Genomic DNA, 230686 nt, shown 5'->3' on the forward strand with positions numbered 1-230686 from the left:
TTGCCGGTGAGGCCGGTGGTATTACACAGCACATCGGTGCTTACAACGTGAAGCTAAAGGATGGCCGACAGATTACCTTCCTGGATACCCCAGGACACGAGGCATTTACCGCTATGCGTGCACGTGGTGCCCAGGTAACCGATATCGCCATCATCATCGTAGCAGCCGACGACTCAGTGATGCCTACCACCAAGGAGGCCATCGCCCACGCACAGGCTGCTAACGTACCAATGGTATTCGCTATCAACAAGATAGATAAACCAGGTGCTAACCCCGATAAGATTCGTGAGGACCTGGCCAACATGAACCTGCTGGTTGAGGAATGGGGCGGTAAGTACCAGTGCCAGGAGATCAGCGCCAAGAAGGGTATCGGCGTTGACGAGCTGCTGGAGAAGGTACTGCTCGAGGCCGAGATGCTCGACCTGAAGGCTAATCCTAACCGTAAGGCTACCGGTAGCATTATCGAGAGTTCGCTCGACAAGGGTCGTGGTTACGTTTCAACCGTACTGGTATCAAACGGTACACTGAAGGTAGGCGACGTAGTGATTGCAGGTACAGCTTGGGGTAAGGTAAAGGCTATGTTCAATGAGCGAAACCAGCGCATTGAAAAGGCCGGTCCTGCCGAGCCAGCTATCATTCTTGGTTTGAACGGTGCTCCTACTGCTGGTGACTCGTTCCACGTGATGGAGAGTGAGCAGGAGGCCCGCGAGATTGCCAACAAGCGTATCCAGCTGCAGCGCGAGCAGAGCCTGCGTACCACCACCAAGCTTGGACTGGACGAGCTGTCGCACCGTATCGCTCTGGGTGAGTTCCACGAGTTGAACATCATCGTTAAGGGTGACACCGACGGTAGTATCGAGGCCCTCTCTGATTCGTTCATCAAGCTCTCTACCGAGAAGGTTCAGGTGAACGTGATCAACAAGGCTGTGGGTCAGATTTCGGAGAACGATGTCATGCTGGCATCTGCTTCAGAGGCTATCATCATCGGATTCCAGGTACGTCCTTCGGCCGATGCCCGTAAGGCTGCCGACCGCGAGGGTGTAGAAATCAATACCTACTCTATCATCTACGACGCTATCGACGATGTGAAGCAGACCATGCAGGGTATGCTTGATAAGGTTAAGAAGGAGATTCTGGCTGGTGAGATCGAGGTTAAGCAGGTATTCAAAATCTCGAAGGTTGGTACTGTTGCCGGTGGTTTGGTTACCAGCGGTAAGGTACACAACAAGGACAAGGCCCGCGTTATCCGCGATGGTATCGTGATCCACACCGCTCCTATCGACGCCCTGAAGCGTTACAAGGACGATGCCAAGGAGGTTGCAAGCGGACTGGAGTGTGGTATCTCACTGGTTAACTTCAACGATATCCAGGTAGGTGATATCATCGAGACCTTCACAGAGATTGAGGTAGAACAGAAACTGTAATAATGTCAGATAATAAGAATGAATTTGTACGTCAGGTAGCTGAACAAAAATACGAGTTTGGTTTCACTACCGACGTACATACTGAAATAATCGAGAAAGGGCTGAACGAGGATATCGTTCGGCTCATCTCTGCTAAGAAAGGGGAGCCCGAGTGGATGCTTGAGTTCCGCCTGAAGGCGTTCCGCTACTGGAAGGAGCAGCAGGAACCTAAGTGGGGCCATGTGCATGTGCCAGAGATTGACTATCAGGCCATTAGCTACTATGCCGACCCACTGGCTAAGAAGCCCGAAGGCGACGGCAAGATCGACCCAGAGCTGGAGAAGACCTTTGATAAGTTAGGTATCCCCCTTGAAGAGCGCCTGGCCCTGAGTGGTAACACAGCCGTTGATGCTATCATGGATAGCGTATCGGTAAAGACCACCTTTAAGGAGAAGCTGCGCGAAAAGGGTGTTATCTTCTGCTCGATTGGCGAGGCCATCAAGGAGCACGGCGACCTGGTGCGTCAGTACCTGGGAACAGTAGTGCCTTACAAAGATAATTTCTTTGCAGCACTCAACTCGGCTGTGTTCAGCGATGGTTCGTTTGTTTATATCCCCAAGGGTGTAAGATGCCCTATGGAGCTCAGCTCTTACTTCCGCATCAATGCCCGTAACACAGGTCAGTTTGAGCGTACACTGATTATTGCCGACGACGATGCCTACGTATCGTATCTGGAGGGATGTACAGCCCCTATGCGCGACGAGAACCAGTTGCATGCCGCCATCGTTGAGATTATCGTGATGAACCGTGCCGAGGTGAAATACTCTACCGTTCAGAACTGGTATCCTGGCGACGAGAACGGTAAGGGCGGTGTGCTGAACCTGGTAACCAAACGTGGCGATCTGCGTGGTGTTGACTCGAAGTTGTCGTGGACGCAGGTTGAAACGGGTAGTGCCATCACCTGGAAGTACCCATCGTGCATTCTGCGCGGCGATAACTCGCAAGCCGAGTTCTATTCGGTAGCTGTTACCAACAACTATCAGGAGGCCGATACAGGTACCAAGATGATACACATTGGTAAGAACACCAAGAGTACCATCATCTCGAAGGGTATCTCGGCTGGTCACTCACAGAACTCGTATCGCGGACTGGTGCGTGCAGCATCTACTGCCGACAATGCACGTAACTACTCAAGCTGCGACTCGCTGCTGTTAGGTTCGGATTGTGGCGCACATACCTTCCCCTATATGGATGTGCACAACGACACAGCTGTGTTTGAGCACGAGGCTACCACCTCGAAGATTTCGGAAGACCAGCTCTTCTATTGCAACCAGCGCGGTATCCCCACCGAGCAGGCCGTTGGACTGATTGTGAACGGTTATGCCAAGGAAGTGCTGCAGAAGTTGCCTATGGAGTTTGCCGTTGAGGCACAGAAACTATTATCAGTATCATTAGAAGGAACTGTTGGATAAATAAAAACGATATGCTTCAGAAATTATTTGGATTTGATGCCTCCACAATGACTTTGCGCAAGGAGGTTATTGGTGGTATTACCACCTTCTTAACAATGGCTTACATCTTAGCCGTAAACCCAAGCATCCTCTCGGCAACCGGTATGGATGCAGGGGCAGTGTTTACCACCACATGTATCGCAGCTGTTGTAGGTACGTTGGTTATGGCCATCTATGCCAAATTGCCATTTGCCTTGGCACCTGGTATGGGTCTGAATGCATTCTTTGCGTTCACCGTAGTGCTTACCATGGGCTACACCTGGCAGTTTGCACTTACGGCTGTGTTGATCGAGGGATTGATTTTCATCCTGCTCACGGTTACAGGCCTGCGCAAACATATTGTTAACGCTATACCACTGGTATTGCGCCGAGCCATCAGTCCAGGTATCGGATTGTTTATCGCTTTTGTAGGTCTGAAGGGCGCTGGTATCGTAGCCTCATCAGAATCTACATTCATCACCTTAGGAAACCTGCACGATCCTGCTGTGCTGCTGGCTATCTTCGGCATTCTGCTTACTGCCGCACTGCTGGTACGCAAGGTAACAGGCTCGCTGCTGATTGGAATTCTGATAACCACCATCGTAGGTATCCCTCTGGGTGTTACCAACTACACAGGTGTGATGTCGGTTCCACCATCAATCAGCCCCATCTTCTGGCAGTTTGAGTGGCACAACATCCTGACCGTAGATATGGTGGTAGTGGTACTCACCTTCCTGTTTATCGATATGTTCGACACCATCGGTACCCTGATTGGTGTATCAAACCGTGCCGGCATGGTTGATGATAACGGTAACGTGAAGAACCTGAACCAGGCCTTTATGGCTGATGCCATCGGTACCACCGTTGGTGCTATGCTGGGTACTTCAACAGTAACTACTTATGTAGAGAGTGCTTCGGGTGTAAACGTAGGCGGCCGCTCTGGTCTTACCAGCTTTACTACCGCCATCTGCTTTGCAGTAGCATTGCTCTTTGCGCCCCTGTTCCTGGCCATCCCAGCACAGGCCACAGCCGCCGCACTGATTCTGGTTGGTGTGATGATGATGCACGACATCCGCAAGGTTGACTTCAGCGATTATGTTACAGCCATCCCATGCTTTGTATGTATCGTGATGATGCCACTTACTTACAGTATCTCTGATGGTATCCTGATGGGTGTTATCTCGTATGTACTCATCCATCTGCTGTCGGGCACACTCAAAGATAAGGACGAGCGTAACAACATTAACTGGGCCACTATCCTGCTGGCCGCTCTGTTTATCTGTCGCTACGCCTTCCTTTAATTGTAAAATAGAAAATTGTCAAATAGTCAAATACATTAATGTTAGAGGTTAAGAACTTACACGCCAAGATTGGCGATAAAGAGATATTAAAAGGCATCGACCTCGTGATTAACGATGGCGAGACACATGCCATCATGGGCCCTAACGGTTCAGGAAAATCTACCCTGAGCGCCGTACTGGTGGGTAACCCACTTTACGAGGTGACCGAGGGCGAGGCTTTCTTCAACGGTAAGAACCTGCTGGAGATGAAGCCTGAGGACCGTGCCCACGAGGGTTTGTTCCTCTCGTTCCAGTATCCCGTTGAGATTCCAGGTGTATCGATGACCAACTTTATGAAGGCTGCCATCAACGAGAAGCGCAAGTATCAGGGACTGGAGCCCATGAACGCTGCCGAATTCCTGAAACTGCAGCGCGAGAAACGTAAGATTGTTGAGCTCGACTCGAAGCTGGCTAACCGCTCGGTTAACGAGGGTTTCAGCGGTGGTGAGAAGAAGCGCAACGAGATTTTCCAGATGGCTATGCTGGAGCCCAAACTGAGCATCCTCGACGAGACCGACTCTGGTCTTGACGTAGATGCTATGCGTATTGTAGCCGAGGGTGTTAACAAACTGCAGACACCTGAGACTTCGTGCATCGTCATCACCCACTACGACCGTCTGCTCGAAATGATTAAGCCCCAGTTTGTACACGTGCTGTACAAGGGTAGAATCGTGAAGACTGGCGGTCCAGAGCTGGCTGTACAGATTCAGGAGCACGGCTACGATTGGATTAAGGAAGAAATAGGCGAGGAATAATGAATAGCGAACAACAATATATTGACCTCTATCAGCAGGCACGCGAGATGATTATCAAGCATGCCCCAGAGTCGATGAACGTGGTGCGCGATCAGGCCTTTGAGGACTTCCGCAAGCAGGGCTTCCCAACAAAGAAGGTAGAGCGATACAAGTACACCGATATGCAGAAGCTGTTTGAGCCCGACTACGGTGTGAACCTGAATCGCCTGCAGATACCTGTGGATCCCTACGAGGCTTTCCATTGCGACGTGCCCAACCTGAGCACAAGCCTGTACTTTGTGGTAAACGATATGTTCTACCACGACGACAAGCAGAAGGGTCACTTACCTGAAGGCGTTGTGATCGGCTCTATGCGCGATTACCCTGAGCTGGTGAGCAAGTACTACACCAAGCTGGCTAAGACTGGTGAGGATGCCGTTACAGCACTCAACACCATGCTGGCACAGGACGGACTGCTGGTTTACGTGCCCAAGAACGTGAAGGTGGATCGCGCCATTCAGGTGATTAACATCCTGAAGGCCACCCCACAGAACGCGCAGCATGTAGTGACCGACCTGATGGTGAACCGTCGCGTGCTGATTGTACTCGAAGAGAGTGCCGAAATTAAAATGCTGTTCTGCGATCATGCTGCCGACGACCGTAACTTCCTGGCCACACAGGTTATCGAGGCTTACGTAGGCGAGAATGCATCGTTAGACCTCTATTGCATGGAGGAGACGCATCATAAGAATGTACGCGTAAGCAACGTGTATATCGACCAGCAGGCCAACAGTCGTGTAAACCACAACGTCATCACCCTGCACAACGGTATTACCCGTAACAAGCTTGACCTGACCTTCAGTGGCGAGGGTGCCGAGTGCCAATGCTACGGATGTGTGATTGCCGACAAGCAGCAGCACGTAGATAACAACACGCTGATAGTTCACAAGGTGCCTCACTGCAACTCGCAGGAGCTGTACAAATATGTACTCGACGAGAAGGCTACTGGTGCTTTTGCCGGTCGTGTGCTGGTTGAGCATGGTGCTCAGAAAACCACCTCGCAGATGACTAATCAGAACCTCACTGCCACCAAAGAGGCACGCATGTACACCCAGCCCATGCTGGAGATCTATGCCGACGACGTGAAGTGTGCCCACGGTTCGACCGTTGGACAGCTGAACGATGCCGCCCTGTTCTACATGCGCCAGCGAGGCATTTCATTACAGGAGGCTAAGGTACTGCTGCAGAACGCCTTTATCAACGAGGTTATCGACCACATGCAGTTAGAGCCACTGCGCGATCGCCTGCACTACCTGGTAGAGAAGCGATTCCGTGGCGAGCTGAACAAATGCTCAGGCTGCAAACTCTGCAAGTAAAGGGTATTAATGTTTAATCTTTCATGTTTAATGTTTAATCTAAATAAAGTACGCGAAGATTTCCCTATCCTGGGTCGCGAGGTATATAAAAAGCCGCTGGTTTATCTGGACAACGCGGCTACCACACAGAAGCCACTGATGGTGCTCGACGCTATGCGCGACGAGTATCTCAACGTGAATGCCAACGTGCATCGTGGTGTACACTACCTGTCGCAGCAGGCTACCGACCTGCACGAGGCGGCTCGCGAGGCAGTTCGTGGATTCATCAACGCCCGCAAGATAGAGGAGATTATTTTTACGCGTGGTACTACCGAGGCCATTAACCTGGTGGCCAGCTCGTTCTGCGAAAGTCAGATGCAGGCCGGCGACGAGGTGATTGTAACCGAGATGGAGCACCACTCAAACATCGTATCGTGGCAGTTACAGGCCATGAAGCGTGGCATTGTGGTAAAGCACATCCCCATTACCGACGATGGTATCTTGTGTATCGACCAGCTGGAACAGCTCATCACTCCCAAGACCAAGATAGTTAGCGTGGCCCACGTAAGCAACGTGCTGGGCACCGTTAACCCTGTTGAACAGATAATCAAGATAGCCCACGCCCACAACATCCCCGTGCTGGTAGATGGTGCCCAGAGTGCGCCACACTTCAAGGTAGATGTTCAGGCGATGGATTGCGACTTCTTTGCTTTCAGCGGACATAAGATGTACGGACCAACCGGCATCGGTGTGCTGTATGGAAAGGAAGAGTGGCTGGAGAAGTTGCCTCCCTATCAGGGTGGCGGCGAGATGATTGACAAGGTGACTTGGGAGAAGACCACTTTTGAGCGCCTGCCATTCAAGTTCGAGGCTGGCACACCCGACTATGTGGCTACCCACGGACTGTCTAAGGCCATCGAATATATCGATGCTATCGGCTTTGATGCCATCCAGCAGCACGAGCAGGAACTCACCCGTTACTGCATGGAGCAGCTGATGACCATCGACGGCATGAAGATCTACGGTCCGATGGATGCATCGAAGAAGGATGCTGTAGTATCGTTCAACGTTGGCGATATCCACCACCTGGATATGGGTACCCTACTCGACCGTCTGGGTATTGCTGTTCGTACCGGTCATCATTGTGCACAGCCATTGATGGACCGTTTGGGCATCTCAGGCACCGTTCGTGCCTCGTTCGCACTTTATAACACAAAAGAAGAGATTGATACCCTTATAGCGGGCATCCGTCGTGTGTCACAAATGTTCTAACAGCCCCACTAAAGGCTGTTAGAACATATAGTCATATTGTCGATATTCGGCATCCAGGCATCTGCATTATACAGTTGGATACGGTTTGAGCCAGCCTTTAGTTTGAGGGTAAGCTCAAACTCCTGGAAATGATTCCAGTCATTGGTATTCACACTTACAGTACCAACTGTCTCACCATTCACTTCCACGTTGAATGAACGTTTTTCCTGAGAACCTGCACGAAACTTTACCACATATTTACCGCCTTTCTTCACATACACATCTCTCCACTCCAAATAGTTACTGCGACGGTGACCTAACCAACCTGCAAACATACGACCGCTGGCACCATCGCCTGGTAGATAGATAGCTGTACCCAAGGCTTCATGATTAGCCACCTGCTGATAATCGTGCAGAAAAGCAGTCTCAGCCTCATAAACGCGGCGCTCAAGGCGCTTCTCGCCCTTCAGGCGATAGATACGTGTGGCATGGGCTGGAACCTGAACTGTAAGCGAGTTCTGCATCTTACCTAAATCCTTATGCTCGAACAAGTCGCGCACAGACACCTTTCCACCTAACTCCAGTTCGCTGAAATCAACACACATCTCTACAGGCTTATCTGAAGGGTTGTAGAGCGCTACTGCGCGGGTGTTACCATGCAGTTTCAGCAAGTCTTTAACCAATACATAAGTTTCACCAATATGCTGAATCACATAGGCTTGCAAATGAAGTAGATCCTGATTCAAGGCAATCAGCTCTTTGTTCTTGAGCAACTCCAAGGCACGCTCATTAATAGTAGCCATATTGCAACCGATCAGTAGCGGACTTGCCATGATACACCACAAGCCAAAATGAGTTTTGTCTTCTTCTGCTGTCAGCGAGCGTCCTACCTCCAACATGTCCATATCATTATAGGTATCATTATAGCAATAGGCCGACATATAGAGGTTCTCGTTTACCAAGTCCTTTACCGACTGCCAACTCTCGTGGATATCACCCGTGGTACGCCAAGAGTTTGCGGCATAGTGGCACCAATCGCCTGGATAGCGCCAACGGCAAATGTTAAACACAACATCGCGACCAGTATTCTTAATGGCGTTTGAGATACGCGTATATTGCTCTTGCTCATTAAGACTCATATGATTACCACCACAATAATCTACCTTAATAAAATCGAACTCCAACTCCTTGAAGTAGAAATCAGCATCCACTTGTTCATAACCATACAAACCTACATTTGTATTCCTCACATCACCATTACTGATACTACCACAAGTAAGGTCGCCGGCATCACTATAGATTCCAGCTTTGAGTCCTTTCGAATGGATATAGTCACTCACCACTTTCAACCCGTTAGGAAATCGCTCAGGATGTATGCATACCTTACCTTCTGGCGTACGACCGTACTGGAATCCATCATCGATATTAATGTATTGATAACCAACGGCCTTCAATCCTTGGTTCACCATCGCATCGGCTTGACCTTTAATGATGTCTTCAGAGATGTTTACTGCGAAAGTATTCCATGAACTCCACCCCATTGTAGGGCCCTTCTTCTTACTTGCTGATGCTACAATCGCAAAGGCGACAACAAGTGTTGATAATAGTATTCGTTTCATTTTGGATGTTAGTTTTAATTTGATTTTATGCTGCAAAATTACATAACTACTGGCAAATACTTTGATAACTTATGAATTGTATAAGGTATTATTATCTGATGACGGCATAGGTTTCCTGATAATCAACTACTTACTAATATGCTTGCGTTACAACTGTATAACATAATTATTTTGTATCTTTGTTGCTTTTATCGAGGAGAATTAGTACCTTTGCAGCCAAAATAAAGATCATTATGTTAGCAAGTCATTATTACAAAGGTAAGATAGAGGCAGGTTGCGACGAGGCTGGGCGTGGTTGTCTGGCAGGTAGTGTGTATGCTGCAGCTGTCATACTGCCAGAAGGTTATCAGAACGAGTTGCTCAACGACTCCAAACAACTGTCGGAGAAGAAGCGCTATCAGCTGCGAGAGATGATTGAGCGCGACGCTGTAGCGTGGGCTGTAGGCATTGTTACACCTGAAGAGATAGATAAAATCAATATTCTGAATGCTTCTATCTTGGCGATGCACCGCGCACTCGACCAACTGAAGGTACGTCCAGAGGCTATCATCGTTGATGGCAACCGTTTTAAGCCCTATAAAGAGCCTGCTAACGGCGAAACACTCCCCCACACTACCATAGTCAAGGGTGACGGTAAATATCTCGCCATAGCAGCTGCCAGCATTCTGGCCAAGACTTATCGCGACGACTATATGAACCAGTTGGCCGAGGAATACCCTCAGTACGACTGGCGCTCGAACAAGGGCTACCCCACCAAGAAGCATCGCGAGGCCATCAAGCAGCACGGCATTACGCCCTATCATCGCAAAAGCTACAACCTGCTGGGCGATGGACAGCTGAGCATCGACTTTGGTGAGTTCTAACGCTCACCACCAAATACAGAACATATCAACTATAAAAATACTACAATGAGAAAACTGTTTATGGCTTTGCTGGCCGCCATTTCTATCAGTGCCAGCGCACAGATTCAGGAGCCCGAGGCTCCACAGTTAGAGTTTGCTTTGCAACTGAAGGTAACCCTTGGCGAAGCTTATGGTATCGACAACACACAGCACGGACGCCGCACCGTTATCCCCATCACAGGTGGTACCTTTGAGGGTAAGGGTCTGAAGGGAACCATTGTGAACGGTGGTGCCGACTACCAGCTGAATACCGAAGGACGTACAGAGCTGGAGGCTATCTACTGTATCAAGACCGATGATGGTATCTACATCCACGTTCGTAACCGTGGTATCATTGCCAACGGCAAGGATGCCGATGGAAAACCCAGCTTCTACTTCCGCGCAGCACCCCAATTCGAGGCGCCTGCCGACAGCAAATACGGCTGGCTGAACAATTCGCTGTTTGTTTGCGCACCTTCGTTCTCAAGCGATTTCAAGGGCATTGTGCTCAACGTGTGGCGCATTAAATAGGGTTAACCTAAGAAGAACAGGCTAACACCTACCACCGAGATAACCGCACCCACTACGGCGCGCCAGGTTATCTTCTGCTTAAACAACCAATACGACGGCAGCAATATAATAATAGGTGTCATCGCCATCAGTGTGCTGGCGATGCCAGCTGCTGTGTATTGTACAGCCATCAGCGAAAAGCCTACACCTACAAACGGACCGAACACGGTGGTAGCTGTAGCAACAGCCAATCCCTTACGATCGTGCATAGCTTCGCGTAGAGGCTCTAAACCCTTGCGGAAGTACAATAACAGCGAGAAGCCTATGATACCCGCTACACAGCGATAGAAATTAGCGCTGAAGGGCACCAGCCATTCGGGTGTGCCTGTGAGCGAAGCCTCGTAGTGGTCCATACCAATCTTGCTCAGCACCAAACCAATACCCTGACACATAGCAGCACCAATGGCAAACAGCACACCGTTAAGAGGCAGTTTCAGTCCTACCTTGTGGTGCTCGCCACGACCTAATACTGAGATGCTGATACCACCCAGTGTAATCAGCATGGCCAGAATGCTCATAGCGTTCATCTGCTGACCCAACGTTATCCATGCCATCAGGGCGGCTGAGAGCGGTGCTAAGGTCATAAACAACTGTCCGTAGCGCGAACCAATGATGATATAGCACTGAAACAGGCAGAAATCGCCTATCACGTAACCAACCACACCCGACAGCAGCATCCAACCAGCAGCCTCGACCGATGCGCCTGGAGGCATCATGCTACCTGTTACAACAAGAAACAGCACCAACGAAAACACCAAAGCCAAACCCATACGCAGCACATTCAGCGTAAGGTTACCCAATCGTTTACTACCAAATTCACTCAGAAGCGCCGTAGCTGTCCATGAAAAGGCTACGCCAATCGATATCAATTCACCTATATAAGTCATTGCTTAGTATAAATACGTTAAAACTTCAGGTTGCAAAATTATACAAAAAATCGTTAATTCTACGCTTCTGGATGCAAGATTTGCCGTTTGTTCAAGTTATTTAAGAAAAAACTCATACTTTTGTATCCACTTTAAACAAAATCGAACAATGAAAGTAAGATTCAATCGCTGGTACAACACCATCCTCACAGCCCTGCTGTCGCTGTTGGGCTATGGTTGCTCATCAGAGAATTCGATGGAGATGTACGGTCCGCCTATACTCATGTATGGCGTTCCCTCGGCCGAGTATAAGATATCGGGCACTGTTACCGACGAGGGCGGCAAGGCCGTAGAAGGCATCAAGACATCAGTGAAACAAGTAACAAACTATGAGGGCAAGCCCATAACGTTTGCCATCGACTCTGTACTGACTGATGCCAACGGCCACTACGATATGACATCAACCCACTTCCCCCAAAGTCCGGAAATCAAGTTGATTGTTGAGGATGTGGATGGCGATACCAATGGTGCCTACCAGAACGATACCATCGACATTAACTACAACAACGCCCAGAAGGTAAAAGATGGCGAAGGCACTTGGAACAACGGCACTTTTACGATTAAACAGGATATTAAACTGAAGAAGAAATAATGAAGCCAACTCCCCTTACCCTTCGCAAAAAGTTAGCTTTAGAACTCTGGCGACAGAAGGAAGAAATGGTACGCAAGGAACATCCCCTGAAACAACTGTTCTGGGAGTGTACGCTACGTTGCGACCTCAAATGCAGGCATTGTGGTAGCGACTGTAAGATGAAGTCCGACAGTAGGGATATGCCTAAGGAGGATTTCCTGCGTGTTCTCGATGGAATCGCTAAAAAGACTGACCCTCACAAGGTGTTTGTCATCATATCGGGTGGCGAACCGCTGATGCGTCAAGATATTGAGGAGTGCGGCCGTGCGATATACGACAAGGGATTCCCCTGGGGAATGGTTACCAATGCGCTGCATCTTACACCCCAGCGCTGGCAGAATCTGCAACGTGCCGGTATCCATTCGATGGCCATCAGTCTGGATGGCTTAGAGGATAACCACAACTGGATGCGCGGCAACACACACAGCTTTCAGATGGTGAGCAATGCCATCGATATGCTGGTAGCCACCAAAGGGTTTGTGTTCGATATCGTGACCTGCGTAAACCGTCGTAACTATACGCAGCTGAACGACATTAAGGAATTCCTGATTTCAAAAGGTGTACAGCGCTGGCGATTGTTTACTGTTTTTCCAGTAGGTCGTGCGGCTCTCGATCCTGATATGCGCCTAACCAACGAGCAGTTTCGCGGGGTGTTTGATTTTATTCGTGAAACAAGAAAAGAAGGACGCATCCGTGCCGATTATGGTTGCGAGGGATTTCTGGGCAACTACGAAGGCGAGGCCCGCAGCAGGTTCTTTAGCTGTCAGGCCGGCATTACCGTAGGCTCAGTGATGGCCGATGGCTCGATAGCTGCTTGTGCCAGCATACGTGCCGACTATCATCAGGGCAACATCTACGAGGATGACTTTATGGAGGTTTGGGAGAACCGCTATGCCCCCTATCGCAATCGCGAATGGATGCGCAATGGCGAGTGCAAGGACTGCAAATACTTCCGCTATTGCCAGGGCAACGGCATGCACCTACGCGATGCTAACGGCGAACTTCTGCTGTGCCATCTGAAGCGCTTACAGCAGGCTGCTGATTAACTCCTATAGAATCGCTCTCAGCATTTCTGAAAGCTACACTTAGACTATCTGCCATCTCCTCACGATAGTCACAAGGTTTTGTACCATAACAAGCAGTAAACACAAATGCCACAGAACTGAAACCCAGCAGCGTCAGCATCTTGTTAATGGCCTTAAGTTTAAACATCTTTATATTCATAGTTTTTGTTTTAGTACAACATCAACGCTCCCTGCAGCTAATAATCTCTGACGGGCTTCGTCGTAACTGATACCGAGTTCGTCGGCAATCATGCGGGTGCCTCGGTCTATCAATTTCTCGTTAGTAAGCTGCATCTTTACCATACGATTACCCTCTACACGCCCCATGCGAATCATCAAGGCAGTAGAAATCATATTCAGAACCATCTTTTGGGCAGTACCGCTCTTCATACGGCTGGAACCAGTTACAAACTCTGGGCCGACAATCGTCTCTATGGCATACTCAGCGGCAGCAGCCAAAGGCGTATGAGGATTGCTGGTAATACAACCTGTAAGCAAACCCTGCTTACGAGCTCCCTTGATGGCACCAATCACGTAAGGTGTGGTACCAGAGGCTGCAATACCTATCACCGTATCATCGGCGGTAGGCTGATAGCGCATCAGGTCGTTCCAACCCTGCTCCTTATCGTCCTCGGCACGCTCTACAGCGCGTCGTAAGGCCTCGTCGCCACCAGCAATCAAGCCTATCACCCAATCGGGCTGTACACCAAAAGTTGGTGGCAGCTCGCTGGCATCAAGCACGCCTAAACGACCGCTGGTGCCCGCACCCACATAGAACAGTCGGCCACCGCGTTTCATTCTTGGTTCGATGGCCAGCACCAGTGTCTCTATCTGCGGCAGCACGCGTCCCACAGCCTCGGCTACCAACCTATCCTCCTGGTTGATGCTCCTCAGCACCTCGCCTACCTCCATCTGCTCCAGATGGTCGTAATGCGAAGCCTGCTCTGTGATCTTATCTTCAATCCTCATGTGCGTATTATTTTTTCTGGTACACACGTACATAATCAATCTCGTAACGCATAGGGAAGGCAGCGTTATCGATGGTACCACCATTATCGCCACCTAAGGCCAGGTTCAGAAGGATATACTGCGGACGGTTGAAGGGATTGGTATATTGGCCAATCTTACCGTTCTGCGTGCTACTGAGAGGAATCTCGTTCAGCAGCTCATCATCCAGATAAAGTCGGATAGCCATTTCGTCCCAGTCCATACGCCATATATGAAAATGCTGGGCCCATGCAGGGTCTTTCTCTGTAAAATGGGTAAACGGTGTTTTCTTGCTATTCCACACAGCCTTGTAAGGCTGGTCGTTACCCCAACAGGCATTGGCTAAGATATGAGGCACTCCATTGATACGGTAATACTCCATCAAATCAATCTCGCCACACGAGGGCCAAGGCATGTCGTTGCCTAACGTCCAGATGGCAGGCCAGGTACCACCAGCGGTTGGGATGCGGGCGCAAACCTCCAGTCGTCCGTACAGGAAACTGTACTTACCTTTGGTATTTAAACTGGCCGATGTATAGGGAATACCCTCACGACCAGTTTCCTGGCGAGCCTCAATCACCAGCATACCATTGTGCAGGTAGGCATTATCTGCCTGATACCACTGAGCTTCGTGGTTACGCACAAATCCCTGCTCATAGCCCCAGATGGTGCTATCAGGGCGCCCGTTACCATCAAACTCATCGGCAAAAACCAGCTGATACTCCTGTGCCACAAGGGGCACAGCAAGCATACCAAGCAGCAACGACAGTAAAACCTTTCTCATACCATTAAATAAAGTCTTTGAAAGCCTCGTCGTACTCAGGACTATTGGCCAGGCGACCGTTTACCAGGCATACAAGCTCGATATCGCCTTTCCACGACAGCTTCTCATCGCTGGCACGATAGATGGCCTGATGGAATACGTACTTGATGCCCTCCTTGGTGAGCGAGAGGCGTGAGATAAACTCATCGTCGCATCGGAGTGGCGTCTTATACTGCAAGTTCATACGAGCCACAACGGCATCGATACCCTGCTCGTGCAACGCAGCAAAGCTAACGCCCAGACTGCGAAGAAACAGGTGACGGGTGTGCTCAGCATAGTGCAGATAGTTGGCATTGTTTACGATGCCCTCGATATCGCACTCGTAATCGCGCACCTCCATGCGGGTTTCGAAAATATAGTTCATAATAGCTTCAATATTTCGTTGAAATGGGTAATCTTTGTCAGTCGTGGATGCACGATATCCTCAGAGTGCTCCAACTGCCAGGTAACGTGGAAGGGGATATGAATGGCCCAGGCACCGATATTGAGTGCAGGAGCGATGTCGCTCTTCAGCGAGTTACCCACCATAAGGAACTGTGAGGGCTGAACCTCCAGACGCTCACAGAGCTGCGAGAACTCTGTTTCGGTTTTATTGCTGGTGATTTCTACATGTGAGAAATACTTATCCAGATAGCTGCGATACAGCTTATTCTCCTGATCCTGCAACTCGCCTTTGGTAAACACCACAAGACGATAGGGATAGGCCTGCAAACGCTGCAATGTTTCCTCTACCTCAGGCAACGGTGTGGCAGGCAGATGCAACAGCTGCTTGCTGTGCGCCAGCAACTCAGCCAGTTGGGTATGTGATAAATGTGCGCCACCAACACGGAGCGCTGTTTCTATAATCGAAATAGTGAAAGCCTTGCAGCCATAGCCCAAATCGGCCATATTTCCCGATTCGGTAACAAACAACTCGTGGGCAGGGTCGTCGCAATAAGGCGCAATCAGGTCGTAGAGATGTTTCTCTACTTCCTCGAAATGACTCTGACAATCCCACAAGGTATCATCGGCGTCGAAAGCTATCACACGGAGATTTCTAACGTCTATCTTCATTTCTTACAATGTGGACAAGTTCCTTTAATAATATAATTAGATGTATGGGCCTCAAAGCCCTCGGGCAGTTCTACCTTAGGCATCATAACGCCATCCAGACAGTAGGTCTGCTGGCACTGCTCACAGTAGAAGTGGGGGTGCACATCATCATCGTGATCGTCGTGATGACTATGGCAGAGCTCAAAACGCTGACCATCCACAGCGCCATCAATCACATGCACCAGATGGTGCTCACGGAAAAGCTGCAGCGTACGGAAAATGCCCGATTTATCGATTGTATCGATTCGGTTCTGCAGCTCGGCCATGGATTGTGGCAGCATGGAAGCTTCGAGCGCCTTTACCACCGTAATACGGTTGGCGGTGGGCTTGATGCCATGCTCTAAAAGCAGTTGTTCGTAATTCTTAGTATCCATAAGCTATACTTGTATGATAAAAAACCTATTTCATCGTTCGCTCCAATCGCCACGATCCAGATTGCGATAGCCGATAGCCTCAGCAATATGGTGACTCTGCACGCGCTCTGTACCTTCGATATCGGCAATGGTACGTGCCACCTTCAGAATGCGGTTGTAGGCACGCGCACTCAGATGCAGGCGCTCCATAGCCATGCGGAGCATATTCAGACTGGCCTCGTCAGGCTCACAGAACTGGTGAATCATGCGCTCCGACATCTGCGCATTGCAATATACACCCTTGAACGCCTTAAATCGCTCTTCCTGACACTTACGGGCGGCAATCACACGGGCACGAATCACCTCGCTGGGCTCGCCCTGCTGCATCTGCGACAGCTGGTTGAAGGGAACTACCGGCACTTCAATATGCAGGTCCATTCTGTCGAGAAGCGGACCGGAAATGCGGTTCATATAACGTTGTATCTGTCCTGGCGTACATACACAATGGTGCGTTGGGTCGCCATAATAGCCACAAGGGCAGGGATTCATCGAGGCCACAAACATAAACGAGCAGGGGTACTCGATGGTATATTTAGCACGACTGATGGTAATCTTTCTATCCTCCAATGGTTGGCGTAGAACCTCGAGCGTAGCACGCGAGAATTCAGGTAGCTCATCACAAAAGAGCACCCCGTTATGGGCCAGACTCACCTCACCAGGCTGCGCTTTCTGCGTACCACCCGTCATGGCCACCTGCGAAATAGTGTGGTGCGGACTGCGGAAAGGGCGCTGCGAAATCAACGAGGTTCCACTGGGCAGGATGCCTGCTACAGAGTGTATCTGAGTAGTTTCCAAACTCTCGGCCAACGACAATGGGGGCAGGATACTTGGCAAACGTTTAGCCATCATCGACTTACCGCTTCCTGGGGGACCAATCAGTATCACATTATGTCCACCAGCAGCAGCCACCTCCAAAGCACGCTTTACGCTTTCCTGACCACGCACATCGGCAAAGTCGAGATCAAAGGCGTACTGGTGGTCGTAAAACTCCTTACGTGTATCAATAATGGTAGGTTCGCAATTCTCGGCACCATTCAAAAAGGCAATCACATCAGCGATATTCTCCATGCCGTACACCTCAAGCTGGTTTACCACAGCCGCTTCGCGCACATTCTCCTTGGGAACTATCAAGCCCTTAAACTTCTCTTTGCGTGCACGGATGGCTACCGACAGCACACCGCTTACGGGTTTCAGTTTGCCATCCAGGCCCAGCTCGCCTACCATCATATAATCCTTCAGTGCATCTTCTGCTACCTTGCTGTAGGCAGCCAATATACCAATAGCCAATGGCAAATCGTAGCCACTACCCTCTTTACGGATATCGGCAGGACTCATATTAATTGTCAAATCGGCTGTTGGGGATTTATAACCAATATTCTCGATAGCTGCGCGAATACGGTCGTAACTCTCTTTTACTGCGGTGTCGGCCAAGCCAGACAAGTGGAACGAAGTGCCTCTTGCCAGATTAACCTCGATGGTTATGGTGGTTGCTTCGAGTGCGGTAACGGCTGCACTATAGGTTTTAACAAGCATTGCTATTCGATTAATTCCTTGATTTTATCGTTAAGTTTTTGATAATCCAACGTACGGCCTACTATCTTTCCTTGACCGTCTATCACAATGTTGTCAGGCAGATAAGTCATACCCAACTGTTGCAGGATTGGCGATTCCCACATGCGCCCATCGCAAACGGTGCTCCATCTAACGGAGTCGCGATTCACAATTTGCTGACAGTCCTTTACGCTGCCATCCACGCTGATGCTCACTACCTTCAGCTTGCCTGGGTTTTCGCGCTGTAGGCGTGCCAACAGTCCCTGAATGCTCATACTCTCGTAGTTCCACGAGGCCCAGAGACTGATTACATTTACCTTGGCATTCAAGTCGGCCGACGATACTATCTCGCCTTTCAATCCTTTGGCCGAGAACGAAGGCAGATGTGCGCCCTGTTTCACGGCGCGTAAGGCACCTAACTTCTTCAAGAGGGCAGCCACCTCCTTATTATCGGGCTGGGCCTTCATAATCATATTACCCAACTTCTGAATATTATCATAGTCGGGGTTAGGTACCATTACAAAATATTTGGTAAGCAGATAGGTGCAGATAGGCGACTCAGGACGCTCGTAAATGTACTGCGTGGCCGTGCCTTTTACACCTGGTGGCATCATCGCACTGGTCTTCAGGCGGAATGCCGTCATTTCTTTGTTGATATTGGTGCCCTTAACTTCGGTTTCCTTCAGGTGCACAGCGTCGCCTTCCATAGTGATGGTAACGCCAGGCTCAGCAAACACAGGAATCTCAGAGAAGTTAGGGAACACCACGATGAGTGTAGTAGGTTCGGTGATGTCGGCCTTGTAGGTAAACTCACCCCTACTCACTCCGATGGTATCCAGTTTTTGGGCGCCATTAAGCCCATAGACGTAGAGTTCTCCTTGATTGAAGCCCTTAAAACTGCCCTCTATCTTAAACTTCTTCTGGCCATCGCCACAAGAACACAGTAAGAATGCTGCTACAAGAGCAAGGAGACACGTCTGTTTCATTATTTATTTCTCAATATTCTTCAGTTCGATATCGTTAGCTGCATACTTAGCAAAAGCAGGATCCTTCTTGATAGCCTCCTTCAGTGCCTCGGCAGCATCGGCATTGTTACCCATACGGGCACTCATCAGCGCCTTCAGATACTCTGACACAGCATCAGGGTTCTTGATGTACTTCAGAGTAACAGCAGCCGATACGTAATCGTGGTTCAGGATCTGAGCCAGCACAGCGCTGTTTGAGTAAACCTCTGCAAAGTTCTCCTCAGCCTGAGCATAGTTACCCTTAGCCAGGTTCAGGTTACCCATAATCTCAGCCAGTCCGTTAGCATCGGTAGCAGCAGCGATATAACGCTCAGCAGTAGCTACGTCGCCATCCTTCAGAGCCAGAAGTCCAAGGTTTGCATTAGCCTCAGGAACGTTTGTTGCCTTCTGCAGATACTGCTTGGCAGCCTCGTAGTTACCCTGCTGGTACTCGATGGTAGCCAGGTTGTTGTAAGCACGATAGTCGTTAGGATAAACCTTAGCGGCAGTCATGTAAACCTGCTTCTTCTCATCGGCATTAGTCTTCAGAGTAGCACCATACAGAATCTCCTCGATGCTCAGCTTGGTAGCATCGTCCTGGAGCTGCTCCAGAATCTGCTCGTCGCTACGTCCGATTGTCTCGTAGTTGATAGTGAGACGGGCACGACGCAGTTCAGGCAGAACGCCATCAGCCAACTCGCGGAAAGCAGTTGAGATATTCTTGATCTGCTGCTCACGCTCCTGTGGATCCTTATACATAGAGAGCACGCGCAGGATAACCTCCTTATCCTGGATGTTGCTAGCCTTTACCAACTCCTGGAATCCCTCCCAGTCCTGAGCGGTGTACTTAGCATCAACAGGAGCATCGAGCTTAATCTTCTTGAGCTCCTGGTTTACATACTTCTCAGAAACCTTCTGACGCTCGCCAGCCAGCTTATCGTTAATGCTGAAACCACCATCAGGTGAAGCATAGGCCGATACCTCGATGTTGTCGAGATTCAGCTTCTCGCGATCGTTGTTAATCTGCTTGAGCATACGAACAAACTCCTTAACCGAGTTATTCTTGAGCTCGCTCTTGCGCAGCTTAGCCTGCTGGATGAGGAACTTAATGTTAGCATCCAACTTCTTCTTGGTGATACGCTGATAAGCATCGGGAGCCACAGCAGCCTGAGTGGTCAGGATAGTCTGCTTGTAGAGCTCAGAGGTAGCGATAACGCCATCGGCCACCTTAACGGCAGGCACCTCCATCTTCTTGTTACCAATGCGGGCATCGAATGTAAGGAACATCTCAGCCTTGTTGTCGCCAGCGTAAGCAAAGCTGGTCTTCATGGTGTAGTTACCACCCATCTTGTAGTTGATGGTCTGGTCGTTACCACGCACGCTCTCGCCCTGGAAAGTGGCGGTGGTACCCTTCTCAACCACACCATTTGAATAGCGCAGTTCGGGCACGACTGTAACTACAGCCTTCTTTTTCATATACTTCTCGGGGAAATGGCCGTTGATAGTTGCAGGAACGGCACCTTTTTGAGTCTCGAGTGGATTTGGTGTTACGGTGAAGTTATCTGCTGATAATTCGCCAAGTTTTGAACACGATGTAAACATCATCAGCGTAGCTGCTGACAGTAATAGAATTTCTTTTTTTTGCATAAAATAAAGTCTCAGTATTGTTGTGTGCCGCGAGCGGGACTCGAACCCGCACAGCCGTTTAATGGCCAAGGGATTTTAAGTCCCTCGTGTCTACCATTTCACCATCGCGGCGCCTTTTTTGCGGTGCAAAGGTAAGTTTAATTATTGGAATCACCAAACTTTTTATCTTTTTTTAATTCCAAACCCTCAGAATACCGCCATCTAAGCTCACTTTATACCTGTAAAGTGCTATTCCTGCGTTACCTTCGGCCAATACACCGTTGTTCACATTGTATGTTCGGTTGCATTTGCTACAATGCAGATACAGACCGCTATTCTGCCATGTCAGCGGATAATTTCGTCCGCCCAGTTCCTTCAAACAGTTGGCACACTGACCCTCGTAAGCCACCAGTATATTATCATAGCTGCTCACCCCCACAATAATGCAGTTGTTGGCGCCTAACGCATAAGTCTGTCGCGATTCGCGCTCAGTATTCAGACGAATATCTTCGGTGGCGCCATCAAAATTACGTGTCGTCTTCAGGTGGCGCACGCCTTGCTGCACACTCGTCTCAATCTTCATAAACTGCCCAGGGGTTGAGAGCATAGCCGTTAGCTGGCAAGGCAGGGGATGCAACGTAGGATCGAACACAAACCTACACTCGTACTCGCGATAGATATTCTCATCGCCCACACAAGCCATCAGCAAGGTGCAGAGTAAGAGTGTCAGACAGCGTTTCATGCCAACAGTTTCTTTTCGGCCTCGGTCATACGCTCAAAGTTAAAGCCCTTCAGCGTCTGCTCCATCAAAGCCTGAATCTGGTCGTTGCACAGATTGCCGATGCTACCCTCGTGGGTGTGGTGGATATCATGACTGGCCTTAAACTGACCTGCCTCGATATCAAGACCGACCTTTTTATAGGCATCGCGGAATGGCATGCCATTAGCAGCCAAGCGGTTCACCTCCTCAACCGAGAACATCGGATCGTACATGGGGTTATCAAGAATATGCTCGTTAACCTCAATCTTATTAATAATGTATGCGCACATCTGCAGACAGTCCTTCAGTTCGCCAAAGGCAGGCAGGAACACCTCCTTGATAATCTGCAGATCGCGGAAGTAACCTACAGGCAGGTTGTTCATCATCAGCATAATCTGCTGGGGCAGCGACTGCAGCTTGTTCGACTTGGCACGGATCAGCTCAAACACATCAGGATTCTTCTTGTGCGGCATGATGCTCGAACCTGTGGTACACTCCTTGGGCAACTTAACGAACGAGAAGTTCTGCGAGTTGAACAAGCAGGCATCGAACGCCATCTTAGCGATAGTTCCTGCAATAGTAGCGATGGCAAAACCTACGTTACGCTCCATCTTTCCGCGTCCCATCTGGGCATATACCACATTATAATCCATCGAGTCGAAGCCCAACAGATTGGTGGTCATCGTACGGTTCAAGGGGAACGAACTGCCATAGCCAGCAGCACTACCCAAGGGATTGCGGTTGGTCATCTTATAGGCAGCCTGCAGGAACAGCATATCATCGGCCAAACTCTCGGCATAAGCACCAAACCACAAGCCAAAGCTTGATGGCATGGCAATCTGCAGATGGGTATAGCCAGGCATCAGCACATCCTTGTACTGATTACTCTTCTGGATGAGCTCATCGAAAAGACTTTTCACCTCGTCGGCAATCTCCATCAACTCATGACGTGTAAACAACTTCAGATCTACCAGCACCTGATCGTTACGCGAGCGACCTGAGTGAATCTTCTTACCCATATCGCCCAACTTACGTGTCAGCAGCATCTCAACCTGCGAGTGTACATCCTCCACATCGTCTTCAATCACAAACTCACCACGCTCAGCCAGGTGATAGATGTTCTTCAGCTCGGCCAGCAGCTGGGTCAGTTCGTCCTTCTCCAGCAGTCCGATGCTTTCCAACATGGTGATGTGGGCCATAGAGCCCAGCACGTCGTACTTAGCCAGATAGAGATCCATCTCGCGGTCGCGACCAACGGTAAAGCGCTCTATCTCCTTGTTGACTTCAAAATTCTTTTCCCAGAGTTTCATCTCTTAATTCTCAATTTTCAATTTATTCGTAGTGTACCATTGCAAGGGCCTCGGCAATCTTCTCAACGCCTTCCTGCAAAGGTTTCTCTACCATGCTTTTGATAAATGGGTTCAATTCGGCCTTTACCGTTACCTTCATTTTCGATGAGTTCTCATCTACAGGCAGCACCTGTACCCATACGTTGAAGGGAACGGGACTCTGAACCGTTTCGAACTTTACGCACTTAGGCTCTTCGCGATCGCAGATACGCAGTTTCAGTTCGCCTACAGGAGCCACATTAAGGCTCACGGTGTCGGCATCAAAACTAAATCCCTGTACCTTATCCTCGGGCACACGGTCGCGTACCTTCTCCAGATTGGTCAGATCGCTGATATTGTTGTAAACAGCCTGCTGCGAGTAAGGAACCAGCTTCACGCTGCTCTCAAACTTACTTTCTCCTCCGAATAATCCCATGGTTTACATTAAAGATTAAAGATTAAACATTAAAAGATTAAACATTAAGATTAATCCTGTTTCCAGGTATCAGGACTCTTACGCCACTCAGCCAGAACGGCCTTGTCCTCTTCCTTAATATAACCAGTCTTGGCAGCCTCTTCAATCACTGCCTCATAGTTGCTCAGTGTAATCAGTTTCACGCCAGCCTCGGCAAAAGCCTTCTCAGCTACAGGGAATCCGTAGGTAAACGAAGCTACCATACCAATCACCTCAACACCATAGTCGCGCAGTGCCTGAACAGCCTTCAGACTGCTCCCGCCAGTAGAAATCAAATCCTCTACTACAACCACCTTGGCACCTTTCTTAATCTCGCCTTCTACCTGGTTGCCCATACCATGATCTTTTGGCTTTGGACGAACATAGCTGTATGGCAAGCCCAGCTCCTCGGCTACGAGTGCACCCTGTGCAATAGCACCAGTGGCCACACCTGCAACAGCCTCAGCCTCAGGGAAGTTCTCCTGAATAGCATGACAGAGCTCCAGCTTTACAAACGAACGCAGACGTGGGAACGAGAGCGTCTTACGATTATCAGTATAAATAGGTGACTTCCAACCCGAAGCCCATGTAAACGGGTCGTTTGGCTGCAACTTGATGGCCTGAATCTCCATCAGTTTCTGGGCAAATTGATTCTTGATTTCCATAACGTTATTCTGTATTTTGGGTGCAAAGATAGTGTAAATCAAGCGAATAACCAAATTATTACCTATCTTTTTGTATAGCCAAGTGCCAGAACACTTATCTTTATGCCACCATTCAGGGCTATTTGCTTAGCACAAGCGGTTACAGTAGCGCCTGTAGTCACCACATCGTCAATCACCAGCAGGTGTTTTGCCCCTGCAGGAATCTGGTTCAGCGCAAACATCTGTTCCACATTCTCAGCACGGCTCCATCTGCTTTTCTTGGTCTGACTCTCCACAAAATCCACACGCCGCACCACATCGGTCAAAACAGGCAAACCTGTAATCTCGCTGATACCTTGAGCAATAGCATCGCTCTGGTTATAACCACGCTGGCGCAAACGTTTCTTAGCCAATGGTACAGGTACTATGCCATCGATTCCATCGAAGAATCCCGCGCCTTGCATCTCTTTAGCCAACATACGTCCAAGAATCACACCTACCTCGGGGTGATCCTTGTATTTAAGCTGGTAGATCATGTTGGCGGTATCAGAATGGGCTTCGTAGTAAAAATAGGCGGCAGCACGCTCGATAGGAATTAGATGCCAGAAGCTTTTCGCCATCTCATTATCATAGGGATCAAGCCAAAAACCGGTACGAGGCAGATGAAAGTGACATTTCATGCAAAGCACCTCTTCGGTAGCCGACAGTCGGCGACCGCATATCACACAAGTGCGTGGCGAAATAAAATCCAGTAATCGTCGCCAGATACTAATCCATTTCATCGTCAATATCCATCTCTTCGTCAACATCCAGGCATTGACGAATGATACCATAGTCGAAGCCACGACTCAAGGCGAAGCGAACCAGTTTCTGATTCAACTCATAATCGTTGGCGGCTTTAATGCTTTTGCGTTTCTGTTTCAACAGCGGCACCAGCACCTTCAGGTACTCCTCATCGTCGATTTCATCGAGCACCCGCTGCTGTATATCATCATCTATACGCTTCATCCAGAGTGCCTGCTGCACCTTGCGTCGACCCCACTTGTTATAGCGCACCTTATCTTTTACAAAAGCACGGGCATAACGTTCATTATCAATATAGCGCTCTTTGGTAAGACGCTCTACCACACGGTTCTGCGCCTCAGGAGCCATTCCCCAACGCTTCATCTTATCACGCATCTCCTGCTCGCAGTGTTCGGCCTGTGCACAGGCAGCCGCTAACTGCAGGTAAGCCTCTTGTTCTGTTTTCTCCTTTGTCATGCTTTAGTTGCTTTTATAAATCTTGTTTTGCCGTATTGGTCGTCAATCTTCGCAATATCTACAAAGCCCAAAGTCTGCAGATTTTCTACGATGGAATCGGCATAAATGGGATTAATTTCGTAATATAATCGTCCTCCCTGCTTTAAGGCCAACTTGGCATAATGCATGATATGACGATAAAACAGTAACGGATCATCGTCGGGCACAAACAGGGCTGTATCTGGTTCGTATTTCAGCACATTTTCCTCCATTTCATCGGCTTCCTTCCGACAGATATAAGGTGGATTACTAACGATTACATCCCACCTGTCGGCCTCTGTCTCTAAAGCCAAGGCATCATGTTTCTCAAACTTCACATCAGCCCCAAGCGCCTGGGCATTATGCCGAGCAATGGCCAGTGCCTCGTCAGAGATATCCCAAGCTGTAACTTTAGAGTCGGGAATATCCAATGCCAATGTAATAGCAATACAGCCGCTACCGGTACCTATATCCAGCACAGAACACCCCTTTAACTTCCCTTTATCTTCTGCTAACTTCCCTTTAAATTCCTCTCCGATTAAATGGCATAATTCGGCTGTTTCTGGACGAGGAATCAGCACACCAGGAGCCACATAGAACTGGCGACCACAGAAGTCGGCCACACCCAAAACATACTGCACAGGCTCGGCTTTTTCGAGTCTTTGCATGATTTTTTCGAGTTCTGCTTGGTCGTTTGCCGATAATTGTGTAACTTTGCCACAATAAATATCGGCCGTTGACAGACCGAAACGTACATCAAGCACCCAACGGACAAGGGCTTTCGCCTCGCCGGCATCGTAAATCTTGCAAAGTCTTTGGCAAAGTTCTTCGTAATTCATGGTGCAAAAGTACAAAAAAGTAGTGAATAGTGAATAGTGAATAGTAAAAATAATATGATAGACGACAAAAAATTCATGCAACGCTGCATTCAGCTGGCAAAAAACGGACAGCTGAACGCTAAGCCCAACCCCATGGTGGGCGCAGTTATTGTACATAACGGCCGTATTATTGGCGAGGGTTACCACGTGCGCTGTGGTCTGGCTCATGCCGAGGTAAACGCTTTTGCCTCTGTACGAGCAGAAGACGAGGCCTTGTTGCCCGAATCAACCATCTACGTATCGCTTGAGCCCTGCTCACATTATGGTAAGACGCCCCCTTGCGCCGACTTGATTATCGAGAAAGGTGTGCGCCGTGTGGTTGTAGGATGTATCGATGAATTCGCCGAAGTTCAAGGTCGAGGCATCCAGAAACTACGCGATGCAGGCATCGAAGTAGAGGTAGGCGTACTCGAGGATGAATGCAAGGCATTGAACCGTCGTTTTTTCACATTCCATCGCGAAAAACGTCCTTATATCATCTTGAAATGGGCACAGACCGCCAATGGTTTCATCGACGATCATCACCAGCCCGTACAAATCTCAAGCGACTTTACCAAGATGCTTTCGCACAAACTGCGTGCTGAGGAGGATGCTATTCTAGTGGGGCGCGTTACCGATGAGCGCGAACATCCGCAGCTGAATGTACGCGAATGGTACGGACCTGATCCCAAACGTATGGTGATAGACCGTGCTCACCCGCTGAACCTCGAGAGCTTGCATGCTCAGAATATCCAGTCGATTATTGTCGAAGGCGGTACCGAAACGTTACAATCCTTTATCGTGCAAGGTCTTTGGGACGAGCTACGTGTTGAAACCAACACATCACTGACCGTTAGCGATGGTACGCGTGCACCACAGCTGCCTGCTAGCGCCCAAGTGGCAAGCAGTCATATCTACGGTAAAAATGTGATTGTGGTTTATCAGCGAAAATACAGATAGTTATTTTCTACCAAAATCGGCAGGTACCTCACCCCACTTCTGTGTTTCCCATTTTATGATGGGATTACGGTACTGGTGGGTACGCAACCAGTTCTCGGCTCTTGCAATAATTTGGAAGAGCTGTTCGGTTTGTGGGGTGCGTTCAAGTGTAGTTTTACATTTGCCTTTCGACACCCATAGAATGGCATTATAACTATCCGAATATATGGTTTTATCGTGCCATCCCTTTTGCCAACAAAGTGCCAAGGCATGCACAATAGCCAAGAATTCACCGATATTATTTGTGCCTTTTACAGGACCAAAATGAAAAACCCTTGCGCCTGTAGTCAGATCAATACCCTGATACTCCATCGGTCCAGGGTTTCCGCTACAAGCAGCATCTACTGCAAAAGCGTCTGCCCTTACAGCCTCCCCCAACCCCCTCCAAGTAGAGGGGGCTTTAGGTGAATTCTGTACCTTTTTCTTATCCGATGGTATAATTTCCATAAGTGCTTTCTTAATGTTCCTAAGTACCTCTTGCGTATTTGCGACTACCTCCTCGTTCGTAAAACGAATAACAGTAAAACCGCTTTTCTGCAAATCCTCTGTCCTACTCTTATCCTTTACTATCTGCTTGTCTTCAAGGTGATACTGACCGTCTATTTCTATTACTAACTTCTTATGCAAGCAAACAAAATCTACAATATAATCCTTGATGATATGCTGCCTTCTAAACTTATGCCCATCAATACTTCTTGATTTTAGGATCTCCCACACGATACTTTCAGCCTCTGTAGGATGACTCATGTTGTAATCTGCATAAGCCCTTAGCAAGTCGTAATTGGCATTATCAGCCGTTTCATAAATATAGGTCATCTCACAATATGATTAAGCCCCCTCCCTTTGGAGGGGGATGGGGGAGGCTTTTTACATACGCTCAGGAACTTCGATGCCCAGCAGGCTCATACCGTTCTTGATAATCTTGGCCACATTCTTAGCCAGCATCAAGCGTACGGCCTTCTTCTGCTCATCGGGTTCGTTCAGAATGCTGTAATCGTGATAGAACTGATTGAACACCTTGGTGAGCTCGTAGCAGTAGTTAGCGATACCACTTGGTGAGTAATCCTTACCAGCCTGCTCTACAGCAGCACCAAACTCGTTCATCTTCTGAACCAGCTCTACCTCCTTCTCAGCCAGATCAACCTGAGCATTAGCAGGCTTCAAGCCCTCAGCCTCGGCCTTACGCAGGATCGAACGGATACGAGCGTAGGTGTACTGGATGAAAGGACCAGTATTTCCGTTGAAATCGATACTTTCCTCGGGGTTGAACAGCATGTTCTTACGAGCATCAACCTTCAGGATAAAGTACTTCAGGGCACCCATACCAACCACACGAGCAATCTCACGGCGCTCCTCTTCGGTCATATCGTCGAACTTACCCAGCTCCATCGAGGTCTTGTAGGCATCCTCTACCATCAGTGCCATCAGGTCGTCGGCATCAACAACCGTTCCCTCACGACTCTTCATCTTACCGTTTGGCAGTTCTACCATACCATATGAGAAGTGTGTAAGCTCCTTACCCCACTTGAATCCTAAGCGATCCAACAGGATAGAGAGTACCTGGAAGTGGTAGTTCTGCTCGTTACCTACCACATATATCATCTTATCGATAGGATAATCCTTGAAACGCATCTCGGCTGTACCGATATCCTGAGTCATATAAACCGAAGTACCATCGCTACGCAGCAGCAGCTTCTGGTCGAGACCCTCGTTAGTCAGGTCGGCCCAAACCGAGTTGTCCTCGTGGCGCTCAAACAGGCCCTTAGCCAAGCCCTCTTCAACCTTAGCCTTACCCTTCAGGTAGGTCTGACTCTCGTAATAGATCTTATCGAACGATACGCCCATCTTCTTGTAGGTCTCGTCGAAACCGGCATATACCCAGTTGTTCATCTTCTCCCACAGAGCGCGTACCTCGGGATCGTTGTTCTCCCACTTAACCAGCATCTCGTGAGCCTCCTTAATCAGTGGAGCCTCCTGCTTAGCCTTCTCCTCGTCCATACCCTGGGCTACGAGTTCCTTCACCTCCTCGCGGTAGTGCTTATCGAAAGCTACGTAGTAGTCACCAATCAGGTGGTCGCCCTTCTTGCCCGATGTCTCAGGAGTCTCGCCGTTGCCGTACTTCAGCCAAGCCAGCATCGACTTACAGATATGAATACCGCGGTCGTTCACGATATTGGTCTTCACCACCTTGTTACCATTGGCCTCCATAATCTGTGCCAAACTCCAACCCAGCAGGTTGTTACGTACATGGCCCAGGTGCAAAGGCTTGTTGGTGTTAGGCGAAGAGTATTCGATCATAACCAGAGGCGACTCGTCGGTAACCTGCTTCATGCCGAAACGCTCATCCTTATCGATAGCATCGAGCAACTGCAACCAGGCACCATCGCCAACGCTCAGGTTCAAGAAACCTTTTACCACATTAAACTTCTCAACAGCTGCACAGTTAGCAGTCAGGTATTCACCAATCTCCTGTGCTGTCTGCTCCGGACTCTTCTTGGCAGCCTTCACAAAGGGGAATACCACCAGAGTCAAGTTACCCTCAAACTCACTTCTTGTCTTCTGCAACTGCAGCATCTTCTCTGTGGCATCCATGCCATAGAGGGCCTTTACTGCCTCGCCTGCAGCCTTGCTGATTAATGCTTCAATATTCATATCTTTCGATTTTTGGGTGCAAAATTAATAAAAATATATGGAAATTAGATACTTAGTGTACAAAAAGTTACATCTTTGTACAAAAAAAACGCACATAGTTTAAAACTTTTTTGTATCTTTGCGCCCGACGAGAGAGAAATAGAATGAGACATAGCCTTAAACATATCACCATGGTCTTTGCTGTGATGCTGGCCTTACCAGTAGCGGCAAAGGGTGAAAGATTTGTGTTTACTACCATCTGGACGGCGCAGGCACAGTTTGCCGGCTATTATGCCGCCAAAGAGAAAGGATTTTACGACGAAATGGGCCTGGATGTGATTATCCAGCACCCTTCGCTCACCAGTTCGGCCTCCAACCGCTTGAAGACCAACCAGTGCGACGCAGCCATGTTTTCGATGATGTCGGCCATGGACTTCATTGCCCAAGGCACACCACTGGTAAACATCTTTCAGGACTCCATGAACAGCAGTAACATTTTAGTTTCGCGCTGGGGTGCTGATCCGTCAAAGATGAAAGGTCAACGTGTGGGCATCTTCAATTCCGACCCCAACTACCTAACCTTTATAATGAGTAAGAAGGAAGGCATGAATTACGAGTGGGTGCGTTTTACCAGCGACATCAACGTGTTCCTGTCGGGTGCCGTAGATGCCACTATGGTAGTGAGTTACAACGAGTTCTGCCAGCTGAAGCAGGCCGGATTTAATCTCCCCGAGAGAAGTTTGTATCGTTTTAGCGATCACGATTATAACATACAGGAAAACGGCGTTTACGTAAAACGCCAGTATTACAACACCCACCGCAGCACCGTGGGTAAGTTTGCAGCCGCCAGTCGCCGTGGCTGGGAGTGGGTAGCCGCCCACCCCGACGAGGCCTTGGAGATTGTCATGAAGTATGTACGCAAGAACGGTATCCACACCAACCGCGTGATGCAGAAGATGATGCTCGAAGAGGTGTTACGCCTGCAGATTGATCGCGAGTCGAAACGCCGCGAGTTCCGTGTACGTGCCGATATGGTACGAAAGGCCAGTAAGATGATGTTCGAAGCCGGCATGCTGAAACGCGAAGTAACCTATAAAGAACTGATTGGCTTATGAAAAAGCACCCTTGGATAGCAGCTGCCTTTGGTGCAGCACTCGCACTGTTGCTGGCAGCAGTACTCATCTATAGTCGCCAGATTATACAGCAGCAGGCGATGGACGATGCCGTAAAATCGCTACAGCAGGTCATGGAGCGTACCGACCGTCATCTGCATCAGATAGAGGCCGCTGCTGACAGTCTGATTCCAAAGATTGAACAGCATATCGACCAGCCCGACATGATGTTTGCGTATAGCAGAGAGTTGCTGAAGCAGCACCCCGACCTGAAAGGCTGCAGCATCTCGTTCGATCCCTATTTCTATAAAGAGAAAGGTCAATATTTCTCGGCTTACTCGTATAAAAAAGGTAACCACATCGTAACCGAACAGGAGGGTAACGACAACTATCAGTATTTTTATATGGACTGGTACGTTATCCCACGTATGCTGTACCACTCGTACTGGATAGAGCCGTTTGCCGAGAAGAGCACCAGTGGTATTGTGGTTAATGATATTATGACCTCGTACTGCCAGCCCATACAAGGTGGCCCCGATAAAACAGTGGGTATCCTCTCGGCCGATGTGCCACTGAGCTGGCTGGCCGATCAGATAGAAAACTATCAGCCCATGCCCAAATCGTATTGCATGCTGTTAGGTCGTGGCGGCTCCTACATTGTTCATCCCGACAGCACCCGTCTGCTGTACGAAACCATTTTCACCTCTACCATCGAGCATCCCGACACAGCCCTTACCTCATTGGGCCGTGCTATGACCGATGGCGAAACAGGTTACAAGTCATTACGACTGGATGGCGTAGATAGTCATGTATTCTACATGCCGTTCCGCCAAACAGGTTGGAGCATAGCCCTTGTATGCCCCAACGAGGTTATTCTCAGCAACTATCGCCTGTTGCTTTATTTCCTATTGCCACTAATTCTATTATCCATTATGCTCATGTTCATGCCTCTATGGCGCTTGCTGTTCCGCCGACGCCACTTTGCAGCCGTGCTGCTACCCTTGCTTGTACTAACTGCCACCTCGTGCCACAACAACCAGCCGAACAAACAAGAAGCCTCGGACCAACCCAGCCCCGAAGAAAAAGCCAGCGACAAAATTAGAGAACAGCTGGACGCGTACGAGGGCAACCGCTGGTTCCAAGTACTCGACAGTTTGGAACAGGCAGGCAAGATAGCCACCTGCCAAGCCGATTATTTGAGGGCATCGAAATACGACGAAATGGAGCAGTTCCGTTCTGCCTTGATTTTCTACAACAAGGCCATCGAAGGCGACAAATTATTACACATCGACAATGCACAATACTACGATGCCGTCATGGGATTGAGTACTATCTACCTGAATAACGATAACAATGTAGAGCTTGCCTTGGGAACTGCCACAAAAGGACACGAGACTGCCAGTAAGGATAGTACCCTCATTGGACAAGACCATACAAACCAGTTCATCATGGAAATTGGCATGTGTCAAATGCGATTGGGACGCAACGACGAAGCAGTACAAACCTTTGAGAATGCCCGTCAGGGGGCCGAACAGCTAGCACAACGCTATCCACAAAGTCCCCGTTGCCAAGAAAGTTGCATACTGCTTGCCGCAAATATCATCAATTATTACATGAACATAGGCTGGTTCGATCGCGTAGAACCTTGGCTCAATATGATGGAGTTGGCACTTGAACGCTACGCCGCCACCAATGCACCTACACAAAAATACAGCAATTATCTGGCCACTCTTACTGGCGACAAAGCCATTATGTGGGCCATGACGGGGCATCCTGAAGAAGCCGAAGCCGCCTATCAGAAATTTCTATCCACCGATTATGCCAAATCTTTCCGTGGCGTATACGATCAGGCCTTTTATCTGGAAATGACCGAACAGTGGGAAAAACTGCTTTCTATTGCACTTCGTATAGATTCCGCCGAAATAAAAGAAGGCGTAACGCCTACCATCGACTATTTGATAACAAGCCCATCAACCTTATTTAAAGCGATGCTGAAAACTGGTCGAAAGGAAGAGGCTTTACAAAAAGCTGATCAAATTATCAATTTACTCGATACGGTTAAAGCCGTCCAACATCGTAGCGATGCCGAGGAGTTGGCTGTAATATACGAAACACAACAGAAAGAAGAAGAGATTGCCGCCCAGCGAGCCTCACTCAACAGTCAGCGCATGCAGGCCATCGTAGTAGTGGTACTGTTGCTGTTGATATTCTTGGGTGTGCTGTTCGAGTTCTATCGCAAACTGCGCCGTGCCCACACGCTGCTTGAGATTAGCTATAACAACCTGGTGATAGCCAACGAACGCGCCGAGGAATCGTCAAAGATGAAGACCAACTTTATCCGTCAGATTTCGCATGAGATACGTACGCCACTGAATATCCTTAGTGGTTTTACACAGATTATCACCATGCCCGATATGAAGCTCGACGAGGCTACCCGCACCGATATCAATCATAAGATTGTGGAGAATACCGACCGTATTACCGGTCTGGTTAACAAGATGCTGGAACTGAGTGACGCCAGCAGCCAGGCCGTTATCGACCGCACCGACAATGTGCTGGCCGTACAGATTGCGGCACAGGCCACCGATGCCAGCGAGGTTGCCAATGCCAAGCACCTGAAGTTCGACTTACAGGTTGGCGACGCCGAAGGCGCGGTAACCATCACCACCAACGAGCAGGCTGCTACCCGTGCGCTTACCATGCTGCTTGATAATGCCCGTAAGTTTACCCGTCCGGCCGAGGCTAAGAATGAAAAACAAACTGAACAGCAACAGGTTACGCTTACACTCAAAAAGACTGATAGCACCATCGAATTCATCGTTGAGGACACAGGTGTTGGTGTGCCCTTAAGCGAAGCAGAACATGTTTTTGATGAGTTTGTACAGTTGGATGAGTACTACGAGGGTACAGGTATCGGACTTACCGTAGCACGTTCGTTGGCACGCCGACTGGGTGGCGATGTGGTGCTCGATACCACTTACACCTCGGGTGCCCGCTTTGTCATGACGTTGCCTTTGGCCTAACTAAATCAAGCCAAAGTGCTGCAGGGCCTTGCGCACACCCTCATCGTCAACCGATGCAGTAATGTAGTCAGCCTCAGCTTTCAGTTCGTCGATGGCATTACCCATGGCTATGCCCACACCAGCCTTGCGCACCATGGTACTGTCATTACCGCCATCACCAAAGGCCATGGTATGGTCGGGATTCAGACCTAGATGTTTGGCCATAGCCAGCAGTCCCTCACCCTTATCAGCACCTAATGCGGTTACATCGGTAAATGCCGGATGCCAGCGCCCTGAGGTACAGCCTGGCACGCGTGCCATCAACTCTGCCTCATAATCCTTACTAAAGAAAGGTGTTATCTGCATAATACGCTGCTGTAGCACCTCCTCTACAGGCTTGGCTTTATCCAGATTCTCCACCGCTAAATGCTGACGGAAAATCTCATCCACCTGTCCCTGCGGGTCGAGCACAGCCACATCCTTTTCGCCAACCACTATCACACCATAGTTCTTTTCTATGGCATCATCCACTATCAATCGGGCCTCGTGTGGCGGAATACTCTTACATGCCACTACCTCATCGCCTACAAAACAGTAAGCGCCATTAGTAGTTACATACCCGTCGATCAGGTGCTCGATAGCACCCAGGTTGGTTATGATAATAGGTGGGCGCCCGGTAGCTATAAACACCTTGTGCCCATTGGCCTTGGCCTGTGTAAGTGCCAGGATGGTAGAAGCGGGAATCTGGTGTGTCTCGAAACTCACCAGCGTACCGTCGATATCAAAGAATAATGCGTAACTTGTCTGCATATATGTTTATTTTTTAGGTCCCAGTGCCCGTCGGGTTTGCAACAGCACACTGAGCAGTATCAGGGCGATGCCGATATAGAACGAGAAGTTTATCTCGCGGCCCTCGCCAAAAATCAGGAATGCTAATATAATGGTATAGCAAGGCTCCAGGTTATACGTCAGGTTTACCGTAAAGGCCGAGAGTCGCTTCAGTGCCTGTATCTGTAGCAGATACATACCCACCGTGCAGAACAGCGCATGACAGAGCATCAGCCACAGGTTAGTACCATCGGGAATAACCACCACAGGCTGGTTGCTGGGGAAGAAAGCCAGGTAGATGGGGATGATCATCGATACCAGCACGATACCACCCGACATCTGGTACATCAGCACCGTACGACTACGCACACCCACGCTTGCCTTTTTATTGCAGATGGCATAGAGCGCACACACGGCACTCGACACCACACCAATGCCGATACCATAGCGGTAACGGGCATCTAATGAAAAAATGCACAGCACACCCAGCACGGTAATGAGCGAGAACACCAACTCGGTAACCGACAGCTTGCGATGGTATATCAGCGGCTCGAAAAGGGCTGTAAAAAAGCCTACCAACGAGAAACAGATAACACCAATCGACACGTTCGAGGCCTTGATGCTACTGTAAAACAGTATCCAGTGCAAACCTAACAGCGCACCGCAACCGCACAGTTGCAGAAACTTACGCCATCCCACACGTGGCAGTCCAGTAAACACCAGCAGGATTGCACTCGTAAACAGCATACGGTACCACACAATATCAACCTCGTTCAGGGTAATCAGTCGTCCAAACAGGCCCGTAAAGCCTGCCAACAGCACACTCAGATGCAGTTGTATAAATCCACGTTGTGTTTCGTTCATCACTCCCAGCACTCTAATTCGTTTTCTAACTCAGGTAACTGACTGCGGTGGAACATGGGTTCCTTAATGCCTGCACGCTTCTGCTGGCGGTAATCATCAAGCAGCCGGAAAGCATAACGTCCCAACAGCACAATCGCTATCAGGTTACAAGCTGTAAGGAAAGCCATAAAAAAGTCAACGATGTTCCACACCAGTTCAAAGCTGGCCAACGCGCCAAAAATCACCATCACACCAGCCGAACAGATGCGGTAGGTTGTCATCACCTGTGCATTCGACGTAATGAAACGGATATTTGCCTCGCCGTAATAGTAGTTGCCGATGATACTCGAGAAGGCAAACAGGAAGATGGCAATAGCCACGAATATCGGTCCTAACGCACCTACCTCACTCTGCAAAGCCGACTGCGTGAGTGCGATACCATTCAGCTCTGGCACCTCGTACAGACCGCTAATCAAAATGATGAACGCCGTACACGAGCAAACCAGCAAGGTATCGGTAAACACGCCCAAGGCCTGAATCAAGCCCTGCTTAACGGGGTGCGATACAGCTGCTGTAGCAGCCACGTTAGGTGCACTACCCTCGCCCGCCTCGTTCGAGAACAAGCCACGCTTCACACCATTCATAATCGTAGCACCAATACCACCACCAGCTATCTGGTGTATGCCAAAGGCATCTTCTACAATCACCTTAAACACATGTGGTATATGCTCTATGTTCATGGCAATAATCACAATGGCCAGAACCACATAGCCGATAGCCATCACAGGCACCAGCACCGCACTTACATGGGCAATACGCTGAATACCGCCAAACACGATAAACAAGCCCAGAACTGCCAATGCAATACCCACCCATACAGGATTCCAGCCAAAGGCCTCCTGCATGGCACCACAAATGGTGTTAGCCTGGATTGAGTTGTTCGACAGTCCGAACTGCAGCGTAATCAGCACCGCAAACGTAATGGCCATCCATCGCTGGTGCAAGCCATGCTGGATATAGTACGCAGGACCGCCGATAAACGAGTCCTTATGTTTCTGCTTAAACAGCTGGGCCAAGGTAGATTCTACAAAAGCCGTAGCCGATCCGATAAGGGCGATAATCCACATCCAGAACACGGCACCAGGTCCACCGATGGCAATGGCCGAAGCCACACCAGCCAGGTTGCCCGTACCCACACGCGTGGCCACACTCACGGCAAAAGCCTGAAACGAGGAGATATGCTTACGCTTGCCCTCTGTACCTTGATTCTTAACTTGGTCACCTACTGTATCAACAGCCGAATCGGTTAGCAACCTGAGCATCTCGCCCACCATCCGGAACTGCACAAAGCGTGTTTTAATAGTAAACCACACGCCACAGCCTACCAGCGCGGCAATCAGCACATAGCCCCAAACGGCATCATTAATCTGAGTAATCAGTTCGTTCATTTATGTTTAGTTCGTATTGTTTATTGCAAGGGTGTTAGTGGATAAATAATGTTCACTATAAATATGTTAGCTGCCAGTATGATAAGGTTCATCAGCAGTCCTATACGCATAAAATCGCTGAATCGGTAACCACCAGGACCGTACACCAGCATGTGTGTAGGCGATCCGATAGGTGTGGCAAAGCTACTGCTCACGCTCACCATCAGGGCTATCAGGAATGGGTATGGCTCGTACCCCAACTTCTCGGCAGCCTCGTACATGATGGGGAAGAACATGGCACCGGCAGCAGTGTTTGATATAAACTCGGTGATAAACGTACCCACAAAGCAGATGGCAGTCATCACCACTATCGGGTTGGTACCACACACATCCAGAATACCCATGGCCAGGCGTTCGGCAATACCCGTTTTCTGGATAGCCAGTCCCAGCACCACGCTACCAGCAAACACCATCAATATGTCCCAGTTAATAGCGCGCATGGCCTGGTCGGGCGTACAGCAGTGCAGTATCATCATGGCAGCAGCGGCAATAAAGGCACAGTGCAGCAGTGGCATAATACCCAAGGCCGATACTGTTACCATCGCTATCATAATCAGCGCCGATATCAGTGTTTTGCTACCCACGTTAATCACCTCGTCGCCAACCTGCAAGCCACGCTCCTGGGCCAGCTGCAGTATATCTTTAATATGTCCGGCGTATGTCAGATGGTCACCTCCCATCACAAACTCGTTCTTGCTCAGCGCTACGGGTACATTATCAAAGTGTCGGATCCTGATCAGTCGGCCGCCCTTCACATCGTACAGGCCAGCATAGTCGAGTGTCTCGCCAATAAACTTGTTGCTCGATGGCACCAGTAACTCTACGGTATATTCGGCTGTATCCTCAAAATCCGACTCGGGTGCTTTTCTATCGGGCAACAGCTTACGCATGGCAATAATGCTCAGCACACCTACCAGCAAGCAGAACAAGCCTGGTATCGTAGTTGCCAACACGTTCATCACATGGCCCGTCTTATCGGCATACAGTCCACTGATAATCAGGTTGGGCGGTGTACCAATCAGCGTACACACACCACCCATACCCGAGGCATAACTCAGAGGGATAAGCAGCTTTGAGGGCGAGATGCCCAGCTTTTTCGACCACATTTTCACGATGCCCACAAACATGGCCACCACCGTGGTATTACTCAAGAACGAACTCAGTCCGGCCACTGGCAGCATCAGTCGTATCACGGCCTTGCCGTAGCTGTTGGGTTGCCCTAACAGGTTTTTCACTATCCATTGCAGCACGCCGGTATAGGTAAGACCAGCCACTACCACAAACAATACTCCGATAACCACTACCGACGAAGAACTGAAGCCCGAAAACGCCTCTTTAGCATCGAGCACCCCTGTAACAAGCAATATGCCGATAGCAGCTAAAAACACTACATCAGCACGTAACTTAGTTACTAACAGCGTCGTAAACATACCCAACACTGTAATGATTGTAATCCAAGCATGGAGATTAAACCCCCATAACAGTTCTGTTTCCATGATTTATCAGATTTGCTTATGTAACATGCGGACAAAGGTACGTTTTTTCACCGAAAAGTGCAAGCAAATCTTGCTTTTTTTGCTAAACATGGGAAAATAGTTGTATCTTTGCACCCATAAACTTACTTAATATGAAGCGATTTCTACCTCATCTTATAGCATTTATAGTGGTGGCCATCTGGGGCGTCACGTTTGTGTGCACTAAACTGTTGTTGCTGGGCGGACTAACTGCAGCCCAGATATTTATTCTGCGATTTATTATCGCCTACTTGCTGTTGTTAGGCTATAGCCTGTCAAAGGGCATCCACTGGCTCAGCAACAGTTGGCGCGACGAGCTCAACATGATGGCTTTGGGTGTATTTGGCGGATCGCTCTACTTCCTCACCGAGAATAGCGCCATGAACTACACCACAACCACCAACACCAGCATCATCGTGAGTCTGTGCCCCCTGTTTGCATCAGCCATCATCGGTGCTTTCTATAAAACCGAGCGCCTTAATCGCTGGCAAACCGCTGGCACTGTTATGGCGTCATTGGGTGTTATCATGGTGGTGATGAACGGTCATTTTGTGCTCCACCTCTCGCCTTTGGGCGATGCGCTGGCCTTTGGTGCCTGCATGTGCTGGGCGTTCTACAGTCTGCTGATTATCCCCGTTAGCAAGCGTTACCCCACGGTGTTCATTACCCGCAAGGTATTCTTTTACGGTCTGCTGTCCATGATACCCTATATCATCCTGCATCCCGACCTCAACATCCAGCTGGTCATCAACAAGCCCACGCTGTTAGCCAACCTATTGTTCCTGGGTTGTGTAGCCTCCATGCTCTGCTACGTGGCATGGAACTGGGTACTTAAGCGTTTGGGGGCCGTGGTTGCCACCAACTACGTGTATCTCAATCCCGTTACCACCATCGTGTTTGCCTGGATGGTTCTTAACGAGCAGATTACCGTATGGTTTATCATCGGTACTGTACTCATTCTGTACGGCATGTACCTGGTAAACACCAAGCGCCCCAAGTTATCGGCTTAGTATCTGCTCGGCGTGCTCCTTGGTCTTTACCTGCTTGCCGGCAAATATCTGCTCAATCACACCCTCCTCGTTAATAATAAAGGTGGTACGTATGGTGCCCTCGGTTTTCTTACCGTACATCACCTTCTCGCCCCAGGCACCCATTGCCTGCAGCAGTTCCTTGTCAACATCCGCAATCAACGGGAAAGGCAGTTCGTGCTTCTCCTTAAACTTCACGTGCGATGCTGCCGAGTCCTTACTCACACCCACCACCTCGTAGCCTGCCCCTTGCAGTTCGTTATAATGGTCGCGCAAACTACAAGCCTCAGCCGTACAGCCGCTGGTATTATCTTTTGGATAAAAGTACAACACCAACTTACGTCCACGATAATCACTCAAACGGATATCCCGTCCCTGTTCATCCTTGCCCAGAATCTCTGGCGCCTTATCACCAATATTCATACGCATTATAGTTTTATGTTCTCAATCAATATTTCTTTTGCTCTATTGTATTATAACCCAATAAATAGGCATATAGGGCCGACGGCATGAACGTCAAGTTACAATTCTCCATATTTTTAATTCCATACTTTGTACGAGAAGAGACTATTGCCGACACCAGATGATTCTTATCCATAAATGAAAGTAAGGATTTTAGTTCACTTGGCACATCGAAATAACGGTCAGACCATTTCATCTCAACAGCCCATATTGGCTTTTGGCGTAGTCGGTCAAGTCCCACCATATCCACCTCACCATTTTCTCGTCCCATCTTCCAATTTGCATAAAAAACTTCCTCATCATCCCGTTGAATACGCTGGGCAAAAAGAGCAGTCTCTACCATACTTCCCAAAGTCTTATCTGTCTCCGTCAATGGCGAGAAAAGGGCACATCGTAAAGACGGATTTGTAAGATATATCTTAAACTGGGTTATTCGCTGCATCCGCTTTGCATTAGCATCAACACGATGAATTACCTTAATAAGGAATGCACTTTCCAAATAACTGATATACTTGCGGATAATATCTTTACGGATGCCAGACTCCTGAGACATCTCTTCATAAGAAAATTCACAACCAGAGCGATAGGCGATATGGATAAACAAGCGATATAATTCTTGTGTATCATTGATACCATAAAGGCTAGGAAGGTCTTTAAGCATCACCTTATCAACAATATCACGTCGCATATAACGTCCTGGGTCTTGCTGAATTTCTTTCGAGAAAACAACCTCAGGATAACCACCATAATTAATATAGCGTATGAAATGCTCATTCAATTGTGATATATCTATGGTGTCAAAAGCATTAAACACTTGCTGGTTCCACTCTATCTTTTTAGGAACTATCAGTCGATCAAGCTCCTGGAGATGGATATACTCGTTAAAAGTAAGTGGAGGTAATGCAAAGTCATGGAAACGCCCGGCGCCACTCTCGGTACTCTTCATCTTCAGTGCAGCAGCAGCCGAACCAGATACAATAAACCGAGTTGAACGATAGGTATCAACTAATGATTTTAAATGTAGTTCCCAATCCTTCAAATACTGAACCTCATCGTAGAACACATACAAACCTTGATCTGTTGGTTGTTTCGCAAGAGATTTCTTTGCGATATTCAACAGCATTTCAAGCGACATTCCATTATATATAGGTGTATCTATAGAAAGGTAGATAATGCTTTGTGGATTAACACCATCATTTATCAAGCGTTCTACTGTATGATAAATCATAATGGTCTTACCTACTCGTCTTGGTCCCATCAGAACTATGCCACGTCTGACATCAACATCCTTAACAACTTTGTAGAAGGAATCGAGGTATAGACGGCTTTTCATTTGGTGAATATCATCGGGAATTTTCCCAGATGTCCACCAAGGATTATCCATTCTCATCCTTTCAATAACTTGCCTTTCTAACTCTTCAATTTCTATTTTCATAATTATAACACCTTTTTCAATGGCAAATATACATAGAATAAGTGACATTTACAAGTAAAAGCATAAAAAACATATCTTAATTTAACATTTTTGTTGAAATAAGACGTTTTTACCGTGCTTATTTTGACAATTTGGTAAAAATAAGCACTAAATATCAAAAATCAAGTCTTATTTTAGCGAGATACAGAAAAGTGCCCGTGCAACTCGGTATAATGGTCGCGCGGCAAAATTAGTATTACTACTGTCAGGCTACTTCGGCAAACAACCCATCATCAAGTAATAAAACACATATAGACTGACTATCAGATAGATAGCCGCCTGTCAGACAAATGTCAGACAAATGTCAGGAAGAAAATTCTTCTAATAACTTATCTCTTCATACCTTTGCAGGAAAAAAGTAAATGTATGAAGAGATTATTGTTTTTATGGATGCTAACTGCATCAATGATGGCTTTTGCACAGAAGGAAGTGGAATTACAGGAAGTTACCGTACAGGGCTCTAAGGTAGTGCAACGGGTTGACGGTCAAACCATCCATCCCACACGTCAGCAGTTGGAGAGTAGTACCAACGGCTATTCACTATTGTCGAAACTGACGTTACCCCATCTGCGTGTTGACCCCGTGATGCACAGCGTTACCGCACTCTCAAACCTTGGTAGTGTGCAGGTGCGCATCAACGACATCGCGGCATCGAAAGAGGATCTTCTTGCACTCGACATAAAAGCCGTACAACATATTGATTACATCGACAATCCTGGAGTCAGGTATGGTGAAGGTGTAGCCTATGTCATCAACATCATCGTGAAGAACCCCGTCAGCGGATACAACATCGGGGCAGACCTTACAAACACACTAACATCCGTGAATGGTGATGAGAGTGTCTATGGAAAAATCAACTATGGAAAGAGCGAATTCGGAGTAAACTACTCGCTGGGTTATCAAAACTTTGAGGGAACGGAATATGAAGAAAAGACGACATACGAACTGGAACCGGGGACGGAGTACAATGTATTACGCCAACAGTTAGAGGGACAGAATAAGAGCCTCGACCACAAAATTCAACTGACGTATAGCCTTAGCGACTCGAACTACGTGTTCCAGTCTAAGCTCTCTGCCCATCGAGACATTCAGCCCGAAAGGTCGTTAGCTAAGTTCGAGACTTACGAAGACCATTCCTCGTCCCGTACCTCATCTCCCGTACTCGACCTCTATTTCCATCGAGATTTCAAACGTCACCAGTCACTTACTGCCAATGCTGTGGGAACGTATATCCATACCGATAGCTATTCAGAGCATAACGAAGGCGGCAACTATGCCTATAACGTGATAGGAAAGACGTATTCGCTCTGGACTGAGGCCATCTATGAAAACCGTCTGAAACCCTTTACAATCTCTTTGGGTACACAGTATGGACAGAAATATATAGATAATGTATATTTTGGCGATGCAAACGCTTCCAACTCAATGCGGTCATCAATGATGTATTTCTTCGGTCAGTTGAAAGGACGCTTGGGCAAATTCGGATATATGGGAGGCTTGGGCATGAGTACTCGTTACTATCGACAGGCAAATTGGAATGATCGCTTCCTGCTGTTCCGCCCTAAGATGACGCTTGCCTATCCGTTGGCTAAGCATCTGAAAGTAAAATACGACTTCGAGGTGTCGCAGCACGTATCGCAGATTGCACTCGTCAGTGATGTCTGTATCAAACAGAATGCGATGGAAACACTGGTGGGCAATCCTGAGATTATGCCGAATCGTGTAACCTCTCACGATCTTCGACTAACCTACTCCACGCCTAAAATTATGAGCGAACTACAGGGCTACTGGCGACTTAATGCCAACTGTAATATGGAGAAATATACCCGTCAGGATGAACATTTCTATCAGACTCAGACAAACGCTGGTAATGAATGTAGTTTCTTCTTCATCCAGAGTTACAACCGATGGGAAGTCATTTCTGAGCATCTCTCCGCAACCGTATATGGCGGCATCTACCGTTTCTTCAACTTCACAGACGACTATCGTCATACCTATACAGCTTTCAACGGAGGTGCCAACATAGAAGCCTACCTTGGCAAGTGGACACTGACGGCTTACGCTGATAATGGATGGAACTTTATGGAGGGAGAGCATCGTGGCCATCAACCAGCCGCTTGGTATCTCACGGCTTCTTACCAGATGAAGAAGAACATCACTCTTTCCCTATATGCCCAGCACCCATTCTGCTCAAATCCGCTCAGACATAAGACGGAAGTTCTTAGCCGATATATCCACAAAGAGGCATCACAGCACAGCCGCGATTTGGGCAATATGCTAACACTCAATTTCACATGGCGTTTCTCGTCAGGTCGTAAATATCGGGAGATTCAGCGCACTATGAACCATCGGGATACAGAGACAGGAATCTTACAAAGCGAATAAGAAAGGCTATCACCTAATGTTAAAAAATGCAGAAAGTTTCTACATACTATACCTTCGTGTGTCAAATTTATGATTATCATTTTTTTGATTATCATTTTTTTGATAAAAAGCTTTGTTTGTATTTGATAATTGCTTATCTTTGCAGCCGAAAAGGTAATTATCAAGGATAAAAGAGTATGAAAAATCCGTTTGTAACCAAAGGATATGCAGGGCCCGAATACTTCTGCGACAGAGTACAAGAGACTGTGGATTTGGTAAAGTTGCTTACCAATGACAACAACATGGCCTTGATATCTCCTCGGCGACTAGGCAAAACAGATTTGATCCATCATTGTTTTGCACAGCCTGAAATTAAGGAAAAGTACTATACGTTTATCATCGATATATATGCCACAAGCTCTTTAGCCGACTTTGTAAGTCTTCTAGGACAGGCTATACTCGATGAATTAAAACCACGCGGCAGGAAGACTTGGGAGAAATTTGTTGGCACCCTTAAGTCCATACAGCAGCAGATTTCTTTCGATATGAATGGCAATCCTGTATGGGGAGTTGGCTTGGGTGCATATACTAATCCTGCAATTACTCTCGACGAGATATTCGTCTATCTTAAAACGGCTGACAAGCCTTGTTTGGTTGCTATCGATGAATTTCAGAAGATAACAGAGTATCCAGACGGTCAAAATGTAGAAGCTGCACTGAGAACACATATCCAAAGATGCCCAAATGCAACATTTTTGTTTGCAGGTTCCAAGCGACATCTTATGGGTGAGATTTTCCTGTCGCCGTCACGTCCGTTCTATCAGTCGGTCATTACAATGGGGCTTTCTCCTATTCCCATCGAAAAGTATAAAGAGTTTGCCTGCGCTCAATTCGAGAAATGTGGAAAGTCAATCCAGCCTGATGTAGTAGACATCGTTTATCAGCGATTTGATGGAATAACATCTTATCTGCAGCGTCTGATGAACGTGCTATTTCTAAATACCGCACAAGGCGAAACGTGTAGTAAAGATATGATCGACGTTGCTATCAACTACATCTTGGATCTGTATACAGAGTATTACGACACGCTGTTGGCCCAGATGTCAGAGAAGCAGCGCAACGTGTTTTTAGCCATAGCCTGCGAGCGAAGAGTGAAGAGCGTATCGGGTGGTGCTTTTGTGCGGAAATATCATTTGCAATCGCCAAGTTCTGTTATGTCTGCATTAAGAGGCCTTCTCGACAAAGATCTCATTACCCAGGAAAATGGTGAGTATTTTGTTTACGACCTGTTCTTCCAATTGTGGATAGAGAGAAAATAATCTTTGCGGCAGAAAACGTATGAGGACTGACAATGGAACAGAAATTCAGCAATAACAGCATTGACCTTCAGGTGCTGCGTGCCATCATTGCCGAGCACATTCTCTTCCAGTTCCGTTCGCGTTACCTCGACCTACATTGCGCCACGGCCCGCGAGCGCTACGAATTGCTGCTACGTCGTTGCCCCGGCATCGTGCATCACCTTGCCTTGCAGGACCTCGCCTCTTTTCTCTGCGTCACGCCCAATTACCTGAGCACCATCCGCAAGGATATCACGTTCGAAACGAAAAAATAGCGCCACTTTCTTTAAGTAGATTCTATCACCTCCAACCTATACCCTCGCTTCTTGAGTGACACGATAGAGATGCTGGTGTCGGGTTCGAGCATTTTGCGGATATAGGTTATCTGGACGTTGAGGGCGAGGGAGTTGGCGTAACTATCGTTTCCCCAGACATGTTCCAGCAGATAGGAGCGCTCTACGGTCTGACCGATATGCTGGGCCAGAATGGCGAGGATATCCGACTGGCGGGCAGAGAGGTGCTGCACCGTTCCGGCATACTCAATCGTGGAGAGGTTGCTGTCGAAAATGGTCTGGCCGATGGTCATGCGCGATGGTAACGAAGCCTGGCGATGCTCGAAACGCTCACGAATCTTGGCAATCAGTTCTTCGGGATAGAACGGTTTGGGGATATAGTCATTACCTTTCAAGTCGAAGCCTTTCAGGCGGTCGGCCTTTTCCGTCCGGTCGGTGAGGAAGAAGATTAGCACGTCGCGGTCTTGCTCACGGATCTTTCGCGCCAACTCGAAACCGTTTATCAGCGGCATATTGATATCGAGCAAGACCAAATCGGGCTTGGTTGTAGTAAATGCTTCCCAACCTTTATGCCCATTCTCGGCATAGTCCACTTCATAGCCCTCCACCTCCAGGAACTTCCTTAACAACTCCGAGTTCTGGCGGTCATCGTCAACGAGCAGTATTCTAATCTTTTCCATCCGTCTGCGGTATTAAAATGGTGAATGTCGTACCCTCGCCCTCAATGCTTTCAAATGTAATCGTTCCGCCATGGGCTTCGACCAGAAGTTTTACATAACTCAGTCCAAGCCCGATGCCGGGGATGGCCTGGTCCTTTGCCGACTCGCTGCGGTAGAACTTGTCAAACACATAACGCTGGTCGGCCTTTGCAATGCCGATGCCATTGTCCGCCACGCTGATTTGCACCATCCCGGCCTCACGCATCAGGAAGTCAATCCTGATAGTCACGGCCTCACGGGAGTATTTAATGGCATTCTCCAGCAGGTTGCAGACGATGTTTGACAGATGCATACGGTCGGCCTGTATCTCCAAATCGTCCTCGGCCACAATCTCCATCCTCACATCCTTGTCCGACGGGATATTCTGCTTGCCGATACATTCCTCCATCAGACTGCGAAGCGAAAAGCGAGACTTCACCAAAGGAATTTCGGTGGAATCGCTGAACGTGATGTCGCGCAGTTTCGAGAAATACGAAGTCAGGTTGTCCAGTTCATTGTGCGAACTTGCCAGTATGCGCTGCTTGCTCTCCCCGTCCTGCATCATCCGCTCGTTGCCCATAAACGACACACACATCTTCAGCGTCGATATAGGCCGTTTCAGTTCATGGATCATCGTGTGCAGAAACTCCTGCCGGATAGCCTCTATGTGCCGTTGCTTGCGGATGGTCAGTATCTGATAGACCAGACAGAAGATAAGGAACAGCGATAGCAGCACGGTTATGAGTAGCGTATAGGCCATCCTGCGGATGACGGGTGATATACTGATGGCTGTCTTCACCACGACCTGTTGCCCCTCAAAGATATCGTAAGGGAACGAGACCGTCATCACAGGTTGCCAGATGGAAGTATGTGGCTGCATCGACGGTTGCCACACCATCGTATCGGTTTTCGTGGTAGTGATGCTTTGTGCCGTGATACCTTTTGAACGTAGAATACTGTCGAGCCTTTCTTTTTGGAACGGATGCTGATGGTCAACAGTGAAGCGGTTTAGTGCTTCAACCAATTGGCTTGTTCCCATGTCTTCGTTTTTCTTGCTGTTACAAGTAAACACAAAGTATTCCAAGCCTTCGGGCAACTCCGCAGGATGGTCGTCGAGGAGGCTGGCTATATACTCCAATAGATATGTATGGGCATCTGCTCCTTTGGGAATGGGGAGAGAATAATGTAGCGTATCAAGCGCAAAGATTTCATACCTCCATGTCTCAACAACATCGTCCCCCTTTATTTCGCTTGTTTTCCTTAAACGGTTACCATAGAACCTCGGAGAATACGGCAATGTTTTCCTGATTGCTATATCTTCTTCAGCACAGGCAATAATCGTGCTGTACAGTTCGCTTTTGTATTCTTCAAGCGATAGTTGATAACGGCTGTAAAGCCAATAGCCCTGCACGATGCTGTAGGCTACGATGGCGCAGATGGTCAGGCCATATATAAACTTGATTCTTCTTTCCATGCTGCAAAAGTACACATTTTATTATGAACCCGCGCCCGAAAGAATCCTAAAAAACCAAAACAGTAATAATTCAGTAATAATTATTTTCTTTTACGGGGTATAATAGACCTATCTTTGCACCCGATTTCACATCAAAACGTAAATAAAATGAAGAAAAGAGTATTATTTATCGCCCTCGCCTCTGCCCTTGTCAGCACAATGATGGCACAAGAAGTAGAGCACAGGAAGGAAGTGTATGTAATCAAGGCAGGCAAAGCCTCAGGCATCAGCACTGCTACACCCGTTGAGCAGAAAGAAATCGGCAAGGCAGTGATGGAGTTTATGTATGACTACAAGTACTTGACTGACACAACTGATGTCAGTCGGAACGAAACCGACCGAATGACACTGCAAGTGACTTATGGTATGTCGAAGTTCACGAGTTTCCGAGCCATGCAGATTGATTCACTTATTCGCGTCTCAACGGCAGAACAAATCCGGGCTAACCCTGACAGTTACATAGGTGGTGAAACGTTTAGCATCTACAAGAACTATCCGCAAGGGCGCTTCACCGTCATCGACAAGGTATCCACAGACTGGTTCCATTACGAAGAGGACATACCAGTGCAGGAATGGATACTGACCGACGATACGTGTAATATATTGGGCTATGAATGCAAGAGTGCTGTGTGTGACTTCCGTGGTCGACGGTGGACGGCATTTTATACCGACTCAGTTCCCGTTGCCGATGGACCGTGGAAGTTTGGTGGCCTGCCGGGGTTCATCATGCAGGTCTATGACGAGGGGCATCAGTATGAATTTACCTGTGTGGGCATAAACTCCAAAGCCGACCGAGTCATGACCATACCCGAAGTGCCGTTCAACAAGACCACTCGCCCCAAATTCTATGCCACCAAGTTAAGGTTTGACACCGATCCCTTCGGATATATGATGAATGTAAATGGTGTTAACGTGCAAGTGAAGGGTGCCGACGGCCAACCTCGCACTGACATCACTCAACCACGAACCTTGCAATACGACTACATCGAACGCGACTGGAAGTAATATCTGATGAAACGACTCGCCATCCTATTATTATACGTGTCCCTTCACCTGCCCCTCTGCTACGGACAGATGAAGGCTCTTGTTGGCTCTGTGACCGACGAGGAAAGTGGCGAACCTGTGGCTGGTGCCATCGTGCAGGCCGTCGGCGGCAAATACTACACTTTCACCACCAATGACGGGCGTTTCTCCTTAAAGGGTGAGGCACGACAAATCCGTGTGCAGTCAATGGGCTATCGTAGTATCGTCGTAGATGTTTCTGAAAGCCCTATGCACATCAAGATGAAGCCGGAGGCCACACAACTGAAAGACGTTATCATCAAAGCTCCCGACATTATCCAAAGAAGCGACACGCTGGTCTATTCCATGAGCAAGTGGGCGCAAAAACAAGACCGCAACATGGCCGATGTGCTACGTCGCTTGCCAGGTGTGGAGGTGGCAGAAGACGGAGGCATCAAGTACAACGGCGAGCCTATCAACAAGTTCTATATCGATGGCTCTGACTTTGTGAACGACCGCTACGGCGTGGCCACCAATAACATTTCTCCTGACGACGTGTCCAGCGTGGAGATTATGGAGAACCACCAGCCAGTGAAGGTGCTTGAAGGACTGGAGTTCTCACAGCAAGCCGGACTGAACATCAAACTTAAAGAAGCTGCCCGCGCCCGCTGGATTGGCATCCTGAATGGTGGCATGGGTGCCGAGCCTCTGCTCTACGACGCATCCCTGTTTGCCATGCGCATTGCCAAGAAATGGCAGAACATGGAAACACTGCGACTGAACGACACGGGATGGAACCCCAGCAGCCAGAGCCAGAGGCATACTGACAACACACTCCCAAGCAGTGGCTATAATGACAATCCGTGGCCTGACTATATCGCTATCGGCATCACCTCTGCGCCGCTTGACGAACTGCGCACCCGCGACAATCTTTCGTTTCTGGCACAGTCGAGCAATGCCCGTCATGTAGCCGATGGTCTTGATGTCAAACTGAATGCCACCTATCAAGCTGACCGCTTGGACTTCACCAATTCCTGCACCACTCGCTATTTCGACAAGAACATACCCTCGTTCTTAGAGCAGAACACTATGCGCAGCCACAAAAACCAGCTAAACGGCGAATGGTCACTGCAACTGAATCGACGTAATAACTATCTGAAGGACAATCTCAGCGTGGATGCCCTGTGGAATCGTGCTACATCTGCCGTCAGCGGTACGCAAACACTACAGCAACATTCTGACCTCCCATCTCTTGACATCACCAACGATTTGCAACTGGTTCGCCGAATCGACAGCCACCTACTGACCATCTCGTCGCACAACCGCTATGCCCATCGACCCCATTCGCTTACTGCCGATAGTATTAAGCAAGACCTCACCACTGATGACTTCCGCTCTGTTACTGAAGCCCGCTATGGCTGGCTACTCCGTCGATGGTCGTTCTATGCCCGTGGCGGCATCGACCTCAATCTGCACCGTTTCCAAAGCAGTCTCAGTGGTCTCATGCTGCCCGACTATCCTTTAGATGGCCGTCGAAACTTCACCGTCCTCAAAACTTACGCCTCGCCCGAAGCCCGCTATCAGCACCGCCGTTTGTGGCTGACGCTCTCACTGCCCATTGGCTATTATTATTATCATGTGGCAGACCGACTGGCAGACACCTCTACGGGAAAGCACTTGATGACTGTCTCGCCAATGGTCTATGTTCGCCACCAAATCACGGCCAAGACCGAACTCTCTGCTTATCTCAATTACAGTCTCCTGCCAGTCGCGCCAAGCAGTTATACGCAAACCGTCGTTATGTCTGACTTCCGAAACCTCACTTTTCAGACACCATCCACAGAAAGCATACGGCAACGTTCGGCTTTCGTTAGGCTTCGTTATCGAAACCCCATCACCTCGCTCTTTGCCAATCTCTCAGCCAAATACGAACAGGACTATCAGCCCCTGATGCAAAACCAGCTGTTCATCGGCGACCGCATTCTCAACGAATTTGTTGCTTTGGGTAACAACGTCTCCATCACTCAACTCAATGGTGGCATCAGCAAAGGTCTTTGGTCAGCCAAAATCACCGTAGGCATCGATGCGTCTTTTGGACATTCCCGAACCAGGATGATGCGTCAGAACGTGGAACAGCCTTACACCTCCACCTTCATCACTCTTGCGCCCAAGTTCACGGGCAAATTCACTCGCTGGCTCTCCACTGACTATCGCCTGACTTACACAAACAACCGATATCATGTGGATGCAGTAAAGGCCATCCACAGTGCTTTACGTCAAAACTTCTCCGTTACGTTCCTGCCTACCGATCAGTGGCATATTGCTTTCGGCGCAGAGCATTACTACACGCGTTTCTCCACCGACCAGACCGCCAGCATCGTTTTCCTCGATGCCTCTGTCCGCAGGCTTCTTTCCAAACACATTGACCTCGCTCTTGCCGCCACCAATCTCCTTGACGAAACTGACTATCGCTACACCTCCTTTGGCTCCCTCTCAGAATCTTTGTATTCTTTCAACATACGACCAAGAAATATCATCATCAAAATGCAAATCAAGATATAGTAACGATCACTTTATATCAAACTTTCAAAAAACAGTAAGGATTATGGAGAACCCGCCATCTCCCCCTGAACGCCATCGCCTCGTTCCTCTGCGTCACTCCCAACAATTGTCACGCATCCGCAAGGCCGTCACGTTTTCGGAGAAATAATTCCAAATATTCACAAAACCCCTGAACATTTGTTCAGACTTTCACCTCGGCAGACACTTTTTCGGTCTTGTCGGGGGCTTTTTTGTACCGTTTTACGTAACTTTGCCAAACAAAACTGATGAACAATGAAGAAAATGAACATCCCCTTCCGCCCAAAAACTATAAAAAAAACAAAAATAATTGAGAAAACATTTGGAGTTGCAACTAAATTTAGTTACCTTTGCGGCGATGAATAAGAAAGATAAACTCATAAAACGGTTTAAGACTCAACCTCGGGATTTTACTTTCGACGAGGTTGTTACATTGTTTCAGGGTTGTGGCTTCGAACTTGAACACAAAGGCTCTACATCAGGCTCGCGCGTCAAGTTCTACAATGCAAAGGACGAGAACTCGTACATCATGCACAAGCCCCATCCGAGCAATATTATAAAGGGTTACATGATGCGCGACATATTGAATTATCTATTAACCAATAATTATATTAAATAAGGAGGATAGTAATATGGGATATTTGAAGTATAAAGGTTACACAGGTAGTGTAGAATATAGCGAAGAAGACAAATGTCTGTTTGGAAAGGTGCAGGGAATGGCTAAGGATAGTATTACCTACGAAGGCTCAACTGTAGAAGAACTGACAAAGGACTTTGAGGAAGCTATAGATGATTATCTGGCATTATGTGAGGAGAAGGGTATTGAACCACGCAAGCCCTATTCTGGCGTGTTGAATGTCAGACTTACCCCAGAGATTCATAGCGGTGCAGCCATAGCAGCCCAGAAAGAAGGCATCACCATCAACGCGTTTATCAAGAACGCCGTTGCACGTGCATTAGGCATGGTGTTGTAAAACCTAACCAAGCCATCAAGTAAAACTCTTAACCTGAGTTAAGACCCACACCCTCGGTAGCCAGATTATGGGCTTTGCCGAGGGCTTTTTTGTGTCGTTTTACAAAACTCTTCCTAGTCAACTGGTCCAAAACCCAAGTCGAAGAGTAGTTGGTTAATTATTAAAATATTATAAATTAACCACGCTTTTGCTATTTAATTTGTAAGATATTAGAAATTATATTATCTTTGCAAACAAAAATAGGAACGATATGTGGACAGAACTAAGTGATCCTGCTATCCTGCAGAAAATGGGACGCAGAATACGTGATTATCGCATGCGTATGGAAATGACCCAAAGCGAACTGGCTGAAAAGTCGGGCGTAAGTATGGGAACAATCGTAAGAGTGGAACAGGGCAATCCTATATCCACCTTATTACTTATAAGCATCCTAAGGACCATGGGGCTACTCGAAAATCTGGAAGTTCTACTACCGGAACTCAGTATTAGTCCACTACAGATGCGAAAACTACAAGGTAAAAAGGTACAGAGAATAAGACATAAAAAAGAAGAATAAACGACAATGGACGATTTAATAGTCGACATAAAGCTATGGGGGAAAATGGTAGGCTCGCTGGCATGGGATAATGCTGCGGGTATGGCAGTGTTTGAATACGATAATGACTTTAGGCGTAATGGTATCGAACCCGCTCCTCTCACAATGCCATTATCTTTGGGAAATCGCCCTTTCTCTTTTCCCGCAAATAGAACAGACTGTTTTAAAGGTCTACCAGGATTAATTGCTGATGCTCTGCCAGATAAATTCGGAAATCAGATTATTACAGAGTGGTTTACTCGTCAGGGATTGCCTATAGGCGAGATAACACCATTAGAACGATTGTGCTATGTAGGACAGCGGGCTATGGGAGCCCTGGAATTTGAGCCAAGCAAGGCTTCTGACGTACTGAACGAGTCGACCGAGATTTATATCGACGAGTTAACACGATTGGCCGAGGATATATTTACAAAGCGCGAATCCTTTCAGGAACGCATGTTCCAGCAAGACAAGACTATACTCGATATTCTGCGTGTCGGTACATCGGCTGGTGGTGCTAAACCCAAAGCAATTATAGCCTACAACGAACAAACAAACGAAGTCCGCTCAGGACAGGTTAAAGCCCCTGATGGTTTTGGCTATTGGCTGCTTAAGTTTGATGGTGTTACATACTCAGAGCATGGTTCGATAATGGAAAATCCCCAGGGAATTGGAAATGTAGAGTATGCATATTATCAAATGGCCAAAGCTTGCGGCATAGATATGGCAGAGTGCAGATTGCTTACCGAAGGTGATAATCATCACTTTATGACTCGCCGTTTTGATCGTACCAACGATGGCGAAAAGATTCATATGCAGACGGTTGCAGGTCTGGCCCATCTCGACAGAGATCAACGCCATTCGTACGAAGAGATCTTCGGCATTATCCGTAAGATGAATCTTAATATGGATGCCACGCTACAACTGTATCGCAGGATGGTATTTAACGTAGTAGCCAGAAATAACGATGACCACACCAAGAATTTCTCGTTCCTGATGGATCGCCAAGGCAAATGGGAGTTAGCTCCTGCCTATGATCTATGCTATTCATATAAACCAGGCGGAAGATGGGTAGGACAACATCAGTTATCGCTTAATGGTAAACAAGACGAACATACACGCCAAGACCTGCTTACTGTTGGCGAAAAGATGGGAATCCGTCGTAGTTCAGAGATTATCGACGAGGTGATTGATGCAGTTAGCCATTGGCGTACTATCGCTCAAGACTCTGGCGTAAAAGATAGTCATATCACAGAAATAGAAAACAATCTTCTGCTATTGGCATAATGCAACCGCGCAGAGAATAATAGATACTTATGGAACAGAAATTCAGCAATAATAGTATTGACCTTCAGATGCTGCGTGAGTTTTGCGAGCGTGAAGGCGAACTTGTGGAATATCGCAAGGATATCACGTTCGAAACGAAAAAATAGCGCCACTTTCTTTAGTTCCTTTGATACCTCGCAGGTAGGATAAAGCTCTAAAAATCACCACCAAAACAAAGATTTTTGTACAAAAATGCCACAATTATAAAAATTTGTGGTGACTTTGTACCGATTTCAAGAATAGAGTATGGCAATCTTGCCTGCACAGCATTAGTATTTTTACTATCAGGCTACTTCGGCAAACACCCCATCATCCAATAATAAAAATGAGAAAGGCTATCATCTAATGTTAAAAACATGCAGTAAAATTAAATGATTGTGCGAATTGCTATTAGGTTATAAACATAAAACGACCCGCACATTTGAGCATCGTTGAGAGGCTTGGCGGGTTCTGGTGGTGCAAAGGTACATCAATATTTTGGAACTACCAATTTTTTTCGATTTTTTTAAATATATTAGTTTCTGGTAGTTCTCTGAAAATGATAAGAAAGTATTGTCCCCAGTTCGTCCCCAGCATTTGTCCCAAGTCTATCCAAAACTTGTCCTCAGCTCAATTCTACACAATTGGAGAAAGCAAAAAAATTCAGAGTAAACAAACATAACGACCGCCAATATATAAATATATGGCGGTCGTTGTTTTTATTTTGAGCCCTTTCTCCTGTTACATTCGCGACATAGCATCTGACAGTTTTCTACAACTGTTCGACCTCCATCACGCCATGGCGTAATATGGTCGCCCTCCATAAACTCAAAGTCGAACTCTTTTCCGCAAATGGCACACTTATGTTCCTGGTTTTCCCATACTTTTAACTTGATATCTTCTGGGAACGCACGCAAATCAAGATAGCGCTCATCACCAGTCAATACGTATGGAATAATACCTGATTGTTTCTGAATTTCACTATCACGTATAAGTGCTGATATTTGCTTACCAATAGCCACCGTATCAAGTGTCTTTGGGGGACCATAAGTATCGTAAAGCCAAGCCCAATCCAGACCTTTCATTATTTTCTTGTATTTCTTCAGGTCGAAATTAGTAATAGCCCAATCTAACACATTCTGGAAGTACGACCACAAATTATTAGCATTAGGATCATGCTGATGAGCAGACATATAACTAACAGCCGACATACGATGGCCTTGACGTGTTTCGTGATCTGCCATCCATACTAAAGCTGTTTTAAGGAAATCCTGACGGATAGGCGTACCGTTTACTAAGTCTTTACCCAAACGATAAGCACCACAATTTGACTTTGAGAAGTGCCGTTTAGCATCAGAAACAAACGGACCAGCAAAGATTGCATTATTAATTTCCTGCTCGTTTAGCGGTTTACCTGCAATATTAATGGTCTGGAACCACTCTAACTTCTCGCTGGCATCACCCTCACATACATATACTGTAAGTGGGTAATTTAATATCTTACGCTGAATATCCTCAGGCTGATTGAAGAAATTCTTAAAATCATACGAGAACTTACCTGCAACATACTCACAGAGTGAGAGTGTGCGCTGCTGACCATCCATCACTTCGTAAGGACAATCGGCATCGTTACTTCGTTTTACCCAATACATCACGTTCAAGGGATAGCCATGCAATACCGTTGTGATTACAGCCTGCTGTTCCTTTTCGTTATAGATAAACTCGCGCTGGTATGGTGGGCGTATATCAAGTTTACCATTATAACCACGAACACCTTGTTCGTCGTTATTGATGTAACCTTGAGTGATTTCACCAACGGTTACTTCTCGTTGAGTAATTGTCATCATATCGTTCTTGGTTTTTTGTTACGGATGAGAATACGGGAATATGGAACTTTGGGTAACCCGTTCTTCATATAATATAGGTCTCCTGCAGCAGAGTGTCCTTTCATTAATCGCTTATGTTCTTTTGGGATACCTCCAACACCAATACTTTGACCTAGTGTACCACTTCCCAATCCAATTATTTCAAATTGATCAGGGTTGAATTGTCCTAATATCGTATCAGGAACGCCCATTACACCTTCATAATCATATGGAATATCCTGAACTTTACCAACATCTATCGCGTCGAAATTGTTGTAATGAGGAAATTCCTCAGGTGAGTATTTACAAACCAAATCCAAAGTTTCATGACGTTTACTAATATCCAAATTTGTATACCAGCATATTGCAGGAACTTTAATATAATTGTCATCAGGATTAAGTCCTTTAGACCTAACAAACTTTCGATTTGACTCTAACGTATTTTCATATGGAGCCTTGTATACAGCGGAGAAGTTAAAGTTAAACCCACACCACAATTTGTTTTGAGTGAATAATGGGAAGATTTCTGAATAATGCAGTGCACTCATTCTGCCCATAACAATAAACTTCTTTTCGTATTTCATTAACTGACTTATGTATTCTCTAAATAGCGAGAATGGAGGATTAGTAACAACAATATCTGCCTCTTTCAGCAATTCTATACATTCTGGATCACGGAAATCTCCAGTCTTTAGGATGCTTATCACATTCTTGTCATTTTGCAAAAGATACTGCACGTCACTTAGGTCTACAGCTCCATCACCATTTAGGTCTTTAACCTCAGTAATTACAACTTTGTGAGCGACCTTCTTTGGCTCGTCCGAAAAATCTCCGAAATCAATCATCAGCTCATTTCCTTGTACTGGCGAGCCATTGTAGCAGGTACAAATCAGTTTCTTCAGCCCCAGTTGGTTGAATCGAAGGGCGAAGTACTTAAAGAAGTTACTCTCATAAGGATCATCGCAGTTACACAACACAACCTTATCACGGAAATGCGGCCAGTAGTGCTGCAACTCCCGTTCAATGTCGGTCATCTGCGTGTAAAACTCATCTTTCTTTGCTGTCTTTGCAGCATTAAGATTTTTGTTTGCCATACGCTATGCTTTTATGCGTATGCTTATCTTCGGAGGCAGGCTATAGGACACAAATAAAGCATGGACGATCATCATCCACGCTTCAAAGGCCCTAGGAAGCCTACCAAACCAGATAAGTCACGCCCATGCATATCGCACAGACGTTTGCGACTTATTCTTTCGGTTTGGACTTTCTTGAATTTCCTAGGTTCTTGAAGCAGTTCCGAATAACAGCAAACGCTTGTTAATTATTTACCCACATGTCACACCGGCCCTCCACTGAGGTTTGTGCCAGTGATCGGTTGCAAAGATACGGTGTTTTATCGAAATAAGCAAATTTTATGGGCTAAAATATGGAGCTGCACCTGTTTTGTGCAGTTTTTTATATATCGCGATAAAAAATCAAAATGATTTTTTTGATATCCGCAAAAATGTTTGTATCTTTGCAAGTGTAAATTATACAACTCAAAAACATCGCACATTTTAATATATGAAAAAGATAGACAAAGCAATTAAAAGAATGAGCAGTGTTATAAAAACGCTGCATAAGACGGGTAGAAAGAACTGTAGTAACAATTACACCTTCATATACGCGCCTGGTGCGCAGCATGTGGGGCCGATCGACACTCAGATTGTGATAGGCGAAAAGGCATTTGATTCGGATGATGAACAGGAAACAGAACTACCTGATTGCCTTGCTACCAAGGAGGCGATGCTGCTGTGGCAAAGTGCGATGGACAAAGGATGGGTAGATGAGAACTATCAACCCAAACTGTCGCGTACCTTGTCGGCTTTGCTGGCTTACGAGATGGCCAAGCGACTTAAAATCAAAGACAAATGGAAAACATTTGAGGAGCTTTGGCATCGTAATAACATGCATAGCGATTACAATAAAGCATTAACTCAAAAACAGTCACTTGAATTCAAAGACGAACTAAAAAATTTATAAAGTAGACAGCAAGTCCTGGTGCAAACAAGCATCAGGACATTTTTTTTACTACCTCCGGAGGTACCCCAGTAGGTAGTTGGTATTAGCTTTTTAATTATCTTTGCCACCGATTAAATATTACGTTTTACCTATAACATAACTATTATGGAGGAAGAAACCAAAGACCAAAAACCCCACTCGGAGCAAGGGGAAACTCAGCACAAGAAGAATTGGCGCGAAGTACGTGCCACCGAGGAGGATATCCAAAAATTCCTGATGAGCACGCTCTACCTGCGGCATAATGTGATTACGGGTAAGGACGAATTCCGAGTGCCCGAAATCAGCGAGTATGCGGCCATGGGGATTAAATACCCCACGGGTAAAACGCCATTGGAAGAATGGCGATTGCCTGGCCAATGGTTCGAGATTAGCGACAGGGTGGTGAACTCGCTGTGCAGTATGCTGTCGAAACAAAAGGATGTGAATCCCAAGAAAATCTGGCAGGTTATCGACTCTGATTTTGTGCCGTTGTATAATCCGCTGAAAGCCTATCTGGCCCGACTGCCGCCGTGGGACGAGACGACTAACCCCATACTCTCGTTGGCGATGGATGTAAACGTAAAGGGTGGTCCCGACGAGCAACTGCTGTTTTACGCCTGTTTGCGCAAATGGCTGGTGGGAGTGGTGGCAGGGTGGCTGGAGGAGAAAGTGGTGAACGAGGAGGTGCTGGTGCTGGTGGGCGAACAGGGTAACTATAAAACCCGCTGGCTTGAGAGTCTGATACCTCCCGAACTGTCGGCCTATTTCCACTCTACTTCTTCTTTCGGTAAGATGGATAAGGACGAGGTGCTGAAACTATCATCGTTCGGACTGATTTGTCTGGATGAGATAGATGCGCTGAAGTCAGAGGCAATGAGTAGGCTAAAATGGGCTGTGACCACAAAAGCTACCGATGCCCGCAAACCGTATGCGCATAATTCGGAACGGCGTGTACACATAGCCAGCTACTGTGGTACCAGCAACAACCTGCAATTTATCGACGACGATACGGGCACCCGCCGCTGGTTGCCGTTCGAGGTGGAGAGTATACGTTCGCCCTACGAGTATCCTATCCACCACGATGAGATTTTTGCCCAGGCCTATCATCTGTACCAGAGCGGATTCCGCTATTGGTTTGAGAAAAAGGAAATGGATGTTGTGCAGCTGCATAACAAACGGTTCGAGGTGTCGAAACCCGAGCGCGAACTGGTAAGCAAGTTCTATCGTGTGCCTGCTAAGAACGAACCGTGCGTGTTTGTGAGTGCCTCGGAGATTATGCAAACCATTGGCGGCTTGCTGATACACCGTTTGACACCTAATAAGCTGGGGCGTGCCATGAAGGCCATGGGCTTTGTAAGCGTGCGCTCACGTGGTGAGCGTGGCTATAACGTGGTGGCGTATAGTGGTGCCGATATCGACCTGAACAGAACCCTGATGGCCCAGGAAGCCAAGCCTGAGGATGAGGTATCGGTGGTAAGCCACGAAGTTATACTTGACACATTTGACACATTGTTTTAGGAAATCCTCGTGCGTACCGCGCACGCACCTACACGGTACGCACGTAACTTTTACAAATTAATCTGTCAAATGCGTCATACATTAAAAATTAAATATTAAACATTAAACATTATTTTTTCTCTAGGTACTTTTCAAATGTAAAGCAGTTAGCGTGCAAAAAAACATTAGGTACTTTTCAAAAAAAACAAAATAGAAAGCTTATGAAAACAATGACAAGAAAACAGCTGGCTGAGCATGCCGGTGTAACGACTCAGACACTCAAGAACTGGATGGGACCGCATCTTGACTACCTGCATTCCATCGGTATGCCAACCGGAAAGGGTGCCCTGCCTCCAAACGTAGTGAAATACATCGTAGAAACTTTTGATATCGACAAGTAAGCAAAAGAATCGCTACGAATCACCAAGAATCCCAAAACGTCCCTCAGAAATGTGGTATCTTTGCCATGTCAATCAGACAATGTTTAATTTTTAATGTTTAATCTTTAATGTTTTATGTAGCTTATGGCAATTAAAGTAAAAGCAGTAGAGCGCGAGCTCAAGGTAGGCAAGGATGCAGGCAAGTATCGCTTTATGATGCAGGCCGAGATCTACAACACGTTGTCGGCACAGAAGGTAATTAGCGAGGCCTCTGTTCGTAGCGGTATCGCCGAGGGTGCCCTGAGTGCGGCATGGGATGCCATCGGACAGGTGGTAAAGGTTTGGGCCACCGAGGGACATTCCATCGCCATCCCTGGTCTGGGACGTATGCGATTCGGTGTGAGGGCCACCACGGTGGATGACGTGAACAAGGTAAGTACAGGACTGATTACCACCCGACGCGTGATTTTCTCACCATCGGTTGAGATCAAGGATGAGCTGAAGGATACGGCCATCAACATTACCTGTTACGACCGTGAGGGTAAGATCGTAAAGCGTGTTACCAGTACCGATCCTGGCAATATCGAGGACCCTGATTCGCCAACCGATCAGCCTTCGACTGGTGGCAACAACAGTGGCAATAGCGGAAACACCGGCGGTGGTGGTAACTCAAGTCACGAGCCAATTGGTGATTAATCTGTAAAAAAATAAAAGCCTATGGTAAAAGTAAATTGGAATAGAGTAGCTAAGGTGTTGCGATTTGTGGCAACAGTGATTACAACAGTTCTGGGAACTATTGCTGTGCAGTCATGCGGACGATAACCCTGATAGTGATTCATTGTTCGGCAGTGGAACCAGACCAGACATCATCGGTGGCCCAGATAGATACCTGGCATCGTGATAGAGGCTTTAAGTTTGGTGTAGGCTATCACTACGTGGTCCGTCGTAACGGAGAGATTGAGGCTGGCAGACCGGAATGGCTGGTAGGTGCCCACTGCGTGAACCATAACAAGTACTCCATCGGTGTATGCTACGAGGGAGGACTGAATGCCCGCGGACAACCCGCCGATACCCGCACAGCTGCTCAGAAGGCGTCGTTACGCAAACTGCTGGAAATACTTCACCGCCGCTATCCGCGTGCATCGATCGTAGGTCATCACGATCTGAACCCACAGAAGGCTTGCCCATGCATTGATAACGTAGCCAAAGAGTATGCCGACTTGCAGCCCAAATGAGTTTTTAGGCACGGATTCTATTCTAGAGTCCGTGCTTTATTATCAATATTAACAATATTTAGGTAACAGTTTGGTTGCGTGATGAGGATTAATTTGTACATTTGCAACATCATATCTATAAGTAGAACAATAAGTATAATCTATTAACAGCATTATTTATCATGAACACAAAGGTATTTATGCATGCTATCGTGGCAACAGCCATGCTGGCTACTGCTACTACTTTTACCGCTTGCCTTAATTCGCATGCCGATAATGGAGCAGCGGCCAAGGTAGAGAGCGTAGAGCTGATTCGTACAAGTCAGAGTTGGGATGGTGTAGAGTTGCCCGACTATTTCCAGGGGCGCCCCGAACTGGTGGCCGTAAAGTACGTGTTCCCTCCAGGACAGAAGTTGGGATGGCACCACCACGTAGCTATGAACTACGGCGTACTGACACAGGGCGAATTGACTATTATCGGACAGGATGGCAAAACCAAGGTGGTACACGAGGGCGAGGCCGTGGTTGAGATGGTTGGCACCATACACCATGGCGAGAACCGTGGCACCAAGCCGGTTATTCTGTACATGTTCTATTTGTCACAGAAAGACCTGCCGCTGGCCGTACAGCACCCCGATATACCATTGGAGTAGCCCTACCCCACAGCACAAAAAAAAGAGCGCCACAGAGCAAAAACTGCGGCGCTCTTATTTTCCTTAAATAAGGATATATCAGCCAATATATGCTAATATCACATTGGCTGCCTCTTCCTCGGTTTTACCATCCATTCTGATAACCAGATCGTAGTTACGGGTGTCGTAACGCGAAGTATGGGCATTGTTCTTCATATACTCCTCGCGGGTTTCATCCACCATCTTAATAACTTTCTTGGCCTCTTTCTCGCTAAGTCCTTGCTTAGCCATCACGCGCTTCAGACGATGATCCATAGAAGCCTGAATGAGAACGCTCAGATGGTTGGGATTTTCGTTCATAGCAAAGAAGGCCGAACGACCGGCGATGACACACGACTCCTCGCTGGCAATGTTTTGCAAGATTTCTCTTTCTGCCTTCAGCACAGCCTCGGAGGTCACATACCTGTTATTATCCTCGTCGTAATACTCAGAAGAATTGGCTGCTCCTTCTCCCAGAACCAACACACGCTTAATTTCTTCCCACCAGCTACGGTTCTTGCCTTTCAAATCCTCAATCTGACGATGTGAAAGGTCGAACTTCTCTTCCAAAGCCTTAGAAAGCACCTTGTCGTAATAGGGCACGCCCAGTTTCTCGGCTAAAATACGACCGACGGTACGACCACCGCTACCCAACTCGCGATTAATGGTGATGACAAATCTTTCGTTTTTTTTCATTATACCTAAGTTTTTAGTTATTCCATAATAATAAAAAGAGGTAATGGGGACATCATTGTAGTCCCCACTACCTATAAAGAGTTATTAATCGGCCATCTTAGCCTTGATCATCTCGCGGTTGAGGCGAGCGATGTTAGCGATGGTCTCGTTCTTAGGACAAACAGCCTCGCAAGCGCGGGTGTTAGTACAGTTACCGAAACCAAGCTCGTCCATCTTGGCAATCATGTTCTTAACACGACGGGCAGCCTCTACCTTACCCTGTGGGAGCAGTGCCAGCTGGCTTACCTTAGATGAAACGAACAGCATGGCAGAACCATTCTTACAAGCTGCTACGCAAGCGCCACAGCCAATGCAAGATGCGCAGTCCATAGCCTCATCAGCATCCTCCTTAGGAATCAGGATAGCGTTGGCATCCTGAGCCTGACCGGTACGGATAGTGGTGTAACCGCCAGCCTGGATAATCTTATCGAAGGCGTTACGATCAACCATACAGTCCTTAATTACGGGGAAGGCAGCTGAGCGCCAAGGCTCTACAGTAATGACGTCGCCATCGTTGAAACGGCGCATGTAGAGCTGACAGGTGGTAGCACCACGCTCGGTAAGACCGTGAGGTGTACCGTTGATGTAGAGCGAGCACATACCGCAGATACCCTCGCGGCAGTCGTGATCGAATACGAAGGGCTCCTTGCCTTCGTTGATGAGCTCCTCGTTCAGGATGTCGAGCATCTCGAGAAACGAGGTATCATCGGGAATATCGTGCATCTCGTGGGTGTCGAAATGTCCCTGGTCCTTGGGGCCGTTCTGGCGCCAGAACTTGATTGTGAATGAAATATTTCTTGCCATAGTGTTTAATTCTTATAGTTACGTGTCTGTACCTTGATTGCCTCGTACTCCAGTGGCTCCTTAATGAGCTCAGGCTCGTTGCCCTTGCCTTTGTACTCCCAGCAGCCTACATAGAAGTAGTTCTCATCGTCGCGCTTAGCCTCGCCTTCCTCGGTCTGATACTCCTCGCGGAAGTGACCACCGCAAGACTCGTTACGAGAGAGAGCGTCGAAAGCTACAAGCTGACCCATGGTGAAGAAGTCGCGCAGATGGATAGCCTTGTCGAGCTCGATGTTCAAGCCCTCCTTGGTTCCAGGAACGAACAGGTTAGAGTCGAACTCCTTCTCGAGCTCGTGCATCTTCTTCAGACCTTCCTTCAGGCCCTCAGCGGTGCGACCCATACCAACATACTCCCACATGATGTGACCCAGCTCCTTGTGGATAGAGTCAACCGAACGCTTACCCTTGATGTTCAACAGGCGATCCTGCTCGGCATCAACCTTCTTCTCAGCCTCCTCGAACTCAGGCAGATCGGTAGAAACCTTTGGCCATACAGCCTGATCGGCCAGATAGTTCTGGATAGTGTAAGGCAGAACGAAGTAACCATCGGCCAGACCCTGCATCAGAGCCGAAGCACCCAGACGGTTAGCACCGTGGTCAGAGAAGTTACACTCACCAATAGCGAACAGACCTGGAATAGAAGTCTGCAGCTCGTAGTCAACCCAGATACCACCCATGGTGTAGTGGATAGCAGGATAGATCATCATGGGCTTGTAGTACTTCACACCATTGATCTCGTTAGCAACATCGCCAGGGAATACGTCGGTAATCTCCTCGTACATCTCGAACAGGTTACCATAGCGCTGCATGATAACATCAAGACCCAGACGGTTGATTGACTCAGAGAAGTCGAGGAACACAGCCAGACCGGTGTTGTTTACACCGAAGCCCTTATCGCAACGCTCCTTAGCTGCACGGCTGGCAACATCGCGTGGTACGAGGTTACCGAATGCAGGATAACGGCGCTCCAGATAGTAGTCGCGATCCTCCTCAGGAATCTCCCAACCCTGCTTGGTTCCTGCCTGAAGTGCCTTAGCATCCTCGAGCTTCTTTGGAACCCAGATACGACCATCGTTACGCAGCGACTCTGACATCAGAGTAAGCTTTGACTGCTTGTCGCCGTGAACGGGGATACATGTTGGGTGAATCTGAACGTATGATGGGTTTGCAAAGTAAGCACCCTTGCGGTAGCACTGAACAGCAGCGGTACAGTTACAACCCATAGCGTTGGTAGAGAGGAAGTAAGTGTTACCGTAACCACCAGTAGCGATAACTACAGCGTTAGCTGAGAAGCGCTCCAGCTTACCAGTAACCAGGTTCTTGGCGATGATACCGCGAGCGCGGCCATCAACAATAACTACATCCTCCATCTCGTAACGGGTGTAGAGCTTAACCTTACCAGCGTTAACCTGGCAGCTCAGTGAGCTGTAAGCACCAAGCAGCAGCTGCTGACCGGTCTGACCCTTAGCGTAGAATGTACGGCTTACCTGAGCACCACCGAACGAACGGTTAGCCAGCATACCACCGTACTCACGAGCGAAAGGTACGCCCTGAGCTACACACTGGTCGATAATATTGTTAGAAACCTCGGCCAGACGATATACGTTAGCCTCACGGGCACGATAGTCGCCACCCTTTACTGTATCATAGAACAAACGGTAGATAGAGTCACCATCGTTCTGGTAGCACTTAGCGGCGTTGATACCACCCTGAGCTGCGATAGAGTGAGCACGACGTGGAGAATCCTGAATACACAGGTTGATAACGTTGAAGCCCATCTCGCCAAGTGAAGCAGCTGCAGAAGCACCAGCCAAACCGGTACCTACTACGATAACATCGAGCTTCAGCTTATTCTTTGGGTTAACCAAACGCTGGTGAGCCTTATATTCCTTCCATTTCTCAGGCACTGGTCCTGCGGGAATCTTTGAATCAATTACTTTTGCCATAATCTTTCGTAAAGTTTAAAAATTAAAAGATTAAAAAATTAAATTAGCAGCAGCCAAGGCTGGGAGCGCAACCAAATGCGAAAGCCAGAACTACTACCAGGAACATAAGCATGAGCACGGTAACGTAAATGTTGCCAATGCACATCCAGCGCTTGAGCCAGATCTTACCGCTAACACCCAGAGTCTGCATAGCACTCCAGAAACCGTGTGAGAGGTGGAACCAGATAGCTACAAGCCATACGATGTAGATAACTACGAATACAGGATTTGAGAATGTCTCCTTAATCCAACCGAAACCATCTGTTGGGCTGATGGCAGGCATAGCACCAACGAGCTCGGCAAACATCATGTTGTACCAGAAGTTCCAGAGGTGGATGAGCAAGCCAATGCAGATGATGAGACCCAGAACGAGCATGTTCTTTGAAGCCCACTCTACTTTGCCGGCCTTAACCTCGGTAGCTACCTCGTAGCGGCTCTCGCCGCGAGCGGTACGGTTCTGCGCAGTCAGGATGAATGCGTACACAATGTGAAGCACTGCCAAGGCAGCCAGACCCATGGTTGCTACAACAGCATACCAGTTGGCACCCAGGAATTCGCAAATCATGTTGTAACCCTCTTCCGAGAATAGCGCTACCATGTTCATGCAACCGTGGAAGGTGAGGAACAGAATAAGCGCAATACCCGTAACGGACATTACAACTTTTCTACCAATTGATGAATTGAATAACCACATAAGTTGTTGAGTTTTAATGAATTATTGAATGTTATATACTTACTTGTTAGTACGTGCTCTCGTGATTAGGGGACAAAGATAGTCAAAAATAGCGATATATACAAGTGTTTTCGCGAAAAAATACGTATTTTTTGTAATTTGTGCGATTTTCGTGTAGTTTTTAGTATCTTTGCCACGTCTAAAGGGTAAAAGTTATAAAAAACAGATGAGACAATGAACGCATTAGAAAAGCAGTTTGCGCAAACCGCAGCAGAACACAAAAGCACCATCTACACCGTGTGCTACATGTTCTCGCAAGATGCCGACGAGGTGAACGACCTGTTCCAGGAGGTACTAGTGAATCTATGGAAAGGTTTCGAGAGCTTTGAGCATCGCAGTGACATCAAGACGTGGATTTACCGCGTGGCGCTGAACACCTGTATCTCGCTTGACAGAAAGAAGCGCCGCCAGGCCACCGAACGCCTAACCATGGACATCAACCTGTTTGAAGACCGCGACGAGGACACTAAGCAAGTGGACATGCTCCACAAGCGTATCTCCAAGCTCCAGCCATTCGACCGCGCGATTGTCCTGCTCTGGCTCGAAAACCTCAGCTACGAGGAGATCGGACAGATTGTAGGTATCACTACTAAAAACGTCAGCGTACGTCTGTTTAGAATCCGCGAACAGCTGAAAAGCATCAAGGATTAAACATTAAACATTAAACATGAAACATTAAAGATTAAACATTTACCAAATTATGACAAACGAGAATTTTGATTTAGAGAATATGCGTGAGCAGATGAACACGCTGAAGAATAAGCTGGATAAGCAGACTATTTTGAGCGACCGCTTTATCCGCCAGTCGATGAACAAAACCGCCAGCAACATCAGTCGCAGATATTATTTCATCATGGCCGTCTGCTTGCTGATGATTCCCTATAGCTACTGGGCATTTGTAATGCTAAACAGTTTCTCCATTCCTTTCTGGATTTTCACCTGCATCACCATGCTGGTTAGCTTCGGAGGCACCTTCTATAACAGCAGGAAACTGAGCGATTCGAACCTGATGACCAACAATCTCGTGGATGTCCAGCGCCGTATGGCCAGCGCCAAGAAGTTCGATGCCAACTGGCTCCTCATCGGCATTCCTCTTGCTGTTGTTTTCCTTGGTTGGTTTATGTACGAGTCATATCTGCTTCATCCGAATGCCTTTTTCAACGGGCTCTTCTGGGCAGGATGCATCGGTGGCGTTATTGGAGCTATCTGGGGATTCTCACTCCACATCAAGACCCAACGCCAGTATCAGGAGATCCTCGATCAAATAGAGGATATCACTGCCGAAAACTAAGATAATTGTTCTGAGTCCTGCGATAAATACTCGCTAGGCAGCACACCGAACTCTTTCTTGAAGCACTTGGTAAAATACTTAGGCGTATTGAAACCAACGGCCATGGAGAGTTCGGTCATTTTTATGTTCGGCTTCTGACGGAGAATGCGACAGGCCTCTTTCAGTCGGATGCTGTTGATAAAGGCGGTAACATTCTCGCCTGTCAGGGCACGCAGCTTGTTATAGAGGGTAGATGACGATACGCACATATCGCTGGCAAACTGCTCACGATCGTAGTCGGCATCATCAATATGCTGTTTCACACACTCGATGGCTTTCTGCAGGAACAGTTCGTCGGGCGATGAGTGTTGCTGCTCCTCAACTTCGAGCACCTTACGGGCACCCTCGCGCTCGGCCTTGCCGCCAGGCTTATTGATAAACTGCTTCATCACCATCATCTCGCGGTAGTGCAACAGTTCGCTCACACGCTGCTGCAGACGGGCACGACGGTTTACACGGGCTTTATACCACTCTTTTACGCCATAGGCAGCAGCAAGTAGCAACACCACGTAAATGAGATAGGCCCACCAAGTGCGATACCATGGCGGCAGCACACGCACCACAATAGCGTAAGGCATTTCAACCAGTCGACCGTAACTATCTACGGCACGCAACTTCAGATGGTAGGTTCCCGAGGGCAGGTTCTGGTAGGTAGCCACACGGTTCTGGGCATCGGTATCGTGCCAATCGTTGTCGTAACCCTCTAAGTAATAGGCATATCGGCACTGTTCCTGATTCTGATAAGTGAGCAATGCAAACTCTACCGAGAACTTACGGGCATCCGATGGAATGGTGATTTTTTGCGTAAAGAAGGGCTGGTCGGCCGATATCCTTTGACGGTGCAGAGAGTCCTGCCAAAGATATGGTCTATCGTCAATCATCAGTTCGGTAACCACCAACGATGGCGAGGCCCCCTGCTGCCAGCGTTCTATCTCGGCAGCATCGAACGAGAAGAACCCCTTGGCACTGCCATAGAAGAGTTCCTTACCATAGCTGAAAGCACCATTCGACGAGAAGCTGATGGTCTCGATACCATCCTCCATGTTATAGTACGTGGTTGTTCCCTGCTTATCCGATGGCGCAAAGCGCACCAAACCTTTATCGGTTGAAAGCCAGATACGACCGTTACTGTCGCCCTGGATAGAGTAGATGCTACCCATGCCAATGTAATAACGGTGGTTTACAGGCTCAAATTTATCGGTTTCATCGTTATATTTAAAGAAATCGCCACTATTAGAAATGGCCCACAACTGATAGTTGGCATCCTCGTACACAGCCGTAGCCTCATCAATAGGATAATTGTTGGCAACAGGAGCGTACTGGTGATAGGTAAACGACTTAGGATCGTCAAGCCTTCCCGTGATTCGGATAATGCCCTGTCCCTCGGTGGCTATCCACAAGCGATGATGATGGTCTTCGGATATGGATAAAACATGACAATTACTAAAGTCTCGCTTACGCTCGGTCATCTTCAGCAAACGTCCTTTATTCTCGCTAAACGCAATACCAAGACCATTATTCTGACCCACCAGCACTGCGCCATCAGTTAATGCATGAAAAGCATTTACTTCGCTATCGCCAATAAACGGCGAGTTACTACGCACTAACAGGCGTGCCGGTTCGCCCTCTTTCCAAATCACTACCCCTCGCGAACTGGCCAGCCAGATACTGCCATCGGGACGCTCGATCATATCAGAGATCGTTTGCACGTATATACCCTGCTGACCTGTTTCGTTCTCCAGTCCGGGAATATGGTTATTGTACAGCACCTGACCGGCCTGGCGGTCGTAAAGGGCCAGTCCGTAAGGCTGCAAACCTAACCAGAAACGGTTACCATCGGTAGTAAACACCTTCTGAATGCGGTTTACAGGCAACTCCAATCCAGCGGGATCCAGATGATAGAAATGGAAAGGCGACGGTTTGGTGCTCAGGTGCACGATACCGTTGTTACGGGTAAGTGCCCACAGGTTACCCATGCCATCTGTCACCATATCGTAGCAGAAGGTGAGTATCGGATAGTTCTCAACCTCGGCCTCGTTATCCATATCAACTCGGGTCAGTCCCTCAATACAGCAACCCCACACAGCATGGCTGACAGAATCTTCAACCAGTCGGTGGAACGTACGGAAATCGGCCCTACCCTCGTTCATCTTGTGCATGCCTGGCGCCGTCTCGTTTTCGGGATGGTCCAGGCGCACAATACCATGCTCCCAGGTACCAATCCACAAGCGACCGCGACTGTCCATCAACATGGTCTGAGCGGTATTACGCGTACTTAACGGTGGATAGCTCACCATTTTACCGGTTTTCTTGTTCAGGCGCAGCAAACCGCCCTCCCACGTACCTATATACAGATTACCACGGGCATCTTCGGCAAACGAAATCACGCCAGCCGAGAGGTTTATATCGATGAAATCGTCGGTTTTTGCATTGTATCGCGACACGCCTGCATTGGTTCCAGCCCACACCGTACCGCTTTTATCAGTATAAAGGGTATTAATCAATCGGGCCTGATCGCCACGCAGATGATACGTTTTAAAAGAACCACGACGACGGTCGAAACGAGCCAGACCATCGCGGGTACCTATCCAAAGACCATCGTGCTGGTCTTCGGTCATCGAACGTACATAGTTATTAGGCAGGATGCCAGGAGTATAAGCGTTGTTGCGGTAGGTTTTGAAGCTGTAGCCATCGAACGAGCGCAAGCCCTGATCGGTACCTACCCACATCATGCCATAGTGGTCGAACATAAGCTTTCGTGCCTCCTCGATGCCCTGAACAGGTGTCTGCGACATAATTCTGAGCGACACAGGGCATGCCATGGACATCTGTCCAAGCACAAAAACAGTTATCAGTAGGGATAATACACGCCTCATTAGTTAGTTGCAATTACGGCTGCAAAGATACGAAACTTTTGTGAATCATCAAAGAAAATCGCAAAAATAACAATTTGTTCCCCCTAAATAACGATGTTGGGACGTTGATATAAATCAATTGTCGTACCTTTGCACCTGCAAAACCAAACACTAACTTGTAAGAAAATGAAGAAAGTACTGTTCATTGCATCACTATTGCTGGCCTTTGTGGCTCAGACCGATGCCAAAGCCAAGAAAGCGCTCACCGAAAAGGATATGGGTGCCTATCTGTTTACGTATTTCAACGATCCAACCCACTCGCTGTTTATGGCCATCAGCTACGATGGCTACACGTTTACGGCTGTTAACAATGGCGAGCCCATTATTGCCGGCGACTCTATTGCCGACCAGCGAGGCATACGCGATCCTCATATCTACCGTGCTCCCAATGGCAAATTCTACATTGCCATGACCGACCTGCATGTGTTTGGCAAGGAGATGGGATTGCGCGCCACCCAGTGGGAACGCCCCGACGAGTTTGGCTGGGGTAACAACCGCGGACTGGTACTGATGGCCAGCGACGATCTGATACACTGGACCCACCACGAGGCACGTATAGATAAACTGTTCCCCGAGAAGTTCGGTAAGATTGGTTGTGCCTGGGCACCCCAGACCATCTGGGATCCTGCCGTAGGCAAGCCTATGGTTTACTTTACCATCAGACAACACGCGGGCGGGCGCACGAAACTATACTATAGTTACGCCAACGAGGAGTTTACAACACTTGAGACCGAGCCCCAGCTGCTGTTTGAGTATCCCGACGATAAGATTCAGGTTCTGGATGCCGATATCTGTCCCATGCCCGACGGTCGCTACTTTATGAGCTATGTGGCCCAAGAGAATCCTGGCGGCATCAAGTACATGATTAGCGACAAAATTAACCATTTCAACGATTATCACGCCGAGCAGATCGACGGCGAGAACCGTGGTTGCGAGGCGCCAAACGTATGGAAGCGCATCGGACAGAAGAAATGGGTAGTGATGTACGATATCTACAGCGTGAACCCTCATAACTTCGGATTTGTAGAGACCAGCGACTTCAAGACCTTCAAGCCTCTGGGCCGTTTTAACGAGGGGGTAATGAAGGCAGCCAATTTCTCATCGCCCAAGCACGGTAGCGTGATTCATATCACCAAGGCCGAGGCCAAGCGTATCGAAAACTACTGGAACAACCAGCAGAAGAAAGCCAAGATGATTCGCTCGGGTGAGATCTGGCCCGATGCCAGCGGCCGTCATATCAACGCCCATGGCGGTGGTATCATGAAGTATGGCGACACCTACTACTGGTTTGGCGAGAACAAGTGCGACACCACCTCATCGGCTATGATTGGTGTGCAGTGCTACTCATCGAAAGACCTGATGAACTGGCAGAACCGTGGCGTTGCCCTCTACGTGAGCGACGACCGCCGCAGCGATATTACCCGCGGTTGTGTGCTGGAGCGCCCCAAGGTTATATATAATAAGGTAACCAAGAAATTCTGCATGTGGTTCCACCTGGAGCTGAAAGGCAAGGGCTACAGCGCTGCCCGCTACGGTGTAGCAGTAAGCGACAAGCCCGAAGGACCTTATAAGTTTCTGTACTCGCAGCGCGCCAACGCAGGCACCTACCCTGTAGAGTTCGGACAGCAGGAGTTGGCTACACTCGACACCCTGAATGCCGACAATTTCAAGAAATGGTGGACACCCACCTGGATGGAGGCTATCAAGCAGGGCCTGTTCCTGAAGCGCGACTTCGGTACGGGTCAGATGGCTCGCGATATGACACTTTATGTAGATGATGATGGCAAAGCCTATCACATCTTCTCATCGGAGGATAACCTGACGCTGCACATTGCCGAACTGACTGGCGACTACCTGCACCACTCAGGCAAATATACCCGCGTAGCTCCTGGCGGCCAGAACGAGGCACCTGCCATCTTCAAGAAGGATGGCACCTACTGGATGATTACCTCGGGCTGCACCGGTTGGGCTCCTAACGAGGCACGTATGTTCTCGGCACCCAGCATCTGGGGACCTTGGACTCAGCATCCCACACCTTGTGTAGGCCCGAAGGCCGAAATCACCTTCGAAGGACAGTCGACTTATATCCTGCCCTACGGCAAAGGTTTTATCTTTATGGCCGACATCTGGCGACCAAAGCATCCAAGTGATGCCCGTTATATCTGGTTGCCTATCGAATTTGAGAACGGAAAACCCGTTATCAGGTGGCGTGATGCGTGGAATCTTAGTGAATTAGGGGAAAATTAACGATTTGTTCCCCTAAATTCACGCATTTTAACCCTTGATTTATATCAACCTTCGTATCTTTGCACCCGAAAATTCGAACCTATCCCAGAGAAGGAAGAACTATTCAATTATTAACAATTATAATAAAACTTAAAACAGTAACAAATGAAGTATGCTAAATTAACTCTTCCATCCAAGAAGCTATGCTTCGTGATGGCGTTGGCAGCCGGGATGATCTCGTTCCCATTGCCGACAATGGCAGAACTGGCAGTACAGTCTACTCAGCAAAGCGGAGTGGTAAAGGGCCAGGTTACAGACAAAAACGGTGAACCTGTTATCGGTGCTACCGTAAAAGTAAAAAACGCAGCAAATGTGGGCACTGTTACCGATTTTGAAGGTAACTTTGACTTGAAAGCTGCTCCAACCAATGGTACACTCGTGGTATCATACATTGGTTTTAAAACTAAAGAGATTGCCTATAAAAACGGGCAGACTCTTAACATTACAATCGAAGAAGACGCAGAAACACTTCAGGAAGTAGTTGTTGTAGGTTATGGTACTATGCGTAAGAAGGACCTGACTGGTTCGGTAGTACAGATCGACCCCAGTAAGATTGCAGACCAGAACCCTGGTAGCGTACAGGATCTGCTTCGTGGCACACCTGGCTTACAGATTGGTTTCGATTCATCAGCCAAGGGTTCAGGCGCCAGCATCCAGCTCCGTGGACAGAACTCTCTTTACACATCAGGTTCGCACAACTCTCCACTGATTATTCTCGATGGTATGCAGTTCGCAGGTGAGCTCTCTGAGATTAACCCCGACGACATTGAGCAAATCGACGTTCTGAAGGATGCCTCATCGGCAGCCATCTATGGTGCAAAAGCCGCAAGTGGTGTTATCATCATCTCTACCAAGAAGGGTAAGCAGGGTAAACCTATTATTAATGTAAGCATGAACCTGGCAGCCAACTCAAAGGCAGCTTATCGCGATGTATTCAGCGCCAGTGAATATATGACCTACCGCGAGGACTGGTATAAGGCACAGACCTACGGCTATCGTGAGGATGGCACATGGGGCTACTATGGCAAAGACAGCGGTATTCCTACTGGTTACTATGATAACTTCAACAATATCAGTCAATATGGTATTTCGCAGGACCAGTGGGCCAGCAATGGTCCTAAGACATTGCAGGCAGGCGAGTCGATGCTGAGCCTCTATGCACGTCGTATGGGCTTTGACGCTGACGCAGCCCTCGTAATGGAGAACTTCCTGGCAGGTAAGACATACAACTGGGAGGATGCTACCTTCCGTACCGGTTTCAACCAGGATTACAACGCCAGCATTTCAGGTGCTACCGATCGTGTAAACTACTATTTAGGATTTGGTTATCTGAAGAATCAGGGCGCCATTCAGGGCGATGACTACCATGCTTATCGCGCTAACATGAAACTGAACGCCAAAATTACAGATTGGCTCGAAGTTGGTGCTAACGTAAACTTCCAGGATCGTAGCGATGAGTCTCAGGCGGTTCCCCTGGGCAGCAACTACTGGGACGACAACCAGTTGCGTGAGTCGCCCTACGCTTCACGTTATGACGAGAATGGTAACGAAATCCAGTATCCTCGTACAGGTAACCCTACAAACGGTGGTTACAACTACCACTTCCAGCAGCAGTATATCGGTCTGGAGAAGGGTTATACCGTACTGAATACCATCTTTAACGCTAAGGTAACCCTGCCATTCGGCATTACCTACCAGTTCAACATTGCTCCACGCTACCAGTGGTTCTACGATCGTTATCACATGTCGGCAGAACTGCCAAACAGCGACCCTGCTACACGTGGCGTAAACCGCAACTCATCGAAGACCTTCAACTGGAACCTCAACAACACGCTGACATGGGATCGCACCTTTGCTAATCTGCATCATGTCACAGTAACTCTGGCTCAGGAGGCTGAGGAGAACCGTTATTGGAGCGACAATATCTCTGCACGCAACATCACTCCTACCGATGTGCTTGGTTTCCACTATATCTCGGGTGCCAACAAGGAGCAGAGCTCATTCTCAACCAACGACACTCACTACACAGCAGCCGCTTATCTGGGTCGTGTATTCTATGGTTTCATGGATCGCTACATGCTGACTGCTACTGTACGTCGTGACGGTTATTCAGCATTCGGACAGAACAATCCTTGGGCCAACTTCTGGTCATTAGGTGCCAGCTGGGTTCTTTCTGAGGAAAAATTCGCTCAGGATTGGAAGTGGCTCGATATGGCTAAGCTGCGTTTGAGTTATGGTACCAATGGTAACCGCTCACTCGCCGATACATATCTGGCTCTCTCTAACTTGGCTAACGGTGGTCTCTATGCTTACTATAAGTACGGTTCAACCTCACAGGAGGTGCTCAATGCTTTGAGCGTAGACCGTCTGGGTAACCCCAACCTGGAGTGGGAGAAGACCTCATCATGGAACTTCGGTATCGACTTTGCCGTTCTCAACAAGCGTCTCTCTGGTAGCATTGATATCTACCACAAGAAGACCCACGATATGATTATGTCACAGCGCCTGCCAAACTTCACAGGTTTCAGCAGCATCACTACCAACCTTGGTGAGGTTACCAACACCGGTTTTGAAATTACGCTGAACACCAAGAATATCGAAACAAAGGACTTCAAGTGGGGCACCTCTCTCGGATTCTCATACAATAAGAATAAGATTAAGCACCTGTACTACGAGTACGACGAGGATGGCAAGGAGATGGACGATACTAGCAACGGTTGGTTCATTGGCAAGCCTATCGGCGAAATCTGGTACTGGAAGACCGACGGCATCTGGCAGGCCAACGAGGCTGAGGAGGCTGCATTGGTGAACCAGAAACCTGGTGATCCAAAGGTTGTAAATGTTTATACCGAAGACGATAAGATTCTGGCCGACGGTACACGCGTACCTGTTTACAACGACAAGGACCGTGTTTACCAGGGTACTACCCAGCCACCAATCTACTGGAACATGCGTAACGATTTCCAGTACAAGGACTTCACCTTCTCGTTCTCAATGTACAGCTACATGGGCCACAAGAGCCTGAGCGGTAACTGGCTGAATGGCGATAACTCAGGTTCTATGTTCACTCAGACCTGTAATACCTACAAAAAGGAATACTGGACACCTGAGAACCCAACCAACGAGTATGCTCGTCTGAACGCTGTTGGTCCTTCTGGTGTAACAGGTATTAATAAGCTCTACAACCGCAGCTTCGTACGTGTGGACAACATTACACTGGGTTACACTATCCCACGCGACATCACTAACAAGTGGGGTATCCAGCGTGTACATGTAACTGCCGGTATCCACAATGCATTCACTATCGACAGCTGGGAATATGGCGATCCTGAAACAGGAGGTTTTGCCAACCGTCAGTTCCAATTCGGTCTTAATGTAACACTTTAAAATGTAGAATCGTATGAAAATCAAAAAGAACAATATACTCCGCGGAGGACTCATGTTAGCCCTTGCGGGAACCATGGTAGGATGTTCGGACGGCTTCCTTGAGCAGGATCCACTGTCATTCTATGAGCCAGCAACTACCTATAGCACGGAAGCCGGTCTGCAGGCTGCTTTGGCACAGTGCGACAAACAGTTAAAGACATACCGTATCGACGGTAACTGGAACAACGTTGGTATCTTTACCAACTACCTGATGTCGGATGTAGGCATGTACGCCAAGACCGATATGGGTGGTGGCTTCCAGGACAACTTCGATGCCAAGCTCACACCAACCTCTGGTATGGCAAGTGGTGGCGATGCCAACTACATGCAGCGCTTCTGGGATCAGGGATTCAGCATGGTAAAATATGCCAATACCATCCTGACTTATATCGATCAGGTGAAAGGTCTTGATGATGCTACTCGCGATGCTTATAAAGGTCGTGCATATTTCCATCGTGCCTACGCTTACTACAACCTGGCACTCCAGTTTGGCGATATTCCTTTGATAACAAAGCTAATCAGTGTGCCCAAGCGCAACTATACATCAAGCAGCAAGGAAGCTATCTTCAAGATGCTGGTTCACGATTTGGAGTTCGCTGTTCAGCACGTTCCCGCTCAGGCCAAAATGACCTATGTAGGACAGGTAAATCAGGAAGCATGTATGCACCTGCTTGTAAAGTGCTATCTCGCTGTTGGTGAGTATGCCAAGGCCGAGTCGGTAGCTACCGACCTGATTAACAACCACGGTTTAAAGCTGATGACCGAGAACTTTGGTACATGGCAGCCCTCTGGCGCCGAGAACACTTGGAAGGTAACACGTAACGTGGTTTGGGATTTGCACCGCACACCCAACATCGCTGATCCTGCCAACAAGGAGACCATCATGATGATCTCTAACTCGAACGACCAAGACTTCACTACCTATAATGTGATGCGTGCCTGCTTTGCTCACTGGAGTAATGGTATCATCCGCGATCCTCACGGACTGGGTGGTCCTGGTAAGAACATTGCCCGTAACAACTGGGAGTACAACGACACTCTCGACTGGGTACGTGCTGCCGGACGTGGTATTGCTGTGAACCGTACATCGTACTATTACAACAAGACCATCTGGAACTACGACGGTGAGACCGACTGGCAGGACCTGCGCCACAACCGTAAGGTAGGTAACTGGATGGAGATGGAAGACTTTAAGTACAACAACAAGAGTTCAGACTGTTACGGCCAGAACTATCAGCTTTATGCTACCGAAGACTATGCAGATCCTTCAGATCCCTCAAAGATTCTCGTACACAAGGGCGATATCCTCTGCTCTGACACCATCCGTAGCTGGTATCCTACTCCATTGTATCAGCTCTACATCCTTGATACTCCAAACGAAAACAATACTGGTGCCAACCAGTTCCAGGGTGCATCAGGTAAGGGTGCCAATGGCGATATGTACCTGTTCCGTCTGGCCGAGACTTATCTGCTGCGTGCAGAGGCTCGTTTCTATCAGGGCAACGCCTCAGGCGCTGCTGAAGACGTGAATGCCATTCGTAAGCGTGCCAACGCCAAGAAGATGTACACCACAGTTACTATCGGCGACATTATGTCGGAGCGCGCACGCGAGCTCTATCTCGAAGAGTTCCGCCAGGCAGAGATGGTACGTGTAAGCTGGTGTCTGGCTCGTAGTGGCAAACCCGATGAGTGGGGCAACACCTACGATCTGAATACTTGGGATAAGCAGGAAGGTACCGACCTGAACGGTGGTAGCTACTGGTATCGTCGCTGTGTTAACTACAACGTATTCAACCATGACTATGGTAAGGGTCAGCAGGGTAACCAGACCTTCGAGTACAAGATTAACAAGCACAACTTGTTCTGGCCAGTTCCTAACTCGGCTATTACCGCCAACAACAAGGGAACACTTCGTCAGAACTATGGCTACGACGGCTATAATGAGAACATCCCCATGTTTACCAACTGGGAGGACGCTGTTGCCGATGAAGAATCTGCAGATTAAAAGATTGTTCAGACATATTAAGGTAATTTGTTAGTATTTCTAAGGTGGAGGGGCGGCCTATAATCCTTTAGGCTGCCCCTTTTATTAAAAAATCACCTACTGAATCGCGCTATTTAGAAAGTTATTTATATCTTTGCAACGAAAACTAACGAACAATATGAGAAAACTATTATTATTGGCATGTTTGCTGAGCACCATGATGGTTCAGGCCAAGCGATGGACTACCGACGAGGTAAAGGACATGATACGCCTGGTTAACACCTACTGGCAGACCAATAATCCGGCCGAGGTGCGCTCTTTCTGGGACAACGCCGCCTACCATACAGGTAATATGGAGGTGTACAAGTTGCTGCAGGATGAGCAGATGCTGAACTACAGCATTCGCTGGGCGGAACACAACCAGTGGAAAGGTGCCACCGAACCCAACCCCGCCAACTGGAAATACAAGAACTACGGTGAGGGACAGGACTATGTACTGTTTGGCGACTGGCAGATATGTTTCCAAACGTACATCGACCTTTACAACCTGGCCCCTGACGAGAAGAAAGTGGCTCGTGCCAAGGAAGTGCTGGGTTACGAGGCTGACTCGAAAGCCAACGACTACTGGTGGTGGGCCGATGCACTCTACATGGTGATGCCCGCACTCACTAAGATGTACAAACTGACTGGCGACACCAAGTATCTGCGCAAACTCTACGAAAACATCTGCTACAGCGATAGTATCATGCTCGACAAGGAGACTGGACTGTACTTCCGCGATGGCAAATACATCTACCCAAAGCACAAAACCGCCAAGGGCAAGAAAGACTTCTGGGCACGTGGCGATGGTTGGGTGCTGGCCGGACTGGCCAAGGTGTTACAGGATATGCCCGAGACTTACGTCCGTCAGCCATTCTTTGTTGAGAAGTACGTGAACCTGGCACGCGGCGTGAAGAAGTTGCAGCAGCCACAGGGCCACTGGACCCGCTCGATGATGGACCCAGAGCAGGCGCCTGGCTATGAAACCAGCGGTACAGCCTTCTTCTGCTACGGCTTGTTGTGGGGCGTTAATCACGGTTATCTGTCGAAGAAGGAGTTTGCCACCACCATCGATAAGGCGTGGAACTATCTCACCACCATCGCCCTGCAGAAGGACGGTAAGGTGGGTTACGTACAACCCATCGGCGAGCGCGCTATTCCCGGACAGACAGTAGATGCCAACTCGCAGGCCAACTTTGGTGTTGGTGCCTTCCTGCTGGCCGCATGTGAATACGTGAAATACATTGGCCGATGAATCTGTTATTAACAATAGCACTCGGTATAGCCAACCTGTTACCGCAGGCCGAGGATGCCTTTTGGCGCGACTCCATCCCTCAGGAGATGAAGCAAAGCTATACCGTATATGGCGAACAGTATCTGGGCAAAGCGTGGACGGCTTTGCCCTGGACTGTTTTTGCCGAGAACAAGATAACCGGTAACCGCGTAAACTACGAGGGTATCTGTTTTGAGAAGCGCCGTCATCTGGCAGCCCTCGTGATGGCCGAGATTGTAGAGGGCAAGGGCCGGTTTATGAACGATATCATCGATGGAATCGGTAGTTTTTGCGAAGAAACCTGGTGGGGCATCCCCGCCCACTATGGCAAACGCATCCCCCTGCAGGAGATACAGGAGGTTGACTTGTTTAATGCCGAGACAGCCAGTTTGATTGTATGGACACGCTATATGCTGGAGAAGCAGTTGGATGCCTTCTCGCCCGATATCTGTCAACGTATCGACCGAGAGGTAGAGCAGCGCATTCTGAAACCTGCCGTAGCCAACAACTACTGGTGGAAGACAGCAGGCATGAACTGGAACCCATGGATCTGCAGCAACTGGCTGGCCTGTGTGCTGATCTGTGAGAAGGACGAGGCCCGCAAAGCCGAAGCCATCGCCCAAATAGAAAAGGCCACCCATGCGTTTATCGACGCCTACCCCGAGGATGGCGGTTGCGATGAGGGTCCTGGCTATTGGGACCGCGCCGCAGCCTCGATGTTCGAGGTACTGAGATTACTGCCCGATGCCTCACATTTCGATGCGCAGGCCGAAAAAATAAAGAAAATGGCTGCTTACAGCTATAAGACCTATATCGGGCATGATTACTGTGTGAACTTTGCCGATGCACACGAGAACAAGGCTGTGCAACAGGTAAACATCGTGTATCCATTCGGTTACTGGCTGAACGATAAAACCATGCGCGAGTTTGGCGCTTACTTAGGACGAACCAAGCAAGTGCTGACCCAGCCTGCCAAGCTTTACGATAAGAGCGGCAACTTCCCAACACTGGGGCGCGAGCTGTTCTTCTTACGAAATATTCGCGATTTCATCGCAGAAAAGCCCCAGGAGCCACTCATTAAGGATGCGTGGTTACCTAACCTACAGATTATGACTGCGCGCCGTGGTGGCCATTTTACGGCCTTTAAGGGCGGACACAACGGTGAGAGCCACAATCACAACGACGTGGGCTCGTTCATAGTATATGTTGATGGCGAACCGCTGCTGATTGATCCAGGCGTGGGCGAATATACCGCCAAGACCTTCAGCAACAGTCGCTACGAGATATGGACCATGCAGTCGGGCTATCATAATCTGCCACAGATCAACGGTACCGACCAGCAGGACGGAAAGGCGTTCGGCGCCAAGGTGGTAAGTCACCAGAACGGAAAACTGACACTCGACATTGCTGGAGCCTATCCCCAAGAGGCTGCAGTAAAATCGTGGAAACGCACCGTTACAGCCACTAAATCGGGTGTATCGGTAACCGAGGACTTTGAGCTAGATGCCTACAAAGCTCCTACCCGATTGATGCTGATGACCACCAACCGCGATGCGCTGAAGCACATCAGCTACAACGCCAACCAACTGGAAGCAGTTATCGAGGATATCAGCAACCAACTCGACCCGCTGCTGCAAGGCATGTGGGGAAAAGAGATGTACCGCATTGTACTAACGGTGAAATCGGCAAAAACTAAGCAACAAATCAAATATAGTATCAAATGATTAGACTACTACTTACTATAGTTTTGCTGGGTGCACTGACCAAAGGGGTCAGTGCCCAGCAACCAACCCTTACGGTAACCAACCCAAGCGACTACCAACGTCAGGAGGTAGTAGAAGCCGACTTACAGACGGTATCTAACCGATTAGGCTTAAACGCAGGCGAGGCATTCATGATTAAGAACGGCTTCGGCCAGGAGCAGGCTTACCAGCTATCGTACGATGGCAAGCTACTGATGTATGTGTCGGTTCAGCCCCACAGCAAAGCTGTATTCACCATCGAGAAAGGACAGCCAGCTGCGATGAAATCGTATGTTTATGGAAGATTGTTCCCCGAACGTGCCGATGATATGACCTGGGAGAACGATCTGGGCATCTATCGCATGTACGGTCCAGCCCTGCAGCGTAGCGGTGAGAAATCGTTCGGTACCGACGTATGGACCAAAAGCACCCCAGAACTGGTTTTAGAGAAACGTTATAAGATGCACCTGTGGGGTGTGGGACAACGCGACTCGCTGAAAAGAGCTGGCAAGTCAAAGGAGGCCAACGAGATATACCTGGGCACATCGTTCCACCACGACCATGGTGAGGGAATGGATGTTTACTCTGTTGGTCCGAGTTTAGGTTGCGGCGCACCTGCACTGATGAAGAATGGCGAACTGGTATATCCTTATTGCTTTAAGGACTACAAGATACTGGACAACGGTCCGCTGCGTTTCACCGTAGAGCTGACCTACCATCCCAATAATGATGGCGCAACAGAGCACCGACTGGTGAGTCTGGATCGCGGTTCACATTACAACAAGATAACCGTATGGTACGACGGTATGAAACAGAAAACCGGCTGGGCTACAGGTGTGGTGCTGAATGGCGAGGGTGAGTTAGCGCTTGGCAAAGACTATGTGCTGTATGCCGACCCCACCGATAACCCAAAAGTAAACCAGTCGCAGATTTACGTGGGCACCTTGTTCCCTAACGGTGTGGATGAAACCACCCGTCTTAACGGCAACAAGAACCACGCCTTGGGCATTGTGCGCCATTATAATGGCAAGCCCTATACCTATTATTTCGGCTCAGCCTGGAGCAGCAACGACGTGAAGACGATGGCCGAGTGGCAGCTTTTGGCCGACAACTATCTGAACAATATCAAGAATCCACTAATAACAGACATCAAATGAAACGAACAACAACCTTGTTGGTATTAGCCCTGATGCTAGTAATACCAACGCAAGCCAAAAAGACAAAAACGCCAGAACAAACCGACCGTCAGTACTGGTGCTCGTTAGCCTACAAGATGGCCCAGCCCGTATTGGAGAATATGGCCAAGGGCGAGCTGCAGAAGAACATGAAGACAGAGTTCTCGCCCTCGTTTGATAACCGCGACCGCTCGGTGGTATATATGGAAACCTTCGGACGCCTGATGGCTGGTGTAGCCCCTTGGCTCGCACTACCCGACGACAATACCGCTGAGAGCCAGCAGCGCCACCAACTGCGCGAGTGGGCATTAGCCTCGTATAAGAACGCTGTTGATCCTGCTTCGCCCGACTATCTGTGCTGGGGTAAGGCCGGACAGAACCTGGTAGATGCCGCTTATATCGCCGAATCGTTCCTGCGCGCCTGGGACACCCTGTGGCAGCCGCTCGACGAGGTAACCAAGCAGCGTTACATCAAGGAGTTTCAGGCCTTAAGAAAGATCGACCCTCCCTATACCAACTGGTTCCTGTTCTCATCAACCATCGAGAGCTTGCTGGCTAAGGCTGGTGCTCAGTACGATGAGTTCCGTGTAAACACCACCTGCCGTAAGGTTGAAGAGTGGTACGTAGGCGATGGCTGGTATGCCGATGGCCCCGTGTTTGCTTTCGACTACTACAGCAGCTATGTGTTCCATGCGATGTATCTGGAGACTCTGCAGGCTATGGTAGATGCTAAGGCCAACACTCGTTTGGACTATCAGAAGTACTACGATCGCGCCCTGAAGCGTGCACAGAAGTACGCTATCATCCTGGAGCGATTCATATCGCCAGAGGGAACTTTCCCCGTAATTGGCCGCTCTATCCCCTATCGTACAGCCGCTATGCAGACGTTGGCTTTGATAGCCTGGTATCAGAAGCTGCCTAAGGAACTGAGCAACGGACAGGTTCGCGCTGCCCTTACCAAGGTGCATCACCGTATGTTCGACTATCAGCAGAATTTTAACGATGCCGGTTATCTTACTATCGGTTTCTGCGGTTCACAGCCTGAGGTTGCCGACTGGTACACCAACAACGGTTCGCTTTATCTCACCAGCTTGAGCTTGATGCCACTTGGTTTGCCAGCCGATCATCCTTTCTGGACCGATGCTGCTGAGCCTTGGACACAGGTAAAAGCCTGGAACGGACAGAAGTTCCCTAAGGATCACCGCTGGGGTGATGATATCCGCACGCACGATAAGTGGTAATAATTCCCACACGCGGGAATAAAAAATGATACACGGGCCGTCCAGATTTGGGCGGCCCGTGCTAATAGAGAAAAACGGTTATCTAACTAATTAATTTCTGTAAGCAGGGTTCTGATAAGCAGTCTTCTCCTCCTCGGTCATCTCCATACCATCGAGCTGTCCCTGTGGGATAGGACGGATATAGTAACCAGCAGGAATATCACGCTTAACTGTCTGCAGATCCTTATCGGTGTAACCAGCACCTGCGATGCGGTATGTACCGGCACGCTCACCCCACTTCTGTGTACGAACGAGGTCGAACCAACGATATCCCTCACCCCAGAACTCACGGCTACGCTCGTCGAGGATAAAGTCGATAGTGATAGTAGCAGGAGTAGCAGCTACCATTTCAGCGCTCTTATCTACAGATACAGCCTTGTCGTCGTTCTGGCTATAGGTCTGCTTACCGGCACGGGCACGGAGCACGTTAACCAATTTCTTAGCCTCCTCGTTCTTGCCGAGTTTAACAGCAGCCTCAGCACCAAGCAGGTAGAGCTCAGAGAACTTAGCAACGTTCCAAGGACGTGGGCTACCACCATTAACCTTTGAACCCAGACCACCATCGTTATCAGTACGATAGATACCAATCTTCCAGTTGATGGGGTACTTCTTACGGCTGATGTGGTTAACAGCAACTACGAAGTCAGGACGACCTGCCATCTCACCGAAACCGAGCTTACCATCGGCACCAGTGTAGTTAATCTTGCTGTCCTCGCTCTCAGGAACCCAGCTGAAGTAAACCTCGTTTGGATATACCTTCTCGCCATTAGCACCGATTACGTAAGGCTCAGTGTTACCACTCTTCTGCCAGTTGGTGTGATAGCGCAGGGTGAAGGTTGCATCGTAACGTGAGTCGATAGCCTTAACAGCATCTTCCCAAACACCACCTTCCATGAAGTTGTCGGCGATAGGAGCCATACGGGTCCAAGGACGACCGAGGGCCTGAACAGCCTCACGCTGGATTGGGTTGATAGTGTTACCAGAAGCGGCCTTGGCAATCATCTCAGTGTAGTTCCAGGTCTCCATCCAGTAAGCGAAGTTCTCAGGAGAACCACCGCTACCCCAACCGTAACCAGCACCACCGTTACCATATTTCTCGTCCTCGTCGTGATCAGCATAGAGCATGATCTCAGAGTTGCGGTCGTTGGTAGCAACGTTTACATCATAGAATGTAGGCTGCAGAGCGTATGGGCCAGGATTGTTGATGGCAGCCATAGCGGTATCGTAAGCCTTCTGGAAGTAGCTGTTAGCCTGGCTGGCATCACGGCTACACTCTGGGAAGGTAGGAATGTTGTTAGGATTCTCCAACCACCAAGCGTAGGTCAGATAAGCCTTTGAGAGATACAGACGAGCCAGGTTCTTGGTAGCAGTACCTGTGAGACGTGGGTTATCGGGCAGATCGTTAACAGCCTTCTCAAGGTCGCTGAAGATAGCAGCATAAACCTCAGGAACGGTGTTACGTACAGAGGTACGAACGGTAGAAGTGTTGAACTTCAGTTCGCCAGCACCCAGATCGAGGGGCACACCACCGTAGGTCTGCACCAGGATGAAGTAGTCGAATGCACGGAAGAAGTGAGCCTCGGCGAGCAGAGCTGGATCGATACCAGCCTCAGCACCATTCTCGATAATACCGCTGGCGGTATTGATGTTTGCAAACAGGGTACCCCATGCGCCACCAGCAACGGTGCTTGAAGGAGTAACAGAACCTACACCTGAGAGGTCGGCATCCTTAAAGTTACCATCGGCACTCTGTGCGTATGTGTACTCATCGGTACCTGTCTCGAGGGTGTTCAGGTAGTAACCGTTGCCATAGAAATAGCGCAGGTGAGCGTAGAGCGATGTCAGACCGCCCTCAATACCCGCCTTCGTATTGAAGAAGGTTGGGTCGAACTGGCTACGGGGCTGCTCATCGAGCACGTTATTGCAGGATGTCATGGTTGTAGAAAGACCACAGCATACGAGACCCGCAGCAAGAATATATTTGATACTTTTAGTTTTCATAACTCTTAATTCTTTAATGATTCATTAGAATGTTACATTAACACCGAAGATGAAGTTGCGGGTAGCAGGTGTGTTATAACCTACGATAGGCATCCTGTGACTACCGAATGAGTAACCTACAGCCGTATTCTCGTTTGACCAAGAGTTGGTCTCTGGATCAAGTCCGCTCTCGTTGTTGTATGGCGAGAAGAGAACGAATGGGTTCTGAACGGTAGCGTACAGGCGCAGACGGCTGATACCAAGATCCTTAACAGCCTGCAGCTTGTCGAAGTTGTAACCCAGTGTGATGGTGCGGAACTTCAGGTAACCAGCATTGAAGTAACCCAGTGTAGAACCGTACTTGGGGTTATCACTACTCATGATACCACCTGGTTTTGGATACTTAGCACCAGTGTTGTTCTCAGTCCAGTAGTCAACGTCGAGGTTGTTACGACGACCAGAGAGCATATTCAGGTAACCGTTAGAAGAGTGGATGGCAGAAATCAACTTACCACCAATCTGGAACGAACCGATAACGGTCAGGTCGAAGTTCTTGTAACCAATAGTAGTATTGAAACCACCAACGAGATCGGGCTCCATGCTCATGATCTGACGGTCGTCAGGACCAATCTGGCGTGTAGGCAGTCCGTTGGCATCATAGTCGCCAGTGTATTTAACCTTAATCATACCAGCGTTACCACCTGGCTCCAGGATGTTCATTGCAGCCTCTTCGCCCTTCTGCCACAGACCTACATATTCATAGTCGTAGATAACATCGATAGGATGTCCAACGAACCAGAGGTTACCCTCGTCTTTACCATCAGGATCATTTGTAGCCAGCTTGGTCAGCTTGTTACGGTTCTGGTAGAAGTTGATACCAGCCTCCCAGTTCCAACCATTCTTGTTGTCGATGATGATACCGTTCAGAGAGAACTCCCAACCCTTATTCTCGGTGTTACCGATGTTACCAGTATAGCTGCTTACACCTGATGTATCAGGCAGCTTAACGTTCAGCAGGATATCGTTGGTTTTCTGAGTATAGTACTCGAACGATCCAGACAGACGACCATTGAAGAATGAGAAGTCGAGACCGAAGTTCCAAGTCTTAGAGTACTCCCATCCCAGCTCTGGGTTAGGCAGAGAGTTTACATAGTAACCTGACTTATAAGTAGAACCGAAGTTGTAGTTACGTGTAGCCAGTCCACCAAGAGTAGAGTAAGGATTAATACTCTGGTTAGAAGTCTCACCATAACCTACGCGAAGCTTCAGGTTGTCGATCCACTTGAGGTTCTCCATGAAGTTTTCACGAGCGATGTTCCAACCGGCACTTACTGCAGGATATGTGTGCCACTGATGACCCTTAGCCAGACGTGAAGAAGCATCTGAACGGAGGGCGGCTGAAATCATATACTTATTATCATAAGAATACATCACACGTCCCATCCAAGAAACGAGACCGCTCTGCCAGTAGTTGTAACCAGTGAGGTTAGCCTGACCTGTAGCCTTGTCGAGTGCATAGTACTGGAAGTAGTCGGCAGGAATCTCCTGAGCCGAAGCACCAGTCTGCTCGTAAGTAGTCTGCTCGGCAGAGTACATAGCAACAACGTTCAGGTTGTGCTTCTCGGCGAATGTGCGGTCGTAGGTCAGCAGGTTCTCAACAGCCCAGTTACGTGTCTGGTTCTCGTAGATAGAACCGCTGTTAACAGCATTGGCATCCTTGTTGTTGATACCAGTACCTGTGAAGCTACCGCTCTTAGAGCTGCGGAAGTTCAGACCTACGTTAATACGATAGGTAAGACCCTCGATCCAAGGGCACTTCAACTCAGCGAACAGCGTGTTGTAAGTACCGATACCCTTGTTCTCGCTCATCCAAACATCCTTGTCACGCTCAACAGTCTCCTTAGTAACCACAATCTGGTCGTCGGCAGGCAGAGCATTGTAACGCTTCAGGTTACCGTTCTCATCGTATGGGCTTGACAGAGGAGATGAACCCAGTACAGCGTACATATTGTTCACACCCTGAGTTTTGCGATAGCTGTTGTTGGTGCTCAAGCCGAAACGGAACCACTTACCAATCTTCTGGTCGAAGTTACCACGAACAGAGATACGGTCGTAACCCTCGGTAGGAACAACCGACTCGTCCTTATAGTAACCAGCACCGAAGCTGAAGCTACCACCATTGGTACCACCAGAAACACTCAGGTCGTGGTTGTGGCTGATACCAGTCTGATAGTACAGATCCTGCCAGTCGGTGTTAGTGCTTTCGCTCTCGTCGAGTGAGTTCTGGTAGATACCAGCATACTGACGCATCTTAGAGAACGTAGGTCCGTCCATCATAGGATACTTGTGGAATACTTTCTTGAAGCTTACATATCCATTATATGTAACCTTAGCAGGTGCTCCCTGTGTACCCTTAACGGTTGTGATGATGATAACACCGTTAGCACCACGCGAACCGTAGATAGCGGTAGCAGAAGCATCCTTCAGGATATCCATCGACTTAATATCGGTTGGGTTGATATCCGACAGCTGACCCATGAATGGAATACCATCGAGCACAATCAGAGGGTCGTTACTTGCAGTCAGTGAGCGCTGACCACGAATACGAATCTGCATCTCAGCACCTGGCTTAGAAGATGTCTGTGTCATCAAAACACCAGCTACACGACCCTGCAGAGCCTGAGCGGCGTTAGTAGCTGCAACCTGGTTAAGTTTCTCACCACCAATGTTTGCAACAGAACCGGTAACGGCCTCACGACGCTGGGTACCGTAACCGATAACAACAACCTCGTTTACAACGTGGCCGTCTTCCTTAAGATTGATTTTTAAGTTATCGCCGGCCTTAACCTCCTGCGATACGTAGCCTACATATGATACAACGATTGTTGCACCTGGCTTTACATTAAGAGTGAAGAAGCCGTTGAAATCGGTAACGGTACCATTATTAGTACCCTTCTCCATAACCGTGGCACCAATCAGCGGACCCTGTGAGTCAGCTACATAACCGGTTGCCTGCTTCGTTTGCTGTACGGAAGCTACTGCTGCGGTAGCTGCCGAAGCCTGCTGTACAGGAGCCATGCCTAAAAAGCACAATCCTGCAACTAAGGCTGTTTTCTTTGCTTTGAAACTCATACGTTTGGTTTGTTAGTTAAAATTTAATTAATTGAATAAAAGAAAAAAATCTGCCGCAAAGATAGGCAGATTCTTTTTTAGAGGCTTTAACGTATGTTGCGTTTCGTTTCACTTTTGTCTCAACCGGGATTTTTTAGCCCTTTTTGCTCGATATATTCGGTTGGAGACACTCCAAACTGCTTACGGAACACCGTTGAAAAGTGTGCTAAGTTACTAAATCCAACTGAATATGCAACCTGTGTAACATTGATTTTTTGCTCCTCGAGCAATCGTACGGCTTGCTCCAAACGAATGTTTCTGATAAACTCGCTGACGGGGATACCGGTGAGTTCCTTCATTTTTCGATGCAACTGGGCGCGACTGATACCAACACCCTTGGCCAGCATCTCAACACTAAAGTCGTTATCGTCCAAATGTTCGTTCACTTCTTTCAGCACACGTTCCATCAGCAGCTCGTCGTTACCCTTAATAGGTTTCTCCTCAATCTTATCCTTGGGCTGTTGCAAACCCGAGTATTTACCCTTCAGTCGCAGGTTGGTGCTAATCAGGTTATTGATCACCATGTGCAACTCGTCCATATCAAACGGTTTGGCCAGGAAGGCGTCGGCACCTTTCTCCAAGCCCTCCAGACGGTTGGCCACAGCAGCCTTCGAGGTAAGCATCACTACTGGGATATGATTCAGGTTCATATTGGTCTTAATCATTCGCAGCAGCGTAAAGCCGTCCATCTCGGGCATCATCACATCGCTCACCACCAGGTCGAACTGCTTCTCGGATTCAGAAAGCAGCAGGCGCAGGGCCTCACGACCGCTGGTTACGGGGGTGATATGATAGTAGCAGCCCAACTCCTGAGCGATATAGCGACCTATCTCCTCATCGTCGTCAACAATCAGTACCTGATAGCTATACTGCGAGCGCTGGCGTGTTGTCTTCTCTTTCTCCTCAACCTTCAGCAGCTCTTCTTCCTTCAGATGTTCACAGCCCAAAGGCAGGTGAACGGTGAACACACTTCCCTGCTCGTCGCTGCGATTGGCGGCCTCGATAGTGCCGTGATGCATCTCAACCACCATCTTGCACAGGTTCAGACCGATACCTGTACCCTCGATATGCATGCTGCGCGAGCTGGCACCCTGATAGAAACGGTCGAAGAGCTTGCGTGGGTCGCCCTTGATGCCCATACCATTATCAACCACCTGCAGGATAGCTGTCTGCGTATCGGTATCCTGGGATACACACACCTCAATCTCACCACCATCGTAGGTGTACTTGAAGGCGTTCGAGAGCAGATTGTCGACCACCTTATCGATGGCCTTACGATCGAACCACACACTGAGTTTATCGAGCGTAGGTGCATAACGGAAGTTGATATGACGCTCGTTGGCAGTATATTCGTACGACTTGAGCAGGTTGCCAACATACTGCACCATATCGGTTTCCTGGCATTGCAGCTTCATCTGCTGGCGGTCCATCTTACGGATATCAAGTATCTGGTTCACCAGATTCTGCACGCGCTGGGCGTTATGCTCGATGGTCTTCAGCTCGTTGGTTACCTCTGGGTCGAAGTCGCGCTTCAGCAGTTTGTGCAGCGGACTCATGATGAGCGTCAGTGGCGAGCGGATATCGTGGGTGGCGTTGATGAGGAACTTCATCTTATCCTCGTCCAACTCCTGGCGACGACGACGAACATAGCCCCAAACCAAGGTGCCAAGTGTCAGCAGTCCTATACATATATATATAATGTACGCCCACGAGGATCTGTACCAAGGTGCATGCACAATAATGTGGTAGATCTCGGTATCAGAATATATACCGTTGTCGTAGGCTCTCACCTCGAGGATATACGAACCGGGCTGCAGGTGGGTAAACGATACCACGTTACGACCTACTTCGGTTTGTCCCCACTCGCGGTTGCCGTTCAATCGGTACTCGTAAATCACGTTCTCGGCATTGGCAAAGTTGAGCGACGAGAACTCCAACGCAAAGGTGTTGTCGATGAAATCGAGCTCGATGCGCTTGGTGCTGGGACGTGCTACACCGCCTACATAGATGCCTGTAAGCAGCACTTTGCCTATTTCGGAATTCTTTATCTGCAGGTCGGCAGGATTAAACGAGGTGATACCATCGCTGAAGCCGAACCAGATGCGACCATCGTGGGTGCGCATAGCTGTACCGCTGACATACTCACGACTGGCCAGACCATTACCGTAAAGATAGCTCACAAACTGCTGGTCGGCATGTTTGTACTGCCAAAGTCCCATGGTAGTACTGATCCATAAGTCGCCAGCCTGATCCTGGATGATACCGTTCACCACCTTGTTGCTCAGCACTTCGGCATCGGGGAACGGTTTGGCTTTTTTCTCCTTTTCATCGTAATAATACAAACCGGAATAGGTGCCAAACAGTATCTTGTGGTCGTGGGTTTCGCAGACTGATTCGATGGTGTTATAATCAAGCAGCACCTCCCAGCCGTACGAACGGAAGCTGTCTTCGGCAGGGTCGTAGCAGTTAATACCCGAAGCCGAACAAATCCAGAGCTTACCACGACTGTCAACCAGCAGTTCTCTGATCCAGTCGTTATGCAGTCGACCTTTCGGTCCGTCGCCATCGTACATACTGAAATGGCGCAATTCATCGGTATTGGTATCGTACGAAAAGAAACCCGCCGAATAAACCGAGAAGAAGAGTTTGCCCTTTCCATCGTCGGTAATCGAGTTAACAAAGCCGCTCTTGAACGATGTCTTAAGCTGATACTGTCCGGTAAGAGGGTTGTAGGCATAAAGCCCTGCGTTGGTACCAAGCCAATAACGGCCCATTCCATCGCGGTATATCACATACGTACCATCGGGCGAGGCTGGATGAGCCACCAAGCGACCCGCAGCATCAAATCCGAATACACCGTTATTCTGTACAGCACACCAGGTCATACCGTTGTCGCCAGCACAGATAGAACTGAGCGAACCGCCTGTACTCAGGTGCTGATCGATGAACTTCCACGAACGGAAAGGCGACTGGTGCTGGGGAATGAGCAGCAGACCGCGACTCTGACAACCAATCCACAGGTTCTCCTGATTATCCTCGAACAGCGCCCAGATAGTAGCTGTGTTCAAATCCAACGAGGCATTCTGGAACTCATAGCGGCGCATACGTCGCTCGCCACGAGGCACCCACCACAGACCATCGCCCATGGTGCCGATATACAGGTTGCCAGCCTTGTCGCACTTGGCGGTACGCAACACCAAGTCCTTACCACGCATCTCGCCTGGGTCGATATAATCGGATGTCAGCTGTCCGTTGCGATAGTAAAGCAGTCCGTGATTGCACACTATCAGCACACCGCCCTCGTAACCTACAAAACCGGTTACCATACCGTAAGGCGACAGCAGCTCCTCGATCTTACCTTTGGGCGAACGGCGGATAATGGAATTACCATGACCCGATTTCCAGAAATAGCCCTTTTGATCGATAAAAATATAACTAAAATAGTTTTTATCTGCCTTGGCGTAGCCCTCAACACGCTGCGAGTTGTTGTTGCGGGTATCTACTCTGAAGAGTCCGTAACCGGCAGTACCAATCAGCAGGTGGTTGGCATCTTCCTGAATGATGGCATTGATACGAGGTGTGCTGGTGGCACCTTTCATCTCAACCGAGATAAACTGGTTGGTAACAGGATCGAAGCGGTCGAGACCCAACTGGGTACCCACCCAGAGAGTGCCGTTCACATCCTCGAACAGATACGATATCACATTGCTGCTCACGGTATTGGGGTTACCTTTCTCGTGCAGATAGTTGGTAAAACGGTAACCGTCGTATTTGTTCAAACCATACTCGGTACCAATCCAGATGTAGCCGTCCTTATCCTGGCATATCTGGGTTATCTGGTTACTCGACAGTTTCTCTGACGTGTAGAAGTGCGATTGACCAGAACTTAGTAGTGTAAATGTTGATAGTAATGTAAGTAGTAGATAACGGAACATTGTTTTAAAATTGAGGTTTACAAGTTATAAATAGTATATGCTTTCGGGCCCCATGTTAAATAGCAGGTCTAACACCGACAGATTGGGCAGGAACCCATGTTTCTGGGCGTACACCTGATAATAGGGCTTAGGCGAGAAATCGGCATCGGGTGCCGGATGCTTAGGGTTGATGGCTGAACGGTAGTCAGTCAGATCTATTGGTTCGGGGATGAACTCAGTGGTTCGGGCCACTTGGGGCTGAATATCGATGAGTTCGCACATTTTCTGGCTGATGGCCTCGTTAAAATCTACCAGGTAGTCCCATCGCTGCTCAAAGAACGGGCGGATGTCGTCCTGGTAATACTCAAAGAAAGGCGATTCGCCATAAGCGCTCTGCAGGGCCATCCAGTGCAGATGGCGCCAGTTGCCATGATCGCTGATGCGGATATCCTTGATAAGAGGCGATGTGCCACGTTCAACGGGCACGGTAAGGGCTTGCACACCATTGGTGGTGGCTATCAGGCAGCGGTTGCGATAGGTCTGCTTCAGGAAACTCTCCCACTGTTCAATCAGCACAGTGTCAGCCCGATGCAGCTTCTGATACCACTGCACCGGGCCGAAATAGGTTGTACTGAGCAAAACCTGCATGGTTCTACCTTATTTAATATTATCTACGATGTTACCGATACGGCTCCAGCGAATGCCGCCAAATCCGTTGCGGTCGGGATCGCTACTCCACCAGATGAAGATAGGCTTACCCACAATATGATCCTCGGGCACAAATCCCCAGTAACGAGAGTCGGCCGAATTATGACGGTTATCACCCATCATCCAGTAGTAATCCAGCTTAAAGGTGTACTCGTTGGCCTGCTTGCCGTTAATAAAAATCTTGCCTTCGCGAACCTGCAGGTCGTTACCCTCGTAGGCACGGATACAGCGCTCGTAGATAGGCAGATTCTCCAGCGAGAGATGGATGCTGGCACCCTTCTTTGGAATCCAGATAGGACCGTAGTTATCGCGGGTCCAGTGGTAGTTGCCGTTCTGTGGATACAGGCTCCATGTTTCGCGGTCGTAATGGAAAGCGATGCTCTCCAGCAGGTCGCCGCATTGTTTCATCTCGCTCACCACGCGATTGGTAAGTGGCATGTAACCATTATTGTTAAGCGATACCAGTTCCTCCTGGGTAATGCCCCACTTCTCCATCTCCTCGTCGGTAAAATGGCGCTTCAGGCGCAGTTCGTAGGTGTACTGCACGTTGTCGGGCTCCTTGTTGGCCTTGCCGTCCAGATATACCACATGGTCCTTAATCTGCAAAGTTTGTCCGGGCAATCCCACACAACGCTTTACATAGTTCTCACGACGGTCGGTTGGACGGGTAGCAATCTCGCCAAACTCCTGTGGGTGGTCGGCGATAATCTTCTTACCTGTCTCATAGATATCGGCGTACAGCTTCAGTCGCTGCTCGGCTGAAAGGTTATCGGGGTTGGGCATGTTGGGATAGTTGCCAACACCGTAGCCGTAGCACAGGTTGTAATATTCGGTCTGATACTGCAGGGCGGTACAGATGGTATCGCCGGCAGGATAGTTGAACACTACGATATCGTTCAGCTGCACGTTACCCAAGCCTTTTACACGACGATACTCCCAGTGTGGCCACTCAATGTAGCTCTTGCACTCTACCACAGGCAGGGTGTGCTGGGTAAGAGGCATCGTCAAGGGTGTCTGAGGAATACGTGGACCGTAGCTTACCTTTGATACAAACAGGTAATCGCCTGTCAACAGCGACTTTTCCAAAGAACTTGATGGAATCACGTAGTTCTGGAAGAAGAACTGGTTGATGAAGTAAACGGCCACCAGCGCAAACACCAGGGCATCGATCCACGACATTACAAACTTAACGGGCTTTTCGGCCTCTTTCCACCACTGCCACTTTATCTTTTTGGTAATGTACACGTCAAAGATAAATGGTATTACCAGCAGTCCCCACCAGCTGCCAACCCAATACAGGAAGAGCAGATACAGCACCAGCACGCCAATAAACTTGACCCACTGCACCTTGGGGTCGAATTCTTTCTTTTTTACCATTATTGCTAAGGCTTAGAATTTAAACATATCGCTGATGGTGAGCAGTCCCTGATGCTGACTTGTGTACTCGGCTGCCAGCACGGCTCCCAGGGCAAAACCCTTACGACTGTGGGCATCGTGAGTGATGGTAATCAGGTCGGCATCGCTATCATAGCGGATAGTGTGGATACCAGGCACCTCGCCACGACGGATATGATCCACACGCAGGTACTTCTTGTCGGTAGTATCCTCTTTCCAAGCTTCCTTGCGGTCGATGTTATCTACAATCTCTTCGGCCAGTGTGATGGCAGTTCCGCTGGGATGGTCGAGCTTGTGCACATGATGTGTCTCCTCCATCTCCACATCGTACTGTGGGAACTGGTTCATAATCTTAGCCAGATAGCGGTTTACGGCAGAGAAAATGGCCACACCGATTGAGAAGTTCGACGCCCAGAAGAGTGTTTTACCCTCCTCATTGCAAGCCTTGCGCACCTCGTCGCCATGCTCGGTCATCCATCCGGTTGAACCACTAACAACTTTTACGCCCTTAGCCCACGCCTTAAGATAGTTGCCATAGGCAGCCTGTGGGGCCGTAAACTCGATGGCCACATCGGCCGATGCGAACTCAGGCGAATCGAAATCCTGCTGATTATCGATGTCGATAATACTTACAATCTCATGACCACGGTCGAGGGCTATCTGTTCAATCATCTTACCCATCTTGCCGTAGCCGATTAAAGCTATTTTCATAATTAATTCGAATTAAAACGCCGCAAAGATACTACTTTTTAGTCAACAAACACCCATTTTCAACAGAAAATAACTAAAAAATTTGCTGATATTAAAATAATGTAATACTTTTGCACCCTCAAAGGGAGTATAGAATTCTATTTCAGGAAATGAGAAAATCTATTTTTGACTTACTAGAACGTAAGGGAAAGCAGCCTGTCAGCATGCTGACGGCTTATGATTATCATACAGCTTGCACAATTGATGAAGCTGGAATCGACATGATTTTGGTTGGCGATTCGCTCGGCAACGTGATGCTGGGTTATGAAAATACACTTGCAGTAACAGTTGATGACATGATTCATCACGGTGCAGCCGTGTGCCGTGGTGCCAAGCAGGCATTCGTGGTTATCGATATGCCGTTTATGTCATATCAAGTATCGGTAGAGGATGCTGTACGCAATGCCGGACGTATCGTAAAAGAAACTAACTGTCAGGCAGTTAAGCTCGAGGGCGGCGTAGAATATGCCGACCGTATCAAGGCTATCGTACAGGCAGGCATCCCTGTCGTGGCACATATCGGACTCACACCACAATCTGTTAATGCCATGGGTGGCTACAAGGTTCAGGGCAAATCGCTCGAACAGGCCAAGAAGCTTCTGGCTGATGCTAAAGCTGTAGAAGAGGCTGGTGCATTTGCCATCACATTGGAGTGTGTGCCTGCAGAATTGGCTAAGCTCGTCACCTCACAGACCAAGGCATTGACCATTGGTATCGGAGCTGGTAATGGCTGCGACGGCCAGGTGTTGGTTTATCAGGATATGCTGGGCTATAACAATGGCTTCATACCTAAGTTCGTGAAGAAATATGCCGACTTGCACAGTGTGATGCTTGAGGCTTTTAAACAATATAAACAAGAGTGTGAAGAGCGTACCTTCCCAGCAGCAGGACATACCTATGCCATCAGCGAAGAGGTGATGCAGGCGCTTTTTGAAACGGAGTTAGAAGAAGTAAGAAGATAAGAAAATATGAAAGTTGTTAAGACAGTAAAGGAGGTAAGAGAGATTGTAGCCGGTTGGCGTAAAGAAGGACTCACCGTAGGACTGGTGCCTACGATGGGATTCCTACACGAGGGTCATCAGAGCCTCATCCGCAAGTCGGCCAGTCAGAACGACCGCACGGTGGTTTCGGTTTTCGTTAACCCCATCCAGTTCGGTCCTAACGAGGATCTGGAGGCTTATCCACGCGATTTGAACCGCGATATGCAGAAGGTTGAAGAGGCTGGTGGCAACCTGATTTTCAACCCCGAGCCCGCCGAGATGTATCCTGGCCACTTTACATCGTTTATCGATACCACCGAGACTACCGAGCTGCTTTGTGGTGCCGTTCGCCCCGTTCACTTCCGTGGTGTGTGCACCGTAGTAGGTAAGCTCTTTAATATTGTTTGTCCCGATCGTGCTTACTTCGGACAGAAGGATGCCCAGCAGCTGGCTACCGTTAAGCGTTTTGTGCGCGATCTTAACTTCCCCGTTGAGATTGTGCCCTGCCCTATCGTTCGCGAGGACGACGGACTGGCCAAATCGAGCCGTAACACTTACCTGAATGCCGACGAGCGCCAGGCAGCGCTGATTCTTTCAAAGAGCTTGAAGCTGGGTAAGCAGGCTATCGAGGCTGGCGAGCGCGACGCTCAGAAGGTGATCGACATCATCCGAAAGAATCTGGAGACCGAGCCTATGGCCCGTATCGACTATGTTGAGGTGGTTGATTTCGAAAATATCCAGCGCACAGCCAGTATCCAGGGCGAGGTTCTGGTTGCCATCGCCGTTTATATCGGTAAGACCCGACTGATTGATAATTTCATCGTAAATATTTAAGATAGGTATGGATATAACACTGCTGAAGGCAAAGATACATCGTGCTGTGGTTACCCAGGCCGATCTGGATTACGTGGGCAGTATCACTATCGACTCCGACTTGCTGCGCGAGAGTGGCATTCTGGAGTACGAGAAAGTAGAGATTGCCGATATCGACAACGGCAGTCGCTTTGCCACCTATGCCATTGCTGGCGAGGCCGGATCGGGCATTATCTGCCTGAACGGTGCCGCTGCCAAGTGCGTGAACGTAGGCGACAAGGTGATTATCATGGCCTATGCCACGATGACGCCTGAGGAGGCCCGCGACCACAAGCCTACTGTGCTGTTTGTAGATGAGCACAACAAGGTGGTTCGCAAGGCCAACTACGAGAAGCACGGCCTGCTGGTTGAACAGTAAAAACATAAAGATATGCTGACGGGAAAGACCATCGTACTGGGCGTTACGGGCGGTATTGCTGCCTACAAGAGCGCCAATCTGGCTTCGATGCTCATTAAGCTGCATGCCGATGTGCATGTGATTATGACGCAGAACGCCACCAAGTTTATTACGCCCATGACGTTCGAAACGCTTACCAACAATAAGTGCATTGTTGATACCTTCGACCGCAACTTTTCGTTCGATGTCAAGCATGTATCGCTGGCCAAGCGCGGCGATCTTTTTGTGGTGGCTCCCTGTACAGCAAATGTCATCGGCAAACTGGCTCACGGCATCTGCGACGACATGCTCACCACCACCATGCTGGCCACTCGCGCTCCCAAACTGATTGCGCCCGCCATGAATACCGGCATGTGGGAGAACCCCATCCTGCAGGATAATCTTACCAAGCTGAAGGGCTATGGTTATCATATCATCGATCCTATCATAGGCCGACTGGCTTGTGGCGATACGGGCACAGGCAAGATGCAGGCAGAAGAGGTGATCGTAGAGCATATCCTGGCATTTATGGCCAAGGAAAAGGACCTTGCAGGCAAGCGCTATCTCATTACCGCAGGCCCTACACAAGAGGCTATCGACCCCGTGCGCTATATCACCAACCACTCATCGGGCAAAATGGGCTACGCCATCGCTAAAATGGCCCGTTTGCGCGGCGCTCAGGTCACACTGGTGTCAGGTCCCGTTAACATCAAGCCTTTCTGTGGCGTAGATGTGGTGCCTGTTAAGAGCGCAGCCGATATGTTCGAGGCTGTTACCAGCCGTAGCGCTGAGGCCGATGTGGTGATTATGTGCAGCGCTGTGGCCGACTACACACCCGCCGTTTATGCCGACCAGAAGGTGAAAAAGCACGACGGCGACCTACAGATTGAACTCAAACGAACACAAGATATTCTTGGTTGGCTGGGCGAACATAAGCCCGCCAAGCAGACTTTGGTGGGATTCTCGATGGAGACAGAGAATCTGATTGAGAACTCGCGCGCCAAGCTCCTGAAGAAGCATGCCCAGCTGATTTGCGCCAACTCGATTGCTGGCGGCAATACGGGCTTTGCAGTTGATACCAACAAGGTTACGCTCATCAGCAGCCAGGAGGTAAAAGAACTGCCACTCTGCTCGAAGGAGGAAACAGCCGACCTGATTATCGACCATATCCAAACCCTTGCGTAACGTATGCATATACTCATAGATATCGGCAATTCTACCGTGGTAGTTGCTTTGGCTGATGACCAAGGTAACATCGCCGACACATGGCGTTTCAAGACCAAGAAGGAAGAAACAGCCAGTTTTTATCGCTACGAACTGCGCCAAGGTCTGCGCAAATATGGTGTTGAGGCGGCTGATATCCAAAAAATCACCATCTCGTCGGTAGTTCCCGAGGTGAACGATGATATGGCCCAGGCCATTACCGACCTGACGGGCTTGCAGCCCCATTTCTTCTCGATTGCCGATGCACAGGGCATTATCTCGATAGATGTAGAATCGCCCACCCAGTTGGGTAAGGATCGTCTGGCCGACGCCATCGGTGCTGCCTGCTGCTATGGTGTGCCCGCCATCGTCATCGACTTTGGCACAGCTACCACCATCGGCGTTATCGACGAAAACCGAGTGTTCCGCGGCGGCATCATCATCCCCGGCGTTAAAACCTCGATGAACGCTCTGAGCGCCCGTGCCTCGCAGCTGCCCGCCATCACCATCGAGAAGCCTCAGCATCTGATTGGTCGCAACACCCTTGAGTGCATGCAGAGCGGCATTGTTAACGGCACTGCTGCCATGATTGACGGACTTATCCATCAACTGCTGCCCACCCTAAACGGCGAGCCCCACATCATTGCCACTGGCGGCATGTCGCGCACCATCGCTCAGCATTGCCACCACCAAATCACCATCGACCCCTACCTCCTCTTCAAAGGCCTGTTCCAGGCCAAATAACTTAAATCTTGTTAATATTCTAAAGTTTTAGAGTAAAATATTTGCTTGTTCTAAAAACTTAGAGTACATTTGCCAACGGTAATTCTAAAAACTTAGAATATGAAAGAAAAGAAACAATTGACTAAGGCTGAAACGCAAGTAATGAACATACTCTGGTCGTTGCCAGAGAGTAAGGGTTATTCGGCTGAGATTATGGAGAAATTCCCTGAGCCCAAGCCTGCTCTTACCACGCTGCTCACATTCTTGAAGATACTCAAGGAGAAAGGCTTTGTGAGCTCGGAAAAGATAGGAAAAGCACAGCTTTTCAGCACCACCATCAGCAAAGAGGATTACACACGCGCCTATATGAAAGAGGTGAAGAATACATTCTTTGGTGGCTCGTTCGCCTCACTCGTTTCGTTCTTTGCCAAGGATGAGCAGCTGAGCGACGATGAGGTTAGTGAGATTATGGAAATCATAAAGAATCGCAAGTAATGACTGAATTTCTGACCTACGACCTGAAGGTAGCCGTGCTGATAGCGGTATTCTATTTCTGCTATCGTCTGCTGATGGAACGCGAAACGTTTCACAGGCTTAATCGTATAGTGCTGTTATCGTCCATCGCACTCTCGCTCGTTCTGCCCCTTTGTGTTATCACTTTCCATGAAACGGTAGAGGTAGAACAAACGACAGCAACGGCTAATCCTAACCCACAATCGCCCATTACGGATATGTCAGCCGTAACAGCCGCAGATAGCGTGCAGATGGCTCCTGTTGATCAGTCAGCCGTTATCTTTGCCATCTTTATAATTGGTGTACTTTGTAGATTGTTCTTTATAGCCAACAGTTATCGGCTTTTGCGCCGAATTATTAGTGATAGTGAGCAACATACGTTGGAGGATGATGTAACGCTGGCAGTTGTCGACCTGCCTGTTGCACCGTTCTCGTGGATGCGTACCATCGTGTTAAGCCGGATTGACTACGATGAGCGCAACCCTTCGATACTTGCCCACGAGCGTGGACATATCCGCCTGCATCACAGCTGGGATATCGTCTTCGTCGAAATGCTTACGGCCCTGCAATGGTTCAATCCTGTGGTATGGCTCCTGCGTCGCGACCTGCGAACCGTCCATGAGTACGAAGCCGATGCATCCGTCCTCTCGTCAGACTCAGACGTGAGTCAATACATTCAACTACTGATGCGGAAGGCGATGGGTACAAAGGCCAGTATCCTAGCCAATGGCATCAACAACAGCACCATTAAAAAACGAATTTTCATGATGTTAAAACATAAGTCAAACAGGCGAGCATGGCTCAAAGCCCTTTATATCGCCCCCATAGTAGCAGTATCGTTGGTAGCAACGGCAAAGACGGTGACTGAGTTTAAGCCCAAACCAGCCAATCCTGTTACGCCCACCGCTGTCTCGAACGACACTATAAACAAAAGTAACACACTCGTATGGGTGTTAACCGATGAGGAGAAAAAGCAAGCCAAGACAATAACTCCTGGAGCACCTGGCTCTATCAATATCAGCGCGGCTATACACGACAATGGTGTCAAGCAGAATTTCGATGGTTCCTGCTATATAGTCCGTGTACCAAAGGGTTGCTGGATAGAAGACGACGAAGATTCCTGGATAGAAGTAAGCTGGGACAGATTCTTATTCGCTGGCAAGACCACCAAGATACAGCTCGATGGTGTACCTTTCGATGAGAATAGCGCACCCAAATTGCATTATTCTGTCCTCAAGAAAATCGAAAACCACCGCAAAGGCAATGTCAACGTGGTAAATCTGATTACCAAGCCCGTATCCATTCCATCGGGTATAAAGAATAACGCGTCAAAAAAATAACCCCAATCATTACCATGCTTACCCCCTCGCCCGCTGAAGGTTTTCTTCTCTCTCTCCATCAGCAGCGAGGGGCTTAAATCTTGTTATTATTCTAAATTTTAAGATATTTCTTTGGATTTTTTTATTTTTGCCGAATTATTTGTTTGGATAATTTCTTTTTTGTATATCTGCCGCTTGGCGACAATGCCGTGCCACGTAGAGATAGTTCCGCTATATGCCATATCGCAAATCAACGGATAATCGCCTGCCACAGAACCGTCCCCTGGCAGGTTACACCCGCAGGTTTTAATAAAGCCACGAAACAGCCCCTACCATCACACTCTTTTTCAATAATCAACTCAAATATTTCGAATAATTATTTGGCTGATTGAGAATAAGTCTGTACCTTTGTCGGCAGAATTAAAAAACTGATAATAACCAGCAAAATTTGTCTATCACAATGAAGTATACAGACTTTGAAAACATTATATCAGCCGACCGCATGAGAAAATATCTCGTGGCCTGCAATAACGATACACGTAGGGCAATGACCCTCTATCGCCATAATCTTAAGCTCTCACAAGAGATGTTTACAATGATTAGCTGTTTCGAGGTAGCACTTCGTAACAGAATCGACATGGAGATGAAACAACATTGGGGTAACGACTGGTTGCGAGATTTTATTATGCCAGGTGGTCCTTTTGCTACTGACGGAAGAGCTGATGGTACAAGGAAAATTATTAAAAAGGCGTATGATGATTTGATGCGCACCAATACCTATAGTCATTCTAAATTGCTTTCTAAAATGGAATTTGGCATTTGGAAATACATGTTTAATAATGTACAATATAGGTTGGGAGGTAGGTATCTGCTGAAAATTTTTCCCAATAAACCTCGCACTACAAAAAATAACAAGTTTGACAATTCTACAATCTTCTTAGAGTTGGATTATATAAACAATGTTCGTAATAGAATTGCTCACCATGAGCCAATTTGTTTTGGATGTCCGATTTGTATTGATACAACCTATGTTCTACGTAATTATGCCCGCATATTTACCTTGTTTGGTTGGATGGGGATAGATGCACCGCGATTGTTATACGGACTTGATCATGTTGGTGAAGAATGTGGCAAAATCATGTGTGTGTAACGTTCAGAATGTTAATTATTTAGATAAAATAGAAGAAAAATTGCAAAATATTTGGAGTGTATTAATTAAATTCTTATCTTTGCACCGTTCAGTCCTGGTAGTCCCTGAAGTTTTTCAAACTATCAGGTGTTTTTTTGCTCAAAATTTCACCCTGCCCGTTTTTACAACATACTCAGTACAACGCCAAGTTGCGGGTATACAAAAAAATGCCCCGCGTCGTCGCGACGAAGGGCACTTGAACTTAAAAATACGATAACGTTCTTATTATGTAATAAGTATCCGCATGAATATAAAAAACAGGAACTACCAGTTTCGGATACTGAAACTGATAGTTTCCTACTTTGGAACCAAACAGATTATAATATGGCTGATGATGACATGTGGATAGTTTCTCGAAAAGCGAATCCCGGCTTCAAATATATTTACACAATTAAATTCGGAGGCGATGAGGATTCCTTACCCCGATTTTGTTCCCTAGTTAGGGGAAATTTGCTACCTCACTAGGGAAATATTTTTTCTATTAATACCCGCAAAATGCGGGCGCGCACGGGCATCATAATACAATTAAAAATATTTTACCTTTTGATGATTATAGCCCTTATATGGATAGTACGGAAGTATTTGTGCGATAATCGTAAAGTATCTGTTAGATTGCCGTAATGCAGGGGTAGAAACGTGGAAACAGGGAAACGTGGAATCAGGCCAGTATTCCAAAACCCAAAGCAAGGGGGCTCGCGATGAGTCCCCTTCTTTATTTGCTACAAAAATGGGGATTCCCCTACCGCATAGTAGGGATTTGTATGCAAATTTCAAAAACGGATGCTTTACCTTTGCAGCATAAATGTATGATTAAAGCTTAGGATTATGATGAAAAGGATTAGAAAAATGGCCATGGTGGGCGTGTTGGGAATTGTGATGAGTTCGTGTGCATCGATGTTTTTAACGGTTACCGATAAGGCGGCACGCATACAGCAGGGTATGACCAAAGATGAGGTAACAGAGATTATGGGCCGGACACCCGACTACCGACGATTTGCCAACGGGCACGATGAATGGGAGTATCGTACGCTGCTTAACAACGACGATTACGATGTGGTGGTGCTCGATTTCCGCAACGGTCGTGTGGCACAGATGGACTCGTTCCGCGAGGTTCGCCACTATCACCCCGATGGCGAGAAGAAGTAGCGGCCAGTTTTCCAAAACCCAAAGCAAGGGGGGCTCAGCGATTGAGTCCCCCATTCTACTGTGTGTTTTCCCCACACTATCAGCAGGCATCTGCCCTCTGATCAGAAATCAAGTCGGTAGAAGATGTTTGGGAATGCGATACCGCCATCGTCTATGCGGACATCGCGAGTCCCCAGGTCGAAGCGCTGGTACTGTGGCACCTTGGCGCCCAGAACGTTCAGACCCTCGAAAGCGATGGTGTGGCTCACCTTACGCTTGTTGATCTTATAGCTGATGGTGAGATCCACTACGCCTGTTGGATCGAAGCGCTTGGTGAATTCCTCGCCTTCCTTGTAGATAGGATCATCATCAATGATACCCATGTTCACACGGGCACGCATCTGATCTACGTCAACCGGTGTATAGCGCAGACCGCCCTGGATGCTGTACTTGGCACTGACGTTTAACACGTTCTTACCAATCATCCACTCCTTACCGGCCAGGATCTTGAACATGAAACCACGGTCGTACAGCTGGTTGCGCCATACCTTATCCTGTCCGCGATACTCTGCCTTATAGAGCGAGAAGTTGGTCTGTCCGAAGAATCCATGCGACATGTAGTGCTCCAAGGTGATGTCACCGCCATAGTTGCGGGTATTGCCCTTGTTCACCAGTGGCTCGTCGGTATAGTTGTAGTAGCGGTTTGTCACACAATAGGTGCTGCCGTTGATGCCCACTGGCGTGTCGAATCCATACTCGTAGAAGGCATTCACGCGCAGTGTCAGGTTGCTGTTGAACTTATGCATGTAGGTGGCATGCAGGTGGTGTGCCTTGGTCAGTCCCAGGTCCTTGTTGACCAGACGGTCGTTGCCGTCGCGATAGAAGTAAGCGTCGAGCTTCTCAATCATTGAGTGCAGACCGTAACCCATCGAGAAACTGTTCTTCTCGTTTGGTTCCCACTTGAAGCTCACGCGTGGCTCAATCGAGAGGTCCTTCGACAGCAGGAAATAGTTGCCAGAGATACCTGCTGACAGACTGAACTTGTCGCTCAGGTTAAAGATGTTATGCCAGAACAGGTTGGCCAGTCCGGTGTTGTCCTTCATCTTGGTATATTCAGTCATGGGGTTCACCGTGTCGTAGAGCTTGTCGTGCGAGCGGTAGTAGAGGTTGAAGAAACGATGCGAGTATTCACCACCGAACTGTGTGAGCCACTTGCTGGTGACCTGCTTCGAGAGCTCTGTGTTGAATACCAGTCGGTCTTCGTTCATCTGCTGCTGGCTGTAGGGGTACATCTTACTATTTGGGTTGTTGGGATCCTCGTATGCCAATGGCTGCTTGATGGTACCATTTTCAGTGCGTGCAAATCCATAGTAATGCATGTTGCTCTTCAGGTGCTGCATATTGTAGGCCACAGTGGTGCGCCAGGTCCACTTGTTGTTGAAGTGGATTTTGTGAGATGCACCTGCCAGAATCTGCGTCAGTTTGCTGTCATTATTCGAAGCGTCGTAAACCGAATGCGCATCTTCAATCTTCAATGGGTCGTCGTGGTTAGTATCAAACAGACCTAAACCGAAAATAGAGAAGGTACCAGCACGCTTGGTGGGGAAGTTCAGCTTGACTGAGAAATCTTGGAAGCCCAAGTGCGAACCCTCAGTGTCAACCAGTCCCAGTTTATCTACCAGTGATGTGAAACCATATCGGTAGTTGATGATATAACTACTGTTGTTCTTGCGAGAGATAGGACCCTCGAGTGTCAACTCCTCTGATACGGTACCAATCTGCAGGATGTTCTCGTGCTTGGAGTTGTTTCCCGAGCGCATCTTCACGTCGAACACACCACTCAGGGCGTTGTTGTAGTTGGCGTTGAAGGTCGAAGTAAAGAAGTCGCTGTTGGCAATCACGTTCGAGTTCATACCGCTCACCAGTCCGTAACCGGCATTCCACATATCGTTAAAGTGGTTGGGTGTAAACACCTCAACGCCCTCAATGCGGTACTGCATGCGCTCGGGTGCATTACCATGAATCGAGAGTCCGCTACCGCCAGCATCGCCCGATACGCCGGCAAACGACATCACCAGTCGGGCGGGGTCGTTATAACCGCCTGCAAATCGGCTGGCCTCTTCCATCGAGAGCATCACACCACCGGTGAGTACCGACGGGTTAACGGTGGCCTCCTTGTTTACACGGGGCTTAACCACCACCTCCTTCAGCTCGGTGCTGTTCTCGCGCAGAGCAATCTCCAGCACTACCTCCTTGGGTCCCGAAATCAGGATTTCCTTCATCACACTGGGCTCATAACCAATATAGTTGGTCTCGATGGTGTAACGTCCGCCCTTGCTTATCTTGATGGTAAAGTTACCATCCATGTCGGCAACAGCAGCCGCATTCTCTAATTCTGCAATTTTTACCGTAGCACCAATCAGCGCTTCGCCTGTAACGGCATCTTTTACAGTTCCACGCAGGGTTTCGGCCTGCACGCTCATAGTTCCGCAAAGTAAAATAGCGGTCGACAAGAGGTTAATAATCGTTGTTTTGCTCATAAAAATAATTGTTTTAGATATTATAAATTCTGAAATTCATCTCACGATGCACGCTGCAAATATACAACTATTTTTTATATAATGCAAAAAATAATGAAAAAAATATTTGGAGTTGCCTGATAGCAAAAATAAGGGAAACTAATGGTTGCGGCTAGGGAAACTGGCAGTTCCTTGCGGGGGAACTACCGTTACAGATGGTTGATGATTTGCTGCAGATCCTCGAGATATTGGGCGGCATGGCCCCCATCCATCTGGGCATGATGGAACTGCATGGAGATGGGAAGCCACACCTTGAACCAACTTTTGCGATAGCGACCCCAAGCCAGGAAGGGGTTATTGAAAACACCCGAGTACTGGTTGACGATGCTGTCGAGCTGGGTGGCCGTCATAGCCGAGGTGCCGATAACCATCGCCTCCTCATCAAAGGTGCTCTCGCAGGTGTCGATGGCCGTCTGCGTCATCCGATCGTAATCGGCTGCAAACTGATTAAAATCATCGCTGTAGGGCACATCGCACGAACAGATATCACCCTTTTTGTGGTTCACAATCACGTTGATGGCCAGGCGGTCGTACTTGTACAGCTTGCCATTCTCGGGCAACAGGTAGAACTCTGGTCTATCTGCGGCAGCACGGCCCATGCACCAGCACAGCAGCGTGTTAAACTTTACGCCCCTACGCTTGCACACCTTATACAAACGCGTTACATCAAACGTTTTGGTAAACGTAACCATGGGCACGGGCGATTTCATCCAAAGCCCAAAAGCCTTAGCCCTACTGGTATCCTGCGGATTAACTTCTTGTTTCATCTATTATTTATCTATATACATCTTCTTTCTTAAGCTCAACCACCTTGCCGTAGCGCTCAAGGGCTTTCATATCGGTAAGTTTCTTGTCGCCGATAATCATCCACACGCGGTTGTTGTTGCCTGCAATGTGCTGCTGGTGGAACTGGATGATGTCCTGAGCTGTGATACCAGGCAGCAGTCGGGCTTTGGCGGCATTGGGGTCGACAGTATTGCCCAGCATGTGCTGATTGGCCACGAAAGCAGGCATGTTGCGGAAGGTGGGATAGCTATTCTGTATGTCGTTGAGCACACTTTGGCGGGCGGCATCCAGATTATTCTCCTTCATCGGCATCTGGCGCAGCAGCGAATCCACGGTAGCAAGGGCTTCCATCGTCTTGTCGGCCTGGGTTCCAGTGGCTGTGATATAGCCCAGAACGGCATCAGGATGCTGAGCAAGACTGGTGGTATAGGCACGGCCACCAGTGCTGTAGGCCAGCGAACGGAACTCGCGTACATTCTGGAAGAGAACCGACGACATGCTGCCACCGAAATACTCGCCAAAGAGCGATAGTTTAGCACGATCGTCGGCTGTTGATAGCGGACTGATGGCATCGAAACTTATCACATAGTTCTGGCGCGACTTGGGTACGTTGTAGAAGTAAACCATTGGCTCGGTGTACTGCTGCAATGGGCGGAAGGTATCGGCCTCCTTGCGTGTACAGTTGCTCAATGGCAACGCCTGCTGCGCTGCTGCAGCCACCTCGGAGATAGTCTTGGTGCCGCAATACAACAGTTCGCAATCATACTGCTGCACCTCGCGGAACAAACTGAGCAGGTCTTCGTTCTTAAGTGCCTTTATCTCACTCTTACTCAGCTGGTTAAGATAAGTTGACTTGCTGCCATACATCACATATTCGCGCATAGGGGTGAGCACATCGTCCTTCTGTTTACCAAAGCTCTTGCGGTCTACCTTATCTTCGTCCTTAGCGTCGCTCAGCGCCTCGTCGTCGCCCTTGGCCGATTGCAGGAAGTGGGCCAGCAAGCGGAGTGCTGGTTCGAACTGCTTATCTGGACCTGTAAGGCTGAACACAAATGTATGGCTACCAGCATTTATTTCCATCGTGGTGTTTATCTTCTGCCAAGCCAGCTCCAACTGTTGTTTCTTGAGCGAATCGGTGCCTAGCGACGAGAGATAAGAGCCGAGTACGCTGAGTGCTGGTGTGTGCAGCTTACCATCCTTGAAACGCAGGTTAAACGTAAAGATGTCGTTGATAGGATTCTGCTTATAATATAAGGTGGCGTGATCGCTTAGCTGTTTGGTATCTACAGCCGTCTGCAAGTCAACGGTACGTATTTCGGTCTGTATTACAGGTATCTGTTCCAGCTGGCGGGCAAAGTCCGACTTGGCATCAGTATTCTTTGGCTGAATGGGCTTATAGCCAGGCTGTTTTAGCGTTTCCTTCTTAGGTGTACCATACTTCTTTACCAGCGTTATGTAGTTGGTGCCGTAGTACTTCTTGGCGGCGGCTACCACATCGGCCTTGGTAAGGCGCTTAATTCTTTCGATTTTATCGAGCGCATCCTGCCAGGTCTTGCCTTTCGAGAACAGATCGACCAGCAACTCAGAACGGCTGCTGATGGTTTCCAGACTCTTCTCAGCACTCATCACCTCCTCTTGTTTCAGGGCCTCAAGCTGACTGTCGCTAAAGTTGCCATTAATCACCTGCTGAATCTGCTCCATCACGCGTCCTTCGGCAGTTTTCATCTTTCCAAACAACTTGGGGATGATGAGCACGGCTGTACCTGCGGCATCGTCGAACCCCACATTCAGGGCGAATGATGCCATCACCTTATGCTCGTTCATCAGCGAGTCGAGCAAACCAGCTTTGCCATTAGAAAGCAGTCCGTTGGCCAGTTCCAGAGCATTAGCATCGGGCTCGTAATCGGTAGCGCCTTTGAATACCAATGCCTCAGCACCAATAAGCGGTATGGGGAGTGTAACCTCCTGTCGTTCGCCAGCCTGAATCTCTGGCATCGGACTATAACCGCGCTGTGGCACAGGGCCCGTCTGCACACGACCAAACGTCTTTTCAAGCAGAGCGGTCAAGTCGTCGCTGGGCGTAATGTCGCCACAGAGAATCAGACCCATATTCGAGGCCACATAGTATTTCTTGTAGAATTCGGCCATATCCGACAGGCGTGGGTTTTTCAGATTCTCAGTAGAACCAATGATGGGATAGCCATAAGGCTGAGTCTTGAACACAGCACCCATCACTTTATCCATTGCATCGCCCATTCCATCGGCCGAACGGTTCTTTTCTTCGTACACATTCTCCAATTCGCCCTGGAATCCGCGATATACAGGGGTAATCAGTCGCTCAGAGTTTAACCAGCACCACTGCTCGATGAAATGGGGCAGAAACTCGTTGTGATAGAAAGTCATATCGTAGCCAGTGCCCGCATTCAGACTGCTACCGCCATACTTTGATATCAGACGGTTGAACTCGTTAGGAATCACATAATCGGCAGCTTTCAGGCTCAGCTGGTTAATGTGCTGCTGAATCTGCTTTCGCACGTCCTCATCCTTGGTCTGCGATAACAGGTCGTACTGGGCAGAAATGCTATCCAGCAGAGGTTTTTCGGCTGTGTAATCGATGGTACCCAAGCGGTCGGTACCCTTAAACATAATGTGCTCAAAGTAGTGGGCAATACCGGTATTAGGACAATCCTTGGCGCCAGCCCTAACCACAACGGCACCAAACACCTTGGGCTGCGAGTGGTCTTCGTTAACCCAAACGGTCATGCCATTACTAAGTTTAAACTCCTTTACATCGAGTTGTGCCGTTGCTGTAAGTGCAACCACGCAAGCGAAAATGGATAATGCAGTTCTTTTCATACGAACTAATAGTTAAAATTTGGGTGCAAAAATAGTCTTTTTTGTTGAGTAAAAAGAATTTTTACTACAAAAGTTAATTTTTTTTTGTACCTTTGCAGCCATTATGAAGATAGTTTTTATAGGATCGGGAAATTTGGCCACGCAGCTGGGACTGGCCTTGAACGAGGCTGGGCAGCAGATAGTACAGGTGTATAGCAAGACAGAAGAGCATGCCGGCGAGCTGGCAGCTAAGCTGGGATGTGCCTACACCACCAACATCGACGAAATAACCGAAAATGCCGATATCTACATCATCTCGGTAAAGGACGATGCCATCGCCACACTGGCCGAAAAGGTGGGCCGCAAGGCGCAGCAGGCCATCATCGTTCACACAGCGGGCAGCATTGCGATGGAGGTGCTGCAGCCATACGCACAGCACTACGGGGTGCTGTACCCGATGCAGACATTCTCGAAGAACAAACCCGTGGATTTTAAGCCGATACCTTGTTTTATCGAGGCTTCGGACGATGCCACGCTATCCGCTATCCGCACACTGGCCGAGAGCGTATCGCAGAATGTGGTGCCTGCCACATCGGCACAGCGCAAAAAACTGCACCTGGCAGCCGTGCTGGCCTGCAACTTTACCAACCATTGTTACCGACTGGCCGAAAAGGTGCTTGAAGAGGAGCAGATGGATTTTAAGCTATTCCTGCCGCTTATCGATGAAACGGCACGAAAAGTAGCCCAGCTGAGCCCGAAACAGGCACAGACGGGACCGATGATGCGTTGGGATACGGGCGTGATGCAGATGCAGATGGACCTGCTGAGCGACGAACGCACCCGACAGATTTACAAGCTGATGGCCGAGAGCATTCACGAGGATGCTACAAAATAAGATGGTAGGTGCCACCAGCCATCGCTTTTACCACACCTTTCATTTCGAGTTGGAAAAGCAGCGCCGTAACCTGACTGATAGACAGGTTGGCATGCACACTCAATACATTTATCTGGAGATCGTTGGTTTGCTGCAGCAGACTGACGATTTTCTGTTCTTCGGCCGATAGTTCGGGGAACAACTGGCGCTCGATACCTCCTGCCAAAGCCTGCTGACGGATAATATCATCCTGCCAACCCATAGCCTCAACAAAGTCGGATGCACTGGTAATCAACTCGGCAGCCTTATCGCGGATAATATGGTTGCAACCCTCGGAGTAAGGTCGGCCCACATTGCCTGGGAACGCAAATACGGGGCGATTGTAGCTCTGTGCTATCTCGGCTGTTATCAGACTGCCACCTTTTGCGGCACTCTCAATCACAATGGTAGCATCGGCACAACCAGCCACAATGCGGTTGCGGCGCACAAAGTTTACCTTATCGGCATTGGTTTGGGTCATAAACTCTGTCAGCAGTCCGCCATGGGTGGTCATCTCGGCAGCTGTGTCGCGATGGTGATAGGGGTAGATCTGGTCTAAACCGTGAGCCAGCACACCCAAGGTCTGATAGCCGTTCTCGAGGGCGTTGCGATGGGCGCAGATATCTACACCATAAGCCAAACCGCTCACAATCAGCACATTGTGGCACATCTCGTGCAGCTCGCTGATAAACCTGTGCGTGATATCCTGCCCGTAAGTGGTGATGTGGCGCGTGCCTACGATACTGATGATTTTCTGCTGGTTCAGGTCGGCATTACCCTTATAGTACAGCACCAGCGGCGCATCGGGGCACTCCAGCATGCGCTGGGGGTAGTCGTCGTCGAGTGGCGTAATGGCGCGTATCTGGTGCTCCTCCATATACTTCAACTCGTATTCGGCCCGTTTCATCGCGTCGCCCCAGTCCTTCAGGGCGGCAACCAGGCGTGGCGAGCAATCAGGTATCAGGTCGGGCACCTCGTGGCGGTGTTCGTATAGTTTCTGGGCGCTACCAACGGTTTTGTACATCTCTAACGCCAGCTGAAAGTTAAAGTTAGTAAGGCGTGTAAGCGCCATTGCATAGAATATTTCCTGGTTCATAGGTGTTTATTTGCGTTTTAAGTATTCGTAACCAAAGCGACAACGCAGACAGTCCTTCTTGTCGCAATACTCCTTTTTTAGCTGTATGAGTGCCTGCGAGTCGCCAGCCGATTTAACGGGCAGTCCCACCTGCTTCCACATGCGGATAATGTGGTTGTTCTCGGCCTTGAGCTGCTCGAGAAACTCGAAAGCCCTATCGCAAAGCACCGCCTTTGACTGATGGCGGCCATAGGCAAACAGCATGGGGATGGCGGTATTAATCATCAACAGATTGATGGAGCCTACCGACAGATGTTTGGCGTTCTTAGCGCTCTCGGAGCCAAAGGTGTAATGGGTTTCCCAATAGGGCGTAACCTGCGAGCTGAGCACGTGTTTGAGTTCATCCAGGGTTTCGCACTCTATCAGCTGACTTAAGCCTGCCTTCTGCTGATAATACAGGTTGGCCAACTGCGCCAAGCGGATGTGAGGGAAGTTCTGCGGGCGCAGGCGGAGGAACCGCCACAGACGGAAATCAATCGGTTTCATCGAGAATTTATGCGCCAGATACTGGTACTCGTTGCGCAAGCGGGCAAAGTAGCCGTCGTTAAGCGCCTCTTTCTGGTAGCACTCGGGCACAGCATCCAGCTCCAGCAATCCTGCCTGACCGAAGAAGACGGCCTCGATCTGAAACAAATCGTCGCGATGGTGCGCCACAGCACTCAGGGGCACATTCTGCGCCCATTGTTCGAACACATCGCCATTAATGCCAAAGCCGTAGTTGCGGGCCAACGTGGTAAAATAGCCATCCTCCCACGAGCCGTTGCAACGCTCTACACGGCGGCGGATATCGGACGTTTTGCGCTCCAGGCGCTCAACCTGCAGGGCTGCCATCCACGAGTGAATAGTGAGCGAGGGCAGATCGGGTATCACCTTATAACAGGCCGGATACTCCTCGGTTTGGCGCAATTCATCGTAATGTGCCTGCACATGCGGCGGTACATCCAACTGCAGCTGAGGTACGTACTGACCGTTGCTCTTCATCACCTCGGTATCCAGCACCTTGGCCACATGCAGTATCACATTGTCGTAATCGCTGTTCTTGTCGTGCCCATGCACGTACCAGTCGCTCGACTTGTCGTGAATCTCAACATTGCCCACCCACATGGTGCCGTTAATACGCACTTTAGCATTCACAAAATCGGGCCCGGCATCGCTGTTGTGCTTGCCCGGATCGATCACCTCAACCAGCATACCATCGCTTGTGAGCAGCTCTTTCAGCGGAAAAAGCTTCAGTTTCCAAGTATAATGGAGTAATTGTTCCATATGGTTTATTTAGCTATAAGTAAAAATTTGTGCACAAAAATACATGATTATTTGCAATCTGCCAAATAATATCAGAAAAAATGCGTAACTTTGCACCCGAAATGAAGATAGGCGATATAGAATTTGGACAAAATCCGGTGTTTTTGGCACCGATGGAGGATGTGACTGATATTGGTTTCAGACTGCTTTGCAAGCGGTTTGGAGCTGCGATGGTGTATACTGAGTTTGTAAGCGCCGAAGCGCTGATACGCGATGTAAAATCTACTATCTCGAAGCTCACCATCAGCGATACCGAGCGCCCCGTAGGCATACAGATCTACGGTCGCGACGTAGAGGCGATGGTTGAAGCAGCCAAAATCGTGGAACAAGCCGGTCCGGATCTGATCGACATTAACTTCGGCTGCCCAGTAAAAAAGGTGGCAGGCAAGGGTGCTGGCGCAGGCATGCTGCAGAACATACCAAAGATGCTGGAGATTACCAGCAAGGTGGTAGATGCCGTAAAGCTGCCCGTAACGGTGAAAACACGCCTTGGCTGGAACCACGAGCAGCTGATTATCACCGAGTTGGCCGAACAGCTGCAGGATTGCGGCATTAAAGCGCTGACTATCCACGGCCGCACACGCAGTCAGATGTACACAGGCGAGGCCGACTGGACGCTGATTGGCGAGGTAAAGCGCAACCCACGCATACATATTCCTATTATAGGTAACGGCGATATACACAGTCTTGACGAGGCCGACGAGGCATTCAAGACCTATGGCGTAGATGCCATCATGATTGGTCGCGCCACGTTCGGCTGTCCTTGGATTTTCAGTCGCGAGGAACTCGACTTCAACCAGAAGCTGGACATCCTTGAGGAGCTGCTGCGTATCAACGTGGAGCGTATAGACGAGAAACGAGGCATCCTCCATACCAGAAGACACCTCGCTGCTACACCTATATTTAAAGGAATTCCCGATTTCCGACAGACCCGTATCGCCATGCTGAGAGCCGAGAAGATGGACGAGCTCTTGCAGATACTGGAGGATACACGAAAGCTGTTAGGCTAATCCTTTTAAATGACATTTTAGAACCACCCCATGAGCGAACGCAGATAGGCTGTAAGTTCGCCAGCCATCTTTTCGTCCTGATACACATTGGGATGCCAATCGTTGCCGTACCACTCGTCGCCGGCGATGGGCGCCATATCAAAGCGGTAAACCTCGTTATCGCCAGCCTTCTTGGCTTCGGCAGTCACCTCGTCGAGCAACTGCTTCACCTGCTGCAACTCCTTGTTATACAGCATCGAACCCGACAGGAACACAATCTTAGCCTTGGGGTTATGCAGGCGCACCATCTGCAGCAGCTTCTTGTAGTTCTGCTTCAGCAGCTTCAGGTCGTAGTTGTTGGTCGAAGTATCGTTGGTACCCAGATTGATGCAGATCACATCAGGCTGATAACGGCCGAAATCCCATTTTTCGCGCAAGAAAGTAGCCTCGTGGCGCAGTTCCGGCTTCCAGGCATAGCCGACATACTCGTACTGCACCAGCATGTTCGACTCGGGGTTGCCCGTCTTGGGACCGTCGTAGTTGCGATAAGCACCAATACCACTGCGAGCCACCACCCAGTGCTGGGCATTCAGATTGCGCGCTGTGATCGAGGCATACGAGTAATAATGATTCTCAGTCGCATAATCAAAATGCTCCTCTTTCTTCAATCCCTCGTTACCATAGCCGCAGGTAATCGAATTGCCGATGAATTCTATCTTTCTTGAGGGAAAAGCAGGCGCATCAACCAACTTTTTGCCTTTATCGAGCACAAAGCCCCAGAACTCTGGGAAAAACTCGTAACCCTCGATGGCATACATCAGTTTAACCGTATGCACACCATCTGCCAGCGCTGTAGCCAAGGTCACCAGCGAATCGCGCTCACCACGAAAAGCCACCTTGAAAGGCTCGGCCTTATCAATCTGAGCCATAAAATAACCACTCTGCGGCTTGGCCAGCATGCGCAAAGAAGTGCCCTCGAAGGCAGCCGCTATCTGCACACCAGGAAAGTTGAACGCAGGGCGCTCGGGGTTAGTAAAGCTGATACGTCCGGCATACTGAATGTGGGCATCAGTAGGTTTGATTACTTCGCCTTGGATAGGCATGGTTTTAATGGCCATCAGCTGTTGGCACAACATAGCTGCGAAAGCTATCAAAAACAATTTTTTCATATAATTTTTAAGTTTTGGTGGCAAAGTTACGAAATCTTTTTGTATCTTTGCCCCAATTAAACCATAAAATTTTAAATTATGCAAGCAGTAGGAGTATTTTTCGGCGTTATCGTCGCCCTCGCAGTTATCATCATCGGTTACTTTATTTCAACCCAGCGCAGCCTGGTAAGTCTCGATGAAATGTGCAAAAATGCCCTGAGCCAGATCGAGGTTCAGCTTAATTCGCGTTTCGATGCAGTAGTAGCTTTGGCTAAAACGGCAGCACAGTATGCCAAGCACGAGAGCGAAACCATTATCCAGACCATCGAAGCCCGCGGAGGTCACACATCGGCCGCCACACCAGCAGGCATCAACGCCCAGTCGGATCTGTTAGGTCAGATGATGAGCCGCCTGAACGTAGTGGTTGAGCAGTATCCAGAACTGAAAGCCAGCGAGCTTTACCAGAATGCACAGGCAGGACAGGCCGAGTACGAGGAGAACGTACGCATGTCGCGTATGGTTTACAACGATACCGCTACCAAGATGAACCGTATGGTTCGCCAGTGGCCATCAAGCATTGTTGCACAGATGCTGCATTTCGATGTAAAAGACTATCTGAAGGTTGACAACGAGAAGAAAAAGGACTACCCCGATCTCGATGAAGCCTTTAAAAAATAAAGCTTGAAAAGTGAAAAATTATAAATAGCCACAGATTATTTTGTAGTCTGTGGCTTTTTTCGTAATTTTGCACACGAAATATGATGGACGAAGATTTCGATATTCGTGAAGAACGCTTCTCTCAAGGCGAGAAGGACTTTGAGAACGCTTTACGACCGCTGAGCTTTAGTGACTTTAGCGGTCAGAAAAAGGTTGTAGAGAATTTAGAGGTGTTTGTAGAGGCCGCCAAATATCGTGGCGAGCCCTTGGATCACACCTTGCTGCACGGTCCTCCAGGACTGGGTAAGACAACCCTTTCGAATATCATCGCCAACGAGCTGGGTGTAGGTTTCAAGATTACCAGCGGCCCTGTACTCGACAAGCCAGGCGACCTGGCCGGCATCCTGACGTCACTCGAGAAGAACGACGTGCTTTTCATCGACGAAATCCACCGTTTGTCGCCTGTAGTAGAGGAATATCTCTACAGCGCTATGGAGGATTATCGCATCGACATCATGATTGACAAAGGTCCGTCGGCACGTAGCATCCAGATTGACTTGAACCCGTTTACGCTGGTGGGCGCCACCACCCGTAGCGGACTGCTTACAGCACCTTTGCGTGCCCGTTTCGGTATTAACATGCATCTGGAGTACTACGAGCCCGAAACGCTGCAGGCCATCATAGAGCGCTCGGCAAACATCCTGGGTGTACCCATTACCGAAGATGCAGCCCTGGAGATTGCAGGCCGTTCGCGTGGAACGCCACGTATCGCCAACGCCCTGTTGCGCCGTGTGCGCGACTTTGCGCAGGTGAAAGGCAACGGTACCATCGACACCAAGATTACTCGCGTGGCACTCACAGCCCTGAACATCGACAAGTACGGTCTCGATGAAATCGACAATAAGATTCTGCTCACCATCATCGATAAGTTCCGTGGCGGTCCTGTGGGCATCACCACCATCGCTACAGCTATCGGCGAGGATGCAGGCACCGTAGAGGAGGTATACGAGCCGTTCCTCATCATGGAGGGCTTTATCAAGCGAACCCCTCGCGGACGTATGGTTACCGAGCTGGCTTACAAGCACTTCGGGCGCAACCCTTATGGCGGAAACATTATGCAACCCAATCTGTTTGACTGATATGAGAACAGGAATATTTGTGGGGAGTTTCAACCCCTTTACAATTGGTCACGATTCTATCGTGCGACGTGCATTGCCACTCTTCGACCGATTGGTAATCGGCGTGGTTGGCGATAATGTTCACAAGCCCGATATGCCCAAAGCCGAGGAGCGTATGCAGGCTATCAAAGAGCTCTATGCCGATGATCCACGCATAGAAGTGAAACCCTATCACGGCTTAGCGATGGACTTTGCCAAAGCCGAAAACGCCCAATTCATCGTAAAAGGTGTGCGCACGGCGAGCGACTTTGAATACGAGCAATGGCAGGCCGATTTTAATCGCCGCTTGGGTGGTATCGAGACGATTCTGCTTTATACTGAGCCTGAACTGGCCAGTGTATCATCGAGTGCTGTACGCGAGCTGCAGCATTTTGGCGTAGATGTAAGTGCTTATATACCGAAAAAACATTAACTATGATTATATACGAAGCAGAGGGAGTGAAATTCCCTAACATCAAGAAGCGAGAGACTACTAGCTGGATTCGCCAGGTGGCAGCCAGTTATGGTAAGAAAGTCGGTGAAATCGGCTATTTGTTCGTGAACGATGAGAAGATTCTCGAAGTGAACAATCAGTTCTTGGGTCACGACTACTACACGGATATCATCACCTTCGACTACTGCGAGGGTAAAACCATCAGCGGTGATATCTACATCTCTGTCGACACGGTGTTTACCAATGCCGACAAGTTCGGTCGCCCCTACGACGAGGAGCTGCACCGTGTAATCATTCACGGCATTCTGCACCTGTGCGGCATTAACGACAAGGGTCCCGGCGAGCGCGAAATCATGGAAGCCGCTGAGGATAAGGCACTTGCCTTGCTGAAAGAAGAAGAATAAGTTTTAAGGAAAGATATGAAGAGATTGATGATGACTGTGAGCTGCTGCTCACTGATGGTTGTCGCCCTCACGCTGATGAGTTGGACAGCCGACGACACGATGACAAAGGAAAACGGGATGACAGTAATCAACACCACTACACTGGGCAAGGATGTGCAGGGCTTTCTGGGCACTACACCAGTTAAAATCTATATCCAGAAGAACAAGGTAGTAAAGATTGAGGCCCTGAAGAACCAAGAGACACCCAAATACTTCCTGAAGGTAAAGAAGAACCTGCTGGACAAGTGGAACGGCGTAAAGGTTAAGGATGCCAAGAAGATGAAGGTTGATGCCGTAACAGGCGCCACCTACTCTTCGAAAGCTGTCATCGAGAACGTACAATTAGGATTGGATTACTATTCTAAGCACTAATCACGGTGCAAAAGCCTATGGATATAGCCATTTATACACTCACTTCGGAGCTGCACGACGAGGCGGCTGTAGGAGCAGTTACTCAGGAGTTCCTGGGTAGCTTAGGGATTGAATACACGCTGAAAGGCAACGATTACAGCGATTACGGCACTCACACGCTGTCGGTCATTTATGTGCGCACAGGCGGTACCGAGGGTATTTTCAAACGCTTGCTGCCCCAGTTGCGTCAGCAGTCACAGGCACCTTTCTATCTGCTCACATCGGGTAAAAGCAACTCGCTGGCGGCATCGATGGAGATTCTCTCGTATCTGCAGCAGAACTACCTGCAGGGCGAGATTATTCACGGAAGTGCCGATTACATCGCACGCCGACTGCAGACCTTACAGAAGGTGCAGGAAGCAAAACGCCAGCTGAACGGTGCACGTTTGGGCATTATCGGCGAACCTTCCGACTGGCTGATTTCGAGCGTAGCCGATCCAAAAGCCGTAAAAACCAAGTTAGGTATCGAGTTGGTAGAAGTGCCCATTTCGGAACTGTTAGAGGGTATCGACAAGGTAACCGAAGGCGAGATGCCCGATCGTATCTACCAGGCTCTGAAAACTATTGTAAACAAGCACAATCTACAAGGCTTTACGCTGCGTTGTTTCGATTTGCTCACAGCCGTACATAATACAGGTTGCTGGGCACTGGCCAAGCTGAATGCCGAGGGTATTGTGGCCGGTTGCGAAGGCGATGTGCCAGCCATGTTATCGATGGCTATCACCAATGCCTTGCTGGGCGTATCAGGTTTCCAGGCTAATCCATCGCAGATTAACCCCGAAACAGGCGAGATGCTGTTTGCGCATTGCACCATACCATTGAATATGGTTGAGCGCTACGAACTGGATACGCATTTTGAGTCGGGAATAGGCGTTGGAATCAGAGGTTTCATGAAGGAAGGCCCCATTACAGTATTCAAGGTATCAGGCGATCTGAAGCGCAGTTTCATGGCCGAGGGCGAACTGGTTAAAAATCAGGCCAAACCCGACCTCTGCCGCACGCAGCAGGTAATACAACTGGCTGATAATGAGCAGACTGCCTACTTCCTGACCCACCCCATTGGTAATCACCACATTATCACACCAGGAAAGAACCGCAAGCTGTTCGAAGACTTTATCGCATCATTATAAACAATGAACGAGGCCACGCTCGCATTTATCCGTAGTCATGCTAACGACGACGTACGGCAACTGGCACTTCAAGGCAAGAAGAACCCTGAAGTGGACATGACGTACGCACTCGACCAGATAGCAGGCCGGCAGAAAGCGCGCGTAAAAATACCATCATGGGCGGCTAACGACGACATTATGTATCCGCCTCACCTGTCGATGGAGCAATGCTCGAGCGAAGCCACAGCCCGCTATAAAGCCCAGATAGCCGGCAAAGGCAAAAGAATAGTAGATTTAACCGCTGGTTTTGGCGTTGATATGGCATTTATGTCGGTCAACTTTACCGAAGCGGTACACGTAGAGCAGCAGGCGGCATTATGCGCCATTTCATCGGCTAACTACGCGTGTTTAGGCTTACAGCATATCAACGTGGTTTGCAACGACGGTGTGGCCTATTTGCACCAGATGGCGCATGCCGATCTGATATTTATCGACCCAGCCCGACGCAACGAGCATGGCGGGCGCACCTACGGCATTGCCGACTGCACCCCAAACGTGCTGGAACTTATCGATGAAATGCTTGAAAAAGCCGATCGCGTGATGATAAAACTATCACCCATGCTCGATTGGCAGAAAGCCGTTTTGGACATCGGAAATGTAAGCGAAGTTCATATCGTTTCGGTGGCCAACGAGTGCAAAGAGTTGCTCTTGGTAGTAGATTGGAAAGTCCAGAATCTAAAGGTGTTCTGCGTAAACGACGGACAGGTATTCAGTTACACATCGAACGATGAAATCCGCAATTTTTATCAGCAGCCATCCAATCCCCGATATCTGTACGAACCCAACGCATCGGTGATGAAAGCCGGATGCTTCCAACTCATAGCCCAACGTTTCGGCATCAGTCAGCCCGATAAAAACAGTCATTTGTTCCTATCGGAGCAGATAATCCCTGATTTCCCAGGACGCGGATTTGTGATTGAACGCACCTGTACGATGAACAAACGGGAGCTGAAAACAGGCTTGACAGGTATTAGCCAAGCCAATATCGCTGTGAGAAACTTCCCGCTATCAGTAGCCGACCTGAGAAAGCGACTGAAGCTGAAAGACGGCGGCGAGATATATATTTTTGCCACCACAAGCGCCGAGAAAGGCCATCTGCTGCTGGTTTGCCGAAAAATATCATAATATTTTTTGTTATTTGCCACTTTTTTCTTATCTTTGCATCGTTTTTAAGCTTAACGAACAAAGAGAGAATATGTCTGCAGTAGAAATTAGAAAAGTCACGGATAAGAAAAGTCTCAAAGCCTTTATCGACTTCCACTACGACTTGTATAAGGGCAATCAATACGATGCGCCCAACTTGTTCAGCGACGATATGCATACCTTGAGCAAAGACAAGAATGCCGCCTTCGAGTTTTGCGAAGCCGAATATTTCCTGGCTTACAAGGATGGTAAGGTGGCTGGACGCATAGCCGCTATCATCAATCATCGCGCCAACGATGCCTGGAACCGTCAGAGCGTGCGCTTTGGATGGGTAGATTTCATCGACGATTTGGAGGTGAGCAAGGCCTTGTTCGACGCCGCTGAGAAATGGGGCCGCGAGAAAGGCATGACCGAAATGGTTGGTCCGTTAGGCTTTACCGATATGGACCCCGAGGGCATGCTCATCGAAGGCTTCGACCAGATGGGCACCATGGCCACTATCTACAACTACCCCTACTACCCCAAACACCTGGAACAGTTAGGCGGCTGGGAGAAAGATAACGACTACGTTGAGTTCAAGCTCATCGTGCCAAAGGAGGGCATCCCCGAGAAGTTCAAGAAGATTGCCGAGCTGGTGATGAAGCGTTATAATCTGCACCCAGCCCACCCCAAGCGCAGTCAGGTGTTTGGTAAGGAGCAGATTGGTCGCAAGGTGCTCGATGTTGTAAACAAGACCTTCGGACATCTGTACGGCTACTCACAAATGACTGAGGCTCAGATAGATGAGTATCTGAAGATGTACTTCCCCATGCTCGACATGAACCTGGTTTGCTTGATTGAAGACTGGAACACACCCAACCACGACATCGTTGGTGTGGGCATCTCAATCACTTCGATGACCCGCGCGCTGCAGAAGTGTCGCCGCGGTCGTTTGTGGCCATTCGGATGGTGGCATTGCTTGAGAGCACTCAAGTTCCACAAGGCCGAGTGTGTAGATCTGATGCTGGTAGGCATTCTGCCCGAATATCAGCAGAAGGGGGCCAACGCCCTGCTGTTCTACGACCTCATTCCACGCTACCAGAAATACGGCTTCAAGTGGGGTGAAACCAACGTTGAAATGGAGACAAACGAGAAAGTGCAGAGCCAGTGGCAGTATCTGGAGCACACTCAACATAAACGCAGAAGATGTTTCAAAAAGAATCTATGAACGAAGATAACAACCTGATTAATCCCGAAACCGTCAATTACGACGAAGGTAATATCCAGACCCTTACCGGTTTGGAGCACATCCGCTTGCGCCCTGGTATGTATATCGGCCGATTGGGCGACGGATCATCAGCAGAAGACGGTATCTACGTGCTGCTGAAAGAAGTGTTTGATAACTCTATCGACGAATTCAAGATGAAAGCCGGCGATAGAATCGAAGTAAACGTAGAGGATAACTTGCGCATCTCAGTACGCGACTATGGTCGAGGCATCCCACAGGGCAAGCTGATCGAGTCGGTAAGCATCCTGAACACCAGCGGTAAGTTCGACTCTAAGGCCTTTAAGAAGTCAATCGGACTGAATGGTGTGGGTGTGAAGGCCGTTAACGCGCTGAGCAGCCATTTTGAGGTTCACAGCTATCGCGATGGTAAGGTACGTAAGGCCGTTTTTGAGTGCGGAAAACTGATTAGCGACGTAACCGAACCTTCGCAGGACGAGAACGGTACATACATCTACTTTGAGCCCGATGCTACGAAGTTCATCAACTACCAGTTCCACGATGAAATCGTAGAAAACATGCTTCGCAACTATACGTATCTGAACATCGGACTGACCATTATGTACAACGGTCGCCGCATTCTGTCGCGTCACGGACTTGAGGATCTGCTGAAAGACCGCATGACCAGCGATGCACTCTACCCGATTGTTCACCTGCAGGGCGAGGATATCGAGATAGCCTTTACCCATGCTAACCAGTATGGCGAGGAGTACTACTCGTTTGTAAACGGACAGCATACCACCCAGGGCGGAACACATCAGAGCGCCTTTAAGGAGCATATTGCCCGTACTATCAAGGAGTTCTACGGCAAATACGAATACGGCGATATCCGCACAGGTATCGTAGCTGCCATCGCCATCAACGTAGAGGAGCCGCTGTTCGAGAGTCAGACTAAGATCAAGCTGGGTTCGCTCACTATGGCTCCTGACGGCGGTGTGAGTGTGAACAAATACGTAGGCGACTTTATCAAGACCGAAGTTGACAACTATCTGCATATCCATCAGGATGTGGCAGAAGTTCTGGAGAATAAGATTAAAGAGAGCGAGCGCGACCGCAAGGCAATGGCTGGTGTAACAAAACTGGCCCGCGAACGTGCCAAGAAAGCCAATCTGCACAACCGCAAACTGCGCGATTGCCGTATCCACTTCAGTGATGTGAAGAACGACCGCAAGGAAGAGTCGTGTATCTTTATCACCGAGGGTGATTCGGCCAGTGGAAGCATCACCAAGAGCCGCGATGTAAACACCCAGGCCGTATTCTCATTGCGTGGTAAACCCCTGAACTGTTTTGGATTAACCAAGAAGGTAGTTTACGAGAACGAAGAATTCAATCTGTTACAGGCTGCTCTCGACATCGAAGAGAGTCTGGACACACTGAGATATAATAAGGTTATTGTGGCCACCGATGCCGATGTGGACGGTATGCATATCCGCCTGCTCATCATCACCTTCTTCCTGCAGTTCTTCCCCGAACTCATCAAGAAAGGCCACGTTTACGTGTTGCAAACCCCATTGTTCCGCGTACGTAACCGCAGAACAAAGATCAAAAACAAGAAGACCATCGCCGAAGCGGATGCTAAATCTGACAAAAAAAGCGATTTCATCACACGTTACTGCTATAGCGACGAAGAGCGACAGAAGGCCATCGAGGAGTTAGGACCAGACCCTGAGATTACTCGATTTAAAGGACTTGGTGAGATTTCGCCCGATGAATTCGCTGGTTTTATCGGTCCCGACATGCGTCTGGAGCAGGTAACGCTGCACAAAACCGACCAAGTAGCAAAGTTGCTGGAGTACTACATGGGTAAGAACACTATGGAGCGCCAGAACTTTATTATCGATAATCTGGTGGTTGAGGAAGACCGCCCTGAAGAAGACATTTATGAATAAGACATTTGCCTCTTTGCTGCTGTGTATGGCATCAATGAATGCCCACGCGCAGTTCCGTATCAACAACAGCGATGACTCGCCTCTACGCAAGCTGCAGTTTGCCGAGATAGCCATCAGCAACCTCTATGTAGATAGTGTAGACGAGAAAAAACTGGTTGAAGACGGTATCAGAGGCATGCTAGATAAGCTGGACCCCCACTCTTCGTATCTAACGCCCAAGGAGGTAAAAGATGCCAACGAGCCCCTTGCAGGCAATTTTGAGGGTATCGGCGTACAGTTTAACCTTATCGAGGACACACTGCTGGTTATTCAGCCCGTCACAAACGGTCCTTCAGAAAAGGTTGGTATCATCGCTGGCGACAGAATCATATCGGTAAACGATTCGGCTATCGCTGGCGTAAAGATGTCGAAAGAGGAGATTATGAAACGCCTGCGTGGTCCTAAGGGCACAAAAGTAAAACTGGGCGTTATCCGCCAAGGCATCAAAGACCGTCTTACATTTACCGTTACACGCGATAAAATCCCCGTAAAATCGGTAGATGCCGTATATATGATCCGTCCGCAGATAGGCTATATCCGCATTGGTAATTTCGGCGCTACAACCCATCAGGAGTTCTTAGCGGGACTGAAAACGCTGCGCGACCAAGGTATGCAGCATCTCATTCTGGATTTACAGGAGAATGGCGGCGGCTATCTGAAGGCTGCGGTGGATATTGCTAACGAATTTCTGCAGAAAAACGATCTGATAGTGTACACCGAGGGCAGAAAGGTGCCCAGAACCGAATATAAGGCCGATGGAAGCGGCGTTTTTCGTCAGGGCAAGGTAATTGTACTCGTTGACAGTTATACGGCGTCAGCGGCCGAAATTGTAACCGGAGCGATACAGGATCAGGACCGCGGTATTGTGGTTGGTCGCCGTACGTTCGGTAAAGGCCTTGTTCAGCGCCCACTCGATTTGCCCGATGGCTCGATGATTCGTCTCACCATCGCCCACTACTACACCCCATCAGGTCGCTGTATTCAGAAGCCTTACACCAAAGGCGAGAACCGCGACTATGCGATGGATGTGATTAACCGACTGAAAAGCGGCGAGCTGACGAATGCCGACAGTATCCACTTTGCCGACTCGCTGAAGTATCAGACATTACGCGAGCATCGTACCGTTTACGGCGGTGGAGGTATCATGCCCGACGAATACTGCCCGCTGGATACCACCATCTATACCAAATTCCATCGCGAGTTGGCAGCTAAAAGCATCATCCTGCAGCAGAACCTGCGCTATGTGGATAATCATCGCAAGCAGCTGAAGAAGGCCTGGCCATCGTTCGCTGAGTTCAAAGAAAAATATGAAGTACCACAGGATTTGGTAGACACCATTCTAAAGAATGGTGAGAAACAGAATATCAAGCCCAAAGATCAGGCAGAACTCGAAAAGACACTGCCCTATTTGCGCCTACAACTCAAGGCCCTGATAGCACGCGATATTTGGGATATGAGCGAGTATTTCTCTGTATTCAACGAAGAAAACGCGATGGTAAAGCGCGCACTTGAGGTAATTGCTAAGCAGGCGTTTACAACCATCGATGTAGATAAATTCCAAAAGACACTCGAGAACTGCGCCAACGACTGCGTGCTGGTAGACGTACGCACACCTGAGGAATATAACGCAGAACACCTGAAAGGCGCAGTCAATATCGACGTGAAAGATAGTCTGAATTTCATGAAGAAAGCAACAGACATGCTGCCAAAGGAAAAGACCATCATGGTATATTGCCGCACAGGCCATCGTAGCAGCATGGCTGCAGGAAAACTAGCAGCCGCGGGTTACAAGGTACTGAACCTTAAAGGCGGCATAACGGCATGGAAAGAAGCCGAGAAAGAGACAGTAAAATAAGAATATGATATTAAAGTACGATGTAATTGTTATCGGAGGCGGTCACGCGGGATGCGAGGCCGCTTGTGCTTCGGCCAACATGGGCGCGAAGACCTGTCTGGTAACGATGGATATGAACAAGATTGCACAAATGTCGTGCAATCCAGCTATAGGCGGCATTGCTAAAGGTCAGATAGTCAGGGAGATAGACGCTTTAGGAGGTCAGATGGGATTGGTTACTGACGCCACTTCTATCCAGTTCCGCATGCTGAACGTTGGTAAGGGTCCAGCCGTTTGGAGCCCTCGCGCTCAATGCGATCGCGGCAAGTTTATCTGGGAATGGCGCCGTACAATCGATGAAACCGATAATCTGGATGTGTGGCAGGACCAGGCCGACGAATTGCTTACAGAGCCCATTTCAGGCTCTGAGAGCGGCGCTATCCGTGCCGTTGGAGTACGTACCATCTGGGGCACAGAAATCTACGCCAAGAGCATTGTAATCACCGCAGGAACGTTTCTGAATGGTTTGATGCATATCGGCAGAAAGATGGTACCAGGCGGACGTATAGCCGAACCTGCTGTACCCCATTTCACCGAGAGTATCACCCGTCACGGCGTAACAGCAGCCCGTATGAAAACCGGTACGCCTGTACGTATAGATAAACGTTCGGTTCATTTCGAGGACCTGGAAGTACAGCCTGGCGAAACACGCCCCTATCAGTTCAGCTATATGAATAAAGGTGGCGCATTAAAGCAGTTACCATGCTGGACAGTAAATACCAACGCCGAAGTACACGAGATTCTGAAGAGCGGATTGGCGGATTCACCGCTATATAACGGTCAGATTCAATCGATAGGACCGCGTTATTGTCCCTCGATCGAAACGAAGCTGGTTACTTTCCCCGACCGCGATAAGCATCCATTATTCCTGGAGCCAGAGGGCGAGGATACCAACGAGATGTATCTGAATGGCTTCTCGTCGTCGCTGCCGATGGATGTTCAGATAGAGGCACTGAAAAAGATGCCAGCCTTCAGAGACGTAAAGGTATATCGCCCAGGTTACGCCATCGAATACGATTTCTTCGATCCTACCCAACTGAATCATTCGTTGGAATCGAAGATAATAGATGGATTATTCATGGCCGGACAGGTTAACGGAACAACCGGTTACGAGGAAGCTGGCGGACAAGGAACCTTGGCGGGTATCAACGCAGCACTGAAAGCTGGTTGCGCTGGTAGCGATACTGCCAACAAGCAGTTTGTACTGCATCGCGACGAGGCTTATATTGGCGTATTAATCGATGATTTGGTAACAAAAGGCGTCGACGAGCCTTACCGCATGTTTACCTCAAGAGCCGAATATCGTATTCTGCTGCGCCAGGACGATGCCGATGCGCGTCTCACAGAGAAAGCTTATGAATTAGGTATCGTAAAAAAAGACCGCTACGATTGGTGGCTTCAGAAAAAGCAAGCTATCGAAGAAATCGAAGCTTTCTGTCAGAACTTCGCCATCAAACCTCGTCTGATCAACTCTGCACTCGAGGCTCTTGGCACTACCCCACTACAGTTTGGTTGCAAACTGTCAGATTTGGTTAACCGTCCGCAGTTGAACCTCAAGAATCTCTCAGAAGTGATTCCATCGCTCAAAGAAGCACTTGATCGCCCATCCAATCGAAAAGAAGAGATAGCCGAAGCTGCAGAGATTCGTATGAAATATAAAGGTTATATCGAGCGCGAACGATTGGTAGCCGACAAGATGCATCGTTTGGAGAATATCCGAATAAAAGGTCGCTTTAACTACGAAGAACTGCAAGGTCTTTCTACCGAATGCCGACAGAAGCTGCAGAAAATTCAGCCCGAGACGTTAGCACAGGCCAGTCGCATCCCAGGTGTATCGCCCAGCGACATTAATGTGCTGTTGGTACTGATGGGTAGATAATGTTCCACGTGAAACAAAGGAATAGAACAAACAAGCATAACTCACTGATTATGAACAACAAAACATTGATTGACAATCTGCGTTGCATACCAGATTTCCCAAAGAAGGGCATCAACTTCAGAGATGTTACTACACTCTACAAGAATGCCGAGTGCATGAAGATTATGATGGATGAATTGGTGGAGCTTTACAAAGATAAAGGCATCACCAAGATTGTTGGTATCGAAAGTCGCGGTTTCATCCTAGGCGCTGCCCTCGCAGCCAGATTAGGTTGCGGTTTCGTGATGGCAAGAAAACCAGGAAAACTGCCCGCTACAGTTATCAAAGAATCATTCTCTAAGGAATATGGTGTAGATACCATCGAGATGCACATCGATTCTATCGAGCCCGACGATGTGGTTCTGATTCACGACGATCTGTTAGCAACAGGCGGAACCGCCAAGGCAGCTTACAAACTGGTACAGCACTTCCACCCCAAGAAGGTATTCATCAATTTTATTATTGAAATTACAGACGAGGGATTACATGGTAGAGACGAGTTTAAAGGTATTGACCTGACAACGTTACTCACTATCTAATAATTGTTCCACGTGAAACACAGTCCCGCGAAACACCTTTAAACACTAAGGGTTCGCGGGACTGATAAATTAAAAAGGTACACAAAACAAAACGCGCAAACAAAGATGACGAAGGAAGAAAACGAAAAACGATTAGAATATCTGAAGGGTATCGTACGTAGGTTGCCAGACAAACCTGGCAGCTATCAGTTTTACGACGAGGAGCACACCATCATCTACGTAGGAAAGGCGAAAAGTTTAAAAAACAGAGTATCGAGTTACTTTCATACCGAAGTAGACAGATTCAAAACAAAAGTACTCGTCAGCAAGATATTCGATATCAGCTACACCGTAGTAAATACCGAAGAGGATGCCCTACTCTTAGAAAATTCGCTCATAAAGAAATACAATCCTCGCTATAACGTATTACTGAAGGACGGTAAAACCTACCCTTCTATCGTCATCACCAACGAATTCTTCCCACGCATCTTTAAAACACGTACCATCAACAAACATTGGGGATCTTATTACGGACCTTACGCCAAAGTAAGCGCTATGTACGATGTGCTGAATCTGATAAAAGAGCTGTATCAGCCACGTACATGCCGCCAGCCCATCACAAAAGAGGGCGTTGAAAGCGGAAGATATCGCGTTTGTTTAGACTATCACATCAAGAAATGTAAGGGCCCCTGCGTAGGCAAACAGACCTACGAGGATTATCAAAAGAACATCGCTCAAGCACGTGAGATCCTGAAAGGAAATACTCGAGAGGTATTGAAGGATTTAAAAGACGAGATGCTCCGACTCTCTGAAGAACTGAGATTCGAGGAAGCCGAAGAAGTAAAACGTAAGTATCTGGCGCTCGACGGCTTTGTTAGCAAGAGTCAGGTAGTAAGTCAAACCATCGATAAAGTGGACGTATTTACGATTACATCCGATGAAAAGATGGCATTCATCAACTATATTCACGTATCAAACGGCAGCATCAACCAGAGTTTTACTATCGAATACAAAAAGAAACTGAACGAGACCGACGAAGAACTACTGCAGTTAGGTATCGTAGAAATCAGAGAACGTTTTAAGAGCGATTCGAAAGAAATCATCGTGCAAAAAGAAGTGGATGTAGAACTAGAAGGCGTGAAGTTTACTATCCCCAAACTGGGCGATAAAAAGATGCTGTTAGACCTCTCTATGATGAACTGTAAGGAGTATAAATTCGACCGTCTAAAGCAGGCCGAAAAACTGAATCCCGAACAGAAACAAACACGACTGATGAAGGAACTGCAGGACAAGTTGCATCTGCCCTCACTACCCTACCAGATTGAATGCTTCGACAACTCAAACATCTCGGGTACAGACGCCGTTGCTGCTTGCATTGTTTTCAAGAAAATGAAGCCTTCGAAAAGCGATTATAAGCGCTATAACATCAAGACAGTAGTTGGTCCAGATGATTATGCATCAATGAAAGAGGTAGTGCATCGTCGATATTCGCGATTGATTGAAGAAGAGCAGCCCCTACCCGACCTGATTATAGCCGATGGTGGTAAAGGACAAATGGAGGTAATCCGCGAGGTAATTCAGGACGAACTGAACCTGGATATACCTATCGCCGGACTAGCTAAAGATGACCGTCACCGCACCAACGAACTGCTGTACGGATTCCCTCCAATGAAGATTGCCCTAAAGGTTGAATCTGAGCTATTCCATGTGCTTACTCATATTCAGGACGAAGTACATCGTTTTGCTATCACTTTCCATCGAGATAAGCGTTCTAAACGCGCTTTACACTCAGAGTTGGATGATATCAAAGGAATCGGACCAAAAACGCGTGACGAGCTTCTAAATGCCCTTAAATCGGTTAAAAAGATACGCGAGGCCGAACTACCTACCCTATCCGAGATAATCGGCCCTGCCAAGGCACAAATTATCTACCAGCATTTTCACAAAGAGGAAATATAGCGTTCGGCAAGGGCAAACAATACATTAGCAATACCCAAACAGCACGTTTATAAAACTGAACTTTGTGACTGTGATTTTGTGACATTAAGCATCATACAAAATGCAGAAATTAGAGAATGGGGGAAATAAAAGTATTATGATAAATAGTAATATATAATATATTATAATTATATATAATTATAAAACTATAGTTTTACCCATTCTTTGCTAATGGCACCCCCTTAATGTCACAAAGTCAAAAGTCACAAAGTAGAAATTGAACAAAATAAAATTTGGATAATTCAGCTATTTATCGTATCTTTGCGGCAAAATAAAGAAAAGTAATGAGAGCAGTTATACAACGCGTTACCCACGCCAGCGTTACCATCGAGGGCAAAGTAAATGGACAGATAGACCAGGGCTACCTGATTCTGTTGGGCATTTGCGATGAAGACTCAATGGAAGATGTGGATTGGCTGGTAAAAAAGATAGCCAATCTGCGCGTGTTTGGCGATGAGAACGATGTAATGAACCGTTCGATACTCGATATTGACGGCAACTGTCTGGTAGTCAGCCAGTTCACACTGTACGCAAGCTACAAAAAGGGCAATCGCCCTTCATGGTTCCGTGCAGGCTCTCACGAGCACTCCATCCCACTCTACCAGGCCTTCTGCGCACAGCTGTCAGAGGCCATCGGCAAGCAGGTAGCCACAGGCGAATTCGGCGCCGATATGAAAGTAGAACTGCTTAACGACGGTCCTGTAACCATCTGCATGGACACAAAAAACAAGGAATAAGCGATGAAGAGATATCTGAAAGAACTAGAACTGGCGAGCGCCCTATTATTGGTCATCGGCGTGATACTATCGATGGTAAAAAGCTATGCTATCGGAGCCTGGCCATGCGGCGTGGGATTGCTGATGTTCCTAGCAGTATTTCTCTATAAAGCCTTCCACTGGAAGGAATACGAGCGCGAAAACAAGCAGTATATCGTAATTCTGCTCATCTGCATCTTCTTACTAATCATTCAAATGGTAATGGCAAAATGACGATAAAAGAAGCACAAGAGGCGGTTGACCGCTGGATAAAAGAATATGGCGTACGCTACTTTTCAGAGCTGACAAATATGGCTGTTTTGACCGAAGAAGTAGGCGAACTGGCCCGTGTGATGGCCCGCAAGTACGGCGATCAGAGCTTTAAAGAAGGCGAGAAAGACAACCTGGGCGAAGAGATGGCCGATATCCTTTGGGTACTGCTCTGTCTGGCCAATCAGACAGGCGTAGATCTGACTGAAGAATTGCAGAAATCCATCGAGAAAAAGACCCAGCGCGATTCGCTTCGCCACATACACAACGAGAAATTAAAAGCATAACAGTTTTAACAATATAACAACAAGCAATTATGGCAGAACACAAGCACGAGCATGAGCATCATCACCACTTTGAGATGCCTCAGAAGAGCCGCATGGAAGAGGCTCTGAGTAAGTACAACCTCGACATTACCGACGAGGAAGTGAAGGAAGCAGTGAAGACAATCATTGCCGAGAAAGTAGCCGAGAACGACACCCTTGAGGTAAAGAAATTCCTGATGGGTAGCGTGGAACTCACCACTCTGAAAACTACCGATAGCGACGAGAGCGTACTGGCCTTTACCGAGCGCGTAAACCAGTTCGAAGAGCAGTACCCTAACCTACCCCACGTAGCCACCATCTGCGTATATCCACGCTTTGCAAAAGTGGTTTCTGAGACACTTGAGATTGAAGGTGTTGAGGTAGCATGCGTATCTGGCTCATTCCCCTCATCACAGGCTCTTATCGAGGTTAAAACCATCGAGACCGGTTTGGCTGTTAAGGACGGCGCTACCGAAATTGATATGGTACTGAGCGTAGGTGCATTCCTTTCAGGCGATTACGAGACCTGTATCGACGAGATACAGCAGATAAAAGAGGCGTGTGGCGATGCCAAACTGAAGGTTATCCTGGAGACTGGTTGCCTGAAGACTGCACAGAACATCAAAACAGCATCAATCCTGGCTATGTACGCCGGCGCCGACTATATCAAAACCTCAACAGGCAAGCTGGAACCCGCTGCAACACCCGAGGCTGCCTACGTGATGTGCCAGGCCATCAAGGAATACTACGACCAGACAGGCATTATGATTGGTTTTAAGCCCGCTGGAGGCCTTAACAGCGTGATGGACGCATTGATATACTACACCATCGTAAAAGAGGTTCTGGGCGAAAAATGGCTTACCAACCAGATGTTCCGCATGGGTACATCACGCCTGGCCAACCTGCTGTTGAGCGAGGTGATTGGCGAAGAGGTAAAATTCTTCTAATTAGTGATAGACTCAGTCCTTCTTACGGAGGACTGCAGTCCTTTAACCAAAGTACTCCAGTCCTTTAATACTAGGACTGGAGTACTTTCGTATAAGAACTGAGGGCATACCACCCTATTTATTTCGCTGAATAACGTAGTCGAGATAAGCCTTAAACGAATCCTGAAGCTCTGGTTTCACGCATTCATCGATGAAACTACGAGCCTCGCGGGCAAACTCTTCCATCTTTCTTTCGGCATATTTTATACCGCCATACTGCTTGGCAAACTCGATAAGAACAGCAATCTCGTCCTTATTAATAGTACCTGACTTTACCTTCTTAGCCAACGTTAACATAGCAGAAGAAGAATAGTGTGTAAGCGAATAGATAATAGGCAAAGTAAGCTTACCCTCCAACATATCATTACCAGTTGGCTTACCAATTTCGGCAGAATCGTAATAATCAAAAATATCGTCGCGAATCTGGAATATCATACCCACATTATGTCCGAATTTTGCAGCTTTTTCGATCATCTCTTCGGATGCACCAACAGAGATGGCACCAAGGATACAGCACGACTCGAACAATACAGCCGTTTTCTGGTCAATTACCTGATAATAAACATCTTCCGAGATATCCTGATTCGAGATATTCGACAACTGAAGCACCTCGCCTGCGGCTAACTTACGGCCGAGCTCAGCCAGATGTTGTACGATTCTATGATTATCAGAAAGCGCCACACGCAACAGGGCAGTAGACAGGATATAATCGCCCACTAGCACAGCCACCTTATTATTATAAGCTGCGTTTACTGAAGGCTGACCGCGACGCTCAGAACTCTCATCCACCACATCGTCGTGAACCAAACTGGCTGTATGCAGCAACTCCAATCCAAGAGCAGCATTCTGTGTAACATCCGATATCTCACCAAGGTTTCTGGCCGTAAGGAAAACCAGCATGGGGCGCATACGCTTCCCTCCCCTTTCGCGGATATGCTTCAGTATCTGCTCAAGCATACCCTCACCATGAGTCAAACTCTGTTTAAACAACTCAACAAAGTTGTTCATATCACCATCGATTGGCTTTCTAATAGTCGATAAATAATCCATCATTATCAGAATTTTGGCACAAAAATAACAAATAATTCCGTTATTAAAAAATAATTTGGTAATTTTGAGGCGAAAATTAAGAAAGTTATGCAGAAATTGTTCCTTTTAGACGCTTACGCACTCATTTATCGCAGCTATTATGCGTTTATCAAAAACCCGCGAATCAACTCGAAGGGCTTGAATACGAGTGCTATTATGGGATTCCTGAACACGCTGAACGAGGTGCTCACCAAAGAGAAACCTACCCATATCGGCGTGGCATTCGATCCCCATGGTCCTACGTTCCGCAGCGAGGCTTTCCCTGCCTATAAAGCCCAGCGCGAAGAAACACCCGAAGATATCCGAAAGGCAGTTCCTATCATTAAAGATCTGCTTAAAGCATACCGCATACCCATCCTGCAAGTAGATGGCTTCGAAGCCGATGATGTGATTGGTACTTTGGCCGAAAAAGCCGGTTCCATCGGTGTTGAAACCTATATGCTGACACCCGATAAGGACTACGGACAGCTGGTACGCGACAATGTATTCATTTACCGTCCGCGTCATGGAGGCGGTTATGAAACAATGGGCCCAAAGGAGATTTGCGAGAAATATAACATCCCCTCGCCTATGGCGGTGATTGATTTGCTGGCGCTGATGGGCGACTCGGCCGATAACTTCCCGGGCTGTCCTGGTGTTGGCGAGAAAACTGCCGCTAAACTCATCGACGAGTTCGGAAGCATCGAACAGTTGTTGGCACGTTCGTCAGAAATAAAAGGTAAGCTCCGCGAAAAAGTGGAGCAACATGTTGAGGACATCAAGATGAGCTACTTCCTGGCAACCATCAAAACCGATGTACCCATCGAGCTCGATATGGAAAATTTGAAACTCGTGGAACCAAACGAGGACGAATTGGGCAAATTGCTCACAGAACTGGAGATGAAGAGCTTCGCAGACAGAGTTCTTAAAAAAAGCCAAAAACCGCAAAAAGTCGTAAATCAGCAACTCGATCTCTTTGCAGAATTTGCGACCGACGGGCAAGCTGTGAACGAAAACACGAGTTTTGAGACGCTAAAAACTACGCCTCACAACTACAAACTCGTTGAAAATCAGGAGGATTTGAAGAAACTTTGTGATTATTTCTTGACAAACAAAATTCTCAGTCTAGACACGGAGACCACTTCAACCAGCGCTATCGACGCAGAATTGGTAGGTTTGAGCTTCGCCGTAAAGGAATTCGAGGCGTTTTACGTACCCGTTCCAGCCAATCGTGAAGAAGCGTTGCAAATTGTTAATATCTTTAAACCCGCATACGAGAACCCCGAAATTCTAAAAGTTGGTCAGAATTTGAAGTACGACCTCGAGGTGCTCAGAAATTACGGCATCGAACTGAAAGGAAAAATGTGGGACACGATGATAGCCCACTATCTCATCCAGCCCGAACTGCATCATAACATGGACTACATGGCTGAGATCTATCTGAACTATCAAACCATCCACATCGAAGAACTCATCGGCCCAAAAGGCAAGAACCAAAAATCGATGCGCTCTCTCCCACCCTCACAGGTTTACGAGTATGCCGCCGAGGATGCTGATATCACACTGCGACTAAAGAATAAACTGGAACCAGAGTTGAAGAAGGCCGAGTGCGAAGACCTATTCTATAATATAGAGATGCCACTGATGCCTGTATTGGCTGAAATGGAGTTGAATGGTGTTTGTTTGGATACAGCATCTCTGGCCGAAACGTCAAAACAATTCACCAACCGCATGAACGAAATCGAAGCCCGTATCTACGAGTTGGCAGGCGAACAGTTTAACATCGCATCGCCAAAGCAAGTTGGTGAGATACTCTTCGACAAGCTCAAGATAGTAGAGAAGGCCAAGAAAACTAAAACTGGACAGTATGTTACTTCGGAAGAAGTTTTGCAGCAACTCCGAAACAAGCACGAGATAGTTGCAGACATATTGGAACACAGAGGGTTAAAGAAGCTGATAGGCACCTACATCGATGCCCTACCTAAGCTTATTAACCCTAAAACCGGTCATATCCACACCTCGTTTAATCAAACGATTACCGCTACCGGACGCTTGTCGTCGTCCGATCCTAACCTGCAGAATATCCCCATTCGTGGTGAGGATGGCAAGGAAATCCGAAAGGCATTCATTCCAGAACCAGGTTGTCTGTTCTTTTCAGCCGACTATAGTCAGATTGAGCTGCGCGTTATGGCTCATCTCTCGCAGGATGCCGAAATGATAAAAGTGTTCAGCGAGGGTAAGGATTTGCATGCCGCCACAGCTGCCAATATATACAAAAAGCCCATCGAAGAGGTTACACGCGACGAACGAACCAAATCGAAACGCGCCAACTTCGGTATCATCTACGGTATAACCGTATTTGGACTTGCTGAGCGTCTGGATATCCCTCGCGACGAAGCTAAGATGCTGATAGACGGTTACTTCGACACCTTCCCACAGGTACACGATTATATGGAAAAATCTAAAGAAGTGGCTCGCGAGAAGGGTTACGTCACTACCCTATTCGGTCGTCGCCGCTATCTGCCAGATATTAACAGCCACAATGCTACCGTTCGCGGCTTTGCTGAGCGAAACGCCATCAACGCCCCAATTCAGGGCACTGCTGCCGATATCATCAAGGTGGCTATGATTCGCATCTACAACCGCTTTAAGGCCGAAGGAATACGCTCTAAAATGATTCTGCAGGTACACGACGAATTGAACTTCTCGGTGTACCCAGATGAGAAGGAAAAAGTAGAGGGCATCGTGCTCCAAGAGATGCAGAATGCCCTGAACTTAAGCGTACCCCTGGTGGCCGATTCTGGCTTTGGCAAGAATTGGCTCGAGGCGCACTAATTAGTAATTAAACGATGATCCGCCAAGGAACTCGCGAAGCAGCGACGTTGGTGGAATCTGAGTCTCAGGTATGGGACGGATATAGCGAAGGAACTTCAGCAGGCGATAAGCCTCTGCATGTTCCTTTGAATTTTCTGGAACCTGCTCTAACAGCGGCTCAGCCTGACTCTTAATCACAGCCAGTTCGAACAGCATAGCGGTGTTAAACATCGCATCGGCATTCTCCTGGAACGGGAAAATCCACTTGTTCTCCCCTGCCCTAACGCTTGGCCATCTGCGAATGCTCTCCTGAGCACTCACACCACGATACTTGTAGTCGCGGATAATACGGCGCAGCAGGCGGTTATCGGTAGTTGGGATATAGTTGTGATTATCGAGCAGAATGGTAGTAAGGGCCGAAGCATAGACACGGAAAATCTGATCGTTGGGAATCTCCGAAGTCAACTCTGGATTCAAGGCATGGATACCTTCTACCACCAGCACTTCGTTACCTTTCAACTGCAGTTTCTTACCACTCCACTCGCTCTTTCCCTTCTGGAAGTTATAGCGAGGCAACTCTACCTCCTCGCCTCTGAACAATGCCGAAAGCTGCTCGTTAAGCAACGGCAGATTCAAGGCATGCAGGTGCTCAAAATCGTAATCGCCCTTATCATCTTTTGGCGTTTGCTCGCGGTCAAGGAAATAATCATCCAGCGATATACCAACGGGATGGATACCATTTACGGCCAACTGCACGCTAAGACGCTTACAGGTAGTAGTTTTACCCGATGACGAAGGACCAGCTATCAGCACCAGTTTTACGCCCTTACGCTGGGCAATCTCGTCGGCAATATTAGCAATCTTCTTTTCCTGCAGCGCCTCGCTAATCTGTATGAGTTCCGACGAATGGCCATTCATGATAGTCTCGTTCAGGTCGCCAATGGTTCGCAAACCTAAGATATCCTGCCACTGATGGTGCTCCTTAAAGATGCCGAACATCTTATCCTGATGCAACATCTCACCCAACTCGTTAGGATGCTCGCGCGATGGCAAACGCAACAGCAAACCATCAAAATATTTCTCAAGTCCAAACAAGTAAAGCTGCTTGGTGTTCGTGAGCAAAGCACCATAGTAATAATCTATGTAACCATCTATCTCATAATAAGTTGTGTACAGTCTGCCTGTAGACTTCAACAGTTTTACCTTCGAACGGTTATGCAGAATGTCGAACATCCTGATAGCCTCTTCGGTAGTGGTTTCGTAACGATGAATGGGCAAAGCGGCATCGATGATTTCCTGCATACGGCGACGGATGGCACCCACATCATCCAGCGAGATTGGACGACCGATTGACAGGTTTACAAAAGAGCCATTTGATACAGGGATATCAATAGACACCTTACAGGGCGTAAACAAATCGTGCACAGCCTTGCAAAGCACAAAGAACAAACTGCGAGTATAAGCACGCGAACCACTCGACGAGCAGATATCCAGAAACTCTACCTGTTTCTGCTTGTACAAGCGGTAGTGCATACCCTCTACCTTATTATTTACATGTGCCGAGATGGGACCATGCTCGATCTCAACACCCGACAAAGCATATACATCTTCGATAGTAGATCCTACAGGAACCTCTACAGCTTTATCGTTATTTACAATATGTATTTTTACTAACTTCTCCATAAGCCTTAAATTGAGTTTTTAATTATTTTGTCTGCAAAGATAACATTTTTCTGAAATCTTAACTTACATTTCAGAGTTTTTTTTTATCTTTGTCCCCGAATTACTAAATATAGATACGATTTTTATGTCAATCTGGATTATTTTCAAACTCCTGGGATCGCTTGCGCTATTGATGTTCGGTATGAAGTCGATGAGTGAGGCATTACAGAAGATGGCGGGTCCACAATTACGCCATGTGTTAGGTGCGATGACAACCAATCGCTTTACCGGCATGCTTACAGGTATGCTTGTTACAGCTTCAGTACAGTCATCAACAGCCACCACTGTGATGACTGTTTCGTTTGTTAATGCGGGCTTGTTAACCTTGGCACAAGCAATTTCGGTTATCATGGGTGCCAACATCGGAACCACCCTTACCGCCTGGATTATGTCGGCAGGTATGTCATTCGATATTACCAGCGCTGTTTATCCGGCATTCTTCCTAGGCATCATACTGATTTATCAGAAGAGATACCGCTATATCGGCGATTTCCTGTTCGGACTATCGTTCCTGCTGATGGGACTGGGTACGCTGAGAATGACGGGCACAGAGATGCATTTGGGCGAAAACCAGGCCCTACTCGACTTCTTTGCATCGTTCGATCCCGATTCGTTCTTCACCACCCTGATATTCCTGTTCTTAGGCGGCGTACTTACCTTCTGCGTACAGTCGTCGGCAGCAGTTATGGCCATCACCATGATTCTCTGTTCTAGTGGCGCTCTGCCTATCTATCAGGGTATTGCATTAGTTATGGGTGAGAATATCGGAACCACCATTACCTCAAACCTCGCTGCCCTATCGGCCAATACTCAGGCCCGTAGAGCTGCCCTCGCCCACATGTTCTTCAACGTGTTTGGTGTGGTTTGGATTCTGTTTGTGTTCCGTCCGTTCATCGACGCCGTTTGCGGCATGGTGGGCTACGATGTAAACATGACTAAAGATGCCGTTACAACAAGCGTATTCCTGGCCAACGCCGCCAAACTAAGCTTTGTGCTGGCAGCCTTCCATACCTGCTTTAACGTGGCTAACACCTTTATTCTTATTTGGTTTATCCCACAGATTGAGCGCTTTGTATGCTGGGTTATCAAGCCTAAGAAGGTTGACGAGGAAGAGGACTTCCGCTTGCACTTTATTACCGCCGGCTTCATGAAAACACCAGAGCTTTCGGTGCTCGAGGCACAGAAGGAAATCCAGTCGTTCTCGGATCGTATGCAGCGTATGTTCAATATGGTTCGCGAACTGCTCACCCTCTCGTCAAGCTCAAGCAGTAAGAAGGATAATCGCGACTCTGAGTTTAACAAGCTTTACACCCGCATTGAGAAATACGAAGGCATCAGCGATAACATGGAGATTGAGATTGCCAACTATCTTAACTCCGTGAGCGACGCTCACCTGTCAGACGACTCAAAGGCTAAGATTCGTGCTATGTTACGCGAAATCAGCGAGTTAGAGAGTATTGGAGATGCTTGTTTCAACATGGCTCGTACCATTTCGAGAAAGTACAACGGCAAACAGGATCACTTTAACGAGAAGCAGTACGACCACATCCATCAGATGATGGAGCTCACCGATCAGTCGCTCTCACAGATGAACCGACTGATGATGGGCCGCAAGGAGTCGTTCGATGTAAACCGCACTTTCAATATCGAGCACGAAATCAATAACTTCCGCGACCAGCTCAAGTCGCAGAACATCAACGATGTTAACAACCGCGAGTACACTTACGCCGTTGGTACCATTTATATGGACCTGATTAACGAGTGTGAGAAGCTGGGCGACTATGTAGTTAACGTAGTTGAGGCAAGAATGGGTCTTAGATAAACAACAATCCGATAACGATTGGTTTCAAAGGCAGAAACTGTCAGTTCCTCAGGCGGGAACTGGCAGTTTCTTTATGAGAAAACCATCCTTTCCAACTGGTAAAACATAAAAATATGCCATAAAAGTATGGCTATTATAGAAAATATCATTACCTTTGCAGCCAATTATCAAGGGGTGCCTACGAGTGTAGGCTGAGATGATACCCTCTAACCTGATCTGGATTATGCCAGCGTAGGGATGGATAGCAGACAATAAACACCCCCTTAACATTATTAATTATTGATACTATTGTAGTATGAAAAGATTTGTTTTAGGAATGGCTGCATTAGTGTGTGCAGCAGGCGCAAACGCACAGCGTAAAGCAGCCCTCTACGATTCTACACAAGTAGAAGCGCTGAACGAAATTGTAGTAAAAGGTGTCAGGACACAGAAAAATGCACCATTTGCAGTAGCAAACATCAAGAAAAAGGAGCTTAACGCTTTCTCGAACACAGGAAAAGAATTGCCTTTCCTCTTTTCGCAGACCCCAGGTGTACTGGCTTGGAGCGAAAACGGACTGGGCACAGGTACTACTTATATGCGCATTCGTGGTGCAGGCGATTCGCGCATCAACGTAACACTGGATGGCGTACCCCTGAATTCGCCTGAAGATCAGTGTGTTTTCTGGGCCAACATGAACTCTTACGGTTCGCTGTTAGGTAGTGTACAGATTCAGCGCGGTGTAGGCACATCAACCAACGGTGATGGCGCCTTTGGCGGAACTGTAGCACTCGCTTCAGCCATTCCAAATCAGAAGGCTGGGGGAGAAGTGTCAGTATCATACGGCTCATTCAACACATTCAATGTAGGTGGAAAGTTCTCAACAGGTTTACTGTGGAATCATCTGATTTTTGATGGTGCCTATCACGAGACCAATACTGATGGATTTATCCATGGAACCAGCGGACGCAGCGGTTCTTACTATGGCGGACTCACCTGGATTGGCAACAAGTTCCAGATTCGTTATAAGAACATCGGAAACTTTGAAAAAACCGGTCAGGCTTGGAACGGCGTAACAGCAGGCGACAACGATATGAGTCTGATGGACGGAACTTACGGTATCAACACTGGCATCAAGACCTACAAGGATATGTGGAACGCCGGTCTGGGCAAGTACAACTCGCTGTACGAATACCTGACTGGTTACGAAAAAGATGCCAACGGCAACTATCCCACAGCGCGCTATCAGCTGAACGACGGCAGCTATTGGAACAAAACCACCGATAACTTCTGGCAGAACCACAACATCCTCTCAGCCGCCTACGATATCAACGACAACTGGAGCATTTCAGGTTCGCTGCACTACACTTACGGCTACGGCTATTATAACGAGTTCCGTCCTCAGAACAAGCTGAAGAAGTTTGGCATGACCTACAGCGGCGTTAAAAAGACCGACTTCGTGCGCCAGAAAGGACTGAGCCAGAACACTTACGGTTTTATCTGGAATGCAAACTACAAGAACGATGCATGGGATGTTATCGGCGGCATGTCGCTTCAGGAGTTCGACGGCAATCACTTTGGTTATGTTACCTATATTGCCAACGATGATGTACGAAAGAAATACATGTCTAATGGCGACTACAAATACTACGATTCTGATGCCACCAAGTTTGATGGTAGCGCCTTTGTAAAGGCTGCTTATCACATCAACGAACAGTGGGATATCTTCGGCGACCTGCAGTATCGCTACGTACAGTACGAAAGTAACGGTATTAACGATAAGTTCTACGAAGAGGGCAGCAGCTATTACAACCAGCGCCTCGATATCGATCAGAAGTATCGTTTCCTGAATCCCAAGGCCGGTTTCTCTTGGAATCTGAACAATCACCGCATTTACGGATCGGTAGCACTTAGCCACCGCGAACCAGAACGTAATAACTTTACAGATAATGGTGCAAAGCCATTCCCTAAGGCCGAAAGCCTGTTAGATTACGAGTTGGGTTACACCTTTAACAACGACATCTTCCGCTTTGGTGTAAACCTTTATTACATGGACTACACCAACCAGTTTGTACAGACTGGCGAGAAGAGTGATATTGGCGAGGATCTTACCACAAACATCAAAGACTCATACCGTATGGGCGTAGAAATCCAGGGTGGGGTAGATGTTACCTCTTGGCTCAGCATTGAGGGTAATGCTTCACTCAGCCAGAATAAAATCAAAGACTTCGACGAGGTGGCCAGCGTAAACTGGGAAGAGTCGTTCCGCACTATCCACTACGACAACTCTACACTTGCTTTCTCACCCTCAACCATCCTGAACGGTTTTGTAAACCTGCATTGGAATGGTTTGCAGGCTGTATGGCACACCAATTTTGTAAGCCGTCAGTACCTGGATAATACAGAGAACGCTGATCGTTCGCTGCCTTGCTACTCAGCTTCTGATGCCAACATCAGCTACACCTGGAAACCCAATAAAGCCATCAAGGAGTGCATCTTCGGTCTGAATTTCAACAACATCTTCAATCGTCGCTATGCCGCCAATGGCTGGGTATATTCAAGCATCGTTGAAGAATACGGTCATCCCAACGAGAACCGCTACTATCAGATTGGATTCATTCCTATGGCAGGCTTTACAATGATGGGTAATGTAACACTCCGATTCTAATGGCAGATTTTATTTCAGCACACTGGCTCGACATCACTACCACGTTACTCGGACTGCTCTATATCCTGTTCGAGTATCGCGCCAGCGTATGGCTTTGGTTTGTAGGATTTCTGATGCAGGCCTTAGGCATTGTGCTATACTATCAAAAAGGACTCTATGCCGATTGCGGCATGGAGTTCTATTATCTTTCGATGACCGTTTACGGCTATTGGAAATGGGTACACGGTTCGGCCGAGAAGAAAGAGCTGCCTATCACGCGATTCCCACGCCGACTGATAATCCCTTGGTTGGCTGTTATTCTGGCCATCTGGGGCATTATTTATTGGCTGCTGATTACCTTTACCAACAGTAACGTTCCAGCAGCCGACAGTTTTACTACAGCCCTCAGCATTGTTGGTATCTGGGCCTTGGCTCATAAATACCTGGAACAATGGTTCATCTGGATTGCTGTCGACGTTGTAACCTGTGTTCTTTACTTCTATAAGGACATTCCTTTCAAAGCCGGTCTTTATGCACTTTATGTAGTTATTGCCATTTTTGGCTACAAAAAATGGAAACGAATGACAGATAATCGCCCTATTTGAGCGGTTTTTTGCAATATAATTTGGCTATCTGCCACGTTTTTCGTACTTTTGCAGCGAATTATAACATATTCAAATGCTTATGCAGACGAAAAGTCATTTATCGCGATTAATTCATGACCAGGCCAAGAAGTATGGCGACCGTGAGGTTTTAATCTACAAGGACTTTGGCGGGTCAGTGTGGAAATCATATTCGTGGAATCAGTTCTCGGATATGGTCAAGAAAGTATCTAATGCCTTACTCAATCTGGGTGTAAAGGTACAGGAAAATCTGGGAATCTTCTCTCAGAACTCTGTACAGTATCTGTTCTGCGACTTTGGAGCATGGGGAGTACGCGCCGTAACCATCCCATTCTATGCTACCAGCTCAGAGCAGCAGATCCAGTTTATGATTAGCGATGCTAAAATCAGATTCCTCTTTGTAGGCGAACAGGAGCAGTACGACAAGGCTCGTCGGATTTTCGCTACCTGTCCTACACTCGAGCGTATCATTGTATTCGATAAGAACGTACATATCTCGTCACTCGACCTCAGCTCGATGTATTTCGATGATTTCCTGAAGTTAGGCGAGAATTATCCCCGTCAGACCGAAGTTGAGTCGCTTCAGGCTCAGGCTTCGATGGACGATATTGCCAACATCCTTTATACCAGCGGAACAACTGGCGATTCTAAGGGTGTTATCCTTACCTGCGGTCAGTATAATGCCGCAATGATAGCCAACGATAAGTGTGTACCCGTAGGCGAGAACGACAGAGTTCTTAACTTCCTGCCATTCACCCACATCTTTGAGAAGGGTTGGAAGATTCTGTGCCTTACCGAGGGCGCCACACTCATTGTAAACACCTATCCACAAGAGGTGCAGCAGTCGATGAAGGAGACACACCCCACCTGTATGAGTTCCGTTCCCCGTTTCTGGGAGAAGGTATATATGGGTGTTCAGGAGCAGATTGAGAAATCGGGTATGGCCAAGCGCAAACTGTTCCGCCACGCCGAAGCTGTAGGTAAGAAACACAACATCGATTACATTTCAAAAGGCAAGCGCCCACCATTGCTCCTGCACATGGAGTACGAGTTCCTGAATAAAACCGTATTCTCGCTGGTACGTAAGGAGCTGGGCTTAGAGAATGCCCATTTCTTCCCAACAGCAGGTGCTACCGTTAATCCTAAGGTCGAGGAGTTTGTCCACTCTATCGGCATTAACATGATTGTTGGTTACGGTTTGACTGAGAGTCTGGCCACCGTTAGCTGCAATCACCTTGGCAAGCCTTACACCGTTGGTGGTGTTGGTATCCCCATCGAGGGTATCGATATCAAGATCAGCGAAGAGGGCGAGGTACTGCTGAAAGGCCCAACTATCACTCGAGGCTACTATAACCGCGAGGATCTTACCAAGACCGCCTTTACCGAGGATGGTTACTTTAAGACAGGCGACTCAGGTTATCTGAAGGATGGCGAGCTGTTCCTGAAAGAGCGTATTAAGGACCTCTTCAAGACTTCGAACGGAAAGTATATTGCTCCACAGATGATTGAATCTAAGCTGCTGGTTGATAAGTATATCGATCAGATTGCCATCATTGCCGACCAACGCAAGTTTGTTTCGGCTCTGATTATCCCTGTATATTCCCTGTTGGAGGAATATGCCCGCGAGCATAAGATTCCATTCGAGAACAGAGATCAGCTTTGCAAGGACCCACAGATTAACCAGATGATGAAGGAGCGTATTGATACGCTGCAGCAGTCGCTGGCTCACTACGAGCAGATTAAACGATTCACCATGCTGCCTAACCACTTCACCATGGAGAAGGGCGAACTTACAAATACATTAAAAATCAAGCGTCGCGTACTGAACGAGAACTACAAGAAGGAGATTGACGCGATGTACGCAGAATAAGATATATGATTACTCAGGATCAGCTTAAAGACGTTTTAGAGAGAGCCGATGCGCTGCATCGCTATCTGGAGATAGACAAGAAGAAGATAGAATACGAGGAGGAAGATCTTCGTACGCAGGCTCCTGACTTCTGGGAGGACCGCAAGCGTGCCGAAGAGCAGATGAAGAAGGTTAAAGGCATCAAGAAGTGGCTGGATGGCTATAAAGAGGTTCGCACCTTGGCCGATGAGCTGCAGCTGGCCTTCGACTTCTTCAAGGACGAGATGGTGACCGAAGAGGAGGTGGAAGACACCTATGCTAAAGCCATCAAGGCCATCGAGGATCTGGAGCTGAAGAACATGCTCCGCCAGAAAGAAGACCCTATGGAAGCTGTGCTTAAGATTAACAGCGGCGCTGGTGGTACCGAGGCTCAGGACTGGGCCTCAATGTTGATGCGAATGTATATGCGTTGGGCCGAGGCTCACGGCTATAAGGTAACCATCTCGAACCTGCTTGACGGTGATGAGGCTGGTATTAAGAGTGTAACCATGCAGCTCGAAGGCGGCGATTATGCTTACGGCTATCTGAAGAGCGAGAACGGTGTTCACCGCTTGGTACGTGTATCGCCATTCAACGCTCAGGGTAAGCGTATGACCTCGTTTGCGTCTGTCTTTGTATCACCTCTGGTTGATGATACCATCGAGGTATATGTAGATCCAGCCAAGCTCTCTTGGGATACTTTCCGCAGTAGTGGTGCTGGTGGTCAGAACGTAAACAAGGTTGAATCAGGTGTACGCTTGCGCTATTGGTATACCGATCCTGATACAGGCGAGGAAGAAGAAATCCTCATTGAGAACACTGAAACCCGCGACCAGCCAAAGAACAAGGAGCGCGCAATGACGCTGCTTAAGTCGCAACTCTACGATCGCGCCATGAAGAAGCGTTTGGAGGCTCAGGCAAAAATCGAGGCTGGCAAGAAGAAGATAGAGTGGGGTAGTCAGATACGTAGCTACGTGTTCGACGACCGCCGCGTAAAAGATCATCGTACCAACTATCAGACCACCGATGTGGATGGTGTGATGGACGGAAAGATCGATGATTTCATCAAGGCCTACCTGATGGAATTCCCTGTTAACGACGACGAACAATAACGAATAACAAATAAAAATCATTAAAACTATGGCTCAAATTGCAAAATCATCAAAGTCTACCCAGAAGAAGGAGGCTTATCAGAAGAAACAAGAAGAAGGTGGCAAGAAAGTGCTGGAGTACATCTTCGGCGCATTACTTATTCTTGCAGTACTGTTTGTAGTATACTCTATTTTCATTGTATCGTAAATGAGCGGACTGGAAATAGAACGCAAATTTCTTGTAAAAAACAACGACTACAAGCGACAGGCTACCAGTAGCAGTCGCATTTGTCAAGGTTATATCTGCAGCGATCGCGGACGTACCGTCAGGGTACGTATCCGTGATAGCCGCGGATATTTAACTATTAAAGGTCCTTCGAACAACAATGGCCTTGCTCGCTATGAATTCGAAAAGGAGATTTCGCTCGACGAAGCCCAGCATCTGATGGACATCTGCGAGCCAGGCAAGATAGACAAGACACGCTATCTGGTGCCTTGCGGTAAGCATACCTTCGAGGTAGACGAGTTCTATGGTGAGAACGAAGGTTTAGTGATGGCCGAGGTAGAACTTGGTGCTGAGGACGAAACCTTTGAGAAGCCAGATTTCATCGGCAAGGAAGTAACAGGCGATCGCAGATACTACAATTCTTGTCTGCTTAAGAAGCCCTTTACTTCTTGGGACGAAAATACCAAATAAGCGCCCCGATAACAACTGCCGAAGTAACACCAGTAGCATTAGCCGCCAAATCAAGCCAATCGCCACTGCGATGCCCAAACGTACAGTATTCCTGTAACAGCTCCAACACACCACTCATAACGATTGGTGCCAGCCAAGCCCAAAAGAACAGCTTCTCGTAATCTGCCTGCTTATGCTTGCAGGTATACTCTATCCATACTACGATGAACGTACAACCATACATCAGGATATGCACCCATTTATCGGCAAACTCCACATTGTCGAGTGGTGTCTCTGGAAAAAAGGGCACCAATGAAAGAATCCATATCATTGCGATACAGACCATTGAAAAAGGGTACTTTCTTAAGAAATGAAACAAAAAACTCATATTTACTTGCAATTTAGGTGCAAAATTAAGAAATTATTTATACTTTTGCAATCAAAATTTAAAAAAGTTGATATGACAAAACTTGAAAGGGCAAGTTTCGGTAGTAAATTAGGTGTAATTCTGGCCACAGCAGGTTCGGCTGTTGGCTTAGGCAATATATGGCGCTTTCCGTATATGACAGGACAGAATGGTGGCGCCGTTTTCATTATTATCTATGTGTTCTGTATCCTGTTGTTGGGCATTCCATGTATGATAAGCGAGTTTATTATTGGTCGTCATGGTCAGGCAAACACAGCTCGCGCATTCCGTATCATGTCGGGCGATACCATCTGGTCGCTCATTGGCTATATGGGGGTGCTTACAGGTTTTCTTATCTCAGGCTATTATGCTGTGGTATCCGGCTGGTGCCTCGAGTACGTATGGGCCTCGCTTTCAGGCAAACTCTTAGGCAATCCCGACTATATCCAATCGTACTTCGTCACGTTCTCTCAGGATCCTATCAAGCCTGTATTCTGGACGTTTATCATTCTGCTGGGCACCTATATTATTATTGAGAATGGTGTACGCAACGGTATTGAGAAGGCATCAAAGCTTATGATGCCCATATTGTTTATACTGTTGCTCATCATTGTTGTAGCATCGTGCATGCTGCCAAATGCCGAAAAGGGTATCGAGTTCTTATTTAAGCCCGATATTTCGAAACTAAACAGCGATGTATTCCTAGCAGCCTTAGGCCAGTCGTTCTACTCGCTGAGTATTGCAATGGGATGTATCTGCACCTATGCCAGCTACTATTCTAAGCAAACCAATCTCACGGCTTCGGCTGTAAATATCAGTATCATCGATTTCCTGGTAGCCCTGCTGGCCGGACTGATTATCTTCCCTGCAGCCTTCTCAGTAGGAGTTAATCCCGATAGTGGTCCTTCGCTCATATTTATCACGTTGCCTAACGTATTCCACCAGGCATTTGGAAATATTGCAAGTTTAGGATACATTATTTCAGTACTGTTTTATACCTTACTCTCGATGGCAGCACTTACATCACTCATGTCGTTGCACGAAGTAAGCACAGCATTCCTTGAGGAGGAGCTTGGCACCACCCGCAAACGTGCGGCTATGTTTGTAACAATCGGCAGCATTCTGGTTGGTACCGTCTGCTCATTGTCGCTCGGTCCTTGGCAGGACTTTAAATTGTTCGACATGACCATCTTCGACCTCTTCGACTTTGTAACTGGTCAGTTGTTCCTGCCTATCGTGGGCTTCCTTACCTGTATCTTTATCGGCTGGTATGTGCCACATAAGATAGTACGCGATGAGTTTACCAATATGGGCACCTTGCGCAATGAACATCTGTTTCATAGCTACATCTTCCTTGTAAAGTATGTGTGTCCTATCTGCATACTGTTTATATTCCTTCACCAATTCGGACTATTGTAAATGGAGAACAGAGGTACATTTGGCAGCAAACTGGCCATTATCCTGACTACAGCAGGATCGGCCGTAGGATTAGGAAACATCTGGCGCTTTCCATTCATGACGGGTCAGAATGGCGGTGCCGCTTTCATACTTATCTACCTGGGATGTGTGCTGATATTAGGCATTCCAGGTATGATTAGCGAATTTGTAGTTGGCCGTTACTCACAATCCAACGCTGCCAGAGCTTATGGCAACGTAGGATTCAAGCGCGCCAAGTATATTGGCTACTTGGGCATTCTTACATCTACCATTATCCTTGGCTTCTATGCCGTTGTGGCCGGTTGGTGCTTGCAATACCTGTATGCCTCGATAACTGGTAAGCTGATTGGTGATACCAGCTACATCATCGAATACTTTAAAAACTTTTCGAGCGACCCCATCCGTCCCTGCTTGTGGGGTGTTGGCTTTGTACTGATTACACACTATGTAGTGGCCAAAGGCGTAAACGATGGTATAGAACGAGCATCCAAGTTGCTCATGCCGCTTTTGCTCATACTGCTGGTTATCATTGTTATTGCATCGTGCCTGCTTCCAGGTGCTTCAAAAGGTATAGAATTCCTGCTCAAGCCAGATTTCTCGAAAGTAAGCAGCAATGTATTCCTCGAGGCTTTAGGCCAGGCTTTCTTCTCGTTAAGCTTGGGTACCGCTTGTTTGTGTACTTACGCTTCGTATTTTAAAAAAGATACCAACCTTGTTAAATCAGCTACTCAGATAGCCTTACTCGACTCGATGATAGCCATCTTAGCAGGTTTGATGATATTCCCAGCCGCCTTCTCGGTTGGCGTACAGCCCGATAGCGGTCCATCGCTCATATTCATTACACTGCCTAATGTGTTCCGTCAGGCGTTTGTAGGCATGCCTATCATTGGATTCGTTATCGCCATCCTGTTTTATGCCCTGCTGGTGTTTGCAGCCTTAACATCTACCATCTCTATGCACGAGATTGGTACAGCATTCTTCCACGAAGAGTTGCATCTGCCAAGAAACAAGGCCGCATGGATACTGACTACCGTTTGTGGACTGATAACCATATTCTGCTCGCTATCCGTAGGAGCCTACAGTCAGATACAGGTATTCGGTATGTCGCTGATGGACTTCTGCGACTCGCTTACAGCGCAAATCATGCTACCCACTGGCGCCTTCTTTACCAGCATACTTATCGGATGGTTTGTTGAGCGCAAACTGGTACTCAATGAGTTTACAAACAACGGTTCGCTAAAGGCCACCTTTTTTAGCGCCTATCTGTTCTCTGTTAAGTTCATTGTTCCTCTCTGTATCCTATTAATATTCCTGCATCAGTTCCATATTATATGATACGCGAATTCTTTTATCTGCAAAAGTCCGACCGTAAAGTTATACTCTCGCTGTTAGTAGTCATCGTATCGGTATTCACCATGATATGTCTGACTGGTGGAAATGATACATCGACAACCACCACACAAAAGAATTCGCCCCGTTCAGCTGCCCGCAAAAACCATTACTATGCCAGCAGCCCTAAGAAGGTAGAACGATTCGTCTTCGACCCTAATACAGCTGATAGCACCCAACTGCTGCGTTTAGGATTGCAACCTTGGCAGGTTCGCAACATTTATAAATACCGTGCTGCTGGTGGCATTTATCGCCAACCTATCGATTTTGCCAAGCTTTATGGACTAACCGTTAAGCAATATCGCGAACTGGAGCCTTACATCCGCATCTCCAGCGATTACCTGCCAGCATCTACGCTGGTAAAAGAACGGGCAAGCTATAGTCCGAAAGCAACCAAGGATACAGTAGTTGTCTATCAGCGCCCCACGAAGATAAAGGCTACAGAACATATAGTGCTGAATACTGCCGATAGCACAGCGCTGACAACCATTCCTGGTATCGGTCCTTACTACGCTCGCCGAATTATACAATACGGCAATAGGTTAGGAGGTTACGTGAGTGTAGAACAACTCGATGAAATCGACGATTTCCCGACAGAAGCCAAGCAATATCTGGTGATAAACAACCCTGCACCTAAGAAACTGAACATCAACCAATTATCGCTTAACGAATTAAGACGCCATCCATACATCAACTTTTATATGGCTAAAGCCATCACCGATTATCGCCGTCTGCATGGCACCATCACATCACTAAACGAACTACGACTTATTAAAGACTTTACACCCGAAGTTATTAAGCGCCTTACGCCCTATGTTGCGTACTGATATGTTAATAAATCATAGCGAATGATAGCTGATTCGTGGAAAAGTTGTATATTTGCAAAATAAACTAAAAAACTTTTGAAAGATGTTTGGATTAGGATTCCAGGAAATACTGGTTATTGCACTGATAGTATTGCTGTTCTTTGGCGGCAAGAAGATTCCTGAACTGATGCGTGGCCTGGGTAAAGGCGTAAAAAGCTTCAAGGAGGGAATGAACGAGGTTACAGACTTGAAAGAAGAGGTAGAAAAGGACGAGAAGAAGGATGCGTGATACACCCACAATGACGTTCTGGGATCATCTCGACGAACTGCGTGGGGTGATAGTCAGAGTGTTGGTGGTAACAGTCATTGGAGCATCAGTTGCCTTCTGCTTAAAGGACGAACTCTTTGCCATCGTACTGGCACCACGCTCCAGCGATTTCATCACCTACCAACTATTGGGCGTAGAACCATTCTGTGTTCATCTGATGAACATCGGACTTACAGAACAGTTCATGGTTCACCTTAAAACAGCCTTCTATGCAGGCGTTCTGGTGGCTTCGCCTTATATCATCTACCAACTCTTCCGCTTTGTATCGCCAGCGCTCTATGACAACGAAAGGAAATACGCCACACTGCTCTGCTTTAGCGGCTACCTGATGTTTATGCTGGGCACAGCACTCAACTATCTGCTGATATTCCCGCTTACCGTCAAGTTCCTTGGCACTTATCAGGTTAGTCCCGATGTAGCAAATATGCTCACATTGCAATCGTACATGGATACGTTGCTGATGATGAACCTGGTGATGGGTATTGTGTTCGAACTGCCTGTAGTAAGCTGGCTGTTAGGCAAGATGGGACTGATTAATGCTGCGATGATGCAGAGCATACGCCGGCATGCTGTAGTAGCAATACTGGTTGTAGCTGCGATTATCACCCCCACTACCGATGCCTTTACGCTCATTGTGGTAGCATTGCCCATCTGGCTGCTCTACGAACTGAGCATTGTGATAGTAAGAATAACCGAATAGATAAATACTTATATAATAAACTTATGCTTCGTAAAATCAGAACCATCCTTGCAGCGGTGATGTTTGTACTGATCACCCTGCTGTTCCTCGACTTTACAGGAACGTTGCACCATTGGCTTTCATGGTGTGCCAAGATTCAGTTCTTGCCCGCAGTGATGGCACTCAATGTGGTAGTGGTAGCGGCATTTTTGATTATTACACTTATTTGTGGCCGCACTTACTGCTCTATCATCTGTCCTATGGGCGTATTTCAGGACATACTAGCCCGACTGAACAGAAAAAAGAACAAATACAGCTATTCGAAAGAGGTTCGCTGGTTGCGTTACCCAGTACTTGTGGTATTTATCATTGCAGGTGTAGCTGGCATCGGCTCTATATTCCAGTTGTTAGCTCCTTATAGCAGCTACGGACGTATCGCCACCATGATATTCCAGCCCGTTTGGAAGATGGGTAACAACATCTTAGCCGAACTGGCTGAGCGCGCCGATAGCTATGCTTTCTACAGCGTTGATACATGGATGCGCTCAATGCCTGTATTCGTGATTGCTGCTGTTACCCTGGTAGTAATATTTATCTTGGCTTGGCGAGGCGGACGTACCTATTGCAACACCATCTGCCCAGTAGGTACCATCCTGTCTTTCTTTGCCCGTTTCTCATGGCTTAAAATCCGATTCGACGAAGATAAGTGCAAGAACTGCTCACTCTGTTCAAAGAACTGCAAAGCATCTTGTATCGATTTTAAGACACACAGTATCGACTATACCCGTTGCGTGGTTTGTGGTAACTGTATCGATAGTTGTAAGTTTGGTGCGCTGAAGTACACAGCTGCCGGCCCATCAAAAAAGACAAATAAAGCAAACGATGCCAACCCCATCAATACCTCAAAGCGCTCGTTCCTGTTGGCAACAGCCTTGGTAACTACAGCCGCTTTGGCTCAGAAAAAGAAAGAGAAGCTGATGGATGGCGGACTGGCAGAACTGGAAGATAAGGTAGCTCCTGAGCGCCAGACACCGCTCACACCTCCAGGTTCGCTCTCGTTCCAGAATCTGGCCACACGATGCACAGGCTGCCAGCTTTGTGTATCAGAGTGCCCCAACCAGGTGTTGCGTCCTAGTAGCGATTTAATGCACCTGATGCAGCCCACCATGTCGTACGAGCACGGCTATTGTCGCCCAGAGTGTACGCGTTGCTCTGAAGTTTGTCCTGCAGGTGCCATCCAGAAGGTTGATAAAGAAGAGAAAACAGCCATCCAGATTGGTCATGCTGTTTGGATTAAGAAGAACTGTGTTCCCATTACCGATGGGGTAGAGTGCGGCAACTGTGCACGCCACTGTCCTTCGGGTGCTATCGAAATGGTTCCACTCGATGAGAACGATGAGGAATCACCAATGGTTCCTGCAATCAACGAGGCTGCATGTATTGGCTGCGGTGCCTGCGAGTATGTTTGTCCGGCTCGTCCATTCTCAGCTATCTATGTCGAGGGACACGAAGTTCACAAGAAGATTTAAGGAGGATAATTTATGGAAAAGAAGAATATAACACGCCGTGCGTTCCTTAAGCTCTTTGGAGCAGGATCAGTAGCTACAGCCGCTACACTTGCAGGATGCAAAAGTGGCAATAAGGCAGGTAGTCAGGCAAAACAAGAATATAGGAACCAGGTTGAACCACCTGTTGGTCAGATGACCTATCGCGTTAACCCAAAGAATAAGGACAAGGTTTCTATTCTGGGCTATGGTATGATGCGCCTGCCATCTAAGGTGGATAACAGCGATGAGTTTGATCAGGACATGATTAACAAGCAAATCGATTATGCCTTGGCTCATGGTCTGAACTACATCGATACATCGCCTGTATATTGTCAGGGAAAGTCAGAGCGCTGCACAGGTATCGCCCTGAGCCGCCACAAGCGTAGCGAGTACTTTGTGGCCACCAAACTCTCCAACTTCAACCACGACTACTGGTCATTCGAGAAGTCGAAGGAGATGTACCACAACTCTATGAAGGAGCTGCAAGTTGATTACATCGACTACTATCTGCTGCATGCTGTAGGTGGCAGCATGGAGGAATTTAACGGGCGCTATGTGGATAATGGCATAATGGACTATCTGCTGAAGGAGCGCGAGGCAGGCCGCATTCGTAACCTGGGATTCTCGTTCCACGGTAAGCAGGAAGTGTTCGACGAGGTGCTGGCCCTCGACGAGAAGTACCATTGGGACTTTGTACAGATTGAGCTGAACTATCTGGATTGGGATTATGCCAACGAGATTAGTCAGAGCAACGTAGATGCCAGTTATCTATATGCCGAGCTGCAAAAGAAAGGCATACCTGCAGTTATTATGGAACCGCTGTTAGGAGGCCGATTGGCTAACCTCCCACAGTATCTGATGACAGAACTGAAGAGTCGCGACCCAGAGCGTAGCGTGGCATCATGGGCTTTCCGCTATGCAGGCACCAACGAGGGCGTACTTACCGTATTGAGCGGTATGACCTATATGGAGCACCTGAAGGATAACCTGCTCTCGTACTGTCCGCTGAAACCACTTACCGAAGAGGAGATGCGATTCCTTGACAAGGATATCGCTCAGAAGATTGTAGGTCTCGAAAACATTCCTTGCAACGATTGTAAGTACTGCATGCCTTGTCCTTACGGTGTGGATATACCAGCCATCTTTGTACACTACAACAAGTGCAAGAACGAGGGTTCGCTGCCTATGGGAGTGGGCGATGCTGAGTATCGCAAGCATCGTCGCCAGTATCTCATTTCGCTGGACCGTGTAGTTCCTCGCGATCGCCAGCCTGATCATTGCATCCAGTGCGGCCAGTGTGAGCCTCATTGTCCACAAAGCATTCGCATTCCACGCGAACTGGCAAAGATTGATGAGATGATTGAGAGCTTGAAGCGCAACCCAGAGGGCCCAGAAGTATAAAAAGTGTAGAAAATTTGGTTAATTGCCTAATTTGCAGTACCTTTGCACCCGAAATAAACGTTTATAGAAGAAAATGGCATTAAAATGTGGTATTGTAGGACTGCCAAATGTGGGCAAGTCTACCTTGTTTAATTGTCTGTCGAGTGCCAAAGCTCAGGCAGCAAACTTCCCTTTTTGTACAATCGAACCCAATGTGGGTGTAATCACTGTACCTGATGAAAGACTGACCAAACTCGCTGAGTTGGTTCACCCAGGACGTATCGTTCCTGCTACCTGCGAGATTGTAGATATTGCAGGTCTCGTAAAAGGCGCCTCTAAGGGCGAAGGATTAGGCAATAAATTCCTTGGAAATATCCGCGAAACCGATGCTATCATCCACGTACTGCGTTGTTTCGAGGATGAAAATATCACTCACGTTGATGGCACTATCGACCCCATCCGCGATAAGGAGATTATCGATACAGAGCTTCAGCTGAAGGACCTTGAGACTATCGAGAGCCGCTTGGCTAAGACCGAGAAGGCCGCAGCTGCTGGTAATAAGGACGCTAAGATCGAGGCTACCGTACTACACGCTTATAAAGAGGTGCTGGAGCAGGGTAAGAATGCCCGTATCGTAGAGTTCGAAAGCAAGGACGAGCAGGATTGCGCTCGCAATCTGTTCCTGCTCACTTCAAAGCCTGTGCTTTACGTTTGTAACGTAGGCGAGACTGATGCTAAATCAGGTAATGCCTTTACCAAGAAGGTAGAGGAGCTGGCAAAGGAAGAGGGCGCAGAAACCATGGTGATTGCCGCTAAGACCGAAGAGGATATCGCTGAACTGGAGAGCTACGAGGACAAGCAGATGTTCTTGGAAGAGCTTGGCTTAGAGGAGAGTGGTGTAAACCGACTGATTAAGAAGGCTTATGCGCTGCTGAACCTCGAAACCTTTATCACCGCTGGTGAGATGGAGGTGAAGGCTTGGACCTACAAGAAGGGCTGGAAGGCTCCACAGTGTGCAGGTGTGATCCACACCGACTTTGAGAAGGGCTTTATCCGTGCCGAAGTAATCAAGTACGACGACTATATCCAGTATGGCTCTGAGGCAGCTGTACGCGAGGCTGGTAAGCTGGCCGTTGAGGGTAAGGAGTACGTAGTACAGGATGGCGACATTATGCATTTCCGCTTTAACGTATGATGAATCTACTCAACTATATCCTTTGGGATCCAAATCTGGTTGCATTTAAACTGGGCCCTTTTTCAATTCGCTGGTACGGACTGATGTGGGTCATCGGATTGGTTGTGGCCTACCTCTTGGTTCAGCGCCTCTACAAGGAGCAGAAGATTAAGGACGAATATTTTGATCCGCTCGCATTCTACTGTTTCTTCGGCATCCTGATTGGTGCTCGTCTGGGTCATTGCTTATTCTACGAGCCCGATTATTTCCTGACTTCAAGCAAGGGAATAATTGAGATGATACTGCCTATCCGTTTTGGCGATGATGGCAGTTGGCTAGGACAAACATTTGGCTTTCACGTCATCGGCTATGCTGGTTTGGCCTCGCATGGCGGAACTTTAGGCTTGATGATTGCCCTCTGGATGTATGTACGCAGAACCAAACTGAGCATCTGGACGGTGCTCGATAATATAGCGATTGCCACAGGTTCCACGGCCTGCTGTATCCGCTTGGGCAACCTGATGAACTCAGAGATTATCGGCAAGATTACCGATGTACCCTGGGCATTCATCTTCGAGAAAGTTGATGCCGTTCCACGCCATCCAGGACAGTTGTACGAGGCCATCGCCTACGCCATCTTGTTTGTCATCATGTGGACTCTGCATAAAAAGAAGCCTGAGAAGATTGGTACTGGCTGGTATTTCGGTTTCTGTCTCACCTATATCTTCACCTTCCGCTTCTTCATCGAATACACCAAGGAGGTACAGGAGGCCTTCGAGGCATCGCTTCCCATCGATATGGGACAGATACTCTCTATTCCCTTTATCATATTGGGAACCTACTGCATGATAAAAGCCAAGAAAAAGGCTTAATAAGACATTTCACTGGTTTCAAACATAGAAACTGCCAGTTCCTTGCGGGGAAACTGGCAGTTTCTTTATTGGGAAATAACTGTTTACGGCAAGGAAACTACTTGCCAGAAACAATCTTTTTGATGTCATTCAACTTGTTGAGAGCCTCGATAGGGGTGAGGTTATTCACATCAAGGCCTAGGATTTCGTCGCGAACCTGACAGAGCACTGGGTCATCAAGCTGGAAGAAACTCAACTGCATACCCTCACGCGAACCAGCAATCTCCTTAGTAGGCTTACCGGCAGTGCCTACCTGGGCATTATCCGATTCAAGCTGCTTCAGAATCACATTAGCACGCTTTACGATGGAGCGAGGCATACCAGCAATCTCTGCTACATGGATACCAAACGAGTGCTCAGAACCACCACGTTCCAATTTACGCAGGAAGATAACCTTGCCATCAACCTCTTTAACTGATACATTGTAGTTCTTGATTCGAGAGAAATTCTTCTCCATCTCGTTCAACTCATGGTAGTGAGTAGCAAACAAGGTGCGAGGATGACCTTTGGCATTCTCGTGCAGATACTCTACAATCGCCCATGCTATCGAAATACCATCGTAAGTACTGGTGCCTCGACCTAACTCGTCGAAGAGTACCAGCGAGCGCGATGACACATTATTCAGGATGTTCGAAGCCTCAGTCATCTCTACCATAAAGGTTGATTCGCCCAGCGAGATATTATCGCTGGCACCTACACGGGTAAAGATTTTATCTACCAAACCGATTCTGGCGGCCTCTGCGGGCACAAAGCAACCTATCTGGGCCAGCAGCACAATCAATGCAGTTTGGCGCAGCAGGGCCGATTTACCAGCCATATTCGGACCAGTGATAATGATAATCTGCTGACGTTCGTTGTCTAACAATATATCGTTGGGCACATAATACTCGCCAAGGGGCAGTTCCTGTTCGATTACAGGATGGCGACCTTGTCTGATATCAATCACCTCCGACGAATCGATTACGGGGCGTATATACTTGTTCTCCTCAGCCGCCTTGGCAAAGCTGAGCAAGCAATCCAAACGGGCAATGATATTAGCGTTTATCTGAATCTGTGGGATAAACTCCTGCATGCTCATAATCAGATCGTTGAAGAGCTTGCCCTCTAACGACAGAATCTTATCCTCAGCACCCAGAATCTTCTCTTCGTACTCCTTCAGTTCCTGAGTGATATAGCGCTCGGCCTGGGCCAGTGTCTGCTTACGAACCCACTCGGGTGGAACCTGCTCCTTATAGGTATTACGCACCTCGAGATAGTAGCCAAACACGTTGTTATAGCCTATCTTCAAGCTCTGGATACCAGTTTCCTGAGCCTCGCGCTCCTGTATCTTCAGCAGATAATCCTTACCGCTATAGGCTATGCTACGCAACTCGTCGAGTTCGGCATTCACACCGTCGCGAATCACGCCACCCTTTGCCACCAGCTGTGGGGGATCGTTCTGAATCTCCTTCTCGATACGGTCGCGCAGCGATTCGCAAAGGTTCAGCTGCTCGCCAATACGGTTCAGCGTTGGGTTCTTGGCATACAAACAAGCCGTTTTAATGGGCTGAATGGCCTGCAGGGCAGTCTTGAGCTGCACCACCTCGCGAGGCGATACTCTACCAACGGCAGCCTTCGAGATAATACGCTCCAAGTCGCCAATACGATGTATCTGATCGTCGATACACTCACGGAACTCGGGCTCGCGATAGTAATACTCTACCACATCCAGTCGCTCGTTAATGGGCTTTTCATCCTTCAGAGGGAAAACCAGCCAGCGGCGCAGTAATCGGCCTCCCATTGGGCTCACCGTCTTATCAATCACATCAAGCAGTGACTTTCCATCCTCTTGCATGGGGTAAACCAACTCCAAGCTGCGGATGGTGAACTTATCCAGTCGCACGTACTTATCCTCTTCGATACGGGAGATAGAAGTGATATGTCCTATCTGAGTGTGCTGTGTCTGCTCGAGATACTGCAGAATGGCACCTGCGGCAATAACACCCGACTGCAGATGATCTACACCAAAGCCTTTCAGGTTCTTTACGTTAAAATGCTGTAATAGTTTCTGCTTACCTGTCTGATCGGTAAACACCCAATCGTCCAACTGGAACGTAAAGTATTTAGTACCAAAGTTGCGCTCAAAATCCTGTTTGCGATTACGATCGTAAAGCACCTCTTTGGGCGAAAAGTTGCCCAGCAGTTTCTCTACATAATCGGCAGTTCCCTCACCTGTCAGAAACTCACCTGTCGAGATATCAAGAAAAGCCACACCAAAGCTCGACTTACCAAAATGGATAGCCGCCAGGAAGTTGTTCTCCTTGTAATTCAGCACGTTATCGCTCATGGCCACACCAGGTGTAACCAACTCGGTAATGCCACGCTTAACAAGCTTTTTTGTGAGTTTGGGGTCTTCCAGCTGGTCGCAGATGGCCACACGTTTGCCAGCGCGAATCAGCTTAGGCAGATAGGTATCCAAGGCGTGATGAGGAAAACCAGCCATTTCATCGCCTTTGCCACCAGCACCGTTACTACGATGTGTTAAGGTGATACCTAATATCTTTGAGGCAGTAATAGCGTCTTCGCAATAGGTTTCATAAAAGTCGCCACACCTGAAAAGCATGACTGCATCTGGGTGTTTCGCCTTCAAATCAAAGAACTGTTTCATCATAGGGGTTAGTTCTTTCCCCGCTGTTTTTGCCATAACTACCTAAATTTAAATCTGAGCGGCAAAGTTACTCCTTTTTTCGCAAACAGCAAAATTTTAGCCTTAAATAATTGTTATGTTCCCGTTTATTTGTATCTTTGCCAGCAAGATGAAGAAACTCGTTATCATATCGCTGATGCTTTGCTGGATGCTGTCGCTTTCAGCCCAATTCCTAAATTCGGGCGACACCATCGCTATAATCTCGCCTTCAAGTGCAACCGATACTGCTACCATTAATGGCGGCATCCAAACCTTAGAGAAGTGGGGCTATCCATGCATCGTGGCGCCCCATGCACTGGCCGATTATCATGGTTTTGCAGGCACTATCGATGAGCGACTTAGCGATTTGCTGTGGGCTTTACGCACACCATCCATCAAGGCCATCATGTGTTCGCGAGGCGGCGATGGAGCTGCCCATCTGCTTTCCCGTATCTCATTAGATACACTCCAGCAGTATCCAAAGATGATTATCGGATTCAGCGATGTGACGGCGTTGCTGTGTGCCCAGGCTAGGGCAGGCGTAATGGGTATTCATGGTTCGATGTGTCATGCATTGAAAACCTACGAGGGCAACGATACCGTGAGTCAGGCTTTACGAGGCATGCTTGCTGGTCATCTGCCCACCTATCGCATTGCTCCCCATCCCTTAAACATAACAGGTAAGGCCGAGGGCATTATCGTTGGTGGTAACATGAGCGTTTTCAACAATCTGGCAGGCTCTGATTTCGATCCGCTGTTTATCGATGGAATCGTACTATTTATTGAAGATACAGGCGAGGGCATGAGTAAGGTAGACCGCATGCTGCATAACATCGAGATACGTGGCTTACAGAAACACATCCGAGCCGTTATTGTTGGGCAGTTCAACAAATACAAACACCCCGAAAACGGTTTCGACGACATGTACGCCCTGCTCAACGAGTACCTACAGCATTGGCACATCCCCGTATGCTACAACTTTCCTGTAGGTCATGCCCACCTAAAAAACTTCCCCCTCCTAACAGGCGCCAAAGCCACATTAGAAGTAAACCCCGATGAGGTAGTGCTAGATTACAATAATTCCCATTAGAGGAACATTTTGTTCCCACGTTGGGAATGAAACGTTCCCAAACTGGGAATCAAACATTCCCAAGTTGGGAATATTTTACGTGCTTTAGATGGCAAGGGGGAGTATAAATCAAAAAAACTGAGTAAAACTATTTATTTTGAGAATAATTATTGTATCTTTGCAGCTGTAATCGGTTCTCCTGATGTGGAGATTAATAGGGAATCGGGTGAGAATCCTGAACAGAATCCCGCCGAAAGGCACCTACCCGTGGCCTTTCCTGCTGCTGTAAGTCGTCCTTTATGAGGCGCAAACATGTATGTCACTGAGATTTTTGGGAAGACGTTTGCTGCCAGACGATAAGTCAGAAGACCTGCCGATGAAACTTTAGCCGCTTGCCTATCTCTGGGGTTAGATGGCGATGGCAGAATAAAAGATGATGAATCGAGCATTCACATTGGCAATGGCTTGCGTGTTGACGATGACAACGGCAGCACAAAGCAAGTTAGATTCCGTACAGCATGTGCGGGAGATAATTGTTGTGTCGAAGCCTGCCATGCGCGAGGTGGTACCCAGTCAGAAACTGAAGGGCGAACTGCTGGAACAACTGAACACGCACTCTGTGGCCGATGCGTTGCGCTATTTCTCAGGTGTCCAACTAAAGGATTATGGCGGCGTGGGCGGCATTAAAACAGTAAACATCCGCTCGATGGGTACGCATCACTTAGGCATCAGCTACGATGGTGTGCAGTTAGGTAATGCGCAGAACGGACAGATTGACTTGGGCCAGTTCTCACTTGATAACGTAGAGGATATCACACTTTATAACGGCCAGAAGAGTGCCATCTTCCAGCCCGCCAGCGATTTTGGAAACGCCGGTTCTATCTATATCCGTACCAAAGCGCCTGATTTCAAGAAAGGCGAGAATACCCATCTGCGATTTAAAACCCAGTATGGTTCAAGCGATATGTTCCGCTTTTCTACCCTTTGGGAGCAGAAACTGTCATCAACCATCAGCTCATCGGTAAGTGCCGGCTTCTTAACAGCCAGCGGTAAGTATAAGTTCCATTACGAGCGAAAATATCCTAACGGACAAACGGCTTGGGACACAACGGCTGTGCGACAGAACGGCGATATACATGCTGAACGTATCGAAGCAAACCTGTTTGGCCGATTGGAGCAGGGTAGTTGGCAGCTTAAGGGTTATCTATATAACTCAGCCCGAGGCATTCCTGGTGCCATCGTAAACAACGTATGGCGACGTGGTGAGCGCCAACAGGATTTGAACACCTTTGTACAAGTCGATTATAATAAGAATATAGGCGATGGTTTCAGCACCCGATGGCTGGCCAAGTATGCCTATTACAACACCCACTACGTAAACAAGGATACCACCCAGCTACCTGTTGACAATCGTTACAAGCAGCAGGAGTTCTATCTTTCTACAGCCAATGTACTGGAGCTGCTACCCAACTGGAGTGCATCGCTGGCCTACGATTTTAAGTGGAACAAACTGAATGCTGATATCTACAACTTTGCATACCCCACACGCATCTCTAATCTGGTAAGCTTAGCCACAGCTATCGACTACAAACATCTGAAGGCGCAGGGCTCTATCCTGGCTACCTTTATCCACGACAAAACCCACCGCAGGGGTGAGTTTGCAGGCTTAAACAGCAGTCATTCGCTATCTAAACTCACGCCGGCGCTATTTGTTAACGTGTATCCCTTCCGAGGCACCTTCTTCTCTATGCGAGCCTACGTAAAAAAGAGTTTCCGCATGCCGACCTTCAACGACCTGTATTATACCGATATGGGTAATGCCAACCTGGTGCCCGAGAGCGCCTTGCAGTACGATGCCGGCTTTGCGCTTAACAAGCACTTTGAGCATAGTATCATTCGCCATGCCGAGATGCACTTCGATGCCTATTATAATACAGTACACGATAAAATTGTGGCTTACCCCAAGGGGCAGCAGTTCCGTTGGACGATGCTGAACTTAGGTAAAGTTCACATCAAGGGAATAGATGTTGAGGCCGAGGCCGATTTCAAGATTGGTAAGGATCTGATAGCTACCACTCGTGCCCAGTACACTTATCAGGATGCACGCGATGTTACTGATGCCGAAACCTCGTATTATAAGCATCAGATACCCTACATCCCCTGGCACTCAGGTTCTGCTATTCTGGGTCTTACCTATAAGAACTGGAACCTGAACTACTCGTTTATCTATGCGGGCGAACGCTACGACGAGCAGGAGAACATTATCTATAACCACATGGAACCTTGGTACACCAGCGACCTGAGTCTGGGAGTTTGGTGGAAAGTAAATAGTGTGCTGATGAAAGCGCACTTGGATGTGAACAATCTCTTAGGTCAGGATTACGAGGTAATCGTAAATTACCCCATGCCTGGTCGCAACTATGCACTAACATTAAGCGTTGAGATATGAAGCAGCTAGCGTACTACATATTAACCCTGTTGCTCCTTTCGGCCTGTCGCCAGGATGTGATGATAGTGCCGATGGAGAAAAGCGATCCAGGCGGTAAAACGCAGCAGGGCGATATCATAGGTATGTATCTGCTGAATGAGGGCAACATGGGATCGAACAAGTCGTCGCTCGACTATCTCGACCTGTCGGATTCTACAGCCCACTATTATCGCAACATCTACTCGCAGCGCAACCCAAGTACTGTAATGTCGCTGGGCGATGTGGGTAACGACTGTCAGATATATGGCTCGCGTCTGTGGCTGGTTATCAACTGCTCAAACAAGGTTGAAGTGGCCCGTGCCGATTCGGCTATCAGAATAGGAAAGGTAAACATTCCTAACTGCCGATACGTGACGTTTAACGATCGCTATGCCTACGTGTCATCGTATGTGGGAACGGTTTATGCTTCGAGCAACAGTCCGTTGGGTAGCGTGTATAAGGTAGATACACTCACCTTGCAAAAGGTTGACTCTTGTAGTGTAGGCTATCAGCCTGAGGAGATGGCCATTATCGGCAACCAGCTATATGTAGCCAACAGTGGTGGCTATCAAGGTATGACGGGACAGGGTTATGAGAGTACGGTAAGTGTGATAGATATGGCTACCATGCAAGAAACCAGCAAGGTAGAGGTTGCCCCCAACCTGCACCACCTGAAGGCCGATAAGTACAATCAGCTGTGGGTAACGGCTCGTGGCGACTATATGACTGAGGCACCAAGCATCTGGTGGCTGGCACCCGACGAAAACGGCCAGATGAAAGTAGGTGGACACATCGATCAGGCAGTAAGCGATCTGTGTATTGTGGGCGATTCGCTCTATTTCTACGGTTCTCAATGGAGCGAGGTGTCGATGAGTAATACCATCACCTATGGTATCATCAACGTAAAAACGCATCAGGTGGTAAGCACCAGTCTGTCGAGTGCACCCGAGATTAGCAAGATACGCATGCCTTATGGCATCATTGTAAACCCCATCCATCGCGATTTTTATCTGATGGATGCCAAGAACTATGTATCGAGTGGCGAGTTGCTGCACTTCCTGCCCGATGGCACCTTCGACTGGAAGGTAAGCACAGGCGATATACCCGCCCACGCAGCATTTTTATTTAAAACAACAAAAAAATGAAGAAGATATTTTTACTATTAATAGCCGCAATTACCATCGGTAATATCCATGCTCAGCGCATGGACGATGTTACTGTGCACTCCAAATACATCCAGGCGGTAGATGAATATCGCCCTGCCCCAGGACAGTATGTAAACGATGTGCCAGAATACGAAGCTGGCGATACCGAGGCCGATATGATTCGTAAGTGTAACAACAACCTGGCAGGTCTTGGTCCTATCAATTCCCATTTGGTGGCACTTGGCGGCTGGGGCGGTTATATCACGTTCCACTTCGATCATTCTATCGCCAACGTGCCTGGCGAGCGCGACTTTGCCGTATGGGGAAACGCCTATCAGGAAATGAAGAATCTGGTGTTTGGTGGTATGAATGAGGCTGGCGTAGTAATGGTGTCGAAGGATGTAAACGGCAACGGAAAGCCCGACGACCCTTGGTACGAAATCAGCGGCAGTTGCGATGTGGATAGCGCAGGCAAGGTAATTTATGGTTACGAGATAACCTACCGTCAGAACCCCATGGGTGATATTCCCTGGACAGATAACCAAGGTAATAGCGGCACCATCGATCGTAATCACTACCATACCCAGGAGTATTACCCCCAGTGGTTGCCAGATAATCTCACCTTCAAAGGCACCCGACTGCCCGATAATATGCAGAATCTGTCCGATCAGGTAGAGCAGTCGTTCAGTCCCTACTATTACGTGCTGGTAGGTTTCCGCTATGGCTATGCCGATAATCTGCCCAACTTTAGCGATAATGCCGATGCCACCTCGTATAATTATGAGGGCTGCGGTATTGATATCTCGTGGGCTGTGGATGAGAACCGTCAGCCTGTAAATCTTGATTTCATCGACTTTGTACGTGTATATACAGGTTTGAATCAGAAATGTCCCCAACCCGAGTGGTGGGGCGAAACCTCTACAGAGTTTGCTGGTGCCGAGGATATCCATCTCGAAGCCTCGCTCCAAGCTATCGAGAATGCTTTGAGCGGCATTCGTGCTATCCAGCAGGAAGCATCTTCATCAAGTCCTTTCTACGACCTGCAGGGTCGAAAGGTTACTCCAACCAAGAAGGGTGTCTATATTCAAAACAGAAAGAAGATAGTTATCAATTAATTCATATTAATCACTTAAAACAAAAACAGTTATGAAAACAAACAAATTATTCGGACTTGCAGTCCTCGCGTGCGGTTTCGCACTGTCGTTCACATCATGTACTAATGATGACAATCCAGTTGGTGGTAAGAGACAGGCTACAGTTTCTTTCGAGAACAAGAAGCTTGGTGCTGATGGCTATTGGCGTGGTGACGAATCTGGTACTAAGTTTGATAATTACGGATTAGAGGCCTTCGCCTGCCAGTATAAGGAAAAGGGGGTAACCTTCCCAGTAAACTACACACCTTCTTGGGCCAGCTGGACTGGTTTTGCTATCTCAAATCGCACAGAGACTACTTATAAGGAGCAGAATCCCGATCAGTTCAATAGTGCTGTAGGTGCTGCCAAGAGCGGTAACAACTTCTGTGTAGTATATACCTATGGCGAGGAAATCGATTTCGGTCGTGCCGTTACCCTGAAGGGCTTCTGGTTCACCAACGAGGCATGGGCTGTTGATGCCATCCTGAATGGCGATGGAATGTCTCCTGGTAAGTTTGAGAAGGACGACTGGTTTAAGTGCACAGTTACTGCAACACTGTCTGATGGTTCAACCAAGGATGTTGAGGTTTTCCTGGCTAAGGATGGTGAGTATGTAAAGGATTGGCAGTTCTGCGATTTCCAGAGTTTGGAAAAAGTTACCAAACTGAGCTTTGCATTCGATAGCACTAAGAAGAACGACTACGGTCCAACAACTCCTACTTACATGTGTATCGACGATATCGAGTTTGAGTATTAATGAGATACATTCAACTATTAATCATAGCAGTATTGCTCACAGCCTGCGGAGGTGCGAAGAAAAACGCACCTCAGCAAGCTGGGGGCGATGCTGTTACCTTTAAATATGCCACACAGATTAGCGTCGAGAAGTTTGATGGCTATACGGTGGCAACTATCAAGAACCCTTGGAAGGAGGGTATGACGCTACACCGTTATGTGCTGATACCTGCCGACCAGGAAATACCCAACCATATTCCCAGCGGTACTATTGTACGCACACCATTAAAACGCGCCGTAATGTTTACCACCGTACATTGCGCTATGTTGATGGAGTTTGGCAAACAGGATTGCATATCGGGTGTGGCCGACTTGAAGTACATTAAGATACCTTGGATTCAGGAGCAGGTGGCCAAAGGCAAGATAAGCGATGTGGGCGATGGTATGAGTCCTGTTATCGAGAAAATTATCGACGAACATCCTGATGCCCTATTCCTGTCGCCTTTCGAAAACAGCGGTGGCTATGGTAAACTCGAAGAGATTAACATCCCCATCATAGAATGTGCCGACTATATGGAGGCCTCGCCTTTGGCACGTGCCGAGTGGCTGCGTTTCTATGGCATGCTGTTTGGTTGCGAAGAGCGCGCCGATATGCTATTTCAGAGTGTAGATAACAACTACCACCAGCTTAAGGCATTGGCAGCAAAGGCTAAAACAAAGCCATCGGTAGTGGTTGATAAGGTAACAGGTAGCGTATGGTATGTGCCTGGTGGCAAGAGCACCATTGGCCAGATGATTAGGGATGCCAACGCACAATATGCTTGGGCCGACGATGAACACAGCGGGTCTATCTCGCTACCTTTCGAAACCGTTCTGGAGCGTGCTGGCGATGCTGATGTGTGGCTTTTCAGATATAGTGGCGATCATGATATTACCTATGATGAACTGCTGAGCGAACATCATGGTTACAATCAGTTTAAAGCGTTTAAGAACCAAACGGCTTATGGTTGCGATGTAGAGCGTTCGTTGTTCTACGAGGAGTCGCCTTTCCACCCTGAAAGACTATTGAGCGATTTTATCCATATTCTGCATCCCGAACTGGATACGATGACCTCGATGCGCTATTTTAAAGAGGTTAATCGCTAACCTCGTTCAAGTGGTCAACATACGCCGTGATAGCTTCTACCAACAGGTCGTTTTCCTCGGGCTGTTGGGTAGTTACGCGGAAGTAATTGTTGTCTAATCCGCGAATGTTCGAAGCGTCACGAATCAAAATGCCGTAGTTGTCCATCAGCCATCGTTTCAACTCTATCGCCGTACTGTTATGAATAGATACCAGCATAAAGTTGGTATCTGTCTTCATGACCTTCAATCCGTCGATAGTCGATAAGTTAGCGTGCAGTCGCATCGTTTCCTGAAGATATACTTTCAGGTCTGGAATCATCTGTATATGGTTCTCAATCAGGTATTTGCCTGCCTCGATAGCCAAGGCGTTAATCGTCCAGGGCTGACGTATCTGTTTCAATCTACCTATAATAATAGGCGAGGCCACGATATAACCCAAGCGCAGACCTGGTATACAAAACGTCTTAGAGAGCGAGTGAACCAGCATCAGGTTAAACACATCCGTCATTTCCTTGGGCTCCAGCATAGGTGCTAAGGTGTAATCAGCATACGACTGATCGATGACATACAGATAGCGTGGATGATTTCGTACGATATGGTTCAGCATACCCTTTACCAGCACGTTGCCAGTAGGGTTGTTAGGGTTACAAATCCAATAGATACGGTCCTTGGGCAGTACATCAAACTCGTCCTTAACGTCGTATGATATAATATGGTTAAACATGCGACAGGCATCCTCGTATTCGCTAAATGTGGGTTGCGGAATGATTGACGACCAACCCTTGTACAGCTGCGCTATCAGATAGATAGCCTCGTTGGCGCCGCTGGTAACCATCACGGTGTTCTCCTTTACACCCAGTTTCTCGGCCAGCAGGCATTCCAAAGTGTGGGCATCGGGCTCAGGATAGTGGCCCACCACATCAAAATGCTGCATCAGGTGTTCTTTCAACTCTGTGTAGTCGGCCTGACTATACACATTCGAGCTGAAATTTATCTTCACCTTGTCGCCATAGCGAAACACATCGTCACCGTGCCCGTATATCATAAGCTTAATAGATATTTATACCTGTTTTGTTACTTTTATTGTCATGGTCTTGGGATCGAAGGCTATACCCTCCCGTTCTATAAACCTGCCTAATGCCCCTTGTTCTGCCAGCGCTTTTGGCGAACCAATAGCCACTGCTTCGCCTTGAGTCATCAGCCAGATGGTATCGGCCATCTGCAGGGCCAGTTCCACATCGTGCGTGGATAAAAAAATTACTTTGTCAGCCTCACGACTAATGCGACACAACAGCTGCAACACCTCAACCTTGCTGGGATAGTCGAGAAAAGCCGTTGGCTCGTCAAGATAAATCACAGGTGTTTGTTGGGCCAGCGCTTTGGCTATCATTACCTTCTGGCGTTCGCCATCGCTCAGCGTGTGCACCATGCGCTTCTTCAGCGGCTCTATACCCACCATCGCAATAGCCTCGTCAACCACCTGCAGGTCGTCTTTCGAATAGGTGCCCCAGAATCCTGTGTAGGGCGATCGCCCCAACGATACCAGCTCGCGAACAGTCATATTCCTCACATCAGGCTTTTCGGTCAGCACCACACCTATCAGGCGGCTCAGCTGTTTATCGCTGTACTCTGAGAGTTCGCGACCTTCTAACAGTATCTCGCCACCTGTTTTTGGTTGGAATGAAGATAGGGTTTTTAGTAGCGTTGATTTTCCTACACCATTAGCACCCAGCAGACAAGTAAGTTCACCGCTTTTGATGGTACCATCGATGCCCGTAGCCACCGTTTTTATACCGTGTTTTGTCTGGTAGCCAATGCTTAGATTGCGCAGTTCTATAGTTTCGCCCGTCGTCTTCATGGTGCAAAGATAGTAAAAAGTTTGGAAACAGTATCAAAATTTGCAAACTTTTTTCTTTTGGCGAGTTTTATCTTATGCAAGCAGGTGTGTAATCAGTATTTTTATACCTATTACTATCAGAATAATACCGCCTAAAAGTTCTGGCTTTAGCTTGCGAGCTATCGATTTGCCGAACCTTACGCCCAACCTGTAGCCTACAAAACTGAACATGAAAGATACCAGACCGATGATTAAAAGCGGGTAAGCTATCTGTGCAAAGGCACGATAGCCTGTACAAGCAAACGATATTCCGATGGCCAGCGCGTCAATACTTGTAGCTACGGCCAGCACCAACTGGGTGCGCAGGTTCTTAGGGTTAAACTGCTGTTCTTCCTCGTCAGAGAACGATTCGCGAATCATTTTTCCACCTAAAAACGCCAGCAAGCCAAAGGCTATCCAATGGTCGATAGCTTCCAATTGCTCGCTAAAGTGGTTGGTAGTCAGCCAGCCTATCAGTGGCATCACGGCCTGGAACAGTCCGAACAGAAAAGCCATACGCAGAATCATCGCCCACAACCAACGGCGAACGATAACACCGCTCACAATCGAAACCGTGAAGCAATCCATAGCCAAAGCAACGGCTAACATCCATATATCCAGCGAGTTCATGATAATATTTTGCTCTTTCTTATACTTTAGCTTGCAAAATAACAACTTTTTTTTGAGATAAACAAATTTTTTATTACCTTTGCGCTCAGATTTTTTAACTAATAACCGATTCAAAAAAATGAAGAAGATTCTTTTTCTAGCGTTCCTTATGGTCTCGGCCTCTACGGCTTGGGCAAAACAGGTTGTTATCCAAACCAAGAACACCACGATGGTGCTTGATGTAGAAACGGGTAAACAACCACAGTATGTGTATTATGGTGCAAAACTAAGCGACTACGATTTGCAGAATCTGCAATCCCCTCGTGACGGACGTATGGATGCTTATCCTGCTTATGGCATGAACTGTCCTGCCGAGGCAGCTGTAGCCATGACCCATGCCGATGGCAATATGTCGACAGAGCTTTTTGCAACAGATGTAACCACACAAGGCTCTGTTACTCAGATTACGTTGAAAGATCCCAAATACCCTGTTCAGGTAGTGCTGTGCTATCAGGCACGTTTCGATGAAGATATGATTGAAACCTGGACAGAAATCAAAAACGGCGAGGCCAAACCCATCACTCTTACGCAATTTGCCTCTTGTTCACTGCCCATCCGTCGCGGAAACGTATGGCTTTCGCACTTTGGCGGTTCGTGGGGCAACGAGGCTCGCTTGATTGAGGAGCCTATCCAGCTTGGACAGAAGGTGATTAAGAATAAGGATGGTGTACGCAATGCACATACCGATCATGCCGAAGTGATGTTCTCGCTCGATGGTAAAGGCCGGGAGAACAGCGGCGATGTGATTGGTGCCGCCCTCTGCTACTCAGGCAACTATCAGCTGAAAGTTGAGACCGATGACACAGAGTACCACTACTTCTTTGCTGGCATTAACCCCGATAACTCGGCCTATCATCTTAAGAAAGGTGAGACATTCACCACGCCAAAGGTGGCATTCAGCTTCTCAAAGTGTGGTCTCTCAGGTGTATCGCGCAATTTCCACAAGTGGGGCCGCAAATATATGCTGGCTCACGGCAATAAAGAGCGTAAGATACTGCTCAACTCTTGGGAGGGTGTTTACTTCGACATCAACCAGCAGGGTATGGACCAGATGATGGGCGATATAGCCTCGATGGGAGGCGAGCTCTTTGTGATGGACGATGGCTGGTTTGGCGTGAAATATCCTCGCAAGACCGACAACTGTGCCCTTGGCGACTGGGAGGTTGATAAAAACAAGCTACCCGAGGGTATCGAAGGTCTGCTTCGCGATGCCAAAAAGCACGGCATTAAGTTCGGCATATGGATTGAGCCAGAGATGACCAACTCGGTATCCGAACTCTACGATGCACATCCCGACTGGGTTGTAAAAGCACCAAAACGAGACGTAGTAAAAGGTCGTGGCGGCACGCAGCTGGTACTCGATCTGGCTAATCCAAAGGTGCAGGACTTTGTGTTCTCGATTGTAGATAACCTGATGACTAAATATCCTGAAATCGATTATATCAAGTGGGATGCCAACATGGCCATCATGAATCATGGTTCGCAGTACCTCACCATGAACGATCAGAGTCATCTTTATATCGAATATCATCGTGGTTTCGAGAAGGTTTGCCAGCGTGTTCGTGCTAAGTATCCCAACCTTACCATTCAGGCCTGTGCCTCTGGTGGCGGTCGTGCCAACTGGGGTGTTCTGCCATACTTCGATGAGTTCTGGGTAAGCGATAATACCGATGCACTGCAGCGTATCTACATGCAGTGGGGTACCAGCTATTTCTTCCCCGCCATCGCAATGGCTTCACACATTTCGGCCACACCTAACCACACCGTTTTCCGCACCACAGCGCTCAAATATCGTGTTGATGTAGCTATGAGTGGTCGCTTGGGTATGGAGATCCAGCCAAAGAATATGACTGACGACGAGAAGGAACTCTGCCGTAAGGCTATCGCCGAGTACAAGCAGATTCGTCCTATCGTACAGTTTGGCGACATCTATCGCTTGGTTTCGCCTTACGATAAGCAGGGATTGGCATCGCTCATGTATGTGGATGAGCAGAAGTCGAAGTCGGTATTCTTCTGGTGGAAAACCGAATCGTTCCAGAACGAGCATCTGCCACGTGTAAAAATGGCTGGTCTCGATGCCTCGAAGAATTATAAGATTCACGAGTTGAACCGTATCGATCTGCGTCCGATGGATGTCGAGGGTAAGGTGTTCAGTGGTGCCTATCTGATGAATCACGGCCTTGAAATGCCTTATCGTAACGAGCCCGAATGGAGCAAGAAAAACGATTGGAGCAGTCGTGTGTTGTTGCTTGAGGCACAGTAACTTAGGCTAAGAAAAAGGCGCAATATACATTCTTTTCATTAAAATAGGATGTATATTGCGCTTTTTTTCGTATTTTTGCAGCCGAATGGAACTACAACGAAGATTAGAACATTGGCTGATTACGCTGTTCATGCTTTTTGCTATGCAACTTTATGCCTTAGATGTGAAGCATTTTACTTTCTCACATCTGAGTATAGCTGATGGTGTGGATAATCAGCGTATATTTTCTGTTTGCCAAACCACATCTGGTGCCATTTGGTGGTCGTCTATGAAAGGCGTAGGTCGCTATAATGGCTCGAAAGTAAGAATATACCGACTCGACGATGGTACGCCTTTCGCTCATCTTGGCGGGCGTGTTATTAAGATGGCCACTAACGATAAAGCCATTTATGCTTTTGATAATCGTGGCTCCATCTATCTTTTCCAGTCAGTTCTTGATGGTTTTAAACCAGTAGCCAGCATCTCCAAGAAGCTGGGGCACGAGGTGGCATTAAACGATATCCACGTAAAGGATGGCAACCTGTTCCTGGCCTTGCACGATGGTGTTTATCTGCTGAAGGACACCACACTTACCCAAGTGATGAAGGGAACTTATGTAAACCAGATTGTACCTATGATGGGCCATCTGCTGTTCTGTGCCCGCGATGGTGTATACAATGAACGAGGCCAGCGATTGTTACCTTATAATGCTGAGTTCGGCTACTACGATGAAATGTCGGGCCGCTTATGGATTGGAGGTTACGAGAATGGTCTTCATATGGTAACCATTAGTCAGAATGGCAAGATTACTTCCGATGAGTTTGTGCGTATATCTGATCAGAATCTGTATCGTAATCCTATCCGTAGCATTTGTCCTTACGACGATGATACCATGCTGATCGGCATTGATGGACAAGGTGTTTATCAGATTAGTCGTGATGGTAGGGGCGGTTGCTCCTTGCTCTTCGATGCCAACGAGTCGGAGCATAGCATGTTGCATGGCAACGGCGTTTATGCCATGCTGGTAGATAGTTGGAAAAACATCGTGATAGGTACCTACTCTGGTGGTATCGACATCGCCCGTCCTATCAGCACTACCACAGCCATCTATCAGCATCTGGCAAACAACCAGCAGAGTCTGCTCAACGATAATGTGAACATGGTGATGCCGCTTTCGGCTGACGTGTTGCTGATGGGTACCGATAATGGTATTAGCATTAAGAACCTTACTACTGGGCAATGGCAGCATTGTTGTCAGGGTACAGTTGTGCTTAACGCCAGCAAAAAAGCCGATGGTAGTGTGCTGGTTTCAACCTATGGTAAAGGCGTTATCGAGATTGATAGTCGAGGCAATGTACGTCAGATATACACAAAAGACAATAGTTTTTTGAAAGACGACCATGTTTATGCCACCTTATATGATAAGGATGGTGGTCTGTGGATAGGCTCTTTGAATGGCGATCTGGTATATAGTCCTGTATCGCAAATCAGTCAGAAACAAGCCGAATGTCGCAACTATCCAGTACACGATGTTCAAGCCATTACACAGCTCACTTCTGGACAGATTGTGGTTGGTACAGCCTTTGGACTTAAGCTGATTACACCTGGTAGCGCCGAGGTTAAGGAGTTAGACTATACACCTGCTGGTGTAACCGATGTAAACCCATTTGTAACACATCTGCTGGCTTCGGGCATGGAGTTGTGGATAGCTACCGATGGTGGTGGCGTTTATGTTTACCATCTTGGCAAGCACGTCAGTCGACAGATAACTACAACCAACGGCCTTCCATCTAACTATGTACGCAGCTTGGTTAAAAGCCGCGACGGACGTATATGGATTGCTACGGACGAAGGTTTGGCTTTTGTAAAGTCGGGCGAAGGCGACAAGGTTATTAATGCCAATTACTGTTATGGTTTTAATCGGGAGTACTCGCGTGGAGCAGCTCAGGTACTGCCCGATGGCGATATCGTATTTGGCTCAACTACAGGTGCCATCATCATTCATCCTGAGAATGTACAGCCCCTTAATTATACTGCCAGCATCACTTTCGTTGGTGTTAACTGCGATGTAGATTCGGATAAACTGCAGAATACAAAGGTGTTTAACCTGCTTAACCAAGGCAGGTTGAGTCTTTCTTACCGTCAGCGCACGTTCGATCTGCAGTTCGAGAGTGTAAACATGCGTAACCACTTCGATATCGTTTACCGCTACAAGATGGGACGTGGCGAGTGGAGTAAACCCACCGACCAGCAGTATATACGCTTTGTTAATCTCGAGCCAGGCGAGCATCAGCTAACACTACAATGCCTCAGTCGTACAACAGGTACTGTGCTCGACTCCAAAACGCTGATTATTACAATTGCCCAACCTTGGTGGAGCTCGTGGTGGATGTGGTGCATCTATATTGCTTTGGTATTGTTGGCGTTCTATACCGCTTGGCAGGTATATAAACTGCACGAAAAGTACATGCGCCTGACCATCGATCATCTGAAGGCTACCAATGCTTCTACACCTGCATCAGTACCCGCTGCCGACGAGCCCGAAGAGGTGCAGGTTGCTGATAGCGATGAGGCAGAATCCGACTTTGTAGATAAGGCTACCCAACTGATATCCGAACATCTTAGCGACACCGATTATTCTATTGACAGTCTTTGTCGCGAAATGGCTATGAGTCGTACACTGTTCTATGTAAAACTGAAGTCGTTTACAGGTAAATCGCCTCAGGACTTTATCCGTATCATCCGTTTGGAGCGTGCAGCCCAGATGCTGAGAAACGGACGTAGCGTATCAGATGCAGCTACACTTGCAGGCTTCGAAAATGCCAAGTATTTCAGTACAGTATTTAAGAAATACTTCGGCGTATCGCCCTCAAAATACAAGTAAATAAGGTTTGAATTCTGTTACAAAAGGTTTCAAAGCTATCAGAAAATAGCAATGAAACCTTTTTTGCGTAGCATCAAACCCCCATCAGGAAAGGTTTGCATAATTTTGCAAACCAAATAAAACAATCAGATAATTAAAAATGATTTTTGAGTTATTAGTTAGTAGTATTCTTTGCTGTGTAATGGCTGCGCCTGCTAAGGCTCAGCCTACAGCAAAGGAGTGGAACAAAGATGTTGTTGGTTGGAATCTGGGTAACCAGTTTGAGTGTTCGGCTCCAGGACAAGATGGCGAATCGATGGCCATCGGTATGGCCGATAACAGTATCAAGGCCGAAACCGCCTGGGGAAATCCTGTGGTAACCAAGAAAACCATCAAGGCAGTAAAGGAAGCAGGTTTTAATGCCGTTCGTATTCCTATCCGTTGGCAGTGTCACATCACCAATCCTACAGCCATGAGTATCGATAAGGCTTGGCTGGCTCGTGTAAAGGAGGTGGTTAACTGGTGCCTGAGCAACGATCTGAAAGTGATTATCAATACACACCACGATAAGTGGCTTGAGGGGCGCCCCACCAACCAATACAAAGACGAGAACAACCAGAAGTTAGCTCTGCTTTGGCTGAATATAGCCAGCGAGTTTGCCAATTACGACTACCGTGTAGCCTTTGCCGGAACTAATGAAGTACACATTAAGGACAACTGGGGTAAGCCCGAAGCCGAGAATCTGGCTGTGCAGAACTCCTACAATCAAACTTTTGTTGATGTGGTACGTGCTACAGGTGGCAATAATGCCAAACGCCATCTGCTGGTGCAGACGTATGTTTGCAACCCCGATTTCGGAATTAATAACGGCGATTTCATTGTGCCTACTGATATCGAGGGCAATGGCAACGATTATATGAGTGTAGAATTCCATTACTATACCCCCTGGGATTATGCTGGCGAGTGCAAGTATAATTTCTGGGGTGAGCCTTATAAGGCCAAAGGCGAAGCTTCGCCTAACGACGAAAAGACCATGAGCGAGTTTTTCGATAAGGTGGTAAGCACATGGAGTAATCAGGGTTTAGGCGTAGTAATAGGCGAGTGGGGTGTTACCGATCGCCAGAAGAGCGGTCAGACCGATTTGATTCATGAAAACATGACCTACTACTGCCACTTCCTAGTTTGCGAGGCTAAGAAGCGCGGTTTCTCCACCTTTATCTGGGACAATAATAGCTTTGGCAGTGGTTCGGAGCATTTCGGCATCTTCGATCGCAATGCTGGCATGAAGGTTAAGGCACCCTGGGTGCTTCAAGGTATTTTGGATGGCAAGAAATAATATATAAATTCCAATTATAATTTAACTAATTAAACAATGCACATGAAGAAATCAAAAACGCTTCTCAGTCTGCTTTTTGCAGGCATGATGTGGATGCCGTTGACAGCAGGTGCCGTTACAACTAACGGTCATGCTACTTCAGTAGCCCCCGACGACCAGACCATTTCTGGTACCGTAGAGGATGCCAATGGCCCAATGATTGGAGCCACTGTTAAGGTGGTTGGTAGTTCTGCAGGAACTGTTACCGATATCGATGGTAACTTTAAGGTAAAGTGCAAACCCGGCGATATGCTCGAAATCAGCTACATCGGATTTGCTACTAAGCAGGTAAAGGCCAAGCAGGGCATGAAAGTCCTGATGGAGGAAGACAAGACCTTGCTCGACGAGGTTGTTGTTACCGCCCTGGGTATCAAGCGCGATCGTAAGGCTCTGGGTTACGCCCTCTCTGAGGTAAAGGGCGAGGAGCTTACAAAGGCTAAGGAAACCAACGTTATCAACTCGCTTTCGGGTAAGGTTGCAGGTCTGGTAGTTCAGAATACCGCAGGTGGTGCTTCTGGTTCTACCCGTGTACTGCTGCGTGGTAACACCGAAATCAGTGGTAACAACCAGCCTCTCTACGTTATCGATGGTGTGCCCCTTGACAATACCAACTTTGGTAGCGCAGGCACTGAGGGTGGATACGACCTGGGTGATGGTATCTCAGCTATCAACCCCGATGATATCGAGAACATGACCGTACTGAAAGGTCCTGCCGCTTCGGCCCTTTATGGTAGCCGTGCATCACATGGTGTGATTCTGATTACTACCAAGAAGGCCGACAAGGATAAGATCAGCGTTGAGTATAACGGTTCGCTCACATTCGACCAGCAGCTGGCTAAGTGGGACGATATCCAGCAGGTTTATGGTATGGGTTACAGTGGTGCTTACAGCCCAACTGCTACTTCGGGTACCAACTCAAGCTGGGGTGCTAAGGCCGACGATCTGGAGATTGAATATTTCGATCACGTAAAGCGCCCATTCCTGATGTATCCTAACAATACCAGCGAGTTCTTCCGTACTGGTATGACTACCCAGAACACAGCTATCCTGTCTGTTAACTCTGGTAAGACTGGTGTTCGTTTCAGCGTTACCGATATGCGTAACAAGGATATTCTGCCTAATACACACATGAGTCGTGATAACTTCAACCTGCGTGTAAACACATCGGCAGGTCCTGTTGATCTCGACTTCACAGCCAACTACACTCGCGAGGATGTTAAGAACCGTCCTGCACTGGGCGACTCTCAGAGCAATATCGGTAAGAACCTGATGACTTTGGCTGGTACCTACAATCAGGCTTGGCTGAAGCACTATCAGACTGAGGATGGCGACTATGCCAACTGGAATGGTAACGACCAGTATAACAAGAACCCTTATTGGGATCTGTATAAGAACGAGAACACCACTGGTAAGGATGTGTTCCGTCTTACAGGTAAGGCCATCTGGAATATCACCGATCACTTGAAGTTGCAGGGTACTATCGGTACCGATATGAACTTCATGTCGTTCCAGGACTTCATCTGCCGCACTACTCCTGGTAAGCAGGCTGGACAGCTGCAGAACCAGAAGTTCACAAACCGCACTCTGAATGCCGAGCTGTTGGCACTCTACAACAACCAGTTTGGCGATTTCGATGTAAATGCTACCCTTGGTGGTAACATCTTCAAGGTAAACAATAAGACTGATATCTTTACTGGTACCGACCAGCAGATGAAGGATATCATTGCTATCATGAACTATGCCGAGCAGAGCATTCAGCAGAATACTTACAAGAAGCAGATTAACTCTATCTTCGGTTCGGCTAGCGTAGGTTATCAGCACACCTACTATCTCGAGGCTACCGTACGTGGCGATAAGTCATCTACTCTGCCTATTAATAATAATGTATATATCTATCCTTCGTTCTCAGGTAGCGTTGTGTTCTCTGAGTTCATCAAGAACAAGAGCCTGATTAACTATGGTAAGATTCGTGCTTCGTGGGCACAGGTAGGTAGCGATACCGATCCTTATCAGCTGGCGCTGAACTACACCACAGGTAAGTACTCTTACGGTGGTTATGTAATTGGTATGATTAACAACAACACCCAGCCTAACAAGGACCTGAAGCCAACCCGTACCAACAGCTTTGAGCTGGGATTGGAGATGAAATTCTTCAAGGGCCGTCTGGGTCTGGATGTAACTTACTACAACCAGTTGTCAAAGGATCAGATTATCGGTCTGGCTTCTTCATCAACATCTGGTTATAACTATCGCCTCATCAACGCTGGTGAGATTCAGAACAAGGGTATCGAGATTGCACTCAACGGTCGCGTGCTGCAGATCAAGGATTTCGCATGGGATGCTGGTGCAAACTTCTCAAAGAACACCAATAAGGTTAAGTCGCTCATCGACGGTATGGACTACTTCGAGCTTGAGAAGGCAACCTGGTGTGGTGTTAGCGTAGGTGCCGAGGTTGGTAAGAACTACGGTTCAATCATCGGTAAGGACTTTAAGCGCACAGCCGACGGACAGGTAATTATCAATGCCGAGAGCGGTCTGCCAGTTGTTGACGATCAGACTCACACACTGGGTAACGCCTCATGGGATTGGACTGGTGGTTTCTATTCTACCTTTACTTATAAGAACTTCCGCCTCTCTGCAGGCTTCGACGTTAAGGTTGGTGCCGATCTCTTCTCAATGTCAATGCGTTCGGCCTATGCTACAGGTAAAGCCAGTGGCACACTCGAGGGCCGCGAGGAGTGGTACCGCTCTGAGGAGCTGCGTAAGCAGGCTAATATGACACTTGATGAGTGGCGTGCTGCCGGAAAGTGCGAGGGACTGATTGTTCCCGGTGTTATCGACAATGGTGATGGTACATACCGTCAGAACGATATTGCCGTTAATCCTGAGTCGTACTGGAAGACAGCTACCGAGAATGCACCATCGATGTTTATCTACGACAACTCGTATGTAAAGTGCCGCGAAATCACCTTCGGTTACACATTCCCTGAGAAGTGGCTGGGTAAGACCGTGAAGGGCCTGAACGTTTCGTTCGTAGCTCGTAACCCATTCATCGTATGGAAGAACATTCCTAACATCGATCCTGACTCTGGTTACAACACCTCAGGACTTGGTTTGGAGTATGGTTCGCTGCCCTCACGCCGCAGCTATGGTATCAATGTTAATGTTAAATTTTAATGAGTATCAGTTATTATGATTACCAAATATATTAAGAAAACCCTTTTCGCTGGTATGGTTGGCTGTACCTTCCTGGCTACTGCATCTTGCAGCGATAGTTACATGGAGAAGCTCAATACCGACGAGACCAAGGCGTCATCGATTGCTCCAAGCGCCCAGCTCACTACAGCATTGCTGCAGACCTATGGCGACTTCGGACTGATGGACACCTATCGTAGCTACATTACTGGTTTTACACAGCACTTCGCAGGTGGATGGAACGTTAGCAACTATGCTGGTAGCGTACATGCACAGGACGATCAGATGCGCCTGATTTGGGACCAGTACTATGCTGTGGCTATCAAGAATATTGTAGATGCCATCGCAAATTCTGAGGATATGCCAAACACCAATGCCGCTCTGCGCATTCACCGTGTTTACCTCATGTCGGTTCTTACCGATACCTATGGCGATATTCCTTGTACCGAGGCTGGTTTAGGCTTTGTTAAAGGTATTTCTAATCCTAAGTACGATACTCAGGAGGAGATTTATAACTTCTTCTTCGATGAGTTGGCTGCTTGTGTAGATCAGCTTGGTACTGGCACCGATAATATTGGTGGCGACGTTACCAGTCTGTATGGCGATCCTGCAGCTTGGCGTAAGTATGCCAATGCCCTGCGCCTGCGCTTTGCTATGCGCATCAGCGATGTGAACCCTACTAAGGCTCAGCAGGAGTTCGAGAAGGCCCTCTCGGCTAATGGCGGTTATATCGCCTCTGAGGCCGACGATGCCTACATTATCTATACCGACAGCCCCTTTACTCTCTACGACGGCTCACGCGACCTTGATTTCCGTGTAAACGCACTTGGCGAGATTCTGTATGGCCAGGATCCTACTTCGCCTACATTTATCTGCTCCACATTCTTCAATATCTTAAAGGATAACAACGACCCACGCCTTTATCGCATCTGCCGTCACTACATCAACACTAATCGTTCGGAGATTAAGCCCGACCGCGAGTGGAATATCGATGTTACCGACGAGGTTAGAGCTTATCTCGACAAGGTTGATACCTATACCGCTTGTGTACCAGGTGCTGCCTGGTGGAGCGATTGGGTAAATGCACCTGCTAACTCTGAGATTCCTACACTCGAGAAGTATGTAAAGATGTATCCCGAGGCTGGTTTCGATCAGAACAACTTCAATGCACGTATGATTCGTCCATTCCTCTCTATCGACTTTGAGATGCCCGAATGTCCTGGTACACTCATCAACTCAGCCGAGGTAGAGTTCCTGCTGGCCGAGGCTAAGCTCAAGGGATGGAATGTTAACGGTACCGTTGAGGAGCACTTCAAGGCTGGTATCAAGGCTTCGATGGCCTGGATGAACAACCACTATCTGCAGAACAAGGATAAGATTGCCGATGCCGATATCGATGCCTACATCAATGGTTTGATGAACGCTGGCGTGCTTACTACCAATGCTAAGGAGGCCATCAACACTCAGGCTTACATCCTGCACATGATGAACCCTGCTGAGGCTTGGGCTAACCTGCGTCGTTCCGACTATCCTGTACTGGCCGATCGTACAAAGCTGGCTATCCGTCCCGACTTTACTTACGACGATGCTAATCTGTCAACACCTAATCGCCTGCGTTACCCTATCCTGGAGAACCAGTACAACAGCGAGAACTACAAGGCTGCCATCGAGCGCATGGGTGGCAAGGACGATTGGCACAAGCGTCTCTGGTGGGACACAAGCGATATCAATGTCGAGTAATAATTTTAAAGAAATAATTGCATTATGATTACTAAGAATATATCAAAATATCTCGCCATGTTCTTCATGGTTTGCGGCATGGCTGCTAATACAGCTTGCACATCTGATGAGGATCCGTTCTTCACGGCTGGCGAGGACGATTATCCCCGTATCCTGAATACGGATATCCCCGAAGGTAAGGGTGGCGAGCCTGGCGTGCTCATGACCATCGAGCGCACCCAGAACTTCCAGTTCGACGTAATGGTTACCCCCGTTAAGTACACCACCGTTACCTGGCTTATCGACGATGAGCAGGTAGCCGAAGGTCTTTCTATCGACACACCTGTACTGGCTGGCGAGCACATCGTAAAGATTGTAGCAGCTACCACTAAGGGGCTTGAAACCTCACGTACCTGCAAGCTCGTTGTTCTGCCTGCCGAGGGCGATCCCTCACTGGCCAGCGACGGCAAATCACGTTGGCTCACTATCGGTAGCACCAAAACTATCGATTGCACCAATGCTACTAACGTAACCAAGGTGTTCGTGGGCAAGCAGGAGGCTAGCAACGTATCGTTTGCAAACGGAAAACTTACCTTTACTGTTCCCAGCATGGCCGAGGGCGAGTACACTGTTGTTATCGAGGCCGATGGCGCACGTTATGGTTGCGGCGTATTCACAGTCAGCAACACCGAGTATGTTGATCCAGGCGTAAAGGAGACTGTACTCTGGGAGGGTAGCACCGAGATTAACTGGGGCGATGCAAACGTTACTGTCTCAGCTGCCGATATGGCTAATGTGCCTGTAGGCGCTACCATCCGTTTGGTTTACGAAATGGCCGATATGCCTGATGGTTATCATGCCCTGCGTATCACCACACCTTGGTGGGGCGATAATGCCGAGGATCAGATCGTAGCTCAGTTCGACCTCACAGCCGACACACCAAACCCATTCGAGTTCACCTACACCGAAGCCAACAAGGCAATCGTAGATGAGCGTGGAGGTATGCTCATCGTAGGTTATGGTTACAAGCTTACAAAAGTGGTTGCTTTAGAAAATGTAGCTCCTGCCGAGACCACCCTTTGGGAAGGCGGCATCGAGATTAACTGGGGCGATGCAAACGTTACTGTCTCAGCTGCCGATATGGCTAATGTGCCTGTTGGCGCTACTGTGCATGTTTACTACCAGATGGCCGATATGCCTGATGGCTATCATGCCCTGCGTATCACCACACCTTGGTGGGGCGATAATGCCGAGGATCAGATTGTAGCTCAGTTCGATCTCACAGCCGACACCGCTAACCCATACGACTTTACCTACACCGAAGCCAACAAGGCAATTGTAGATGAGCGTGGCGGTATGCTCCTTGTAGGCTACGGTTACAAGCTTACCAAGGTAACATTCTCGAAGTAAATAAAACATCTATATTACCATGAAATTTCAAGGGCTGGTATTCCTCCACACGGATACCAGCCCTCATTTTGTTTAACCATTATATCACAACTTATTTTAAGGTGATAATTGCGAAATCTCTCAACCTCTCACTCAAATCTTCTGAAACATGCATAAATACTGGGGATAGAGGAGGATGAGAGGTTTGCTAAACCTCTCACTAAAGCTCTCACTATACCTCTCACTTTTATATCAAAGATGACGAATGCTGAAACTTCTCATAGGGGGAGGTTGAGGGAGAGGTTAGGTGAGAGGTTGGAGCAACCTCTCATGTGGCTGAAATGCTTTGTATATAAAGGTTTCAAAGGTATTGAGTGAGAGGTTGAGATGTTTTTGCAAAAAAATCATGCCACCATTAATGCTGGCATGAGTACTTATTAGATATGACTCCAGTACGCCTTAGGAAGTACTGCAGTCCTCTTACTAAAGGACTCGAGTACTCCTACGGAAGGATTTTCATTACAACTGATGGCTATGTATATATGCTTTGACAGCTCGCTGTACCTCAGTACTTTTTGTTTTGTTGGTTATCAGTTGGTAGATCGGTATTACATCGTCGCCAGTCAGCAGTACGAGCGATAGATTATCGTTATTTGCTTGGTTCCACCATTCAGCAATAGCTTTTGATGATTTCTCTTTGCTGAGAGGTAATTGAGCGAATTCAGTTGAAAGCCTTTGCGTGTTGCCACCATGACATTGTACTGATAGTGCGCCACCTTTTGTAGCTTTCGAATCGATAATTTTCCAATAAACGGGGTTATATACCTCGTTCATACGACGGAACATACTACATAAGAAGCAATCGTCATCGTTTGTATTTTCTTTCAGGCCAGAACGATAGAGTGATAGGATATTTATTCCCATAAGTGCACATTTGAGTACATGGGTGCCAAATCGTTCTACAATACGTTCAGCGCTTTCGTTTTCAAGTGCTTGTTTGAAATCATCAGTCAGGATACGGTCAATATATCGTTCAGTCGGTATCAGCAGTTTCTTTTCATATACGGCGTATCTGTCCATATACATCATAAACGAGTAGTTATCGCTTCGCTCCTTGCTTTCCTTAAACAAAGGATTGCTTGTAAAAGTACCAGCGAAATATACGTCGCCTGGTTCGCCCTCGAGTGTAAATCCTTCTGCTCTACGCAAACCATCCAAGAAAGTCCATGAATACCCAATGCCACTTACCAGACTTCCTGTTCCGCTACTGGCCACAATAGATGTCATCTCGTCTGGTTCTATTTTGTTCAGGTCGATCACATTCTCGCGCAGGCATTCGTTGCTAAGATATGGCCCCGTTATATCGTAACCTGAGCCCAGATATTCTTTTGCAGCAAGAGGCATATCGGCCGATAGGTTGGTGATGGTTTCCTCTTCGGGTACAGCAACTTCGCCCTTGTTAGTAGGGTCGTTATTATCTACGATATCTTCATTATTACTGCTGCAAGAGACGAGAGAGAAGGCAGTAAGCGCAATACATATTGTTCTCCTGAAATTAATTGTAATCATACCTTATATAATTGGTTATAGTGCAAAAGTACTAATTTCTGTCAATACACAAAAAATAATATCCCTATAATTAATGAGGGAAATCCCTATTATTCTATTATCAAGCGTGCTATATTCTAAAATACTTTAGCAGTTCTTTATACATATCTTGGGCTGTAAGACAAGTATCTGTAAGGTAGCCGTTAATATGTCCCCATTCTCGCAGACCTCTATAATAGAATATCTTCAAATCATCTGTAATAATGAATGGAACAATATTATTGGCTAGGCACTCCTTAAACATCAGCAATCGACCAACGCGACCATTACCATCTTGGAAAGGATGAATCTGTTCAAGCCGCACATGGAAGTCAAGAATATCTTCGAATGATTTCTTGCCTTTATGATTATATTCATCCAATAGGGTTTTCAACTGCTTGTGTACATCCTCTGGTGCACAAGTATCCTGTCCACCAACCTCGTTTGGTAATCGTTTATAATCGCCAACGGCAAACCAATCCTTACGACTATCAGAAGTTCCTGATTTCAGCAACAGATGCAGATGCTTTACCAGATTTTCTGTCAGTTTATCCTCTGTATGATCGATGATATAATCGATACAACGGAAGTGATTAACTGTCTCTACAACGTCATCCACATTTATAGCGCTGTCAGTAACACCAATCGTATTAGTTTCAAAAATATATCGAGTCTGATCGTGGGTAAGCTTGCTACCTTCTATATGATTAGAGTTATAAGTAAGGTCTATCTGGGTGCGATGATAAATACCACCTTTTAGTTTCGATGCCTTCTGCTCTCTCAACGCCTTAAGAAGTGGCGATACCTTTTTATTTTTCTCACCACGCTTGGGCAAAGCAGCATCTGCAGGAATATTCCAAGTCTTTCCTGTTAAGAAAGCCCCCTCTATCTTCCCTTGGGCACAATAATTTCGGGCCGTACGCTCAGAAATACCATACTTTTCTGCAAACTTACTAACTGATATATACTCCATGTTTCAACGCTATCGGCAAGTTTTTACGCCAATTCACGCCACAAATATATAACTTTTTGCCGATACCGGCAAGTTTTTGAAACAAAAACCACTAAATACTTCACTTTTTAACTCAATGAATCATGGAGTCGGTTCCATGATTTCCAGTAAATTCGACAGAACGGCGTTTTTTGTTCCCAAGGTGGGAATGGATTGTTCCCTAACTGGGAATAAAATGTTCCCTAGTTGGGAATAAAGTGTTCCAAAGAAGGGAATATCCCCTAAGGAATAGGTCGAACACCTTGTAGGCATAATCTGAATCACTTGTAGACATAATCCGAATGACTCATAGAAATAACTCGAATACAATAACCTATTTTATATATAGTTTATCGAATTTTTCTCTCATCTCTCAACAAATCGCTCAAAACCCGCATAAACACTAGGGATTCGAGCGATGAGAGATTCTAAAAATCCCTCCCTAATCTCTCACTAATCTCTCACCCGATCCCTCCAGACACACACACCTCAGCCAGATTTTAATATTTAAAGAAAAAACCGAAAATAATAGCCAAAAAACTTGCAAAACTTCCTGTGAGGGTTTCCTGAGAGATTGTTGAGAGATTAGGGAGAGATTCCAAAAATCTCTCACCCATCTCAAATCCTTTGTACACGGGCGTTTCGAGAGATTTCTTGAGAGATGAGAGATTTTTTAATATGATATAACAAAAGAAAGCCGCAACCCTGAAAAGGTTGCGGCTCTATTTATATAAGAGGTGTATCGCTTATGCGAATGGATTCTCTGTTGGGTAGTAATCGCCCTTGGGGAAGTTGTAGTCGATCTCGTCAACGGGGATACCCATGTACTTGAGAACCTCCCAGAGATACTTACCCTGATGGCCGAGACAATTTTTCCGCCAATTATTTCTTTGTTTCAGAAAAAATCGTTAACTTTGCCAACCTAAAGTCAAACCATATAAAGTCACAGGTGGTGATTAGATAATGAAACAAACAGAATTACTTTGCAAAACTATTGAGCAAGCGCTTCATCAGGAGATACGCACGCCAAAAGATTTCGACCAGCTGAGAGAACGCATCTTTCTGCGATTACATCAGATGCTTAGTGCCACAACCCTTAAACGTGTGTGGGGCTACTTAGACAATGAGGGCGAACCAAGCGTGAGAACACTCGATACCTTAGCCCAGTTCATTGGTTACAAGAACTATCAGGCGTTTTGCATGCACTCTCCTGCTGATGGCATGGAGCCAAGTAATCTGGCCATGAATCGCCATCTGGATGTAAATGCCGACCTTGCTGTGGGAGAATGCTTAACACTCTATTGGCTACCTGACAGAGTGTGTCATATCCGCTATGAGGGCGATATGCGTTTTGTGGTTACAGCATCAGAGAACACTCGTCTGAAAGCAAACGATACCTTTTGCTGTAGTCTGATTATCGAAGGTGAGCCACTATATCTTAGTCAGTTGCAACAGGGCGATCAGGAACAAACCAATTATGTTTGTGGCAAACGGGGAGGCATTAGATATGAGCGATGATGCTTCAAGCTACATAGTAAGTGATTTCGAGGGACTCAGCTCCACCTTCTCCGAGATGGTTGAATTGCCATCTACGGGCTATTGTCGTTTGTACAAAGCCAAACGCTATGGGCGATGGTTTCTGCTCAAATGTCTGAAGCAGGAACTATCATCCGATACCGCCTATCAACAGTTGCTTCGCAAGGAATTCGAGATTATGATGCGCTTGCAGCATCCATCTATCATGCAAGCCATTGGTATGGAGGATGTTTTGATAGCTGACGGGCATTACGAACGATGCCTCATAGCCGAATGGATTGATGGCAAGACGCTGGCTCAATATCTTGAGGCCAATCCCAGTCGTAGCGATCGCCAACGCATAGCTATCGATTTGGCAGAGGCTTTGGCCTACATTCATCACCAACAAGTGGTACATCGCGATCTGAAGCCCTCAAACATCATGATTACCTACAACGGCAGTTATGTGAAGATTATCGACTTCGGACTAGCTGATACCGATAGTCATGCCATACTGAAACAACCTGCTGGCACATTGAAGTATATGGCTCCAGAGCAAGCCACAAAAGCTCTACCAGATGTTCGTAACGATATCTATTCGCTGGGAGTCATACTTCTGGAGATGGATATATATAAAAAGGTGGCTGAGCGATGTCTACGCCCCATCCATCAACGCTATCAGAATATGGACGATCTGCTTGCCGCCCTTCATCAGCAGCGCAAGTGGCATTTCAAGCTTATGGCATCAGCCATGATAGCCCTGGTTGTCATCTTTGCTTTGATAGCAAAAGTGAATGCGATAAGTCATAAAGCCTCTGATTTAGAGAAACATACGGCTGAGCTTAATTTTCAGGTGAAAGTGCTGAACCACGAGATTATTGGCTTCGAGGACCCTGAGGCAAAGCAAAAATGCATCAGCCATTGGGATTATGATCACGATGGTGAACTGAGCTATCAAGAAGCAGCCTCAGTAAAGTCGCTTGGCGATGTGTTTACAAAGGACACGCTGTTGCGATCGTTCCCAGAACTGGAACACTTTACTGGTCTTAACGAAATTGATGCTTGTGCCTTTTGGGATTGCACCCACCTGGAGTCAATCCGCATACCTCGAACGGTACGTTTTATCCGCCAGAGTGCCTTTCGCCATACAGGTCTGCAGATGATAACCATCCCCAGTAGTGTCGTAGCTATAGGCGACCATATACTGGAAGAGTGTCCTGAGCTTGAAACAGTCATCTTCGAATCAGTATTACCCAACACCAACGATGGTGCTCATCATCTGGTTGACTGCCCCAAACTCTCTGCTATCTTTGTGCCAGAGTTCTATATGACAGAAACGAATGAGAAGAAATCTTGGCAGAGTCTCAAACCATATATCCATAAGTATATAGAGTTTCGCGATCCGGCAGTTAAGTCCGTCTGTGTTAGTCATTGGGATAGTAATGGCGATGGCGAATTGTCTATAGACGAGGCTATGGCTGTTAACTCGCTTGGTGGTGCTTTTTCTGGAAATACGGCTATACGCAGCTTTGATGAGTTGCGCTATTTCACAGGCTTGAAAGAGATAGAGGCAAATACTTTTAACGGTTGTTTAAATCTAAAGTCTGTACAACTGCCTCGCTCTGTAGAAACGCTTGGCGAGAATGCCTTTCTGAAATGCGACTTTAACGCGTTTTACATCCCATCTGGCGTCACTCATATTGCCTCTACAGCCTTGGGTGAAAACCATCATCTGTGTAAGGTAGAAATAAGTGCCGATAATCCCGTTTATGATAGTCGCGAAGATTGCAATGCCATTATAGAAACGGCTACCAATCAGATGGTTACAGGTAGTGCTACAGCCTTTATACCCAATAGCGTAACGAGTCTCAGCGACGAATGCTTCAACTGGTTTGATCGCGATGAATTGGTCATCCCTTCTCAGCTAACCCATATAGGTACTTGGGCCTTGACCTGTATCTTCCAACGGATATATTGTATGTCGGACGTACCCCCATTTTATCGACCAGATACTCGCGAGTCCTTTTGGGAGCATCTGCCAGAAATCTATATTCCTTATGGCTCTACAGAAGCCTATTGCCATGCAGAAGGTTGGAAGCTATTAACACATCGTCTTCATGAATTCCCAGCTAAACCAGCACCCGTAACAACAGATTTTTCATACTATTTTAAAACTTGGACCAATTTGGACCAATTAAGTTTCCTGAATTTCGATTAATTTTGCACCGAAATTAAATTTTTCGAACATATATTAATAACTTAATTCAATTCAAAGTATGAAAACAAAATTCATGTCAGTTTCGATGAGTTTACTCATCGCAGGTTTCACATTGTGCGCTTGTACAGAAGGTCTTGGTGGTGTAGGTGACAACCCAATTACTCCAGAGACTCCAACTACTCCTGATGAGCCAGAGACACCAACAGAGATTAAGGGTATTCTTTCTGAGATTTCGGTTGAATCTGAGGGCAATAACGGCGTTCTTGCTTTCACTTATGGTGATGATGGTAAGGTTACAAAAGCTGCTTATAAAAGCGTAGATCGATTTACAGGTGATTCTTACGAAGGATTATCATGCACCTTTACCTATGAAACTGATAAAATAACCGTAAAGGCCAAAAGAGACGATAATGTAGAGACTAAGGTCTATACCCTTACCGATGGTGTTGTTACAAAATATGCAGATGATTATGGCTACGATGAGTTTACCTATAAGGATGGTAAACTGATTGGTTTCAAGGCCTGGGAGAAAAATGAAGAGTCAGGTGAAATGGAAACTGATGAATTATTTGATTTTTCTTGGAATGAAAATGTTATTGCTAGTTACGAAAGATATGAACTGAATGACCAAGAAGAAAAAGAAGATGTAAATAATTACACCGTAACCTATGGTACAGTTAAGGCTGGCGTTCTTGCTAATATCTTCTTCTATGGTGGTGGAGTCTTTGAGCTTCCTTTCTATGTAGAGGATTTGGCTGAATCAGCTCCTATCTTCGACAAACTTGGCGCAATGCCTGAGTATCTGCCTGAGAAGTTGGTTAGAACTTGGAAAGAAGAAGGAAATGATGTCACAAGAACCATTACTGCAAAATACACCTTGGATAGCAACAACCTTGTTACTAAGGTCGTTGTCAAGGTTGTTGAAGGCGAAAATACCGAAGAAACAACTTACAACCTTAAGTGGAAGTAATCCTATCACAATTTATATAAATCAAGAAAGCCGCAACCTTGAAAGTTGCGGCTTTATTATTTAGAATGTATCGCTTATGCGAATGGATTCTCTGTTGGGTAGTAATCGCCCTTGGGGAAGTTGTAGTCGATCTCCTCAACGGGGATGCCCATGTACTTGAGAATCTCCCACAGGTACTTACCAGCGTGATCGAACATCACAGCGCAGTGGTGTGGGTAGTGCTTCTCGATGAGCACGTGACGATAGAAACGGCTCATGTTCTTAACACCGAAGATACCGATAGAACCGAATGAGCGTGTAGCTACAGGAATAACCTCACCCTGAGCGATGTAAGCGCGGAGCTTGGTGTCGGCTGTGCTCTGCAGACGATAGATAGTAGCCTTGCCTGGCTTGATGTCGCCCTCGAGAGTACCGTTTGTTACCTCTACAGGCAGAGCGCGTGCCATGATGCGCTGGAAGCACATGCTGCAGTTGCAAACCTTAGAAGAAGCGGTGTTACCACAGTGGAAGCCCATGAAGATCTCCTTGTCTGTGTACTCGTCGCACAGGAACTTCTTGCCCTTGATGCTCTCTTCGTACATATCGTTAGGAACGGTGTTGTTGATATCGAGCAACGTAACGGCATCCTCTGTGATGCAAGTACCGATGAACTCAGACAGTGTTCCGTAGATATCAACCTCGCAGCTAACGGGGATACCGCGGCTGGTGAGACGGCTGTTTACGTAGCAAGGAACGAAACCAAACATGGTCTGGAATGCAGGCCAGCACTTGGTGGTGAGTGATACGAACTGGCGGCAGCCCTTGTGAGCCTCGATCCAGTCGGTCAGAGTGAGCTCATACTGAGCGAGCTTAGGCAGAACAGAAGGAATCTTGTTGCCAGCACCCAGCTCATTAGCCATATCCTTCACTACATCGTCGATACGTGGATCGCCCTGATGCTTCTGGAACGACTCGAGCAGGTCGAGCTCTGAGTTCTCCTCGATTTCTACGTCGAGATCATACAGGGCACGGATAGGAGCGTTACAAGCCAGGAAATTGTTTGGACGAGGACCGAAGCTGATAATCTTCAGGTTCTGCAGACCAACGATAGCGCGAGCGATGGGCAGGAACTCGTGGATGAGCTCAGCGCAGTGGTCAGCATCACCAACTGGCTCCTCTGGGATATAAGCACGAGTCTTACGCAGAGACAGAGCGTGGCTGGCATTCAGCATACCACAGTAAGCATCACCACGACCATCAATCAGGTCGTTCTGAGTTTCCTCGGCAGCAGCACAGAACATAGCTGGGCCATTGAAATACTTAGCCAGCATGGTCTCAGAAATCTCAGGACCGAAGTTACCAAGATATACACAGAGTGCATTACATCCTGCCTTATTGATATCCTCGAGGGCCTGCTGCATGTGGATTTCGCTCTCAACAATGCAGATAGGGCACTCGTAGATGCCATCCTTACCGAATTTCTTCTCATACGCAGCGATAACAGCCTTACGACGGTTAACAGCTAATGACTCAGGAAAACAGTCGCGAGATACAGCGACGATTCCAACTTTAATTTTAGGTACGTTGTTCATATTAAAATGAGTTTGTTAATAAAGTAATGATTTTCGTTTCAAGCCACAAAATTATAATTTAATCTCGAAACAACCAAGAAATTTAGAAAAAATAACAGCGGATGATACAATTCTAATATATGGATGATACATTTAAAACATTTTTTGTTACCTTTGCAAACGTAATGGAACAGTTAAGAGAGAAATACGAAAAGTTCAAGGCGTGGCAGGTAAGACCTCACGAGGTTAAAAAAATGACTGCCGAGAAGCATGTGTGCGCCACTTGCCAAACAGAATTTCATGGCAACTTCTGCCCCCGATGCGGACAGAAAGCTGTCATCGGTCGTTACTCGTTCAAATCGGCATTTTTGCTGTTTTTGGACGTTTGGGGCCTGGGCAATCGTGGCATGTTCCGAACCATTCGCGACTTGCTGTTGCGTCCAGGTTACATGATTCGCGACTATCTGAGTGGCATGCAGATGGCGTATTTCCCTCCGTTCAAGATGTTCTTCCTGTCCATAGCCTTATTGGTACTTGTACAGTCGGGCCTGAATATCAGGATGGAGAATGTCATCAGTCAGAGCAAGGAAGTAATTACGCAAAACCTTGACGAAACATCCAGCAACCTTGACAAAATGGCCGACAACATGAGCGAAGCCGCTCCACCTGACACCATACAAATTAACGAAAAAAAATTAGCTATCGAGAAAGGCGAAGATGGCAATTCCATAAAAGTGAATGGGAAATATTTCGGTTTGAAATTCGCAGAAACTCTCCAGAAGTTTTTCCGTTGGATCACAGACAACCAGACAGCTTCTCAGTTCCTTTTACTACTCGTTTTGTCGGCCCCAATGTACCTTCTTTTCCGCCACAATAAAAAAATTCCAGACATACACTACTCTGAGTTCTTTGTCTCGATGGTTTACATCACAAATTTAATGACACTCATCAGTATTGTTGGAGACTTTTTCTCTCCTGGAAACGTCTTAATGAGTATAGTAGCTGGCGCCGCGAGCATCGTACCCCTGAAACAGCTATATGGTTACAGCTATATCAAGACATTCTTTAAGGTTGCACTATCATTTGTGCTATTGTTTTTGATGGCTATCTTATTGGCAGGTATTTTTGCTGCTTTGGCATTCCTATACGTTCTATATATATTGTAGTATATAATTTTTGGCTTTTAAATTTGGTGTTCTGCTTACTAATTTGTATCTTTGCACCCGTATTTATTATGTACGGAAACAATTAAAATTAAAAGATACAATGGATTACAATTTCAGAGACATCGAACAGAAATGGCAGAAGCGATGGGTTGAGAATGGAACCTATCGTGTGGTGGAAGACAAGAACAAGAAGAAATTCTATGTACTGAACATGTTCCCCTACCCATCAGGAGCAGGTTTGCACGTAGGTCACCCACTTGGCTATATCGCCAGTGATATCTATGCCCGCTACAAGCGTCAGCAGGGATATAACGTACTGAACCCCATGGGTTACGATGCTTACGGACTGCCCGCCGAGCAGTACGCTATCCAGACCGGTCAGCACCCTGAGAAGACCACTTTCGAGAATATTAACCGTTACCGCTCACAGCTGGATAAAATAGGTTTCAGTTTTGACTGGGAGCGCGAGGTTCGTACTTGTGATCCTATCTACTATAAGTGGACCCAGTGGGCTTTCCAGCGCATGTTCAAGAGTTACTTCAGCACTTCATCGCACAAGGCCCAGCCAACCATCAAGCTGATTGAGCACTTTGAGCTGATGGGTACCGAGAACTGTAATGCCCTTGGTACAGAGGAGCTGCACTTTACTGCTGCCGAGTGGAACGCCTTCTCAGAGAAGAAAAAGCAGGAGGTACTGATGAACTACCGTATAGCCTATCTGGCCGAGACAATGGTTAACTGGTGCCCTGCACTTGGTACCGTATTGGCCAACGACGAGGTAATCAACGGTGTATCAGAGCGTGGTGGTTATCCTGTAGAGCAGAAGAAGATGCGTCAGTGGTGTCTGCGTGTATCGGCTTACGCACAGCGACTGCTTGACGGACTTGATACTATCGACTGGACCGACTCGCTGAAGGAAACCCAGCGTAACTGGATTGGACGTTCTGAGGGTACTGAGGTTGAGTTTAACGTTGCCGACAGCGATAAGCACTTTACCATCTTTACCACTCGTGCCGATACAATGTTTGGTGTAACCTTCATGGTGCTGGCTCCTGAATCAGATCTCGTAGCCGAGCTGACAACTGCCGACCAGAAGGCTGCAGTAGATGAGTATCTGGCTTATGTAAAGAAGCGCACAGAGCGTGAGCGCCAGATGGACCACAAGGTAACAGGTGTGTTCTCGGGTAGCTACGCCATCAATCCATTTACCGACGAAAAGATCCCCATCTGGATTTCAGAATATGTACTGGCTGGTTATGGTACAGGTGCCATTATGGCTGTACCTGCGCACGACAGTCGCGACTACGCCTTTGCCAAGCACTTTAACCTGCCCATCATCCCACTGATTGAAGGTGCTGACGTAAGCGAGGAGAGTTACGATGCCAAGGAGGGTATTGTTTGCAACTCGTCATCAGCTAAGTTCAGCTTGAATGGCTTGACTGTTAAGGAGGCCATCGCTGCCACCAAGAAATATGTTACCGAGCAGGGCTTGGGTCGTGTAAAGGTTAACTACCGTTTGCGCGATGCCATCTTCTCACGTCAGCGCTACTGGGGTGAGCCATTCCCTGTTTACTATAAGGACGACATGCCTTACATGATTCCAAAGGAGTGTCTGCCTCTCGAGTTGCCTGAGATTGATGAGTACAAGCCAACCGAGACTGGTGAGCCACCATTGGGACGTGCTAAGATGTGGGCTTGGGATACTAAGACCGACAAGGTGGTATCAAAGGACGAGATCGACAACAAGACCGTATTCCCACTCGAGCTGAACACCATGCCTGGTTTCGCAGGTTCATCAGCCTACTATCTGCGCTATATGGACCCCAAGAACGAGCAGGCGCTTGTTAGCAAGGATGCCGATGAGTACTGGCGTAACGTAGATCTGTACGTAGGTGGTACAGAGCACGCTACAGGTCACCTGATTTACTCACGTTTCTGGAACAAGTTCCTCTTCGATTCAGGTTACAGCTGCGAGGACGAGCCATTCAAGAAACTGGTTAACCAGGGTATGATTCAGGGTCGTTCTAACTTCGTATATCGTATTGAGGACGAGGGTGCCGACAAGGGTAAGTTTGTAAGCTTGAACCTGAGAGGTAACTATAAGGAAACCACTCCTATCCACGTAGATGTAAATATCGTATCGGCTGATATTCTGGACATTGAGGCCTTTAAGGCTTGGCGACCAGATTATAACAATGCTGAGTTCATCCTCGAAGATGGCAAATACATCTGTGGTTGGGCTATCGAAAAGATGTCGAAGTCGATGTTCAATGTGGTTAATCCCGATATGATTGTAGAGAAGTATGGTGCCGACACCCTGCGTCTTTACGAAATGTTCCTGGGTCCTGTTGAGCAGAGTAAGCCTTGGGATACCAACGGTATCGATGGCTGTCACCGCTTCCTGAAGAAGTTCTGGAACCTCTTCCAGAATGGATTCGACGAGGGCGCTGCTACACCCGAGAACCTGAAGAGCGTACACAAGCTTATCAAGAAAGTATCTACCGATATCGAAACATTCAGCTATAACACATCTATCTCGGCCTTCATGATTTGCGTGAACGAGCTGGGCCAGCAGAAGTGTAAGAACAAGGAGATGCTGAAGACACTTGTTATACTGATTGCTCCTTTTGCACCCCATATGGCCGAAGAGCTTTGGGAGATGCTGGGTGAGCAGGGTAGTGTATGCGACTCACAGTGGCCAAAGTGGGAAGAGAAGTATCTGGTTGAGAGCGAGGCCAAGCTTGGTGTTGCCTTTAACGGTAAGACTCGCTTTGATATGACTTTCCCTGCTGACGCCGACAATAAGACCATCGAGGAGGCTGTACTGGCCGATGAGCGCGCTCAGAAGTACCTCGAAGGTTTCCAGGTAGCAAAGGTTATCATCGTCCCTAAGCGTATGGTGAACATTGTTTTAAAGAAATAATGACTATCGATCATAAGATTATTTGGAATGAGGTCAAGGACTATATGTTTATAGCCCTTGGCCTTTTTCTCTATACCATCGCCTTCACAGTATTCCTGATGCCCTATCAGATTGTGGCAGGAGGTGTCACTGGTTTATCAGCTATCATTTACTATGCTACAGGCTTTCATCTGGAAAACACCTATATCATCATCAACGGTCTGCTACTGATAGTGGCCCTGAAGATACTGGGGTATAAGTTCCTGATGAAGACTATCTTTGCCATTTTTACGCTTTACTTCATGCTGCGATTTGCGCAAGACATCATCCCAAAGCAGGATAATGGCTTGCCATTCAAGCTCATGGGTGAAGGACAGGATTTCATGTCGATGATCATCGGCTGTGTGATTACAGGTATCGCCCTGGCTACCGTATTCCTGCATAATGGCTCTACTGGTGGCACGGATATCATCGCAGCATCAGTCAACAAGTATCACAACGTGTCTTTGGGCTCTGTACTGATAGCAGCCGACTTCTGTATCATCGGTTCGTGTATGTTCTTCCCACAGTTCGGCACCTATCTGGAGCGTGCTCATAAGGTGATGTTCGGTTTCTGTGTGATGGCCATGGAGAACTACGTACTCGACTATGTCATGAATGCCCGCAGGCAGTCGGTACAGTTCTTTATATTCTCTCGCAAATGGCAAGAGATAGCCAACGCTATCGGCACCCAGATGAATCATGGTGTGACTATTCTTGATGGTCATGGATGGTACACTGGTAAACAGATGAAAGTGCTCTGCATCCTGGCCAAGAAGAACGAGAGTGTAAACATGTTCCGACTCATCAAGATGATAGACCCTAACGCCTTTGTATCGCAGTCGAGTGTAATCGGTGTATATGGCGAGGGATTCGATGAGATGAAAGTAAAAATCAAGAATATCGAAGAAAAGAAAAAGATGAAAATAGTATTTGCCACCAATAATCTGAATAAACTCAGCGAGGTTAGAAAGATTCTTGGCAACAAGTTCGAAGTACTGTCGCTTGGCGAGATAGGCTGTCACGACGACATCCCTGAAAAAGGTCAGACACTGAAGGATAATGCCCTGATAAAAGCCCAATGGGTTTACGATAAGTATCATGTTAACTGCTTTGCCGACGATACAGGCTTAGAGGTAGATGCACTTGGAGGTGCACCTGGTGTTTACAGCGCCAGATATGCCGGCGGTGTAGGACACGACTCTGAGGCTAACATGAAAAAGCTGCTCTCCGAACTCGAGAACAACGATAATCGCAAAGCCCGATTCCGCACCGTTATCGCCCTCATCATCGATGGAAAGGTAACCACCTTTGATGGTATCGTAAACGGTGTAATTACCGAAGGTAAACGAGGCGGCGAAGGTTTTGGATACGATCCTATCTTTATGCCCGAAGGTTATAACAAAACATTTGCCGAGCTGGGTACGGGTATTAAGAATAACATCAGTCATCGCGCCAAAGCCGTGCAGAAACTGGCCGATTATCTATTAAAAAGGTAGTGTATGAAGAGGTTGCTTGCCATCGTATTTACAGTATGCTATTGCTACTTGGCAACAGCGCAAATAGGTACATGGCGCAACTATCTGGCCTACCATGATGTTCAGCAGATATGCAAGGCTAACAACGAGCTGTTTGTGCTGGCATCGAACAATCTTTACCAGTATAATATTGATGATGCGAGTATCACTACCTACGATAAAGTAAACGGGTTAAGTGATACCCGCATCACTCATATAGCCTGGAACCAAAAAGCCAAGCGATTGATAGCCGTTTACGAAAACTCGAATATCGACTTGATAGAACCCGATGGCGACATTATTAATATATCGGCCCTCTATACCAAATCGATAACCGAGGATAAAACAGTTACAGCCATCTCTATCGATGATGTGTATGCTTATCTCACCACCAGCTTTGCTATCATTAAAGTAAATATGCTGAAAGCTGAGATATCGGATACTTATACCAAAAATCATCCCGATTATCCGCACAATCTGCAACCTTATCAGGATGATTACGATAAGTATATCGCTACCGTATCAACCCTGATCCCAGAAGGACCGGCTTATAACCGCTTCTACCAGTCGAAATTCATTAATGGCCGACTCTATACCACAGGTGGTTATTTTCTGCCTGCAATGCCCGATAATGAACTTCCTGGCACCATTCAGGTGTATGATGGTAACAACTGGACGCTGTATCAGGAGCAGATTAACGAGATTACAGGTTATGCTTATGTGGATATCTGCTGTATTGATGCCGACCCTAACGACCCGGAACATGTATTTGCGGGAGGCAGATGCGGACTCTACGAATTTAAGAACGGCAAGCTTATTAACTATTATAATAAGGAGAATAGTCCGTTAATGGCTGCACTCGACAGAGGTAATCAGCTCGGAAATGATTATCTTTTAATATTAGGTATAAAGTTCGATGCTAAAGGTCATCTATGGGTGCTTAACAGCTTGGCTAAAGGGGTAAGCTTACTGGAGCTTACATCCGATTATCAATGGATAAGTCATCACCACCAAGAGCTTACCGACGAGAAAGGAATTACAGTACCAGGATTATCGAATATGATGTTTGATAGTCGTGGTTTACTTTGGTTTACTAATAACAACTGGGAGAATCCATCGGTATTCTGTTACGATACCGATCAGGACGTGATACTTAAATACGATCAGATATTAAACCAGGACGATACAAAATATACCATCTACCATATCAACTGTATTACAGAAGATAAAGAAGGTAATATATGGATAGGTACCGATGTGGGCCCATTTATGATTCAGAAATCAGAGATAGGACAATCTCAAGTTACCTTCTATCAGGTTAAAGTGCCACGTAACGACGGTACGAATTTTGCTGACTATTTGTTGAACGGCATAGCCATTAGCAGTATAGCTGTAGATGGTGGAAATCGTAAATGGTTTGGTACCGAAAGCGCTGGCGTTTTTCTTATTTCGTCAGATAATTTGATACAGGAGCATAACTTTAATATAGATAATTCAAAGCTGCTGTATAACAATATCTCATCTATCGCTATAAACCATCAATCAGGCGAAGTATTCTTCCTGTCGGATAATGGCTTATGTTCTTATCAGAGTAATGCTGTAGAACCTAACGAGCAGATGACTAAAGATAACGTGATAGCTTATCCTAATCCAGTTACACCCGATTTTACTGGCATGGTTACCATTACTGGATTAAGTTATGACGCTGATGTGAAGATTACAACAGCTACAGGTGCCATTGTAGCCGAAGGACGTAGTAATGGCGGTATGTTTAACTGGGATTGCTGTAATAAGCAAGGAAAACGCGTAGCAAGCGGTGTTTATATGGTGATAACAGCTACATCGGATGGTAAGAAAGGTACCGTTTGTAAAATTGCCGTTATCAATTAAATAAAAAGCTGGAGTTAATTAACTCAACTCCAGCATTCTATTAATTGGCTTAACAGCTTCTTTAGCTATCTCAGGATCAACCTCAATCTGAGGGCTCATAGTCTTTAAACAGTTATAAACCTTCTCGAGTGTATTTAATTTCATGTAATTACACTCATTACAACTGCATTCTAAGCCACTCTCGCTTATTTCTGGAGGTACAGGGATAAATTCCTTATCAGGACAAGTACGTTGCATCTCGTGCAGAATACCAGCCTCTGTAGCCACAATAAACTGCTTTTTATCGCTCTGCTGGGCATAATTCAGCATCGTAGCTGTACTTCCCTTAACTTCAGCCACAGCCAATACTGGTGCCTTGCACTCCAAGTGTGCCATCACTACTGCATCGGGATACTGCTTTTTAAGCTCCAGAATCTTTGAAACCGAGAAACGCTCGTGCACATGACAACCACCATTCCAAAGCAACATCTTTCTACCTGTCACCTCATTGATATAGTTACCAAGATTATAGTCAGGACCAAATATCAGCTTAGCATCCTTTGGCAACTGATCAACCACCTTCTTTGCATTTCCACTGGTCACCACCACATCAGTCAGCGCCTTAACAGCTGCTGTGGTATTTACATAACTGATAACCTGATAACCAGGATGCTCATCCTTAAACTTCTTCAGGTCTTCGGCCTTACAACTGTCGGCCAGCGAACAGCCAGCTGCCAGATCAGGACAAAGCACAATCTTATCAGGCGATAGCAGCTTACAGGTTTCGGCCATAAAGTGCACACCACACATTACCATTACTTTGGCATCAGTCTCGGCAGCCTTACGCGCCAAAGCCAACGAGTCACCTACAAAATCGGCGATATCCTGAATATCACCAATCGTATAATAGTGAGCCAGGATGATGGCATCTTTTTCCTCACACATCTTACGAATCTCAGCTTTCAGCTCCTTTGTTGTCAACACCATATTATTTTTATATTTCTTTTTTTATTTATTTTTTAAAAATAGAATAAGTAGTATGATATGCCGTGAATATCTTGATAACTTTTTAGCGTTTTTATTGTATAATTGACTATTAACTACAAAAAATCACTTATTAACCATTACTGTTAATTCTTTCTGTCTGATAATGAACCACTAAGCATACTTATCCACAATTTCCAATTTCGGTGCAAAATTAATAAGTTTATTATTTATTTTGGCATAAAAGTGTGGAAAACTTGCGAAAATATACGTAATAAACCTGTGGATATCCCCAAATGTAAGAGTGTAGGGTATAATTAACAAGTTATTAACATAGTTATCCACACACTTATCAACAGGTTTTTCCACAATTATTTGGTAGTTTGTTTTCTATGTAGTAACTTTGCAGGCAGAATGAAGAAGTTACGTACAATAGAAATGGATCGTCTGACTGTCGACGAGTTTAAGCAGGCAGACAAGTTGCCACTCATTGTGGTGTTAGATGATGTGCGATCAATGCATAATGTGGGTAGTGTTTTCCGTACGGGTGATGCTTTCCGTATCGAGGCAGTTTATCTTTGTGGTATTACCAGTACACCACCTATGGCCGAGATTCATAAAACAGCTCTTGGTGCCGAGGATAGTGTAACATGGAAATACTTCGATACGGCACTTGAGGCAGTTGAGACATTAAAGGCTGAAGGCTATGAAGTTTATTCTGTTGAACAAGCTCATGGTTCAACCATGCTTCAGAACTTTACACCTATTAATAATAAGAAGTATGCTGTGGTGTTAGGCAACGAGGTAAAAGGTGTTCATCAGGAAGTCATCGATGCTTCGGATGGTTGTTTAGAGATACCTCAGTTTGGCACCAAACACTCCATGAATGTATCAGTAACAGGTGGCATCATCATCTGGCATTTTGCAAAAAATATCATTCTTTAGTAAAAAAGTTGTTGCTTTGATGTCACATTTCTAAACTTTCTGCGTATTAAGGATAAAAGCAACAAAGAAAAAGAATGACAACTGACGAGTTTAAACAACAGGCAGAAGGGCTTAGGCTTCAATTAATCAGTGTGGCTCAGAAATATCTGGGTACTACTGATGAGGCTGAGGACATCGTACAGGATACGATGGTGAAACTCTGGCTGATGCGCGAACAACTGAAATCGCCTATTTCAGCTTTTGCCTGTATGGTAACTCGCAACCTATGTATCGATTGTCTGCGCAGAAAGCATCCCACAGTAGATATCACTCAATTATCTTACGAAGATGATCTGAGCGATGATGGCGAGCAGATAGAACAGATGCTACGCGTTATCGACACACTTCCTTCTACACAGCGAACCATTCTGCGTATGCATCATCTACAAGGTATGAAAACCAAGGAGATTGCTATCGTGCTTGGCTCAACCGAGGTGGCTGTGCGTAAAACGCTGAGTAGAGCCAGATCGATGGTACGTAAACGCTTGATAGCTATATTCGCAGCCGCATCGTTACTGATAGGCATATCGATGGTAACAGTTCATGTGCTGAAAGTAGAAAACAGCGATGAATGTGTAGCTTATGTATATGGTAAGAAATATACCGACCAGCAGACTGTTATGGCTGAGATGAAGCGAACGATGGGTGAGATGACTGAGGATAATACTCAGAATGAGATAGAACAACAGTTGAACGATTTATTTAGTAATTAAGAGATATGAAACGAGTACTGATGATTTTCATGGCGTGTTTTTGGATGCTGCTTACAACCAATGCACAGAGTGGACTGAACATAGAACCACTCTTTGCAGGAAAGATTATCCCACAGCAGCGAATGGTTGAAACACGAGTAAAAGGTAAGATGCTCTCTAAGTATCAGCTTACCTTATTTCGCAGTGTGCGCTTTCAGGCCAACAATAAGCAGGAGATAACTCGTGTACACGATCTGATTGAACTCGATAAGAAAAAGCATCCTAACAATATCTATTCTGAAAACTACTCAAGCACCAAGAGTCGTTCGAAGGAAACATTGATGCTACAACTATCCAAAGAGGGCAACCATAACCGTTTTCTGTGCTATAAACGAAATAACGAGGAGGTTACGGTTATCTATATGGAAGGTACGCTCAATTCGCTGGATACATTACGAGAATTAATTAAATAAAGATATAACGATATGAAAAAGCTATTTATTCTTTTCCTCTTGGCTGTTTCGGCCACAGTAAATGCAACTACAGTTGCCGATAACGACACCCTGACCATTCTTAAGCCTCAAAAGGTGCGTATCATCACTGGTGATTCAATCCAAAAAGTAAAAGTTTACGGACGTGAGAATGATGATAAGTACACCTACGAAAGTAAAATTCTGTTGGTTGACTCTAACTATGTGAGCGAGACCAATATTAATAAAGATACCTGGAACTTTGATTTTGTAAAGAAACATAGCAGAGGTACAGGTTATCCATTAAAAACTAATAATGCCAGTATGCGTCTGGCTGTTGGTCTTACATATGGTGCTGATGCAAAATACAATAGTTCACAGTCGGTAGGCAGTTCATGGGAAATCATGTGGACCATTATGGAGTGGGAGAAATTTAAGTACGGACAGCACAATGGATTCTCAATAGGCTTTGGTGTTGATTGGCGTAATTTCCGTATCGATGGTCGTCAGTATTTTTACAAAGCCAATGATGGTATGCTGTCAGAGCAGAGTTATCCTGCAGGCTATGAGGCCGATTTCTCGCGTATAAAGGTGTTCAGTCTGCAGATTCCTATGATGTGGAAATATCGTACCAAGAAAACAACTTTTGGCTTAGGTCCTGTCATCAACTTCAATACCTATGCCAGCATTAAGAATAAATATCGCGATGCTGATGGTAATAAACACAAGGATGTGTATAAGCAAATTCACCAGCGTCCTATCACAGTAGATATCATGGGTGAGGTAAGTATCCATAACTGGGTTAGCATCTATGCCAAATACTCGCCAATGAGTATTCTGAATTCCACCTATGGTGATGGTATTAATTTCCACCCCGTATCGTTTGGCGTATATTTCTGATACTGTTTAGGTAATAATAACAAAGAAATCCCACAGAAGTTTTGTTTTCTGTGGGATTTTTCGTAATTTTGCAGCCAAAATAATAAATACGTATTTAAGGAAATGGAAAACAAGACTTACAAGCGTACGACGGTGACGTCGGCGCTACCATACGCTAATGGCGGCGTACATATCGGACACCTGGCTGGTGTATATGTACCTGCTGATATCTATGTGCGTTATCTTCGTCTGAAGAAGCGCGAGGTATTGTTCATCGGCGGAAGTGATGAGCATGGTGTGCCCATTACCGTTCGTGCCCGCAAAGAGGGTATCACTCCTCAGGATGTGGTTGACCGCTATCATAAGATGATTAAGGATTCGTTCGAGGAGTTTGGTATCTCGTTCGATATCTATAGCCGTACTACCAGTGAGACTCATCATAAGTTTGCTGCCGAGTGGTTTAAGAAACTCTACGACGAGGGCAAGCTGACTGAGGAGACTACTGAGCAACTGTACGATGAGGAGGCTAAGCAGTTCCTGGCCGACCGCTATGTAACTGGTGAGTGCCCACACTGCCACAACGAGGGTGCCTATGGCGACCAGTGTGAGAAGTGTGGACGCGACCTTTCGCCAACAGAGCTGATTAACCCAAAGTCAACTATCTCTGGTTCTACTCCTGTACTGAAGAAGACCAAGAACTGGTATCTGCCTTTGAACGAGTATCAGGACTGGTTGAAGCAGTGGATTCTGGAGGAGCACAAGGAGTGGCGTCCAAACGTATATGGACAGTGTAAGAGCTGGTTGGATATGGATCTGCAGCCACGTGCGATGACTCGCGACTTGGATTGGGGTATCCCCGTACCTGTAAAGGATGCTGAGGGTAAGGTACTTTATGTTTGGTTTGATGCACCTATCGGCTATGTATCAAACACCAAGGAGCTTTGTGAGAAGGAGCCCGAGAAGTGGGGCAACTGGGAGAAGTGGTGGCAGGATGAGGATACTCGTCTGGTTCACTTCATCGGTAAGGACAACATCGTGTTCCACTGTATCATCTTCCCTGTAATGATGAAGGCTCACGGCAAGTATATCATGCCTGATAACGTACCTGCCAACGAGTTCCTGAATCTTGAGAACGATAAGATTTCAACCTCTCGTAACTGGGCTGTATGGCTCCACGAGTATCTGGTTGATATGCCTGGTAAGCAGGATGTATTGCGCTATGTACTGACAGCCAATGCACCTGAGACAAAGGATAATAACTTTACTTGGAAGGATTTCCAGGATCGCAATAACAACGAGCTTGTAGCTGTTTACGGTAACTTCGTAAACCGTGCCCTCCAGCTCACCAAGAAGTACTGGAACGGTGTAGTTCCTGCTTGTGGCGAGTGGCTTGACGTTGACCGTCAAGCAATTGAAGAATTTAAAAATGTAAAAATTAAGATAGAAGAGAATCTGGAGCAGTTCAAGTTCCGCGATGCTCAGTTCGAGGCTATGAACCTGGCTCGTATTGGTAACCGCTATATCACAGAGTGCGAGCCTTGGAAGGTTTGGAAGACTGATCCAAAGCGTTGCGAGACTATCCTGAACATCTGCTTGCAGTTGACAGCTAACCTGGCTATTGCCTTTGAGCCATTCCTGCCATTCAGCAGTAAGAAGCTTCGCGAGATGCTGAACATCAGCAACTTCGAGTGGGAACAGTTGGGTTCTACCGATCTCCTGGAGGCTGGTCATCAGCTGGGTGAGCCTGCTCTGCTGTTCGAGAAGATTGAGGATGAGGTTATCCAGAAGCAGCTGGATAAGCTGGAGGCTACTAAGAAAGCCAACGAGGCAGCTAACTATAAGGCTGCTCCTATCAAGGATACCGTTAGCTTCGAGGAGTTCGAGAAGCTTGATATCCGTGTAGGTCTGGTTAAGGATTGTCAGAAGGTTAAGAAGAGTAAGAAACTCCTGCAGTTTACCATCGACGATGGTTCTGGTACCGATCGTACCATCTGCTCGGGTATTGCTGCTTTCTACGAGAATCCTGAGGAATTGATTGGTAAGCGTATCCTCTTTGTGGCCAACTTTGCTCCACGTAACATGATGGGTATCGAGAGTCAGGGTATGATTCTGAGTGCCGTTGATGCCGACGAGAGTCTGAGTGTGGTTACAACCACTAAGGATGTAAAGCCAGGAAGCCAGGTAGGATAATATCTGTTCAATGGATGGAATCTTTGAAGGAAAAAACAGCTAAGGGCCTGTTTTGGGGTGGAATGAACAATGGCGTTCAGCAATTGCTCGGCCTCATCTTTGGTATCATTCTGGGTCGTTTGCTTAATCCTTCCGACTATGGTCTTATAGCCATGATTACCATCTTTTCGCTGATAGCAACCGCTTTGCAGAATAGTGGTTTCTCTACAGCGCTGGTTAACGAAAAAGAGCCAAAAGACAGTGACTATAATGCTGTCTTTTGGTTCAATATTTTTATGGGTGGCGTTATCTACTTAACGCTTTTCTTCTCAGCACCATTAATAGCTGATTACTATGATGAGCCCCGATTGGTTGCATTATGTCGTTATGCCTTTATCGGGCTGTTATTCAGTTGTAGTGGTGTAGCGCAGGCGGCTTATCTTTATAAGAATCTCAGAGCCCAGCAACTGGCTAAGGCTAGCATTACGGCTACTATCCTATCCAGTAGTGTGGCTGCTGTGATGGCTTGGCAAGGTTTTTCTTATTGGAGCTTGGCCACTCAAACTAACCTCTTTATTTTGATATCTACCCTGCTGCGCTGGCATTATAGCGATTGGCGCCCTACGCTGAAGGTTGATTTTACGTTTATCCGTAAGGCATTTCCGTTCAGCGTAAAGATCCTGATTAGCGATGTGCTGACACAGGTCAATAACAACGTGATGAATATGTTGCTGGGTCGTTACTTTAGCGCACATGATACTGGTAACTATAACCAGGCCTATCAGTGGAACAACAAGTGTACATCGCTTATCCAAGGTATGGTAAAGCAGGTAGATCAGACGGTGCTGGTAAGCGTAAGGGATGATCGCGAGCGCCAACTGGCTGTACTGCGTAAGATGGTGCGTTTTGCTGCATTTATCTCGTTCCCTTTGTTGTTGGGATTCGGCTTAGTAGCAAAAGAGTTTATTGTGCTGGCCATAGGCGAGAAGTGGCTTATATCAGCACAATATCTGCAGTGGATATGTGTGTGTGGTGCTGTGCTACCCATCAGCACATTAATGGCCGATTTCCTGATAAGTAGAGGTAAATCAGGTACGTTTATGGGCTGTACGTTAGCGTTGGGTTTGCTTCAGATTGTAGCCATGCTAACGCTTTACCCCTATGGTATTGCCACGATGGTTAAGACTTACGTAGTACTTAATTTGTTTTGGCTGTTTGTGTGGTTTTTCTTTGCCTGTAAGGATACCAGCTATACCTTATTGCTGATGCTGAAGGATATCATGCCTTTTGCTTTGGCTGCTGCAGGTGTGATGTTTGCTACAGGTTATATCACCTCGAATATTGGAAACCTGGTGCTGCTGCTCATCAGTAGATGTATATTGGCAGCTGTACTCTATTATGCTGTGATGCGCCTGGCTGGTGCGCAGATACTGAAGGAGACTACAGATTTTATGATGAACAAAATTAAAAAACAATAAGATATGAACTATGCTTTGATTATTGCCGGCGGCTCTGGAAACAGAATGGGACAGGATATTCCCAAGCAGTTTATCAACGTTTACGATAAGCCTGTACTCATCTATACATTGGAGAGTTTTCAGCGTCATCCTATGGTAGATGCTATCGAAGTAGTTTGTCTTGATGGCTGGCATGAGGTGCTTTGGGCCTATGCTCGCCAGTTTAATATTACCAAACTTCAGGCTGTTGTAGCTGGTGGAAACAGTGCTCAGGAGAGCATTCGTAATGGTGTGTACGACTTAGAAAGCAAGGCTTCTGACGATGATATCATCATTATCCACGATGGTATCCGTCCCCTGGTGGATGATACCGTACTTACTGATGTTATCCAGAAAGCTATGCAGTATGGTAATGGAGTAACATCGTTGCCTTATAATGAACAGATATTCATTGTAAATCCTGACGATGAAACAACCACTAAGCAGTATATTCCTCGCGAAACCTTGCGACGTGTATCTACACCTCAGGCCTATCAGTTCAAGAAGCTTGATGCTGCCTATCACGAGGCTTTCGAAAAAGGCATAGGTATTCATGGCTCGTCTTACACCAATACCATGATGGTAGAATTGGGTGAGACGCTGCATTTTGCAGCAGGTTCGGATAAGAACATCAAACTTACCACTAAGGATGATCTGGAGATGTTCAAGGGTTATATGAAAATGGATAAGGACACATGGCTGAAGTAATATCACTCTATAAGCAGCATCCTCTTTATCAGGAGGATTTGGATCGTATCACTCAGTTGGGTGATATCAACCGTCTTTATGGCAAATCGTTTATGATATCTGGTGCTACAGGTTTGATTGGCGTTTGCTTGATAGATGCTTTGATGCATCTGAATAAGAAAGGCGCTAACATCACTATTTATGCCTTGGGGCGTAATCGCGAAAAAGCAGCCTTGCGACTTGGTGAGTATTTTGAGGACAGCAACTTCCATTTTGTGGAGCGCGAAGCCTCAGAGTCGCTTTTAGAGTTGCCTAAGGTTGATGTAATTATTCCTTTGGCATCTAACACCCATCCATTAGCTTATTCAAAGTATCCCATCGAGACTATCAATATTAATGTGAAAGGTGCTGAACAGGCGCTCGAGAAAGCTTTGGCTTGTAATGCGATGGTGCTCTATCCATCAACAGTCGAGGTGTATGGTAATGCCCGTGGTGATGATGATTTTACTGAGGATTACACTGGAAAGCTGAACTTAGCTACTTCGCGTGCCTGCTATACAGAGTCAAAGCGACTGAGTGAAGCCCTCTGTCAGTCGTATATTGCTGAACGTGGTGCTCAGGTTAAGATTGTAAGACTGAGCCGTGTGTTTGGTCCTACCATGCTGATGAGCGATAGTAAAGCCTCATCGCAGTTTATCCAGAAGGCTTTGGCTGGCGAGAATATCGTACTGAAGAGTAAGGGCGAACAGCTCTTCTCTTACACCTATGTGGCTGATGCTGTAGGAGCTATGTTGCACGTGTTGCTGCATGGCGAAGAGGGTGTAGCTTATAATATAGCCAACGAGGCCTGCAATGTGCGCTTAAAGGACTTTGCTCAGCTGTGTGCCGAGTGGGCCGATAAGCAGGTTGTATTCGAGTTACCTTCAGAAACAGAACAGAAGGGCTTTTCGATTGCTATGCGTGCCGTACTTGATAACAGCCGCCTTAAGGGATTGAATTGGCATCCTCAGTATGCGATGAAGGATGCAGTGTGTCGTACATTATCAATATTAAAGTCATGAATAATCCATATCTGCAGAAGTTCAAGGAACAGCAACTGCGTGCCTGCCAGCTGAAACAGTTGTCTATTCTCGAAGAGATCGACCGTATCTGTAAGAAGCACCAGATTGGCTATTGGCTTGATGGTGGTACACTATTAGGTGCAGTTCGCCATGGGGGCTTTATTCCTTGGGATGACGATATCGATATTGCCATGCGTCAGGAGGATCTGGACCGTTTTGTAAGTGTGGCACCATCCGAACTTCGCGAAGGTTTATTCCTGCAGACACCACAGATTGAACCGCAATCAAAAGAGCCTATCGTAAAGGTGCGCGATCTGAATTCTTTCTATGTTGAAGGTTCAGATAACTTTGCGGCCGACTATCAGAAAGGTCTTTATGTTGATATATTCCCAATGGTAGATTATCCTACGCTGTCCAAAAAGTGGGTAAAGCGTATTACATTGGGTATTTCAAAGAGTTATTCTATCCTGCACAAGTCGCATTACTATTCATTTAATGCGTTTGCTGAGTTCTTCTGGTTTGGTGCCAAATATGCCGTTAATAAGTGCCTTTGGAGTTTGCTTTGCGCCGTTCGTCCTAAGAACGTGTACCTGTCGAATATCCTGATTAATAATGGTTATGGCATTATGCATCGCCAGGATTCTGTTTTCCCATTGGGTACTATTAACTTCGAGGGGAAATCATTTAGTGCGCCTTGCAATCCTGATGCTTATCTGAGCGATCTCTATCGTAACTACATGGAGATTCCGCCTAAAGAGAAGCAAAAGATTCATTCTGTATTCATTATGCCCGAACTGATATGAAACAACCCGCAAAGACTGATATTGCTGTTCTGCTGCTGTTCTTTAATCGTGCAGATACTTTCCGCCAGGTTTTCGAGGCGGTTAAGGAGGCTCGCCCCTCAAAGCTGTTTCTCTACCAGGATGGTCCTCGTGGCGAACGTGATATGGCTGGCATAGAGGCTTGTCGTGCGATTGTGAGCGATGAGAACATCGACTGGGAGTGCGAGGTGCATCGTATGTATCAGGAAAAAAACTATGGCTGCGATCCTTCTGAGTATATCTCGCAGAAATGGGCTTTCTCTATCGTTGATAAGTGCATGGTGCTTGAGGACGATGATGTGCCCTCACAGTCGTTCTTTCCTTTCTGTAAGGAGATGCTTGATAAGTACGAGAACGACGAGCGTATCAGTATGATTTCGGGCTTTAATATCGATGAGGTTACAGAGGATTGTCCTTACGATTACTTCTTTACCTCAACATTTGGCATCTGGGGCTGGGCGTCGTGGCGACGCGTTATCGATCAGTGGGACGGTCAGTATTCATTCCTCGACGATGCGTATAATATGGCACAGCTAAAGGCTTTGGCCGAGCAGCGCAAATACAGAAAGGATATGATTAAGATGTTCGCCAATCATCGTGCTACTGGCAAGGAGTACTACGAGAGTATTTTCTGGGCATCCATGCTGTTTAATTCTGGTCTGGCCATTCTTCCTTCAAAGAACCAGATAAATAATCTGGGTTTAATGGCCGATTCTACGCATTTTACCGCTTCGGCCAAGACCACACCCAAGCGCTTCCTTAAAATCTTTACCATGAAGCGTTATGAGTTGGAATTTCCACTTAAACACCCTAGATATGTGATTGAGAATGTAGGTTATAAGGACAGACTATACAAGATTCTTGCATGGCGTCATCCTTTAACCAAGATCAGCTATTCGTTAGAGGAGTTGTGGCTTAATATCCGATATGGCCAGTTTGGTAATATATCGAAAGCTTTTTCGCGACGTATCCGTAAGTGGTTAGGCACAGAAAAGCATGCCTGATATTGAGGCATGCTTTTTTCGTTATATGATAGCTTTGATAGGCGATAGCAGGAAATCGGTCAGCAGATAGCCGTTATATATTAATAGGTATATAGTCATAGCTGCCACTACCCATCTTAGCCAGCTTGTTTGTACGGCTTTAAATAGATAGGCTGTAGCAATGGGCAGTACAAATGCCCAGTGTGGCGTCATGATATATATCTCGTTAAGGCCGAAACCTAAGCCGATGTGTATCAGCATGTCGAAGGCAAATCCAGACAGGCAGAGCCAAAGGAAACGGCTTTTACGTCCCATCCACACGCCTATCACAAAGAACAGCAGTATAAGTGCTTCGATGATATAACTGAATACCCAGTTGTAACGTACAAATACTGGACGATGAACCAGCACATCCTCTAGGAAGTAGTCCTGATGGAACTGCAGCGACTCGCCAAACAGGTTCTCATAGGTAGATTGCCAGCGCGATGTAGAGATGTCTGTCCACTTCAGGAAACCGTAATTCTCCATAGGCTTACCAGTCTTGGCTGCCTGGCGCTGTAATACCTTATCGCGACGGGCTTTCTTGGCCTCGTACTGCTCTTTCTGTTCAGCAGTCATCTGGGCCACACGTGCCTTTTGCTGTTCTGCTTTCTTTGCTTTCTGTTCTGCGCGTGCCTTTTCTTTGGGCAGCACATACGTGCGATACTCCCATTGTGCCGTTCCCCACAGCAAGGCAGCTGGCAGGATAACAGCCAACAACAGGTATTTTGGACGGAAGAAATCGCGCAGATTTACAAAGAATCCTGATAAGAAAACCTTCACACCATTGCTCAGCGTAACACCTGCTGTGATATAGAACAGAATGGCCGACTGCCACCACTTGAACTCACGGCGCTTTTTGATGCATACACCTGAGATATAGAGCGTGATGAGCAGTAGGAACATGGATATTGTAAAATGGTCGGGCACGATGGCTGCCATCAGAATATATGCCATCGAGAAGAAGTAGGTCGTGAGCAGCGTTGCATCCTTTTGTCCTAACTCTATCACCTCGCGATGAATGCGATACAGGAAGATGTATGAGTAGAAAGTACAGAATATCAGCAATCCTGCTACCAGATACTGCACGCAGTTAACGCCTAACAGCCAAGTAAGCCCCTCGTTAATAACCCACAGCGGCCATATCATAAACGACAGCAACGGGTGGCGATACACCTGATACACCACATCCCAGTTGGTTACGCCCAGATAGGTAAGCGGGTCGTAGCCCGACAGATGCAGCTCGTGTTCGAAAGCCTTCCAATAGGGGCCGAAACCTGGTTGCATAAACAACTCGTGCATACGGAAGATAAACATAGCGTTGAGGGCTATGATAACCATAAGAGCAATCGTCGACTGCCAGCGTTCTTCGGGTTTAATCTTGAATATCTTAAGTGGATTTCTCATTGTCTGAATGGTTTAAAATATGATTCGTCGGCAAATGCCAGCATTTCTTTGTCGCCACGACTATCGCCAAAGGCAGTCAGGTGATAATCCTTTCTGTCGGGAAAGAGGGTCAGGATACGGCTCACCTTTTCCTGGCCATAGCAGTTCTTGGTAAGAAAGCGTCCTGTCAGCTCGCCATCAATCACTTCAATCTGTGTGCCCAGCACTTTTACATCAGTAAAGAAAGGCTGCACCCAGTTATCGATAGATGCGCTTACTATCAGCACCTCCGCCCCCTCGTTCTGGGCTTGCTGTATGGCCTTGATGCCTGCAGGGCGTAGCAGATACTGCGATGAGGCTGCAAAGGCTTGGCAGAGGGCGTTAAAATCCTCGATAGTCATACCCTTAAAGAAGTATGCAAACACCTTTTGTTTGGCTTTCCAGTTAGGATAGAGCCCCAGTTTCATCAGCACCAGCAGATGGGCATAGCGTGCAAAGCCCCATCCAAAGGCCAATGTGCCCTTGGCAAAACGGATAAACTCTATCAACGTATCCTTAGTTGTCAGCGTTCCGTCGAAATCGAAGGCGTATATCTTCTTCATACTCTAACGATGAGTTTCAGTATCTTTTGTAGTGCCCATGCCAAAGGGATGGTAATCACGATGGTGAGTAAGGCCGTAAGCCAGTATCCCAGATGGTAGGGGATGAGGTAGGTCATCACAAAGTGATCGTGTATCAGATAGGCCTCCAGACTGAGGGCACCAAAGAAAGCGCAGAAGCTGTTGAACCATCGCGGCGTGCGACGGAACACACGGTTCAGCATCATAATCAGCGTGATGGTAAACGGTATGTATATCATACGCTCTACAAACAAGGGGAATCGTCCGTGCGAAATCTGCTCCAGATACACACACGAACTGAAGGTAGCCACAAAGATAGCCACTATCATCCAGATGCCTGCACCATCAATCTTGGTTTGTTTTCGCACCAGTTCGCCGCAGTTAATGCCGATAAAGAAGATGGGCACGCGGCTCCAGAATATCTCGATATGCCCTACGGCCTGATGCAATGGGGCTATCCATTGCACCCAGATGCACCATAGAATCATAACTACAGGCATCCATCGGTAAACGGGATGGCGCTGAATCAATCGCATGTAAGGCGGGGCCCAGAGGTAGAGCATCATAATGGCTGGGATATACCAGAAGGTGAGCTCGTCGTGCAACCAGAAGTCCCAGTTAATGGCGATGTCGCCAATCAGGTCGATATAATCGCCGTTTGTCCAGTCGAATCGTGGCAGATAGAAGAGCGATGCCATTACCAGCCAGGCAGGATAAATACGCAGCAGGCGGCGCTTGTAGAACTGCCACAAAGCTGGATTCTTTACCCACGAGAACCAAAGGCCGATACCACTCAGGAACAGGAACATATCTACCCCCACATTACCACATCGCCTTAATCCGAAGAACTCGTTACTACGAGCCAGCGGCACGTGGAACAGGATGATGAACAGCATAGCTGCTCCCATCAATTCAGCGCGATAACGGCTAATGTTGGCCAGTTCTATATCCTTTATCTTCACAGTTTGGGACTTGGCAGTTGGTCTATCAGCTTCTTGAATAACCACGAGAGGAACAGCGTTGCTACCACGTAGAGCAGCAACCCTGCATACATATCATCATAAATGTAAGGTCGCACAATGATTTTTCGAACCAGCGGATGGGCCACAAAGATAGCTGACGAGATACCACCCACCCAGACGCTGTACGACAGCATCCATTCGGGCATTACTTTTACAAGTGCAATGGTGCCAACAACGATAAATGCAGGAACCCATAGCCAGCCTTGGAAGTTTGAACTCAAAGCTACGATGAGGGCAACAGCGAGTAATAAGGCTATAATATATTCCCAGTTAGGGAATATTTTGTTCCCAACGTGGGAATGTTTTGTTCCCAACGTGGGAATAATTGTTGGTATTCTAGCTGCCAACAAGCCTAAGCCGAAAGGCAGCACGCCGCCAATCAAGTTATAACGTAATCGCTCCAGCAAAACAGCATCGTCCTGGCAGGAAAGTTGCCACAACCAGCACAGAACTATCATACCTGCAACTACACCCCAGTGGCGCCAGCGATAAAGTACCAGGCGATAGAAAATGTAAAGCTGCAAGGTAATGCTGAAGTACCAGTAAGGACCAGGCCAAACCACATGCGAGGGATCCTCGAACAGGTTGGCAAACATGCCCAGCATACCAACCACCGCTGTCCAGGTATAGCGATGCATGCCTGGGGTGATGGCATCGAGCAAGATAAAGGCCACAAAGCCTACGATAAAAATGCGGAACAACTTAAGATAGTTGTAGCGTACAAATCGCCACAAACCTACCTCGGGTAACTTGCCCTGTTCGTATTTCTTAACCAGTCCGTAACCACTCAGAAAGAGGAATACGGGCACGCCATAGTGGCCGAAGAACGACACCAGATGCATGGGTAACTGTTCATCTGGATTAAGAGTGAGGCGCCACAGCTCATCGAACTTGAATTGTTGCCAGGTATATTCGTTCTCTCTCACGATGCCCCTGAGCCAGTGGCAATAGTTGTGCAGCATGATGGCCAGGATGGCAACACCACGCATGGCAGAACACTCTTTTCTTGATAACAGTTCTTTCATTGCTTCTTTAACTGGTTATAATCTGTTACGCCTTTCAGGATACGTGGACGTTTGGTGTCGTAAGCCGGACTCACGATGTTATACTGCTCGTGATAGAGAGGCGAGGCAATACCGCCAAAGTACATCAGCAGGTGTGGCAGCACATCTGTCATCATCGGACGGTTTCTGGCCTCCTGGATAGCTGTCCAGCCGTATGGGTGGTTTTCGCGATACTTTGGCGATCCCCATATCCAGAACGGAATCTCCATCTCGTTGCGTGCCAGGCGGTAATCGATGTTGGCGCCATGCATACGTCCGTACATATATGGCTCGCCATCAAATATCTCTTCGGCATGATCGGGCATGTAGATTACTATAGCATCCTTATCGGCAAAGCGCTGGGTAACTGCCCATACAATCGAGTCGTTATAACGTACAGAGTTGTCGTAATCGGCCAGAATCATACGCTGTTTTTTGGTAAGTTCAGGACGATTGTACATATCCTCCTTCAGATACTTATGGGTAGCATTCTGCGGATATCGCGACTTGTACATCAGGTGCGAACCCATCAGATGCAGGATAATCAGATTATGCTCCTTATCCTCCTTCTTCAGACGGTCGTACTCCTGCAGCACGCCCTCGTCATAAGGATAAAGACGGGTGTTACGTGTATCAAACAACTTTTTGCTCAGATCAGGATTGTTCAGGAAGAAACCTCCGCTGAAGTCGTAAACAGCCTCGTTAGCCTTCGACTGGAACTGGTTGGTGATAAACGTAACGTGATAGCCTGCCTTGCGGAATACTTCTGGGAAGAGTGGTTTATCGCACCATTCCTCTTTTTCGCCGATGGCCTGCAGCGACAGGATGTTCTTGAACACAAAACTGGTAAGATTCCAGGGTGCTACCACATCGGTAAATGGTACCAGCGTGCCCTCTTGTGCCAAAGCCTTCTGCTTGGGTGTGGTGGGCATGTTGTAGCCATACAGCTGCGAGTGGTGCTTGTTGTAGCTCTCGCCGATAATCAATACGATGTTAGGCACACGATAACTACAGCTATCTATCTGCACCTTCTCGCTGGCAGCTTCGAGCTGTACTAACTGGTTGTCGGCCAGGTGGTTGGCGTACATGCTGAATACCAATCGGTAGATAGGTACATAGAATTCGGCCTTGTCCTTACGCGTAAGCTCGTGCTCCATCTGACCCACGGTGGTGTGGGTAAACATGCGGTGCATAGCCTCTTTGTTGGGCCAAACAAGTGTTACACAAGAGCAGAGTGCCCAAGCTACGATTACACCTACAATGGCGTTGTAGCCCTCGATAACAATGGGGGTCATCTTGGGCAGAATCAGCCTGTTGCTGAGATGTCTGGTCATTCGGCGAATCACCGTCCAAGCGATGTGCACCAGCGCCAAGAGCAGTACCCAGCCTACTTTTGATGTAACTACATCCCATGTAATATAGCCACGCAGAAACTCGCTGGCCTCCTGACCTGTGGTTTCGTTAGCCAGCATCAGCATGGTGGGGGTAAGAGTCGACTCAAAACGTACGTAGCAGTACATATCCACAATGGCTGTGGTGTATAGCAGGATGTAGAGTAGCGCTCGCACCCAATAGCGAACCTTTCGGGGTATCAGCGTAAGCACTACGCATACGGCGTAGATATCCAGAAACAGTTCGGGTTCGGAAAACTGGTATGGTTCGGCACCTTTGCCTACCAGATAGACGGGCATCAGTTCCAGTTGTGTACAAATCATTCCCAGCGCAAACATAAACACAAAGAATGCGCTGTTTTTCTGGATGGGCATAAACAGGGCGCCAATCCACTTTAATGGGTTTATTTTCAGTCCTTTAAGCATAGAGTTCGTGTTCCTTTATATATTCAGCCACAGCCTTTGGCACCAGATGATTGATAGGCTTGCCTGCCTGGATGCACTCGCGTATTTCGGTGCTCGAAATGTCGATGAGGTCGAGTCCGTCGATACCACCTTCGCAACCACGACGGGGATAAACGATAATCTGGTACTGATTGCGGATATCATCGGCACGATACCACTTGTCAAACAGCTGCCAGTTGTCGCCACCTATCATCAGTACAAACTCGCGGTCGGGATAATCTCGCTTCAGGGCCTCGAGTGTGTTCCAGGTGTACGATGGTTTGGGCAGATGCATCTCGTAGTCGCTGGCTATGATGCCAGTTTCGCCTTCAACAGCCAGGCGGGCCATCTCCATGCGTATCTGGTCGTCCAGCAAATCGGCTTGGGCTTTCAGGGGGTTCTGTGGCGAAACCATCAGCCACACTTCGTCGAGCCCAGCTTTTTCACAAAGCTGACGAGCCAACGAAATGTGACCGTTATGAATGGGATTGAACGATCCGCCAAAAATCCCCGTTCTTATCATTCGATATCTAAAAAATCCTTGATTATTTCCAAAGCATCAGCCTCGGCATATTCCAACTTGTCGTTGATAACCACCTTATCGAACTTATCGGCAAACGAGAGTTCGAACTCGGCACGGGCAATACGCTGGTCGATAACCTCGGGGGCATCTGTTGCACGACCTTCCAATCGTTTGCGAAGTTCGTTGATTGATGGGGGCTGGATAAACAGGCTCAGCGCCTTGTCGCCATAGAATTTCTTGATGTTTACGCCACCTTTCACGTCAACGTCGAACACCACGTTCTGTCCAGCTTCCAACTGGTTCTCAACCTGCGACTTCAGCGTGCCGTAAAAGCGGTCGGTATATACCTCCTCGTACTCCAGGAATTCGTCGTTCTCAATACGCTGGCGGAATTCCTCTGGTGTCAGGAAGAAATAGTCTACCCCGTTCTGCTCTGTGCCGCGAGGAGCTCGCGATGTGCACGAGATAGAGTAGGCCAGATTCAGTTCCTTGTGCTCTCTCATCAGCCATGAGATAATGGTACTCTTGCCTGTGCCCGATGGAGCCGATATAATAATTAATTTACCTTTTGCCATCGTTTAAAGTGCGTTAAGAACCTGTTCCTTAATCTGCTCCAGCTCGTCCTTCATCTTAACCACGATGTTCTGCATCTCGGCCTGATTACTCTTCGAACCGGTTGTGTTAATCTCACGACCCATCTCCTGAGCGATAAAGCCCAGCTTCTTACCCTGTCCGGCAGGCTCGTTCATGGTGTCGCGGAAATACTTCAGGTGGTTGGTCAGTCGCTGCTTCTCCTCGCTGATGTCCAGCTTCTCAATATAGTAAATCAGCTCCTGCTCCAAGCGGTTCTTATCATAGTCGGCTGTTGGAATCTGCTGCAAGCCATCTATGATACGTGCCTTAATCTTCTGAACACGACTCTTCTCGTATGGCTCAATCTCGCCCATCAGCTTGGCAATATTGTCAATCTTCTCAGTAAACTTCTTCTGCAAGGCAGCACCCTCTTGAGTACGGAAGTCAACCAGGTTCTTCAGGGCCTCGGCTACACCGCCTTTCACTACCTTCCACTCCTCGTCGTCCAGCTCTTCAACATCAGTCTTAGTCATTACGTCTGGCATGCGGAGCAGGGTATAGAACCAATCCTCAGGAGTTGGAATACCAGTCTTGTCGGCGATGGCCTTAATCTGCTGGTAGTAGTTTTCAACCAGCTGTGCGTTGATAGGGGTTGGATCTACCGATGTATCCTTCTCAACCCAAACGCTCATGTCCACTTTTCCGCGAATCAGAGCCTCTGCCACCATCTGGCGCATCTCCATCTCTTTCTCACGATAGAGAGGTGCAATACGTGTGTTCAAGTCGAGCTGTTTTGAGTTCAGCGACTTGATTTCTACGTGAATTTTCTTCTCCTTAAATGCCACGACCGCCTTGCCGTAGCCTGTCATCGATTGTATCATGCTATACCTATTTAATAATATTTGGCTGCAAAATTACAAATAACTGCGTAAAAAACCAAATAAAAATGCTTTTTTCCGAATATTTGATTATCTTTGCACATCAATATCAAACAATAAAGGATTATGAAACGAAAACTATTAATTCTGGCCATCGGTTTTTCGATGACTTTGCAGGCGCAAGGGCTACGGGTAGGCGAGCAAGGCTCAGGGATGAATGCACCTGTTTTTGAGACTTCGGCTAAAGATGAGATTGCAACAAATCGTTTTTTGGCAGGTAGTAACTATTTGGATTACGATCGTCAACTTACTGACAAGGCGCTGACGCCCGCTCCTAAGAATTATGAACCTTACTATATGAGTCATTATGGTCGTCATGGATCGCGTTGGCTCATCAGCGATGGCAATTACTCAAAACCCCTTGCAACGCTGAAGGCAGCTAAGGAGCAAGGGAAACTTACGCCATTAGGTGAGAAAACACTCGCAACTATCGAAGCTATCTACACTACAGCCCATAAACGTTTAGGCGATTTGACTGCTGTCGGTGAACGTCAGCATCATGGTATCGGAAAGCGCATGGTGCAGCATTTTCCTGAGATTTTCAAAACCAAGAATCTAAAGATAGATGCCCGTAGCACCACGGTGAACCGTTGTATTCTGTCGATGATTGCTGAGTGCGAAGAGCTGGCTGCTGCTAATCCTACAGCCCAGATTCATAACGATGTAAGCGAGAGTCTGCAGTACTATCTCAATCAGCCTTGGGATGGACTGGTAGCGAAACTTGGACGCACCACTGGCGATAAGGAAGAGCGCGAATATGCCTATAAGTACACCCACCCAGAGCGCTTGATGAAAGCGTTGTTTAACGACGAGGCCTACGTATATAATAATGTGAATGCAGGTTCGCTGATGCGCCAGCTGTTCCATGTGGCTTGCAATATGCAGAGTCACGACACCGATCTGGAGCTCTTCTCGCTGTTTACCGATGAGGAGGTTTACGACCAGTGGCGTCAGAAGAATGTAGGTTGGTATCTCGATTATGGTGCATCGCCTGTTTCGGGTGGTAAGATGCCTTTCAGTCAGCTTAATCTGCTGAAGAACATCATAGCTACTGCCGACACCGTTACTCAGACACAGGCCACTTTGCGATTTGGCCACGAGGTTTGTGTAATGCCTCTGGCTTGTTTGTTGGAGTTGGATAACTGCGGCATGGTTGTGAACAATCTCGATGAACTCGATAAGTATTGGCGTAACTATCGCATTTTCCCCATGGGCTGCAATATCCAGCTGATATTCTATCGCCCCAAAAAGGGAAAGACTGGCGATATTCTTGTAAAGGCCCTGCTGAACGAGCGCGAGGCCTATCTGCCTATCAAGACCAACCAGTGGCCTTACTATAACTGGCAGGAGCTACGTACATATTATAAAAATAAGATTGCCGCCTTTGAAGCAGAAAACAAGTAACATCTGTTAAAAATCCATATTTATAGGGATTGCACAGCTTTTTGATTTGTCGTACCTTTGCACCCGAAATAAGTTAAAGGTGTTTAGGAACACAAGAATTAATAATAAATATGTATAGCAATCCCTTCTTTGCGGTTATCAATCACCAACCAGCCTGTCGCCCTCCAGTATGGATGATGCGACAGGCTGGTCGCGTATTACCCCGTTATCGCCAGCTCACTAAGATGCTGCCTTTCCGTACCATCATGTCGTATGCCAATCTGGCTGCCGAGGTTACCTTGATGCCAATTGACGATATGGGTATGGATGCTGCCATCTTGTTTAGCGATATCTTGGTAATCCCTGAGGCGTTGGGCGTCAAGGTGGAATGGACCAACGAAGGGCCTGCTTTTCCCCATCCGCTGATGGATGTAGAGCATCCTGCGGCAGAATTAAGCTTTAGCCCCTCGCATCTTAATCATGTGGCCGATACGCTGGATGAGATTATGGGCCAGAAAAGGGCCGATACACCTGTGATTGGTTTTTGTGGTGGCCCGCTTACCTGCTTGTGTTACATGTTGGGTGGTCGCGACAAGACGATGCAGTTTACCGATGTGGTACGCTATCTCTACACCCATCGCGAGGAATCGCTCCAGTTGCTCGATGCCATCACCAGCGCCAGCGAGACTTATGTGCATTTGCAAGCAGCTCATGGTATCGATACCTTCCAGATATTCGAGTCGTTTGCTGGTGTGATATCTGCCGAGCTTTATCAGGATATGATTATGCCCTTTGTGCGCCGTATCACAGCTGCTGTAAGGCAGCATGGCTTGCCTATTATCTTCTTCCCCAAGGGATTTGGGGCTGGCCTGCAGATGCTCACCCCTGAGGATTGTGATTTTGTAAGTATCGATTGGCAGACACCCTTGTTGGTGGCTCGTCATCTGGTTAATCCGGCCATAGGTATTCAGGGCAATATGGATCCACGTATACTGTTTGCCCCTCAGGCTGTTATCGAGCAGCATCTGCAGCAGTATCTGGCTTTCTTCCGAGAGCATCCCAATTATATCTTTAATCTGGGTCATGGCGTTCACAAGGATACGCCATTGGAGAATGTACAGTTCGTAACAGAATGGTTCAGACAAGCACAAAAATAATCATTATAAATTAACAAAAGGTATGTTTTTAGGATTACTATTATCAGCAATGTTGGTGGTTGAAGGACCAGAGGTTACACCCGCCGACACAACCACAGCCCGCTCGTACAAGCTCGACGAAGTGGTGGTTAGTGCGTTTAAAACAAACAAATACGAGTTGGTGCCTGCATCGCGTTCGGCTTTGTCGGCTCGTCAGCTCAGTAATCAGCAGATAACAGGACTTAAGGAGTTAACTGCCGTTATTCCCAATTTCTATATGCCCGACTATGGTTCGAGAGCCAGTTGCCCCGTGTTTGTACGCGGTGTGGGTAATAAGTCGGATGGAACAGGTATCGGCTTTTATGTAGATGGTATGCCTTTCTACGAGCCCCTCTCGTTTGATTGCGATCTGGGCGATGTTGCCTCGGTTGAGGTGCTACGTGGTCCGCAGGGTACATTGTATGGTAGAAATGCCATCGGTGGTATTGTAAACATCAGTACCCGTAACCCATTGGAGTATCAGAACACCCGTGTTCGTCTGGGCTATGGTAAATATAACGATTTGCGCACGCAGATATCTAATTACACCAAGGTATCGGATAAGTTCGGTTTTACCTTTGGTGCACTCTATCATCATAACGATGGCGCCTTCCGTAATAGCTATCTGAACGAAAAGGTAGATAAGATGAACGAGACCGAGGAGCGTATAGGATTGTATTATAAGCCATCTGATAATTGGTTGATACGCCTTAACAGCCATTTTTCCTACAGCGATCAGGGAGGTTATCCCTATGCCCCAGTGAATGTTGAAACCAATACGTTGCAGGATATCAACTACAACCGTTATAGCTCATTCCGTCGCCTTATCAGCACCAATGGTCTGGGTATTACTTATAATGGTCCTGTGGTTAGCTTTAATAGCCAGACATCGTTCCAGTATATCAACTCAAAGCAGGCTATCGATCAGGACTTTACTGTTAACGACAAGTCGTTTGTAGAGAATGCCCGCCACCAGAATATGGTGTCGCAGGAGTTTACTCTCAAGTCGAATAACGATAGCCGTTACCAGTGGGTGGTTGGTGCCTTTGGCATGATGGAGCATGTGGATCGTACAGTTGATAACTTCTCACCATCAGCAGGCTCGCTCAGTCATACCAACTATTGTGTTCCAACCAGTTCGTTGGCCCTGTATCACCAGAGTACCTACAACATCTGGCAGGGACTTTCGGCTACAGCTGGTATCCGTTTTGATTATGAGCATGCAAAGACCAACTATGATAATCTAAAAGTAAAAGCCTCGCCACTATCCGATGGAGGTTTTACGTTGGTTGATCCCAGTCAGATGTCTTCGGCTACAGGCGAATCTTTCGAGAGCAGCAAGGATTTTACACAGGTAACACCTAAGTTTACGCTTCAGTATCTTACTACCGAGGATAACCTCTACTATGTGTCAGTTACTCGTGGCTATAAACCAGGTGGTTTCAATAAGTCGTTCTCTACATTCGATGAGCGTTCGTACGAGCCGGAATACAGTTGGAACTACGAGGTTGGCGCCAGCATTAACCTGCTGAACAATCTGCTTACCCTGAGTGCCGACCTGTTCTATATCGATTGGCGTCACATGCAGATTACTTCTACCATTACAGGCGTGGGTAATATCACCACCAATGCTGGTCATACAGATAGCAAGGGTGCTGAGTTGAATGTAATCGTGCGTCCTGTTGAGGGCCTGCAGTTCACGGCTAACTATGGATATACTTATGCCCGTTTCCTCTCTTATGTAAAGAGTGCCACAGTAGATTATACTAATAATCGCCTGCCCATGGTGCCCAACCACACGCTAAGCCTCGATGCCAACTACACCATCAACCCCACAGGTTGGTTAGATCGTGTGATGTTCAATGTAGGTTTGCGTGGCTTGGGTCGTATCTACTGGGCCGAGGATAATCTGGTAAGTCAGGATTTCTATACCACACTCAACGCCAAGGTAGCCTTTACCAAGGGTATTGTTACCTGGGAGGTATGGGGTAAGAACCTGACTGATACCAACTATATGGCTTACGGCTTTAAGTCATCTACCGGCAACTATGCCCAGGCAGGCAAGCCATTGATGTTTGGAACCACTATCGAGTTAAATTTCTAAACCAATAATAGTTTCATGGCAACAACCACCAGCGTAGATAATGTAAGGAGATTGAATCTCGCTACGTTTTTCTGTCTCTACATAGCGCAGTTCATCCCCTCAACGTTTATCACTACTGCCATGCAGGTAAGTATGCGCCAGGCCAATTATGGTCTGGCCACTATCGGCCTGCTACACTTAGTGCATATCCCCTGGCTCGTTAAGTTTCTTTGGGCCCCTATGGTAGATCGCCAGTGTTCTCATCTGGCCAGCTATCGCCGTTTCATCCTGCTAATGGAGTCGGTCTATGCCCTTTCAATCATGTGTATCGGATTCTTGGATATCTCCTCCGATATCTACTTTATCTTTGTGTTAGTTTTTATATCGATGTTTGCATCGGCTACACAGGATATTGCTACCGATGGTTTGGCGGTGAGGGCTTTTGGTAAGGGTGATCATAGTGCTGTGAATAGTATGCAGTCGATGGGACGTTACGCTGGTGCTTTCTTAGGTAGTGGTATCTTTATCGTGATGCTCGACCATTTTGGTTGGAGTGTTGTTTTCCCGCTGTTGGGATTGGTGGCTTGGTTCATGGTGGTGCCTTTGCAGTTTAATAAGAAGATACATATCGAGCCACGTTCGCCCAAACAGCGTGCCAAGCTGATGGATTTTATGTGGTTCTTCTCGCGCAAGGAAATTATCCCACACGTGATCTTCCTGTTGCTCTACTTTATGGGTATCATCGGCATTATTGCCAATGTGCGCCCTTATATGGTTGACTTGGGCTATAACATGAAGGAGATTGGTGTGTGGTTTGGTATGGTGGGTACAGCCACATCGTTTGTGATGGCTTGGGTGGCCCATGTGCTAATCCGTCGTATCGGTATGTATCGAGCTCGCTTGATGGTGGCCTTCATGATTGTTACAGCTCCGCTATATTTCCTGCTGCTAACGTTTATTTCGCCTACACTCCCCCTATTGGTAGGTGGTTTGCTGCTGGTAAAAACATGTCATGCCTTTGCGTCGATTGTGGTTTATACCACAGCGATGGATTGTGTACGCGATGGACGTGAGGGAACCGATTTCACCATCCAGGTGGTTGTGGTTCATCTCAGTTCGTCGCTCATCTCGATTATCTCAGGTGGTGTAGGTGAGTGGCTCGACTATCGTGGCCTCTATCTCATCGAGCTTGGCATTGCGCTCGTAAGTCTGATTTATGTAATTCGTGTGTTTAAACCTAATCAGATGCTGGCCAAATGGTAAAACGTATTTTATTTACAGCTCCCGACACCTATCATGTAAGTTTGCACGAGGCTTTTGGCAAACGCCCCACATGCAGCTTTCATCCCATGTTTGTGCCTTTTATCAGCAGTACCTTACTGCCCCCTGGTGGCACTTTCCTGCCGTTCTGTAATCAGTTGGCATCGTACGATTATATTATCTGCACAAGCATCATGGCCGTCAGGGCACTTTCCTCTGCTGGTGTCGACAGATCGCTTATTGATGGTAAGGTAGTAGCCATAGGTAAAGATCAGAAAGTCGTGCAGGAGTTTCTGGGTGTTACAGTGGCATTACCACATGCCAAACCCAGTTTGATGGGGATTATCGAGGCTTTGGAAAGCGAACAGGCACTACAGTCGAAGCGTATTGCTGTGCTGTGGCCTAAATATAGCGGACTGCCTGTTCCGCCAACGATCACCAATTTCCAGAATGCCCTAAGCGCAACAGGTGCCGACGTATCATATGTATATTGCTATCGTACCACAGCTATGAGCGATGAGTACTATGCCGAAACAGCCGATGCCCTACGTAGCGGTAATATAAGCGCTGTAGCCCTCACCAGTGGTGGCGAGGCCTACGTATTATCAAGAATTATGAAATTTGCCGAAACACAGGGCCAGCCTGTTAACGTGCCTATCTACTCGTTTGGTCCTTACACCACACGATGCGCTGAGGAGGCTGGCTTAAACGTAACAGGCACCTCCCCCAATCAATATAGCTTTTCTGACTTTATTGATTATCTCGAAACGGAGATATAACCCTATTTGATTTTCGAGGTCATCGCGCTGCGAACACCTTTATAATTATTCAGGTAGGCCTTGGCACTTCCGAACGAAAGGAACATGTCGAGGCGTACTGGTATATGGTTCTGATCGTCGGTGATATAGAAGCGGATAAGCTCGTGACTTTTTCCGTCCTCGCGCTCATAGAACGACATTACCAGGCAACGGAATTTCTCCTTTGAACCATTCATCTTGAAGGTTTCGCGACCACGGAACTCCAACCACGAGTTAGACAGATTACGTGCATCGCTGATAGGGGTGGGGATAACCTGACCCTTCTTCAGTTTGGTGGCATCGAAGTTGCGGGCACGCAGGAAGATCGACATCATATCGTAAATACAGTTACGATAGGTGCTGGTTTTCCAATGCTGTTCGCCATCGGCATCAATACGGTGCTTCTTCAGCTGACAGTTGCCATTAGGATAGGTGTACCATATCTCATCTACATAGTATCTGCTACCTTCACGGGCGCCTTTGCGGAAATACATTGGCGAAAGATCGGGATTGCAGTACGACAGCAAGGTATCGCGCATAGTGAAGTACTTGTCGAGCTTAGAGTTTCCACGTGTAATCAGGTACGATTTCCACGCATCCTTGCCCTCAAACTTGGTCATCTTTGTATCCATCTGGGCCGATCCAACCTTTACCCAAATAAACTGCCAGTTAAAGTAAAGGTCGTACTCCAGGCTCTCGCCGCTCTTAAAGGCGGTATTGGCAATTCCACACTGGGCATGGGCCGAGAGGCCTGTGCCAAGCATAATCATCAGCGAAAGAATTATCTTCTTCATTTCTTGCTATCTACATTTATGCCCTTATCCTTCAGGTATTCTATACCCATTTGGCGGGCGCGTTCTACATTTCTGTTCTTTAGTTTCTTGGCAGCCTCTGGTTTCTGTTTGGTAATCTTCTCTGGCTTTTGTTTGTACACGGGTACAGCCGTTACATTCCAGTTAAGATTCAAATCCCATTTGGCTTTGCCTTCTATCTCTTTGGGATAGTAATAAACAGCCTCTGCCTGTCGGCCTTCGGCATAGTCTCCTGTATCCCAGATGCCGTTACCATTACTATCGATAAAGGCACTTACGTAATACTTCTCGGGTTTAAGGTATTTAAATTCGGCCACATGGTTATTTACATGGGCCAGTTTTACTACTTTATCCGAACCGTTAAGCAACTGAACCACCATGGCAGAATCTTCTATACCCGAGATGTTAAGTTTCAGCGTGCCGTATTCGTCTTCGCCCTTAACCTTGATGCCTTGTTTATAGGCATTAGATACTTTGCCATAGATATCTACGAAAGCTGCAGAATCTATCTCAAGGCTATACTCTATGCCTGGTCGCCAATCGGCCAGAATCTGGTAACTTCTGATCTGATGGGGTATAGGCTCCATGCGGCAATCTGATTCGTACCATACAGAGTCGATCATCGAATAGAGATGAACCGCAGCTGTGTCGCAATGCTGCAAAGGTGTAGGCATTTCAACCTTAATGACCTTATCGGGATCCATCTGTGATGGCACATCGAACTTGGGCTCCAAGGGTTTCTCGTGCCATACGGAGTCGTAAGGCATATCACGTTTCTTTTTCTTTTCCTGCTCCTTCATCCACTGGTCAATCTCCTTGGCTTTTTCCTTCTGTCGCTTGGCGTATGGAGTTTTAGCCAGCGATTCGATGGTATCCGTTTGGTTAATGAGCATACCTGTAGAGTCGGAAATCTGATAGTTAATCTCCATACGTAGGGTATCCTGATTAATCAGTGTGGTATCGCGCAACCAGTAATGGATGGTGTCTTGTTTCTCGTTTGTCTCGATTACAAAAGCATCGTTACTGTCGAAATTTAAACCCTTGATAACTGGCAGGTCGGGATGACCATAGCTGAAGTACATCGAGAACTTATTGGCTTCTACGCGTTCGGTCTTGATAAGGAAACGATCGGTAAGCACGTGGGTGAATGCCAACAGTGTGATATCATCGGGCAGGAAGTGGGTGTAAGGCACTTTTATCAGCGCATCGATATGCAACGAGTCGCGCCAAACGGTGTCGGTTCGCACGTCGGGCTTAGAGCCAGGCTCGAAGGTCTGCTGGTTAAAGGCAATCATCTCACTCTTCTGTGTAAAGCGGAAGTCGCCATCGGCATCCTGCAGGGCATAAGCGCGATAAGTGCCAGGAGCCACACCTTTTACTACAAAGTGTCCACGACTGTCGGTACGCGATACACGCAGCATAGGTTTGGTTTGGAAGGCAGAATCAGCCAGATCATTATACAAGCCTACCATGATGCCCTTGATGGGTTCTAGATTGCTGGCATCGAGCACATAGCCCGATACTTCGAAAGTATCAATCTTTTCGCCTGTGGAGAAGCTATAGGTATAGCTACCCATAGGGTTATTCTCGTTGTTATCGCTGATGGCATCGCTGAAGTCGATGGTATAAGTGGTATTCGCCATCAGTGAGTCCTGCAGTTCCACTACAATTTTTTTACCCGCAGCCTTGATGTCGGGTACTTCCAACTGTGGGGGCGACACAATCACCTTGTTGGTTGCGTCGGTAAGTTTGATATACTCATCAAACAGGATGGTAATCTTCTTGGTGTTCACGTTGGTGGCCTGATCGGCAGGTGTAGCGCTTAGAACCTTTGGTGGATCGTCGTCGTACCAACCGCCATCGGGCTGTCCCATGCGGGCACAACCAATCATAGCCAAAGCTATACTGCAGATATAGAGGAGTTTCTTCATGCGTTCAACTTCAATAATTGTTCGATATGTTCGCGAGAGTTGCTAAGGCGAGGCACCTTGTGCTGTCCGCCTAACTTGCCTTTCAGTTTCAGCCAGTCGTTAAACAGATTCTCGCGTGCCTCGATAATCTCAAGGTGCTGCAGCGTAATATCTTTATAACGTTTAGCTTCGTAATCGCTGTTGATTTCCTGCAGATGCTTATCAAGCAGATCGCTGAACTGCTGCAGATTGGCAGGGCGCTTCTTGAATTCGATGAGCCACTGATGGCGGCACTTGGCGTTCTGGTCCATAAACACAGGGGCAGCGGTATATTCCGAAACCTCGGCACCTGTCTGTTCGCAAGCATAGGCCAGTCCCTTTTCGGCATTATCTACTATCAGCTCCTCGCCAAAGGCATTAATAAAATGCTTGGTGCGACCAGAGATGATAAACTTGTACGGATTGGTAGATGTAAACTGGATGGTGTCGCCGATTTCATAACGCCACAAACCACAGCTGGTTGAGATAACCATAGCGTAGTTTTTACCTGTTTCTACACCCCACAATGGTACGATGGTTGGATTCTCCTTGCCAATTTCGTCCATTGGTATGAACTCGTAGAACACATCGTAGTCGAGCATTAGCAGCATCGACTTGTCCGATGGATCGTTCTGCAGGCCGAAGAATCCCTCGCTGGCATTATACGTTTCCATATAGTGCATGTTGGGCGAGGTAATGAGCTGTTCGTACTGTATGCGATAAGGCGTAAAGGCCACACCACCATGGAAGAACACCTCGATGTTAGGCCATACCTCTTCAAGATGTGTTTTGCCTGTTATCTCCATCATGCGGGTTAGTACAGAGAGCATCCACGAGGGTACACCCGAAAGGTTGGTTACGTTTTTGTTCATGGCCTCGCGGGCAATACGGTCGCGCTTAATCTCAAAGTCAGAAAGCAGAGCTGTCTGTTTCTTCGGCACACGAACCAGATTGGCCAACGGGTTGATATTCTCAATCAGGATGGCGCTCAAATCGCCAACCAGAGAGTCTTTCAGATTATAATTAGGTGCATGACTGCCACCAAGAATCAGTCCCTTACCATCGAACATGCGCGATTTAGGATTGTTTTGCAGATACATGGCCACAGCATCAAATCCGCCACGATAGTGTATGCGTTTCAGTCCCTCTTTGCTTACAGGGATGAATTTTGATTTATCGTTGGTAGTGCCCGATGATTTGGCATACCATTTTACACGACCTGGCCACAGCACATCTGTTTCGCCATGACGCATGCGATCTATCGATTCTTTGAGTTCTTCGTAGGTATTTACGGGGATGTGTTTGGCAAAATCATCGTAACCTTTTATTGATGCAAAGGCATGATTTCGTCCGTATTCCGTATCTTGGGCTTCAGCCACCAGTCGGCCCAGCACAGCTTCTTGGAGTGCTTTGCCTTGGTTGAAGTGTTTCTCGAGTTCCTTTTGTCTAGGCTCGAATACTTTTCTTACAATCTTTGTTATACTCATGTTAATAATTGCGCAATCTGCCTGCAAAATTACGCAATTCCGTTGTAAAGGGGGAATATTTTTCGTTTTTTTATCATTTAAGATGTAATCTTAATCCAAACTGGATAGATGGTGCCAGCGGATGCTCTTTGTAATAATGCTGCAAAGAGGTTCCGTCGTTAAAGTAATAACCCAGCGCAGGCTCAAGGTAAAGTCCGAACTGGCGTGTGATATTATATTCGGCACCAGCAGCGGCATTAAGTGAGAACTGCCAGGGGCGCTGGTCGATATCGCCATCGGATACTTGAGCGTCGATACATTTCTCGAGCAAGGCGGTACCCGCTAGATAAACATTAAGATTACCGGTGCTCCATATGTTCCATGATGCGCCTACGGGAATACCTAAGTATCTGAGTTTCTGGATGTAATTATTACTGTTGGTAATAGGTGTGATAAACTCCGACTCAAGATAGGTATAGCTGATACCACTATGCAAAGCGATGCGATTGCTAAGTTGATACTGTAACGAGAGTCCGAATCTAACAGGCAACTTGTGTTTCGAAACTACATCGGGCAGGGTGTACATATTGGTAAACGAAGAAGTTTCGCCGAACTTGATGTAGTCGGTAACAATAGTACCGCCGTTTTTGTCTAAATCAACATCGCTGTTAACTGCGTAATTCGCATCGCTATTCAGGAATTGTCCACCCATAGTGTTTCCTAAATTATTACTAGCCATCAACAAACCGTTCGAACCGTTCAGTCCGATGGTCCATTTATCTGTATCGATTGATTTTGAGCGGGTTTCGCTTGGATTGATAACATCAGGCAGATAGGTTTGTTTCTTTTCCTGCGACGCAATAATTTGGGTGTCTTCTGATACCTGCTGATGATTGTCAGTAGCATCTGGAGCGTTTTTGTTTGTAGCCTCTTGTAAGCTATTGTCTGTCACCTCCTGCAGATTTTCGCCTGTAGGTAGTTGCTGTTCGTAAAACTGGGGTTGGGGCTGACACTTCGTTCCCATAGTTTTTTCTACCTTATGATCATTTGTCGCTTGAGCCAGAAGTATTAGTTCTTCTGCCGGCATTGCTGGCTTGTCTGCTTCGGCTTTAGGTGCCATCACTTTCTGGCTGTTAGCCGTTAACTGGGGCTCTTTGGTATCAAACTGATAAACGGTAAAGCATCCAACAATCGCCAGGATGGCAGCTGCAGCCACCCAATACCAGCGGCGCATAGAAACAGTCTTTGCTGGGGCTGAAACAGGGGCAGACTCAGACTCAGTCTGGAGTTGCATCTCGTTACTGATGCTCTCCCAGAGTCCGGCTGGTGGAGTCATCTGGTGCCCCTCCAGTTTTTGTTTCATTTGTTTCGTCCAATCCTCTTTCATCCCTTTTCGATTATTAATTCCTTTATTCTTCGCGCCAGCCATTGTTTGGCGTAATAGAGCTGAGAAGCTGATGTGCCTTCCTTAATGCCAAGTAGCTCGGC

At 47.5% G+C, this 230686-nt stretch carries 187 protein-coding genes, 1 tRNA gene, 1 pseudogene and 2 riboswitches (2 of these 191 only partly in view); of the genes and pseudogenes, 117 read left to right on the forward strand and 72 right to left on the reverse strand.

The annotated features are described in order from the left end of the window. The 6 genes in view from infB to PRU_RS12230 are tightly spaced (at most 38 nt apart) and all read left to right on the forward strand, a layout consistent with a single transcriptional unit that may run on beyond the window. A protein-coding gene (gene infB, locus PRU_RS12205; protein WP_013065133.1) for a translation initiation factor IF-2 crosses the window boundary here: on the forward strand, window positions 1-1424 show its 3' portion. The gene continues 1420 nt to the left of window position 1, outside the view; 1424 of the gene's 2844 nt are visible here — the last part of the coding sequence; the start codon falls outside the window, past its left edge; the stop codon is at window positions 1422-1424. Between the two features lie 2 nt (window positions 1425-1426). Next, complete coding sequence (gene sufB / locus PRU_RS12210) at window positions 1427-2875, forward strand: Fe-S cluster assembly protein SufB (RefSeq protein WP_013063074.1); 1449 nt, start codon at window positions 1427-1429, stop codon at window positions 2873-2875. Between the two features lie 11 nt (window positions 2876-2886). Then, window positions 2887-4194, forward strand: a complete 1308-nt coding sequence (locus PRU_RS12215; protein ID WP_013064072.1) for an NCS2 family permease — start codon at window positions 2887-2889, stop codon at window positions 4192-4194. Window positions 4195-4232: 38 nt separating this feature from the next. Continuing rightward, window positions 4233-4988 (forward strand): Fe-S cluster assembly ATPase SufC, encoded by a 756-nt coding sequence (sufC, locus tag PRU_RS12220; RefSeq protein ID WP_013064590.1) that lies wholly within the window; start codon window positions 4233-4235, stop codon window positions 4986-4988. Continuing rightward, complete coding sequence (gene sufD / locus PRU_RS12225; RefSeq protein WP_013063420.1) at window positions 4988-6343, forward strand: Fe-S cluster assembly protein SufD; 1356 nt, start codon at window positions 4988-4990, stop codon at window positions 6341-6343. Before sufC ends, sufD begins: the two co-directional genes overlap by 1 nt. A 30-nt stretch (window positions 6344-6373) precedes the next feature. Continuing rightward, on the forward strand, window positions 6374-7594 hold the full coding sequence (locus tag PRU_RS12230; protein WP_041386213.1) for an aminotransferase class V-fold PLP-dependent enzyme: 1221 nt from the start codon (window positions 6374-6376) through the stop codon (window positions 7592-7594). A gap of 8 nt (window positions 7595-7602) precedes the next feature. Here PRU_RS12230 and PRU_RS12235 read toward each other — a convergent pair whose 3' ends face one another. Continuing rightward, window positions 7603-9192 carry an alpha-galactosidase D gene (locus PRU_RS12235; protein WP_041386215.1) on the reverse strand — a complete coding sequence of 530 codons (1590 nt, stop codon included), beginning with the start codon at window positions 9190-9192 and terminating at the stop codon, window positions 7603-7605. Window positions 9193-9425: 233 nt separating this feature from the next. Between PRU_RS12235 and PRU_RS12240 the strand changes: the two genes are divergently transcribed. Further along, complete coding sequence (locus tag PRU_RS12240; RefSeq protein WP_013065298.1) at window positions 9426-10055, forward strand: ribonuclease HII; 630 nt, start codon at window positions 9426-9428, stop codon at window positions 10053-10055. A gap of 45 nt (window positions 10056-10100) precedes the next feature. Then, window positions 10101-10604 (forward strand): DUF3237 domain-containing protein, encoded by a 504-nt coding sequence (locus PRU_RS12245; protein WP_041386216.1) that lies wholly within the window; start codon window positions 10101-10103, stop codon window positions 10602-10604. A gap of 2 nt (window positions 10605-10606) precedes the next feature. On the opposite strand, the gene PRU_RS12250 is transcribed toward PRU_RS12245, so the two are convergent. After that, entirely contained in the window at window positions 10607-11530 is a 924-nt protein-coding gene (locus PRU_RS12250) for a DMT family transporter (protein ID WP_041386217.1), read from the reverse strand. A 148-nt stretch (window positions 11531-11678) separates the two neighbouring features. Between PRU_RS12250 and PRU_RS12255 the strand changes: the two genes are divergently transcribed. Further along, entirely contained in the window at window positions 11679-12161 is a 483-nt protein-coding gene (locus tag PRU_RS12255; protein ID WP_013065127.1) for a radical SAM-associated putative lipoprotein, read from the forward strand. Continuing rightward, on the forward strand, window positions 12161-13246 hold the full coding sequence (locus PRU_RS12260) for a TIGR04133 family radical SAM/SPASM protein (protein ID WP_013063320.1): 1086 nt from the start codon (window positions 12161-12163) through the stop codon (window positions 13244-13246). The genes PRU_RS12255 and PRU_RS12260 overlap by 1 nt, the downstream gene beginning before the upstream one ends. Here the strand turns inward: PRU_RS12260 and PRU_RS15900 are convergent. The 17 genes from PRU_RS15900 to prmC form a co-directional block, all read right to left on the reverse strand. Continuing rightward, on the reverse strand, window positions 13191-13424 hold the full coding sequence (locus PRU_RS15900) for a hypothetical protein (protein WP_074683907.1): 234 nt from the start codon (window positions 13422-13424) through the stop codon (window positions 13191-13193). The two genes, PRU_RS12260 and PRU_RS15900, sit on opposite strands and share 56 nt — an antisense overlap. After that, window positions 13421-14233, reverse strand: a complete 813-nt coding sequence (gene murQ, locus PRU_RS12265; protein WP_013064770.1) for an N-acetylmuramic acid 6-phosphate etherase — start codon at window positions 14231-14233, stop codon at window positions 13421-13423. The genes PRU_RS15900 and murQ overlap by 4 nt, the downstream gene beginning before the upstream one ends. Window positions 14234-14240: 7 nt before the next feature. Continuing rightward, window positions 14241-15035 (reverse strand): glycoside hydrolase family 16 protein, encoded by a 795-nt coding sequence (locus PRU_RS12270; RefSeq protein WP_013063294.1) that lies wholly within the window; start codon window positions 15033-15035, stop codon window positions 14241-14243. Window positions 15036-15039: 4 nt separating this feature from the next. Continuing rightward, window positions 15040-15441, reverse strand: a complete 402-nt coding sequence (locus PRU_RS12275) for an acyl-CoA thioesterase (protein WP_091860938.1) — start codon at window positions 15439-15441, stop codon at window positions 15040-15042. After that, complete coding sequence (locus tag PRU_RS12280; RefSeq protein WP_013064195.1) at window positions 15435-16127, reverse strand: HAD family hydrolase; 693 nt, start codon at window positions 16125-16127, stop codon at window positions 15435-15437. The genes PRU_RS12275 and PRU_RS12280 overlap by 7 nt, the downstream gene beginning before the upstream one ends. After that, window positions 16124-16540 (reverse strand): Fur family transcriptional regulator, encoded by a 417-nt coding sequence (locus PRU_RS12285; protein ID WP_013064318.1) that lies wholly within the window; start codon window positions 16538-16540, stop codon window positions 16124-16126. The genes PRU_RS12280 and PRU_RS12285 overlap by 4 nt, the downstream gene beginning before the upstream one ends. 30 nt (window positions 16541-16570) lie before the next feature. After that, window positions 16571-18112: a YifB family Mg chelatase-like AAA ATPase gene (locus PRU_RS12290; RefSeq protein ID WP_013064866.1), complete on the reverse strand. Its 1542-nt coding sequence runs from the start codon at window positions 18110-18112 to the stop codon at window positions 16571-16573. A 2-nt stretch (window positions 18113-18114) separates the two neighbouring features. Next, window positions 18115-19116 carry a TlpA disulfide reductase family protein gene (locus PRU_RS12295; RefSeq protein ID WP_013064023.1) on the reverse strand — a complete coding sequence of 334 codons (1002 nt, stop codon included), beginning with the start codon at window positions 19114-19116 and terminating at the stop codon, window positions 18115-18117. Between the two features lie 3 nt (window positions 19117-19119). Then, window positions 19120-20781, reverse strand: coding sequence for a tetratricopeptide repeat protein (locus tag PRU_RS12300; RefSeq protein WP_013065241.1), 1662 nt, complete (start codon window positions 20779-20781; stop codon window positions 19120-19122). 25 nt (window positions 20782-20806) lie between these two features. Beyond that, window positions 20807-20892: transfer RNA gene (locus PRU_RS12305), tRNA-Leu, on the reverse strand. Window positions 20893-20953: 61 nt separating this feature from the next. Further along, window positions 20954-21502: a hypothetical protein gene (locus tag PRU_RS15445; RefSeq protein WP_013063079.1), complete on the reverse strand. Its 549-nt coding sequence runs from the start codon at window positions 21500-21502 to the stop codon at window positions 20954-20956. Beyond that, window positions 21499-22830, reverse strand: coding sequence for an argininosuccinate lyase (argH, locus tag PRU_RS12315; RefSeq protein WP_013065001.1), 1332 nt, complete (start codon window positions 22828-22830; stop codon window positions 21499-21501). Before argH ends, PRU_RS15445 begins: the two co-directional genes overlap by 4 nt. Before the next feature lie 22 nt (window positions 22831-22852). After that, window positions 22853-23284: an SRPBCC family protein gene (locus PRU_RS12320; RefSeq protein ID WP_041386218.1), complete on the reverse strand. Its 432-nt coding sequence runs from the start codon at window positions 23282-23284 to the stop codon at window positions 22853-22855. Window positions 23285-23334: 50 nt separating this feature from the next. Next, window positions 23335-23967 carry an orotate phosphoribosyltransferase gene (pyrE, locus tag PRU_RS12325; protein WP_013064235.1) on the reverse strand — a complete coding sequence of 211 codons (633 nt, stop codon included), beginning with the start codon at window positions 23965-23967 and terminating at the stop codon, window positions 23335-23337. Window positions 23968-24029: 62 nt separating this feature from the next. After that, on the reverse strand, window positions 24030-24728 hold the full coding sequence (locus PRU_RS12330) for a ComF family protein (RefSeq protein WP_013064833.1): 699 nt from the start codon (window positions 24726-24728) through the stop codon (window positions 24030-24032). Then, complete coding sequence (locus tag PRU_RS12335; RefSeq protein ID WP_013065454.1) at window positions 24715-25206, reverse strand: regulatory protein RecX; 492 nt, start codon at window positions 25204-25206, stop codon at window positions 24715-24717. The genes PRU_RS12330 and PRU_RS12335 overlap by 14 nt, the downstream gene beginning before the upstream one ends. Then, window positions 25203-26063: a peptide chain release factor N(5)-glutamine methyltransferase gene (gene prmC / locus PRU_RS12340; RefSeq protein WP_041386220.1), complete on the reverse strand. Its 861-nt coding sequence runs from the start codon at window positions 26061-26063 to the stop codon at window positions 25203-25205. The genes PRU_RS12335 and prmC overlap by 4 nt, the downstream gene beginning before the upstream one ends. Window positions 26064-26117: 54 nt before the next feature. On the opposite strand from prmC, the gene ribD reads away from it, so the two are divergent. After that, entirely contained in the window at window positions 26118-27041 is a 924-nt protein-coding gene (gene ribD, locus PRU_RS12345) for a bifunctional diaminohydroxyphosphoribosylaminopyrimidine deaminase/5-amino-6-(5-phosphoribosylamino)uracil reductase RibD (RefSeq protein ID WP_013064304.1), read from the forward strand. Here the strand turns inward: ribD and PRU_RS15735 are convergent, their stop codons facing one another. Next, on the reverse strand, window positions 27042-27896 hold the full coding sequence (locus PRU_RS15735; protein WP_013064769.1) for a DUF559 domain-containing protein: 855 nt from the start codon (window positions 27894-27896) through the stop codon (window positions 27042-27044). A 51-nt stretch (window positions 27897-27947) separates the two neighbouring features. Continuing rightward, complete coding sequence (argS, locus tag PRU_RS12355) at window positions 27948-29732, reverse strand: arginine--tRNA ligase (protein WP_013065554.1); 1785 nt, start codon at window positions 29730-29732, stop codon at window positions 27948-27950. Between the two features lie 143 nt (window positions 29733-29875). On the opposite strand from argS, the gene PRU_RS12360 reads away from it, so the two are divergent. After that, a complete protein-coding gene (locus PRU_RS12360) occupies window positions 29876-30826 on the forward strand; it encodes an ABC transporter substrate-binding protein (protein ID WP_013064407.1) in 951 nt (316 codons plus the stop codon). After that, window positions 30823-33846 carry an ATP-binding protein gene (locus PRU_RS12365; RefSeq protein ID WP_013065144.1) on the forward strand — a complete coding sequence of 1008 codons (3024 nt, stop codon included), beginning with the start codon at window positions 30823-30825 and terminating at the stop codon, window positions 33844-33846. Before PRU_RS12360 ends, PRU_RS12365 begins: the two co-directional genes overlap by 4 nt. Here the strand turns inward: PRU_RS12365 and PRU_RS12370 are convergent, their stop codons facing one another. The 4 genes from PRU_RS12370 to PRU_RS12385 are packed head-to-tail and all read right to left on the reverse strand — an operon-like array spanning window position 33847 to window position 38479. Then, the gene (locus tag PRU_RS12370; protein ID WP_013063540.1) at window positions 33847-34635 is read right to left on the reverse strand and encodes a Cof-type HAD-IIB family hydrolase; all 789 of its coding nucleotides are present in this window, start codon (window positions 34633-34635) and stop codon (window positions 33847-33849) included. Between the two features lie 6 nt (window positions 34636-34641). After that, window positions 34642-35517, reverse strand: a complete 876-nt coding sequence (locus tag PRU_RS12375; protein WP_013064324.1) for a DMT family transporter — start codon at window positions 35515-35517, stop codon at window positions 34642-34644. Continuing rightward, a complete protein-coding gene (locus PRU_RS12380) occupies window positions 35517-36944 on the reverse strand; it encodes an alanine/glycine:cation symporter family protein (protein ID WP_013064032.1) in 1428 nt (475 codons plus the stop codon). The genes PRU_RS12375 and PRU_RS12380 overlap by 1 nt, the downstream gene beginning before the upstream one ends. Before the next feature lie 20 nt (window positions 36945-36964). Further along, entirely contained in the window at window positions 36965-38479 is a 1515-nt protein-coding gene (locus PRU_RS12385) for an SLC13 family permease (RefSeq protein WP_013064800.1), read from the reverse strand. A gap of 131 nt (window positions 38480-38610) precedes the next feature. On the opposite strand from PRU_RS12385, the gene PRU_RS12390 reads away from it, so the two are divergent. Continuing rightward, window positions 38611-39507: a DMT family transporter gene (locus PRU_RS12390; protein WP_013063987.1), complete on the forward strand. Its 897-nt coding sequence runs from the start codon at window positions 38611-38613 to the stop codon at window positions 39505-39507. On the opposite strand, the gene bcp is transcribed toward PRU_RS12390, so the two are convergent. Continuing rightward, a complete protein-coding gene (gene bcp, locus PRU_RS12395) occupies window positions 39496-39948 on the reverse strand; it encodes a thioredoxin-dependent thiol peroxidase (RefSeq protein ID WP_028902714.1) in 453 nt (150 codons plus the stop codon). The genes PRU_RS12390 and bcp overlap by 12 nt on opposite strands. 25 nt (window positions 39949-39973) lie before the next feature. Next, the gene (locus PRU_RS12400; RefSeq protein WP_033150663.1) at window positions 39974-41422 is read right to left on the reverse strand and encodes an ATP-binding protein; all 1449 of its coding nucleotides are present in this window, start codon (window positions 41420-41422) and stop codon (window positions 39974-39976) included. Window positions 41423-41827: 405 nt separating this feature from the next. Here PRU_RS12400 and PRU_RS12405 point away from each other — a divergent pair, with 405 nt between their 5' ends. The 3 genes from PRU_RS12405 (at window position 41828) to PRU_RS12415 (ending at window position 45437) form a co-directional block, all read left to right on the forward strand. Next, the gene (locus PRU_RS12405; protein ID WP_049769163.1) at window positions 41828-43846 is read left to right on the forward strand and encodes a TonB-dependent receptor; all 2019 of its coding nucleotides are present in this window, start codon (window positions 41828-41830) and stop codon (window positions 43844-43846) included. 176 nt (window positions 43847-44022) lie between these two features. Next, window positions 44023-45144 carry an AAA family ATPase gene (locus PRU_RS12410; RefSeq protein WP_013064367.1) on the forward strand — a complete coding sequence of 374 codons (1122 nt, stop codon included), beginning with the start codon at window positions 44023-44025 and terminating at the stop codon, window positions 45142-45144. Between the two features lie 32 nt (window positions 45145-45176). Next, the gene (locus PRU_RS12415; RefSeq protein WP_013063580.1) at window positions 45177-45437 is read left to right on the forward strand and encodes a cyclic nucleotide-binding domain-containing protein; all 261 of its coding nucleotides are present in this window, start codon (window positions 45177-45179) and stop codon (window positions 45435-45437) included. An 11-nt stretch (window positions 45438-45448) separates the two neighbouring features. On the opposite strand, the gene PRU_RS12420 is transcribed toward PRU_RS12415, so the two are convergent. Further along, entirely contained in the window at window positions 45449-46135 is a 687-nt protein-coding gene (locus tag PRU_RS12420; RefSeq protein ID WP_013064614.1) for a response regulator transcription factor, read from the reverse strand. Beyond that, entirely contained in the window at window positions 46122-47192 is a 1071-nt protein-coding gene (locus tag PRU_RS12425) for a sensor histidine kinase (RefSeq protein WP_177168172.1), read from the reverse strand. Before PRU_RS12425 ends, PRU_RS12420 begins: the two co-directional genes overlap by 14 nt. A gap of 582 nt (window positions 47193-47774) precedes the next feature. On the opposite strand from PRU_RS12425, the gene PRU_RS12430 reads away from it, so the two are divergent. The 6 genes from PRU_RS12430 (at window position 47775) to PRU_RS12455 (ending at window position 54083) form a co-directional block, all read left to right on the forward strand. Beyond that, window positions 47775-48671, forward strand: coding sequence for a GLPGLI family protein (locus tag PRU_RS12430; RefSeq protein ID WP_041386226.1), 897 nt, complete (start codon window positions 47775-47777; stop codon window positions 48669-48671). 6 nt (window positions 48672-48677) lie between these two features. Beyond that, the gene (locus PRU_RS12435) at window positions 48678-51230 is read left to right on the forward strand and encodes a carboxypeptidase-like regulatory domain-containing protein (RefSeq protein WP_013064707.1); all 2553 of its coding nucleotides are present in this window, start codon (window positions 48678-48680) and stop codon (window positions 51228-51230) included. Window positions 51231-51606: 376 nt separating this feature from the next. Next, window positions 51607-51867, forward strand: a complete 261-nt coding sequence (locus tag PRU_RS12440; RefSeq protein ID WP_041386227.1) for a type II toxin-antitoxin system HicA family toxin — start codon at window positions 51607-51609, stop codon at window positions 51865-51867. A gap of 13 nt (window positions 51868-51880) precedes the next feature. After that, the gene (locus PRU_RS12445; RefSeq protein ID WP_013065230.1) at window positions 51881-52222 is read left to right on the forward strand and encodes a type II toxin-antitoxin system HicB family antitoxin; all 342 of its coding nucleotides are present in this window, start codon (window positions 51881-51883) and stop codon (window positions 52220-52222) included. Between the two features lie 250 nt (window positions 52223-52472). Then, window positions 52473-52778: a helix-turn-helix transcriptional regulator gene (locus PRU_RS12450; protein WP_049769165.1), complete on the forward strand. Its 306-nt coding sequence runs from the start codon at window positions 52473-52475 to the stop codon at window positions 52776-52778. A gap of 6 nt (window positions 52779-52784) precedes the next feature. Further along, window positions 52785-54083 (forward strand): type II toxin-antitoxin system HipA family toxin, encoded by a 1299-nt coding sequence (locus PRU_RS12455; RefSeq protein ID WP_013064345.1) that lies wholly within the window; start codon window positions 52785-52787, stop codon window positions 54081-54083. 737 nt (window positions 54084-54820) lie between these two features. On the opposite strand, the gene PRU_RS12460 is transcribed toward PRU_RS12455, so the two are convergent. Together PRU_RS12460 and PRU_RS12465 are read right to left on the reverse strand one after the other, a co-directional pair. Then, window positions 54821-55948, reverse strand: a complete 1128-nt coding sequence (locus PRU_RS12460) for an HNH endonuclease family protein (RefSeq protein WP_224083054.1) — start codon at window positions 55946-55948, stop codon at window positions 54821-54823. Next, complete coding sequence (locus PRU_RS12465) at window positions 55945-57060, reverse strand: adenine-specific methyltransferase EcoRI family protein (protein WP_013065369.1); 1116 nt, start codon at window positions 57058-57060, stop codon at window positions 55945-55947. The genes PRU_RS12460 and PRU_RS12465 overlap by 4 nt, the downstream gene beginning before the upstream one ends. Window positions 57061-57529: 469 nt before the next feature. Here PRU_RS12465 and PRU_RS12470 point away from each other — a divergent pair, with 469 nt between their 5' ends. The 6 genes from PRU_RS12470 (at window position 57530) to PRU_RS12490 (ending at window position 61750) form a co-directional block, all read left to right on the forward strand. Beyond that, window positions 57530-57988 (forward strand): hypothetical protein, encoded by a 459-nt coding sequence (locus PRU_RS12470; protein WP_013063362.1) that lies wholly within the window; start codon window positions 57530-57532, stop codon window positions 57986-57988. A 144-nt stretch (window positions 57989-58132) separates the two neighbouring features. Continuing rightward, window positions 58133-59524 (forward strand): VapE domain-containing protein, encoded by a 1392-nt coding sequence (locus PRU_RS12475; protein WP_013064147.1) that lies wholly within the window; start codon window positions 58133-58135, stop codon window positions 59522-59524. A 209-nt stretch (window positions 59525-59733) separates the two neighbouring features. Next, a complete protein-coding gene (locus tag PRU_RS16160; RefSeq protein ID WP_177168171.1) occupies window positions 59734-59904 on the forward strand; it encodes a helix-turn-helix domain-containing protein in 171 nt (56 codons plus the stop codon). 123 nt (window positions 59905-60027) lie between these two features. Continuing rightward, a complete protein-coding gene (locus PRU_RS12480; RefSeq protein ID WP_013063498.1) occupies window positions 60028-60579 on the forward strand; it encodes an HU family DNA-binding protein in 552 nt (183 codons plus the stop codon). A gap of 113 nt (window positions 60580-60692) precedes the next feature. Beyond that, complete coding sequence (locus tag PRU_RS12485) at window positions 60693-61118, forward strand: N-acetylmuramoyl-L-alanine amidase (protein ID WP_013065479.1); 426 nt, start codon at window positions 60693-60695, stop codon at window positions 61116-61118. A gap of 161 nt (window positions 61119-61279) precedes the next feature. After that, a complete protein-coding gene (locus PRU_RS12490) occupies window positions 61280-61750 on the forward strand; it encodes a cupin domain-containing protein (protein WP_013065190.1) in 471 nt (156 codons plus the stop codon). Window positions 61751-61828: 78 nt separating this feature from the next. Here the strand turns inward: PRU_RS12490 and PRU_RS12495 are convergent, their stop codons facing one another. The 4 genes from PRU_RS12495 to PRU_RS12510 all read right to left on the reverse strand — a co-directional run bounded on the left by PRU_RS12495 (window position 61829) and on the right by PRU_RS12510 (window position 66025). Then, window positions 61829-62464 (reverse strand): cytidylate kinase-like family protein, encoded by a 636-nt coding sequence (locus tag PRU_RS12495; RefSeq protein WP_013064432.1) that lies wholly within the window; start codon window positions 62462-62464, stop codon window positions 61829-61831. Window positions 62465-62548: 84 nt separating this feature from the next. Next, window positions 62549-63307 carry a succinate dehydrogenase/fumarate reductase iron-sulfur subunit gene (locus tag PRU_RS12500; protein WP_013064326.1) on the reverse strand — a complete coding sequence of 253 codons (759 nt, stop codon included), beginning with the start codon at window positions 63305-63307 and terminating at the stop codon, window positions 62549-62551. Between the two features lie 5 nt (window positions 63308-63312). Continuing rightward, a complete protein-coding gene (locus PRU_RS12505) occupies window positions 63313-65292 on the reverse strand; it encodes a fumarate reductase/succinate dehydrogenase flavoprotein subunit (protein ID WP_013063542.1) in 1980 nt (659 codons plus the stop codon). A gap of 43 nt (window positions 65293-65335) precedes the next feature. Then, window positions 65336-66025 carry a succinate dehydrogenase/fumarate reductase cytochrome b subunit gene (locus PRU_RS12510; RefSeq protein ID WP_013063578.1) on the reverse strand — a complete coding sequence of 230 codons (690 nt, stop codon included), beginning with the start codon at window positions 66023-66025 and terminating at the stop codon, window positions 65336-65338. Between the two features lie 213 nt (window positions 66026-66238). Here PRU_RS12510 and PRU_RS12515 point away from each other — a divergent pair, with 213 nt between their 5' ends. Then, window positions 66239-66715 carry an RNA polymerase sigma factor gene (locus tag PRU_RS12515; RefSeq protein ID WP_013065549.1) on the forward strand — a complete coding sequence of 159 codons (477 nt, stop codon included), beginning with the start codon at window positions 66239-66241 and terminating at the stop codon, window positions 66713-66715. A gap of 49 nt (window positions 66716-66764) precedes the next feature. Continuing rightward, window positions 66765-67355 (forward strand): hypothetical protein, encoded by a 591-nt coding sequence (locus PRU_RS12520; protein ID WP_033150652.1) that lies wholly within the window; start codon window positions 66765-66767, stop codon window positions 67353-67355. Here the strand turns inward: PRU_RS12520 and PRU_RS12525 are convergent. After that, window positions 67352-70270 carry a two-component regulator propeller domain-containing protein gene (locus PRU_RS12525; protein WP_013064923.1) on the reverse strand — a complete coding sequence of 973 codons (2919 nt, stop codon included), beginning with the start codon at window positions 70268-70270 and terminating at the stop codon, window positions 67352-67354. The two genes, PRU_RS12520 and PRU_RS12525, sit on opposite strands and share 4 nt — an antisense overlap. 1119 nt (window positions 70271-71389) lie before the next feature. On the opposite strand from PRU_RS12525, the gene PRU_RS15740 reads away from it, so the two are divergent. The 7 genes from PRU_RS15740 (at window position 71390) to PRU_RS12560 (ending at window position 83475) form a co-directional block, all read left to right on the forward strand. Further along, complete coding sequence (locus PRU_RS15740; protein WP_080517237.1) at window positions 71390-72556, forward strand: family 43 glycosylhydrolase; 1167 nt, start codon at window positions 71390-71392, stop codon at window positions 72554-72556. A gap of 210 nt (window positions 72557-72766) precedes the next feature. Next, on the forward strand, window positions 72767-75982 hold the full coding sequence (locus PRU_RS12535) for a SusC/RagA family TonB-linked outer membrane protein (RefSeq protein WP_013063472.1): 3216 nt from the start codon (window positions 72767-72769) through the stop codon (window positions 75980-75982). Window positions 75983-75995: 13 nt separating this feature from the next. Continuing rightward, window positions 75996-78026 carry a RagB/SusD family nutrient uptake outer membrane protein gene (locus PRU_RS12540; RefSeq protein ID WP_013063700.1) on the forward strand — a complete coding sequence of 677 codons (2031 nt, stop codon included), beginning with the start codon at window positions 75996-75998 and terminating at the stop codon, window positions 78024-78026. Window positions 78027-78183: 157 nt separating this feature from the next. Further along, entirely contained in the window at window positions 78184-79299 is a 1116-nt protein-coding gene (locus PRU_RS12545; RefSeq protein WP_013064659.1) for a glycoside hydrolase family 88/105 protein, read from the forward strand. Continuing rightward, entirely contained in the window at window positions 79296-81041 is a 1746-nt protein-coding gene (locus PRU_RS12550; RefSeq protein ID WP_041386234.1) for a heparinase II/III domain-containing protein, read from the forward strand. The genes PRU_RS12545 and PRU_RS12550 overlap by 4 nt, the downstream gene beginning before the upstream one ends. Further along, entirely contained in the window at window positions 81038-82216 is a 1179-nt protein-coding gene (locus tag PRU_RS12555; protein WP_013063365.1) for a DUF4861 family protein, read from the forward strand. Before PRU_RS12550 ends, PRU_RS12555 begins: the two co-directional genes overlap by 4 nt. Beyond that, window positions 82213-83475 (forward strand): DUF2264 domain-containing protein, encoded by a 1263-nt coding sequence (locus PRU_RS12560; RefSeq protein WP_013064331.1) that lies wholly within the window; start codon window positions 82213-82215, stop codon window positions 83473-83475. The genes PRU_RS12555 and PRU_RS12560 overlap by 4 nt, the downstream gene beginning before the upstream one ends. A 90-nt stretch (window positions 83476-83565) precedes the next feature. On the opposite strand, the gene PRU_RS12565 is transcribed toward PRU_RS12560, so the two are convergent. The 6 genes from PRU_RS12565 to dapB all read right to left on the reverse strand — a co-directional run bounded on the left by PRU_RS12565 (window position 83566) and on the right by dapB (window position 95393). Further along, complete coding sequence (locus PRU_RS12565) at window positions 83566-85515, reverse strand: RagB/SusD family nutrient uptake outer membrane protein (RefSeq protein ID WP_013064561.1); 1950 nt, start codon at window positions 85513-85515, stop codon at window positions 83566-83568. A gap of 24 nt (window positions 85516-85539) precedes the next feature. Further along, entirely contained in the window at window positions 85540-88572 is a 3033-nt protein-coding gene (locus PRU_RS12570; RefSeq protein ID WP_373314244.1) for a SusC/RagA family TonB-linked outer membrane protein, read from the reverse strand. A gap of 173 nt (window positions 88573-88745) precedes the next feature. Beyond that, window positions 88746-92600, reverse strand: coding sequence for a hybrid sensor histidine kinase/response regulator transcription factor (locus PRU_RS12575; RefSeq protein WP_013064736.1), 3855 nt, complete (start codon window positions 92598-92600; stop codon window positions 88746-88748). A gap of 24 nt (window positions 92601-92624) precedes the next feature. After that, the gene (locus PRU_RS12580) at window positions 92625-93227 is read right to left on the reverse strand and encodes a WbqC family protein (protein WP_013065483.1); all 603 of its coding nucleotides are present in this window, start codon (window positions 93225-93227) and stop codon (window positions 92625-92627) included. Window positions 93228-93236: 9 nt separating this feature from the next. Further along, window positions 93237-94664: a signal peptidase I gene (lepB, locus tag PRU_RS12585; RefSeq protein WP_013064019.1), complete on the reverse strand. Its 1428-nt coding sequence runs from the start codon at window positions 94662-94664 to the stop codon at window positions 93237-93239. Window positions 94665-94676: 12 nt separating this feature from the next. Next, window positions 94677-95393, reverse strand: a complete 717-nt coding sequence (gene dapB / locus PRU_RS12590; protein ID WP_013064531.1) for a 4-hydroxy-tetrahydrodipicolinate reductase — start codon at window positions 95391-95393, stop codon at window positions 94677-94679. 149 nt (window positions 95394-95542) lie between these two features. On the opposite strand from dapB, the gene panB reads away from it, so the two are divergent. From panB to PRU_RS12635, 9 genes are all read left to right on the forward strand, one after another. Then, a complete protein-coding gene (gene panB / locus PRU_RS12595) occupies window positions 95543-96394 on the forward strand; it encodes a 3-methyl-2-oxobutanoate hydroxymethyltransferase (protein WP_013065647.1) in 852 nt (283 codons plus the stop codon). A 6-nt stretch (window positions 96395-96400) separates the two neighbouring features. Next, window positions 96401-97246 (forward strand): pantoate--beta-alanine ligase, encoded by an 846-nt coding sequence (panC, locus tag PRU_RS12600; protein WP_013064169.1) that lies wholly within the window; start codon window positions 96401-96403, stop codon window positions 97244-97246. A gap of 7 nt (window positions 97247-97253) precedes the next feature. After that, entirely contained in the window at window positions 97254-97643 is a 390-nt protein-coding gene (gene panD / locus PRU_RS12605; RefSeq protein WP_013064781.1) for an aspartate 1-decarboxylase, read from the forward strand. A 12-nt stretch (window positions 97644-97655) separates the two neighbouring features. Then, window positions 97656-98846 carry a bifunctional phosphopantothenoylcysteine decarboxylase/phosphopantothenate--cysteine ligase CoaBC gene (gene coaBC, locus PRU_RS12610; RefSeq protein WP_013064628.1) on the forward strand — a complete coding sequence of 397 codons (1191 nt, stop codon included), beginning with the start codon at window positions 97656-97658 and terminating at the stop codon, window positions 98844-98846. Window positions 98847-98849: 3 nt separating this feature from the next. Further along, window positions 98850-99608 (forward strand): type III pantothenate kinase, encoded by a 759-nt coding sequence (locus PRU_RS12615; protein ID WP_013065266.1) that lies wholly within the window; start codon window positions 98850-98852, stop codon window positions 99606-99608. A 99-nt stretch (window positions 99609-99707) separates the two neighbouring features. Next, window positions 99708-100082: a BlaI/MecI/CopY family transcriptional regulator gene (locus PRU_RS12620; protein ID WP_013063443.1), complete on the forward strand. Its 375-nt coding sequence runs from the start codon at window positions 99708-99710 to the stop codon at window positions 100080-100082. Next, on the forward strand, window positions 100082-101440 hold the full coding sequence (locus PRU_RS15460) for a M56 family metallopeptidase (RefSeq protein ID WP_013064115.1): 1359 nt from the start codon (window positions 100082-100084) through the stop codon (window positions 101438-101440). The genes PRU_RS12620 and PRU_RS15460 overlap by 1 nt, the downstream gene beginning before the upstream one ends. 439 nt (window positions 101441-101879) lie before the next feature. Next, on the forward strand, window positions 101880-102569 hold the full coding sequence (locus PRU_RS12630; protein ID WP_013065679.1) for an Abi family protein: 690 nt from the start codon (window positions 101880-101882) through the stop codon (window positions 102567-102569). 864 nt (window positions 102570-103433) lie between these two features. Next, window positions 103434-103754 (forward strand): outer membrane protein assembly factor BamE, encoded by a 321-nt coding sequence (locus tag PRU_RS12635; RefSeq protein ID WP_049769167.1) that lies wholly within the window; start codon window positions 103434-103436, stop codon window positions 103752-103754. Window positions 103755-103855: 101 nt separating this feature from the next. On the opposite strand, the gene PRU_RS12640 is transcribed toward PRU_RS12635, so the two are convergent. The 3 genes from PRU_RS12640 to PRU_RS12650 all read right to left on the reverse strand — a co-directional run bounded on the left by PRU_RS12640 (window position 103856) and on the right by PRU_RS12650 (window position 109954). Then, complete coding sequence (locus PRU_RS12640) at window positions 103856-106273, reverse strand: TonB-dependent receptor (RefSeq protein WP_013063096.1); 2418 nt, start codon at window positions 106271-106273, stop codon at window positions 103856-103858. 188 nt (window positions 106274-106461) lie between these two features. Then, window positions 106462-107079 carry a CatA-like O-acetyltransferase, family 2 gene (locus PRU_RS12645; protein ID WP_013063818.1) on the reverse strand — a complete coding sequence of 206 codons (618 nt, stop codon included), beginning with the start codon at window positions 107077-107079 and terminating at the stop codon, window positions 106462-106464. 7 nt (window positions 107080-107086) lie between these two features. Next, window positions 107087-109954, reverse strand: a complete 2868-nt coding sequence (locus PRU_RS12650) for a M16 family metallopeptidase (protein ID WP_049769168.1) — start codon at window positions 109952-109954, stop codon at window positions 107087-107089. 103 nt (window positions 109955-110057) lie between these two features. Here PRU_RS12650 and PRU_RS12655 point away from each other — a divergent pair, with 103 nt between their 5' ends. After that, window positions 110058-110828 (forward strand): Rossmann-like and DUF2520 domain-containing protein, encoded by a 771-nt coding sequence (locus PRU_RS12655; protein WP_013064892.1) that lies wholly within the window; start codon window positions 110058-110060, stop codon window positions 110826-110828. On the opposite strand, the gene dprA is transcribed toward PRU_RS12655, so the two are convergent. Continuing rightward, window positions 110818-111942: a DNA-processing protein DprA gene (gene dprA, locus PRU_RS12660; RefSeq protein WP_013063751.1), complete on the reverse strand. Its 1125-nt coding sequence runs from the start codon at window positions 111940-111942 to the stop codon at window positions 110818-110820. The two genes, PRU_RS12655 and dprA, sit on opposite strands and share 11 nt — an antisense overlap. Window positions 111943-111948: 6 nt before the next feature. Next, window positions 111949-113244 (reverse strand): DUF2851 family protein, encoded by a 1296-nt coding sequence (locus PRU_RS12665; protein ID WP_013063199.1) that lies wholly within the window; start codon window positions 113242-113244, stop codon window positions 111949-111951. Window positions 113245-113345: 101 nt separating this feature from the next. Here PRU_RS12665 and dusB point away from each other — a divergent pair, with 101 nt between their 5' ends. Then, entirely contained in the window at window positions 113346-114293 is a 948-nt protein-coding gene (gene dusB / locus PRU_RS12670; protein ID WP_013065327.1) for a tRNA dihydrouridine synthase DusB, read from the forward strand. 17 nt (window positions 114294-114310) lie between these two features. On the opposite strand, the gene PRU_RS12675 is transcribed toward dusB, so the two are convergent. Next, window positions 114311-115441: an SGNH/GDSL hydrolase family protein gene (locus PRU_RS12675; protein ID WP_013065525.1), complete on the reverse strand. Its 1131-nt coding sequence runs from the start codon at window positions 115439-115441 to the stop codon at window positions 114311-114313. A gap of 78 nt (window positions 115442-115519) precedes the next feature. On the opposite strand from PRU_RS12675, the gene PRU_RS12680 reads away from it, so the two are divergent. The 17 genes from PRU_RS12680 to deoC all read left to right on the forward strand — a co-directional run bounded on the left by PRU_RS12680 (window position 115520) and on the right by deoC (window position 132651). Then, window positions 115520-116098 carry a LemA family protein gene (locus PRU_RS12680; protein ID WP_013063896.1) on the forward strand — a complete coding sequence of 193 codons (579 nt, stop codon included), beginning with the start codon at window positions 115520-115522 and terminating at the stop codon, window positions 116096-116098. Between the two features lie 83 nt (window positions 116099-116181). Then, window positions 116182-117216 carry a Holliday junction branch migration DNA helicase RuvB gene (ruvB, locus tag PRU_RS12685; RefSeq protein WP_033150792.1) on the forward strand — a complete coding sequence of 345 codons (1035 nt, stop codon included), beginning with the start codon at window positions 116182-116184 and terminating at the stop codon, window positions 117214-117216. Window position 117217: 1 nt separating this feature from the next. Continuing rightward, complete coding sequence (gene coaD / locus PRU_RS12690) at window positions 117218-117667, forward strand: pantetheine-phosphate adenylyltransferase (RefSeq protein WP_013063844.1); 450 nt, start codon at window positions 117218-117220, stop codon at window positions 117665-117667. Between the two features lie 2 nt (window positions 117668-117669). After that, complete coding sequence (gene ybeY / locus PRU_RS12695) at window positions 117670-118092, forward strand: rRNA maturation RNase YbeY (protein ID WP_013063024.1); 423 nt, start codon at window positions 117670-117672, stop codon at window positions 118090-118092. Window positions 118093-118122: 30 nt separating this feature from the next. After that, a complete protein-coding gene (locus PRU_RS12700) occupies window positions 118123-118503 on the forward strand; it encodes an FMN-binding protein (protein WP_013064793.1) in 381 nt (126 codons plus the stop codon). Between the two features lie 17 nt (window positions 118504-118520). After that, entirely contained in the window at window positions 118521-119672 is a 1152-nt protein-coding gene (locus PRU_RS12705) for a hypothetical protein (RefSeq protein ID WP_013064339.1), read from the forward strand. 3 nt (window positions 119673-119675) lie between these two features. Then, complete coding sequence (locus PRU_RS12710; RefSeq protein WP_013065287.1) at window positions 119676-120836, forward strand: class I SAM-dependent methyltransferase; 1161 nt, start codon at window positions 119676-119678, stop codon at window positions 120834-120836. 70 nt (window positions 120837-120906) lie between these two features. After that, window positions 120907-122061, forward strand: a complete 1155-nt coding sequence (locus PRU_RS12715; RefSeq protein WP_013064638.1) for a hypothetical protein — start codon at window positions 120907-120909, stop codon at window positions 122059-122061. Next, window positions 122058-124007, forward strand: coding sequence for a DNA topoisomerase IV subunit B (locus PRU_RS12720; protein WP_013063691.1), 1950 nt, complete (start codon window positions 122058-122060; stop codon window positions 124005-124007). The genes PRU_RS12715 and PRU_RS12720 overlap by 4 nt, the downstream gene beginning before the upstream one ends. After that, window positions 124000-125901 carry a S41 family peptidase gene (locus PRU_RS12725; RefSeq protein WP_013063144.1) on the forward strand — a complete coding sequence of 634 codons (1902 nt, stop codon included), beginning with the start codon at window positions 124000-124002 and terminating at the stop codon, window positions 125899-125901. Before PRU_RS12720 ends, PRU_RS12725 begins: the two co-directional genes overlap by 8 nt. Window positions 125902-125905: 4 nt before the next feature. After that, window positions 125906-127819, forward strand: coding sequence for a tRNA uridine-5-carboxymethylaminomethyl(34) synthesis enzyme MnmG (gene mnmG, locus PRU_RS12730; protein WP_013065732.1), 1914 nt, complete (start codon window positions 125906-125908; stop codon window positions 127817-127819). Window positions 127820-127869: 50 nt separating this feature from the next. Continuing rightward, window positions 127870-128397, forward strand: a complete 528-nt coding sequence (locus PRU_RS12735; RefSeq protein ID WP_013063527.1) for an adenine phosphoribosyltransferase — start codon at window positions 127870-127872, stop codon at window positions 128395-128397. 105 nt (window positions 128398-128502) lie between these two features. Then, window positions 128503-130335 carry an excinuclease ABC subunit UvrC gene (uvrC, locus tag PRU_RS12740; protein WP_013063695.1) on the forward strand — a complete coding sequence of 611 codons (1833 nt, stop codon included), beginning with the start codon at window positions 128503-128505 and terminating at the stop codon, window positions 130333-130335. 323 nt (window positions 130336-130658) lie between these two features. After that, the gene (dtd, locus tag PRU_RS12745; protein WP_013064471.1) at window positions 130659-131111 is read left to right on the forward strand and encodes a D-aminoacyl-tRNA deacylase; all 453 of its coding nucleotides are present in this window, start codon (window positions 130659-130661) and stop codon (window positions 131109-131111) included. Window positions 131112-131114: 3 nt separating this feature from the next. Next, a complete protein-coding gene (locus tag PRU_RS12750; protein WP_013065259.1) occupies window positions 131115-131363 on the forward strand; it encodes a DUF4181 domain-containing protein in 249 nt (82 codons plus the stop codon). Beyond that, window positions 131360-131686, forward strand: coding sequence for a nucleotide pyrophosphohydrolase (locus tag PRU_RS12755; protein WP_013063304.1), 327 nt, complete (start codon window positions 131360-131362; stop codon window positions 131684-131686). The genes PRU_RS12750 and PRU_RS12755 overlap by 4 nt, the downstream gene beginning before the upstream one ends. A gap of 29 nt (window positions 131687-131715) precedes the next feature. After that, on the forward strand, window positions 131716-132651 hold the full coding sequence (deoC, locus tag PRU_RS12760; RefSeq protein WP_033150612.1) for a deoxyribose-phosphate aldolase: 936 nt from the start codon (window positions 131716-131718) through the stop codon (window positions 132649-132651). Window positions 132652-132765: 114 nt separating this feature from the next. Here the strand turns inward: deoC and PRU_RS12765 are convergent, their stop codons facing one another. Beyond that, window positions 132766-133740, reverse strand: coding sequence for a polyprenyl synthetase family protein (locus PRU_RS12765; protein ID WP_013064201.1), 975 nt, complete (start codon window positions 133738-133740; stop codon window positions 132766-132768). Between the two features lie 87 nt (window positions 133741-133827). On the opposite strand from PRU_RS12765, the gene polA reads away from it, so the two are divergent. Further along, complete coding sequence (polA, locus tag PRU_RS12770) at window positions 133828-136593, forward strand: DNA polymerase I (RefSeq protein ID WP_013063341.1); 2766 nt, start codon at window positions 133828-133830, stop codon at window positions 136591-136593. Here the strand turns inward: polA and PRU_RS12775 are convergent, their stop codons facing one another. Beyond that, window positions 136594-138255, reverse strand: a complete 1662-nt coding sequence (locus PRU_RS12775) for a nucleoside kinase (RefSeq protein ID WP_013064149.1) — start codon at window positions 138253-138255, stop codon at window positions 136594-136596. It abuts the gene before it with no gap. Window positions 138256-138379: 124 nt separating this feature from the next. On the opposite strand from PRU_RS12775, the gene PRU_RS12780 reads away from it, so the two are divergent. From PRU_RS12780 to PRU_RS12810, 7 genes are all read left to right on the forward strand, one after another. Next, the gene (locus PRU_RS12780; RefSeq protein WP_013065023.1) at window positions 138380-140116 is read left to right on the forward strand and encodes a Na/Pi cotransporter family protein; all 1737 of its coding nucleotides are present in this window, start codon (window positions 138380-138382) and stop codon (window positions 140114-140116) included. 160 nt (window positions 140117-140276) lie between these two features. Then, window positions 140277-140372: riboswitch (TPP riboswitch) on the forward strand. Window positions 140373-140411: 39 nt separating this feature from the next. Then, a complete protein-coding gene (locus tag PRU_RS12785; RefSeq protein WP_013064042.1) occupies window positions 140412-142763 on the forward strand; it encodes a TonB-dependent receptor in 2352 nt (783 codons plus the stop codon). After that, window positions 142763-143347 (forward strand): nicotinamide riboside transporter PnuC, encoded by a 585-nt coding sequence (gene pnuC / locus PRU_RS12790; protein ID WP_013063807.1) that lies wholly within the window; start codon window positions 142763-142765, stop codon window positions 143345-143347. The genes PRU_RS12785 and pnuC overlap by 1 nt, the downstream gene beginning before the upstream one ends. A gap of 79 nt (window positions 143348-143426) precedes the next feature. Further along, on the forward strand, window positions 143427-145235 hold the full coding sequence (locus PRU_RS12795) for an AMP-dependent synthetase/ligase (RefSeq protein WP_013064437.1): 1809 nt from the start codon (window positions 143427-143429) through the stop codon (window positions 145233-145235). 5 nt (window positions 145236-145240) lie between these two features. Next, complete coding sequence (prfB, locus tag PRU_RS12800) at window positions 145241-146365, forward strand: peptide chain release factor 2 (protein WP_013063646.1); 1125 nt, start codon at window positions 145241-145243, stop codon at window positions 146363-146365. Window positions 146366-146393: 28 nt separating this feature from the next. Further along, the gene (locus tag PRU_RS16165) at window positions 146394-146552 is read left to right on the forward strand and encodes a hypothetical protein (RefSeq protein ID WP_013064297.1); all 159 of its coding nucleotides are present in this window, start codon (window positions 146394-146396) and stop codon (window positions 146550-146552) included. Then, complete coding sequence (locus tag PRU_RS12810; protein WP_013064894.1) at window positions 146553-147041, forward strand: CYTH domain-containing protein; 489 nt, start codon at window positions 146553-146555, stop codon at window positions 147039-147041. On the opposite strand, the gene PRU_RS12815 is transcribed toward PRU_RS12810, so the two are convergent. Next, entirely contained in the window at window positions 147013-147351 is a 339-nt protein-coding gene (locus PRU_RS12815; RefSeq protein WP_224082988.1) for a VanZ family protein, read from the reverse strand. The genes PRU_RS12810 and PRU_RS12815 overlap by 29 nt on opposite strands. 129 nt (window positions 147352-147480) lie before the next feature. Here PRU_RS12815 and PRU_RS12820 point away from each other — a divergent pair, with 129 nt between their 5' ends. The 9 genes from PRU_RS12820 (at window position 147481) to lgt (ending at window position 157038) form a co-directional block, all read left to right on the forward strand. Next, a complete protein-coding gene (locus PRU_RS12820) occupies window positions 147481-148845 on the forward strand; it encodes a sodium-dependent transporter (protein WP_013063927.1) in 1365 nt (454 codons plus the stop codon). Then, the gene (locus PRU_RS12825; RefSeq protein WP_013063314.1) at window positions 148846-150198 is read left to right on the forward strand and encodes a sodium-dependent transporter; all 1353 of its coding nucleotides are present in this window, start codon (window positions 148846-148848) and stop codon (window positions 150196-150198) included. It abuts the gene before it with no gap. Then, window positions 150195-151079, forward strand: a complete 885-nt coding sequence (locus PRU_RS12830; RefSeq protein ID WP_013064207.1) for a ComEA family DNA-binding protein — start codon at window positions 150195-150197, stop codon at window positions 151077-151079. The genes PRU_RS12825 and PRU_RS12830 overlap by 4 nt, the downstream gene beginning before the upstream one ends. Before the next feature lie 82 nt (window positions 151080-151161). Then, window positions 151162-151347 carry a Sec-independent protein translocase subunit TatA/TatB gene (locus tag PRU_RS12835; RefSeq protein WP_013063539.1) on the forward strand — a complete coding sequence of 62 codons (186 nt, stop codon included), beginning with the start codon at window positions 151162-151164 and terminating at the stop codon, window positions 151345-151347. Window positions 151348-151357: 10 nt separating this feature from the next. After that, window positions 151358-152086: a twin-arginine translocase subunit TatC gene (gene tatC, locus PRU_RS12840; RefSeq protein WP_013065714.1), complete on the forward strand. Its 729-nt coding sequence runs from the start codon at window positions 151358-151360 to the stop codon at window positions 152084-152086. 23 nt (window positions 152087-152109) lie between these two features. Further along, window positions 152110-153594 (forward strand): 4Fe-4S binding protein, encoded by a 1485-nt coding sequence (locus PRU_RS12845; protein WP_013064057.1) that lies wholly within the window; start codon window positions 152110-152112, stop codon window positions 153592-153594. 12 nt (window positions 153595-153606) lie between these two features. Further along, window positions 153607-155013: an aldo/keto reductase gene (locus tag PRU_RS12850; protein WP_013063422.1), complete on the forward strand. Its 1407-nt coding sequence runs from the start codon at window positions 153607-153609 to the stop codon at window positions 155011-155013. 73 nt (window positions 155014-155086) lie between these two features. Next, window positions 155087-156187, forward strand: a complete 1101-nt coding sequence (ychF, locus tag PRU_RS12855) for a redox-regulated ATPase YchF (RefSeq protein ID WP_013064510.1) — start codon at window positions 155087-155089, stop codon at window positions 156185-156187. Next, window positions 156184-157038 (forward strand): prolipoprotein diacylglyceryl transferase, encoded by an 855-nt coding sequence (gene lgt / locus PRU_RS12860; protein ID WP_013063963.1) that lies wholly within the window; start codon window positions 156184-156186, stop codon window positions 157036-157038. Before ychF ends, lgt begins: the two co-directional genes overlap by 4 nt. A gap of 97 nt (window positions 157039-157135) precedes the next feature. Here lgt and mutS read toward each other — a convergent pair whose 3' ends face one another. After that, the gene (gene mutS, locus PRU_RS12865; RefSeq protein WP_013063694.1) at window positions 157136-159760 is read right to left on the reverse strand and encodes a DNA mismatch repair protein MutS; all 2625 of its coding nucleotides are present in this window, start codon (window positions 159758-159760) and stop codon (window positions 157136-157138) included. A gap of 112 nt (window positions 159761-159872) precedes the next feature. Here mutS and PRU_RS12870 point away from each other — a divergent pair, with 112 nt between their 5' ends. The 6 genes from PRU_RS12870 to PRU_RS12895 all read left to right on the forward strand — a co-directional run bounded on the left by PRU_RS12870 (window position 159873) and on the right by PRU_RS12895 (window position 167437). Next, on the forward strand, window positions 159873-160832 hold the full coding sequence (locus PRU_RS12870; protein WP_177168170.1) for a S66 peptidase family protein: 960 nt from the start codon (window positions 159873-159875) through the stop codon (window positions 160830-160832). Window positions 160833-160985: 153 nt separating this feature from the next. Then, a riboswitch (cobalamin riboswitch) is annotated at window positions 160986-161203 on the forward strand. 44 nt (window positions 161204-161247) lie between these two features. Beyond that, the gene (locus PRU_RS12875) at window positions 161248-163260 is read left to right on the forward strand and encodes a TonB-dependent receptor (protein WP_041386864.1); all 2013 of its coding nucleotides are present in this window, start codon (window positions 161248-161250) and stop codon (window positions 163258-163260) included. Further along, on the forward strand, window positions 163257-164423 hold the full coding sequence (locus PRU_RS12880) for a YncE family protein (RefSeq protein WP_041386253.1): 1167 nt from the start codon (window positions 163257-163259) through the stop codon (window positions 164421-164423). Before PRU_RS12875 ends, PRU_RS12880 begins: the two co-directional genes overlap by 4 nt. Then, a complete protein-coding gene (locus PRU_RS12885; RefSeq protein ID WP_013063808.1) occupies window positions 164420-165538 on the forward strand; it encodes a hypothetical protein in 1119 nt (372 codons plus the stop codon). The genes PRU_RS12880 and PRU_RS12885 overlap by 4 nt, the downstream gene beginning before the upstream one ends. A gap of 31 nt (window positions 165539-165569) precedes the next feature. Continuing rightward, the gene (locus PRU_RS12890; RefSeq protein WP_013063017.1) at window positions 165570-166313 is read left to right on the forward strand and encodes a DUF4465 domain-containing protein; all 744 of its coding nucleotides are present in this window, start codon (window positions 165570-165572) and stop codon (window positions 166311-166313) included. After that, the gene (locus PRU_RS12895; protein WP_013065243.1) at window positions 166313-167437 is read left to right on the forward strand and encodes an ABC transporter substrate-binding protein; all 1125 of its coding nucleotides are present in this window, start codon (window positions 166313-166315) and stop codon (window positions 167435-167437) included. The genes PRU_RS12890 and PRU_RS12895 overlap by 1 nt, the downstream gene beginning before the upstream one ends. Here the strand turns inward: PRU_RS12895 and PRU_RS12900 are convergent. From PRU_RS12900 to PRU_RS12910, 3 genes and pseudogenes are all read right to left on the reverse strand, one after another. Continuing rightward, window positions 167427-168461: a pyridoxal phosphate-dependent aminotransferase gene (locus tag PRU_RS12900; RefSeq protein WP_013064649.1), complete on the reverse strand. Its 1035-nt coding sequence runs from the start codon at window positions 168459-168461 to the stop codon at window positions 167427-167429. The two genes, PRU_RS12895 and PRU_RS12900, sit on opposite strands and share 11 nt — an antisense overlap. A gap of 21 nt (window positions 168462-168482) precedes the next feature. Then, window positions 168483-169274 (reverse strand): annotated as a pseudogene (locus tag PRU_RS12905) (ABC transporter ATP-binding protein); the annotation flags it as partial. Between the two features lie 72 nt (window positions 169275-169346). Further along, window positions 169347-169922, reverse strand: coding sequence for a manganese efflux pump MntP (locus PRU_RS12910; protein WP_013063310.1), 576 nt, complete (start codon window positions 169920-169922; stop codon window positions 169347-169349). Between the two features lie 118 nt (window positions 169923-170040). On the opposite strand from PRU_RS12910, the gene PRU_RS12915 reads away from it, so the two are divergent. The 6 genes from PRU_RS12915 (at window position 170041) to PRU_RS12940 (ending at window position 182765) form a co-directional block, all read left to right on the forward strand. Then, a complete protein-coding gene (locus PRU_RS12915) occupies window positions 170041-172224 on the forward strand; it encodes an alpha-galactosidase (protein ID WP_013063473.1) in 2184 nt (727 codons plus the stop codon). 85 nt (window positions 172225-172309) lie between these two features. Next, window positions 172310-175087 carry a helix-turn-helix domain-containing protein gene (locus tag PRU_RS12920; RefSeq protein WP_013065632.1) on the forward strand — a complete coding sequence of 926 codons (2778 nt, stop codon included), beginning with the start codon at window positions 172310-172312 and terminating at the stop codon, window positions 175085-175087. A gap of 181 nt (window positions 175088-175268) precedes the next feature. Beyond that, a complete protein-coding gene (locus PRU_RS12925; RefSeq protein WP_013065624.1) occupies window positions 175269-176402 on the forward strand; it encodes a glycoside hydrolase family 5 protein in 1134 nt (377 codons plus the stop codon). A 36-nt stretch (window positions 176403-176438) separates the two neighbouring features. After that, window positions 176439-179618: a SusC/RagA family TonB-linked outer membrane protein gene (locus PRU_RS12930; protein WP_176763647.1), complete on the forward strand. Its 3180-nt coding sequence runs from the start codon at window positions 176439-176441 to the stop codon at window positions 179616-179618. A gap of 15 nt (window positions 179619-179633) precedes the next feature. Next, on the forward strand, window positions 179634-181376 hold the full coding sequence (locus tag PRU_RS12935; RefSeq protein ID WP_013064036.1) for a SusD/RagB family nutrient-binding outer membrane lipoprotein: 1743 nt from the start codon (window positions 179634-179636) through the stop codon (window positions 181374-181376). Between the two features lie 24 nt (window positions 181377-181400). Continuing rightward, window positions 181401-182765, forward strand: coding sequence for an IPT/TIG domain-containing protein (locus PRU_RS12940; protein ID WP_013063366.1), 1365 nt, complete (start codon window positions 181401-181403; stop codon window positions 182763-182765). A gap of 498 nt (window positions 182766-183263) precedes the next feature. Here PRU_RS12940 and PRU_RS12945 read toward each other — a convergent pair whose 3' ends face one another. Continuing rightward, on the reverse strand, window positions 183264-184313 hold the full coding sequence (locus PRU_RS12945) for a lipoprotein (RefSeq protein ID WP_013065733.1): 1050 nt from the start codon (window positions 184311-184313) through the stop codon (window positions 183264-183266). A 109-nt stretch (window positions 184314-184422) separates the two neighbouring features. Next, the gene (locus PRU_RS12950) at window positions 184423-185304 is read right to left on the reverse strand and encodes a Fic family protein (protein ID WP_033150585.1); all 882 of its coding nucleotides are present in this window, start codon (window positions 185302-185304) and stop codon (window positions 184423-184425) included. Window positions 185305-186285: 981 nt separating this feature from the next. Between PRU_RS12950 and PRU_RS15465 the strand changes: the two genes are divergently transcribed. Genes PRU_RS15465 through PRU_RS12965 form a run of 3 tightly spaced genes read left to right on the forward strand, consistent with a single transcriptional unit; the run spans window position 186286 to window position 190025 of the window. Next, window positions 186286-186840, forward strand: coding sequence for a hypothetical protein (locus PRU_RS15465; protein ID WP_013064448.1), 555 nt, complete (start codon window positions 186286-186288; stop codon window positions 186838-186840). Beyond that, window positions 186806-189055, forward strand: coding sequence for a protein kinase domain-containing protein (locus PRU_RS12960; RefSeq protein WP_177168169.1), 2250 nt, complete (start codon window positions 186806-186808; stop codon window positions 189053-189055). The genes PRU_RS15465 and PRU_RS12960 overlap by 35 nt, the downstream gene beginning before the upstream one ends. Before the next feature lie 58 nt (window positions 189056-189113). Then, on the forward strand, window positions 189114-190025 hold the full coding sequence (locus tag PRU_RS12965) for a hypothetical protein (protein ID WP_074683902.1): 912 nt from the start codon (window positions 189114-189116) through the stop codon (window positions 190023-190025). Between the two features lie 74 nt (window positions 190026-190099). On the opposite strand, the gene PRU_RS12970 is transcribed toward PRU_RS12965, so the two are convergent. Next, entirely contained in the window at window positions 190100-191596 is a 1497-nt protein-coding gene (locus PRU_RS12970) for an L-fucose/L-arabinose isomerase family protein (RefSeq protein WP_013065477.1), read from the reverse strand. A gap of 164 nt (window positions 191597-191760) precedes the next feature. Between PRU_RS12970 and PRU_RS12975 the strand changes: the two genes are divergently transcribed. The 4 genes from PRU_RS12975 to porZ all read left to right on the forward strand — a co-directional run bounded on the left by PRU_RS12975 (window position 191761) and on the right by porZ (window position 199089). Beyond that, the gene (locus tag PRU_RS12975) at window positions 191761-192741 is read left to right on the forward strand and encodes a DUF3667 domain-containing protein (protein ID WP_041386260.1); all 981 of its coding nucleotides are present in this window, start codon (window positions 191761-191763) and stop codon (window positions 192739-192741) included. Window positions 192742-192841: 100 nt separating this feature from the next. Then, window positions 192842-195664 (forward strand): leucine--tRNA ligase, encoded by a 2823-nt coding sequence (leuS, locus tag PRU_RS12980; RefSeq protein WP_013065560.1) that lies wholly within the window; start codon window positions 192842-192844, stop codon window positions 195662-195664. Continuing rightward, window positions 195664-197181, forward strand: a complete 1518-nt coding sequence (locus PRU_RS15745) for a non-canonical purine NTP diphosphatase (protein ID WP_073044448.1) — start codon at window positions 195664-195666, stop codon at window positions 197179-197181. The genes leuS and PRU_RS15745 overlap by 1 nt, the downstream gene beginning before the upstream one ends. A gap of 3 nt (window positions 197182-197184) precedes the next feature. Continuing rightward, window positions 197185-199089 (forward strand): type IX secretion system anionic LPS delivery protein PorZ, encoded by a 1905-nt coding sequence (porZ, locus tag PRU_RS12990; RefSeq protein WP_013064451.1) that lies wholly within the window; start codon window positions 197185-197187, stop codon window positions 199087-199089. 18 nt (window positions 199090-199107) lie between these two features. On the opposite strand, the gene nadA is transcribed toward porZ, so the two are convergent. Continuing rightward, the gene (gene nadA, locus PRU_RS12995; RefSeq protein ID WP_041386261.1) at window positions 199108-200055 is read right to left on the reverse strand and encodes a quinolinate synthase NadA; all 948 of its coding nucleotides are present in this window, start codon (window positions 200053-200055) and stop codon (window positions 199108-199110) included. 411 nt (window positions 200056-200466) lie between these two features. Here nadA and PRU_RS13000 point away from each other — a divergent pair, with 411 nt between their 5' ends. The 10 genes from PRU_RS13000 to PRU_RS13045 all read left to right on the forward strand — a co-directional run bounded on the left by PRU_RS13000 (window position 200467) and on the right by PRU_RS13045 (window position 210315). After that, window positions 200467-200997, forward strand: a complete 531-nt coding sequence (locus PRU_RS13000; protein WP_013063185.1) for an RNA methyltransferase — start codon at window positions 200467-200469, stop codon at window positions 200995-200997. A gap of 74 nt (window positions 200998-201071) precedes the next feature. Further along, on the forward strand, window positions 201072-201749 hold the full coding sequence (locus PRU_RS15470; RefSeq protein WP_013063971.1) for an RNA polymerase sigma factor: 678 nt from the start codon (window positions 201072-201074) through the stop codon (window positions 201747-201749). Window positions 201750-201754: 5 nt separating this feature from the next. After that, window positions 201755-202201: a DUF6108 family protein gene (locus PRU_RS13010; protein ID WP_049769171.1), complete on the forward strand. Its 447-nt coding sequence runs from the start codon at window positions 201755-201757 to the stop codon at window positions 202199-202201. 12 nt (window positions 202202-202213) lie between these two features. Further along, entirely contained in the window at window positions 202214-203098 is an 885-nt protein-coding gene (locus PRU_RS13015; RefSeq protein WP_013065535.1) for a hypothetical protein, read from the forward strand. A gap of 102 nt (window positions 203099-203200) precedes the next feature. After that, a complete protein-coding gene (gene metG, locus PRU_RS13020; RefSeq protein ID WP_013063560.1) occupies window positions 203201-205267 on the forward strand; it encodes a methionine--tRNA ligase in 2067 nt (688 codons plus the stop codon). Between the two features lie 14 nt (window positions 205268-205281). Further along, window positions 205282-206724 carry a lipopolysaccharide biosynthesis protein gene (locus tag PRU_RS13025; protein ID WP_013064356.1) on the forward strand — a complete coding sequence of 481 codons (1443 nt, stop codon included), beginning with the start codon at window positions 205282-205284 and terminating at the stop codon, window positions 206722-206724. A 3-nt stretch (window positions 206725-206727) separates the two neighbouring features. Beyond that, window positions 206728-207450, forward strand: a complete 723-nt coding sequence (locus tag PRU_RS13030; RefSeq protein ID WP_013065350.1) for an IspD/TarI family cytidylyltransferase — start codon at window positions 206728-206730, stop codon at window positions 207448-207450. Further along, on the forward strand, window positions 207438-208490 hold the full coding sequence (locus tag PRU_RS13035) for an NAD-dependent epimerase/dehydratase family protein (RefSeq protein ID WP_013064310.1): 1053 nt from the start codon (window positions 207438-207440) through the stop codon (window positions 208488-208490). Before PRU_RS13030 ends, PRU_RS13035 begins: the two co-directional genes overlap by 13 nt. Further along, a complete protein-coding gene (locus PRU_RS13040) occupies window positions 208487-209293 on the forward strand; it encodes a LicD family protein (RefSeq protein ID WP_013064734.1) in 807 nt (268 codons plus the stop codon). The genes PRU_RS13035 and PRU_RS13040 overlap by 4 nt, the downstream gene beginning before the upstream one ends. After that, window positions 209290-210315: a hypothetical protein gene (locus PRU_RS13045; RefSeq protein ID WP_013065221.1), complete on the forward strand. Its 1026-nt coding sequence runs from the start codon at window positions 209290-209292 to the stop codon at window positions 210313-210315. Before PRU_RS13040 ends, PRU_RS13045 begins: the two co-directional genes overlap by 4 nt. Window positions 210316-210336: 21 nt before the next feature. Here the strand turns inward: PRU_RS13045 and PRU_RS13050 are convergent, their stop codons facing one another. The 8 genes from PRU_RS13050 to PRU_RS13085 are packed head-to-tail and all read right to left on the reverse strand — an operon-like array spanning window position 210337 to window position 218216. Then, window positions 210337-211740 carry a DUF6080 domain-containing protein gene (locus PRU_RS13050; RefSeq protein WP_041386264.1) on the reverse strand — a complete coding sequence of 468 codons (1404 nt, stop codon included), beginning with the start codon at window positions 211738-211740 and terminating at the stop codon, window positions 210337-210339. Further along, window positions 211737-212321 carry an HAD family hydrolase gene (locus PRU_RS13055; RefSeq protein ID WP_013063029.1) on the reverse strand — a complete coding sequence of 195 codons (585 nt, stop codon included), beginning with the start codon at window positions 212319-212321 and terminating at the stop codon, window positions 211737-211739. Before PRU_RS13055 ends, PRU_RS13050 begins: the two co-directional genes overlap by 4 nt. Then, complete coding sequence (locus tag PRU_RS13060; RefSeq protein WP_033150265.1) at window positions 212318-213301, reverse strand: acyltransferase family protein; 984 nt, start codon at window positions 213299-213301, stop codon at window positions 212318-212320. The genes PRU_RS13055 and PRU_RS13060 overlap by 4 nt, the downstream gene beginning before the upstream one ends. Beyond that, window positions 213298-214386 (reverse strand): acyltransferase family protein, encoded by a 1089-nt coding sequence (locus PRU_RS13065; protein WP_041386267.1) that lies wholly within the window; start codon window positions 214384-214386, stop codon window positions 213298-213300. Before PRU_RS13065 ends, PRU_RS13060 begins: the two co-directional genes overlap by 4 nt. Continuing rightward, the gene (locus PRU_RS13070) at window positions 214383-216221 is read right to left on the reverse strand and encodes a phosphoethanolamine transferase (protein ID WP_013065390.1); all 1839 of its coding nucleotides are present in this window, start codon (window positions 216219-216221) and stop codon (window positions 214383-214385) included. Before PRU_RS13070 ends, PRU_RS13065 begins: the two co-directional genes overlap by 4 nt. Beyond that, window positions 216214-216762 carry a nicotinate (nicotinamide) nucleotide adenylyltransferase gene (gene nadD, locus PRU_RS13075; protein ID WP_013065028.1) on the reverse strand — a complete coding sequence of 183 codons (549 nt, stop codon included), beginning with the start codon at window positions 216760-216762 and terminating at the stop codon, window positions 216214-216216. Before nadD ends, PRU_RS13070 begins: the two co-directional genes overlap by 8 nt. Further along, on the reverse strand, window positions 216759-217337 hold the full coding sequence (gene gmk, locus PRU_RS13080; protein ID WP_013064872.1) for a guanylate kinase: 579 nt from the start codon (window positions 217335-217337) through the stop codon (window positions 216759-216761). The genes nadD and gmk overlap by 4 nt, the downstream gene beginning before the upstream one ends. A gap of 3 nt (window positions 217338-217340) precedes the next feature. Further along, entirely contained in the window at window positions 217341-218216 is an 876-nt protein-coding gene (locus PRU_RS13085) for a YicC/YloC family endoribonuclease (RefSeq protein ID WP_013064277.1), read from the reverse strand. A 123-nt stretch (window positions 218217-218339) separates the two neighbouring features. Here PRU_RS13085 and PRU_RS13090 point away from each other — a divergent pair, with 123 nt between their 5' ends. The 5 genes from PRU_RS13090 to PRU_RS13110 all read left to right on the forward strand — a co-directional run bounded on the left by PRU_RS13090 (window position 218340) and on the right by PRU_RS13110 (window position 224953). Then, window positions 218340-219677, forward strand: coding sequence for a histidine-type phosphatase (locus PRU_RS13090; RefSeq protein WP_224082989.1), 1338 nt, complete (start codon window positions 218340-218342; stop codon window positions 219675-219677). Between the two features lie 110 nt (window positions 219678-219787). Then, on the forward strand, window positions 219788-220813 hold the full coding sequence (gene hemE, locus PRU_RS13095; protein WP_013065403.1) for a uroporphyrinogen decarboxylase: 1026 nt from the start codon (window positions 219788-219790) through the stop codon (window positions 220811-220813). 22 nt (window positions 220814-220835) lie between these two features. Continuing rightward, the gene (locus PRU_RS13100; RefSeq protein ID WP_013064485.1) at window positions 220836-222935 is read left to right on the forward strand and encodes a TonB-dependent receptor; all 2100 of its coding nucleotides are present in this window, start codon (window positions 220836-220838) and stop codon (window positions 222933-222935) included. Window positions 222936-222950: 15 nt separating this feature from the next. Then, window positions 222951-224177 carry an MFS transporter gene (locus PRU_RS13105; RefSeq protein ID WP_041386269.1) on the forward strand — a complete coding sequence of 409 codons (1227 nt, stop codon included), beginning with the start codon at window positions 222951-222953 and terminating at the stop codon, window positions 224175-224177. Next, entirely contained in the window at window positions 224171-224953 is a 783-nt protein-coding gene (locus tag PRU_RS13110) for a uroporphyrinogen-III synthase (RefSeq protein WP_013064259.1), read from the forward strand. Before PRU_RS13105 ends, PRU_RS13110 begins: the two co-directional genes overlap by 7 nt. A 2-nt stretch (window positions 224954-224955) precedes the next feature. Here PRU_RS13110 and PRU_RS13115 read toward each other — a convergent pair whose 3' ends face one another. From PRU_RS13115 to PRU_RS13135, 5 genes are all read right to left on the reverse strand, one after another. After that, window positions 224956-225765 (reverse strand): DUF3108 domain-containing protein, encoded by an 810-nt coding sequence (locus PRU_RS13115; RefSeq protein WP_028906408.1) that lies wholly within the window; start codon window positions 225763-225765, stop codon window positions 224956-224958. Beyond that, window positions 225762-227714 (reverse strand): Ig-like domain-containing domain, encoded by a 1953-nt coding sequence (locus PRU_RS13120; RefSeq protein WP_013064375.1) that lies wholly within the window; start codon window positions 227712-227714, stop codon window positions 225762-225764. The genes PRU_RS13115 and PRU_RS13120 overlap by 4 nt, the downstream gene beginning before the upstream one ends. Beyond that, window positions 227711-229219, reverse strand: coding sequence for a GH3 auxin-responsive promoter family protein (locus PRU_RS13125; RefSeq protein ID WP_013064214.1), 1509 nt, complete (start codon window positions 229217-229219; stop codon window positions 227711-227713). Before PRU_RS13125 ends, PRU_RS13120 begins: the two co-directional genes overlap by 4 nt. A 73-nt stretch (window positions 229220-229292) precedes the next feature. Further along, window positions 229293-230561, reverse strand: coding sequence for a PorT family protein (locus PRU_RS13130; RefSeq protein ID WP_143040108.1), 1269 nt, complete (start codon window positions 230559-230561; stop codon window positions 229293-229295). 20 nt (window positions 230562-230581) lie between these two features. Continuing rightward, window positions 230582-230686, reverse strand: the 3' end of a protein-coding gene (locus tag PRU_RS13135) for an RNA polymerase sigma factor (protein WP_013063272.1). It continues 444 nt past the right edge of the window; 105 of the gene's 549 nt are visible here — the last part of the coding sequence; its start codon lies beyond the right edge, outside the window; its stop codon occupies window positions 230582-230584.

Source organism: Xylanibacter ruminicola 23, assembly GCF_000025925.1.
Taxonomy (GTDB): domain Bacteria; phylum Bacteroidota; class Bacteroidia; order Bacteroidales; family Bacteroidaceae; genus Prevotella; species Prevotella ruminicola.

Coding starts and splice junctions, on each gene's coding strand:
- sufB (WP_013063074.1), top strand. CDS start 1,427: ATGTCAGATAATAAGAATGAATTTGTACGTCAGGTAGCTGAACAAAAA.
- PRU_RS12215 (WP_013064072.1), top strand. CDS start 2,887: ATGCTTCAGAAATTATTTGGATTTGATGCCTCCACAATGACTTTGCGC.
- sufC (WP_013064590.1), top strand. CDS start 4,233: ATGTTAGAGGTTAAGAACTTACACGCCAAGATTGGCGATAAAGAGATA.
- sufD (WP_013063420.1), top strand. CDS start 4,988: ATGAATAGCGAACAACAATATATTGACCTCTATCAGCAGGCACGCGAG.
- PRU_RS12230 (WP_041386213.1), top strand. CDS start 6,374: ATGTTTAATCTAAATAAAGTACGCGAAGATTTCCCTATCCTGGGTCGC.
- PRU_RS12235 (WP_041386215.1), bottom strand. CDS start 9,192: ATGAAACGAATACTATTATCAACACTTGTTGTCGCCTTTGCGATTGTA.
- PRU_RS12240 (WP_013065298.1), top strand. CDS start 9,426: ATGTTAGCAAGTCATTATTACAAAGGTAAGATAGAGGCAGGTTGCGAC.
- PRU_RS12245 (WP_041386216.1), top strand. CDS start 10,101: ATGAGAAAACTGTTTATGGCTTTGCTGGCCGCCATTTCTATCAGTGCC.
- PRU_RS12250 (WP_041386217.1), bottom strand. CDS start 11,530: ATGACTTATATAGGTGAATTGATATCGATTGGCGTAGCCTTTTCATGG.
- PRU_RS12255 (WP_013065127.1), top strand. CDS start 11,679: ATGAAAGTAAGATTCAATCGCTGGTACAACACCATCCTCACAGCCCTG.
- PRU_RS12260 (WP_013063320.1), top strand. CDS start 12,161: ATGAAGCCAACTCCCCTTACCCTTCGCAAAAAGTTAGCTTTAGAACTC.
- PRU_RS15900 (WP_074683907.1), bottom strand. CDS start 13,424: ATGAATATAAAGATGTTTAAACTTAAGGCCATTAACAAGATGCTGACG.
- murQ (WP_013064770.1), bottom strand. CDS start 14,233: ATGAGGATTGAAGATAAGATCACAGAGCAGGCTTCGCATTACGACCAT.
- PRU_RS12270 (WP_013063294.1), bottom strand. CDS start 15,035: ATGAGAAAGGTTTTACTGTCGTTGCTGCTTGGTATGCTTGCTGTGCCC.
- PRU_RS12280 (WP_013064195.1), bottom strand. CDS start 16,127: ATGAAGATAGACGTTAGAAATCTCCGTGTGATAGCTTTCGACGCCGAT.
- PRU_RS12285 (WP_013064318.1), bottom strand. CDS start 16,540: ATGGATACTAAGAATTACGAACAACTGCTTTTAGAGCATGGCATCAAG.
- PRU_RS12290 (WP_013064866.1), bottom strand. CDS start 18,112: ATGCTTGTTAAAACCTATAGTGCAGCCGTTACCGCACTCGAAGCAACC.
- PRU_RS12295 (WP_013064023.1), bottom strand. CDS start 19,116: ATGAAACAGACGTGTCTCCTTGCTCTTGTAGCAGCATTCTTACTGTGT.
- PRU_RS12300 (WP_013065241.1), bottom strand. CDS start 20,781: ATGCAAAAAAAAGAAATTCTATTACTGTCAGCAGCTACGCTGATGATG.
- PRU_RS15445 (WP_013063079.1), bottom strand. CDS start 21,502: ATGAAACGCTGTCTGACACTCTTACTCTGCACCTTGCTGATGGCTTGT.
- argH (WP_013065001.1), bottom strand. CDS start 22,830: ATGAAACTCTGGGAAAAGAATTTTGAAGTCAACAAGGAGATAGAGCGC.
- PRU_RS12320 (WP_041386218.1), bottom strand. CDS start 23,284: ATGGGATTATTCGGAGGAGAAAGTAAGTTTGAGAGCAGCGTGAAGCTG.
- pyrE (WP_013064235.1), bottom strand. CDS start 23,967: ATGGAAATCAAGAATCAATTTGCCCAGAAACTGATGGAGATTCAGGCC.
- PRU_RS12330 (WP_013064833.1), bottom strand. CDS start 24,728: ATGAAATGGATTAGTATCTGGCGACGATTACTGGATTTTATTTCGCCA.
- PRU_RS12335 (WP_013065454.1), bottom strand. CDS start 25,206: ATGACAAAGGAGAAAACAGAACAAGAGGCTTACCTGCAGTTAGCGGCT.
- prmC (WP_041386220.1), bottom strand. CDS start 26,063: ATGAATTACGAAGAACTTTGCCAAAGACTTTGCAAGATTTACGATGCC.
- ribD (WP_013064304.1), top strand. CDS start 26,118: ATGATAGACGACAAAAAATTCATGCAACGCTGCATTCAGCTGGCAAAA.
- PRU_RS15735 (WP_013064769.1), bottom strand. CDS start 27,896: ATGACCTATATTTATGAAACGGCTGATAATGCCAATTACGACTTGCTA.
- argS (WP_013065554.1), bottom strand. CDS start 29,732: ATGAATATTGAAGCATTAATCAGCAAGGCTGCAGGCGAGGCAGTAAAG.
- PRU_RS12360 (WP_013064407.1), top strand. CDS start 29,876: ATGAGACATAGCCTTAAACATATCACCATGGTCTTTGCTGTGATGCTG.
- PRU_RS12365 (WP_013065144.1), top strand. CDS start 30,823: ATGAAAAAGCACCCTTGGATAGCAGCTGCCTTTGGTGCAGCACTCGCA.
- PRU_RS12370 (WP_013063540.1), bottom strand. CDS start 34,635: ATGCAGACAAGTTACGCATTATTCTTTGATATCGACGGTACGCTGGTG.
- PRU_RS12375 (WP_013064324.1), bottom strand. CDS start 35,517: ATGAACGAAACACAACGTGGATTTATACAACTGCATCTGAGTGTGCTG.
- PRU_RS12380 (WP_013064032.1), bottom strand. CDS start 36,944: ATGAACGAACTGATTACTCAGATTAATGATGCCGTTTGGGGCTATGTG.
- PRU_RS12385 (WP_013064800.1), bottom strand. CDS start 38,479: ATGGAAACAGAACTGTTATGGGGGTTTAATCTCCATGCTTGGATTACA.
- PRU_RS12390 (WP_013063987.1), top strand. CDS start 38,611: ATGAAGCGATTTCTACCTCATCTTATAGCATTTATAGTGGTGGCCATC.
- bcp (WP_028902714.1), bottom strand. CDS start 39,948: ATGAATATTGGTGATAAGGCGCCAGAGATTCTGGGCAAGGATGAACAG.
- PRU_RS12400 (WP_033150663.1), bottom strand. CDS start 41,422: ATGAAAATAGAAATTGAAGAGTTAGAAAGGCAAGTTATTGAAAGGATG.
- PRU_RS12405 (WP_049769163.1), top strand. CDS start 41,828: ATGAAGAGATTATTGTTTTTATGGATGCTAACTGCATCAATGATGGCT.
- PRU_RS12410 (WP_013064367.1), top strand. CDS start 44,023: ATGAAAAATCCGTTTGTAACCAAAGGATATGCAGGGCCCGAATACTTC.
- PRU_RS12415 (WP_013063580.1), top strand. CDS start 45,177: ATGGAACAGAAATTCAGCAATAACAGCATTGACCTTCAGGTGCTGCGT.
- PRU_RS12420 (WP_013064614.1), bottom strand. CDS start 46,135: ATGGAAAAGATTAGAATACTGCTCGTTGACGATGACCGCCAGAACTCG.
- PRU_RS12425 (WP_177168172.1), bottom strand. CDS start 47,192: ATGGGAACAAGCCAATTGGTTGAAGCACTAAACCGCTTCACTGTTGAC.
- PRU_RS12430 (WP_041386226.1), top strand. CDS start 47,775: ATGAAGAAAAGAGTATTATTTATCGCCCTCGCCTCTGCCCTTGTCAGC.
- PRU_RS12435 (WP_013064707.1), top strand. CDS start 48,678: ATGAAACGACTCGCCATCCTATTATTATACGTGTCCCTTCACCTGCCC.
- PRU_RS12440 (WP_041386227.1), top strand. CDS start 51,607: ATGAATAAGAAAGATAAACTCATAAAACGGTTTAAGACTCAACCTCGG.
- PRU_RS12445 (WP_013065230.1), top strand. CDS start 51,881: ATGGGATATTTGAAGTATAAAGGTTACACAGGTAGTGTAGAATATAGC.
- PRU_RS12450 (WP_049769165.1), top strand. CDS start 52,473: ATGTGGACAGAACTAAGTGATCCTGCTATCCTGCAGAAAATGGGACGC.
- PRU_RS12455 (WP_013064345.1), top strand. CDS start 52,785: ATGGACGATTTAATAGTCGACATAAAGCTATGGGGGAAAATGGTAGGC.
- PRU_RS12460 (WP_224083054.1), bottom strand. CDS start 55,948: ATGATGACAATTACTCAACGAGAAGTAACCGTTGGTGAAATCACTCAA.
- PRU_RS12465 (WP_013065369.1), bottom strand. CDS start 57,060: ATGGCAAACAAAAATCTTAATGCTGCAAAGACAGCAAAGAAAGATGAG.
- PRU_RS12470 (WP_013063362.1), top strand. CDS start 57,530: ATGAAAAAGATAGACAAAGCAATTAAAAGAATGAGCAGTGTTATAAAA.
- PRU_RS12475 (WP_013064147.1), top strand. CDS start 58,133: ATGGAGGAAGAAACCAAAGACCAAAAACCCCACTCGGAGCAAGGGGAA.
- PRU_RS16160 (WP_177168171.1), top strand. CDS start 59,734: ATGACAAGAAAACAGCTGGCTGAGCATGCCGGTGTAACGACTCAGACA.
- PRU_RS12480 (WP_013063498.1), top strand. CDS start 60,028: ATGGCAATTAAAGTAAAAGCAGTAGAGCGCGAGCTCAAGGTAGGCAAG.
- PRU_RS12485 (WP_013065479.1), top strand. CDS start 60,693: ATGCGGACGATAACCCTGATAGTGATTCATTGTTCGGCAGTGGAACCA.
- PRU_RS12490 (WP_013065190.1), top strand. CDS start 61,280: ATGAACACAAAGGTATTTATGCATGCTATCGTGGCAACAGCCATGCTG.
- PRU_RS12495 (WP_013064432.1), bottom strand. CDS start 62,464: ATGAAAAAAAACGAAAGATTTGTCATCACCATTAATCGCGAGTTGGGT.
- PRU_RS12500 (WP_013064326.1), bottom strand. CDS start 63,307: ATGGCAAGAAATATTTCATTCACAATCAAGTTCTGGCGCCAGAACGGC.
- PRU_RS12505 (WP_013063542.1), bottom strand. CDS start 65,292: ATGGCAAAAGTAATTGATTCAAAGATTCCCGCAGGACCAGTGCCTGAG.
- PRU_RS12510 (WP_013063578.1), bottom strand. CDS start 66,025: ATGTGGTTATTCAATTCATCAATTGGTAGAAAAGTTGTAATGTCCGTT.
- PRU_RS12515 (WP_013065549.1), top strand. CDS start 66,239: ATGAACGCATTAGAAAAGCAGTTTGCGCAAACCGCAGCAGAACACAAA.
- PRU_RS12520 (WP_033150652.1), top strand. CDS start 66,765: ATGACAAACGAGAATTTTGATTTAGAGAATATGCGTGAGCAGATGAAC.
- PRU_RS12525 (WP_013064923.1), bottom strand. CDS start 70,270: ATGAGGCGTGTATTATCCCTACTGATAACTGTTTTTGTGCTTGGACAG.
- PRU_RS15740 (WP_080517237.1), top strand. CDS start 71,390: ATGAAGGCAGCCAATTTCTCATCGCCCAAGCACGGTAGCGTGATTCAT.
- PRU_RS12535 (WP_013063472.1), top strand. CDS start 72,767: ATGATCTCGTTCCCATTGCCGACAATGGCAGAACTGGCAGTACAGTCT.
- PRU_RS12540 (WP_013063700.1), top strand. CDS start 75,996: ATGAAAATCAAAAAGAACAATATACTCCGCGGAGGACTCATGTTAGCC.
- PRU_RS12545 (WP_013064659.1), top strand. CDS start 78,184: ATGAGAAAACTATTATTATTGGCATGTTTGCTGAGCACCATGATGGTT.
- PRU_RS12550 (WP_041386234.1), top strand. CDS start 79,296: ATGAATCTGTTATTAACAATAGCACTCGGTATAGCCAACCTGTTACCG.
- PRU_RS12555 (WP_013063365.1), top strand. CDS start 81,038: ATGATTAGACTACTACTTACTATAGTTTTGCTGGGTGCACTGACCAAA.
- PRU_RS12560 (WP_013064331.1), top strand. CDS start 82,213: ATGAAACGAACAACAACCTTGTTGGTATTAGCCCTGATGCTAGTAATA.
- PRU_RS12565 (WP_013064561.1), bottom strand. CDS start 85,515: ATGAAAACTAAAAGTATCAAATATATTCTTGCTGCGGGTCTCGTATGC.
- PRU_RS12570 (WP_373314244.1), bottom strand. CDS start 88,572: ATGGCTCCTGTACAGCAGGCTTCGGCAGCTACCGCAGCAGTAGCTTCC.
- PRU_RS12575 (WP_013064736.1), bottom strand. CDS start 92,600: ATGTTCCGTTATCTACTACTTACATTACTATCAACATTTACACTACTA.
- PRU_RS12580 (WP_013065483.1), bottom strand. CDS start 93,227: ATGCAGGTTTTGCTCAGTACAACCTATTTCGGCCCGGTGCAGTGGTAT.
- lepB (WP_013064019.1), bottom strand. CDS start 94,664: ATGGTAAAAAAGAAAGAATTCGACCCCAAGGTGCAGTGGGTCAAGTTT.
- dapB (WP_013064531.1), bottom strand. CDS start 95,393: ATGAAAATAGCTTTAATCGGCTACGGCAAGATGGGTAAGATGATTGAA.
- panB (WP_013065647.1), top strand. CDS start 95,543: ATGAGAAAATCTATTTTTGACTTACTAGAACGTAAGGGAAAGCAGCCT.
- panC (WP_013064169.1), top strand. CDS start 96,401: ATGAAAGTTGTTAAGACAGTAAAGGAGGTAAGAGAGATTGTAGCCGGT.
- panD (WP_013064781.1), top strand. CDS start 97,254: ATGGATATAACACTGCTGAAGGCAAAGATACATCGTGCTGTGGTTACC.
- coaBC (WP_013064628.1), top strand. CDS start 97,656: ATGCTGACGGGAAAGACCATCGTACTGGGCGTTACGGGCGGTATTGCT.
- PRU_RS12615 (WP_013065266.1), top strand. CDS start 98,850: ATGCATATACTCATAGATATCGGCAATTCTACCGTGGTAGTTGCTTTG.
- PRU_RS12620 (WP_013063443.1), top strand. CDS start 99,708: ATGAAAGAAAAGAAACAATTGACTAAGGCTGAAACGCAAGTAATGAAC.
- PRU_RS15460 (WP_013064115.1), top strand. CDS start 100,082: ATGACTGAATTTCTGACCTACGACCTGAAGGTAGCCGTGCTGATAGCG.
- PRU_RS12630 (WP_013065679.1), top strand. CDS start 101,880: ATGAAGTATACAGACTTTGAAAACATTATATCAGCCGACCGCATGAGA.
- PRU_RS12635 (WP_049769167.1), top strand. CDS start 103,434: ATGATGAAAAGGATTAGAAAAATGGCCATGGTGGGCGTGTTGGGAATT.
- PRU_RS12640 (WP_013063096.1), bottom strand. CDS start 106,273: ATGAGCAAAACAACGATTATTAACCTCTTGTCGACCGCTATTTTACTT.
- PRU_RS12645 (WP_013063818.1), bottom strand. CDS start 107,079: ATGAAACAAGAAGTTAATCCGCAGGATACCAGTAGGGCTAAGGCTTTT.
- PRU_RS12650 (WP_049769168.1), bottom strand. CDS start 109,954: ATGAAAAGAACTGCATTATCCATTTTCGCTTGCGTGGTTGCACTTACA.
- PRU_RS12655 (WP_013064892.1), top strand. CDS start 110,058: ATGAAGATAGTTTTTATAGGATCGGGAAATTTGGCCACGCAGCTGGGA.
- dprA (WP_013063751.1), bottom strand. CDS start 111,942: ATGAACCAGGAAATATTCTATGCAATGGCGCTTACACGCCTTACTAAC.
- PRU_RS12665 (WP_013063199.1), bottom strand. CDS start 113,244: ATGGAACAATTACTCCATTATACTTGGAAACTGAAGCTTTTTCCGCTG.
- dusB (WP_013065327.1), top strand. CDS start 113,346: ATGAAGATAGGCGATATAGAATTTGGACAAAATCCGGTGTTTTTGGCA.
- PRU_RS12675 (WP_013065525.1), bottom strand. CDS start 115,441: ATGAAAAAATTGTTTTTGATAGCTTTCGCAGCTATGTTGTGCCAACAG.
- PRU_RS12680 (WP_013063896.1), top strand. CDS start 115,520: ATGCAAGCAGTAGGAGTATTTTTCGGCGTTATCGTCGCCCTCGCAGTT.
- ruvB (WP_033150792.1), top strand. CDS start 116,182: ATGGACGAAGATTTCGATATTCGTGAAGAACGCTTCTCTCAAGGCGAG.
- coaD (WP_013063844.1), top strand. CDS start 117,218: ATGAGAACAGGAATATTTGTGGGGAGTTTCAACCCCTTTACAATTGGT.
- ybeY (WP_013063024.1), top strand. CDS start 117,670: ATGATTATATACGAAGCAGAGGGAGTGAAATTCCCTAACATCAAGAAG.
- PRU_RS12700 (WP_013064793.1), top strand. CDS start 118,123: ATGACTGTGAGCTGCTGCTCACTGATGGTTGTCGCCCTCACGCTGATG.
- PRU_RS12705 (WP_013064339.1), top strand. CDS start 118,521: ATGGATATAGCCATTTATACACTCACTTCGGAGCTGCACGACGAGGCG.
- PRU_RS12710 (WP_013065287.1), top strand. CDS start 119,676: ATGAACGAGGCCACGCTCGCATTTATCCGTAGTCATGCTAACGACGAC.
- PRU_RS12715 (WP_013064638.1), top strand. CDS start 120,907: ATGTCTGCAGTAGAAATTAGAAAAGTCACGGATAAGAAAAGTCTCAAA.
- PRU_RS12720 (WP_013063691.1), top strand. CDS start 122,058: ATGAACGAAGATAACAACCTGATTAATCCCGAAACCGTCAATTACGAC.
- PRU_RS12725 (WP_013063144.1), top strand. CDS start 124,000: ATGAATAAGACATTTGCCTCTTTGCTGCTGTGTATGGCATCAATGAAT.
- mnmG (WP_013065732.1), top strand. CDS start 125,906: ATGATATTAAAGTACGATGTAATTGTTATCGGAGGCGGTCACGCGGGA.
- PRU_RS12735 (WP_013063527.1), top strand. CDS start 127,870: ATGAACAACAAAACATTGATTGACAATCTGCGTTGCATACCAGATTTC.
- uvrC (WP_013063695.1), top strand. CDS start 128,503: ATGACGAAGGAAGAAAACGAAAAACGATTAGAATATCTGAAGGGTATC.
- dtd (WP_013064471.1), top strand. CDS start 130,659: ATGAGAGCAGTTATACAACGCGTTACCCACGCCAGCGTTACCATCGAG.
- PRU_RS12750 (WP_013065259.1), top strand. CDS start 131,115: ATGAAGAGATATCTGAAAGAACTAGAACTGGCGAGCGCCCTATTATTG.
- PRU_RS12755 (WP_013063304.1), top strand. CDS start 131,360: ATGACGATAAAAGAAGCACAAGAGGCGGTTGACCGCTGGATAAAAGAA.
- deoC (WP_033150612.1), top strand. CDS start 131,716: ATGGCAGAACACAAGCACGAGCATGAGCATCATCACCACTTTGAGATG.
- PRU_RS12765 (WP_013064201.1), bottom strand. CDS start 133,740: ATGGATTATTTATCGACTATTAGAAAGCCAATCGATGGTGATATGAAC.
- polA (WP_013063341.1), top strand. CDS start 133,828: ATGCAGAAATTGTTCCTTTTAGACGCTTACGCACTCATTTATCGCAGC.
- PRU_RS12775 (WP_013064149.1), bottom strand. CDS start 138,255: ATGGAGAAGTTAGTAAAAATACATATTGTAAATAACGATAAAGCTGTA.
- PRU_RS12780 (WP_013065023.1), top strand. CDS start 138,380: ATGTCAATCTGGATTATTTTCAAACTCCTGGGATCGCTTGCGCTATTG.
- PRU_RS12785 (WP_013064042.1), top strand. CDS start 140,412: ATGAAAAGATTTGTTTTAGGAATGGCTGCATTAGTGTGTGCAGCAGGC.
- pnuC (WP_013063807.1), top strand. CDS start 142,763: ATGGCAGATTTTATTTCAGCACACTGGCTCGACATCACTACCACGTTA.
- PRU_RS12795 (WP_013064437.1), top strand. CDS start 143,427: ATGCAGACGAAAAGTCATTTATCGCGATTAATTCATGACCAGGCCAAG.
- prfB (WP_013063646.1), top strand. CDS start 145,241: ATGATTACTCAGGATCAGCTTAAAGACGTTTTAGAGAGAGCCGATGCG.
- PRU_RS16165 (WP_013064297.1), top strand. CDS start 146,394: ATGGCTCAAATTGCAAAATCATCAAAGTCTACCCAGAAGAAGGAGGCT.
- PRU_RS12810 (WP_013064894.1), top strand. CDS start 146,553: ATGAGCGGACTGGAAATAGAACGCAAATTTCTTGTAAAAAACAACGAC.
- PRU_RS12815 (WP_224082988.1), bottom strand. CDS start 147,351: ATGATATGGATTCTTTCATTGGTGCCCTTTTTTCCAGAGACACCACTC.
- PRU_RS12820 (WP_013063927.1), top strand. CDS start 147,481: ATGACAAAACTTGAAAGGGCAAGTTTCGGTAGTAAATTAGGTGTAATT.
- PRU_RS12825 (WP_013063314.1), top strand. CDS start 148,846: ATGGAGAACAGAGGTACATTTGGCAGCAAACTGGCCATTATCCTGACT.
- PRU_RS12830 (WP_013064207.1), top strand. CDS start 150,195: ATGATACGCGAATTCTTTTATCTGCAAAAGTCCGACCGTAAAGTTATA.
- PRU_RS12835 (WP_013063539.1), top strand. CDS start 151,162: ATGTTTGGATTAGGATTCCAGGAAATACTGGTTATTGCACTGATAGTA.
- tatC (WP_013065714.1), top strand. CDS start 151,358: ATGACGTTCTGGGATCATCTCGACGAACTGCGTGGGGTGATAGTCAGA.
- PRU_RS12845 (WP_013064057.1), top strand. CDS start 152,110: ATGCTTCGTAAAATCAGAACCATCCTTGCAGCGGTGATGTTTGTACTG.
- PRU_RS12850 (WP_013063422.1), top strand. CDS start 153,607: ATGGAAAAGAAGAATATAACACGCCGTGCGTTCCTTAAGCTCTTTGGA.
- ychF (WP_013064510.1), top strand. CDS start 155,087: ATGGCATTAAAATGTGGTATTGTAGGACTGCCAAATGTGGGCAAGTCT.
- lgt (WP_013063963.1), top strand. CDS start 156,184: ATGATGAATCTACTCAACTATATCCTTTGGGATCCAAATCTGGTTGCA.
- mutS (WP_013063694.1), bottom strand. CDS start 159,760: ATGGCAAAAACAGCGGGGAAAGAACTAACCCCTATGATGAAACAGTTC.
- PRU_RS12870 (WP_177168170.1), top strand. CDS start 159,873: ATGAAGAAACTCGTTATCATATCGCTGATGCTTTGCTGGATGCTGTCG.
- PRU_RS12875 (WP_041386864.1), top strand. CDS start 161,248: ATGAATCGAGCATTCACATTGGCAATGGCTTGCGTGTTGACGATGACA.
- PRU_RS12880 (WP_041386253.1), top strand. CDS start 163,257: ATGAAGCAGCTAGCGTACTACATATTAACCCTGTTGCTCCTTTCGGCC.
- PRU_RS12885 (WP_013063808.1), top strand. CDS start 164,420: ATGAAGAAGATATTTTTACTATTAATAGCCGCAATTACCATCGGTAAT.
- PRU_RS12890 (WP_013063017.1), top strand. CDS start 165,570: ATGAAAACAAACAAATTATTCGGACTTGCAGTCCTCGCGTGCGGTTTC.
- PRU_RS12895 (WP_013065243.1), top strand. CDS start 166,313: ATGAGATACATTCAACTATTAATCATAGCAGTATTGCTCACAGCCTGC.
- PRU_RS12900 (WP_013064649.1), bottom strand. CDS start 168,461: ATGATATACGGGCACGGTGACGATGTGTTTCGCTATGGCGACAAGGTG.
- PRU_RS12910 (WP_013063310.1), bottom strand. CDS start 169,922: ATGAACTCGCTGGATATATGGATGTTAGCCGTTGCTTTGGCTATGGAT.
- PRU_RS12915 (WP_013063473.1), top strand. CDS start 170,041: ATGAAGAAGATTCTTTTTCTAGCGTTCCTTATGGTCTCGGCCTCTACG.
- PRU_RS12920 (WP_013065632.1), top strand. CDS start 172,310: ATGGAACTACAACGAAGATTAGAACATTGGCTGATTACGCTGTTCATG.
- PRU_RS12925 (WP_013065624.1), top strand. CDS start 175,269: ATGGCTGCGCCTGCTAAGGCTCAGCCTACAGCAAAGGAGTGGAACAAA.
- PRU_RS12930 (WP_176763647.1), top strand. CDS start 176,439: ATGCACATGAAGAAATCAAAAACGCTTCTCAGTCTGCTTTTTGCAGGC.
- PRU_RS12935 (WP_013064036.1), top strand. CDS start 179,634: ATGATTACCAAATATATTAAGAAAACCCTTTTCGCTGGTATGGTTGGC.
- PRU_RS12940 (WP_013063366.1), top strand. CDS start 181,401: ATGATTACTAAGAATATATCAAAATATCTCGCCATGTTCTTCATGGTT.
- PRU_RS12945 (WP_013065733.1), bottom strand. CDS start 184,313: ATGATTACAATTAATTTCAGGAGAACAATATGTATTGCGCTTACTGCC.
- PRU_RS12950 (WP_033150585.1), bottom strand. CDS start 185,304: ATGGAGTATATATCAGTTAGTAAGTTTGCAGAAAAGTATGGTATTTCT.
- PRU_RS15465 (WP_013064448.1), top strand. CDS start 186,286: ATGAAACAAACAGAATTACTTTGCAAAACTATTGAGCAAGCGCTTCAT.
- PRU_RS12965 (WP_074683902.1), top strand. CDS start 189,114: ATGAAAACAAAATTCATGTCAGTTTCGATGAGTTTACTCATCGCAGGT.
- PRU_RS12970 (WP_013065477.1), bottom strand. CDS start 191,596: ATGAACAACGTACCTAAAATTAAAGTTGGAATCGTCGCTGTATCTCGC.
- PRU_RS12975 (WP_041386260.1), top strand. CDS start 191,761: ATGGAACAGTTAAGAGAGAAATACGAAAAGTTCAAGGCGTGGCAGGTA.
- leuS (WP_013065560.1), top strand. CDS start 192,842: ATGGATTACAATTTCAGAGACATCGAACAGAAATGGCAGAAGCGATGG.
- PRU_RS15745 (WP_073044448.1), top strand. CDS start 195,664: ATGACTATCGATCATAAGATTATTTGGAATGAGGTCAAGGACTATATG.
- porZ (WP_013064451.1), top strand. CDS start 197,185: ATGAAGAGGTTGCTTGCCATCGTATTTACAGTATGCTATTGCTACTTG.
- nadA (WP_041386261.1), bottom strand. CDS start 200,055: ATGGTGTTGACAACAAAGGAGCTGAAAGCTGAGATTCGTAAGATGTGT.
- PRU_RS13000 (WP_013063185.1), top strand. CDS start 200,467: ATGAAGAAGTTACGTACAATAGAAATGGATCGTCTGACTGTCGACGAG.
- PRU_RS15470 (WP_013063971.1), top strand. CDS start 201,072: ATGACAACTGACGAGTTTAAACAACAGGCAGAAGGGCTTAGGCTTCAA.
- PRU_RS13010 (WP_049769171.1), top strand. CDS start 201,755: ATGAAACGAGTACTGATGATTTTCATGGCGTGTTTTTGGATGCTGCTT.
- PRU_RS13015 (WP_013065535.1), top strand. CDS start 202,214: ATGAAAAAGCTATTTATTCTTTTCCTCTTGGCTGTTTCGGCCACAGTA.
- metG (WP_013063560.1), top strand. CDS start 203,201: ATGGAAAACAAGACTTACAAGCGTACGACGGTGACGTCGGCGCTACCA.
- PRU_RS13025 (WP_013064356.1), top strand. CDS start 205,282: ATGGAATCTTTGAAGGAAAAAACAGCTAAGGGCCTGTTTTGGGGTGGA.
- PRU_RS13030 (WP_013065350.1), top strand. CDS start 206,728: ATGAACTATGCTTTGATTATTGCCGGCGGCTCTGGAAACAGAATGGGA.
- PRU_RS13035 (WP_013064310.1), top strand. CDS start 207,438: ATGGCTGAAGTAATATCACTCTATAAGCAGCATCCTCTTTATCAGGAG.
- PRU_RS13040 (WP_013064734.1), top strand. CDS start 208,487: ATGAATAATCCATATCTGCAGAAGTTCAAGGAACAGCAACTGCGTGCC.
- PRU_RS13045 (WP_013065221.1), top strand. CDS start 209,290: ATGAAACAACCCGCAAAGACTGATATTGCTGTTCTGCTGCTGTTCTTT.
- PRU_RS13050 (WP_041386264.1), bottom strand. CDS start 211,740: ATGAGAAATCCACTTAAGATATTCAAGATTAAACCCGAAGAACGCTGG.
- PRU_RS13055 (WP_013063029.1), bottom strand. CDS start 212,321: ATGAAGAAGATATACGCCTTCGATTTCGACGGAACGCTGACAACTAAG.
- PRU_RS13065 (WP_041386267.1), bottom strand. CDS start 214,386: ATGAAAGAACTGTTATCAAGAAAAGAGTGTTCTGCCATGCGTGGTGTT.
- PRU_RS13070 (WP_013065390.1), bottom strand. CDS start 216,221: ATGCTTAAAGGACTGAAAATAAACCCATTAAAGTGGATTGGCGCCCTG.
- nadD (WP_013065028.1), bottom strand. CDS start 216,762: ATGATAAGAACGGGGATTTTTGGCGGATCGTTCAATCCCATTCATAAC.
- gmk (WP_013064872.1), bottom strand. CDS start 217,337: ATGGCAAAAGGTAAATTAATTATTATATCGGCTCCATCGGGCACAGGC.
- PRU_RS13085 (WP_013064277.1), bottom strand. CDS start 218,216: ATGATACAATCGATGACAGGCTACGGCAAGGCGGTCGTGGCATTTAAG.
- PRU_RS13090 (WP_224082989.1), top strand. CDS start 218,340: ATGAAACGAAAACTATTAATTCTGGCCATCGGTTTTTCGATGACTTTG.
- hemE (WP_013065403.1), top strand. CDS start 219,788: ATGTATAGCAATCCCTTCTTTGCGGTTATCAATCACCAACCAGCCTGT.
- PRU_RS13100 (WP_013064485.1), top strand. CDS start 220,836: ATGTTTTTAGGATTACTATTATCAGCAATGTTGGTGGTTGAAGGACCA.
- PRU_RS13105 (WP_041386269.1), top strand. CDS start 222,951: ATGGCAACAACCACCAGCGTAGATAATGTAAGGAGATTGAATCTCGCT.
- PRU_RS13110 (WP_013064259.1), top strand. CDS start 224,171: ATGGTAAAACGTATTTTATTTACAGCTCCCGACACCTATCATGTAAGT.
- PRU_RS13115 (WP_028906408.1), bottom strand. CDS start 225,765: ATGAAGAAGATAATTCTTTCGCTGATGATTATGCTTGGCACAGGCCTC.
- PRU_RS13120 (WP_013064375.1), bottom strand. CDS start 227,714: ATGAAGAAACTCCTCTATATCTGCAGTATAGCTTTGGCTATGATTGGT.
- PRU_RS13125 (WP_013064214.1), bottom strand. CDS start 229,219: ATGAGTATAACAAAGATTGTAAGAAAAGTATTCGAGCCTAGACAAAAG.
- PRU_RS13130 (WP_143040108.1), bottom strand. CDS start 230,561: ATGAAACAAAAACTGGAGGGGCACCAGATGACTCCACCAGCCGGACTC.